A 230,686-nucleotide genomic window follows, 5' to 3' on the forward strand; every position below is an offset into this window, starting at 1 on the left:
GGAAGCTGAGCTACAGGAAGTAACGGAGCGACTGGTGAAGCCGTTTGATCTGACCCAAGCCCCGTTGTTCCGCTCGGCAGTCATAAAGACCGGCGAAGAGAAGCATCTGCTGTATTTTGACATGCATCACATCATCTCGGACGGCGTGTCCCTGGGAATTCTGATCGAGGAATTCATGAAGCTGTACGAAGGCGAAAATCTGGAACCGCTGCGTATTCAGTACAAGGATTACGCGGTATGGCAGCAGCAGCATATGGTATCGGAGGCTTTTGAACGCCAAGAGCAGTATTGGCTAGAGGCTTTATCCGGGGAACTGCCTGTCCTGGAGCTGCCGACCGATTATCCGAGACCGCTAGTTAAAAGCTTTAGGGGCTCCAGAATAAAATATGTGTTCAGTGAAGAGCTGGCACGCAGCATATATCAATTCTCTGAAGACCAAAGCTCGACATTGTTTATGACCTTATTGTCCGCTTACTACCTCCTGTTGGGCAGGTACAGCGGAAATGATGATATCGTGGTTGGAACGCCGGTTGCTGGCAGAAGCCATCCGGATCTGGAGCCTGTTGTCGGCATGTTCGTAAACACCTTGGCTGTTCGCGCGAAGATGCATTCCGGCATGACATTTGCGGAACTGCTGCAGCATGTAAAAGACATCACATTGCATGCGTTGGAGCATCAAGAGTATCCCTTCGAGGAACTGGTCGAAAAATTGGCCGTACGCAGAGATACCGGACGGAGTCCGATTTTTGACACCATGTTTGCGGTACAAAATATGGAGCTTCCGGCAATGGCTACCGATCAGCTTGTATTTTCCCCGGTTCTTTATGAAGGGGATACTTCAAAATTTGATCTGACGTTCGAAGTATTCGAAGACGGGCAGCGGATTTATCTGGATATCGAGTATTGCAACGATCTGTTTAAAGAAGAAACGATTGCACGCATGCTCCAGCATTATGAGAGAGCGATCGAGTCCGTAATCGCCTCGCCTGGAACAATATTGTTTGAGATTGATGTTATACCTGCGGATGAATTGGCCTTCATTGAAGAAATCAATCAGGCAAGCGGCACCGCTTTTCCGAAGCAGCCTGTCACACGTCTCTTTGAAGAACAGGTTCGATTGTATCCTCATCATCCAGCGTTGGTGTTCGGTGAGCTGAGCTGGAGTTATGAAGAATTGAACGGCAGGGCAAACCAACTGGCACGTAAAATACAGGTCAGGTTACAGGAGCACAGTGATCGCCAAGCCATTGTTGCCTTGCTGATCGATCGCTCTCCGGAAATGATCGTGGGAATACTAGCTGTACTGAAGGCAGGAGCGGCTTATGTACCGATTGACCCGGCATATCCTAAGGAACGGATAACATCGATTCTTCAAGAAAGCGGAGCCAGCCTGACTCTGTCATCTTCTATTGATCGGATTCCGGATGCTTATGCCCATCGTGCAATAGATGTCACGGATCCTGCATTATACGCAGGCGAGCTTACCAATCTGGAGACTTGTCCGGCAACGGATGATGTTGCTTACGTGATGTTTACCTCCGGAACTACCGGAACCCCTAAAGGAATATTAACGACGCATCAGAATATCGTCCGGGTGGTCAAAGAAACGAATTACATCGAGATTACCCCTAGCGACATCTTGCTGCAGTTGTCGAATTATGCCTTTGATGGTTCAACCTTTGATATTTTCGGAGCGCTGTTGAATGGGGCAAAGCTCGTTCTGGTGCCAGGGGCTGTTTTACAGGATGGCAATCGCTTGCGGCAGCTTATACGCGAGGAGCGCATCAGTGTTCTATTCCTTACTACCGCACTATTTAATACATTTATAGATCTGGAGCCTTCCTGCTTTGCCGGAATAAGAAAAGTATTGTTCGGAGGCGAAAAGGTATCGGTAAAGCATGTCCGTAAAGCGTTGGACCGACTCGGCCCAGGCAAACTGGTTCATGTCTATGGTCCGACTGAAACTACGGTTTTTGCCACATATTTTCCAATTGACGAGGTTGACGAAAAGGCCGTTACGATTCCCATTGGAAAGCCGATCAGCAATACGACGTTATATGTGGTCAACGAGGAATATAGGATGCAGCCTATCGGTGTATGGGGAGAGCTATGTATTGGAGGGGAAGGCTTGTCCAAGGGCTACCTGAACCGACAAGATCTGACCGAGGAAAGGTACATAACGCTTCCCGATGGCAATGGAGCGCTGTTGTATAAAACAGGAGACATGGTTCGTTGGCTGGCTGATGGAAATATCGAGTACAGAGACCGAATGGATCAGCAAGTCAAGTTGAGAGGCTTCCGCATCGAGCTGGGAGAGATCGACCAAGTTTTACTGCAGGATTCATCGATTTTGGAAGCTGCGGTCATTGCCCGAAAAGAGCAGGACAATATGATATTAGCCGCTTTTGTCGTGGTGAAGAAGGAATGGTCCCTGGAAGCGACCCGGAGACATATGCAGAACTATTTACCGGATTATATGATTCCTTCCGTGTTTGTACCCGTGGAGAGCTTGCCGATTACCTCCAACGGAAAAATCAACAGGAGAAGTCTGGAGAGCTACCCGCTTGGCGAACTGATGACTGCCCGAACCTATGTGGAGCCTTCCACGTCGACGGAGAAATTACTGGCCTCCCTTTGGGCGGATGTTTTGCACATGGATCAGGCAGGAGCGGGAGATCACTTCTTTGAAAACGGCGGTAATTCATTAAAAGCGATGATGCTGAGCGGCCGCATTCATCAACAGTTCAACATCGAAGTATCTTTGAGCGATATGTTCCGCTACCCGGTACTGAGTCAGATGGCGGAGTATATTCAGTCCCAGGAGAAAACCGGGTTTATCCAAATTCCCAAGGCAGAGGAGCAGGAACAGTATCCGGTATCGCCAATGCAGAAGCGGCTGTATTTACTGCACCAACTCGAAGGAACAGGAATCAGCTATAATATGCCTTCGGTATTCAAAGTGACAGGAGACCTGGATGTTGAACGAGTGCAGTCGGCGCTGAACGAATTGATCGGACGGCATGAAACGCTTCGCACGTCCTTCTCCATGATCGGGGAAAATATATACCAAACGATTCATCCAACGGTAACGGTACAGCCGGATTATTTTGACGGAGAGGAGAAGGATTTGCAGCAGCTTGTCTCTTCGCGAATCCAACCCTTCAATCTCAGTCAGGCTCCGTTAATCCGCCTATCTGTGATTCGTCTGGACAGGCAAAGCCATGTGTTTGTATTTGATATGCATCATATTATATCCGACGGAATTTCAATGGAAATACTTATGGCGGATTTTGCAGCATGCTATAGGAATGAGCTGCTTCCCGCATTGCCGATTCAGTACAAGGATTATGCGGTATGGCAGCATGATCTGCTGGCGGAAACATCGAACCGGAGTCAGGAACAGTTCTGGCTCAAATGCTTCTCTGGAGAGCTGCCGATTTTGAATCTGCCGACAGACTTCACCCGGCCCGTTATCCGGCAATTTCAAGGGAAAAGACACAGGTTCGAAGTACCGGATCATTTGACGAATAGACTAAGGGCGATCTCAAAATCGACGGGGACAACAATGTATACCGTTATGCTTGCCGCATTTAACATGATGCTGGCAAAATACTCGGGGCAAAGCGACATTACGATCGGAACCCCCGTTTCCGGCAGGCGCTATGAGAGCCTGGAGAATTTGATCGGAATGTTTGTCAATACGCTTGCCATGCGGAATTACCCCGAAGAGGATAAGAGCATTCTGCAATTTGTGGAGGAAGTCAAACAGAATACGTTGAATGCCTTCGCTCATCAGGATTATCCCTTTGAAGAATTGGTAGACCGGTTACGGCTTCCTAGAGACCTGGGCAGGAATCCTTTATTCGATGTGATGTTCTCATATCACAGCGAGGAAACATCGGCGTTATGCATGGATCAATTAACCGTAGAAGCGATAACACCGGATACCGATACGGCCAAGTTTGATTTGACTCTCGATGTGACGGAATCTCGAGAAGGATTGCTGGCGGAGCTGGAATATGACGTTCATCTGTTCCGGGCGGATACGATTGCCGGTATGGCAGTACATTTTGTCACCTTATTAGAGGAGATGACGGCAAATCTGCATCAAACGATCGGCAATTTGAATATGATTCCGGTGCAGGAACGAGAAATGATGATTAGAGCTTTTAATGATAATCAAGCTGAGTATGAAGACAGCAGAATGATATCGGAGCTCTTTGAAGCACAGGCTGCTCAAACGCCGGACGCGATCGCCGTGGTTTGTGATGAAGAAGTCCTGACTTATCGAGAGCTGAATGAAAGAGCTAACTGTTTGGCAAGAGTGCTGCGCGAGCATGGGGCAGAGAGCAATCGGATTGTGGGGCTCCTACTGGATAGATCGGCCCAGCTGTTAGTCGGTATTCTGGGGGTATTGAAGTCAGGAGCAGCATACCTGCCTATTGATCCTTCCTTCCCGCGGGATCGGATTCAATTCATGCTGGATGATGCAGAGGTTGCTATTGTCCTGGATGACCGGGAACATATTAAGGATTATAACTTTGCAGGCAAGGTGCTGGGGATGAATGATTCTTCTTTATTCCTTGAGGAGGAATCTTCAAATCTACCACCGTTGGGTACTGCCGAGGATTTGGCCTATGTCATTTACACTTCAGGATCTACGGGTCGACCTAAGGGAGTAATGATTGATCAAAAGGCCGTACATAATTTTATGTGCGGAATGGGACAGCATCTTCCATTTGAACCTGAGAGTAAGATCCTGTGTCTTACCACCGTGTCTTTTGATATTTTTGTTCTGGAGACACTGCTTCCGTTGTGCAGCGGGATGACTGTTGTTATGGCTAGGGAGCTCGAAAGAAGAGAGACCGGCTTGCTGCTGGATCTGGTGGACAAGCATAAGGTGTCTATGCTGCAAGCTACGCCATCGTCGGTCGAAATATTAATGGCTCATCACCAAGCCGCAGACAAGCTGGCTTCCGTCCGTCAATTTATCATCGGGGGCGAGGAGCTGACTCCGAAGCTGCTGAACCAGCTGCGGGATAGAACTAACGCTGAAATCTTCAACGTATACGGACCTACGGAATTTACAGTGTGGTGCACGATCGCTAATGTAACCCGTGAGGATAGCATTTCAATCGGCACACCGATCCAGAACACCTCGATCTTTGTTGTGGATCAGCATCATAGAATTCAGCCTCTGGGAATTCCCGGTGAATTATGCATATCCGGAGATGGCATGGCAGCCGGATATTTGGGACGGCCATCCTTGACGGCAGAGAAATTCGTTCCGATCCCGTTTCTGCCCGGCCGCATGATGTACAAGACTGGGGATATGGCGCGATGGAGGCCGGATGGAACCCTGGAATATTACGGCCGGATGGATCATCAAGTGAAAATTCGCGGATATCGCATCGAGCTGGGTGAAATAGAGCATCTCATTCACTTGGAGGCGGGAGTCAAAGAGGCCGTGGTCATAACCAGGACAGATGCCCAGGATCAAAGCTATCTGTGCGCATATATCGTTTCGGATATCGAATACACCTACGCACAGTGGAAGTCCTGCTTAGGCGAACGCTTACCGGATTATATGATTCCGAATCACTTTGTGTATTTGGATAGGATGCCGTTAACGCCAAACCAAAAAATAGATCGCAAGGTGCTCCCGGAGCCTACAGTAGGTTTAATCAGAGAAAACGAATATGAGGCCCCTAGGAATGAGATTGAAGAATTGCTGTGCGAATTATGGAAACAAATTCTTGGCACGGAGCAGGTAGGGATTAATGATAATTTCTTTGAATTGGGAGGGCATTCCCTCAAAGCGGTCGCGTTAGTGGGAGAGTTGATGGGGCAGTATGCGATAGAGATGCCGCTGCGGTTCGTGTTTCAGCATCCAACGGTCAAAGAGCTGGCTATGATGCTGGACAGGCTTCGTGCAGGCTATGAGATGGGGCAGCCGATCGCTTTGCTTAAATCCTCTCCGGATTTCGGCAATGTATACTTTTTCCCTCCTCTAGCAGGCTATGGTGCGGTATTTAAGTCTTTGGCGGATCCAATGGAATTTTGCAATTTCTATGCCATGGATTTTATCGCCGAGGATGACCGCGTACAGCAATACGTTAACATCATAAAGGAAAAGGAGGCTGGAAAACGCCCTGTTGTTCTTGGAGGCTACTCGGTCGGTGGAAATTTAGCCTTTGAAGTCGCTCAAGCCTTAGAGGATAGTGGCTATGAGGTTAGTGACGTAATTATGATTGATTCCTACTTGAAGGATCAATCGGTAGGGCAATCCGCTGAAGAAGCATTACTGGAGGTTCGCGAGGTGTTGGGAGACGGTGGCGAATATAAACATTTGCTAACCAATGACAGAATTCGGGAGCAAGTGGAGAATACGATGCTCAACTATAAATTGTATTTTAACGAGCTTCGTAATAGCGGCACTATTCATGCGAATATTCATCTAATCCGATCCGAGGAATTTATCTCCCTGCCTGTGTCTTGGGGCTTAGCTTCAAAAGGTTTCTGCCAGGAGTATCAGGGCAGTGGAAGCCATGACGATATGCTGCTAAATCCGGAAGACTGCCTGAATACGGCAAGGATCGTGCAGGAGATATTGTCGGTAATCCAGGAAAGGCACGGCGGACTTGTCATTAAATCGTAGGATAAGGGGAAAATCTCGTCAAATCTAGCCTTAATTAAGGAGTGTTCCCATGCTTCGAATTTTTAAGAATACGAACTTCTCATTGTTTCTCGGTTCAAGGACGATTGCGAATATTGCGGATAGCGTCTATTTCATGGCTATATTGTGGATGATTCAAACATCGACAAACTCTGTAGCCTATACAGGTATGGCCTATAGCGTTATGTCTGCAGCTCTTTTGTTCAGCTTCTCATTCGGGCCGCTGATTGACCGATACTCTCCAGCCATGCTGGCCAGCGTCTCCTTACTGGTTCAAGCCTTTATCATACTTTCCATTCCTTTTATAGGAATGGAAAGCGGAGGGGGCGTCCTAATACTAGGCTTGCTGTTTGTAGCTTCTCTATTTTCTGCCTTGTATTATCCCGCGACCCATACCATACTTCCAAGTATTTCTCGAAATAGGGATGAGTTATTTTCCGGTAATTCGATTATCGGCTCCACCGATGAAGTGATTAATTTGGCGGGTTTTTTGGCAGGAGGCAGCATTATTCTCTTTATTGGAGTGAATCAAACCTTGATTCTATCTTCATCTTTGCTGCTACTGGCCTGCCTGCTTTATGTGGTGTTGATGCGGCGACTTAACTTGAGTTCCTCTTCTCCGGTCGAACAATTCGAGGCAGAGGATGAGGATCAGCGTCCTCCGGCCAATATCAAAGTCTATTTGGCTGATTTGAAGGAAGGCTTCCAATTCATTAAGGATAATTCTTTTTTGCGGGCTACTCTTCCACTCTCAGCCATATCGAATTTGGGACTAGCCATTGTGATCATTGTCGTACCATCTATTGGGGAGTCTTTTGGTTCGGCGCTGCATTTTAGCTTACTGTATGGGGCTTGTTTCTTCGGGATGATCCTTGGGGCATTGGTAAGCAATGTCTTGAAGAAGAATGGCGTGACGATGATCAACTTTTGGATCGGGGAAGGAATCGCCCTGATGCTGTTTGCTCTGATGCCGGGTGTTTTTTGGTGGAAATTGACAACCGTAGTTTTGTTTGGTATATGCTCAGGAGCCAATACGGTACTGCTGACCACATTTGTACAATTGATGACCAGGCAGCAATTGCTGGGAAGAGTCATGTCAGCCGTTTCTACCCTAGCGAGCATCTCCCTTCCATTGGGAGGATTGCTAGGGGGACTGATGGCAGTGTGGCTGGATGTGAGCTGGATTGTATTTATCAGCGCAGCGCTTATATTGACCAGTGGATTGATGTTGTTGCTTTATAAGGAGATCCGGAAGTTCTCAGCAGATGATTTCAATGCGACGAAGGAACTGACTGCATAAACAAGTGCAAAGGAGGATGTTACGGAGTGAATATCATTTCCTATGATATCCGGTCAATCATGGAGCGTGATCCGGCAGCTAGGAACAAATGGGAGGTGATCCTGTGCTATCCAGGATTCCATGCGATACTATTCCACCGGATCGCCCATTCCCTTCATCTTAGAAGGTGGAGACTGCTGGCAAGAATTATAGCGACTTTCAATCGTTTCTTTACAGGAGTGGACATCCACCCGGCTGCAGTTGTCGGTAAAGGATTGTTCATTGATCATGGCTTGGGCGTAGTTATTGGGGAAACCGTAGAAATCGGTGAGGATGTGACGATTTATCAAGGCGTAACTTTGGGAGGAACAGGCAAAGATACGGGAAAGCGCCATCCGACCATAGGGAACCGGGTTGTCATCAGTGCAGGTGCCAAGGTACTTGGTCCGTTCAAGGTGGGGGATTACTCCAAGGTAGGAGCAGGGGCAGTCGTTCTTAAAGAGGTTCCTCCAAATTGTACTGTAGTCGGTGTACCCGGAATTATCGTGCGTCGGAATGGTCAAGCGAACAGGAAGGAAATTGATCTGGATCAGACGAGGCTGCCCGATCCGGTTGAGGCTCAGCTGCAGGAACTGCAGTCATCGATCAAGCAGCTGGAGAAGCAGATGGAGGAACTGAAGCGACGCTTAGGCAATGAGGCCATACAGGCATCATAGATTCAAAAAATAATTGATGAGGTGATGAGTTTATGAAGTGGATTTGGTTGGGAATCGTTTTGCAGTATGCCGGGTTGATTTGGGATGAGATCTATCATCAAACGCGAGTAATCGTAGTCGAGTATATACCGATTCCGCATTGGCCCATTGTAGCCGCCCCTTTTGTTATCGTCATTATGACCTATAAATATTTACGATCTGAACAACCGCAGGTTAAAGTGCTCACGATTTTGCTTCTAGTGGCCTCGCTCATTATGTTGACCGGTACCGTGTGGGACAACTTCGGTTACCATATTCGGGGAATAGAGCTTCCAGAAGATGCGCCTCCCCATGTTACGTTACAGTTGGGATCTTACCTGACCTTATTGCTCTTGATTGCCTCTACTATTACAAACACAATTAAGAAGAGAAGAGTGAAGAGGGATGTCTCAGCTTAAGTGAAAAAGGCAGTGCAGGTATCACCTGCACTGCCTTTTTTTAATTACATTCAGAATACGTTATAAGTTGTGAGGCTTTGCGTCTAACGTGTTCTTTCTGGCGCGGGAGCGTATTTTGTAGCATCCCCACAAATGAAGGAGGGCGGCTAATAGGGTTATCCCCGCTATGATCATTAAGATATAGCCTAAGTCAGGCTGATACAGCATAATAACCGATAAAGGCGCGCCAGCCAGTTCTGGTAACAGCTGCAGGATGAACCATATGACAAAGCCTTTCAAAAGGAGGGGGAATCCCGCCAGTTTAAAAAGCGACTTCCCGGAAGCCTTCGGCTTGTTTCGGATTCGATAATCGACCCAAAATTGTACTAAAGCGGCAAGAACAAGAATAAGAAGAACAACATTCATAACGTTCTGGCTTGACTTCATGCTTTCCCCTACCGGTTCAACGGGCTCGCCCTTGATCATCTCTGTAATGTTATTGCTCATTTGATATAGCATGGGAGCCAGACTGAAATAACTGTTGGCGTTGGCCAATAAAACGATTCCCCAGGAAGCTCCATCTTTGTTGAGAATAATCATGGCGCTGTGAAAATGCTCTAAATCCCCGTGATGCCATTTTGATCCGCTACCCAAATTGATATACCAGCCCATCCCGTAACCAACCGCGTTCGATTCCCGGCCACCCGGCTGGAATAACTGGGCGAAGCCAGACTTGGACAGAATAGGAGCAGCCTCTGCTCCTGCTTTTATATGGGCTTTTAGATATTTTGTCATATCCTCGGCGGAAGAAATGACATAGCCTGTGGCGACATCGTGGGATAAATAATTGGTGCTTGTCGGTACAGGCCTGCCGAACCAGACCCGGTGTCCGGCAGCCAATCCATGCTCCTTCGCGGATTCGTAGGACGTAAAACTGTTGTTCATGTTCAGTGGGGTAAAGATATGGCGCTGGAAATAGTGATTGAGAGAATCCCCAGTGACCGTCTCGACTAGCCATCCGAGCAGGGAGTAATTTATATTTGAATATTCGAATTGCTCTCCTGGAGCAGCTGCTAGCGTTACCTTGCCGTACCTTAGGTTCCGTTCCCTCAATGGAATATCTTCCTGCTCCGCAAGATCCTTGCGTCCATCCGCCTCCGTAAGCCCGCTGGTTTGATTCAACAAATGGCGCACTTTAATGCGGGAGGTAAGCTCTGGATCGCTGGTCTCGAATTCGGGAAGATAGCGTCCAATGGGGGAATCCAGGTCTATCAAGCCCTGTTCAACCAGCTGCATCACGGCCATAGCCGTGAATGCTTTGCTGGTGGAGCCCAGCAACATCGGAGTTTGCGGTGTCATGGGCTGATCATCGGGGCCAGCAGTTCCGTAGCTTCTCAACAGCAAAGTTTCATCCCCCTGAATAATACCTACCGATAGACCGGGGATATTGGCTTCGCTGATTTCCTTACGAACATACTCGTCAATTTGCTGAAGAAGCTCATTATTCTCGCTCGCGGGCTCGGCAAATGATCGGGAAAAGGGCATACCCAACAGAATGAATACGGTGATAAAGGCGGTTAAGAATGAGCTGGGTTTCGGAACATTCAATAAGGTTATCCTCCTATAAAGAGCGGTTTATTTTCTTGCCGCTAAACAGCCATGCGATTAAGCCAACCAGGACAATCAACGCAGCGGCAATAATGATGTGGCCGGTGTTTATTTTTGACCAGAAGCTCGCGTCCTGACTTGTTGCCGGAGCAGCCTCCTTGTCCATTTGTTGATGCTGTTGATCCGTTTCGGAGGCGATCTCGGATAAGCTCATTTCCCCTTCTTTCAATTTAAGGAAGGATAGCTTAGGTTCTTCCGATTCAGGATCGAGCCAGCTCTCCTCAAGCTCTTTCCCCTCCCAGATCGTCAGATCGGTTGAGCCGCCTATGATTTTAGGATGATTATTTAAAGGGTAGCGCTGGCCGTCCACATAAATGTAGTATATATGATACTTTGACTGCTCTTCAGTTACCGTTTCGGATTCCACTTTCTCAATGATACCGGAAGGCCCTTGAGTTACACCGATCCTTTCGAACAGGGATGCTCCATCCACAACAGTATGAATATGCTCCATCATCCATGAAGAGAACTGTTCCCGGGTAAACTCCTGATCCAGCTCCTCGGACACAGGTAAATTGCCCTTCCAATATACAGAGATGATATCCTCCAGAGTGGCATTTCCCTCCAAAGTCTGTAATTGTCCCTGATTCAGGATAAACTGCTCCAGCTCGTTTCTTTCCATTTGAGTTGCATCAGGCGCAGTAAGACTTCCAGCCCAGAACGCTAAGTCCGAACGCGTTAATTTGTTCTGCGGCTTAAACAAGCCGCTTCCGCCTTCATATGGAATGATATTTAAAGCCCGAAGCTCGACAATGGCTTCCTTGGCCGGGGAAAATTCAATATCGTCGTAAATATTATTGCTATTGGTTACATGCGCATAGGTAGGGGTCAACAAACTTCCGCAGATAATAACCATGAGGATGAGTGCGAATAGTTGCCTTTTGTTTTTCATTTAAACGTATACCTCCATTATTCCATCATATTTTCAATAGGTTGGACGATGATGGAGCGAGTCGTAGATTCAACGTAAAAATCGTTTAACTCGCCGTGTATATCCCGGTACGAAATATTAAAGCCCTTCAAAAGCTCAAGCCAGTCGTAAGGAATATGAAATCCGTTAATAAATCCGGCTTCAAAATCCAACTCAATGAATTCCTCGTTGCTTTTGCCAATCATGCCGACGAGAATGACTTCTGCTTCACCTCTTGAGAAGAATGCATATACGTGGTCATTACGGATAAAGTATCGCAGCTTGCTTTGCTCATTAATCAAATCCTGCTCAATTCGATAAGGTGAGGTTGGGGTTAACTGTTTGATGAAATCCATGGGGTTCTTCTCAATCATCTTGCTGTCTGACCTGAGCTCAAGCAGGTATCCGATATTTTGGGTCCATAGGCGGCTTAGCGTTTCATCGATTTCATCGTCGGAGGCATTGGCCAGCTTAGCCTGAAGCTGCTCTCTCTTGGTCAGGCTGGATTCTACTAATTTTAAAAGAGCTTGATAATCCTGTGTCGTGTTTACTGCATTTTCTAGCGGCAAATAAACCCTATACAGCGATTCTAGCATGGACACATCAGCCTCCAGCTTATGCTGGAACAAACGCTGATAGGCAAAAACATCGATAAGTTCCTCTGAGTTCATTAACAACTCGATGTATGTATCTGTTGCGGAGGTTCGGTAAAATTGCAGCATGGGCTCGAATTGTTGTGACTGCTCTTGATACTGCTGTCTCATGTCCGCTACTTGAGGCATCAGATTTTCCAGCTCGAGCTCGGTCTGATTCAATTCTTCACGTAAGGCAAGGATGGAATCACTATCATTATAGTTTTGAAGGAAATCTCCGAAAGTTCCGAAAATATGAGCGAATCCGATGGAGTAAGGGGAACTAAAAAACAAAACCAATGCAAGAATGACGGCAAGCTTCCATTTTTTTGCGCTAAGGGACTTACGCATGCTTGATCATCCTCCGGGTAGAGATGTAACTTCCCATAACCCCCATGAGGGATCCTCCTAATATGATGGCTACAATAGAGGTCAGCAGAATGAGGTTGGGCAGTTCCAGCTGCTCAAGCCAGGTTTCCTTAAAAGAAGACAGGATGAAAGAATAGAAGAGATACAGGGAAGTGCCGGCGAGAATGCTTCCCATCGTACTGAGCAACCAGGCTTCAAATAAATACTGTCCCCGAACATGAATGGGTTTAGCGCCGAGCAGCAGCTTGATCCGTATGGATTTTTGATTCTGATATAACATGAGATTGATGGTCATGATGATGGAGAAAAAGCTGGTTAAGAAGAGAAGAGCCATTAAGCCAGTACCGTATTTTTTAAAATTTTGGGATAGCTGAACAATTTGTTCGACGTAGCCCTGTGCATAAATGACATCGGAAATCCCCTTCATCTCCTTCAATTGCTCGGCAATTAATGGAATTTGTGAAGGATCTGCCGTTTCGATGGTTATCATATCCGGATAATTGCTTTCCAGGAATACATCCAGTAGATAATTGCGATTTTGAAGCAGTTGTTTCATTTTATAAACCGTATCGGCTTTGGTTTCAATGCTGATATCCTTGACAAACTGTTTGTTTGCTAATGCGTTGGCAATTTCGTTAGCATCGGAGATTTGATCATCAACAAATATTTTGATTTTGGCTTGCGAGGTTAAAAAATCAGTGGCATTCTTTACACTGGCCTGGACTAGAAGCAGTATGCCGGACATCGTAAGGAAAAGAAAAACAAGCAAAATGGTTGCAAAACTGGGCCCTTTATTCCGCATGATATCTTCCCGGGCGTCCTGAAGATAGAATTTAAACATTGACACTTTCCATCACGTATCCTTCCTCTATGTTTATGCTTTTTAGAGGATATCTGGAAATCAGCTCCTGAGAATGAGTAGCCATGATAATGGTAAGTTGTTCTGTGTGGTTTAGCTCCATAATCAGTTCCATAATGTTCATGGAGTTATCCATATCCAGATTTCCTGTGGGTTCGTCCGCCAAAAGTACTTTTGGGCCATGGAGAAGAGCACGGGCAATGGCGACTCTTTGCTGCTCCCCGCCGGATAATTGGGGAGGGAAACGGTATTCTTTATTCTGGAGTCCGACCTTCTGCAGCAAATCAAGCGTTCTTTGTCTGATTTCTGGCTGAGGCATGCCTGAGATCTGTCCGGCGAGTGCCACGTTCTCAAATACGGTCTTCTTGTCCAATAATTCAAATGATTGGAATATGGTGGAGACAAGCCGGCGAGTCTGCCATTTAGGCATTTTTTTTAAATCCTGATCCATAAATGTAATCCTTCCCGTATAGGCATCTATTTCGCGATAGAGGAGCTTTAATAGGCTGCTCTTGCCCGAGCCAGATGGACCGCATAAGTAAGTGAAACTGCCATCTTGAATATGTAGATTAACATGATTCAATACTGCTGTTTCCCCGTAGTTTACAGATACGTCATGAAATTGAATCATAAAATCACCTCCCCTCAAATATAACAATCTACTAAACTTTACATTTAATATTGAATTATTTAAAAGTAAGTTATATTACATTATATATACAATAAATCCCATGGATTTACAAATTATTTATTTATTTTACATTACTTTTCTTTTGATGATTAGGAGGAGCTGCTAATTGAAGAAATATCTATTTTGTGTGCCTCATGCGGGGGGAAATGCGATGTTTTATACTAAATTGAAACCTTTCCTTGATCCCCGATTGATGTTCTGTCCTGTTGAGTTGGCGGGCAGAGGAGCAAGATTCGGGGAGGCCCCTTTTACCTGTCTTGATGAAGTCGTTGCTGATATTTTCCCTTTTTTCGAGCGAAACCGTCAGCCCTATATCCTTATGGGCTATAGTATGGGGAGCCTGATTATTTATGAACTGCTTCATAGGATCGTAGAGGAGGGAGTGCGTTGTCCGGATCATGTGTTTCTGGCGGCAAAATCAGCTCCCGGCGTAGTCGCTTCGAATAATCAGGTTCATCTTTTGCCGAAGGATGAATTTATAAGGGTCATTCGGGATATGGAGGGAACACCTCAGGAGTTTTTTAGTTGCCCGGAGCTTATGGATTTATTTATTCCAGTCATGCGTGCCGATTACAGCGTTGTTGAGAACTATCAGTGGCAAAGCGGACGGAAGCCGCTGCAGCTTCAGGCTACTGTTCTATACGGTAATCAGGATGATATATCTGTGGAAGACATTGCTGCCTGGCAAACTCATTTCGAAGCACCAATTCATATAGAGGAGTATCATGGCGGGCACTTTTTTATCAATGACCATTGGGCAAGTGTTGCGGATTTGCTGAATCGGAGGGTGTTTTAGGGGAATTTCCAAAGGAGGGCAGAATGTGCTCTATTATTTTACTCAACCATTTTTAAAGCAATCAACAAAAACGGTTCATAAAATAACCAATGATCGACAAGAAGTGATCGGCGGAATACAGCGATACTATAAAACTTCATTACAACGCTGTGTGGATTTTTTTTTAGACGGATTTTTTTTGAATTTTAAAGTCTATGATGAGGATGGAAACATTAAGGTCGAGGCTATTGATAGACTAACTTTCCTTAAAGATAGTTGGAGCATTATTGAAGACGGGAATCATCATCTTTTAAAGTGTGCTACTAAAATTAAAACTCACCCCAGGTACATTTTTAGTTATGGAGGGAATGAGTTTATTATTCAAAAGAACTTCATGGATAAATACATTCGGATTAAAGACGTAAGTACTGATAAAGTTGTATCAGAGTATAAGTACTTGACCTTAGTGCCGCCCAGAAAAGCAGCCATTCATATTATTGAACCGACATTAAGTATTTATGTAACGATATGCCTTTGTTTGATATTATCTACTAAATATGATTAATGGAAATGAAAAGGATTAGCTTTCTAAAGCAGGTATGGAAAACGCAGGAGATATGTTGTTTGTTTAGGTTGTTAATCTCAGGATGGTATGGTACAATAATAATGCTGTTTTTGTATATCTCATGATTTTTTCATTCATTATATTCGATTAAGGAATATGGATGTTCTCACTTAGGAGGTGGATACAATGGAATTGTTTTTGAAAGTGTTGCTTATTATTTTTTCCATCGGTGTAATCACAGCAGTCCTTCTGCAAGAAGGGAAGAGTGCTGGTCTTACCGGTGCCATCTCCGGAGGAGCGGAACATCTATTTGGTAAGGCGAAAGCACGCGGCATGGAGCTCGTTCTGGAACGGATTACGATCGGGGTTGCCACGGGATTCTTCATCCTGTCCATTGCTGTTGCCATTGTTATGGATTAGTAAATGAAATAAGAGCCTTCGTTCTTGGTGGAACGGAGGCTTTTTTGTGCTTTATATGTTCGATTAAGCAGAATGATCTTATGACGTTAGAGCAACTGGAAAGGCGAATAATGCCTTGCTAATTATGTTTCCGATCATTTTAGGTGAAACGGATGCGGACGGTTAATTTCGTGTATACTAGGGTATATACATGAAGGGTATTTCATGGAAATTAGAATCTCAAAATACATACCGGTCGAGGACAAGCCGAGCCGGGCCGAGGTGAGTTTATGGTAACAGAATCAGAGCTGCTTGATTTCATGCGGGAGACCGCTTATAAACCAATGACGTATCAGGAGCTTGAAGAGCATTTCCATATTGCAGACGCGAAGGAATTCAGGGAGTTTCTAAAGCTGCTTAACCGCTTGGAGCAGGAAGGAAAAATCATCTTGACGCGCACTCACCGTTACGGCATGCCGGAGCGGATGGATTTGGTGCGGGGGCGGCTGCAGGCGCATGCCAAGGGCTTCGCTTTTCTCATTCCAGAGGATCGCGAGCACCCCGACGTATATATTCATGCCAATGATCTAAAAAGCGCCATGAACGGCGATACCGTGCTTGTACGCGTGAATTCCAAGAGCGTGGCGGGCGGCAAGCTGGAAGGCGAGGTCGTACGGGTCGTGACCCGGGCCATCACGCAGGTTGTGGGCATATTCCAAAACGAAGAGGCTTACGGTTTTGTCATCCCGGATGATAAGCGAATTAATCGCGATATTTTTATTCCGAAAGAAGGCTTTAACGGAGCGGCTAACGGACAGAAGGTCGTCGTGCGAATCGTTCAATATCCGGAGGGAAGAGCCGCAGCCGAAGGGGAAATTATCGAGATTCTCGGGCATAAGGATGATCCGGGCGTCGATATTTTATCGATCATCCGCAAGCATCAATTGCCGGAGGCTTTTCCCGAGGATGTCATGGAAGAAGCGATGAATACTCCCGAGGAAATCGACCCGTCGGAAATTGCCAAGCAAGGGCGGCGCGATCTGCGGGACAAGGTAATCGTGACGATCGATGGCGAGGATGCCAAGGATCTGGATGATGCGGTAAACGTCGAGCGTCTGCCGAATGGCAACATAAAGCTGGGCGTGCATATTGCCGATGTTGGCTATTATGTGCGCGAGAAGTCGAAGCTCGACCAGGAAGCGTACAACCGCGGATGCAGTGTGTATTTGGTGGATAGGGTCATCCCAATGCTGCCGCATCGGCTGTCGAACGGCATTTGCTCCCTGAATCCGAAGGTAGACCGGTTCACGCTGTCGTGCGAGATGGAATTCAATGAGCAGATGAAGGTCGTGAAGCACGATATTTTTACGAGTGTGATTCGTACGAAAGAGCGGATGACCTATACGAATGTCCGCAAAATATTAGAGGATGAAGATCCAGAGGTGACGGATCGCTACAGCGATCTGGCCGATATGTTCCGCCTGATGAAGGAGCTGGCCCTTAAGCTGCGGAGTAAACGGATGCGTCGCGGGGCGGTGGATTTCGACTTCGAGGAATCGAAGGTGATTGTGGACGAGAATGGCAAGCCGACGGATATCGTCAAAAGAGAGCGGTCGATCGCAGAGCAAATCATCGAGGAATTCATGCTGGCGGCGAATGAGACGGTGGCGGAGCATTTTCACTGGCTCAAGGTACCGTTCATATACCGGATTCATGAAGACCCGGATCAGGAGAAGCTGCTCAATTTCATGATGTTCGTGGCTAACTTTGGTTACACGGTCAAAGGCGGCAAGGGAGATCGCGTTCATCCGCGCGCACTGCAGACGCTGCTGGAGGATATCCAGGGAACGAAGGAGCAGACGGTCATTAGTACGATGATGCTCCGTTCGATGAAACAGGCGAAATATGATGCGGAGAGCACCGGACATTTCGGGCTGGCCGCGGAATTCTATACCCACTTCACATCGCCGATCCGGCGGTACCCGGACTTGGTCATTCATCGGGTGATCCGCGAGGTAATTGAGAACGGCGGGGCATTGACAGCTGCGCGGCAGGATTATTTGAACAGCCGGATGCAGGAGATCGCCCAGCAATCCTCCGATCGGGAGCGGGTTGCCGTGGAGGCCGAGCGGGATACGGAGCAGCTGAAGAAGGCTGAGTTTATGCTCGATAAGATCGGGGAAGAATTCACCGGGATTATTAGCAGCGTGACGAGCTTCGGCATGTTCATCGAGCTGGAGAACACGGTGGAGGGATTGATCCGTCTCAGTGCGATGACGGATGATTATTACCACTTCCATGAGCAGCATATGGCCCTGATCGGCGAGCGCACATCGAAAATCTACCGCATCGGCGATGAGGTGGAGATTCGCGTAGCCCGGGTTAATATGGACGACCATACGATTGATTTTGAGATGGTCGATATGAAGCCGCGCCGCCGCGATGATGGCTCTTACGGGGGCGGATTTGGCGGGAAGCCAGGGCAGGGTCCCGGTAAAGGCGGCAAGGGCGGCAAGAATGGCGGCAAAGGCGGGAAGGCTGGAGCCGGCAAGGCCTTTGGCAAGGCGGGCAAAGCCGCTGGCGGCAAGGGCAAAGCTTCCGGCGGAGGCAAGCGCAGCAAGCGTGGTGCCGCGGGTGCTGGAGCGTCTGTTGACGCTGGGCCAGCGGTGAGCTTTGGCTTCGGCTCCGGCAAGGGCGGCTATGCCCCCGGGCCGGCGGCCACAAGCCGCAAAGCGGGCGGCAGCGGCGGTGCGGGCAAGGGCTCGCGGCGGAAGAAGACGTCCGCGAGCGGGATTTTCATCGGCGGCAGCAGTGGCGGCGGAACGCCGGGCGCCGATGGGAAGCCACCGCGCAAGAAGCGGTAGCTCTTGCGCGTGCGGCCGACCGACCGCCGCCGTCCGTGGCGGTCGGCGGTTTGGGCCGCGGGCAAGCTCCTTGATTTTGCAGCATGGAGTTGATACAATAAATTTCTGGTATACTAGAGTCAGTGGCCTGGCAAATGGCGATGAGGAGGATGAGCATGGGTAAGAAGAATGATGGTAAAGTATTAGCACAGAACAAGAAGGCTTCCCATGATTACTTCATCGAGGATACCTTTGAGGCAGGAATGGTACTGACTGGAACAGAGATCAAGTCGATTCGTAACGGAAGAGCGAATATCGGCGATGCGTTTGCAACGATTCGGAATGGCGAGATCCATATTCATAACATGCATATCAGCCCGTTCGAGCAAGGTAATCGGAATAATCCATCGGATCCGACTCGTACGCGCAAGCTGCTGATGCATAAGGCACAGATCAGCAAGCTGCTTGGACTGTCCAAGCAGGAAGGATATGCGATTGTGCCCCTGAAAATCTACATTCGTAACGGTTACGCCAAGCTGCTGATCGGCCTTGGTAAAGGGAAGAAGCAGTATGATAAGCGGGAAGCCGCAGCCAAGCGTGATGCTCAGCGCGATATTCAGCGCGTGCTCCGCGAGAAGCAGAAGGTTGCGCGGTAATCTTTACTCGATTTAAAAGGCCAAAACCTCGGATTGCAGCGACATGGTATTTGCTGAAATCCGAGGTTTTTATACTCCTAGAGTGAGGTTGGCGGCTTTTTATTTTCATCTTCAAGTTCGAATTTTGATTTGAATCTGGAATCTGTGTCAGCTTCGACCGGATTGCCTGCATGCGAGCTATTATCGAATCCATCCTCTGGGCTAGTCTCCTGATCCGATTCATCCTGTGTTTTGTTCTTGCCTTTGCCACGGAGCTTGCGGAACAACCAAATGAACGGCAGCATCAGCACGAACCAAAATTTCTTAATCAGCACGGCAAGCAAACCAAACAGTCCAGCTTTTTTGGCGACCGCCAGTCCCGCTCCGCCTAAGATGAGTCCCGTCAATCCCATCGAGGATTTTTTATCGACCGCAGGATCAAAATCCTCATAGGTTTTCCCTGGGTTAATAACGAGGTTCGGCAGGATGTCACGCTCTAAAGTCGCGCGGTCTGCTGCTAGATTCTCAGGATCCGAAGCCAGAATGACCGATAGGTAGCCGGTACGCGTCAATATTCGGACGTGGTAGTTTATGGTCTTCTCCCCTTTGTAATCGTGCAGGAGCAAAGACCAAATAAGACTCCGCGAGGATTCGTTATACACCGGTGGGATGTCCCATCCTTCAACATAAAGACGTTTCTCCTCTAAAATTTCTTTGTTGGCTTCTTCCGTGCCTTTTTTGAAGCTATCCAGAAGTTTGTCGGCATCGATTTTGGTCTTCTCATCATCCGAGATATGACCCGAATCTACGTATTCAAAATAAGCAACCCAGTAAGCATCCTCGTCTATAGGAAAGACAGCACCGATCTCTAGGTCGGAAGGGAGCAGTCCATATTGTCTGATATATGTCTTGATATCTGCGCCATTGAGAAACATGTAATCCTCATTAATGGTGACTTGGGCGATATTTCCTACGGGAATTGGCTGATTCGAGCCTTGGATCCAATTCAGTGGGGTCTCATTGACGGCTTCAGCACTGGCAGATAAAGGCGCAGCGAAAGTACTGATGATTAGGATCCATGCCATCATAAGTTGTGTTGCATGACTTTTGAATAAACGGCTAATTTTCATAACATCCTCCAATATTTGTTTGATCAACCATTTATATCGGCGGATCTTGTTAGACTTTGTAGATTAATGTTTAATATATACAATAGGACATTGTGAATCAGCCGTTGAAAACTTGCATTTCGGTGCTTGGGTTGTTACAATTATGATCACCTGCCAGTAAATCACCAGACATGGAACATGGCAAAGGTGGTATAATGATTGTAGGCAAATTGAGCGTTGTTCGCTGATTTGCTATGAATAGGTGCAAATAGCACTTATGCTCGGAATGAACAGGCATCAGCTGCCGACCCATTCGAGTCGCTGTTTAGGGCTGCGGTTCTTTCTGAACATGACCGCTTGTCTTATTTCGGGGGCGTTTTTGGATTCGACGGGGGTAGATCGAGCATAGGTAGCGGGTAGTGGGGACGCGTCCGCTTTATCAACGCTAAAGCCAATTAAACGGCAAACAACAAAACAACTTCGCATTAGCAGCTTAATAACCTGCTAGCGAGCTCCTACTCTGCATCGCCCATGTGCCGGGATAGGGGCCCAACTTTAGTGGGATACGCTGTCACATCTCCGCCTGGGGTGTGCTGAAGAAGACAAACAGGCTGACCTTAGCGATAGCCGGTTACGGGGCGCTTGGGCGTCGCTTTCGATGCCAGTCATTGCTAGCAATGACTCTTAGGTGACATCAAAACCGTGACTACACCCGTAGAAGCTTATGTGGCGTTGCCTTCGGACAGGGGTTCGACTCCCCTCGCCTCCATATGTACCACCAGAAAGACCACCGCTGAAGGTGGTCTTTCTTTATTATACCTTTACCGAGCATCTCCCCAATCAGCCCCGAATGTCTTATCTTGGACTTTGCTTAGCACTAGAATCTAACTTATAATAATAGGCTAATTCATACTGCGTTAGGAGGAGACAATGGAATTTATCAAAAATCAACTAGACGGATATGGCATGAGCGAACAAACCATTGGATATCTTTCGAATATGATCATGGTCGCTTTTATAGCTGTGGTCTGTATACTGGCTAATTTCATAGCCAAAAAAATTGTGTTGAAGACGATTATTCATATCGTCCATAACAATAGGTATACGTGGGATAATATTATTTTGGAGAAAAAAGTGTTTCATAAGCTGTCGCATCTCGTGCCAGCCATCATCATTTATTATTCTGCTTCTATCTTTCCGCTTTATCAAGCTTGGATTGAAAAGGCTGCGCTAATGTACATGATTATTGTAACCGTCACGGTGCTTAATGCGCTGCTCAATGCTTTTGATGCGATTTATCGTTCGTTTGAAATCTCTAAGATCAGACCGATTAAGGGATATATTCAGGTGGCGAAAATCGTCCTATTCATCGTTGGCGGCATTGTAGTGATCTCGAGCCTCATCGGTCAGAATCCCTTGATCATTCTCAGTGGCCTTGGTGCTTTATCGGCTGTTCTGATGCTCATCTTTAAGGATTCCATATTAGGCCTGGTCGCAGGCGTTCAATTATCATCGAATGATATGGTGCGTGTCGGTGACTGGATTGAAATGCCTAAATATAATGCGGACGGCGATGTGATCGATATTACGTTAAACACGGTTAAGGTTAGGAATTTCGACAAGACGATCACAATGCTTCCGAGCTATGCGCTCATCTCGGACTCGTTCAAGAATTGGAGAGGCATGCAAGTGTCCGGTGGCCGAAGGATTAAGCGATGCTTCTATATCGATACGAGCAGCATAAGCTTTTGTACCGAGGGAATGATTGAGGAATTCAAGAAGATTCACTTCCTTACCGAATATGTCACGACAAGATTAGATGAAATTAACGCATACAATCTGGAACACCGGATTAATACGGAAAGCAAAGTGAACGGTAGACAGCTTACGAATGTGGGCGTATTCAGAGAATACATTCATCAATATCTGCGGAACCATCCGAAAATTCACCAGGAAATGACGCTGATTGTCAGACAGTTAGCGCCGGGAGATAACGGACTGCCATTGGAAATTTACGCTTTCAGCAATGATACCAACTGGGGAGTTTATGAATCGATTCAAGCGGACATTTTTGACCACATTTTTGCGGTTGCGCCAACATTCGGGCTTCGTGCCTTCCAAAATCCAACGGGCCACGATATCGCCCAACTCAAAGAAAACACGCAATTTTCGCGAGGGTATTGAGATCGAATCGGAGGTAAGTTGAAGCGATTTGCAGGGTGAAGGAGCACTCGTAGACACCTATGTGGCGTTGCCTTCTGACAGGGGTTCGACTCCCCTCGCCTCCATACTGAAAACCCGCTCTTTGAGCGGGTTTCTCTTATTATTAAATGATAAATTGTAGTTTGGATATAGAAACAACAAGGAATCGTCGAGAACTTCGTCAAAGAAGAACTAGAACTGAAAATGAAGCTAGAACAGATTTTGACCCAATTAAAGGATTCTAAGCTGAATGCTTATAATCAAATGGGCAATGGGCAGACATTTAGTTTAAAATAGATCGTAAGAGAAGGTGCCTGCAATAGGTACCTTAATATAATGGAGGTTACAACATGATTACTGGTGAGATCAAAAACAAGATCGATACTATTTGGACAACATTATGGACAGAGGGGAATACAAACCCTTTAACAAATATTGAGCAATTAACATACTTACTCTTCATTAAAGGCCTAGATGAAGGCGAACTGGAAAAAGAAAACGAAGCGGAATTTTTAGGGCTTGAATATAAAGGGATTTTCTCGGAAATGCCAGCAGACTTCAATGAAGTGCAAAAGAAATACTGGCCAATGATGCGTTGGACACAGTTTAAGAACTTACCTGCCCAAGAAATGTATGAAGTAATGGTGAATACGATTTTCCCATTCATCAAAACGTTAGGTGGTAAAGAAGAATCTGCATTCTCAAAGTATATGAAAGATGCAATGTTCCAAATTAATAAGCCTGCTACATTACAAAAAGTAGTAACAGCACTTGATAGTATCCCAATGGAAGAACGTGATACAAAAGGGGACATTTACGAGTACTTATTATCGAAGCTACAACAAGCGGGGACAAATGGTCAATTCCGTACACCACGTCATATTATCAATATGATGGTAGAAGTCATGAAGCCGTCACCAGAAGATATCATTATCGATCCGGCAATGGGCTCAGCGGGTTTCCTAGTTTCAGCAAGTGAATATTTACGAAAGAACCATCAAGACTTGTTTTTAGTACAAGGGTTAAATGAGCATTTCCACAATCACATGTTCTATGGTAACGATATGGATACAACGATGTTACGTATTGGAGCAATGAACATGATGTTGCACGGGGTAGATGCTCCAAATATTGATTATCGTGATTCACTATCTGAAGAAAATAAAGATGAAGATAAGTACACATTAGTACTAGCGAATCCACCATTTAAAGGATCGTTAGACTATGATGCTGTATCGAATGACTTATTAAAAGTAGCGAAAACGAAGAAAACAGAGCTACTATTCTTATCACTAATTTTACGAGTGTTAAAGGCTGGTGGACGTGCAGCGGTAATCGTACCGGATGGCGTATTGTTCGGTAGCTCAAATGCGCATAAAGCTATTCGTAAAGAAATTATTGATCACAATAAATTAGAAGCTATCATTTCAATGCCAAGTGGCGTATTTAAGCCGTATGCAGGGGTTTCAACAGGTATTATGATTTTCACGAAAACAGGTACAGGTGGAACGGATCACGTATGGTTCTATGATATGAAAGCGGATGGATATTCATTAGATGATAAACGCGCACCAATTGAAGCGAGTGATATTGAGGATATTATTGCCCGTTTCAGTAACTTACAAGGTGAAGTAGAACGTAAACGTACAGAGCAATCATTCTTTGTGCCAGTGGATGAGATTCGTGAGCAAGGGTATGATTTGTCGATTAATAAGTATAAGGAGATTGAGTATGAGGAAGTGGAGTATAAATCTCCGAAGGAAATACTTAAATACGTTCAGCAATTAGAGGTTGAAATTACTCAAGGGTTAGAAGAATTAAAGGAGCTATTAAAGTGAAACTGAAAGAACTCGTTGACATTATTGGTGGCGGTACTCCATCTCGTGATAACGGCGTTTATTGGAATGGGAAGATACCATGGGTAACTGTTAAAGATATCAATCGGGAGTATATCGATTCTTCACTTGAATATATTACAGAAGAAGGACTGAATAATTCTAGTACAAACTTAGTTGAGAAAAATAGCATTTTACTACCTACTCGAATGGCTCTAGGAAGAGTAGCCATTAATACAGTTGATGTAACTATTAACCAGGATTTGAAGGCATTGGTACCTAAAAATTCTGAATTGATTGATAGGAAGTTTTTATTTTACTTTCTAAAAAGTAAAGCAGAATATTTGAAGTCTCAGGGGAAGGGAGCAACAGTTAAAGGAATAACTTTAGATATTTTAAGAGAATTAGATGTTCCATTACTGCCCCTAGAGAAACAGAAACGAGTAGTCAATATTTTAAACATTGTTTATAACTTAATTCAACATCGCCAATCCCAAATCACAGCATTTGATGAATTAACACAAAGTTTGTTTTTAGAGATGTTTAGAGAAGACATAATAGGAGGGAGGAAATTCCCCAAAAAAACCTTGCAAGATATTGCAATAGTTGGCTCAAGTAAGCGTGTATTTGTAAATGAGTTAGTAGATAGAGGAATCCCATTCTTTAGAGGTACAGAAATAGGTGAACTTGCAGAGGGTAAAGATATTTCTCCAGAATTATTTATTACAGAAGAGCATTATAGAAATTTAAAGGAGATTAGCGGTGTACCTAAAATAGGTGATTTATTAATGCCTTCTATCTGTCCTGACGGTAGAATTTGGATTGTGAAAGAGGATAGCCCTTTTTATTTTAAAGATGGACGAGTTTTATGGATAAATTTTAAAGATAACTCTGTTAATCCTGTGTATATTCAATATGCTTTAAAAATAAAATTAATAAATGATTATTTGAAAATTGCCTCTGGCACAACATTTGCAGAATTAAAAATCTTTTCCTTAAAGAATATTGAACTTATAATCCCTCCAGTTGAATTACAAAATGTTTTTGCGGAAAGATTGCTAGTGATTAACAATGAAAAGGAAAAAATGAAAAAATCTTTATTGTGGATGGAGAATCTTTATAACTCACTTCTCTCCAAAGCCTTCAAAGGCGAACTCTTCCAAGAACAATAACTATCTCGCATAGGAGATGAGTATATGTTGAACTTCGATTTTTTAAAGGATAAACAGTTATTCACTAGCTTTGCCAATGCCTGTTTTGAAGCGGAAAAGGCGATGCAAGTTAGCCCAGCCACGGTTGCGATTTTATCGCGCCGTGCGCTCGAGCTTGCGGTGAAGTGGGTATATCAGTTTGATAATGATGTTAAAATACCCTATCAGGATAACCTTTCAAGTTTGATTCATAATCGTCACTTTTTGGGCATCATTGATGAAGAACTTTTGCCAATGATGAAATATGTGGTAAAGCTTGGTAATGCAGCTGTACATACGAATGTGGCAATCACTCGTGATGAAGCGGTGTTGTCTTTACATAATTTACATCAGTTTGTGGCATGGATTGATTATTGTTACGCAGAGGAATATACCGCATCTACGTTTGATGAAGCGTTACTGTATGATGCAGTGTATAAGCGAGAGCGTCCAGAGGAACTAAGTGATTTATATGACAAGCTAAGTGCTAAGGATCAGTCACTTGAAGAGCTTCGTAAGCAGAATGAAGAGCTCCGGGCGCAACTCACGGCAAATCGTGTAGAGTCACAACGAGATTACGATTTTGATGTCGATACGATTTCGGAATTTGATACGCGTAAACGTTATATCGATTTAGACTTAAAGTTAGCTGGTTGGGAAATTGGCAAAAACATTGAGATAGAATATTCGGTAACAGGTATGCCAAATGCAAAAGGCGAAGGTTACGTGGATTATGTGTTACGGGGTACGAACGGTAAAATTTTAGCTGTTGTTGAAGCAAAACGTACTTCACGTGACCCCAAAGAAGGGCGTAACCAAGCAAAACTGTATGCCGATTGTGTAGAGCAGATGCAGGGGTTACGACCAGTCATCTTTTATACAAACGGCTTTGAAACGCATATTTGGCATGATCCATATGCAGCACGTAAAGTGTCAGGATTCTATACACAAGATGAGCTGCAATTGTTAATCGACCGTCGCCAAATGAAGCGTCCTTTAACGAATGTTGAAATTAATGACGATATTACAAACCGTTACTATCAAAAAGAAGCGATTCTAGCGATTTGTGATACGTTCAGTAACAACCAACGAAAAGGCCTGCTCGTAATGGCCACAGGCAGTGGTAAGACACGAACGGCGATCTCATTAGTCGATGTGTTAACGAAACATTATTGGGTGAAAAACGTACTGTTTCTTGCGGATCGTACATCTTTAGTGAAGCAAGCATTCCGTAACTTCAACACACTACTTCCGAATTTATCATTAAGCAATATGCTAGAGAAAAATTCGAACCCTGAAGCTGCTCGTATGGTGTTCTCGACGTACCCAACGATGATGAATGCGATTGATGAAGTGAAGCGTAAGGACGGTAATCGTTTATTTACGATAGGGCATTTCGATTTAATTATTATCGATGAGTCACATCGTTCGATTTATCAGAAGTATAAAAGCATTTTCGATTACTTTGACGGGATGCTTGTCGGGTTAACAGCAACGCCTAAGGATGAACTTGATAAAAATACGTACACGATTTTTGATTTAGAAAACGGCGTACCGACCTTTGCCTATGAATTAGCGAAGGCTGTAGAAGATGGCTACTTAGTTGATTATCGTACACGAGAAACGACGTTGAAAATTTTAGATGATGGTATTCGTTACGATGATTTATCTGAAGACGAAAAAGAAGAATTTGACGAGATTTTTGAAGACGAACCGCAAGTAAGAGATATTGATAGCTCTGCGATTAATCATTTTGTATTTAACAAGAACACAATCGATCACGTGTTAAGTGACTTATTGGAATTTGGCTTGAAGGTTGAAGGTGGAGATAAATTAGGGAAGACCATTATTTTCGCCAAAAACCACAAGCATGCGATGGCCATCAAAGAACGCTTCGATTTGAAATTCCCTGAATACGGTGGTAATTTTGCAGAGGTAATCGACTATAGTGTGGAATATTATCAGACGCTCATTGATGACTTCTCAACACCGGACAAAATGCCACAAATTGCTATATCGGTTGATATGTTAGATACGGGAATTGATGTGCCTGATGTATTAAATCTAGTCTTCTTCAAAAAGGTACGCTCGAAAACGAAGTTCTGGCAGATGATCGGCCGCGGAACACGTCTCCGTAAAGACTTATTTGGACCAGGATTGGATAAGGGCTACTTCTTAATTTTTGATTATTTAAGAAACTTCGAGTATTTCCGTGAGAATGAAAAAGGCGAGGAAGCGAAAATAACCCAAACCTTAACGGAAAAGTTGTTTAACGCTAAAGTCGATATTGTACGTGAATTACAATCGCTTCAATATCAAGAAGCACCGTTTATTTCATATCGTGAACAGCTATTGAAGGAAATTGTATCGGACGTTCGAGCATTAAAAGATGAGAACTTTCGAGTGCGCCAATACTTACAATATGTGCATAAGTATCAAAATGAGGAGAGCTGGCAAGCGTTATCGGTCGTGCAGACCAATGAAGTGAAAGAAAACATTTCACCGTTAATTACACCGATTGAAGATGATGAGTTAGCCAAACGCTTTGATCTGTTAATGCTGACGATTGAATTAGCGAGCTTGCAATCAAATAATGCCACAAAGCCAATTCGCCGAGTTATTGATACAGCCGAAGCACTTTCAAAACTAGCTACAATTCCACAAGTATTAGCACAAAAAGATGTGATTGATGACGTACGAACGATGGAATTCTGGGAAGAGGCTTCGCTTGCTGATCTAGAAAGGGTGCGTATTGCACTACGTGATTTAATTCGCTATATTGAGCGTTCGAATCAGAAAATCTATTACACGGATTTCCAAGATGAAGTGATAACTGTTGCAGAAAATGCGTCGATTTATAATGTGAATGACTTACAAAGCTATCGTAAAAAGGTGGAGCATTACTTAAAAGAGCATCAACATGAGGACACATTAGCGATTTATAAGCTGCGTAACAATAAACCATTAACGAAGCAAGATGTGGAGTACTTAGAGCGAATTTTGTGGAGTGAACTTGGTTCCAAAGAACAGTACGAAAAAGATTATGGCGATACCCCGGTAACAAAGCTCGTTCGTAAAATCGTCGGTCTAGACCGACAGGCTGCTGTTGAAGCATTTTCAACGTTTATTTCTGAACAGAACTTAAATTTACAACAAACGAAATTCGTTGAGCTGATTATTGATTACATCGTTAAGAATGGCACATTAGAACGCCAAGCATTACAGCAAGATCCGTTTAGTTCAGTAGGTGGGATTATGGTTGTGTTCAAGGACCAGCTTCTAAAAGCTCGAGGAATTTTGGATATCATTGATCATATTAACCGTAATGCGGAGGATATTTCTTAAGGGCTATTTACAAAGTCCTTTTTGACACAATTTTAAGTGGGATTTTTAAAAGCAGGAATGTTGTTATATTAACGTTTCTGCTTTTTGCTATTGATGTATTTTTGATGAAATACAGCGATAGTGACAGGGTCCCTTGCATTGAATGAGATGACAACGACTGCGAAAAAGTCATGAGATTACGACGGTACATACCTTTTATATTAAAAGGACACTTTAGTTATGATTTTTATTTGATACTTTAGGAATGCAGCAGAACATGCGGCAGTATTTCTAAAGAAGGCGTGCTAAGCGTGTTTTCCAATCTGGAATATTTCGCTAAATCAATCGTATTTATCGCGCTAGTGTTGCCTCTGGCGCTTGGCTTCAGCATTATACCAGGTATGAATCCTTTGCTTATATGATGACGCCAATTGTGCAAAGCCATGGTTCGCCTCCACCATCATGAACACCATCCGCATGAGGATGGTGTTTTTGTTTATAATAAGTCAAAGCATTTCCTACAGTTGGAGTGAAATAGATGAATCATAATCATAATGAGGGAACAATGATATCGGTACTCAATATGGATGGTCAAGAACTAACACCATGTTTGCCTCATCGAGCTTGGCGGGAAGTCGAGCGTTCGCGTGCCGTCTGGATTGATGAGGAGACGATCCAATTACTTTATAACCCGTTCTTATTTCGTGACTATCGAAAAGTAGCGCTAAAACGGGATCATCACACTTGTTTGTGGTGCGGACGTCCCGCCACGACAGTGGACCATATTATCCCCTCAAGCAAAGGCGGCTCGGATCTTCCACACAATCTGCTTGCTTCATGTAGCGATTGTAATACGAAGCGAGGAAACCGTACTGCGTTCTCTTATCTTGCCGAAAATGCACATTCGGCTCCTAATCTTATCAAGCTTTGTTGGCGCATTTTTAGAGCTAAATACAGACATCGTTAATTGTAAAAAACGATACTTGAGCAAAGGTAGAGAATTGTCGTTTCTACCACTAAAGTCACTACAGGCATCGTAGCAGGCGTTTGCTTTACCGACATTAAAACTGTGACTACACCCATGCGAAGCTCGCTTATGTGGCGTTGCCTTCGGACAGGGATTCGACTCCCCTCGCCTCCATATTGAAAATCCACAACCGATTGAGGTTGTGGATTTTTGCGCTTCGTGATATGAAGATTTATTTTTCCAGAAGATTGATCATTATTTGTTTTATAGTCAAACTGTACACCCAGAAGGTGTCTTTTGCCTCTTGAGAATTATATGTTTTACTAAGTTGACGGTATCAAAGGAGAAATGTATAATTAAGGTAACAGATCCCGCCCGCGCCTCTTAACAATGCGAAACTGGGCGGGCCATTTTATTTTTACGGAGGTTTTGGCTATGAAATTGAATGCTGTGCCTGAGTTAAAGCCTCCTGCAACATATAAAGAAATGGTTGAGATTTTGAAGTCCCGAGGTTTAGTTATTGTAAATGAAGAAAGAGCCATCGAGATTTTTCAACGTATTAGTTATTTATCGACTTACAGGATATCTGCTTCCATTTAAAGTGAACGAAGAAAGTTACTTAGGCGGAACAACCTTTGAACAGATCGTGGATCTATATGAATTTGATATGCGTTTACGATCGTTACTTTTAGATATTTTTGAATATGTAGAAGTAAGCGCACGTTCTAGGATTTCCTATCACCTTGCTCATAAGTACGGAGCGGAGTGTTATAAAGAATCATCTAATTTTTCTTTTCGAAAAATAGAAGACTATAATAACTTCGTTGCAAAGATGAATGATGAATTGGGACGAAGTAAAGAGTTGTACGTTGCTCACTATAAAAGTAAATATGGTAGTCGATATCCAATATGGTTAGCTGTTGAAGTGTTATCATTTTCTAGTATGTCTATCTTGTATACCAATTTAAAGCCTGAAGATAAAAGAATAATATCCAAACAATATGGATTGAAGACTGCTAGTCTGTTGGACAGTTGGCTCCATTCGATGTGCGTCCTCCGAAATCGTTGTGCGCATTTTTCAAGGATATACGACACTAAGTTAACTAAGCAAGTATCGCTAACTTTTAATGCACAGGACTTAAAAATACAACCGAATTCATTATACGGCGTTATTTTCACCTTGAAGTATTTGGTTCGGGAATATTCTATTTGGAATCCTTGGATCATTAAATTAAGTGCATTAATCGACCGATATGATCATGTCTGTCAACTTAATAGAATGGGTTTTATTGAGGATTGGGAGAGGCATTTGAGATCCGTTCCGACAGATATTCTTAGGGAGTAAATGATGCATGACAATCATACGGGAGTCTCTAGGCATCAAAGTTTTTCACTTCACCCATGCGAAGCTCGCTTATGTGCCGTTATTTTCGGACAGGGGATCGACTCCCCTCGCCTCCATACATAAAACCCGCTCAATGAGCGGGTTTTTATATGCTTTGAACTAGAATGTTGCCGAACTCTGATCAATGAACTATGGTAGAAATATTAACTTGGTGGATCCCCCTTTAATCTGAACAGTTGTGTCATTTTCCTGTAGCGATAATCAAAGAGCCCTAGATTTTTTAATGAATCGAGGGCGCGTTCGATAAGAATTCTGATATATACCCATTAATGATGGTACTCATCACAATTGAACTAACGTTCTCCGTTAGCTTCACTATAACTTCCATCGTGCCAAACTTTCGCAAAGAGCCTTATAAGCACGCACCGCGATATTAGCATCATCTGCAAGGATGGTGATTGAATCCTCGAGATACGAGACAATTATTCGCAAATAGAATTCTCCCTCCCCTTCAATCCAGTAATAAATTTGATAAATCATTTGTTCTTTACTGGCGTGCTCTAGTACCACTTTAGCATCTATAAATTCATCAACTATAGCCTAGGAAGAAAAGGTAAATAAGTACGCGAACCCAGAGGCTTCCTGTACCCGTAGATGATTAGTTTATTTTCCCAGTCTCCAACAATTCTATTCGCCATCTTTAAGCTCCCATCTCTATTTGATACTACTGATATTTTCATTTCCACTTTTTCGCTCAAGAACTGGTAGGCGCTGTTTCAGGTGTACGAGGAAGCTCGCGCGCTGCGGAGCAATGAGTTGATATAGCCAAGTTATCACTCCTAAAATTGTTCATAATAATTTTGCCATTTATTGGAGCTGCTCTGCCCGTTAACTTAATGAAGTATCGTCATCGTCAGTCTACCACTTTATTTTTCTGTTTAGAACTTTATTTTCTTCTAACATCTGCTCTTTGCTTTTGGATTTTATTTAGGTCTCCTCCTGTCACACAAAACTTAATGAAAATTTCTTGAGTTCTGCCAAAAATGCATCCACAAATGTAGTAGTTAATAATTTATTAGGAGTGTGCGGGGTATAGTCTATATGATACAGAGAAACACACTAATTCAATGTTTCTTTTCGTTTCGGCTTCCATTTTACGGGAGGAACGGATGCCGTTTATATAAAGTAAAGATAGAGCTTAAGAAGATCTTCCCGGTGATAACGTTTTTGCCCCGCTCTGATGCCTGAATACACCTGAAACCCCAATCGATGACTCGAACAGGAAAATCGTCCGAGTAAATGAATTTGATGTCTTGACTCACCTTCGATATAGGGCATATAAGCTCATCTCCTTTGATATAGAGATTCAACAAAGAACAGAAAAACGAGGATTTATTAATAATTGTTAGACAGTCTGACGTACGGTTTGATGAGGAGGGGCTGAAAAAAACTCAGCCCTTTACTCTAGATTTAATCGGTGTTATACGGCTGAGGAATATCTTCTCATAAGGAAATATGGTTATGAGTAGCAAAGCGGATATACAGATAATATTTGAATGCACTCTTCTCCCTAGTTAACATAACCGCAATGTTTAATGATAACCAAGTCACATTGCAGATTTGTATTGGAGCATAGTTTACCTCTAGATATGACAGAAAGACTCAAGGGCAGCAGGGGGAGAAAATTTTCTCACTGCACTTAGTATAAACACTTACTCAGAAAGTTTGGAAAGGAGAAAAAATTTAATTTTAATTATAAAATAAGCGGAAATATTCTTCCTCAAATGTGAGTTGTCTGTTATGATGAATATAACGATTTATTCACATTTTTGGGGGTTGGTAGGTTGTATGAAGCACACACAGAAACTAATTAATTCCACCAACACGTATTACTGATCTCTAGTATTTATTCTTCCTTGACGAAGGCGGATAAGAAAGTTGCCGATGCTGTACAGAGCAATCCTGAGGAAGCGGTACTGGCTACAGTGACAAATTTAGCGGAACAAGCAGGTGTAGGAGAAACATCTGTTATTCGATTTTGCCGGACTTTAGGGTTAAACGTGGAAATTCAACATGATTCCAAATCATAGCATAAGAGGAATACTCCATAATTATTGTTGGAGGTGATGCTTATAAGAAATTCGGCAAAAAATAGAATTGTAGACGAGATAAGTTGTATATAAGAGGGAGTGCTTGGGAAGCTGTTTTTTCATGAACAATATGGGGAGGTACGATAATGAGATTAAAGAATACGCTGTCTTTCATCTTATGTTTTGTTCTCATTTTTTCAGGAATGACGTTGAGTGTGTCGGCCGATGAAGCCATCACGGCGAAAGCTTCAAATGGCAACACCATCAGCATTACAGCAGTGAATCGAGCTATCGGAGCTTCAGATGAAATGATTTTGTTTACGCGAGAAAACAGTAGTAAGCTCACAGATTCGAACCCTTACGCGGCTGCCGCAGTCGTGGACTACCATGAAGGTATTTACAGCGTTACGGACGTCACTTATCGTGAAGGGGCTGTACAAATACCGACGAATGGCTTTGTACTGTTTGGTCACGGATCGAGTGAACAGTGGATTAAAGAAAATATGAGTCCGGGAGACCCGGTTGAGATTGTTGGCTACACGCTACCTGTACCGGTAGTCGGAGGTCCACAGCTCATCACAGAGCAGGGCACCATACCGATCGACGTTGTAGATCAGGATCAACCGACCAACACCATCGCGGTCTATACACGTCATTTTGGTGAGATGACAAGACCATTCTCTGAAGATACCGTTCAATATATCATCACCAATGATGTGTCAGTCGTGAAAAGCACATATGATGTCCATGGTCAGAGTGGAACCTACATTCCTGCGAACGGTTATGTCATTTCGGCTTCTGGCAATGCTGCGTCATCCTTGAATTTGGAGGTGGGACAGTCCGTACAAACGATTAACTTAGATATTCCTATTCTGCCTAGCAAATATTTGAAAGTGAATGGTATTGCGGTAGGCATTGATAAAATAAATGGACCGCGTGGAGCGGGAGAAGTGGTGTTGTACCAGCCTACTTATGGCGCAACCACCAATCAGAATGCTTGGGGAATGGAGCTTACAGTTGTTGGCAATAAGGTAACGGGCGTCGTGGAGATTGCATACGATCCCAACACTGGGGCTTATCTTGATAACAACTCATCCATCCCATCGGATGGATATGTACTGTCGATTCAATCGGCAAGTCCATTCTATAACCAACTAGCGGGTAAAGTGCGTATCGGCACAGAGGTTGAGCTCGTGACGGACAGTTTAATTTACCAAGCCGCTAGAACTTCGTTTGATGCATTTAATCCGAAAGTGAAAGAAGATAATCCCGGAGGCTGGGACAATGTTGGCAATGTGCCTTATCCAGGATTTCGTGGATCGGATCAGTTGATCGTCTATGATCGTAATTATGGTGTGGAGACTGGCACGAACCCATGGGGCAATGAAATCATTGTTAATGCGGACGGATATGTGACGAACAATGGCGGGAACAACAGTAAAATTCCTGAAGGCGGCTATGTATTATCCGGTCATGGGGTTAAAAACACATGGTTAAAGAACAACGCACTGGTCGGAGCCAAATTGAGTCTGGATTTTGCTAAAAAAGAAGTGTTGGTTATTTTTACGCCGGAGTCTTATTTAGATAAAGCATCGATAAGTATCGATAGCGCAGAGAAGGCGCTCCAGTTATCCAAGAATCAATTTATGGATGTGCCTTATGCCGATATTGAACAGAAGATTGTAGAAGCGAAGGCCGTTTATGAATTGGCTAAACAGCGACTAAATAAAAGCGGTACCAACGGATTAATGGATTTACTGAATGAATTGGATCAGAAAGTTACGGATGCAAGCTATATGAATTTTGAGTCTCCGAAAGTACAAACTCGAGGTCTCTGGATGCGGCCGAAGGAGAAGAACTTGGAGCAGGTTCGAGATCATGTGAAGAAAATCAAAGAGACCGGTATCAATGCGATTTATCTGGAAACGTGGTGGGATGGATATACCACTTGGCCAACGTCTTTGCCAGATACTGAATTAAATCCTTTGTATGAAGGCTTTGATGTACTTGGAGCATTTATTGAGGAAGGCAAGAAACAGGGGATTGAAATTCATGCCTGGGTGGAGAACTTCTTTGTCGGCGGACCGGTTGTGGTGAATCATCCCGATTGGCTTATGGAAAGTAGAAAAGGTATGAATTATGAAGAAGGTAGTCACAATGCCAAGTGGTATTGGCTTAATCCAGCGCTCCCGCAAGCTAGAGATTTCGTTGCTTCTGTATACGATGAACTCATCACGAAATATGACATAGCTTCACTGCATTTGGATTATGCGAGGTATCCAGGGTCCGGAGATTACACGAATGATTTTGGTTACGACACGTATACCCGTAATTTGTTCAGCGAGAAATATGGCGTTGATCCGCTTGACCTTCATCCAGGAGATCGTTACTGGGATGAATGGCTACAATTCCGTGCGGACATTATCAATACCTGGGTCGTTCGGGTAGTTAACGAGGCGCATCAAATCAAACCAAACCTACAAATTACAACTGCGGTATGGCCGAATTATGAAGAAGCACCGAAATCGCACGCACAAGAAGCGAAATACTGGTTAGATCATAATTTGATCGATCACTTGTTCCATATGTCATATGCGCCGGGTTCGGAATTAACGGTAACTGACTTGAGAAACTCGATGGCATTAGCAGGGGACAATGCATTCGTCTCATCGGGTCTAGATACGTTCCAAGGCAATCCTACATCGGCTGTTGTGGATCAAATTACCGAAGCGACAAAGAATGATGGAGCTGGAGCCGCATTATTTGAATTTGAAGGACTATTTTTTAATTATAAGTATGACAAGTTGCTGAAGATTGGGGTGTATCGTAATCAAGCCATTTTGCCTCAATATGATACGACCAAGCCTCTAGCGACCGTGATGGAAGAGATGATCCGTAAAATCAATGAGATTTACGTTCCCTTCCAAGGGATGAGCCATAAAGAGGGCGAGAAACTAATACAGAAACTTGAATCCGCTGTAAAGGTTCTAAATGTGAATCCCAATATGACGGATGAGACTGCAAGTGAGATGAAACAAAAGATCGACAGCATAAGCAAACTTCTTGCAAGCAACTCGATCAATACAGAAGTGAAGAATCGAATGAAGCATGATTTGGACTATGGCAGCAAAATGATAGACATCTATTTCTCCAAAACAGCGAAAACGCAATTAAGTAATTTGACGGTGAACTCGGGGAAGAAGTTAATGAAGTTAACGCCTTCCTTCTCACCATCGACGTATGATTACAGTGTAAAGGTCGGTCATTCGTTTACGCAGGTAGACATTACGGCGAGTACAAGTAATCAGAATTCAGTGATTTCCGTGGATGGCAAGCATGTTGAAAATGATTCGGTCATTCCCGTACAACTTAAAGTGGGATCGAATCTAGTTACGTTACAAGTAATGTCCGAAGATGGACTAATGAAAAACTACACGGTGACGATTCAGCGCGCTGGTAATGATAAAGGGAACCACGAAGAATAACGACAGAGTTGAAACTGCAATATTTAGGCTTCATCAATTCCTAATGAATTCAGGGGGTGTCAGAGATCGATTTGGCACCCCGAATTTTAAAATTTATATAGTTGAGGTGATCCCAATATGAGTCTATCCATCGAAAAAGGTGCAAATGTGTTGTGGGTTGATTTTATTGCGAATGGAGTTCGACTAGCGGATCGTGCAGAGAGGCAGCGCCTTGTTAACAATGCGAAGCAAGCTGGAGTAACCCACTTGGTGGTGGATGCCAAAATCCCCTATGGACATACGACATTCCTAAGTTCTTATGCTTATCATGTAAGTTGCTGGTCGGACGGACGTTATCAAGTATGGGAAGGAAGAGACTTTCTTGCGGAAATGATAGAGGAAGCGAGTGTTGTCGGGCTTCAAGTCATTGCCAATATGGATGTATTCGCTGAAGGTACGACGCATTCAAGAGACGGTATTGCTTATGACAAGAAGGATTGGCAGGTCATGCTGTATAATCCGAGTCTTTCTTCGGAATCGGTTGCAGCTGAAAATGCGGATGATGATACGATTTTTGTGAATCCGATTCATGAAGAAGTTCAACTGCATCAACTTGGGATTCTGAAGGAGATTGCCTCGAACTATAAAATTAGTGGTATTGTGCTAGACCGCTGCCGCTATCCGAATGTCTATGGTGATTTTAGCGAATTAAGCAGGAGAGCATTCGAACAATATATTGGGCAGCCGGTAGCACAATGGCCACAGGACATTTTTACCTTACAAGAAGGTACGAAACAAATCGAGTATGGGCACTGGTTCGCGAAATGGACGGAATGGCGTGCTCTGAACATTAAACATTTCGTGCAATCTGCTAAGCAAGTTGTTAAATCGACAAATCCAAGTCTGTCGTTCAGCATTTATGTCGGATCGTGGTATCCGTTATATTACAACGAAGGTGTCAATTGGGCCAGTGAAACATATCGTTCGAACTTGCCATGGGCATCAGAAGAATATCATATTTCCGCGTATGCCGATGAATTGGATTTCATTATGACAGGTTGTTATTATCCCGAAGTGCGAATTGAAGAAGCCGTACATAATGGCAGGCCTGCGGAATGGTACAGCGTAGAAGGCGCGATCCAAATGAGCCTAGAGGCAATTAACGGGCAGATTCCAGTCATCGCGAGCTTATATTTGAAGGATTATGAAGGAAACGTTGATCAATTTGAAAAAGCTGTTCGGATGTGCCGAGAACGTACGCACGGTGTCATGTTGTTCGATGTGAGCCATTTGGATGATTATAGCTGGTGGGAGCAACTGGATTCTGTATTTTCTGTGAAATCTTGAAGTGAGGGGCGAATGATGGCGGGTTACTATATCAGCATGTGCAGAACGAAGCTACGCCGTATTTCGATCGATTAAAAGCCAACGTGAATAGGAGTCAATACATGTGAAGAAAATAATCTCCTATTATTCAAAAAATAGTGGAGAATTTGTTTGGTGCGTGTTACAATGAACATGCAAGAAGGGAGAAGGTTGCAGGAACGACTCTTATTCCGAAATAATTCATGGATTGGAGCAACTACAGATATAGCGTAGAATAATAAGGCTTTTTTGTAAGCGCTACCGTTTTCGGACTTACAGTCATTCCTTCTCCTTGCTTTGAGAGATAGTTTATAAAGAAGAGAGGGTGTTGTGGCATGAGTTTCAAAGGTAGAAGGTTGATTTCATTACTATTAGCATCAATGATGATGGTGGGGCTATTGGCGGCGTGTGGTTCGGATTCATCGGGCAACAAGGGGGCTGCTTCAAGTGGGAACGAAGATAGCAAGAAGCCCGCGGAACAAGTCACGGTAGAGTTCTGGACAATCTCATTGCAGCCGACCTTCAATGATTACTTCAACAAATTGATTGCGGATTATGAAGCGCAGAATCCGAATGTCAAGATCGATTGGAAGGACTACCCTTACGATGCTGTACTGAACAAGCTCATGACGAATATTGCTGGCGGTGATGCGCCAGACGTGGTGAACCTTAATACGGAGCTGGCCAATCAGATGGGAACCAAGGGTGCATTGGTTGACTTCAACCAAGAGCTGACAGCGGACCAGAAGGCAGCTTATTTCCCGGGAATCTACTCCTCAACAGAAATGAACGGCAAAGGGTTCGCACTCCCTTGGTACACTGCATTGCCCGTCCTATTCATGAATAAGGATCTGGTGGAGAAAGCTGGACTGAATCCGGACAATCCGCCGAAGACGAAACAGGAATTGAACGAATGGGGTCGCCAGATTAAAGAGAAAACCGGCGCCTACGGTTACATCTTCACGATGGAGGCGCGCACTCTGCTGGAAGAGAACTTGCCGTTCCTGACCGAGGATTATAAGAAGGCAGCTTTTAATACACCGGAAGTGGAAGAGTATGTTAATGAGAATTTACAGCTGTTAAAAGACGGCGTCATTCCAAAAGACATTATCGACTACGATAAACAAGTGCAATACTTCGCGGGTGAGCAAGTGGCCATGTCCTTATCCAGCTCGCCATTCATTAACAAGATCAAGACAGCCGCGCCGGATGTATACAACAAAATGCTTGCCGTTCCAAGTCCGGTTGGCAAAGCGGGCATCCGCTATTCCAACACGATGAACATCGTCGTGCCTTCGGCAACATCTCATAAGAAAGAAGCGGTCGACTTCGCTGTATTCGTAACGAATGCTGCCAATCAACTGGAATTCTCCAAGCTCGCTAATACATTGCCTTCCACAGTAGAGAGCGCCAAAGATCCGTTCTTCTCGGAAAATGACGGAACTCTGGAAGGGATGGCTAAGGCCGTATCTGCAGTCAGCCTTGATAAAGCCGAGGATTTCTACATCGGCGTTGAGAGTGCCAAAGACGTCAATCAGGCCGTCACCAAAGCATTGCAGGAAATTTATTTGAACGGTGCTGATGCGAAGAAGACATTGACTGAGGTCGAGGGCGAGGTTAACAAAATCTTAGGCAACTAAATACGTCTGAGTGGGCAGGCTTGTCCTGCCCGATTCTTATAGATATAGAACTATCTTTAATAAAGGTGGTGGAGGAGTACTATCATGAAAAAAACATCCTTCTTTACTAGATTCGGCAAGTCGGAAGCGTCAGTGGCTTGGCTCTTCATGACACCGGGTTTGATTCTACTGGCCCTATTTGTCTTCTGGCCGATTATTTATAGCGTACCGCTGGCGCTGACGAATTACTCCGTCATAGGCAAGACCGAGTTTGTCGGTTTGGATAATTTCGTCAAAGCATTGCAGGATAAGAGCTTCATCACATCGCTGGTCAACTCGTTGCTATATGTAATTGTTGTGCCATTTATTCAGATTTTCTCTATTCTTATGGCGATTCTAGTAAATAGCAATGTCAAAGGAATTAAAATCTTCCGTACTGCTTATTACATCCCCGTCGTTACTTCTATGGTTGCAGTAGCGCTTATTTGGGGCTGGCTGCTCAACCAGAATGGGGTCATAAACTATGTGCTGTCCAATGTAGGGTTAATGAAAGAGCGAATTACCTGGCTGTCCAACAAAGATACAGCACTGTGGACACTGATGTTCATTACGATGTGGAAGGGCCTTGGCTACTATATGATGATTTATTTGGCCGGATTGCAATCCATTCCGAAGGATCTGACAGAGGCTGCGACGATTGATGGCGCGAGCCGAGCTCAGACGATTCGTAAAATTACAATTCCGCTGTTGAAGCCGTATGTCTTTTTCTGCACGCTTATTTCACTAATGGCGGCAATCCGTGTGTTCGATGAAGTGTTTATCCTGACGAAAGGTGGACCGGGGGATTCAACTTTAACATCGAGCTTGTATATTTATCAGCAAGGCTTCCAACAATTTGATTTTGGCTACTCCTCGGCACTTGGCTTAATTGTCAGCGTCATGATTGCCGCGCTTAGTATTATCATCTTCAGATTCAACCGGAAGGGCGGTGTCAATCCATATTAATGGATGCATGATATGAGAAGAAAACCACTTCGATTAGTGAGATCATTATTGTTGTATGGAGCTTTGATTTTATTTGCCATTTTTATGATGGGACCGTTCCTATGGATCTTCAGTGTGTCGCTTATGCCCGGCAAGAATGTGTTCAGCTTTCCTCCGGCGATCTTCCCGACTTTTATCGACTTTGACAATTACGTCCAAGTGTGGAATTACATGGACTTTCCAAGATATTTAATGAATACCGTTATCATTGCTCTGATGGGCGTCGTTATGAACATCTTTTTCTCCTGTCTAACGGCCTACCCGCTCGCCGTATTTCGGTTCAAAGGACGGGATCTTATCTTTGCCTTATTGGTGGCGACGATGATTATCCCAGCTGCAGCCGGGATGGTCGTCAACTACTTAACGGTGAAGGCACTAGGCTTGATGGGCGGGTTTCTTGCAGTCGTGCTTCCTTCAGCGGTTACCGTGTTCAACGTATTCCTAATGAGACAGGCGTTTATGGGCATGCCACATGAGCTGCGCGATTCCGGCAAAGTGGACGGTGCCAGCGAATTTCGTATTTGGCTGCAATTGGCGCTGCCGATTGTGAAGCCGGCGATCGCCGTTATCGGACTATTGGAGTTCATGGGGATGTGGAATAGCTTTCTCTGGCCGATGATTGTGCTTAATGATACGAAGCAGTATCCTATCGCGTCCGCGCTTAGCTTTTTAAATGGCCAATTTTCCTATAATTTTGGCTGGATTGCCGCCGGTACCGTCATTTCGGTTATACCGATTATCATCGTGTTCCTGTGCACCCAGAAATATTACATGGAAGGTGTATCCGGAGCAGTTAAAGGATAGGAGGACACTACTCACATGAGAAAAATTATATATATTCCGCTGGACGAACGTCCGTGCAATTACGAATTTCCGGCATTTCTTGCCGCGGGAACGGATTATCATGTCGTCCGTCCGGATTTGAGCATCATGGGGCTGAAGAAGCGCCCTGGAGACATCGAACAGCTATGGGCCTGGTTATTCGAGCAGGCGCGTGATGCAGACGGAGCGATTGTGGCCTTGGACACATTGCTGTACGGAGGAATAATCCCTTCGCGGCTGCATGAGATGACGGAGGAACAATGCGGGGAGCAATTGGAGAAGCTCCGTCAATTGAAGCGGATCAACCCGGATTTGCATGTATTTGCTTATCAGCTCATTATGCGTTGCCCGCGCTATTCCAGCGGTGATGAAGAACCGGATTATTACGAGAATTGGGGCAGGGAGATTTTCCTGCGCGGATATATCCGCCACCGGTTGGAGCTGGGCATCGCGACAGAAGAAGAGCAGAATGAATTGCAGCAGATTGAGGGCGTTTTGCCTGAATCCATGTGGCAGGACTACACGGAACGCCGTGCTGTTAATTTAACAGCGAATAAGAGAGCAATCGAACTGGTGCAGGACGGGGCCGTCGATTTCATGATCATCCCACAGGATGACTCGGCTCCTTATGGTCTGACTTCTGTGGATCAGCAGCACGTTCGCGAGCATGTCAAGAAGTGTCAGCAGCAGCTGTCCGTCTATATGTATCCCGGGGCCGACGAAGTGGGATGCACGCTACTTGCCCGCATGATCAATCATTTTGAGCGTCGTAAACCACGGGTGCATGTTCATTTTGCCAGTGTGCAAGGGCCGTTAGTGATACCTCTATATGAAGACCGCGTACTATATGAATCGGTCAAATATCAGATTATGGCGGCCGGAGGACTAATGTCGCCTTCCCTGGCAGAAGCCGATATGGCCCTATGCATCAATACACCCGGCGAGAGCATGATGGAGTCGAATGATCAAGGACGGCCCTTTATAGGGTATCAGGTATACCGGAATCTAGTTGAACTGATCGAGGTGGCTGATGATATTGTTCACCATCTCGGCAAGCCTTGTGTTATCGCCGATGTAGCTTATGCCAACGGAGCAGATCTTGAACTGCTGCAGCTGCTTCGCGATAAGAAGCTATTGTTCGAATTGGCCGGTTATGCAGGCTGGAATACAAGTGGTAACACGCTCGGAACTTGCATTGCACAAGGCATGATCTATGCCGTGTATGGCAATACGCCGCAGCATCGCGATTTCCTGTCACTACGCTATGTCGAGGATGGGGGCTATTGTGCCTCCGTGCGTAGGGATGTAAGTGATCGGGTGCTGCCTGGTACGGGATACAATTATTTCTCGATCGACGGACAGCGGGGACAAATCGCCGAGCGAGTCAGAGCTGAATTGACTCGGTTCATCGAGCAGCATTTGCATGATCCAGAGAATAATTATGAGATCGTGATCGACGATTGCTATATGCCTTGGAGTCGGATGTTTGAGGTCGGATTGAAGACCCATGTCCGTGATACTAAGCAAGGACAATAAAGTACGACGAGGGTTCGAGCTTCGCTAATGCTGCGAGGGTCTACAAATTTTGCAAATAACAGAAAAGGTGCATGAACAGCTCAGGTGGATGCTGGAAGCGCCGGAGAAGGAGCCAGCGAGAGATGAATAACGAGCGAATGACAGACGTCGTCGTCCTAGGCGGCGGGTTGGGCGGATGCATGGCCGCATTGGCTGCAGCCAAAATGGGCGTGCGTGTGATCATGACAGAGGAGACGGATTGGATCGGCGGTCAGCTGACAAGTCAGGCGGTTCCGCCGGATGAACATCAGTGGATCGAGGAATTCGGCTGCACAGAGACGTATCGCGAGTTTCGAGACCGGGTACGTGCTTATTATCGAGAGAACTATCCGATGTCAGAGGAAGCGAAGAATAATGAACTGCTTAATCCCGGCAACGGTTGGGTAAGCCGCTTATGCCATGAGCCGAAGGTGGCGTTGCGCGTCATCGAGGATATGTTGGCCCCGTATGTGAACAGCGGCCGTATCACGGTATTGTATCATTTCAGACCAACTGCAGCCTCAGTGAACGAAGATCAGATAGAGAGTGTAACCGTTACACATATAAGCTCAGGTGAAGAAGTTGTACTAAGGGGATCATACTTCCTCGATGCTACGGAATGCGGAGATGTGCTGCCATTAGCGGGGGTTGAATATGTGATAGGTGCGGAGTCCAAGCATGAGACAGGGGAGCCGCATGCGCTGGAAGAGGCAAATCCGCTCGATATGCAGTCGATTACCCATGTGTTTGCACTCGATTATGTAGAGGGTGGCGATTTCACAATTGAGAAGCCAGAGCAATATGATTTCTGGCGCAAGTTCGTACCGAAGCATACGAATATTCCGCTGTTAAGCTGGTACGCGAACGATACGGATGACGCGGAGAAAATGAAGGAGTTCGCCCTATTTCCAGGCAGCACGGACGCTTCCGGGCGGGAGCTGTTGTCGCTGTGGACGTATCGTCGTGTCATCGACCCGGCTTTATTTGAGCCTGGGTTATATGAAGGTGATATTACCTTGATTAACTGGCCGCAGAACGATTATTTCTTGGGTTCAATTATTGACGTTCCTGAAGCGGAACGGGAGGAGCATCTGGCAAATGCTAGACAATTAAGCCTCTCATTGATCTACTGGCTCCAGACCGAGACGCCTCGCCCAGACGGAGGAAGAGGGTATCCGGGCATCCGGCTGCGCACGGATGTACTGGGTACGGAGGACGGACTGGCGAAATATCCGTATATTCGCGAGTCGCGCCGGATTAAAGCGATGTATACCATTACTGAGCAGGATGTCAGTAAGGAAATCCGCGGTGAACAAGGGATTTGCCGTTACGATGATAGCGTCGGAGTAGGAAGCTACCATCTAGATGTTCATCTGACGACCGTCACGAACCGGACATTCTATATTCCGAATTATCCGTACGAGATTCCGCTTGGTGCGTTACTGCCGATCCGGGTCAAGAATTTGCTTCCCGCTTGTAAAAATATCGGCACCACTCAAATCACGAACGGATGCTACCGCCTTCACCCGACAGAATGGAATATTGGGGAATCGGTCGGTTATTTAGCGGCCTATGCGCTACAGAATCAAGTGACGCCGCATGAGGTACACGCCAATTCGGAGCATCTTCAGGCCTATCAAGCGCTGATTCAAAGGCAAGGGGTCCAAATCCACTGGCCGGACGATCTGGTTCTTTAACACCGATAGAGTAGAATAAATCAGCAGACAGCCACTCTATTGATAATAAGGGGTGGCTGTTTGCTGATTCTAAGGAAATGGAAGAGTACGTACCCATGCCTTATTGTCTCTGCCGAGTCATGGAACAGGCCTTGTGGTCCTTTTTTTGGTTCGATCTAGATTATCTGCTCAAAGGGTGTTTACAAAGAATATGTATCTGCTATAATCGAAGAAAATAACCATCATTAAAATGAAATGTGGAGATAATATCCACGAAAAATGCACTACATATTACACAATGAATACCATTTCTTGTTATATGGAGGTTTGCACTATGTTACATTCAATTATTCAAACTTTAAAAGGTGGACTTATTGTTTCCTGTCAAGCTCTTGAGGAAGAACCATTCTACGGAAGTGATTATATGGCCCGCTTTGCTCTAGCGGCTGAAATGGGCAAGGCGGTAGGGATCAGGGCGAATACGCCTCAAGATATTAGAGCGATAAAAAAGGTGACGAATTTGCCGGTTATCGGCTTATGGAAGAAGGAGTATACCGGTTCTGACGTTTATATAACTCCTACCTTAACAGAGGTTGAAGGTATAATCGCTGCTGGAGCCGATATTGTCGCTACGGATGCTACTTTACGCAATAGGCCGGGCAATGTTTGTCTTGCGGATTTGGTTAAAGAAATAAGGGAGAAGCACCAAGTACTATTAATGGCAGATGTATCTTCTGTAGCAGAAGGAGTAGAGGCGGAGAGAGTGGGTTTTGATCTTATTTCTACTACGCTATCTGGTTATACAGCCTACAGCCCGCAGAGTGAGGAACCAGATATTCAATTAGTTGCTGATTTAAGTCAAATGGTTAGCATTCCCGTGTTAGCTGAGGGGAGAATTCATAGTCTTGAACAGACTGTTGAGTGTCTTCGGGCCGGAGCTTACGCAGTTGTAATTGGCGGAGCCATTACCAGGCCGCAATTGATTACTAAGAAATATACGGATGCTATACTTCAATATCATAACGTTCCTGAAATTTAGTCTTTATTATTTAATTTGCAGCAGCCTTTATACGAGGAGGTTCTATGGATGGGACATACTGGGGAAGTAGCTATAGGTCTGGCTATCGGTGGAACAAATATTAAGTCGGGGATTGTAAATGCGGAGGGAGTGGTCATTCACCATTTGAATTGTCCGACGAAGGCAAATGAAGGTGGCGAAGCACTGTTAAATCGAATTGCCGAAATTACGAAGGAATTAGAAAGGTATTCAAGCAGTTAAGGATGGAAGGTAAAAGGTGTTGGCATCGGGACTGCTGGTCAAGTTAATAGTCGGACAGGCGTTGTAATGGGGGCCACAGCTAATTTGCCGGGATGGGCCGGAATGGAGCTTGGAAATCGGCTGCATTCCATGACAGGTTTGTCTGTATTGATCGATAACGATGCGAATACCATGGCATTCGGCGAAGCGTGGGTAGGGTCTGGCAGACAATGGAACGATTTCATCTGTGTTACCTTGGGAACGGGAGTTGGCGGTTGCCTGATCATTATTCATAGGCCGTATCAAGGACGGATGGGTTTACGGGAGAAATAGGCCATCATGTTATTGAGTACAGTGGTTATCCATGCAATTGCGGAAGAACAGGCTGTTGGGAACAGTATGCTTCTGTTACAGGATTGATGAGAATGGTAGAAAGAAGCTGGGGCAGAGCTAAAAAGGGATTAGTACCGCGGAAAGTATATTCGCATCTGCGCAGGAAGGAAACGAAGCATCTATTCACGTGCTGAGAAGATATACTCAGTATATTGCTGCTGGTCTGGCTAATATGGTCCATACATTTAATCCAGAGGGGATTGTCATTGGAGGGGCCATTACTCGGCAAGGCGATTTTTTACTTAATCCGGTTCGTGAAAGTCTGTCGCGCCAGCTGCTTCTTGTTTTTAGAGAGAGGGCTCGGGAAATTGAGGTAGTTTCGGCTTCTTTAGGAGATAATGGAGGTGTAGTAGGGGCTGTAGCAGGTTATTTTATTTAAAATTAAATTTACATTATAATGTAAATTGTTATAGCATACTAGTTTGCCTTTCAAAGGAATTTGTGTATAACATAAATATAGGTTAGTCTAAAGTATCATTATTTGTTAGGCAACCTGAAAGGAGAATGGATTTGTCTAACGAGCAGGGAATGGGAAAGACATTGTTGTCCATTAGAAGTCATTTTAATGGATTAACCAAAACAGAACAAAAAGTTGCAAATTTTATTCTGGAAAACGCTCAGGATATTATTTATCATTCGGTGACCGAACTTGCAGAGAGAGCGGACGTCGGTGAGACGACGGTAATTCGCTTCTGCCGGAAACTGAAATTCCATGGTTTTCAGGATTTTAAATTATCTCTGGCACAAGATTTGGTTAAGCCTTCCGACCGCTTGTATAATGAAGTTACTGAAGAGGATGATGCAGCGACTTTAAACCGTAAGGTTATATCTATGCATATTGAGACGCTGGAACAAACTTCGGAACTTATTAGTTCAGATCAGTTGGAGAAGACCATTGATCTATTGACTGCAGCTAATCATATTCACTTTTTTGGAGTAGGATCTTCAGGATTGACGGCGTTACAGGCCGCGCATAGCTTCTCCAGGATTGGCAAGCAAAGCTTCGCTAAGACAGATACGCACTTTCAGGCCATGACAGCTGCATTAATGCATCCAGGAGATGTAGCTGTTGGGATATCCATTTCGGGAAGCACCAAAGATACGCTGGAGAACTTAAGCCTAGCCAAGAAAGCAGGCGCCAAAATAGTCGTTATTACCAGTAATGCGCGTTCCCCTATAACCAAACTGGCAGATATCGAGCTGTTAATGGTTGCTAGAGAAAATCCATTACAAGGTAGCTCACTTGCTGCAAAGATATCCCAGCTAGCTGTTATTGATATTTTGAATGTCGGGGTTTCTTTAAAAATAAAGGATGAAGCTCTGAAATACCGCGAGATAACGGCAAAATCAATCTCTGAGAAACTGTATTAATGATTAAATCATTAATTTCAATTATAATTAGTCGATAAAATGAGAAGGGGCTGTCCCAAAAGATCTTAGATCTTGCGGGAGGCCCCCTTCTTGCTGTTAGAAGACGCTCCATGTACGAATCGTTCCTCCCATCGCTGTTGCCCCCACATTTCTTGGAATGGTTCTGAGCAAGGACGAAATGTGTGGGCAAAGGCGAGCGCTGACGCTTGTCCGGAATCGATTCGTTCTCTCCGCTACGCCGTACAGATTCCTTACTTCTTTAGACGCAAAGGAACCGTTCTTTGGTAAAATGGAGGTGCGACCCAAACCATTTACGAAAGGAACGGTTTCTTTTCTACATTCAATATACCATGGACCAACTCTATCTGCCAATGGATTTGGAGGAAGATATCCCTCAACACCATCTGGTTCGCGTCGTCAATGAAGCCATTAACCGTTTGGACGTTCCCGGCGGTCGAGACAGCTACCATCCCAAGATGCTCACTAAAGTCATCGTCTACGCTTACACACAACGGAGCTACTCTTCTCGTCAGATCGCCAAAGCCGTTCGCGAAAATGTCATGTTCATGTGGATTGCCGAGAGACAGCGTCCAGATTTCCGCACCATCAATCGCTTTCGTTCCGAGCGTATGAAAGACGTACTGGAGAAGATCTTCACGAGCGTGCTTCAGTTTCTTGCCCAGGAGAATTACGTCAAATTGGAACATTACTTTGTGGACGGCACCAAAGATCGAAGCGAATGCCAACCGCTATACGTTCGTCTGGGGCAAAGCGGTCGTCAAGCACAAAGCGAAGCTCCAGGAGAAGGTCAAAACTGCACTGGGAAAACTGCCGAAAACGGTCATTGCGGATGCAGGATACGGCGGTGAAGAAAATTACGCTTATTTGGAAAGCGAAGAGCTGGAAACGTTGGTGAAATACAGTACATACCATAAGGAAAAATCGAAGAAGTGGCAACAGGATCAGCAAGCTGGATAACTGGCAGTACGACGAAGCGGAAGATATATGGACGTGTACCGCTGGGCGAAAGCTTCGGTTTCGCTATGAACAAAAGGAAACGACGGAAAGTGGATATGAAATACGGAAGCGGCTCTATCGAAGCGAAAGCTGCGAAGGTTGTCCGCTCAAAAAAACATGTACGAAAGCCCAGGGAGACCGGGAAATCACCGTAAGCCTCAAGGAACAGTTAAACGGCTGGTCACAATGAAGTATTGGAACAAATATAGGAGGGATTACGATGGGTACGGTAAAGGATACTCATTTGTTAGCAACTTTTCAATTTATCCTTTGGACTGGACGGAGCAAGCTTATGGACAAGTATAGCTTCAAATCTCCCGGCCTTCCTATCTGTTAACATCTGCTGGATGCCCGGACGCTTCTTCATCGTCTTACCGCTGATACCAGGATCCGAATAAACCCTGTATAGCTCCATGCCCTTCTTCTCCAGCAGCTCCATTAGAATGTCATGCTGTGCCTCTAGGGAGAAACCTTCCTCCTGCCGCTCTGTACTAACACGGATGTATATTGCTGCTTTCATGGTAGACCTCCCATATTGTACTTAATAGGATTGTACGGTTTAGGGGCAAAATGAAAAGCCCCGAAATATCGGAGCTTGTATGCTATAATTTGGAATGTACAACACACCTTGAGTGGGTGGGGCTTCCTCCGGAAAGGAGGTGAGTCCATATGAACTTCTCTTTTTCCGATGTGATCGTATTCGCAGGGTTTATCATTGCGTTACTGACCTATATCGACCGAAAAAAGAAGTAACCCACTCTTAAGGTTGGCAAACCGTGGGTTACTTCTCAGGACAAGCATTACCCTGGAGGGAATCCCCACTCAAGATGTTGTGCTGGGGACGGACTGCCATCCGTCCTTATTTCTATTCTTATCTTATCATACCCAGTTTTAGTCCTCAATGCTGGGATTATTCAATCAAAAAATTATTATCTGTATAATCCCATCCAGTTACTTTATCGTTTTCAAATGCAGCATGTTTTCTTATTATCAAAGAAAAGTCGATGCGAGCGGGATGAAGATTTTATTTTTTACGGGAATCCCTTTGATCGTTATGGTGCAGTTGCACATAGTGCAACTACTCAAGGGGACCAAGAGACTATTGAGCTGCATCTATCGAAACTGCCGAAAAGCGTTGCAAAAGTAGCCTTTTCTGTGACTATTCATGCTGGGGACGAGCATGGGCATACGATAAGTATGCGTCAGACTTTTATTTACGGCTTGTAGATACGATTACGGGAGAAGAATTATTTCGTTTTGAATATGGGAATGATCTGTCAAAAGAAACAGCGATTGTCGTGGGTGAGTTGTATCGATATAACGAGGAATGGAAGTTTAATGCCATTGGCAGTGGATTCTATGGGGGTTTGGCTGCGCTGTGCACGAATTATGGGCTTGTGGTCGAGCAGGCGGAAGAGATTGTCGAAGCTGTAGCAGTCGCGGAAGAGATCGTATTGTCCAAAATAGACTTGCGTAAGAAAATTGTGGCGTACACATTGGAAAAGAAGAAAATGACCCAATCTACGATGAAGTGCTGTATGACCAACTCCTGAATGAATTTCCGAAGTGGATCAAGGATGCGACAGAGAAAAGGATTATCCGGTGATCATACACCTTCTTCACATTGCCATTCTGCTAACGGGAAACAATCGTTAAGTCAGGCTATGTTATGTTAGGAGCAGACGTGTAGACAGATTGATTACGCAACTTCCTCAAACAATTTCAGCATCACATTCCGGCGAATTGTGGTTTTGCACAGCCACGGTTCGCCTCCATACATAGAACCCGCTCATTGAGCGGGTTTTTACAGTTTTGGAGTTATCCATGACAACTAAGATGGTCAGACCTGCACTAAAGATCGTTAACCCTCTAGCGATTTGATTTAAGTCAAGTGAATTCATGGCAATCAGGCAATCGGCAAATCCTGCTCCTATAAGTTTGAGGAAATTTAGTGAGCAACAATAACGTATTTTTTGGAATGACTCCGAAAAAGGGAAACAGGACTGATGCTCAAAACAAGAAGGAATTATGAGACTTACGGAGAAATTTTCTAGTGAAAATGAGATTGGCGGGTGAATCCTCAATGAGTAAAAAATTCTGGTTAGTGGTACAATATCCACTTAAAAGTGCTAAAGGCAGTCAACGTGACCACTGGTTAAGAGATAAAGTAATGGAATACTTAGAGATCTCTCTAGCAGATACTAACTTAGGCTATGTTGATGGATCAGATATGGGGAAATGCATTTCCGACCCGAAAAAGTATGCTCTTAATATATTTTGTGTTGTTACGGAAGAAGAACGGAGTATTGCCTTGGTGAAAAGAGTTTTAAGAGAGAGCAGGCTTGATTACACTCGTATCAAAATTGCTACAATGCCCTATGGAAAAGAAGAAACATATACGCTTAAATATGCATATAAGAAGGGCTTTACCGATTTTTCACTATAGGGTGACATCAAAACCGAGACTACAACCACCGCGAAGCGCCCACCTTTGTCGTTATCTTCGGACAGGGTTCGACTCCCCTCGCCTCCACCATGTAAATCCTCAACCGGATGAGGTTGAGGATTTTTGCTATTTGTAGGGAAACGAAGAGCAAGTCAATTCCGACCATGTGCCTCAATCTATTTTTATTCCAATATTCCCAGATTGCTCCCCCTGTTGCATTCGCTGAAAGGCTTGAAGGGCTTCTTGTAAAGGATACACACTATCAATGATAGGGCGTATCGAGTGGAGTTCCATAAATTGAAGCATAGCAGTAAACTCTTCACTACTTCCCATTGAGGTACCAATGATACTGATTTGGGGGTAAAATATGGATCTTACTGCTATTTCCATTCGATCTCCTGAGCTTGCTCCAAACGTCACGATACGGCCATTTGGTTTAATGATATCAAAATACTGTTGGAACGTCGCTGGCCCGATACTATCCAGGATGAGATCCACTTTTTCTCCTTTCATACTTTCCTTCCAATCACTATGACTGTCAAAGGCATGATCTGCCCCATGTGAAAGAGCGGCTTGCCTTTTTGTTTCACTGCGTGATGTGACACTGACTCGTGCACCCGCCGCTGAAGCCATAAGCATGGCATAAGTTGCCACACCGCCACCAATACCTGGAATAAGGATATGTTGGCCTTGCTGTAAGCGACCTCTCGTGAACAAAGCCCGATAGGCCGTCAAAGCAGACAAGGGCAACACTCCAGCTTCTTCCCAAGATAAGTATGCTGGTTTGCTGACGGCATTTTGTGCAGGGATGATGATAGACTCGGCGAATGTACCGTCCGAAGGACCACCTACTATGGCTGGAACGGTTGGGACATTTTCAGTAATTTCCCATCCGATACACGGATTAATGATTACATCGGTGCCTATTGTTAGGTTTGTTACGCCTTCACCTACCGCTTCAATTCTACCCGCGCCGTCAGAACCCATAATCAGGGGAGCATCCTCGCTTGTTCGATCCGCCATGAGAAATAAGTCTCGATGATTCAACCCTGCGGTTTTCAGCCTTACTTTTACTTCGCCGAAGCCCGGCTGTTTGTCAATAACGTCTTCATATGTTAAACCCTTCAAGCCATTCATTCCAGCATGTACGATTGCTTTCATCCTAATTCCTCCAGTATATTCGTATTTCGTTGAATCTATTTTGAATTGTACAGAGTGGCAATCATACAGTAAAATGAACAAAATCGAATGTGAGTATCATAAAAGATCATACCAAGTAGGTGACATTGAAATGGAAAGCGGAGATTTAAGAATATTTCAAGCTGTAGCTCGCGAGGGGAGCATAACGAAGGCTGCGCAAATGTTGAACTATGTACAGTCTAATGTGACGACCCGGATTCAGTATCTTGAGGCTCAGTTGAAAATCCCCCTTTTTCGGCGATCCAATCGAGGGATGATGCTAACTCCGGCAGGCGAGAATTTGCTGGAATATGCGGATAAAATACTGACTCTGATGGACGAGGCTGTGAAATCTACACAATACTCGGACCATCCTGCAGGGCCTCTTCGGATAGGTTCTATTGAATCGACTGCGGTCATTCACCTGACTCCACTATTGGCCGAATATCGATTACGATATCCGGATGTTAATTTATCGCTCATTACGGGTGTGACACATACTCTCTTGCAAAAGGTGTTGGAATACGAGCTTGATGGAGCTTTTGTCTATGGACCAATTGACTATCCAGATATAGATCATGTCGCGGCTTTTGAAGAGGAGCTGGTTCTGATCTCGGAGCCGGGAAAAGGCGACATGCATGAGTTGCTTTCGAAGCCGATGCTGTTTTTCGATGTTGGATGTACGCATCGGGCAAAAGCGGAGAGTTTTCTTAGAGGAACTGGCCTGACCACATATCAGATTATGGAATTTGGCACATTAGCAGTTATTCTAGATGGAGTTTCTGCGGGGCTCGGTGTGTCTATGCTGCCACGATCATCGATTGCCAAAGCGGAAGAGCAGGGCATAATTGCTTCCCACCGCTTGCCTGAAGATTACCGAGATTTGCAGGTATGGTTTGTGCATAGACATGACTCGATTTACTCTAGTGCGTTGTTAAAATTAGTACAATTAATTGAAACTAAGCAATCATAATTAACCCGCAACGATTGATAGCGCCTAGTGTTTGTGCTAGACCATATCATCTAACGATCTTAGCATGACTCGGCGGTGAATTGTGGATTCATCTCGCGACGCTTCGCCTGTGAACTGGATTGGCCTCCAGAATAGAAGCTGTAGAAGCTGTTGGATCAACTTCGTTATCCGGGAGGGATATATTTGCAATATGAGAGTATTGTGTTACCGCAGAATTACACGGTTCCTTATAGATTACTCATGCACCAGGTGAAGGTTGTACCCTATCACTGGCATGATTTTATAGAGATTATTTTTATCATCAGAGGCTCGATCAAGCTGGAGGTAGAGAAGCAGGAGATGATGCTCAGCGAAGGGGAGATCGCTATTGTTAATAGCTGTTACCGCCACTCCATCCAATCGCTGACAAGTCAAAATATCGTCTACGCTCTACAAATTCGTGAAGATTTCCTACGCAGCGAGATGGAATGCTTCGATTCGTTGACCTTCGGAATTGCCCATCAGACGACAGCGAATGACACTGCTCTTTTGAAGAGATATTTATCGGAATTAGCACTCTTGGACATTAAGAAGAAGAGGAATACACATATTCTTCGCAAGATGAAAATTCTTGAAATATTGAATTTGATTGAGCAGCGCTTTTCGCGAGAGAAGCAGAAGCAAGAGGGCATTCTCTCCCTGGATAGAAAGATCATGGATATTCTCTTGTATATCAACAATAATATCGCTGAGACACTAACTTTGGAAGATACCGCAAGGGAGTTCAATATGAGCCCGGCTTATCTGTCGAAGCTGTTCAAGAAGAGCTTTGGCATCAATATGATGACTTATATTTTGAGTACCGGCTGCAGCTTGTATGCTCTGATCTTGTGATTACTGACCGGAAGATTAGTGATATCATCTTTTCCAGAGGCTTCAATTCGATCAGCTCGTTCAATGACAGGTTCAAGAAGCATTTTGGGATGGCGCCCAATCAGTATCGAAGCCTAAATAAACAGGAACCAGCGATTAAGGAAGAGGATATAACTCACTCCCTGTACAATTATATCAATCTGATGAAAGAGGATTCGCTGAGCGAGTTATTCAGACCGGAGCATGAAGAGGATCGGTTTACGAGTGAATCCTTCCACTCCTCCAGCTACGAGGAGAGAATCATTGATACATCCAGTAGTCTTGCGCCGTATGATTCCTCGATTACCCGAATGATCGGCGTCGGGAGAGCGAAGGAATTGCTGGATGCCGACATGCAAAGTCAGTTGGCCCAGGCATGTAAGGAAGCTGGATTGAACCGTGTACGATTCCATGGCATTTTCTCGGATGATTTAATGGTCTACCATGATGAGAATGGCGTTAAAGCTTACAATTTCAGATATATCGATAAAATATTTGACTTCTTCACTGAGCATCGGATCATTCCTTTTATTGAGCTGGGGTTCATGCCAAATGCTCTGGCGAGTGGGAAGCAGACGATGTATCGTTGGGAGGCCAATACGTCTCAAGCGAAGGATATCCATGATTGGACCCGGCTCGTCGGGCAATTTATCCGCCACTTAATCAATCGTTATGGACAGACGGTTATCCGAACATGGGATTTTGAGATCTGGAATGAGCCTGACCTTGAAGGATTTTATTGGCATGGGACACAGGATGAGTATTTGCATTTCTTCAAGGAGACCTATCAGGCTATCAAAAAAGTAGACAGCAAATTGAAGGTGAGCGGCTTCAGCGGCACAAGCTGGTCTGTAGTGAATACCGAATGGACGAGTAAAGCCCTGAAGTATATGGAGGAGAATGACATTATCCTCGATAGCTTCACTTACCACATTTACCCGATCGAATGGAATCTGGAAGCAACCTACTTCAACTTATGGACGGCGAGTCGAAAGGGGTTGTACTCCTACGCTGACTCCAATTACATCGTATCGACTGTGAAGGAGATACATCGGCTCGTTCACGCAGCGCCTAACGTAAATCAGGGAAGAACGATTATTACGGAATGGAACTCTTCCTCCGATCCGCGAGATCTTCTGCACGATACGGTGTTCATGGCTTCTTTTATCGTCAAGAATGTAATTAACTCCGTGGGTTATGTTGATGTAATGGGGTTCTGGACTTTATCGGATATTTTCGACGAGCAACTGTTATCCCTGGACACTTTCCATGGAGGATTCGGGTTAGTGACGGTTGAAGGTATCCGAAAGCCTAGCTATTATGCGATAGCTTATCTGAATCAGTTGGGCAATACGCTTGTTTACCGCGATGAACATGTGATTGTAACGAAAGATGATGAGGATAACTATCAAATCCTGATGCATAATTACCAGGAATATGATGAGCTGTACAAGAGCTTTAATACATCACATATATCTTTGAAAAATAGGTACGGCGTGTTTGCGGAGGAAGCGGATAAGCGCCTCAAGCTTACATTGCAGAATCTGTACGGTTCATATACGATCACGAAGCAGCAAGTGAACCGGACTTATGGCTCTGCCTATGATGCATGGGTCAATTCCGGCGGAGCAGAGATGAATCCTGAGTATGTGAATTATTTAAAGAGTATTTCCGTTCCACGGATGACGATTCAGAAGGAGAGAATTCAGGGTGATTTCGTCTTCGAGCTTAGTCTCGAGCCTCACGAAATCGTATTTCTCAAGATGGATAAAACAATATAATATTCCTGTCTTAATGCGCATGCCTGGCTTCCTGATTTTGGGGAGCTGGGCATGCGTTTCTTTGTTATTGGTAAGACAAAATAAAAATCAGGAAGGGTTTGTGCAATAATACGGAGGTTTTGCCCCGAAAAGATGGCCGATGACAACAATCGACAAGGGTTAGGTCAAAAACCGGTTAGCGCGGTGCTACCCAAAAAACTAAGATTTAACTATAAGAAGAAAGGGGTTACATTATGCTAGATTTCAAAAAAGTGAACAGACGATTCGCGCTTGGTGGCTTGGGTCAAAACCTGGTATATGCACTGATGTCTACAGGTTTTCTCTTTTACTTCACGGAGGCTGCCGGATTCTCTGCTGCAACAATTGGAACACTTCTATTGGTTGTCAGGATTTATGGATTAATTGCCGACCCCATTATTGCCGTCATTATCGAGAAGACGAATACAAGATGGGGAAAATATAGGCCATATATCACGGTGATTCCGCCCATCATTAGCATACTGTTCGTGGCATTGTTCTTTAATCCATCCTTATCTCACGGTGCCCATCTAGTATATGTTTACGTGATTACTATTCTTTTCTGGACGGCGTATGCGTTCTTCGATATTTCCTTCTGGTCCATGGTTCCTTCGATTACGAAGGAAGAAGATAAGAGGATGAAGCTGCTGACAACTAGTAAATTTATGATAATGATCGCTGCGTTTGGTCTTGGTATGGCACAAATGCCGTTAATCAAATTGTTGGGCAATAACGATTACTCAAAAGGCTTCTTCCTAATAAGTATCATCCTTGGTGTGATTTTTACAGTGTTAGGTCTCTTGCTCGCACAAGCTTTGACTTTCATGAACCGAAATTCGGAGGACGTTGCTGCGAGAGCGGAGGGCACTCAAATGAAGGGCAAGGACATGGTCAAGTCGCTTCTTGCTAATACACCGTTGATATCCGTCATTCTAGGTAAACTGTGTATCTATATCCTGGTTGCGCTCAAAGGAAGCATTGCGATTTATTTCTACAAATATACCTTGGGTAACGATATTCTGGGCTCGTATGCTTCGATGATCTCACTACCGGCTACTCTGTTGCTGGTGGCATTCGCACCGAAGCTGATCAAGAAATTTGGCGATAAGAAAGTGATGCTATTTATTATCATTGTGCATGCCGTACTGTCATTTGCTTATATCGTCAGCACGGATGTCTCCACCTTCTATGTTCTTCTCGATGGACTCTCGAATGCGGCTATGGGGATCTATTCCTTGATTATTACGAACATGGTAGCTTCAGCAGTTGAGTATGGGGAGTGGAAGACAGGCATCCGAATGGAGAGCATTATTTTCTCTACGAACACGATCAGTTCCAAGCTTGCTAGTGGTCTCTCGGCAGCGATCGCTGGTTGGGTACTTTCGGGTATCGGTTATGTATCGGGTGCCGAGCAAAGTGCACAGACCTTGCGTGCCCTTCATCAAGTCATGGTGTGGGTGCCTACAGCCGGTTGTATTTTAGGAGCTCTAGTATATATGGGATATAAGATGAACTCCAGGATGTATAACGAGATTTTGGCTGACTTAGAGAGCAGAAAGCAAAATGAAGGAGCGTGAGAAAGACAATGATTAATACAGATATTTTGAAGGAGAGACCATACTGTCTATCCGAAGAGCAGCGGAAGAAGGTTGCGGATCAGATTGAACAGATGTCATTGCAGGACAAGGTAGGGCAATTATTCTTTCTAGCATATTATGGGCAGTTCATGAGCGATGAAAGTGTGCTGCAAATCGTAAAGAATATACAGCCGGGCGGAATGATGCTGCGGCCGACCCCTCGGGTGAAAGCCACGGAGATTATTGATCTGATTAAGGCCAACAGCCGAATTGTCCCGTTCATTTCCGCGAATCTGGAGAATGGGGTAAACGGTCTGGTAGAAGACGGAGTCAGCTATGGGAGTCTGATGCAGCTCTCCGCTACAAATGACCCGCAGCTAGTTAACCTTGCTGCCAGCGATATTGGGAAGCAAAGCCGTGCACTTGGTGCAAATATGGCCTTCGCTCCTGTAGTGGATCTTAACTATCATTGCTTGAATCCGATAACCGGAACACGTGCATTCGGGGAAGAAGCAGGGCATGTGAAGGAGATGGCTGTGAGCTTTTCTAAAGGGTTCATGGATAACGGCATCCTACCAGTGATCAAACATTTCCCTGGTGACGGCGTGGATGATCGCGATCACCACGTCCTCGCTTCTGTAAATAGTCTCTCCTTCAAGGAGTGGGAGGAGAGCTATGGATCAGTCTATAAGGAGCTTATAGACCAGGGAGTTCCTTGCGTGATGGCCGGTCACATTCTCCTCCCTGCCTATGAGAGAATGGTTCATCCAGAGATTAAGGACCAGGAATTGCTGCCCGCAACATTATCCAAGCATTTATTGAATGGTCTATTGCGGGAACGTTTGGGATTTAATGGTTTAATCATTACAGACGCTTCGGGTATGTGTGGATTTAATAGCTTCGCCACAAGGCAAGAGACGGTGGTTCATTCGATAAATGCAGGCTGTGATATGCTGCTGTTCACGATGGATCTGGAGGAGGATTATTCAGCCGTTCTGCAAGCGGTTATGCGCGGTGTAATTTCGAATGACCGATTAAATGAAGCATTAGTCCGTATTCTGGGCATGAAGGAGAGCATAAATACGAAGATGATCGCTGAGATTGAGCTGCCGCCATCCGCACACCTAGTGGATCAGGTCTTCGATCAATCAATTACACTGGTGAAGGACAACGATAGAATTCTACCTATTAACGCAGAAACCTATCACAAAATATTGCTGATCCCGCTTGGAAATGAGGACAAGAGCGGCGATATTTTAGCCAAAGAGCTTGAAATGAAGGGCTTCCAGGTTACATTGTACGATACAAAGAAGATGAATCTCAGCCTTATCTTTGGTAAAGTAGCAGATTTGAGAGCCAAATACGATCTGGTTATTTACGCTTGCGACTATCAGGTCAAGAGCAATCAGACCTCGAACCGAATTGAGTGGGGCATGCCCGCAGGGCAATATATGCCTTGGTTCGTGAAGGATCTCCCGGTGATTATGATCTCGTTCGGCAATCCGTATCATCTATACGATGCGCCGCGGATTCCGACCTATATCAATGCTTACAGTAATGTAGCCAAAAATATAGAAATGGTCGTTAAGAAGCTGGTTGGCGAGAGTGAATTCAAAGGGGTTAGTCCGGTAGATGCATTCTGCGGGATGTTCGATACAAGATGCTAGAGATTAAAGGGGTTATATTTGATCTTGACGGGGTGATCACGGATACGGCGGAATTTCACTTTCTGGCCTGGAAGCAACTCGGCGAGGAATTGGGAATCCCAGTGAGCCGGGAGTTCAATGAGCATCTGAAGGGTATTTCCCGAATGGAGTCCTTGGAGAAGATATTGGAATCAGGGGATAAGGCAAGCTCATATACAATGGATGAGAAACTAGAGCTGGCCGTTCGAAAGAACGGATACTATCGGCAATTGATCGATTCAATTGCTCCCAAGGACATCCTTCCGGGTGTGGAGGCTCTACTGCAAGGGCTTAGACAGGGCGGGATTCGAACGGGCTTGGCCTCGGCCAGCCACAATGCACCATTTATATTGGATAAGTTAGGGCTTCTCCATTATTTCGATGTGATTGTTGATCCAGGGAAGATTCGTAGCGGAAAGCCGGATCCTGAGATCTTCCAGACCGCGGCAAAGATGCTGCAGCTCTCTCCCAACACCTGTATCGGCATTGAAGATGCCGCAGCCGGAGTGGAGGCAATCAATAGCGCCGGTATGTATTCGGTCGGTGTAGGCGATCGAATCATTCTGTCACACGCGAACTATGTGGTGGAGAGCTTGCTGGGTCTGCGTTTGCAAGATTTGGGATAGATTCATAGAAGAAAACTTAATGAAAAAGATGACTTCCTTGATAGGGGTCATCTCTTTTTATATTTTCGTTAGGTGACATCAAAACCGTGACTACACCCACCGCGAAGCGCCCACCTTTGTCGTTGCCTTCGGACAGGGGTTCGACTCCCCTCGTCTCCATATAGAGCATACACAAAAAGACACCCGAGAGGGTGTTTTTTTATGTTCACCCACCATTTTAGGCCGGATTGTGATGTAATCATGTCAATTTACCTTAAATAGTTCAGCCACTAGTAGTTGAATGATATAATAGGAGAAGTTTATTTTTGGTATCGAGCTTAGGCTGCCTATTTTCCAGTCAGGCTGCCGTACTGATTATGAGCATCGTCAACAGCATGGAACAGTTAGAAAGAGGGATGCAACAAGTGAAAGGTACCATTCTTATATTTGTAGCTATTATGTTCATGCTACTGACTGCTTGTTCGTCAACTACAAGTACAAATTCAGTTAATGAAGCTGATTCCAACTTGCAGACTAATGAAGTGACAATAGATCAAGCAACGCTAACAAACTCAACGAACTCAACAGACTCAACAGAACCAACAGATTCAACAGACTCAACAGACTCAACAGACTCAACAGACTCAAATCTCCCCAATAACACTTCTGAGCAGCTAACTACAGGAGGACTGGAGAAAAAAGGACATTTGCCTCAAGGGTTTGTTTATTTGGATGAATATATTCCGTCTGCGCAGCAAGTTATGGGTTATAGTGGTGAGAAAAATTTTGTAGGCATGCCGATTGACGGCTATCTGGCTCCGCTAGCGATCGCTACAGAAAAGGCGGCTCTTGCTCTGCAGGCGATTAGTGATGAATTAGAGCAACAGGAACTTATATTAGTTTTCTATGATGCATATCGGCCTCAGAAAGCTGTTAATCATTTTATCCGCTGGTCGCTTGATGAAGAAGACTTATTGATGAAAGAAAGCTTTTACCCCCGTGAAGAGAAAAGCACCTTGTTTCAAAAAGGATACTTGTCCAAACGATCCGGACATTCCCGGGGAAGCACCGTGGATGTGACACTCGCTTATGCGGATACAGGGGAAGAGCTAGATATGGGAAGCCCAGTCGATATGCTGGATGTTATTTCCAACTTTAATACCGAACAAATTACTCAAGAACAAGCTGCAAACAGGCAGCTTCTTAAGAAGGTTATGAACAAGCACAATTTTAAGTCGTATAGCAAGGAATGGTGGCATTATACGTTAAAGGTCGAGCCATTTCCTAATGAGTATTTTGATTTTGATGTCGAGTAGCTAGGAGGGCACTACTCCACTCAAGGGATGATGCATGATGCAGTCAGCCTATAGAGAGCTTTAGAAGCTCTCTCTTTTTTAAACACTACTTGAAGCGTATCGTCAAAGTGTTAAATCCTCTTTGGATTGGGTGCATGAATAAAGCATGGAGGTTATAATAAGTATAAAGAAGAACCGATACTTACAGACCGTCAGTACAATAGGCCGGGTACCTTACGATGGGCGGTCTATTTTTTTTGTTTATGGTGCTTATGGACAAGTCGTACAGTCGGTATTATTGAAAGGTGATTCTAGATGCTTAAAGCTTACGATTTAATTCCGACTCTTTTTACTTGTCACTCCCCGTGAATATTTGGATACTGCTTTTTTAGGTATTCGAATCCGCCTTTAGATATGCCATTTCTTCTTCCATACTGGCGAACCTTGTCCTTGGTTTTCCTCGTCAAACCTCTGATGCCTCCAATATTGCTCCTGCCTGATACTTTTTCATCCCATTCTCTACCTGAGTCTTACTTCGAATGCCCAATTGTTTGGCGACTTCCCTCAAGCTGATGTTCACTTCCGTTACTAACCTCACAGCTTGAATTACAAAATAATATATAGCACTCAATATGGTCACAACAAGCATTATGAAATTGATTCGATGATTTGAAATTGAGCATGCGTTTGAGTGGTGATACTGGCATCAGTCACAGCTCCATTATCACCTACGACAAGAATCTTATTATCAAACACATTCATATTGCGAAGATCACTTGCTTGAAATTCGATATATTTCCATTCTATAGCATTGGATGAATAGAGAAGAGAGGGTGGTTAATCCCTCTATGAATGAACTCCAATGAATATAGATAGAAATCAGCTACAAAAGAAAAAAGAGAGACACTGAAATGCCTCTCTTCCCTAGAATAATCCTTCCTTCTGTATTCCTAACAATCCCCGAGTTATTGTCTTTCTAGTATCTTTCGAATGAGCGACTCGCCCAAAATCTCAATCATCCTATTCATCTTCGAATACAAATAGCAATTCAGTTGAACCCAAAGCGAGAAAGTAGTACAATGTAAAACAAAGAAAACATAATGGGTTATTTGTTTTCCTGACAAACACATTTTGGAGGGAATTATGGGGAAATCACTGAGGTTGTCTATGCTGATCACGGATATTGGATTTTTGGCTTATTGGCTGATTGTATTAATGGGTTTGCTTCCAAGTGAGTTTCTGTATAAGGATTATGATAATCCAATTATGGTGGCATGGAATCTTTCGTTTATTCCATTGGATTTAATGGTTTCCATTACCGGCTTACTAAGCATCGCTCTTTTTCGGAAAAAGAGCAAAACTTGGCTGCCGCTTAGTATTGTTTCCCTAAGTTTAACGTTTTGTGCCGGGCTGCAAGCAATCTCCTTTTGGGCGATAAGGGGAGATTTTGATATTTGGTGGTGGTTTCCAAATTCGTTTCTGATTGTCTATCCACTTATTTTCTTACCGAAGCTGATCAGATCAATCTTATAATGCGCGAAATAAAGGGGAGCTAAGAATGAAACAACGTGTTATGGAGGCTGCAAAGGAGGAAATCATCGAGAGCGGGCTGAGGTTTACGATGAGGGATTTAGCGGCACGTTTAGGAGTCAGCACCAAAACCATTTACCAGTGTTTTGACTCTAAGGAGCAAATCATTGATGAAATCGTTACAAATTCAATCCTTGAAATGAAAAATTCGGAAGCTTCCATTATGAAGGATACAAGGCTAACGAATCTTGGGAAATTAAAAAAGACGCTTGTTAATCTTCCAGAATGGTTTATGCTGTCTGACATACGTCTCCTAAAGGAGTTCAAACAGAGATATCCGAAGCAATGGGCTGAGATTGATAAGCTTGTAACGCTTGGATGGAATCAAGTTCAGGTGTTGGTGGAACAAGCAGTCCAAGAAGGTGTTCTACGAACATTCAATCTGGATTTGTTTATTCAAATGTATATCGGCTGTTTATATCAGTTAATGGAAAATCGGTATGATCGCAGAGCAGCACAAGTGCCATTGGAACAAGTATTGGATCAAATGGTGGAGCTTTTGCTTCATGGAATAGCTCTAAAGGAGTAAAGAGATCCCCCATAGAAGCAAGAGCGGCCTGCCTACAGCTACGTCAAAGCTGCAGCTAAACCTGTAGAAAGCCTGCGGCGTGACCGGTCAGGATAAGAAATAACGCTTGGCAAATGCTAAAGCCATTCTCATTCACCATATTCATAAGCATAGCTATAGGCTGTTGCGTAAAATTGATTTTGTAAATGATCAGCCAAAGACTTCATTCGACAAGATTAAAAGAATAGAACTGCGAGAATATGTGAATCGTATGGATCATAACTAAAGACAAAAAAATGACTACAGAAATATTCTGTAGTCATTTTTTTAGAATTCAGAATATTAAGGAATCACTTTCCAAACATCGGCTTTACCCGGAGTTTCGCCTAAAGTCCACCATTTAGCTTCATAGTTTACACCGTTATAGGTGACTTTGTCGCCACCAACATAAACAGTGGATGCATCCCAGGCTGGGTATGTGACAGGTGCGCTAGTAGTAGTTACATTGACAATATTGCTAGCAGCGGATACATTACCAGCGGCATCAACAGCCTTTACAGTAAAGGAGTAAGCCGTATTTGGCGACAAACCAGTAACGCTGTATTCAAGCGTTGAACCAGAAACTGTAGCGACTAATGTCGAGCCTTGGAACACTTGATAGCCTGTTACACCCACATTGTCCGTTGAAGCATTCCACATTAAAGGAACTGTAGTAGATGTAGTTGTACCCATCACATGTAAGCTTGTAGGAGCGGAAGGAGCCTGAGTATCAGGACCTTCTACAGCTTTTGTAGTGAAGGATACAGAATTGCTAGCCGGTGATATGTTCCCAGCAGCATCTACTGCTTTAACGGTAATGTTATAGGTTGTATTAGGTGTTAAGCCTGTTAGATTGTAATTCAGTGAACTTGTGGAAGCGATTTGAGCTGAACCGTTAAAAATACGATAATTCGTAACGCCTACATTATCTGTAGCAGCATTCCAAGAAATTGTTGCACTAGTGGTTGCAACATTGGAAGCGGTTGCTCCTGTAGGAGCAGTTGGCGGTGTTGTATCTGGATTTCCACCACCGGAGAAGTTAACATCTATAACGTTATAGAATGCATTTCCTGTGTCCGCAACTTCCCAAACAGCGAGAATGACTTGATATCCCGTTCTGCTCGGTACGTTACAAGTGTCGGAATAAGTATTTGACGGCATGCCTTTATACGGTACATTACAGAATGGAGTTAAGTCGAAGGATGCACGAGTTAATGGTGCATTCGGGTTCCAATCCTGCTTGGTAATGTAGTATTTCCAGCTAGCTGTCGAATGAGGCACTTTTAACTTCCAGTCAAAGGTCGTTGGTCCAGGTGAAATGTTTACTTTTGTCCAACGAGTTTCGGATTGCTGATCTAGTGGAGCGAACAAGCCGTTAGCACTTGCGATTTTACCATCGGCTGGACCTGCTGCCGGGAATCCTTTTGCTGCTTCTAAGCTATACGGCTCATAAATAATAAGTCCACAATTCTTATTGACTCCTTTTGCACATAAATCTGCACGGCTGGAAGGATTACTTACATATCCGTGAGCGGATGCTTTGGATTCGAATAAGAATAGAGCCATAAAAGCGAGCGTCATCAATAGACCGCCGGCCAAAACCTTCTTAATAAGTCTAGAATTAGGAAAAATTAGGGCTGACATCAAAAAAACTCCTCCTTCTTTTGATAAACTATGCACTAAGAACCAAACGATCATTCGTACCTTGATTGCATTACGACATGCTTCCTTACCTCCTTCCAGGTCAATATGTATGCTCAATAAGCGAACATATATAACTAATGTTTTGGGTAATAAATGATTGTGTTGGTGAATAAGAGGTTATTGTGACGTAGGTAGTAAAATAAACGTTGATATTGGATAATGGGGGATGTCTAAAAGGTCATAATTTCTTTGTTATATTCACTGCTCTATTTCAGAATGACCGGCAGTTGTAAATTGAATTATTCCTAAACCGTGTTTGAACGGCTCATTTGCGGTATATAACAATATAGGGTGTCAAAATTCCTCCACAAAGGGGCTGTTGAATCATGTCAATTCGTTTAACAGATCAAAAAATCGTTCCGCATTTATGGTACGACAAAGAGGCAAAAGAAGCAGCAGAGTTTTACGCTTCCTTATTCCCGGACTCAAAAATTACGAATGTAACCACATTACATAACACACCATCTGGCGATAGCGATCTAGTTTCTTTTGAAATATGGGGTCAAAAGTTCATGGCGATTAGCGCAGGATCCTATTTTAAAATCAATCCGTCTGTGTCTTTCATGGTTAATTTTGACCCATCTCGAGATAAAGATGCGGGAGAGAGAATTAATGAGGTTTGGAACAAATTATCTGAGGGTGGCACAGCGTTAATGCCGCTCGATAAGTATCCGTTCAGTGAGAGATACGGCTGGATTCAGGACAAGTATGGTTTGACGTGGCAGTTAATTCTTACCAACCCAGAAGGCGAAGTACGCCCTACGATAATACCGTCGATGTTGTTTGTCGGTGATATATGCGGTAAAACGGAAGAGGCGATTCATTTTTACTTGTCCGTATTTAAAAACTCAAAGCAGGGACATACTGCTCGCTACCCCAAAGGTATGGAGCCCGACAAAGAAGGGACGATCATGTTCGCTGAATTCATGCTTGAAAATCAGTGGTTTACCGCAATGGACAGCGCGCACGAGCATGGGTTCAGTTTCAACGAGGCAGTTTCATTCATGGTGTATTGCGACACACAAGATGAAATTGACTACTACTGGGAAAAGCTCTCTGCGGTTCCTGAAGCCGAGCAATGCGGTTGGCTGAAAGATAAGTATGGTGTGTCCTGGCAGATCGTGCCGAGAGAGATGGACGAGATGATGAGCAAGGGTACACCGGAGCAGATTTCTTCCGTAACAAAAGCATTTCTTGAAATGAAGAAATTTGATCTTGCGGAATTACAGGAAGCATACAAAAGATAATGTGATTTAGCCCCAAAAAATATCACATAATAATTCCTCTGTGCAATAATGTAGCGGCGGCGAATTGTGGAATTGAACAGCCACGGTTCGCCTCACCATAACCTTCGATCCGATCAAGCTCTTTGAGCTGTTGAAACTGGGTGGTGAGCGCTCCGTTGTAACGATCATGGCCAACAAACATTCCGATGTATTGATAGGTGAGTTAGACGGCCATATGATCAAAATGATGCATGGGCTCAAAGTAACGTGGCGGCTTGCATCCTGGCGGGAATCGTCGCAGGTAGAAGTGGATGCTACCATTGCGGCGAAGGCAAACATCAGAAGAGCAGAAGTAACTGTCATGCTGCAGCAATTGTTGAAAAAGTCTGATCTGATGTAATGAGTGGAGAAAAGCGACCGATTCAGGCAAAGGTTGGAGTCACCAAACAAAAAACATCATCCCCAGGAGGATGGTGTTTTTTGTTTTTCACCTGGAATAACACAATTTCTACGAATTTAATTTTTTCAGAAGTTCTTTTATTTCATGAAGTTGTTCTTCAGTCATTTGTTGAGATTGATGAATTGTATTTAGCTTTTCCTCTACTTTTTCTAATCGAAATTGGGTTTCTTTTTGGATTTTCTCGGTGTTCTTTTGCGTTTTGGAGTTATCCATGATGACTAGGATGGTGAGGCCGGCACTAAAGATGGTTAGTCCTCTAGCGGTTTGATTTAAATCTAATTGATTCATGGCGAATAGGCAATCGGCAAGTCCTGCCCCAAGTAGTATGCCGCCTATAGTTACAATCCCATTTCGTTTCCACTTATCAGGGATAATATTTAATGCTTGTTTCATTAAGAGATCTCCTTCAGCTAGGTAACAAGTTTATTATTCTTACTGTATTCTGGAGTTTTCGAAGCCATTTACTCCACGGCAGGTAGCGGAGCTTATTTCGTTCCTGCTCAGTGACCGATCGGCACATATTACGGGCACAAACGTCTATTATCGATGGTGAGAAATCTCTGCTGCGGGGTTAGATGCCGAGGCTGATGGCTTAGGCGGGTAAAAACAGAACAGGCATCCTAAGTCCAGCGGGCCGCCCACAGCTTCATTTCGTGGCATATGACGTGCAGATCCTGCCCCTTCGGAGTCAGCGAATATTCGACCGTCACGGGCACCGTTGGGAATGCATTCCTCTCCAGTACCCCCTTCTCTTCCAGATGCCGGAGCGTACTGGTCAATGCGCGAGGACTTATGCTAGGAATTTTCCGCTGCAGCTCCCCGAACCGGAGAGTGCCGCAGAACAGCTCCCTGATGACAAGAAACGCCCATTTGCCACCCAGAACGTCCAATGTTTTTTCGATGTTGCATTCAATATGTTCAGGCGTCTTTGGAATATAGCTGCTAGCTTTTTTGGTTGTTGTCATTAGACATCCCTCCGATATATCATTACTATATTTTATATAGTATCTATACTGCATATAATTAAGTGAAAAACATTTCACTTCTTCAAATTGTATATGAGATTATATAGAATGAAAAGAGAGATTGGAAAGGGTTACAATATTTATTAAGGAGGCCTATAAGATGAGATATAGAAGATTAGGCGGAAGCGGACTTAAAGTAAGTGAAATCAGTTTGGGGAGCTGGCTTACATATGGAGGTTACGTGGAACGCGAGAATGCGGTAAATTCCATTAAAGCCGCTTACGACCTGGGGATTAACTTTTTCGATACAGCCAATGTTTATGAGAAGGGAGCTGCGGAAGAGCTAGTTGGGAAAGCTTTGAAGGCTTATCCGCGTGAATCCTACGTGCTTGCTACGAAAGCGTTCTGGCCCATGGGCGAAGGCCCGAACGACCGCGGATTGTCGCGCAAGCATATCGTCGAACAGGCCAACGCCAGCCTGAAGCGCCTTGGCCACGATTACGTTGATATTTTCTACTGCCATCGCCATGATCCGGAAACGCCGCTGCATGAAACGCTGCGCGCTATTGACGATCTGATTCGCCAAGGCAAAGTGTTATATGCTGGCGTCAGCGAGTGGCAAGCTTCCCAAATCGCGGAAGCGCTTGGCGTTGCCGACCGTTATCTACTAGATCGTATTGTCGTCAACCAGCCTGTTTACAATATGTTCAACCGTTATATCGAAAAGGAGGTCATTCCGCTCTGCGAACGTTCAGGCATCGGGCAAGTCGTCTTCTCTCCACTTGCACAAGGCTTGCTGACCGGCAAATATACGTCCGCTACCGACATCCCGCAGGACAGCCGCGCGGCTAAGCTCGATTGGATGCGCAAAGGAATTACGGAAGAGAAGATTGCCAAGGTTCAGCAGCTTGAAACGATTGCAGCGGAATTGGGAATTACCGTAGGCAACCTTGCGCTGGCTTGGATTCTGAGTCAAGAGAACGTAGCGAGCGCGCTCGTCGGCGCCAGCCGTCCGGAGCAGGTCACGGAAAATGCCAAAGCGTCGGGCATCGATCTCAGCGAAGATGTTCTGAACCGTATTGAAGAAATTTTGAAATAGGAAGCGTCCGACGCCCCCGTTTCATAAAGAGAGAGGCCGCACTCAAAAGCGAATCGCTTTGAGGCGGCCTTTTTTTGAGGCAGGGATATATAATTTCTGGTATCATATACGCCATCAGGGTGCCTCCCTAAAATATGAACTGATCACTTTCTGCCGAAATCTGCTTTGATCTCGCCCCAAGCTTCGGTATTCCATTTTAATACTTTGTTTTCATAAGTGTTTGCATGGAGCCATTTCAAAGCTCTGTCTGCAAGTTCCCAAATTTCTTTTGTGGTAGAGTCTCTTACAAGATTAGAGTTAATTTCTTTCTTTTTTAGCCAGCTAAGTGCGGTTCTGGAGTCGGAATAAACGGTCTTGTTGCTGCCCTTTTTCTTCAAATATGCTAGTCCGTGAACAATCGCAATGAATTCTCCGAGATTATTTGTTCCTTTTTGTATGGGCCCATGATAAAAGAGGAGTTCACCTGTTTGAGTATCTACTCCCTTGTACTCAACGATCCCTGGATTTCCGCTACAACCGACATCGACACTTATGCTATCCATATCAATTTCCTCAATTTGATCTTTTACGAGTAAATTTGGTTTCTCATGGACTGGCTTCGCTGTACTTTTTTGGCCCCAGTGCATTTGCCACCCATCCTGGAAAGCTTGCTCGGCCTCTTTGCTAGAGTTAAATGATTTAAACTTTGCATCAAAATATTGATTGGTTTGTTCCTGACATTCGGCCCACGAATGATATACTCCAGGCTTTTTGCCTACCCAAACCACATAAAATTTTTGTTTTGCCACTATGTCACCTTCTCAACTTCGCGATTGGAAATTAAATTAATGTAAGCTAAGCTTCGACAGAAGCCTGCTTATTTCCTTTTATTTTTTAGAAATGTAAAATGATTCTTTAAAAAGAAGGGGATTCTTATTGGCTTGTCCCAAAGCCGATCTACATCTACATATAGATGCATATATCGAACGAAAAAGGAACCTTATGATATAATTTTGTTATATCTTTTTTTACAATGGTGGGAGGATAGAACTTGAGATGGCTATATTGAAGAATGACTGGGCGTCTGAATTGGAGCAGGAGTTTTCGAAGCCATACTACTTAAATCTGCGGCAATTTCTCATCGATGAGTATCGGACAAAGACCATTTATCCGGATAAATACGACATTTTTAACGCTCTGCACTATACATCACTGGCTGATACTAGGGTGGTAATCTTGGGCCAGGATCCTTATCATGGACCGGGACAGGCTCACGGCTTAAGCTTTTCGGTCAAAGAGGGTATAAGCACACCTCCATCCTTACAAAATATGTTTAAAGAGCTGCAGGATGATTTGGGCTGCTTCATTCCCAATAACGGTCATTTGCTTAAATGGACGCAGCAGGGGGTGTTGCTTCTAAATACGGTGCTCACAGTAAGGGCGCATGAAGCGAATTCTCATAGAAACAGAGGATGGGAAAGCTTTACGGATAGAGTCATTGAAACGATTAATCGAAAAAATGAGCCTGTCGTGTTCCTGTTATGGGGAAGCCACGCTCAGAAGAAGGCCGAGCTCATTACGAACCAACGGCATATGCTTATTCGTTCGCCGCATCCGAGTCCGTTGTCTGCCCATAGGGGCTTTTTTGGCAGCAAGCCGTTTTCTCGGGCTAACGAATTTCTACGAAAGATGGGGCTTCAAGAAATAGATTGGCAAATTCCTAACTTGTAAGAAGGCTTGAGTTCCCTTGCTTTCACCATGTAAATCCACAGCCATATGAGGTTGTGGATTTTCCGCGCTTAAGCACATGAACGCGGATAAGATTAAGCTTACGCTTTATTCAACTAAGGGAGGTTGCGCCCTAAGTCGACTTGATAATACATAAAATTTATATATACAAATTTTAACTTATCAACTAATATAAATTTAATGTAGAAATTATTCCAATAATAGAATTAAATTATTATATTTAGAATGAATTTCAGAAAATATCTGCGTAATACTACTTCCTTCATACGATAATCATCTACTTTAATTAAGGTAATAATCCGTGAACACCTCAGCCTCACTTTATTTCATGACTGGAATTCTAATCAACCTGTGGTTTATGTGATGTATCCCCTCAGCAATCCGCTGGAAACATGCCAAATAGAAGCTGCATAAGCCCTTACAATTATGTAAATATAACAACGTTTAGGAGAGCACCGTAATGCAAGAGGTAAGACTGTATTATATCGATTGGTTAAGAGTTCTCGTCATTTTATCATTAATCCCCTATCACGCCGCTTTGACCTATACCGAGATTGGCAGCACATATATTAAAACAACCATCTACGATAGTCGGGTGCTGCCATTCTTGGCGATTAAATCGCCGCTCGCCAGTTTTTTTATGGTGTTATTGTTTTTTGTGTCAGGCGTAGCGGCTTATTATTCATTTCACCGCAGAGGGAGAGCCGTGTATATAAAGGAACGCATAACCAAGATCGGGATCCCGTTCTTGCTGGGAACAGTCCTTTTATGCCCTGTACAGGCTTATTTCAAAGCACGGTATGAAGGATATTCGGGAAATATCGTGCATTTTGCTTCGGAGTTTTTCTCCGCAAAATTCATTCATTATTTAGCGTATGCCCATCTATGGTTTTTGCTGTATTTATTCATCTTCACATTCGTTAGCGTGCCGCTATTTACAAAGTGGGCCGGCGATGAAACTAAGCTGAAAAAGATATCGTCGTATTTAAGCCGCGGCAACAAAATACTCATTCCTATTTTCGGTTTGGTGTGGGTTGAAATTTTGTTGAGGCCTTTTTTCTTTGGTCAGCAAAACTTCGTCCTGGATTGGGCCAACAACATTGTCTATTTCAGTGTTTTTATATTCGGTTTTATTTTTGCTTCGGATGACAGGCTGCAGCAAAGAGTCTTCCAACTGGCGGGGGCATCCAAAATTTTATTTGTTATATTAATGCTCTTATATATCATGATTGAGTACTTACATATGACACAAGGAGCCATGGGCAAGTATCTGATGCCGGTATGGATCCTTACGAAGGGCATCTATGAGTGCGCTGCGGTTATTTTCTTCGTTACGTTAGGCAAGAAGTTTTTTGATCGGGCTAGCCCTATACTAAGATATCTAAATCAAGCTTCGTTTACATATTATCTGGTTCACTTTATTCCCATAAGTTTTCTTAGTTATTATTTAGCAGCTAAAGATATTCATATCTATGTGAAATATTTGATCGTTGTATTGTTTTCGTATTTGTTTGTTTGGATGGTTTATGAAGGGATCAGAAGATTAAAGTCTGTGCTTGCGAACAGCCTAGGGAAGCAGAAACAGAAATACATGAAATTATAAGGAGAGGTTGGTTGCCGACACGCCTCCTGTGCCGGAGCCGTTGCTTACGATGCACCCTAAGGATGGCATTAGAATAAAGGTCGAAATGCGAAATCGATGTATCGTAAAGGAGATTCTATATGCGTTCTACAGCGGTTCAAACGCATCAGCCGGCCTTGCTGACAGAAGGTCCTATTTTTAAAAGGCTATTCTTGTTCTCCATTCCAATTTTATTAGGAAACGTACTCCAGTCCTTAAACGGTTCCATCAACTCGATCTTTATCGGCAAGTTACTTGGCGAAAGAGCCCTGGCAGCGACATCGAACGGGTTTATTATTATGTTTTTTCTCATTAGTGCTATTTTCGGGATGGCGATGGCCTTGGTTATTCTGATTGGGCAGCATCTTGGGGCGCAAAGGATCGAGCATGCCAAAAAAGTAGTAGGCACAAGTGTAACCTTTTTCTTCATTTTATCTCTTGTGACTGCACTATTGGGCATCTTTTTTACTCCCTTCATTCTTGATTGGATGGGTACCCCGCCTGATGTTGTAGCAATGGCCAATACGTATATGCGAATTATTTTCGCCGGTGTGCCATTTGTTTTCGGGTTTAGTCTGGTTATGGCCATATTGCGCGGCTCCGGGGACTCTAAAACACCCGTCTATTATTTGCTGGTTTCCGTTGTATTGGATATTATACTGAATCCGCTCCTCATTAATGGAATGGGTCCATTCCCGCAGATGGGCATTGCCGGCTCGGCAACGGCTACCTTTTTGGCTCAAATGATTGGCTTCACCCTGCTCCTGTTCCATCTGTACGCAAAAAAATATTTTTTGCGCATCACGAAAAACGATCTGCATTTGCTGCGTATAGACGGTTCCATTATCCGTTTTGCCACGCTGAAGGGGTTCCCGATGGGGCTCAATATGGTCGTTGTTTCTGGGAGCAATGTATTGCTTATTAAGCTGGTCAATACGTTCGGCTATGAGGCCGTGGCAGCATTCGCAGCAGCCAATCAGATTTCCAACTACGTACAATTACCGGCCGTAGCCGTTGGCGGAGCGGTGACCTCTATGGCCGCTCAAAGCATCGGAGCCAGAATGTGGGGGAGAGTATCCCATATCGCATGGGCAGGGGTAATCTTCAATATCGTGATGACAGGTCTGCTAGTCTTGCTGTTGTACGGGTTTAATCGAGAAGCGCTTGCCTTATTTTTGCCTCTGGATGGGAAGGCAATGGAGTTAGGGATGCAAATCAATGCCATAACCCTGTGGTCATTTATGATTTATGGTGTTTTTAGTGTCATCGCTGGTGTTGTTCGATCTGCAGGGGCGACCATGGCTCCGATGATTATTTCCTTTATTACAATGATTCTTATCCGAATTCCGCTTGCGGCCTATTTAGGTGAGAACTATGGGTTTGATTCGATATGGCTTTGCTTTCCGATTGGTTTTGCGGCAGCATCTGTATTCATTCTCGGTTATTATTGGCGGGGCAACTGGAGGAAGTCGCATATGCGAATGACGGATGCAGCTTGAGAAGAACACTAAATTTATCGATGTGCTGGCTTGCTTTGACGGATTGGCCCTGCAGAAGCTGCTAAACCCTGAGTTTGATTTAGATCGCGCATACTTGGAGCTCGAGAAAAGGGTGAGAACTACATATACAATGACTGAATAGGATTAGGTCGCTTTTTTTGCGTCTAAATTCAACCACATAGAGCTGCGGCTATATGTGGTTTTTTGTTCGATTATCCAAATTCATCATATTGATGTTAAATATTCGGAATAACTATGTAGTTTTTCCTATGAAAAGACGATACATCTTATAGATGAATTTATCATAGGACCATAAACCTATAAGTAACTAGTCACATTAGGGTCTTTCCTCTTTCATCACTATTCGAAGCTATGGAGGGAATAAGAGATGTGTAGTCGTAAGTTGTGGAGTCAAATGAAGCAGGGAGTGGCATTGTTACTCACTGTACTACTTGTGTTACAGGTATGGCCTTGGCAGGAGAGTGCATATGCAGCAACAGCACCGCCCGAACAACGAAGATTTATTCGTGTTGAACCCGCAGTGTTCCAGCCAAGTCAAGGAGAATCGACTCGTATACGCTGGAATTGGGAGCAGGATCATCCTACGGTAATCAAGCTGATGAGCGGCGGGCAAATCGCGGCAATTATTCAGGAGGAGCGGAACTACGCCGGAGGTTATGTTACTCATGAATTTGTCTGGAACGGGAGGGACAGCGGCGGATCTTTGGTTCCAGAAGGTACATACGACATTCTTATTGAGCCTCAGGACAAATACAAAGGGTACGGCTCTCAACATCCGGTTACGGTACTAGGTCAGGGCGGCGCGGATATCGCTATTAGTCCTAAAGCGACCGGTGATCGATTCCTTGTCTACGGGCAGAAAGGACGGAGCCATGGTGTTAGTACGGTTAAGCTGAACATAACCGCTAACGGTGTACAGCGCACTCTGGATGCTAAGGTCGAGGATAGTCGCTGGTGGGCCGAGGTGGGAATAACACCGTATACTCAGACGAAGATTGAGGCGGAACTAGCTGGTGCCGGGTCAGGGAAACCAAGCTTGACGGTAACGAATCATAGATACCGTATTTTTGATAATATGCGTCAACTGGCGCTGGCTTATTTCGGAGATGATCGTCGGCAGAGTGATATTGCCAAGGACAATCATTTGACCTCAGTAATTGATGAGGACACACTTGTCGGTACAAATATACTTGTAATTAATCCGGCTAATGAGATCCGTATCCCGCAGCAGGAACCGGTGTTAGGCGGCAACATGGGTGTGGTGGATATGCTCTCCGGCACGAATACAAATACTCCGGCTCATATGGGAATGGGGAATAATCTTGGGATTACAAGTGATATCTACATCGGAGGAAGCTTTCCATTATTTTTTACACGTACTTATAACTCTCGTGATGATTATTTTAGTGCATTAGGCTTAGCTTGGAGCCACACGTTCAGTGAGCGGTTACGGGATTTGGATCGTGCTGTATTGATCCGCTTTGAAGATGGACATATCGAACGATATGACAAGCAGCAGGATGGTACATATCGTGCAGGAAAAGGGGTTTATCATGAACTGAGCCGTCAAGCGGACGGACAATTTGTACTCGTAACCAAAGATCGGAACAAATTATATTTCGACACCAAAGGTTTACCTGTTATGTATGAGAATGAGCAGGGAGTAGCACTTCGGCTATCCTACTCGGACGGTCGATTGAGCCGGGCGGATAGAGAGGGCAACTCGTTGACTTTCTCGTATGACGCACAGGGCAAGCTGGTTGGATTGAGTGATCAGAGTGGGCGGAAAATCAGTTATACCTATGAGGGGCGTGCCCTTTCCGGCATGACGGATGTGGAAGGTGCCGAGTATCGCTATGTGTACGATGCCGAAGGGCGAATTACACAAGTTAACGGCCCGGATCATATCACCTTAAGATCCATGGCCTATGACAATAAAGGCCGACTCACAAGCATCCGTTATGCTGATGGATATAGTCAGACCTATTCTTATGATGAAGAGAAAGGAACGGTGACCCTTAAAGAAGGAACAGGCTTGACTACGACTTACCATTACGATGATCAACTCCGGTTGATCAAGATTGTTGACTCTAAAGGGGAGCAGACGTTTCGTTACCCGGATGGCGGCGCCGCAGGTACGTCAGCAGCCGATTCACCGAGCTACGAGACTGTAGCGCAGATGGAGAGCATGACAGCTAAGTCGTCAGCCGATTCTGGTGTAGTGATGCTGGCTTCAGCAGAGACAGCGACCACTTCATTCATGAAGTTACTAGCCAGTTCGAACACTGCTCGTCAGGTCGGTTCGGCTACATGCAGTGCCGATACCTGGGATGCAAAGAAGGTATATGTGGCAGGTGATTATGCCGCTTATCAGGGGAAAACCTGGATGGCCAAGTGGTGGACACTGGGCGAGGCCCCGCGAGGAACCGACTGGGATGTGTGGAAGGAAGTTAGCGAATGCGGCGATACGAGCAACGGTGGCGGTAACCATAACGGAAATGATAGTGGAAATGGAAATACGGAGCCATCTCCACAGAATTGTAACGCTGCTGCTTGGGATATCAAGAAAGTATATGTTAATGGTGATCATGCTACTTACAATGGCAGCATGTGGCGTGCCAAGTGGTGGACACTTGGTGAAGTGCCGGGTAACGGGGATGAATGGAGCGTATGGAAAAAGGTAACCTCCTGTACAGGGGATCAGGGCGGAGATAACAATCCGAATCCACCGGATCCTGCCTATGACGAAGCAATTATGGCTCCAGACACCGGAAGTAATCCACTTCGAGTGGAGATGTACAATCAGAACCGAGCTGAGAAATATAACACATTATATCCATGGTATCGACTTCATAATATTTCCGATGCGCCGATTACAGTATCGGATATACGTATTCGATATTTTTTCACAGCGGATAGTAAGGATCGGTTAATGTTCTGGGGTGATTGGTCGAGTATCGGCGGCAATTACCGCGTGAATGGGAGCTTTACCCGTCTAAAGCAACCGGGAATGAATGTAGATACGGTTTTGGAGATCAGCTTTGATGAAGGGGCCGGAGTGATTGAGCCAGGAGCATCATTGGATCTTCACACACGGATCAGCAAGGATCGCTGGATTGAATTTACTCAGACTAATGATTACTCCTTCAACGCGCAGGATACGGATTTTGCGGATTGGGATCGAATTGCCGTATTTGTTGGAAGTCAGTGGGTATGGGGCAGCATGCCGAATGCAGCAGCTATTGAAGTAGGACCTCCATCCAGCGACAGCGAAATGAAGATACCGGTATTTCATTCCAAGGAATCATTTGTAGAGAGCAAGGATGCGAACGGTTCAAGAACGAGCTATGTACTTGATCATCGCGGTAACGTAAAGCAGGTGACGGATGGTCTTGGTCATGTCACTAAATTCGACTATGATACCGTGGGTCGTGTTACCTCAGTAACTGATGCGCTAGGAAACAAGACGACGTATTCCTATGATGCTCATGGAAATATGCTTACGATGACGGACGCCGAGGGCCATAAGACAGAATACACTTACAATGCTAAAGGGCTGCCAACGGCCATTTCTGCTCCCGACGGGAGCAAGCTCACTGTATCCTACGATGGGAATGGCAACCCGTCAGAGATCAAAGATGGAACAGGGGCATCTTACAAGCGTAATTATGATGCCTTGAATCGTCTGGTGGAAGCTGCTGACCCAACCGGAGGGAAATATCGTTATGCTTACAGCCCGAGTGGAAGAGTCGAGAAAATAACCGATGCACTGGGTCAATCTACGCAAGTGATCTACAATGCAAGAGGTGAACAAGAGCAGCTTATAGATGCGGCTGGAGGCAAAACGCTCTATCGGTATAACGGAAATGGTCAACTCGACTCCGTAGTCGATCCGCTCGGTTATGCTACGAAGTATATTTATGACGCGAACGGTCGCACCGAGCAAATTGTTGCTCCGGATGGAGGCATAACTCGTTACAGCTATGATCAATATAGCCGAATCTCTTCTATAACGGATGCCGAAGGCGGAAAAACAAGCTATCAGTATGACGCTATGGACAATCTGATTTCAGAGACGGATGCCCGTGGCAACAGCACTCGTTACAGCTATGATGTAATAGGGCGGATGACTGAGTTCAAAATGGCAGATGGCGCTGTCACGAAGTTGAGCTACGATGCCATCGGCAGAGTAGAACAACAAATTGACGCTGCTGGTAGTATTACACGCTTCAAATACGATGGAAATAGCCGTCTACTTCAGGAAATTGACGCATTAGGTCAAACTGTTCATTATGCGTATACTCCAAACGGACAAATTGCCAGCATTACGGATGCAGCCGGGGGCGTAACTTCGTATGAGTATGATGGAAATGGCAGATTAATTGCCGTAATGGATGCACTTAAGCACCGGACGACATATAACTATGACCCTTCCGGGCGCATGATCGAGGAAACGAACTCATTGGGTCAAAAAACGAAATATTCGTATGATGCGAAGGGACAGCTGTTGACGATTACGGATATCGGTGGACAAGTGACCCGATTTGCTTATACTTCTCTAGGACAGTTAGCCAGTCAGACAGATCCGCTGAATCATACGACCATTTACGATTATGATGCTTCTGGGCAATTGACGGAAGTGAGGGATGCTCAAGGAAACAAAACACGTTACAGCTATGACGCTTCAGGTAACCGTATTGCTCAGGTTCGTTATGGGGCAAATCAAGAACAACAAACGATGAAATACGCATACGACAAATTGGGTCGCCGTATTGAAGAGACTAATCCATTAGGACTTCAAACTCGTTATGTGTATGATCAATTAGACAATTTGCTGACCATCACTCATCCTGATGGTAAAGTGACGAAGCATACCTATGATACCCAAAACCGGCTTACTGAGATCGTCTATGATCATGATCAGCGTGCCAGCTTCACATACGATAAGCTCGGCGGACTTGTCTCCCTGAAAGACTGGAATGGGGATACACAAGTGAAGCGGGATCAATTGGGACAAATTATTTCAGTTACCGATCCGAAGGGCCGAACGGTGAACTACACATGGACACCTACAGGGTTGAAAGATACGTTAACAACACCAGACGGCCAGAAAGTGGCCTATAGCTATGATGCCATGCAGCGATTAACAACCGTGGAGGACAAAGCAGGAATCACTCGTTACACCTACAATGCGGTAGGACAGGTTGCCGAGAAGAAATCGGCGAACGGCAGTAACACCACCTACGAATACAACAACATGGGGCGGCTGCAACAGTCTAATGAACGCAACCGGGCTGGTGAAGTAATTAATCAGCATACTTATCGCTATGACGATGCTGGTAATATTTTGAGCTGGATCGAGAAGATCGGAGGACAGACTCGCGACAAGCAGTATACCTATGATGAACTGAATCAACTCATTCAAGTGATCGACAACGGCCAGATGAATAAGTACCGCTACGATAGCTTTGGCAATCGGATCAGTAAGAGCACGGGAAGCTCTGAAACGACCTACACCTACAATGCAGCAAACCAGCTTCAGCAGGAAAAGACAGGCGCATTGTCTAAGAACTATCAGTATGACAAGCGTGGTAATTTAATTTCGGTTCAAGGCGGTCAGGAGCAAGAGACCTACACCTACGACGCAGCGAACTATCTTGTCGGTGTAGTCAGGAACGGCAAATCGCTGGAGTATCGTTACAACGCCCAAGGTGTACGAATCCAGAGCAAAGATGTCTCGGCATCGACAACACAGGACTTCCTGGTTGATATGACATCGGCCTACAATGATCTGCTGTCTGTATACGAAGGCAACGAGCTGATAGAGAGCTACAGCTACGGCCTGAATCGCTTGCATGTCTATCTAAGCGATGGCACGAACGAGACTTACAGTTACGATCATCTGGGTAGCATTGTTGGATTGCAGGATGGACAAGGGAAGCTGAAGGATACGTATCGTTATGACGAGTTTGGTGTTCTGGATAAGAGCACACAGCCAAGTGATCGACTCGCCGTCAATTTCGGCTACACGGGTTACCCAAACGAAGGTAACGGACTTTACTTCGCCCAAGCCCGGTATTATAACCCGGAGATCGGCCGGTTTGTGAGTGAGGATACGTATGAAGGGAGCATAAGCAATCCGCTGAGTTTGAATTGGTATGTTTATGTGGAGAATAATCCGCTGAGGTATGTTGATCCGAGTGGACATTTCAAATTTGAACCCTATGACATACAGGAGCTTAGAGACGTACTGAAACAAATCAGTGAGAAAGATTTAAGTAAAGAGGATGAATATTATCAGGTATCCAAGGATTTTATATGGAATCACTACAACTTCAAATCTTTCATGGATGAAAACCAGTACAATTATTTATTCGGCCTGTTAACAGGCACGAGTGCCTATACGAATAATACTGGCAGAGCAAGTTGGGCAAGAGAACAGTTAATAGATGCGTATTATGAATCGAAAGAGGCAGAATATGTTGCGTTACTTGCTATGGCAATGGCAGGTGCGAACATGCCGGGTAGCAAGGGTACAGGTACCAAGAGTGCAGCTAAGAAGACTACAACTAAGGGGACAGGACAAGCTTTCGGTAAAATAAACCCAACAAACATTCCGAATATGTCTAAAAAGGAAATACTTAATGGATTACCAAAAGGTTGGACGTATACTGAAAATAATGGTTTTGTCCACGTAAGGGATGCAAACGGTACAATACGTATGCGAATAGATCCACCGGACAAAGTAACCAAATACGACCATGTGCATCTATACGATGGAAATAAAAATCCTCTTGATATTAATGGGAATATAGTGAATCCAAAAAGTCCAGATGCACATATTCCATATAAAAAATGAGGTGAATAGATTTGAATGCACAGGAAATTCAAGAGAAAATTGATTCCTTACATTACTGGGATGCATGGGTGTTGAAATTGTCTTGCGATCATTTTGCTGACGAAGTAACATTGGTGTATGAAGATTCAGATGGTGATGTGACTTATAAGTTTAATGGTTGTTATAGAACAGTGTTTGAACATAGTGTTGGATACCAGAAAGAAGTGGCGGTAAAGGATTTATCTCGTTCGCAAATGCCGTATTTTTTACATGATGTAGAAATAGGGGAGGTTGAATTAGAGGGGCACAATTTCTACTCCTGCACAATAACTATGCCCCCAATGAAATTAGAAATATGGTGTAAGGATATAGTAGTCAAGAGATAGTACAAAGTATAAACTGCGTTTATAAATATGAAAGCAAGATCGTACAATACAACCAACAAACCAAACACTAACTGATTCAAACACTTGATAAACTTTCAAAAGCTCTTTCCCACTTGAACCATGAGTAGGAATGGGCTTTTTTTTGCATGTCGAAAATCAAAGGAGGACGAAACGAATGGCAAAAGAAGTACAGGCAGTAGCAAAGGAGACCGGATTTATTGAACAGGCTCAAGCAGAGTATAAAGCGATTAGAGCACAAATCGCGGAGCATTAACAGGCGGATAAGCTGAAACATCAGGACGAACCGATACACAGGTAATGACAAAAGTAAATCAATTGCTTGACCAAGCAGAACGGCTGACCTCGTTAGCAGACCCAGCTAGACGTTTATGCAAGGCTGGAAGCGCAACATGAATGAACTTGAAACTGAAGCCTCTGTATTGAAAGAGAAAATTGGCTAACGGGGGGGATCATATGGAGAGCAGCAAAATGAGGAACGAGTAAGTGAACAAATGAATCCTTGCTACCCACTTAAAGCTGTGCTAATATTTGATTTAATTGGTCAACCAACCAAATGAAGAAATGCGGTGATTACATGGTACAACAGAAGAGGGATAAAGTCGTTGAAGCTGCATACAAAGTGATGGCAGAAAAGGGATACGAGAAAGCCTCCATTAAAGATATTGCTAACGAGGCGGGGATTACGCCTGGGCTGATTCATTATTATTTTCGAAATAAGGAAGAAATCTTGACTGATTTGCTATTAGCTTCCTCCCAGCAGTACACGCAGGATATGCAGCGGCTCCAATCCAGCGTACCTTCCCAATATCTCGCGAAAGCGGCTCTTAACGAACCTAAGGAGCGTGTTGAAGGGCAGCCTGATTGGTATAAGCTCAGATATGAATTATTTGCCTTGGGGCTTCGCAATCCTCAAATTTCGGATAGTGTAAATGCTTTGTTGGAGAACGCACGAACGGGAATTGAGAAAATCCTTCACAAGGTTGCTGGCAGCACCGGAGAAGAAGCGGCTTCGGTTGCGGCAATTATGCTGGCTTGCTTTGACGGATTGGCCCTGCAGAAGCTGCTAAACCCTGAGTTTGATTTAGATCGCGCATACTTGGAGCTCGAGAAAATGGTGAGAACTACATATACAATGACTGAATAGGGGCTGCTTTTCTTTTTTTAAACATTATTGGTTGGTTGACCAACTAAAAACTAGTTCGAAAAGGAGATGGTTACTATGTTCATTATCGTTTTGCAAGCCATTGAAAATCTTGCGCTGGCTATTATTGTTGGCGGAGCCATCGTAATGGCCGCGGCTGTTCGTCCGCTTTTGTCTGAAAAGCTGGCCTTAAGCTCTAACTCGGGAATGGTTGCGACGCTTGAGGAGATATCTATAAAGGCATGGAACAAATATAACCGGTTAGCGCTTGCCTCGACTGTATTATTTACTGTCGTAGAAATGATTCGGTTACTCGGTCAGCTTTCATCAGCTTATTGGCACTTGGGCTTAACCTTATTGATGCTGGCAGCTCTTATTGGCAAGCTTGTCGTCGACAAGCAATTGAAGCAGCGCCTGAGCACTTACGCCGCAGAAGCCGTTGACAGCAAGGAACAAAACGCCGGCCATCGTCAGGTTGAACGGCTAACTAAATTGATTCTTGTTATTGCTTTGCTATTAGTCATCTTACCTGAATAGCCGCTGAGGCTGCGGATTTTTGCTTTATGTCCAAGCTTCCGCTGGGTACTGCTTGCAGCGCTGCTGTTCATACTAGCGGGAATCGGGACGTATTCTCTCGTTCGCAATAAAGCGACGAAGCTGGAATACCAAACCTCCCGGATTGTCGTAAAAGCAATTATGTTGACTTTATTGCTAGTCCTTGCGCTTGTACCTGCACTTGTTTTTCCGCAGTATAAAATACCCAAAGTGACGGGCTAATATGGAATCGCAACTGCATCATACACATACGTCGACAGTAACCGCATCGAGGAATTTGAAGATAACGGCAAGAACAGGGCCGTGAATGTACAATTTTGGTACCCTGACAACGCCGAAGGAATATATCCGCTCGTAGTATTCTCGCATGGCGCCTTTGGGATTAAGGCAAGCAATGCCTCTACGTATAGGGAGCTGGCCAGCCACGGGTATGTCGTATGCTCTATCGATCATCCTTACCATTCTTTTTATACGGTTGCAGACGATGGAGCAGTTACCTTGATCAATTCAGAATATAAAACGGAAGTCCATTTTTTAGCGAGTTGGTTTATGATCAAAAGTCTGGTGATTTCGCTGCAAGCGGAGAATCCTACACGACGCTCATTCTTCAATTTTTTGATTATGCTTTGAAGGGCATTGGCCGATTCACTACGGAAGACACTGACCTGTAAGGGTTAGTGTCTTATTTTCTTTCTTAAGATGTACAGAGGGCCGCTCCCTCTTGACATTCTATAATGACATGTTAAGATATAACAGACAGATAGACAGACAGACAGTCGGTCGGTATGGTGAGGGGAGGCATATAAATGAGAATTGTAAAAAATGCAGAGGAGCGCAGAAACGAAATACTGGATGCGGCGGATGAGCTCTTCGGTAAGAAGGGCTTTGACGGCACAAGCACAAACGATATTCTCGCCAAGGTCGGCATAGCGCGGGGAACCTTGTATCATCACTTCAAGTCGAAGGAGGATATTATGGACGCGCTGATTGAACGGTATAGCGCCCGTCTTTTAGGCGCGGCCCAGAAAATTGCCGCAGACAAGAGCATCCCCGTAGTCGAGCGCATTATCCGCGTTGTCATGGCGCTGAACATCAGCGGCGGAGGCGACAGCAGCAAGGAAATTATGGAGCAAATCCATAAGCCGCAGAACGCGCTGATGCATCAGAAAATACATAGGGTCATTATCAACGGCGTTCCGCCGATATTGACGGAGATCATCCGCGAGGGGATAGAGCAGGGCATGTTCAATACACCGTTTCCGTATGAGTGCATGGAAATGGTCGTGATTTATGCGAATACCGTTATGGACGATGATATGGTTCAAATGACGGACGAAGAGCGTGGTTTACGCATGCAGGCATTTGTTTTCAACATCGAAAGGCTGCTTGGAGCGAAAAGCGGGAGCCTGATGTACATCATAGAAATGTTTGGAAACAGAGATGGAGGAAGCCATGAGTAGTTCAGGGAAATCATTTAAAAAATTTCTTCTTTTATGGTCCGGACAATTTATTTCAGCGATCGGAAGCGGGCTTACCTCATTCGGGCTTGGGATTTATGTGTTCCAGCAGACGGGAAAGGCATCGGCCATGGCGCTTGTGACCCTGCTTGCGTTTATGCCGTCGCTTCTCTTAAGTGCCCTTGCCGGAGTGCTTGCGGATCGTTATGACCGCAGGCTTTTAATGGTTCTGGGCGATGGCCTGTCTGCATTGGGACTTGTATTTATTCTGATTTGCATGCTTAGCGGAGAAGCGCAGCTATGGCAGATTTGCGTAGGCGTCACCATAAGCTCGGTGTTTTCATCGCTGCTTGCTCCTTCATACAAGGCTACGGTTACGGATTTGCTTACCGAAGAGGAGTACACAAGGGCAGGCGGTTTTGTTCAGGTTGCAGGCTCGGCGAAATATCTGATTTCTCCCATAATTGCGGGATTTTTGCTCACCGTGTCGGATATAAAGCTGCTGCTAGTCATCGACATCTGTACATTTTTTGTAACGGTTACTTCAACCCTTGTCGTACGTAAAGGTCTTGTGTCAAAAAAATACGAACAGGCAAAATCGTTTATTCAGGAATTCAAAGACGGCTGGGATGCCATTTCAGACAACAGGGGCGTGCTTGTTCTTGTCATCATGTCATCGGTCATGACTTTTTTCCTTGGCTTCATCGAAACACTTTCTACGCCGATGATCCTCGCTTTTTCGGATAGTTCCGTAGTAGGGACACTTGCAACCATTATGGCTACTGGAATGCTCGTATCAAGTGTGATATTAGGGTTTCTTCCCATCAAAAAGGATTATGTAAAAATTCTTTCCCTTGCATTGTTTTGCGAGGGCATATTTATGGCGGTATTCGGACTTCGCGAAAATATTGTACTTCTCTGTATTTCGGGATTTCTCTTTTTTGCGATGATGCCATTGGCAAACACAACCCTGGATTTTCTTGTTCGTACCAACATTGAGAATTCCGTTCAGGGCAGAGCTTGGTCGCTTATAGGGTTAATTTCACAGCTTGGCTTTGTGGCCGCTTATGCGCTTGCGGGTGTACTTGCGGATTATGTGTTTACTCCTTTGTTAGTTGACGGGGGAGCTCTTGCTGATAGTGTAGGAAATATTATTGGCACGGGCAGCGGCAGGGGAACAGGATTCCTCATTATTATCGCTGGGATTTTATTATGTGTTACCTCCCTAATTCTGTACAACTTGCAATCGGTCAAGAAGCTTGAAAACAGAGGTGACTTATGTATTACAGAATAATCCGCAATGATATTTCAAAAAGCAAACTGATCACGCTGACAGCCACGATATTTGTCGCTGCTGCAGCCATGCTTGTTTCACTTGCGGCGATACTCGTTGTCAATCTGTCGGGCGCGATAGATACGCTTATGACACGGGCGGAAACTCCGCATTTTATGCAGATGCATACGGGTGAAATGGATACTGCCCGGCTAACGGAATTTGCGGATCAGAATAGCAGTGTCGATGAATTTCAAGTGCTGGAGTTTCTCAATATGGACGGTGCGCGGATTGTATTAGGCGATCGTTCGCTTGCGGATCGTGTCCAGGATAACGGGTTCAGTGTCCAGAGCGATAAGTTCGACTATCTGCTTGATCTTAATGGGAACATCATAAGCGCATCCGACGGCGAGCTTTATGTCCCCATTAGCTATATGAGGGATCACACCACAAAGCTTGGCGACAAGGCAGTAATAAGCGGAAAGGAATTTACCGTTGCGGGATTTCTGCGAGATTCGCAGATGAACTCCATGCTCTCTTCTTCAAAGAGATTTCTGGTTAGTGCAAATGATTACGCAGAAATCAAAAGCCTTGGCAGTACGGAGTATCTGATTGAGTTCAGATTGAAGGATTTGTCGGCTTTAGGGGCTTTCGAAACGGCTTATGCCTCTGCAGGACTTGAAGCGAACGGACCAACGATTACATATCCGCTTTTCAAAATGATCAATGCCATTTCCGACGGAATGATGATCGGGGTAATCCTTTTAGTTAGCGTGCTTGTCGTGGCTATCGCCTTGATGTGCATACGCTTTACGCTCCTTGCGAAAATCGAGGACGATTATCGCGAAATAGGGGTTATGAAGATAGTAGGGCTGCGGGTTTCCGATATCAAGAGGATTTATCTTGCCAAGTATGCGGCAATTGCGGCGGCAGGCTGCATGCTCGGTTATGCACTTTCTTTAGTATTCAAAGATATGCTTCTTGAAAATATACGACTTTATATGGGGGAAAGCGACAATTCTTCGTTGGCCCTGCTCTTCGGAATAATCGGCATCCTGCTTGTTTTTCTTGCCATTACAGCTTATGTAAGCGGAGTGCTTAGACGCTTTCGGAAAATATCTGCTGCAGAAGCCATACGTTTTGGCACCTCACAGGAAAAAACGACAGGCGCTAAGCATATGCTTTTGAGCAGAAACAGGCTGTTTAACACGAATATTTTTCTAGGGGTCAAGGATGTTCTCGCCAGGAAAAAACTGTACGCCACTATGCTGACGGTGCTGATCATTTCGGCATTTATTATGATTGTTCCGCAGAACCTGCACAACACGATTTCCTCCAAAGGCTTTATCGAATACATGGGGATAGGAAACTACGATATGCGCGTTGATATTCAGCAGACTGATCATATAGCTCAAAAAGCCGCTGAAATTATAAAGACGATGAAAAGCGATAAGGCCATTTCTAAGTATGCCGTTCTTACAACCAAAACGTTCAAAGCAAAGGCGGGTACCGGCTCGGATATAAATATAAAAATTGAACTCGGCGATCATTCGATATTCCCAACAGCCTATTCCCAGGGCAGAGCACCTGCCGCAGCAGACGAAATTGCGCTATCGACTTTAAATGCGGAGGAGCTGAGCAAAAAGGTCGGCGATGTCATGACATTGGTGATCGAGGGGAAGGAGAGAAATCTTACGGTAAGCGGCATTTATTCTGACATTACCAACGGAGGCAAAACTGCAAAGGCTGTTTTCACCGACTCGTCGGCAGACGTGATGTGGTACGTGATCAGTGCGGAGCTTGCAGATCCATCCCTTATCGACAATAAGGTTTCGGAATATACAGGCAGGTTTGATTATGCCAAGGTTGCGGACATCGATGAATATATTGCACAGACATTTGGCTCGACAATAAGCTCTGTCGGAAAGGCCTCCTATGCCGCCATTGCGGTGGCACTGATGATCATAGTACTGGTGACACTGTTGTTTATGAAAATGCTTGTCGCAAAAGACAGATACTCCATTGCCGTCATGAAAGCCTTCGGTTTTACAAACTCGGATATTCAGGCGCAATATATTTCGCGTTCGGTATTCGTTCTCATTATCGGAATTGTTCTCGGCACGCTTCTGGCTAACACGCTCGGAGAGATGCTTGCAGGCGCGGTGATCTCCTCCTTTGGAGCTTCGACGTTTCACTTTACGGTTAATCCGCTTGCTGCATATCTGCTAAGTCCGCTGATGATGATCGGCTCGGTGCTTATCGCAACAATCATCGGCACATCGGGTGCGGGACAAATCAAAATTTCCGAACATATAAAGGAGTAGGCATATGAAGAAGATGATTATCGGTGATCATATCGTAAAATCTTTTGGCGAGGGAGATGAAAAACGCAATGTTCTGGGCGGCGTGTCCGTGGAAATCAGCGAGGGTGAGTTTGTTGCGGTTATGGGGCCGTCAGGCTCGGGAAAATCAACGCTGATGTTTGCCCTGAGCGGAACGGATGCCGTAAATGGCGGGAAAGTCGTCTTTGACGGAAGGGATTTATCGGAGCTCGAAGAGAATGAGCTTTCAGATATACGCAGAACCGAAATGGGCTTTGTTTTCCAGCAGTCGACGATGCTGAAAAATTTGAATATCCTCGACAACATCATTCTTCCGTCTATGCGGGGCAGCAGAAAAAACGCCGCAAAAATTACGGAAAAAGCAAGGGCGCTTATGAAAAGGGTAGGCATTGCGGAGCTTGAGAAGCGTGATATTACACAAGTTTCAGGGGGCCAGCTTCAGCGTGCGGGAATATGCCGCGCGCTGATGAACAGCCCGAGGATTATTTTCGGCGACGAGCCTACCGGTGCGCTCAATTCCCAATCTGCGCAGGAGATTATGGATATATTCTCTGAAATCAACGCCGAGGGTACTGCGGTTATGCTTGTAACTCACGACGCCAAGGTTGCGGCGCGGACGGAGCGTATTATGTTTATGCGCGACGGAATCCTCGTCAGCGATTTGCAACTCCCGAAGTTTAACGGGACGGATCTGGATGAAAGGGTCAAGCAAGTGGTTGTGAAAATGAGGGAAATAGGAATATAAAAGGAACATTATAAATTCTAAAGCCCGGCCACGTTAGGTCGGGTTTTTGCTCTTTTTGGCGATTCAAGATATTCAGGGGCGATATTCAGAATGGGACCAGGCATGAAGCCATAAGCTTAGGACAGGCTCTTGAAGGAGAAGAAGCTCCTGTGATCGATTCCTGAAAGAGCACTGGAATCAGATATAAAAATCGACGGAAATCTACAACCGAATGAGGTTGTGGATTTTACTTTTTTTCCTCAGTAAATGCCCTGTTTTTTATTCTGTAAAAATAGTGATTCGCCTAATACATATTTTTTTATGGGTCATATGATGGGGTAGAAAATGATTTAAGGAGGATTTAAATGGCAGCACAAGTAAAGGTAAGCCCACAATTCAGAAGGCTCTGTGCTCAATTTGGAAGAATCTTAGGAGGCGAATCTGAAATTGAAGAAGGGCCGGTTTGTTTTGTCACGCGGATGACGGATTTAAATGAGACCATCCTGGGAAGAAGAACACGATCCCCGTTGGTTCAAATGCAAATGTTCTCGTTCGAATCTTTAGATAAATCGGGTCGCGCGCTTTGTTTAGGGGAGACTGCCGTACATCAAAACCAGGTTAATCGATTATTATCGAATCTCCGTAAACGGGGGATAAAAGTGACCGCCCTTCATAATCACTGGTTAAAAGAAAACCCGCGCTTAATGTATATGCACTGGGAAGCCATTTCAAATCCTGTTGTGTTTGCCAGAAATACAAAAGAATCCATTGCATTTTTGGGTTAATGCAGTTTGGCTAGGAAGTCGTTTTTCTTATTATGAATTGAAAGGATGAACTCATTTGGCGGAACAAGTGAAGGCAAGTCCTCGCTTTAGAAGATTATGTGATCAATTTTCAAGCATTTTAGGTGGAACGGAGCATGAGATAACCCAAGGACCGGTTTGTTTTGTATCTAGAAATAGGAGGATAAACGCTTCAATTTTAGGCAGAAGAACCACATCTCCTTTGATCCGTTATCAACTATTTTCGTTTGAATCACTGGACAGTTCAGGCCGCGCACTTTGTTTAGGAGAAACGGCTCTCTTCCAAAATCAAGTCAATCGATTGCTGACGAATCTTCGCAATAACGGAATCAAAGTAACGGCGGTTCATAATCACTGGCTGTTCGAGAAGCCGCGTCTGATGTATATCCACTGGGAGTCGATTGATGATCCTATCGCATTCGCAAGGAAAGTAAAACGTTCGATTGCTTTCTTAGGTTAATATGATGTCCAAAATGTAATAGCGCGGAAGGGTTCAGCAGGCTGACTTCCGCCTTTGAAAGCCCGGCCTCGTTATGGCCGGGCCTTGTCTATTCGTGTGGAGCAAGCCAAAAATCAGATCTTATATATTGGCATGAATAAGAGCCAGATCGATTCCAAGAGGTTGGTTAAGGCTGATGACGAATATACGCTAAGTCGATGAAATCATATCATTATGAAGGCATCAATATGTGGTTTCATAACAATATTTTAATCTTCATGCATGTTTCGGAGACTTCCCAAGAGGGGCGGTTCCAGACGAGAGGATTAGGCATTGGCAGTGATGCAAGCGAGATTGTGCTGGCTTATGGGCACGAGCCTATACATAATCCGGTTTTTAATAACTATAGTTATATCATTCTGAAAGATGATCTTTATTATTTCAAATCGTTGGATGATCTCAAGGGGAAAGGTGATTCCGATTCGAAGTTTTACATGGTAGATTTCAATATCAACGAGGGGAATAAGATCAGAAGCTTTAATATTGCTAATGAGAAATATGTCGCTCCAAGCGAATAAGAGCTTACACTACTTACAAAGCTGACGCAGGCTATTGCCTGCGCTCAGCTTTTTTTAGGCTACGGAACTTTGTCTTCCTGATATCGCAAGAAAAACTACCCCAAGAAGCGGTCTGGCTCCATAGATAGTATGTCGATAGACGTTTTCCTTAAGATAGGCTGAATGAACGTGAAAACAGTCTGATTGAACTCCTCGGCCTTCTCGATAAAAGGGAGATGGCCGCAATCCTTGATGATCTCGCTTGTGGCTTGAGGCATGCGTCTACCAAGCTCATCGGCTGTCTTCAAATTGAAGGGGTGATCGCGATCCGAAGCTATAATCAAGGCAGGGATCTGGAGCTCATCAAGCCGTTTTATAGTGCTAATGCGGGTGGAGATGGCGAGATGAGGGGGAAACCTGCAAAAATTGTTAGGGTTTCGGACATTCTGCAGCACCTGCTCTCTGGCCGCCATGTTCTGAGCGGAAGGGAAAAAATAGCTCCAGTATGGATCCTGGATAAAAGCTTCTATGGCGGATCGGCTGCCGCGGAGCCGAAGCTGATAGAAATTTATGAAGCCCTTCCACAGCATGCTCAGCGGATAACGCTGCGTCGTTACAGAAGGAGCTGCCAGCACCAGGCCACGTACACGCTCAGGATAGGCGAGGGCAAAGTCTATGGCAATGCCCCCGCCCATGGATGAGCCGACAAGGATGACCTTGTCCAGGTTCAAATATCCGATCAGATGCTCAAGATCATTGACATGGGAGAAGGATGCGGTCGGGGTGTCTGATTGCCCATATCCTCTCAGGTCATAGCGAATAACTTGTACATTTTCGGCGAAGTGGTCGGCTTGCCGATCCCAGATATGATGGTCATTAAAATTGCCGTGAATGAAAATCAAAGGCTCCCCGGATCCATCTATCCTGTAAAACAGGCGGGAATCGGGCAATTCTAGATGCTGCTGAATCGACATACGTTCTCCTCCATTATAATTTCGAAGCATCGAGAAGGTCTGCTTCCTGCAGGTAGTCTTCTACGATCGCTCGTAATACCTCCGAAATGGAATAATCGGAGTTGAGGCAGCGCCGGTCAATTTCTGCCCAATAGGAAGGCGGTAATGTTAGAGAAATTTTGCGGGTCTGGCCTATCGGTTTGCGGCCGGCTCCAGGGCGTTTTCCTCCTCTTGCCGTACTTTTGCGTTCTTCTGGAAAGATATTTTGATTTACTGAAATATCCATTTGCATCACCTATACCAAGTTTTTCATATTTGCACATAAGAATCAATTATTGCTACCTTATTCAAACGCAGCCCGGGTGATATCCTTCGAAAGGGATGCTCTCCGAGAGGCCAGCGGCCCTGTTCGAACCCCTCGCAGGTTGCAGATTGCAGCTCCTAATTCCCAGCGCTATGACGGCGGTTGATCAACCACATGTCGCTCCTGCCCGCATCCCAAATGTGTGATCAATGTCATAGATTGTGACAAATGTCATCGAAAAGAAATATTTAAATTTTGAATAATGATGATATCCCACGAAATATGAGGGTAACACTTTGAAAGGGGCATGGAGCATTGACAGCTATTCGAGGAATTGTCGAACAGGATTATATTATTGAACATGTGCAGCGAAAGTTTCAATGCACGGTTTTATGGTGCGAAGGGCGTGCATGCCTGGAGTATGGCAGCAAGGAAGAACTGGATAAGCTAGCGGAATATGTGAGAAGCCGCTTTGACAAAGAACTGTTGGATGTGTTTTTTACTGCAGTTGAGAGCATTCCTTCCGATTCCTAAGATGACGAACGTAAGATGGTGCTTCAAGTATGATGAAATGGAGAGAATGCTGGAGAAATCAGGGTTATTAATCTATGAGCATCTAACGCCAGCTGGCATAAATGAGCGTTTCTTTAATCAACGGAATGATGATTTATCCGGATTTTAGACGATCCATTATTTTATCTTGTGAAAAAATAAATAAGGCCCTCCCACTTCCAGCATGGAATGGGAGGGCCTTAAAAGCTTGCTTCGTTGCCTTGAGCTATCCGCTGCGGTGAGTTATTGCAGCTTCCAGACGCGGTACAGGATAGCGGCTGTTTCCGCGCGGGTAAGCGGATCATGCGGCGCAAGTTTGTCGTTCTTGCCGGCTACGATCCCGTTCTTCACCAGCGCTGCAATGCCGTCCTTAGCATAATCGGCAATGCTCGCCGCATCTGCATAAGCGTCCAAAGCTCCGCTGTCTTCCGATAACTTGCCGGCGGCTGCAAGCGCACGTGCCGTCAGCGCCATCATATCCTGGCGGGAGATTGGGCTGTCGGGTCTGAACGTGTTATCCGTAAACCCGGCAGCGATGCCCATCTCCTTGGCGATGGCTAGTTCATGACTATAATAAGCCGTGGACAGGACATCGCTAAAGGCCGCCTCATTGTTACCGCTGCCTTTCAGTTCAAGGGTTCTAATCAGAAGCGCGATGAAATCCGCCCGATTGATCGAAGCCACAGGAGAGAAGCTCTCCTCAGCCGTTCCTTTGATGATTTCGCGAGCTGCCAATGCCTCAATAGCTTGTTTAGCCCAAGGGACATTTTGCAGATCTCCAAAGCTCTTGGATACGTAAGCCACGGCATAAGTACCAAAATGGGTAGTTTGAAAAACAACTGTTCCAGTTGCCGCATCATATCGCCCGTTTGGAATAGCTGTTACGCTGCCGTAGCCATCGATGTACAGCGCAACGATGTGATCCGGATGGCTTAGCTCTTCCGCGGTCGGCGTGTAAGGAATAGCTACCGTTACAGGCGCATCAGGGTTGTTCAAGGCAATGACATTGCCGCCAGCCGCGATGCTCAGATCGATTACCGGACGGCTGCCGATCTGCTCTAGGGTAGCCGTATTTAACCCGTCCGTAGAAGATTTACCTATGCGGACGGACACTTGCTCAGCGTCAACAGTCACATTGGACAGCAGGCTGCTTGGAATTTGAAGCGTCGCGTTTTCCGTTTTTATCTTTAGTTCGAAGGCTTCTTGACCCTTTAGGCTTGAAGTTGGCAGTTGTACATCATACGATTCGACATCTGCCAGCTCCGCTACCTCGATGACGATTTGTTTCTTGCCGTTAGCTGCTGGACTAGCTTGCTCAAGCGCTTTGTTCAGGCTGTCGTTGGAAATTGTGCTTGTCGCACGTCCGTTGTCGACCTTCACCTCCGGCTTGATCGTGACTACTCCGTCCTTGCTCTCCACGGTTCCAGTCTGCGGCGCAGATCGGTTGCCGCTGTTATTGCCGCTATAGCTGCTACCATTAGTACTGCCACCGTTACCAACGCTATTGTCACCGTCGCTGCCATTCGAGCCGCCGGTCTTGTCGATGAGGGTAAGCACACCGTAAACGGAAGTGTCTTGATAGCCATTGCCGGTCGTATCGTTCCATGTAGCGACGCTTTGACGGGCACCGTCTTTGGCGTCATTGATCTGGGCATCGAAGCCTATTTTCATATTGTTGGCCGGGGTAATCGACTTGAACGGGATTTTCATTTCCACCGTGTAGTTCGAGCCGGAAATCTGGGTTGCCGATTCGAAGCCTGCCGCAATGCTTTCCGGGTTAAAAGAAGTCTCGTTATCAAAGTTAACTCTGTACTGCCCGTCATCATCCTGATAGAACGAGGTTTTGGCATTGTTCTCGTCCAGGAAGACTTCGACGGAATCGTGTTCCCATTCGTTGGCGCTGGATTTGTCAAGCTGGGAGTCGCTCACTTGGATCAATACGTACAGATTCTCGTTATCCCATAGCGCTTTGGCTGCTCCGTTAGCTCCCTGCCAAGCCATCTGATACCGATTGATTGGCATTCCAGGGGTGTCGTTCCAGACGGCGTCGATAGTACCGTCAATTACCGGAGTTGCAAATTTAGCCGTTGAATGATTGGCGTCGTCCTGTTCAGGCTCGTGCTCTTCAATAAATTGATTCGGATCGATTACTGCATAGTAAGCTGGCTTGGCCTGCAGGTTCTTATCGAACAGCAACGGATTTTCCGAAGCTCGCCAGCTTGTGGCGTCATCCAATCCCCAGAAGGTCACGCGCGCGATATGATCGGCGTGCTCCTGATAGATCTTGAACAGCTGTGCGTACAAATAGCCTTGGGCATTGGCAAGCTTCTCGGAGAGTTCGTAGTTGCTTCCGGCTTGAATATCAAGCTCGGTAACGCTGACCTCTACGCCTAAGGAAATGAATTTTTCGAGAGACAGCTTAACATTGGCCGGGTTGGTGTTCACCGAATAGTGTCCCTGCATGCCGACGCCGTCAATCAGCAGTTTCCCAGGGTGCGAGCTTGCATAGCTCTCATTGATTTCTTTGACCATGTTATAGATGGCCTCGGCCTTATTCTGGTTATCATCGTTATAATCATTGTAGTACAGCTTGATATCCCAGCCCTTCTCGTCCAGCACCTCTCTGGCCGCGAGGAACGCCTGCTCGATATAGTCCGGGCCGATCGCTTGGTACCACGGGGACTTACGCAGCGACGCTTGCCAATCGCCGGGATTTGGCGGGTTATCAGTCATCGCTTCGTTAACGACGTCCCAGGAAATGACTCTGTCGCCGAAGTGCTCTACAACCGTTCTGATATGAGCTCTCAAATTGGTGAGAGCTTCTGCACGGCTCAAAGGTACAGTGTCGCCTTCTTGATCCGTTGTTGTATTCATCCATTCCGGAGACTGCTGGTGCCATACCAGCACATGCCCATGCATCTGCATTCCTTCAGCGAGAATTTTATCGACCATGGCATCCGCTGCGTCAAAAGTAAAATCGCCCTTCGTGCGCTGCAGCGCGTCCGGCTTCATGGCGTTGCCTGCTGTGGCGACGTTGTGATGCATCTTCAGGAGCTCAAGCCGAACGCCTTCCAGATCCTCCGCCGATATTGCGTTTCCAATGAGGAAATCGTTTTGGTACGCCTCCTTGATCGGAACTAAGTCCCTCTGGATATCGATGGGGCCGGAGCTTGTTTTCTTAAAGCTGATATCATCGATATAAAAGGATGCCGCCGCGTTGTTGGAGCTTTCCACATAGATTGTTAAATATTCGTTGCCGACGCTGTTATAACGATAGGTTCCCTCAAACTGAACCCAACCGTCACTGGAACTAATTGTCTTTGGTGCAAGAGTAACATAATTCGCGCTGCTTCCATTGCCAATCTGCGTGGATAACTGGAGCTGCGAGCTTGTGGGCTCGATCAGCTTAACCCAGGCTGAGATTTTATATTCGCTCCCCTTATCGACATATTGCTCGACACGAAGCGATGGGCCATGCCATGTAGATGTTCTGCCTTCTACCTTTAAAGCACGGGAGCCGCCTTCGGTATGATTCTCTTCAGAGGTGACGGTTAGAATTTCCGTGCCTGCCCGCCCCTCAAATCCGCCGGTCGTTCCGTCCTCGAAGGTAATGGTCGTGAAATCCTTCGCTGGCGGTCTAGGCGGTTCAGGGTTGCCGCCGCCGGAATTCGCCTTCTCTGTGATCAGAACATCTCCGATATAGAATGGAACAGTGGCCCCTTTATCGTTGGATTGAATGCGCAGAGCCGTATCTTTGCTCGTATCTACGGTAAAATCTTGGGTAAGGATTAAGGAGCTTCCGGGTTCAAAATCAGCACTGCTCCAATTCCCATAGCTATTTACGGTTAAAAGAGCGGCTTGTGCACCTTCCGGTATAATTTCATCTGGATCAACATATACAGATGCGGTTACCGTGTAGTTTTTGCCGTTTACTAGGCCGATGTCGGCAAATTTGAAATCTGCTGCGTCATAGTCATTTGATCTATTGCTTACATATATAGCCGCTCCGTCGTCATTGCCGTCAAATACTTTACCGGTGACAGGCGTCAGGCTAGCGCCGCCCGATTGAGATGCAGCGCCTTGGCCGTTCTCAAAGGACTCGTGATACACCGTTACCGGGTCATCCGCTGCCGGCGCAGCTTTCGCTTCCGGAGGCAGCCATCCTAAAGGAATAAGCAGAATAGCTGCAAGCAAAATCGCGATACTTTGTTTGATCCTTCTACCCATTCGTTGCACTCCCCCTACAGTAGATTGGTTAATTCGGTTAAGCGTTTTCATTTCTTTGAATGAATCCTCCTTTCCCACCCCAAATCATAGCACCCATCAAAAAAACGCTTCTAGCTAGAAATTAAAGAATATTCCGTAGTTTTTATATATAAATTCAACAAGAGCATGCTGTTCATTGGACTAATCCCTGCTCTTCCAGGGCATATTGGAAATTATGAAGACTTGGTGAAGTTGTTTGACAGTGAGAATCAATAGCATATAATAATAATTATAAATAAGAACTGGTGTAGATGAGTGAGACAGTGTGATAAACTAGTCTTAAGCTTCTATACTAATTGCGAAACCAAAATACTTAGGAGGTAAGATTAACTATGGCATTGATTGGAACAGAGGTACTACCGTTTAACGCAATGGCTTATCACAACGGTGAATTCGTCGAGGTAACTGACGAGAACTTTAAAGGAAAATGGAGCGTAGTTTGCTTCTATCCAGCAGACTTTACATTCGTTTGCCCTACTGAGCTGGAAGACTTGCAAGATCAATATGCAACTTTGAAGGATCTTGGCGTAGAAGTATATTCCGTATCTACGGATTCACACTTCGTCCACAAAGCTTGGCATGACAGCTCCGAAGCGATCGGCAAAGTTACTTACATCATGATCGGTGACCCTTCCCATACGATTTCCCGTAATTTTGACGTGCTGGATGAAGCGAGTGGTATGGCCAACCGTGCTACTTTCATCATCGATCCAGACGGCGTGGTTCAAGCAGTTGAAATTACTGCAGACGGCATCGGCCGCGATGCAAGTACTCTAATCGGCAAGATTAAGGCTGCTCAATATGTTCGTAACCATCCAGGTGAAGTTTGCCCGGCGAAATGGAAAGAAGGCGGAGAAACATTGAAGCCAAGCCTTGATCTCGTAGGTAAGATCTAAGGAGAGAGATAATATGAAACTGGATGCAGACATTAAACAACAACTGGAGCAATATCTTCAGCTTATGGAGGGCGATGTTCTGCTGAAAGTCAGTGCAGGTACGGATTCTGTATCTAATGACATGCTGGATTTAGTTAATGAACTATCCAGCATGTCTGACAGAATCACTGTAGAGCATACACAATTGCCTAGAACTCCAAGTTTTAGCGTAAATCGTGTAGGTGAAGACACTGGCGTAACATTTGCTGGAGTTCCATTGGGACATGAATTCACTTCGCTCGTTCTGGCACTGCTTCAAGTCAGCGGAAGAGCTCCTAAAGTTGAACAAAGCGTAATTGATCAGATTAAGAGCATTAAAGGCGAGTACCACTTTGAGACTTATGTTAGCCTATCCTGCCACAACTGTCCTGACGTAGTACAGGCGCTGAACCTGATGAGTATTCTCAATCCTGGGATCACTCATACGATGATTGACGGGGCGGCTTTCAAAGAAGAAGTGGAGAGCAAGGACATCCTGGCTGTACCAACCGTTCATCTGAATGCTGAATTCTTTGAGAGCGGCCGAATGACCATCGACGATATTCTCGCTAAATTAGGCACCTCGGATGCATCCGAGTTCGAGAATAAAGAGCCTTACGACGTATTGGTTATCGGTGGCGGACCGGCTGGAGCGAGTGCGGCAATTTATGCGGCTCGCAAAGGAATTCGCACAGGGATCGTTGCTGAGCGCTTTGGCGGACAAGTGAATGATACCCTAAGTATTGAGAACTTTATCAGTGTGAAATACACGGAGGGTCCTAAGCTTGCTGCAAGCCTAGAGGAGCATGCGAAGGAATACAATATTGATATCATGAAGGCACAGCGTGCGAAGCGCCTGGAGAAGAAGGAACTCATAGAAGTTGAATTGGAAAATGGCGCAGTGCTGAAGAGTAAGACCGTAATCATCTCCACAGGTGCCCGTTGGCGTAACCTGGGCGTGCCTGGTGAAGCGGAATATAAGAACAAAGGCGTGGCATACTGCCCGCATTGTGACGGCCCTCTATTTGCAGGCAAAAGCGTTGCAGTGGTTGGCGGCGGCAACTCGGGTATTGAGGCGGCAATTGACCTGGCAGGTTTAACAGAGCATGTGACCGTTCTGGAATTCATGCCAGAGCTGAAGGCGGACTCTGTATTGCAAGACCGTCTGAACAGTTTGCCTAATACGACAGTCATCAAAAATGCGCAAGTGAAAGAAATCACGGGTTCGAACAGAGTTGACGGCATTAGTTACATCGAGCGCGAGAGCGGTGAAACGAAGCACGTTGATCTGGAGGGCGTATTCGTTCAAATCGGTCTAGTACCTAATACCGATTGGTTGGGTGACACGATTGAACGTACCCGCATGGGTGAAATTGTCGTAGACAATCATGGTGCCACCAGCATCCCTGGCGTATTTGCTGCAGGTGACTGCACAAACGCACCTTACAAGCAGATCATCATTTCGATGGGATCCGGTGCTACCGCAGCGTTAGGCGCATTTGATTACCTGATTCGAAATCAATAAGCCTGATGCTTTCTATACCGTAAATCAAAAGAAATCATCACCTTTATAACAAGAGGTGATGATTTTTTTTATGGGAAAACACTCAAAATAGATGCTTAAAAATTTAAATATCTTCATAGATTCCACACATTTTTTGTTTACAGTGGTTATGTAACAGAAAATGATGAGGAGGTATAGGGTAATGAAGAGGAGTATAAAAATATTGTTGGCCATCGGTACGATAAGTATGATCGTAGCAGGTTGTACGAATGCCAAGGGTCAGGACGATATGGAAGCAATGGATCACTCCAGCATGAATATGAATAGCAGCCAGAATGAGATAGAGCGTCCATCGACGGCAGATCAAGCCGGCAACATGGTTTTAACACAAGAAACTCCACAGGTGGATGGCAAGGAATATACAATCACGGCGCAAGCGAGTAATTTAGAGGTATCCGAAGGGAAGACACTGCCTGTATGGACATTCAATAATTTTGTGCCCGGTCCAGAGATTCGGGTCAAAGTTGGAGATACCGTTAAGATTCATTTGAAGAACGAGCTTGAGGAACCCGTCTCTATTCATTGGCACGGTTATCCTGTTCCTAATCAGATGGATGGCATTCCCGGCGTTACACAAGATGCTGTTGTTCCAGGCAAAAGCTTTACGTATGAGTTTAAGGCGGACATTCCAGGCACCTACTGGTATCACTCGCATCAAGACAGCGTCAATCAGCTTGATAAGGGGCTCTATGGTGCGTTGATCGTTGAGGATCCGAAGGATAGCTACGATCGGGATTATACGCTGGTGCTTGATGAATGGATAGGCTCGGGCAGCATGGAATCCAAAACAAATAGCTCCAAACAAGCGGATCACGAAGAAATGGCAGATATGGATCACAGTAAGATGGACATGGGCGATATGAGCGGCATGGATCACGGTCAAATGGACATGGGTGATATGGCAGGTATGGAGGGTCACGACATGAGCATGTATGATCTGTATACCATCAATGGGAAGACAGGTGATGCTGTAAACAAGCTTGTGGTTAAGGAAGGTGAAAAAGTTCGAATTCGTCTGATTAATGCGGGTTACCTCGTACATACGATGCATCTGCATGGACATGAATTCAAGGTGGTCGCTTCCGATGGTCAACCTATAAACAGTCCGGCTGTTATTACGGATCAAGGGATTGCTATTGCCCCTGGTGAACGGTATGACATCGAGTTTACAGCGAATAATCCCGGCTCTTGGCTGCTGGAAGAGCATGGATCAGAAGACCGCGTGAAGAACATGAGAGCGGTTATTCAGTATGAAGGCTCCTCCGTACAGACCGATGTCTCCAACGCCTCAGAAAAGCTTCCGCATTTCGATCTTATGAAATATGGCAAACAAGCGGAGACGAATTTCTCTTTGAATCAATCGTTTGATCAAGATGTCCTTCTTAATCTGAATACGGAAATGCAGGACGGTGAGATGGTATATACGATTAACGGAAAGGTATTCCCAGATACCGACTCGATCAAGGTTGATAAAGGGGAAAAGGTAAAGGTCACCTTTGTCAATCAATCGAAGACCGAAGATCACCCAATGCATCTGCACGGGCATTTCTTCCAGGTGTTAAGCAAAGACGGGCAACCGCTTGATGGTGCGCCTGTAATTAAGGATACCCTCAATGTGAAGCCAGGCGAAGAATATGTGGTTGCATTCGAAGCAGATAACCCGGGGGATTGGATGTTCCATTGCCATGATCTGCACCATGCGTCTGCAGGTATGGTGACCGATGTGAAGTATAATGGCTATCAAAGCAGCTACATTCCTGATCCAAGTGTGGGAAATAAGCCGGAATAAGGAGAAAGCACCTTCTACAGGCCATACAGGAGGAAGCAATCTATAAAAATCATCACCTCTATAACAAGAGGGGGTGATTTTTTTGTTGATAAAAAGGATCGATGCCTGAAGATTGCACGTTGATTAATCCTAGATAGAAATTTGTAAATTTATGTCGAATAAACATTTTTATCATTTTAATGTTATTTATTAGAGGAATATGGTAATACATGTCGAAGAAATTAAATAACTAGTTTGTGACGGCCGTGTGACGAGATCATGACGAGTGTGTGACAAACCAGGAGTTGAAAATGGGATATTTCGCCCTTGGACTCATGCAAATCTTGTATTTGTGAAAAAATAACGCGAGATAAGAACCTTTGAGAAGGGGAGTGTAACTGAAGAATCTGGAGGAAGTCGTCATACATACAGCGGGAAGGAATTTTGAGATACAAGGATTTTATTGGCTTAACAATAATTTGGCAGGTGAGTTCTTAGTATGGAAAGCAATTTAATGACAAGTAAACACTTCATTGGCGAGAAGTATTTTCAATCCAATCAAATCATAGTAAATCAATTCTTCGAAAAACAGCGAAAAATGTATGAGCTGCAGCAGGCTCATTTTATAGAGAGCAATAGTCCTGGGCTTTTTTTATATTTAATGGAGCTTAACAAGACCATTGTCTTAAATACATTAGATGCTCAGAAGCATGGAGCTCTTAATTTTTGGAGCGATCAACCAAATACTTCTTCCAGTGAAATAAGTGATCCCCAGACAGAAATTATAGGCATTCCTTCAAAGTTAGTACTGGAACAATGGTTGAAGCGAAAGCTATCCAAGATTACAGGTTATCCTGCCGAGAAAATCACAGGCGAAATGAAATTTGAAAAGGATTTAGGGCTGGTTTCTTCAGATGTGGTTGAATTGTTTTATCATCTGATCGAAGAATTTCCGGATTTAAATAAAGACCTGACAGATGTTGCTGGCGCTGTTAGTGTTCAAGAATTTTTAGGGATGATGCTGCAAGATCATAGTCATAAAGAAGATAAAGCTCAAGGTGTAAGCATTGGTGATTTTTTGAAAAGCAGCAATAGCATGTTTGGATTTGAGTTTCAACAAGAAGCAGCGGTGGCTAATGATCAAGCAATAGAAAGCGTAACACTAGCAGAGCATGTTGGCAGCGTTAGCAGGAATGAAGGTAAACCTGCTGAAATCATTTGGCCTGAGGCCAACCCTGATTATATCGAGAAGCCTATCCAAAATCCAGTGACTGAGCAAATTTGCAAGAGAATTGTTCCTATGGATGAAAAGGATGCGACGGAAGTAGCCATTGTCAGATTATTTTCAGATCCAACGAATGAGGATGATATACGAATTTTAGGTGTTCCTTTTGATAAAGGACGGCATTCCTTCATTACGATCGAGAATATCTCTAACAGTACTATAACTGTAGGACAACTCTTCTTAGCTCCTGGAAAGACCTTTTCATTAGGGACATTCTCTTTGGGTAAAACCAAAGAGCATAATGGCTTGTGGTTTGGGCTAGAAGCCAGAAATATAGTTGTAGAAGACATTTACGGGCCCCGAGTATCGATTCGGTGCGATATTACAAGCTCAAACCTCGACATGATGAACAGCTTGCTTCCAGAATTCTATGACGGTTGGTCGTATAGTAAAAATTGCGCATTATTTGCTACAGCGATGTGGAATAGTATTTGTTCGGCAACAATAACTGGAAAAACGGCAAAGCAGGTATATGACAGCATTATTAACACAAAAATGTATGCCTTAGGTATCGATGTCCCCTACCACTTTAGGGTGTACCATGCCAATGCTTTGGACAAGCCAAATAAGAGCATGGAATGGAACTAAAGAATAAATGAAAGGATGGATTTTGTATGGAAAGAAATAATGCGAATTATTTAGTTTTTGAAGAGTATTTCAAATCAAATCAGTTTATCGTTGATAAATTTTTTGACGAACAATTTAAAATGTTCGAATTGCAGCAGGGGAGTCTTGTGGAGACCGATCGTACCAAGTTATTTATGGATTTAATGGAGCTGAATAAAAATATCATTCTAAGTGCATTGGATGCACAGAAATATGGCGCTTCCTTTTTAATCAAAGACCCTCAAAATACCCATTCGATTGAATTATTGCCTTTGAACGAGGCAGCCGCAACCTCTATGAACAGCCGCCCTGAAGTTATGGAGCCCGTTGAGAAGCCAGAACTGCCGAGTACGCCTTCCATGCGAGCTACATTGGAACAATGGATACAGCGGGAGCTGTCGAGGATTACGGGCTTGCCAATCGACAGAATTACAGGCTCGATGAAATTTGAAGAGGACTTGGGACTCGTATCCATCGACATGGTTGAATTGTTCTCTGGCCTTGTTGAGGAGTTCCCGCACCTGAATAGAGATTTGGCCGATGTCATAGGTGCCGCCAGCATTGATGAGTTTCTGGATGTTATGCTGCAGGACGAGATTAAAAAAAAAAGTGATGCCGAGGTCGTTGACACAAGCGCCTTATTAGATCCCGAAATTGATGAAGTAAATGGACTGATGCAGGAAATTAAAAAAAAAGTATCCATGAAAGCTAATATTCCTATAGAAAAAATAGCGTCAGAGACCACTTTTGACAGTATGAATGTAGATGTATTTTCACTGGAAACGATTTATGACGGCTTATTGTCGAGAAACGGCAGATACCACCTGTTTAAGCAGGAATTATTATACGCGGTTAATCTCGAACAAGTTGCCAGGCTGCTAGATCATTGCATTTTGCTGAGCCCCGAACAGAGCGATCAATATCATCGTGAGAATGAAGTTGATGTAGAGGAAGAGGGCTTGTCTGAAATTCAGAGATATACTTTCGATTATGTAAAATGGGATGCTGGTGTTGATTACGAATTGCCAGAGAGCATGCTGCTTATAGGTATTAAAAATCAGATGTTTGATCATTATGCCGCTCAATTTAAACAGAATGGAATCAAGCTCCATGAAGTTTATATCACTGAAAGTGGATGGAAGGCGCCGAATATGGGCTCTGATTTCATTGATTTTAATGATAAGGTCGGATTTCAAAATTATTTAGCATCGTACGTTGATTCTGCTGGAAATTTACCTTCAATGACATTTTTAGTGACGGACTCTAATGAGGTCTTAAATGAGGCGGAGCATCAAACGTGGAATGTAAAAATTGAACAAACAGCCGTAGCGTTATTTATTATTTCAGATTTATACAGCCAAGCCAAAGAAATTAAAAGCCCAAAAAACTTTGTATCGATCATTGGGGAAAGCAGCTCTTGTCCCATTAGCTCCACAGCGCGAGGAATTGCTAGAACGATGGCTCATGATTTGAAGAATAAGTATCATATACGCTCTATATGGCTGGAAGAGGCCTATAACTTAATTCCAATTGTACATATATATCGTGCTTTATTTCGGGGTCCTAGCGATCATGACATATTTATTGATTCAAACGACATTACCATAAGAGCTTTAAAAGTTCAGGCTGTAGAAGAGACTTCTAAAAGCTCACTGGACATCAGTAATTCCTCGACAATTGTCGTGTTTGGTGGCGGAGATGGCATATCGGCAGAAATCGCTTGTGCGATGGCAGCGAAGTACGGATGCAGGATTATAGTAGTGGGCAGAACAAGCTTTCCAACAGAGCATGTCTATGAAGATCTACAAGATGAGACGATGCTAAAACAAAAGATATTTGCCGAGCTATCTAATCAATTGAACGGGGCTGAACACGTTACTAAAGATCTTCTAGAGAGCGAAACCAAAAGAATATACAGGCAGCGAGCACTCCTGCACACGAAGAATCGCATTGAACAGGCAGGGAGTGAATTTCACTACTATTCCTGCGATATTTCGAAATACAGTGAATTAAAGGACTTGCTGGAGATTATCCATGAACAGCATGGGGAAATTTCCGGCATTATCCATGGGGCTGGGGTAGTTAACGGTCAGAAAAATAAGTCTATCGATTCGTTTAGGAATAACCTTTATATTAAAACGAATTCGATGTATGCCCTGTATCATTTCTTTAAAAATTATCCGCTTAAGTTTTCTATATTATTCAGCTCTATCTCGGCATATGCGGGAATCCCTAGAATTTCTGATTACTCCGCAAGCAATGAGTTCGTAAATGCATTTGCGGCAAATTGGAGGAGGCAAGCTCAATATCCGGTTCTTTCAATGATGTGGTCTTTATGGACGCAGACAGGCATGGGGAAAAATACAATGCGCAATGTAGAAAGGCTAAACCTGCAAGGCATCTCCAATCAACAAGGAATTCATCTATTCTTCCGGGAGTTGGAGCATTTGGATCAATCGCCGGATAGTGTACTACTAACACATAATTCGATGTTGGAATTTTCCATGCCTTAATCTGAAATTCAATGATGGAGGGATCAGCTTTGGAATACGCAATTACAAGTATGGCAGGTGTTTTTCCTGGTGCGCGGAACATTGACGAATATTGGGAAAACATCTTAAATGCTGAAGCAGCTTCTGTGACTTCATTGGAAAAAAGATGGGGAATTCCCCGGGAACAATATATGGATCCCCAGGATACTAAAAAAAGCTTAATCTACAACGATCATGGCTTTTGTCTCCCGGAGGAGGCTTGTTCCATTGGCTTCATGGATTCAGGACGTCAAGTCATCGTTGCTAAAGAGCTGCTTAAAGAAATCTCTAAACAATTTCAGGATCAATCCCATGATTATGATTTCAGCAGCACAGGCTTGATCCTGGGTACCTCATGGAGCGATGTTGATTATTATAATAAAGACATTGATTTACTGCTCGGGAAGCCCTCCTCGGAAATCAAGGGAGAGATTTATACGGCAGATAATCAAATCCGTGCAATTGCGGAAGCCCTAGGGATCGGAGGGCCCTGCTGTGCTGTGGATACGGCATGCGCTTCATCTCTTTATGCACTGGATAGTGGTATTGGATTAATTGAGAATGGGCTGGCAGATTCTGCAATTATTATGGGACTGAATGTTTCTATCCCGCATTTTCTTTATATTGGTTTCTCCAGGCTTAATGCGTTATCTCCAAGCCATCAAATACTTCCATTTTCTAAGGATGCATCTGGTATTCTTGTAGGCGAAGGTGCAGGAGCGATATTAGTTGAACCCATGGACAGAGCACTGAAATCTGGACGCAACATACTAGCTGTAATTAAATCGATAGGCCTGTCATCTGACGGCGAGGAAAGATCGCCATTTGCTCCAGGATACAACGGACAAAGGCTGGCGCTGGCAAATGCGTACCGTAATTTACAAGATATCAAAATTAATTATATTGAAGCCCACGGCACCGCTACAAAAATCGGAGATGAGACGGAGCTTAAGGCACTGATCGATTTTGTAGACAGCACTGAACATGAAGGAGTAATTCCCCTCGGCTCTGTAAAATCCTTAATCGGTCACGGACTTGCTGCTGCGGGCATTGCCTCTATAATTAAGGCCGTTTTAATTATTAATAAAGGGATGATTCCGCCTCATATTTCAGTTCAGCCTCATGCTTTATTAGATAAATCAAAGTTATATTTACCGATTAAAGCAGAGAAAATTACCGATCATGGCTCGGGAATTAACATTGGCGTAAGCTCTTTTGGCTTCGGAGGAGCAAACTCCCATGTGGTCTTAAGTTCATTCGACAAAAATGAAGTTCTAGCATCCAAGCCAAGTAAACAGGATGGCGGCGCAAATGTTCTTAAAGAGCCGCTTGCGATTTTAGATTATGCCAATGATAGAAACGGCGACATAGAAGCAGCATTACATACGGACTTAGGGAAATTCACGTCTTTTCCGTTTCATCGGTTTCAATTCATGAATGGATTAAACGGCTTGGAGAAAGACAGGATCATCGGGGATTTCCTGGCTGACTCTATGATCATTGATGCTTCTGGATTAAAGATGGGGCCCAATGCTTTGAAAAAAATCGATCCCTTTCAAGCCTTAGTAAGTCATACCATCCATGTTATGTTGCGTAGAAATGAAGAATTGAAAAACACGCAAGACACCGGTGTCGTTTTGTGTAGCAACATGAGCGGCCTGATGTCGCTTCGGCAATTTCGCAAGTTTTATTTCATGTTTAATCAGGATAAAATCACCTCTTTAGAACATGGGGAAATGAGCGGTTTGGTGGATGGTGAGGCGAGTTTTGAAGAGATCACCTCGACGATCCCCGCCATGCTATCTGGCTTTCCAGCTAGACATTTTAACATTAAGGGATTTCATCAGACGATGTCTGGCGGTGAGACCACATTTTTGCAGATGCTTTTACTATCCCCATATTGGCTGAATACGCATTGCAAAAATCTCATTATTGGCGCTGGTCATATTATAAAGAGTCCGGCCGATCTTGTGTCCTATCAAAGAGGTATAGATGAATTACCGCCTCTTCGTGAAGGTTTTTTAACCTTTGTACTAAAAAAACTTTCGGACATTGAGAAAGGTAAAGAAGAGATCCTCGGATATATCCCAGCTATTATTACGGGCTCGCACGTTAATACTTTTGAAGAGGCGTGCAAGGCGGCAGATATTGATCCGCTGCTCGTTGAAACCATTGAAACATGCCAATTAAACGTATCTTCCTTATCGACAAATAGTAAGAAACCTGGAGAAGAACTGTTTTCCGGGTACATGGCTGAAGCCTCCGGGACGGTTGAGCTGATAAGGATGCTTCAATCCAAGAGTAAAATATCCTGTCTTCAATTTATGAATAAGGATGAATTCGTGGCTGCTGTTTTTTTCGTAAAGGAGAAAGCTGCCCTAGAGAAAACAGAGCATACAATAGACCTTCCTACCGAGATTAACTTTACTGCACCTAACACGAATATCCAATCCAACCCAACTCAACAATCCAATCCATCCAGCATCATGAGCATCAGGCCAGTGAGAGAAGACGTTTCGTTTGTATATGAAAGCATGTCGTCTTTGGTAGTCAAATATTTGGAGCAGCAAAAGAAAATATTGCAATCTTTTCCTAGCTTCAAAGCTGTTGACCCCAAGGAACCTACGGCTGTCCTGATCGAAGACCCGATCAATAATTATTTTAGAGAATTATATAGGAAAGAAAACATCGTGATATCGGATGTATATTTCCACCCTACTCAAAATTCATGTGAAAGTATGCTTATTGTAGACGAAGGGCATTACTACTTTTTTGACCATGAGCTAGACCATGTTCCTGGGTTTCTTATCGTGGAAGGTATTTTGCAATTAGTCAAAATCAATGTCATGCATCATTTAAAGCTGCAGAACTTGGATGATTTTTATTTTAATTCGCTAACCATTAATTTCAGTAAATTTTGTGAGAAGGATGCTTCAATAAAGCTCAAAGTAAAGGAGCTAAAGAATAACTCGAATCAAGAATTTGTCTATGAAGCAGAGGTTATACAAGGTCAAAGCGTCATATGCGTGGCGAAGGTGGGAATCAAGCATCATAACTCGAGGATCGTAAGTGCACGATCTCATCATAAGGATACTTCTTTAGCTGATCAACGATATGTGCACAAGCAGGATATGAAGAATATTGTCGTCGAGGATATATACATAGATGCGAAAACAGAAAAAGCGATATGTAAATCTATTACTCCGCCAACGAGTCATATTCTTTACGACGGAAATGGCCAAGCCGCATCCGTACTGTATTTGTTAGAAGTTACAAGACAATTTCTGGCCCAGATGTCCCATACCTTTGGGGTTCCGTTTGATATGCCGCAAATTTTATTGTCTATGGATATCCGTGTCGAAAAACCACTCGACAAAGATACCACGGTATACATTGAATGTGAAAAGCAAAAAACGATCAAGCTCAATGACAGCTACCTATCGAACTTAAAGACAACGATCAAATGCAATGGTCTAGTGATAGCTGAAACTTTGTATAAAGCTCAGGCTGTAAGTAAGGATATTTATCATGAGCTGCGTTGGAAGAAATAAAAGACAGAAGGTGTGTGATATGAGATATGCCAAGTATACAAAGCGAATATAACTTCATCGATAAATTTATAACCGCAGCCGAATTATACCCCGATCATATCGCTTTCGAAATCGGGGGGACGGATGTTAAGTATACTTATCGCGAATGTTACACAGGAATAGAAATGTGGAAGGGCTATTTCCAAACGTTAAACATTCGACAAGGTGATCGGGTATTCATTTTGCTTCCTGAAGGAATAGAGTTTATTTTTAGCTTTTATGCCCTAGCTTCCATAGGGGCCATCTCGGCATTTTACGATATTAAAGCGACCGATTATGAGTTGAATCAAGTAATAACTGAATTTGACCCTGTCGGTATCGTTGCTTCCAGCAAGTTTCTAACTACAAGAGAAAATTTAATAGAAAACAAAAGCTTACAGTTTGTCCTGGTTAATGAGTCGATCGATGGGGAGAGCAATTATTTTGCATCTTCCAAAACAGTAACGGCTGCTTCATTGCCTCATGAACCACAGAAATTAGTAGCTCCTGATAGCGATACTATAGTGAGCTGCCATTTTACGTATAAAGGACTAGGCTATCCACTTCAGGTACGCCATAAATATCATGATTACTCTTTATTTTTGGAGCAGTCCATGAATATATATCCACAGAAGCCGGGAGCGGCCAATTTGACCTGTTTGCCATTTTATCCGATATACGGCATTTCATCCTCGGTTCTATTTCCCTTAAGCAGTGGAGCGAAGCTGCTGTTGTACATCGATTTGAATAAAAACAGCATTCTGAACATTTTGGAATCCTATCAGGTAAGCCTCGTGTGCCTTGTCCCCCTTCTCCTGAAAATGCTTGTGAAGGAGGCAAAGTCAGCAGGCGCAGACATTAGGGATCGACTAAATCCATCCTTGGAAATTATCTCTGGGGGGAGCTATTTAGACAAAAATATTCAGGAGGATATTTATAGACTTTTAGGTATAAAAGTTTATCAGGGATACGGACTTACAGAGTCCTTCCCGATCACGTTTAGTTACAAGGATAAGGTGAAGTTTGGGACGATCGGGGCCGCATTCGAAGAATTTACAAGCCTGATGATTGTGGATCATGATGGTCAGCCCTTACCAACGGGTACGGTTGGGGAAATCGCCATTAAAGGCAGGACGCTTACAGAGGGCTACTTTGGCAGGGAAGAAGAAACTTTGAGATTATTCAAGGACGGTTACCATCTTACGGGCGATTTAGGCTTTGTAGATCATGAGAATTTCTTGTATTTTGTGGGCAGAAAACAACCTTTTACAAAAGTGACCTCCAGAATGGTCGATTTATCCGAAGTAGAGAATGTGCTTAAAAGTCATCCCCAGGTCATGGAGGCTAGAGCGGTAGTTAGGGAAAACAAAAAATTTGGAGAGCTGGTGTATGCCACGGTTAAGCTGGAGGAACATCAGCAATTAACAGAAATAGAACTCAGAAACTTATGTAAGAAATACTTATCGAAGCATAAAATACCGAGCAAAGTAACTATTTGTTACTAAATATAAAAATTACATATGGAGAAGAAATGGATGAAAAGAAAAAATATTTCCTCTGCAGTTCCGCTGATCTTTACGATCATTGGATACTTGTTAGGCGGCTCCTTTGCCATCTATAGATTTATCATGCTCGAGAGCTACTTGGAAAAGATCTTATTGTTTATTTTAGTTTTTGCCTATGTGATGTGGTCCATTTGGGAAGTGAAAATTACTTTAACGGAATTACATTTGGAAAGCGCCGAAAACGATAAAAAAACACTAGAGCTGGCCGGTCTCATAAAAAACTTTATGCTGGTTGGAGCGCTTGCCGGTACAAGCAAGATCCTGGTTACAGCCTGGGCAGCAGGAATCTGCATTATCGGCCTGGGGCTATTATTCAGAGTGATGGCGATTAAAGCCATCGGCCCAGCTTACTCGCATAGAATCAGGGAGTTAGTAGATAAACCGGTAACAACGGGTCCATATAAAATCATTAGGCATCCATCCTACATGGGAACACTCTTGATTCACACAGGATTAGTGGTCATTCTATTTAACCCTTTTTCTTTAGCAGGTTTAATTCTATGGTATGCCAATGCCATTTACCGAATTTTAGTCGAAGAAGGGCAATTAATTAAAAATCAATATTACTTAAAATATGCACAAGAAACCAAAAATAGATTAATTCCGTTTTTGTGGTGATCCTATGAAATATGAAGATTTCTGCGTAGTTGTAATAGGCGGAACAGGATTTGTAGGCCAAAAAATGATAGAACAACTGAATAGATTTAGTGAAGGCAGGCTGGAGATTCGTGCTCTTGTAAGGGATACAAGAAAAATAAAAGACATGCCGAATCTGGTTAAAATTGTGGGCTCGCTGCCGGATGTGCCGTCAGAGCTTTTTTCGTCCAAGCCTCATGTCGTGATTCATTTTGGAACCAAGAACAAGGATCAGGATGGAAAAGGTTTTGAAGAAGTTAATGTGGTGGGAACAAGAAATATAATGGCCAATTTGCCCGAATCGACATTAGGCGTCATCTATGGAAGCTCGTTTTCCGTGTATGGCCAAGGAAGCTTAAATGATGTCAACGAAAAGCAAGAAATTCATCCTGAAACTCCTCTCGCCATTTCTCGTGCAAAGGCTGAAAATATCATTCTCGAGGAAATGAAAAACCGCGGGAGAAGCGGGTTAGCTTTACGGCCGAGATTTATCATTGGGAAGGATGATCAGCACACGATCCCCCTGCTTATTAAAGCGTATCAGCATCACTTCAACATAGGTACAGGAAAACAAGCTTCCACTTACATTGATGTGGAGGACTATGCCAGGATCATAACGGAGCTCGTTCTTTACATTTTACGGGGTGCTGAAAATAATCAATATTTCAACACAGCGCTCAACGTGGGCTACCAAAGACCAATGGCATTAGCTGAATTGCACGAGATATTTAGCGAAGCTTTGGGGTATAAGCGGCAATTTTATATTCCGATTTCGGAATCATTTACGAAATTATTACATGCTTCTCCGATCCGGGCTTTTAAAAAGCTTGCGACGACTTTGGAGCTTGGCGCTTTTTCCCACTCTGCGGATGTAACCCTTCTAAGGGATATGATTGGGTCGGATATTATTGGCCAAGACCCTAGACATGTGGTTTCTAATTTGCTGCAGGAGTTTGTTCAAGAGGTCAAATCAAGCAGGATGGAGTGAATTTCATGTTAAGCATGCTGGTCACAGCTGTACCTATTATATCAGCCACTATATGCAATATGTTTTTTCTAAAAACACCCTGGTTTCAAGCCTTAAATAAGCCCATGGATAATTACAAGACTCTGCAGGACGGTAAACGGCTTTTTGGAAATAACAAAACATGGCGAGGCTTCTGGGGGATGGTCTTTTTTAGTGCCCTGTGCTGTGTGTTATGGGGATTCATAGGCCAATTAAGTCCAGCTATTGAAAGCTATAATCTACTCTATGCTCATTATTCGAATAACGTGGTATATAACATCATTATTGGCGGTTTGCTGGGAATAGCCTATGGCGTTTTCGAATTGCCGAATAGCTATCTCAAGAGAAGAATAGGGATTCAGCCCGGGAAGAGTAAATATAATGCGGTAGGTATTTTATTTATAATCGTCGATCAGATCGATTCGTTAATCGGATGTATTCTAGTCCTTAGCCTCGTATATCCTATGTCATTCATTTATTATATGGCCTACGTTATTTTAGGGGGGATTGTACATATTTCATTAAGTTCTTTGTTCTATTTCATGAAATTGCGTAAAAACTTTTAATATAAAGCGATTGTCTTTATGATACAAACTCCATAAACCAAGAGGATGAAATATGAAAAAAAACAGACTTATACTATTTTCTGTCCTAGTCCTATTGTTGGCAGGTGGTTTTGTTTTATTCGGAAAATCGATATTCGGCTCTTTAACACCCGTAGTGAAGTATACCGTCCTCGAAAAATCGGAATTGCTTAAAAGCATTAGCACGGAAGGTTTAGTGGAAAGTGATAACAAAGTTAATCTATTTTCAACTCTTTCGTATCCCGTCCATAAAATCAATGTAAACACAGGCGATATCGTGACCAAGGGACAAGTCCTAAGTGAATTAGATACAGCGGATTTGCAATTGAATATCGCTCAGCTTAAAGCAGAATTGGACGAAATGGAAAAGAACAAATTAAATACCGATGCGAAAGAGATTGCCATTCAAAGGCTAGAGCTCCAGCTTTCAAAATCAGCCATAAAGTCGCCTATTAACGGAACGGTTACGGCTGTATATGCCAAAGAGGGCGAGAATCGTCCAGGCCTGCAATTTGTAGTTGAAGATACGCAGCGTTTAAAAATCATGGCTAAAATTAAAGAATATGATGTGACGCGGATAAAAGAAGGAATGACGGTCATAATTAAGTCTGACTCCTTGGATGGTACCGAATATAACGGGAAGGTTGTCAAAGTGCACCCCGCTGCAGTAAAAAATGAGCAGGCGGAGACGATGACCGTACCTTACATTGAATTTATATCCGAAATTGAAATTCAGCAAAATACGGAATTAAGAATAGGAATGAATGCAAGACTTCTAATCATCATCGATAAAAAAGAAAATGTTCTCAGTCTGCCCTATGATGCTGTTGGGAGGAATGAACAGGGGGATAAAGTCGTTTATGCCCTAGAACAAAATTCGCAAAACAAATATGTGGCGAAGGAAATAAAGGTGACAACAGGGCTGGAAACCGATTTTAGGGTCGAGGTGATCAGTGATCAATTGTCGGCAGGCATGAAAATCATTAATGATGCCTCAAATATGAAGGATCAGATGAGAGTAGATTTCATGGACAAGTCGATTGGTGATCAATAATGGATGCGATCATAAGAATGGATCATATATCCAAATCGTATTTTGTTGGGACTCCGAATGAGCTTCAGGTTTTGAAGAATATGAATATTTTAATTCATGAAGGGGAGTTTGTATCGATTGTAGGACAATCAGGCTCAGGCAAATCAACATTAATGAACATACTAGGTGCACTAGATCGGCCCTCAAGCGGCCAGTATAAATTGGATGGCCAAGACATCGGGAAATTAAGCGATGATGATTTATCGGAGATTCGCAGTCGAAAGATAGGATTTGTGTTTCAAACCTTTAATCTAATCCCCAAAAGCAGTGCTCTAAGCAACATTGAGCTGCCCATGATTTACTCAGGCATCCACCGAGCGGCTAGAATCAAGCGGGCGAAGGAATTGCTAGAGATGGTTGGGATGGGGGACAGAATGGAACACCTGTCCAACGAGCTTTCCGGAGGGCAGAAGCAGCGCGTTGCTATCGCAAGAGCCTTAGCGAATAATCCTTCGATTATATTGGCGGATGAGCCGACCGGAGCCCTGGACTCGAAGACAGGACGAAGGATTATGGATATTTTTCATGAGCTTCATCAGAACCATGGTAAAACGATAATATTAATTACGCATAATGAGGAGTTGGCCGCGGAAACCGATCGAGTGATCGCAATAAAGGATGGTTGTATTATCGAAGATCATCGCACCGAGAAGAAGGTGATACCGTGAGTTTCCTTGAAAATATGAAGCTGGCTGTGGCAAGTCTAAAGGCGCATAAAATGCGTGTACTGCTCGCTATTCTGGGAATCATCATTGGTATTAGCGCTGTTATTATTATCGTAACCGTCGGTGAAGCTATTTCGAAATCGGTGTCCTCTGAGATGCAAAATTTAGGGGCGAATAACATCTTGGTTAGATTAAAGGAAAAGGATGCGCAGACAAGCTCACTTCCTCCAATATTAAGAGCTGCTCCGGCTGTAATACCCGAGGATGACCTGATGAATAATGAGATGATTCATAAATTAAAGGAGAGGTTTCCTGAGGAAATCGTAGAGGTCAGCGTATTAAAATCGGCTGGCTCGGCTAAAGTCCAAGAGGGGAGACTGTCTGCTAATGTAACTGTAGCTGGGGTGAATGAGGGATTTGCTGTGGCAAATAATTTAAAGCTCTTGAATGGGCGATTCCTCAAGGAAGAAGATCAAATGGCCAAAAGATATGTCGCCGTTGTATCGGATAAACTCATGGATAAGCTATTCGATAAAGACACGGATCCGATTGGAAGTGAAATCAAGCTTAGCATGGGGAACAACCTGCAGACATTTTCGGTTATTGGTGTATACAAATATGAGCAGGCTACGTTAATCAATAATGATACATCAGCCGATCAGGATGTCACAACGAATCTGTTTATGCCCCTAACGACTTCGAATATGATCACATCCAGCAGCAATGGATTCCAGAATTTTACCGTAATGACCAGAATGGATGTGAACTCGGCGGAATTTGCGGATGAGATTAAAAATTTCTTATCTGTCTTTTATCAGAATAATCCCCGGTATGAAATAAATACAACGACCATGGATTATGTATTATCCATTGCGAATGATTTGCTGTCAACCGTTTCTATAGCTGTTTCGTTAATAGCTGGAATCTCACTCATTGTTGGCGGTATAGGGGTTATGAATATTATGCTAGTGTCCGTGACGGAACGAACCCGGGAAATTGGCACTAAAAAAGCTCTGGGCGCCAAACAGATATACATCAAAATCCAATTCATTACTGAAGCTGCTGTCATATGTGGAATTGGAGGAGTCATTGGGGTATTTTTCGGAGTTATCATTGGTTATATTAGCTCTAGTCTTCTTGGATTTCCGATGATAACCTCACTTCCCGTCATACTCATCGCGGTTCTTTTTTCCATGACCATCGGCGTGTTTTTTGGCTATTACCCATCCAATAAGGCTGCAAATATGGACCCCATTGAAGCTTTACGATATGAATAACGGAATTGATTCAAGAATACATTTCAGACATGGAGATGAATAATACTATGAAAAATGAGTTGTTAAAGATCGGGCCAGTGACCATTTACGGGTATGGGTTAATGATTGCCCTTGGTATTATCGTAGCTTATATGATCGTTTTGCATAGAGCAAAAAACAGACAAATCGATCAGTCGCATATTTCTTCCTTAACGATCTGGGGCGTACTATTTGGGTTTGTAGGAGCTAAATTATTGTACTGGATCACGCAATTCAACAATATAGTGGAGGATCCTCGATTGCTTTTGGATCTATCTGGAGGCTTTGTGGTCTATGGGGGCATCATCGGAGGCATATTAGCCGGTTATGTGTATTGTAAGAAGAAAAAAATGAATTTTTTACAAAGCCTCGATCTGTTTGTGCCTTCGATTGCCCTGGCACAAGGATTTGGTCGGGTTGGCTGCCTTCTTGCCGGTTGTTGTTTTGGCGAAGAGACGGATCATTGGTTTGGAATTACATTTCACGAATCGGACTTTGCACCCAATGGCGTAAGTCTGGTACCCACGCAAATATTCGAGAGCGTATTTAACTTCGCCCTGTTTTTCTTCCTCATATTCATGGCGAAGAGAAGAAGGCCGGATGGATTCATTGCCAGCTTATATCTATTATTTTATAGCCTGGGAAGATTCGTGATTGAATTTTATAGAGGCGATGTCATTCGCGGGAGCGTAGGCATCTTTTCAACCTCCCAGTTGATCGCGATGATTATTTTTGTAATCACTTGTGGTATTTTGATTTCGAAGTCCATTAAATCCAATAAACTGGATTATAAGTAATTGTGGTAATGAACGTAGGAGAGGAGCCTTTACCCCTAAACGGGGGGATGCTCCTTTTTGGTGTTCTCTCTTATTTAGCTTTTATTGTGGGAATTGTGATGGGGAAACCAGGGAAGATTTATGATAGCTTTTCATGGGCTACAGCCTTTGTGTGGTGGGGTGGGGGCTTTATATCAGGAATACTGATTGTAGGATTTGGGGAAATAATCTCAATCCTCCATGAAACGAGATATTATACTTATCAAAGTTATTTAATTCATGGGGGAGAAGCCAAAGCTGAAAAAGTTAAACCAACAGATTATGAGTTGCCTCCTAATATAAGGATATAATTATGTATTCAATCCTAGCAAACTCTATCATGATGTACATACAGTTGATCAAGCTGACCGCTCTAAGAGCGGTTTTTCTGTTGTTTTCAAAAGGGGAGATTTTATATATTTCGCTATGTGTTGATATGTTTCATACTTATAATAGTGAAAAAAGACACCCCCGTAGGAAATTGCGATCGCTATAAGGCGAATGGATAATTGGCTAGCGAGAAACGGAAGGAGTGACTGATGATGAAAAGCTGGGATGACAAGAGAAGGAACTAAAGTCCATAGATCCAATACGGATGAATGAGCTTGAAGCGGTTGCACAACTAGTGAATGTTATTCAACAAAGACGAACCGAGCTCGGATGGACACAACAGGAGCTAGCAGATAAAGTAGGGCTTCATTGGGAGTCCATTGCTCGTATTGAAAATGGCGGGTCTGTTCCTCGCCTCGATACAGTACTTAAATTAGCATTTGCCGGATATGAAGATAAGTTTGTATTAAATCCACAAATAGAACTTTGGAAAAAGAATTTTAACGAAGGGTAAAATCAAGGGATTTTTGAATTTCTAACCCTCTTTTGAAGTATAAAGTATATTCTCCCTTCTCCCATTCTAAATTATGAAGTCTCATTTCAAACGAGGCTAAGTCATCGCTCTCTCTCATTTTCTCTTGCTGAAGAATTTCGCTTTCTCCTCGTTTTGTTACATATAATTGAGCTTGAAGTAAGCTTTCCTTTTTATCTGGATAAATAGCTAAAGCAATTAATGGAGCACTGTTAATAAAATTATTAGAAGTATCGTTTATTTTGGGGAATTCGTTATTTTGTGTAAATCCAAGTTGGAGATCATAGTTGCTGTTCGTGGTTAGATTCGAAAATAATATTCGGGATAGTATAAGGACGGAGATTACCCCTAGAATTGAAATAATAATTAGGGTGGTTTTTCTTTTCATCATTGCTTTCTCCTTTCGCTTGTCTGTTAACTTATCGAATAATAAACCGAACTAGGAACAATTAAGTGTTCCTAGTTCGGAGAATATTAATATTTATTCAAACGTTCATCTCCGTTTAAAAAAGTAAAACTTGAACAATTGTACCCCATATTTTTATATCCCGTATAGTAACCACCATTCTTAGGTAAGTGATTACAATAGGAATTACTTTCATTAGAATCTTCACCAGAACTCATTGCTTCCTGAACACAGAAGACTCCTTGAGCATAATTAGAGTACAGGGCTGGTTTATTTAAATATAACAGGCCGCCAGCTACTGCTTTTGTGCAATCTGCGCCATTAAGAGGGAAGTTCTTACCTTGGTCGTAATCAGACTTGTTACAACTTACATGTCCTTCTGGTGTCAGCATTTTCATTCGGCCTTTACCCAGCCCGAAATAAGTACCAACTTTAATGCCATTGTAATATGAGTCAGGGTCATAAAATGGAGTAATCAATTGTTTGTTTATACTGTTACTGTCATCGGAATTCATTTTCAAACCAGCATTAATTACCAGATTGTTAAAGTCGAAATTCAATTCTAAAGGTATATGATTCACTCCACTCACAAGAGTATGTTCTTCTTCATAGATTAAGGAATCTGAGTAATATACCTGTATTAAAGGCTTGCTAATAGTCAAATTACTTACAATAAACTCCCCGTCCTTTATTTCGGTTATGTTATTATCAATTTTCAATGTGAGGAATGATGGGTCTAGTTCTATTTGTGGGATATTATCATTAAGTTTGAGAATTGAATCTTCCTGATTGGTATCAATATCAGTGCCAATCGACTTATAAAGTTCTTGAACTTCTTCTAACGATCTACTAGGAAATTTCACAACTGTTTTTAAATGTCCGTGAATATTGATATTTTCTGAACTATCAACTTCTTGGGCGTTCACCGGAATAGCAAACGACAGTAATAAAACTAAAGGCAGAAATAACTTAACAAACTTCCTCAAAATAATCAATCCTCCTAATTAATGGTATTATATATCCGATTCCAATAATAGCTATTTATGTAACTTCTGGAAGTAACTTTTATCACACAAAACAACTTTCTTATAAGCTTATTTATGGCTTGGCTTGTCAAACTAACTTCGACAACCCATCTACGAATGATTCGCAGCTAAATTCCGACTGTGGATTTGTAGGAGCAGTTATTATCAAATCATTTGATTAAAGCTATGGCTATCTTGGGATATATTAACAGATAATTAGCAAATCCTTAATCAGCCCACCTATATTTCCGTACATCTAACTCCAATCTATCAAATCAGGGAGGATTTTCCTCGAATTTGTCGAAAGTACCCCTACTAGAGAGCTTAAGGAGTGCTTCGCTCTCGAATTATTTAGAAATGTCACTGGATCATCCCTTTCGGAATGGATACATGAACAGTATCGTTTACCCAATGAAAGTTATCTTTTCATGAGTGGTCTTGTCACTGGAACTTAGAAGTCGATCCAAGATCTTTACGGCAATATTGAGATAGAGCAAGCTCAATCCCTCTACAGCTAACGTTTGCGAATATAGAAAGTCAACCTCTACTACCTTCGTTGAAGGGAATCGATTCTTAGAAACTCTCTGCTGGTCGCTATGGACAGATGTGCAATCAGTTCTACCTATCCAACTCGCAGCGACAAGCTATACATCATGCAACGCTGTTAGAAGACGGGGACTTGACTGCGGTCAACGGCCCGCCGGGAACAGGGACAACGACACTCTTACAGAATGTTGCCGCCACATCTGTTGTTCACCATGCACTTAATAAAATGGAGCCGCCCGTCATCGTCGTGACTTTGACGAATAACAATGCGGGTTACTAACGTTATTGAAATGTATGGAAAAGTGAATGAAGTGGGGGAGAATCCCTCGCAGGTTGATGGATTTTTATTAGTTCATACATGATTTGAATTCTTTATAGAAGTTAACACATATTTTTACCAGAAAAGAGGGTCAACATGATTACTCAAGTAAGAAGTTGGACACACGATGATTCAATACCTAACTTGATTGGTAGAAAGAAAGTAGATTGGTCTATTTTTGAATATGGGTCTACGATACCTAACGATTTTAAGGTGTATTTTTCCCAAGCTAATGGCGGGGAAGAGATCATAAAAGGCAGCGGTAAACAAGTTACTCTAATTTATGGTGATCAGCATTACAGTGCCTCATTAAGAAATGTTGATCAATCAAGTGCTGGTAGGGAAACGCTACAACTACGATTTCACTCTACGGAAATAAAAGGATTAATGGTATCTGTTTTTAAATCTAGTTATAAATACATAACAGAACGGAAGCCTAAGGATCCTGGTAACAAGAAGCAAGTGAATGTTCCAGATGAATTAGCTGAGTATATTGAATTTTATTCAACGGATTCACCATTCACATATGAAATGAAATTGATATCCGTAGATGATATAGAAATGCCCAACATCTGGTGGGTTAATCAAGGATCAAATCTTAATAAGGAACACGAAGAGGGAATATTACGGGCTCCGTTAGTAGGTAAAGGCGGTCGTTCTCTATACCACTGGGACACGATGGATGAAGTAAAAAAAGGAGATATTATACTACATTATGCAAATGGATCATTACGTTATATAAGCAAAGTTACTGAAGATTCCATAAATACTAAGATGCCTAGCTCAATGTCAAATTCGATGTTGAATGAGCAAGGAAGGCTTATTCGTACGGAGTACTTCCCGATTGAGCCCAATATTCCCTTAATCAGTTTTTCCAAAGAGATTCTAAACTTAAATATTTATCAAGGCCCTATTCATTCAGGTGGAGGGGTGAAACAAGGTTACTTATTCCGTTTTTCAATCCGGGGACTTAACATCATTCAAAGCCATTCACCAAATGTTGCTTGGCCCGAATTTACACGTTTTGAGATTGATGATTATGAGGATTGGGATGAGGTGGAGCCTATACAGACCATAATTGAGGATGGGGAAGTAGCAGCGGTTTTGAGTAAAATCAAAGTTTATATTCAGCAGCAGGGCTTTTATTATCCGCCGCACCTCATTGAGAACTTCTACCTTTCTCTCAAAACCAAACCCTTCGTCATTCTAGCTGGCGTGTCGGGAACGGGGAAAACCAGGCTGATTAAGCTCTTTGCTGAGGCGATGGGGGCCAACTTGGATAACGGTCAGTATACACAAATTCCTGTTCGGCCGGATTGGAGTGATCCTTCCGATCTGATAGGCTATAGTGATCTGACGGGTAAGTTTCGTCCGGGGCCACTGGCTAAGGTACTACTGAAAGCAACCCAATACCCAGGTAAACCTTATTTCATTTGTCTGGATGAGATGAACCTCGCTAGAGTGGAACATTATTTCAGCGATATGCTTAGCATACTTGAGACGCAGGAATGGCAGGATGATCGCATAGTCACTGCGCCAATCATTTATGAAGAATCACTGGTGCAGGATGAGGATCGAGTGGTATATGGCAATTTGTCTATTCCCGAAAACCTCTATTTAATTGGAACGGTCAATATGGATGAGACGACGCATCCTTTTAGTAAAAAAGTACTCGACCGGGCAAATACAATCGAATTCAATGACATCTATTTGCCTCAATTTCCTGAGGAAGAGCCGCAGGCAAGATTAAGCCCTGAGCCTGCTCCAAATCAGTTTTTGCGAAGTGACTATCTTCGACTCGTGGATGCTTACAATGCCGATACAAAGGCACTTATTACGAAAACGACCGAAGCTCTAGTGCGAATCAACAACATCTTAGAGGAAATTCACGCTCATGTAGGGTTTCGAACTCGGGATGCAGTATGCTTCTATTTGCTCTATAGTCAGCGGTACAAATTGCTTTCCGAGGAAGAGGCGTTGGATCGCCAATTACTTCAAAAGATACTGCCACGAATTCAGGGCAGCAGTGCTTCAATAAGAAGGGCTCTTTTGAAATTGATGAGGGAGTGTGTAGGTTCTTCTTTTGTTATCAAAGACTATTTAGAAAATGGAGACTTGTTGCTTGAGGAACGCAAGCTCAATGAACTGATAAATCAAGCGAAGTATCCTCAAAGCGTAAAGAAAATCGCATCTATGTTACGGAGGCTAGAAGAAGATGGATTCACCTCTTACTGGTTATCGTGATGCGCCGGTTGAGCTTCTACGAATAGAAACTAATCTGTTTAATTTATATATTCAAGGGAAACCATTTCATCCGACGGTCGAAACTTTACAGCTCCATCGTCAGGAGGGGGAGGTTTGGTCCGATGCCCATTTTCAGGTTCAAGCTCCCTCTTCGAAGGTGGAGATTAGTTCGGTTCAGGTTTTTTCTCGGCAGTCGTTAAGTCTTCAAGCGTGGGATCATGGCGATCAAGCAGAGCCTTTGTTTTTCGAGACGCAACCCTATGAGCTCGTTATTGAAAAGAAGCAGGCTCTTCCAATTGTCTTCTTTCATGAGAATATTCATCTTCGACAAGCTATAAAGCCCTTGGGTGATAGGTTATTATCCGGTGTGCTTAACTTCCGAAACGAAGTGGGCTTTTCGGAGCTTGAGCTTCGCCTGCAAGGTGAGGTTATTTTCAAGCTGCAGCTCGAGGTGTTTCCCTCAAAAATGGATTACAAGCGCGATTACGAAGTGATTTTGCGGGAGGTCAATGAGCAGATCTATAATCTTTCTTTTGATTTTCTCCGCAGGACATTTCATCTAACAGGGTTAAGGGAGACCAGGTATCAGAGTATTACCGAATTCTTTACGATATTACAGCAGGTTTTTCAACAGTTAATCCAAGGCGTCGATCGCATTAAAAACGCACCTCATTCCAAAATGAGGCGTGAATCTCATGTCGTGGAAGCATCGAGAGCAAAAAGGGTGGGGAAGGAGAATATAGCGTTTTTGCGTAAAAGGCCGGAGCTTTTTATCCAGGGACAACCGCACCCTACTCATGTGCTTGAAACAAGGCGATATGTGGACTTCGATACGGCTGAAAATAGGTTTATTCGCTGGGCATTGCTACGCATTTCCTCGAAATTGAAGGAGCTCAGAGCTCACGTAGCGAAGAAGGGCAACCCGGATCCTGTGCTACTAAAGAGAATCGACATGATGAGCTCGCAGTTACAGAGGCTATTGAAGCAAGACTTTTTAGATGTGGGTGACATGAAGCAGGTATCCTTGACCCTTGTGCTGCAAATGGCTCCAGGTTATCGGGAAGTATATCGGATTTATCTCTTGCTGATGAAAGGCCTTTCGATACAAGGAGATTTGTTCCGGTTATCGATGAAGGACTTGGCACAGCTATATGAATATTGGTGCTTCCTGAAAATCCACCAGTTAATCCAGCGTAAATATGAGCTGGTCAGTCAAGATTTGATTAAGGTGAATCGGAATGGGCTATTTGTTACGCTGAAGCGAGGGCAAAAGGCTAAGATGGTCTATCGAAATCCGCGAAATGGCGAGGTATTTACTCTCTACTATAATTCTCTGCCTAAGGGTGATAGCAGTTCTACCTTGGCACAAAGGCCCGATAATGTACTGACTTTGAAAAAGAATGATGCATCGATTGAGTATAAATATATCTTTGATGCGAAATACCGACTGAATTCAGCTTATGAGGGAAGCCCTTACTGGGCGAAATACAAGCAGCCAGGCCCAGAGGAAGAGGATATTAACACGATGCACCGTTATCGTGATGCGATTGTTTACCAGGATCATCGTAACGGGGAGTATGAGCGGAGTATGTTTGGGGCGTACGTACTGTTTCCGTATCCTGATGAGGCAAGATTTAAGGAGCACCCTTTCTATAAAAGCATTGAGCTAGTCAACATTGGGGCTATCCCGTTGTTGCCGAATGCCACGAGCCTCATGGAGCAGCTTCTTGATGAAATAATTCAAGACAGTCCAGAGAAGGCCTATGAACGTTCAACCCGGCCTCGCGGAACCAAAGAATACTATTTCAATAAGTTTGAGGGGAAGAATGTTCTTGTTGGCTCGTTGAGAGAGCCCTCCCAACTGGATGTGGCTTTGTCAGAACGTTTTTATCATATGCCGCTTAAAAATATCGTCGATCACAAGCTCCTCACCCAAATCGAATATATCGCCATGTGCCAGTCACGTAGAAAGTTTCAGGAGCCAGGAAATACGGGCATCCATTGGTTCGGCCGGATTCAGGATTGGAAAGTTGTTCGAAGAGGAGAAATCACAGAACGGCCTGCCCGCCCCGGCACAGAAGAAGAACTATATGTTAAATTTACGATTGAACAGTGGGAACGGCGGAACAAGCCCATTGCCTTAGGTGGACAGGGCATCTATACCTGTCTGTATACGAGCAAATACATGTTTGATCGTGCCAGTGAAATTGCAGAACTGAAGCTAGAGAATGACGAGGATTTGCGAAAATGGCGCGAAGCCCGAAGAGTCGGCAAGGTTAAAGTAGAGTTGGATCATACGCATGTTGATTTGGCGGGATCTGTGGTGGGGATTCGGGTGGAGGAGTAAGGCGGGTTGAATAGGAGGGAAATGATTATTTGGTAAAGTAAGAAAAGCCGCTTTTTAAAGCGGCCTTTTTCTGTTGCAATGCATTAAGAGGTTCCTAATGACGTAAATAACATCCAACGAATCATCATCTAATCTATTTTACCTGGAATGTACATCTGTTAGTGCAAATGCACCATTCTACCTACGTCTTTTTCTTTGGCACTAATTATCTAAAGGATCTTAATATTTCTTCAGTAATCCTGTGAATAGCTTTAATGTCGTCTAATGTTCTTTTCATTAACAATTGATTATGAAGAAATAGTATGTACTCTTTATTTGTTTCTTCATTACTTACTATTTGATGATCGCCAACTTTAAATAATTCACTGTAGGTGATATTTAAAGCATTAATAATCTTTTCTAACGAGTCCAATGAAATGTTTCGAGTGCCTCTTTCTACTCCCCCGATGTATTGATATTGCAATTCAGCTTTTTCTGCTAATTCTTCTTGAGTTAATCCTTGTTCTTTTCTAACTCGCCTTATGTTCTCTCCAACTAGTCTCCGTAAAATAGACATTCTATCACCTCTATTAAAAAGAATAGGTAAGAAAAATAAAATTTATAAGTGCTAAATTGGTATTATAAGTTGAAAATAAAACTTATTAGTTTTGTGATTGATTTATAGGTTTGGGATCGTATGTTCTTAAAATCATTGTTCTTTCTTGTTTCTAAGTGTATACTTACTCCTGGAGAGTATTCTCCAGCTGTGGTTAGAGAGGGGATTACATATATGGCTTATGCAAGACATCAAAGTTTTTATATACGTGACAAGTGGTTTAGTAAAGGCTTAACGGCTGTTAGTCAAAACAGTAGGTTTTTTTACGATGATTTTTCTTTTGAAAAAATAGGTCTAGGAAAGAATATGGTGGAATCATTAAAATATTGGCTTATAGCTCTAAATGTAATTGAGGAAAGATTAGTAGAAGGGCAACGAGGGCATTATCTTACTGAGCTAGGGCAGATTTTCTATGAAAATGATAAATTACTCCAAAAGGGTGAAAGTTTAGCAATCCTCCATTACCACTTGGTACGTAATGAGGATGATCAGTCTACAGTGTTTGAATGGTACTTCAATCACTACAAAGAAACAGTTGTAAGCAAGCCTGATTTATTAAATTCTTTTATAACTTGGGTTAAGCAGAATGAGACTAGAGAGATATCAGAGAAATCAATAAAAAGAGATATTGATTGTTTGATTCAATTTTATACAAAGCTACCTGATGAAAACGATCCAGAAGATGTTATTTTCAGTCCTTTTTCAAAACTTGCGTTAATGAAAACAGAGCGCTCAGGAGAAGGTTTCGATACTATTAGAAAGATATCTCTTGATATCACTATTGTAGGGATATTACCTTTATATTATGTTTTACTAACACATTGTATGAGAAAAGAGACTGATTTGGTAAGTATAGATGAGATAATTAATGGGGATTTTCTATGGGGAAAAGTATTTAATCTTTCTAGAAATAAAATTATCGAAGCTTTGAACGTTTTAACTAATCATGATCAATATCCAATACAGTATGTTCGTACAAATAATTTAGATTATATTAGGGTTCCGCAAGTTACTCCTATAGGTTTGCTACGTGGTTAGAGCTTTGACGATCGGAGGGTTAAATAGTAATGGGATTTAAGACAAGTGTCAACATTAAATTTGATATTGGAAATGAAGAGTTTCTAAGACGGTATATACCAACCCCGTCTCATGGTGAAGTTTTTAAAGGAATTATTGATGGATTTACTGAAGAAAAATCAAACCACTCTCATATTATTATAGGTCCATATGGAACAGGAAAGTCGCTTTTAGCAAATGTTATCGGAACTATTGTTTCTAAGATGGCTAGAAAATCAGACCTATCTGCTTTAATTGATAAATTTGAGCAAGTTGATGACTATATTGCTGAGAAAATACGGGAAGTGAGTAAGTTAAAACTAACCTATGTGCCTATTCTATTAAGTGGGAATGAGGGGAGATTCAGACAATCAGTACTATCCACGATCATAAATAAACTTAAGGAATATGGAATAGATATTTTACTCCCGGGTCTAGCTACTAGAATTATAGAGTCGATTAACATTTGGGAGAAAGATTATCCAAATACTTATAATTCTTTTGTATTAAGACTAAAACAAGATGGGAAGAGACTTGATAAATGGATTGAGGAAATAAAGCAACAAAATGAAAAGGAAATATCATATTTTTCAAGTATATATCCACTCTTTTCTGCGGGAGCCACTTTTGACGTTGACTATAATCATAGTTTCATATCTCAAATTGAATATGTAACAGAAGTATTAGAAAGAAATAACATAGGATTATTTATTGTATATGATGAATTTGCTCGATTTTTACAAGGACTAACAAGTGAAAAATTTAGTGAAGCTATGCAAGATATCCAAGACTTATCTGAAATTTCAAATAGAACTAAATTAATTCAATTTCTTTTAATTACGCATAAAAGCTTGCGTCACTATTTTAATGTAAGTAACGAAGATTACCTTAAGGAATTCCAAAGAATTGAAAAAAGATTTAGGCAATATTTGATTAAAAGCGATCAGGCCACATTTTTGAGAGTTGCAGAAATTGTAATTACTGAGAATATAGATGAAAAGCCGCAAATAAAGCCCGAGGTTTTTAAAAGTATCCAAGGTTCAATGAGGAAATTCCCTTTATTTCCAAGCATTAATCAAACTGAAAGAGACAAGTTAGTTATTCGCGGAATGTATCCTTTACATCCGGTAGCTTTATTTTTATTGCCTAGTTTGACACGAGTTTTTGGGCAAAATGAAAGAACTTTATTTACATTCCTGGAAAGTCAAGAAACTGGTGGGTTTATAAATCATATTTCAAAGACAGATCAATATTACTTATCCCATCAGTTGTTTGATTTCTTTTTCCCAGATCTAAATGATCATAATACTGAAGATGTAGGGGAGCATATTCTTTTATATAAGAAAGCTCTTGCTCGAATGCCAGTAAATATTAAAAATAAAAAATCTGCACTAAATGTAATAAAGCTGATTACAATTTGGAATCTCTGTGAAGTTCAAAATGAACAAAAACTGACAACCGATTTTTTATTGTTCGCATCTCAAATTAATGAAGAAAAGCTTTCCGCTTTATTATCGGAATTAAGTGAAAATAAAATAATCAGATTTAATCGAATCAACCATTACTGGGAGTTGTTCTCTGGTAATTCTACGGATCTGAATGAAAAAATAGAGTTAGAAAAGCAATTAATTAAATTGGATAAAGTTAATGAGTTAGATATTCTCTATAAAAACCTTCCCAGAAAGTACTTTTTTCCCGATCGGTATAATGACGAAAAAGGTATGACGCGATTCGCAGCTATTAAATTTATTTGTGATAATGGGACGCTAGAGAAAGTATTTCCAGAGAACGTAAATTCTGATTTATCGATTTATTATGTTTTACCTGATACAGAGGATGAATATAAATTTTTAGATTCACAATTAATAGAATTAAGTAGGGCTGAAGATGTTTTACTTTATTTACACCCTAGACCAATTCAAAGTATAAGAGATGAAATCATTAACATAATTACTCTAGAGTCTTTAAGAAAAAATAGAAATCTTCTATCTGAAGATAAGGGAATTAAGGAGGAGCTTGATTTATTAATAACAGAAAGCAGGCATGAGATCTCCTATTATTTATCGGAGCTATTTAAGTACAATGATAATCAATTATGGTATATCGATGGGGAAAAATATAGTATTTCTAGCGAGGTACAACTTGCCTCAGTCTTGACTGAAAAGTGTTACAGACTTTTCAGGCATACTCCTATCATTTTTAATGATTCCTTTAATAGAAATAATATTTCAGGTGTACAAAGGAATGCGGCAATACGTTTAATCGATCATATTCTTAATTTTACGCAGTTAGAGAACTTTGGAATTACAGGTAATGGACCTGAATACGCTTTGTTTGCCTCGATATTTAAAAATAACAATCGATTCGATAATAATATTAATCAACTAGACTATAGAAATATTCAAAATGAACATTTATCTATGCTTAGAAATAATTTAGTAACTATTTTAGAAAATAACCCTTCAGGAAATTTCTCGGATATTATTAATTTATTTATCGGCCCACCTTTTGGTATTCGTAAACCACTAATACCAATCTTACTAGTTGCTCTGCTTAGAGATCGGTGGAGTGAGTTTATGTTGTTTCGAAATGAAATGTATGTTCCCGGTTTAGATGGTTCAAAACTCTTCGAAATTATTGTTGAGACTGGGGCAGAGAAATATGAATATGAATATGAACGTATTAGTAATGAACAAATTGAATTCTTTAATAAAATTGAAACACATTCTCAGGATTCGCTTGAAAGTAGATTAGAGAATAAATCCAGATTAATTTTCATCGCAGGAACACTATTGAAATGGCTGAGATCGTTACCAAGAATTACCCAAACGTCAGAAAAAGTTCAAGGAGATTTTAAGGAATTAAGGGATACAATTAAGAGATCCGAAATTCACCCACATCAAAGTATTAATTATTTATTTGATTTATTTCATAATGATTTTGATAAGTTTTTGACTTTGAAAAAGTATGGTGAAGAGCATATTTATATAGTTGAATCTGAATTAATTAGAATACTTTTAGAAACAATTAATGTAAAAAACCTCAACGAATTAAAAGAGTGGGTAGTCGGTCAAAAGGAAATGGGGATTAGTAACAAGCTCGTAGATAAACTCCATCTTTCTCTCGAATCAATAAGCTTTGATAATTGGATACAACAATTTGCCGAAAGTTATATCGGGATTGGATTAAGCGAATGGGCGGACATTACTTTTGAATTATATAAAGATCAACTAGAATATGACTTTCATGAGTTAATAAATTCTAGTGAAGTAGAGAATATCTATTCTAAGGATGATATTGTAGTAGTACAGCTTGATGCAAGTAAAAAAATAATCAACAAGATGGATTTATCTGTTAAATCTACTACTGTGTATCAAAATTTGGAAAGAATGGTAACTACTGCTGGAAAAAATATTCCTCGTCAAGAACTTCATTATCTTATCTACAAGTTATTTGAAAATTATGTTGTTAAATCGGAGTGATATCTATGGGAAATAATAAGAAGTTCGTGCATGTAGCAATGTTTAGTGGTGGGGCAGGAAGTGCTTTTGTTGCTAATCATATGGTGCAAACCTATGGGAAAGAAAACTGTATTTTGTTTTTTACCAATACGCTGTGGGAAGATGAAGATAATTATAGATTCATGAATGAGGTTTCAAATTATATTGGATTAGAAATTACTGAAAGAATAGATGGAAGAACACCTGAAGAAGTATTTCATGATGAACGATTTTTGGGAAATGCTCGATTAGCAAAGTGTTCTGAGGAACTCAAAGTACGACAGACTATTATCTTTTTAGAGGATGAGTTACGTAATCAAAGAGATTTAGTGCCTATTCTTTATTTTGGAATAGGCCCTCATGAAAAACACCGTGCAGTTAATTTGAAGGAGTTTTATACACATTTTCCTATTGAACCAATTGAAACCAGGTTTCCTTTAATAGATTTATTTAGGGAAGATCTTGATGCTAAAGGAATAATTCAGGAAGAATGGGGAATTAAATTACCAAGAATGTATACGATTGCGGAACAGCTTGCAGAAAACGAAAATAATGAGAATGCAAAAATTGTTCTGAAGAATGGAATTAAGGGTTTCTCTCATGCTAATTGCGCTGGAAGATGTGTCCGTGGGGGTTTCCAACATTACGCAACTTTATATGCTTTATGGCCCGAGAGATATAAAGAGCAAGAAGAAATGGAAGAGCGATTCCGTGCTACTTTTAAAAAAGATGTATCCATTCTTAAAAAGAATAGTGGATCATACACCATGAAGGAATTTAGAGAAGTAATGGAGAGAGAGGGATTTGAGAAGTTCTTGTTTAAAGAAGATGCGGATATTCCATGTGTCTGTTCTTTTTCATAGTTTATATTATGTGTATTGGGTATTAGATTTCCGGAGTTCCGTAAATGTTTACGGGGCTCTTTTTTATAGCTTAGCAGAAACTATCTTCTAATCGATAAGCTTAATAATTTTTATATAAAGGAATAAGTAGGAAAACGTCGAATAGTACCAATTAATCAATACATTAAGGCGGTAGTTCAAAATGACTATTATTAAATCTGAATGGATTAGTTTTCTTCGACAATATGGACCCATTCCCCGAAATGATAATATGTATGATGAAGCAATCCATAGAATTATTAAGAGGAAAAAAATGGAGCCAATAATTATTGAGTCTGTTTATTTATCCGAACTTATCGAGAACTTTAAATCAAATACACCTAAATCAGTAATTCTTACGGGTACAGCTGGGGATGGAAAAACATACAATTGTAGGGAAGTATGGTTGGAGTTAGGTGGTTCGATACAGGTGTGGCAAAATGAGGAGAAGGTCAAGGAGCATGTACTATCCAATTCAAGAAAATTATATGTTGTAAAGGATCTCAGTGAATTGAAAGATGAGGAAAGGGGAATATTAAAACTTTTTGTTAATTCTGTTCTTAATCCTGATGATTGCAATGTTTTTTTAATTGCTGCTAATGACGGGCAGTTAATTGAAGCGTGGAAAAATATTGATTCTGATTTCCAAATTGAGCGTGTGAAACAATGTGTAGAGGATCTGCTTGTTTCCGAGGAACAAGAGATGAGAGGTTTTAATTTAAAACTATACAATTTAAGTCAAATAAGCGCCGCGAGACTTTTTCCACAAATCGTAGACGTTGTACTACAGCATCCGGGTTGGAATGATTGCCACGACTGTTCCTTAAAGGGGAACGATCAAACAGACAAAAAGTGTCCTATATGGGAAAATCGAAAAAGACTGGAGGGTGACACAGACGATAAACTAATTCGTTCAAGGGTAACCGATCTTTTGGAGTTATGTGAACTAAATGGTGTTCATCTTCCAATAAGGCAGTTACTTCTTTTAATATCAAATATGCTTTTAGGTCATCCAGAGGCAAAAGATCGGTTGATGTCATGTTCTGATGCACTGAAAATAGTTGATGATAATAAAACATCATTTGCAAGTATTTATAGAAATATTTTAGGTGAAAACCTTACGGAAAGACGTCGTGATTCAACAGATGTATTCGCTACCCTAGGCAGATTTGGGATTGGCTATGAGACAAGTAATACCATTGATAATATTCTAATTTTTGGAGAAGATGATCCCGGTCTCTATTCGTACTATCAAGAATTCGTACTGGAAGATACATACTATGGCGCTGATTTAACATTTCGAGCACATCAAAAAGATTATTTAGAAGGTGTAACGGATAGTGGTGAGCTCTTTTTAACTTCGCTCCGATCTCAGAGACAGAGGATGTTTTTTGTAATCCCAAGAGATAAGGAAGAAGAACTTAAACTTTGGCATCTTACGACTTTTCAATATGCTGGTGAATTTTTAACTGATGTATACAGAGCGGCAGCCAAGAATGGTAAAGTGCCGACACAGATTACTTCAAGAATATCTCAGGGGTTAAATCGGATTTTTACAGGATTATTAGCAAAGAACAACGACGAACTGATTTTAGCTACTTCTGGGAGTCACTCGCAGGCTAAAGTCAGCAGAATTTTCGAAGAAAGTATTTCTGTTCCAAAAAAACGCGGCGAAAGTATGCAAATCAAAATGAACGATACTGGGAAACTTGTAATTGAAGTAAGACTTTCATCTTCTATCGCCACTGTCGAGTTACCATTGAAATTAGTTCGATATGAATTTCTATTAAGAGTGGCAGAAGGTGCGCTGCCGGGGAGTTTTTCAAGGGAATGTTACGAAGATATACTTGGATTCAAAAGCAAACTTTTGAAACAATTGGAATCACGTCGCGAATTAGACGAAGAAGAAATGGATGATACAAGTGACCTATCATTTAGAATTATTCGGCTTAATCAAGAAGGTTTGATAGACGATAAAATCGTAGAGGTAAACTACAATGAATAACAGACTTCCACGTCCAACTCAAGTTGATTCAGATATGTGGGTAGATGAGGCTATTTGGGGGCATCGCTTATACGATGAGCAGACTCCATGGCTATGTTTTATGGAGTTTTTAAATGTACTTCAGGCTGAAACTGACTCAGGAAGAGCATTTTTTGAAGCGGAGCCTAATAAATTGGCTTATTTACCTCAATCAAGATTATATTTGCGAAATATCCTATTTAATAATCCTCAATTAACATTGATAGCTAGCAGGTATAAACATAATGATAAAGAAGCTTGGTCACAGTGGTATAAGGCGATGGGGAAGGGACAGGCTGGAATTATAAATGCCGATTTTACATATCTAGAAAAGCGATTTCCCAAATTCGAAGATTTTGCCTTAGTAGTACAATTTTTAAGAGAGACAACTATTGAAGGAGATAACAATAAACGTTGGAGCTCACAATTTATTTTTCCATATGGACCGAATTGCCTGTACGAAGATCTAAATGTTAAAGAAAATAAGACCCCCACAAATGACAGAAGATTTTTTGGTAGAACGGGTGAGCTTTTATACTTAATGTTGGCGAGAAGTGGAAAAGGCTCTAGGATACTTAAAAGCTTACAAAACAGTGTTTTAAATCCAACAAATAAATTTAATCGTCTCGTTGCTGCGCTAGAGCCTAGTGAAACAATAAACTCTTCTACTGTGAAACCAGGGGGGTATTTACCGTATTTAAATTTACCGGAATATCAAGCGCTTGCAGATGATTGGTTGAGTTTATTAGAGAGTGATATTCCGAACTATGATGCAATACCTCATCTTGTTAATATAACTGGATTACACATGATCTTATATAGTTTAAATCGGGCAAAGGCTGTATTACAGGAAGACAAAAAAATAACATTTATATTAGAAATCGTATCACCTAAGAAAACAATTATTAGGGAGCTTTCATCTGATTCATTTACAGAGCATAATAATTTGTCGCGGAAAGCAATAGAAGCCTATATTAGACAGGTTGTTTATACAGAAGAATGGGAACAAATAACGGATATTAGTGAAGCAATTTCTTTACTGAAAAATGAATATGTATGGCCTAAAGACAATAAAGAAAGTGAAATAGAATCTGCAAATTCACCTGAAGACTTGATAGATAAATTTGTATCCGCTGCTATTAATAGACACAAACAGCACGTCGATAAGTTTCATAGTGTTTGGGGGAAGGAAATTGGGTTTTCTTCCAGGAGAGGATCAAGGAGGCTTAGATACGCTCCTCAAGATATGTTATTAAAATCTTTAGTATTATGTGTTGTGCCGAAAAGAATGGAGTTTCAAGATTTCTTAGATAAGTTGTATGAAAAGTATGGTTTCATTATTGGCGATAAGCAGGCTGTCGAACTGACTGAGGCTGGTAGAGCTGACTTGGAAGCCTTTTCTGACAATTCAAGACGGCTTGAGCAAAGACTAGCTAGTATGGGACTATTACGCAGACTATCTGATGCTTGTGCATATGTTGAAAATCCCTTCGGAATTCAGGAGGAAACTATTTTATGAATCAACTAGAATTAATCGGACAAGTAGCAACAGAATATCTACGTCGTCAGTTACAGAATAGCCAATCCGATGAGGGGATCGCACGCTTTTTACTAGATCGACTCACAGGAGATCAGGTGTCGCATATATGCAAAACAATTAATCAGGATACGTTACTGTCATCGACATTAGCTATTAAAGTTCCTAGAAAATTGGTCGAGGGCAGCGGTTTACCAGAGGACATGGTTACGGATGAAAAGACCACATACTGGAGAAACGCTCCCTGTGATAAACCCGCTATATTACTAGCCAATACAAATGATGATCAAGGACCATCTTTAAGAGATATTACAAAAGTTGGCGCGGGCGACTTAAAGGGGCGGCCTGATATCTGGGTTCAGGTAGCAAGCAAAGATCTACCTTTAAGTGATGACCAAAAAAAGTATTGGCAACAAGCGTTAAAGGGTTTGCAGGAAGCGAATGAATGCAGTCTTGAGGAATTTAGTGAATTTGTTGTAAAGGTTCGTGCAACAATTGACGAAGACAGTGTCCCTGTAGTACGAGCACTTGGCTGGGCATTGCCGGCTCTTCGAATTCCTCGTGACTCCTTTTATTTTGATACTATTCCTGAAAAAGCATTAGGTCACGCTAGTCGTTGGAAGAAGATGTTTGCGAATGCGTATACCAAAAGAGCCTGTTATTTATATAAGCAACATCCGAACCGACAAATTATTGAAAACAGTGATATTCAGGCATCTTACGATAAAGTAAAAAGCCAAATTGATCCGTCCATTCAACCAATTATGGAGTTATTCATTGAGTCTGATATTAATTGGTCTACTGCTGCAGAAAATCTTGCAGAATTAGAGTGGGAATCGGATAAAGTGAATTTATTATTTTTTGAGTTAAAGCCAATGAAAATAAACTTGGCTGAAAAGACTCGCCAACTTTTTGAAGATGAGTTCCCTGATACTCTTACAGATGATGAAATCACTTATTTAAACAATCTTAATGAACTGTTTAATAAACGAAAAGCAAAGGAAGCCTCTGAGGAAGATAAAGAGTTTTACGATAAGTATCGGCAAAACTTAGAGATGGATAAGGCCTTAAAAGCAGAGTGGGATCGATTTGTTTACGGAAAGCCGATTGAGTGTACTGATTTTTTAGTTGGTTTACTAGAGGCAACTGAGCGTCTTTTTACACAATGTGAGAATTTTAATGGGGAAAAGACACTGAAAATTCGTACCCAAAAGACCACAAGTAAAAAGTCCTGGTTGGATTTAAACGAAGATGTTGGTTTATTTTTCTGCAATGCATATAGAGGGCTAGAAAAGTTAACTAATTGGCAAGTAAACTGGGATACGTATTATTTATTTAAGTATGATCAATTAGTTTTAGAGGCAAAACCGAAAGATAAGTATAAAAAAAACACTTCCACGGCTAAATCTGCCATTCAAATTTCTTTTTATATTGAACTAACCTATTTTGACTTGCAAGGATCAAAGCAAAAAAATGAAGTAAAGCTTATCTGGCAGGGGAATCCATTGGAGATTGGGCTAGAACTTTATTATGACTTGAGGCGATTAGCGGAGCACCCATTCTCTTATTCAACTGTATCGCAAAATCCAGTTAGCAAAAAGGGAAAACTTCAAGGACTTTCTTTAAGTGATATAGGTACAATACAAGCAGTATTCGGCCAGGATAGAGGATCGCTAGTCGGAGTTTACGCAAAAACAATAGATTTAGAAAAGCTTATATTGAAGAATTTGGAGGAATCATTTGAAGAGAATAGGATCTCACAAAAGGATTACGATACTCTTAAGGAAGCGTGGGGAGAATTCGCAGAAAAATATAAGCAATCTATTGATGATTGGCTAAGAGACGGTGTCAGTTCAGATTCGATGATTGATCAAAGTGAGCTGTATGATAAATTCTTACGCTTTCTTCAAGGGCATGCATTAGGAGATATGAATCGGATTAAAATCATGCATCCTGTTATGAGTATTGGAAATGTTAAAGTGGATGGGGATAAAAATAAACCGATGACCATAGTAGCCCCATGGCACCCGATGCGTATGGCAGAAAAGTCCGTGAAAGCCCGACAAGTCATTGGGTTAATTAATTATGCATTAACTACAGATCAAATAGACTTTGGCGATCAACGATTATTCTTTACAGACCTTAAAGAGGTAATTTTAAGTCCTTACTATCCTGAAGTAGCGGTAGGCTATAAGGGCCAAGAACCTAAACTTCTTTCGATTACAGATGCAAAAAATGATTACACCTTAATGGAATACCCAGTACGCGAAGATGTTGATACACAGACTAATGAAGACCCAAAAGAAGCAAGTAATAAGCTACTGAGCCTTGTTGAACGTTATTTGGATCTTCAACCTCATGAAAGGACTAATTTAAGTTTGGTCTTGTACAATTGTGACTCTACGAGGCTCCCCGAGGCAATCGTTAGTTCACTCGCTACGATGCATGAGGCAGAGGATGAGGTTCGTTGTCAGGTTATTTTGAGACATCGTGACATGAATAAGTTAAATGAATTGTATATGAAAATGATTGAGAATGCGGATAGTGATGCGGATTCCTTTGTGGCAAGTGAAGTAACTCGTGACTTTATGGCACGTTTGCGTGTTGGTGTCATGGCACATGAAGCGACTTCATTAGATCCCAAAGAAGGAAAACCGGCTGATATTGTGTTCCTGCAAGACGTAATTTCGAGACAAGCAAATCTTGAATGGGATGAAGTACATGTTAGGCAGATTCCAGGGCTTCTTAATCATTACCCTCCTCGATGGACGAAGAGACGCTCTACGGCAAAGGATGAGCTCAAATCAACCGTATACCTAGCATGTCCAAGCCAACCGTCTGTAGGGTGGACGTATCTTTCTACAGTTTATTCTGTAGTAAAAGGTATGGATATAACCTCAGGAAGATACTTCTTACCAGCGAGACAGATATCCTTTCAAAACGAAAACGTTAAAGCTATTTTTGACGAGGCACATGAGTTGGGTGAATGGGTTGTCAACTATGACGAACTATTAGAGCGTAGACAACTAAAGAATTTAGGCGTTAAAGTTATAAAGTATCAACACAACAAATCACATGGTTCTAATATTGTTGTCTCCTCAAAAACGCAATTTAATTTACTTAATGTACTAGTAAAAAGAAGACTGAGTGCTTTGAACCTGGGTTTAACCGACATTGAGTTGGTACAACTCACTGATCGTTTTATCGAGGAGGCCAATGCAATCTCAGGTGATATTGTACTCCGTGCTGCAAAGCGTGGTATATTTGCTGGTGAGTTAATTGGTGTTGTATTAAGTAAAGCGATTCTCCAATCTGAGATGGAGAAAGAACAAACTGCAGGGTGGTTTTTCTTGGACGATTATGCAACATGGCTCGGACAAAAGGAAGAACAGATTGCAGATATATTAGCTATAGGACCTAAAATGGTTGATGATAAACCACAGCTGCAAGTATTCATTACTGAAGCGAAGTATGTTGATGCAAAAGGCGTTTCCGAAGCGAAAAAAAATTCCTCAAAGCAGTTACGTGATACTGTATCGAGAATGGATAATGCACTTTTTGGTGATCCAGGAAGGCTTGATCGAGATTTATGGTTATCTAGAATAAGTGACATGTTAAATGATGGTATCGAATTACCTCCGGGTGCCCCATATACCGTTGAGGAGTTAAGAGAGGGCATTCGCAATGGAGAAATTCCCATTGAGATTAAAGGGTACTCCCATGTATTTTTGTCCACGTTACCTGATATTTCACTAGATAGTGAAAGACTTCCTATCTCGAATGCTAAAAAATGCTACCAGGAAGTGTTTACTAGGGATCTCTTACGTGAATTAGTATTGGCATATCACAAAGGAGAATCTATCGTCTCGATTCGTGAGAAATTAGATGACAGCAAGCCGTGGGAAGTATCCGAAGCTAAATTACCCGCTCGGAGAATCAACTATGTCGTTGCGAGTAACAATGGTGATACTTCTAATCAAGGCATTTTCCCTAATGACTCAGAAGATGTGGATAAGGAAAACGTTTCTGATGATGCCGCGGCGGATATAGATGAGGTTAATAATGATGCTGATCAAGTAGAAAGAAGTAATCCCGATGATTTAGCAAATGAAAAAAAATCGGTTGTAGAAAGTAATATATCATGGGCCAGTCCTCAATTAGCTAATTGGATTGAGCAAAATGCCCAAATCACGAAAGAAACTAACGAAGGTCAAGAGTGGGTTAATGAAACGGTGAATAAACTGAGGTTGGCACTTATAAGTTACAATCTGCAAGCAAAGGTTATTGGCCATCGTTTAACGCCTAACGCTATTGTTATAAGATTAAAAGGTTCTGATCAATTAAAGGTTGATGATATCGAGAAAAGAAGATCTATACTTCTTACAACACATGCCCTTGATGTAATAAACATTATGGCGCAACCAGGCGAAATTATTGTTTCTTTGGCTCGCCCACATAGACAAAGTATTTCATTAGCTGATGTGTGGAAAGTAAGGAAGGTACAGAACAATGCATCGAATTTAAATATGAGTTTCGTCATTGGTGTTAAAGAAATTGATGGTGAGCTTCTTTACTTAAACCTAGGTGGTGAGTTTGAAGGTGGAGCCCAACATGCACCACATACACTCATTGCTGGTGCCACAGGAAGTGGTAAATCAGTATTGCTACAAAACTTAATACTGGACATATGTGTGACGAACAATAAGGAGCTAGCATATATTTATTTAATTGATCCTAAATATGGTGTTGATTATATGCATCTAGCTGATCTGCCACATCTTATTGAGGGTATCATTGATGATCAAAGTAAAGCTACCCAGATACTAGAGGATCTTGTCGTTGAGATGAATGATAGGTATCAGAAATTTAAAGAAATTAAAGTGAATAACTTGAAAGATTATAATGCCAAGGTAAACGATAGCGAGAAACTTCCTCTTATCTTTCTAATCCACGATGAGTTTGCTGAATGGATGCTAGTCGATGAATACAAAAGTGCTGTTTCCTCGATAGTTCAACGCTTGGGGGTAAAAGCACGGGCAGCGGGAATTCATTTGATTTTCGCAGCTCAACGACCAGATGTAAACGTGTTGCCGGTTCAGTTAAGAGATAACTTAGGGAACCGATTAATATTGCGGGTCGAAAGTGTTGGTACTTCTGAGATTTCTCTTGGGGAAAAGGGGGCAGAAAAGCTACTTGGCAAGGGGCATTTGGCTGCAAGACTTCAGGGGGAAGCAGGGTTGATATTTGGGCAGGTTCCTTTTCTTTCTACGGAGCAGATAGCTGTTATTGCGGAAACACTTTAGTATGAATTATTTTGATTGTTGTCATTGGTAAATGTACTGTAATTGCTGGTACGAAAAAAAGTAGCGGAATAGTTCCGCTACTTTTTATGTTTGTTATTCATTTGAATTCGATTGGTTTAACTGATTAAGGCTTTTCTGGGCCTCTTCAGCATTGCCAATTTTACCTATGTATTTAGTTGTAAGGCTTATTTTTTCGTTTTCCTTTAAAATATCAGGTTTATACATGTACATTAATAGCAACTTTACTAATTGGTTGTCACCGGATATTACTTTCTTTTCATGATCATTCCATAAAAATCTAATCCACGGTTGTTGATTTAGTAATAAATTCACGGTGTTAAACTTGTTGAATGTTGTGTTAAGAGTAGAACTATTCTCCCTACGACATATTTCTAAGGTCGCGGTGACAAAGGGGAGAAGCCCAATAGGTCTGAATAAAAGGTGTCCCCCAGTATCCCTATTTCTAAAAGGCTCGGCAGGTGAATTACTTTCTATCGCTACAAATTTTTGTATAACATCTATATTCGACATAAACTGATCGCAATATTTAAAAGTGTACTTCTTAAACAATTCAATTTCTTCGTCTGTTGGCAATCGTAGGTAATCTGCAAGAGCTGTCTTATTATTATTAATTGCTTTATAACTTTTTAATAGTTCCTTATTGTAATCATATAATGTAATTACTGAAGTAAGAGCATACTTATTTGCATCTGGAATTGGTTTGCCTTTGGAATCTAACACACGATCATTTTCGAAAAGAGGATGGTCAACCAAAAGTTCTCTCGTTACAATTGCTACTACGTCATCTTCATCTAAGGCGATAATGTCCCTCATACTAACTGGTTTGGCGTAACGATTTAGTGTGCTAAATAATCTCCGTGTTCTTTGCATTCCTTCATCATCTGTACTGTGTCCAATAAAAATAACCGGCACAGTTTGTGTTAATAAGCTTTCATCTTCCTCTATTGCACGTTTTATACCCTCAGCACGATGTTGTCCATCGACCGGAAAGATTTTCTCTTCACCATCGTCGTAGCTAATCTCTACTTCAACCCACTGGGGGTGACCATCATAAACTGCTAGTACAAGTGAATTGAAAAAACGTTCATCCTGATTCAGAATATAACTTTTTATTTTTTTATAATTATCAGTTATGCTTCGCTGAATCATTTTACTCAGAGTGGTGGATTTATGCAGCACATCATTTATTTCTTTTACGTATCGAGCTACATCCTGAAAACTCATTATGGAAACGTAATAATTCCATATTCCAATTTTTCCACGAATAGCGGGTAGTTTCTTTTTGGTCATCCATAATCTGTAATCTTTTTAACAAAAGACTTGAAAAAGTTGAGTTTTCCCAATAATTCGATCGCTTCTTGAAGGGGAGCTGTAACGGCTTTTCAAATATTAATAAGCACAATATTTTTAACCCCCCGACTCTATTCCACCATTACGCATACCCGTACCACATATCCCCCCTCCTTCTGCTATCCTATAAGAAAAAAGGAGGCCTCCCCATGCAATCCCTACTCGAATCCCTATACTACGGTCATCTCATTCCCGAAGAACAATTGGTCCCCAAAGATCCCATGTATCGCAAGAAGGGAAGGGAACTGTCTGAAAAAATAGAAGCATGGAAGAAGAAGCTGACCAGCGATGAGTTTGCCGAACTTGAGGCGCTGTTGGACTTGCAGCAGCAAATCCAGAGTATGGAGATGACGGCGGCGTTCACCTACGGCTTCAAGCTGGGAGCAGTTATGATCATTGAAATCCACCTCGATCATGGGGTGGGTAATAACGCCAAACATGATGATGAATAAGCTACCGCCCAACCCAGCTAAAGATCCCCCTAATCAAAATACTCTTTACCCTTAAGTCCCCCCAAAAATTCCTTCCATGTTCTCTAACTCCCTTCCACGTCTGCATTTATAATATAGTCACACAGCAGCAAGGCTGAATTAAGCCACATTACTACTAACGAGGTCTGCAGGTGATGGGCCTTATAGCGGTCGAGTCGCAGCTATGATCGCTGTCCAGCTTCATTGTTGCCTATATCCACCGCTTCCACCGCCGTCGAACGGCGCTATTCCAAAGAAATGGTTGTAAATTTCAATTGCTTCTTATAATTTCTTAACTAACAGGGAACTTCGAAAGGAAGGTGAGCGCGGCTATGGGAAATAACTGACCAAGCTATTTCCTATTTGCTGGTGCTGCTGTTTCCGGTTATGATCATCATGCTGTATTACTATCCGTATTCGGCGGAGGTGGTTAAAGAGAAGGAATGGACTGGAACGCCCACATTACGGAGCAGTTCATGATGTCGATGGACACGTTCACGCGGTACGTGTACAATCTGCCGTTCAAGTTGGTGCAGAACCGGGAATTCCGGCTATATCAAGCCGAGGAGAGCGATTATCAGCGTGTCCTGATTGCGAATGAGATGAAAAAGTACAACGCGACCGAGGCTTTTATATAAAACACCCTGCTGTATGTAAGAAGCACCGGTTATTTGTTCTTATACGATCATGAACGAGGGATTTCAGGGTATTTATAGAATTATTATCTATAATGGAAGACAACAAGTGCGAGGAGAGTAAAGATCCGGAGGTGATCAAATGGTTTCTCGAAAGGAAACGCCTGGGGAGGTAAGAGAACGTTTAAGGCAAGCAGAATTAAAGAATAACCCTTCTGGTGCTTTTGGTGATGGAGTAAACCGGGCTGAATATGGAAATTTAGCTGATTTAACGAGCGGTTTGGGCTGGAAGGGAACCGGAGTATTAATTTTATTATTGATCGTAGGGTATGTCATATATAAACTATGGTCTTAAAAATGGCAGGGGCAAATTATACATCTCGCAAGGCGTTCCGGTTGCTTAGGTCTTGTGTTACTCTTAGTGGATAGAAAGCGATATCATTAGGAGGTTAGAATTATGGCTGAGACACGTCATATACTCGAGTGGACATTGGTATCCGAGTGCCCGATTCCTCCAGATGTAAGCAGCTTGCTCGTTCCTGGGGAAGAAGCAGTAGCTGCCTATAAAACGTTTCGGGACAGCGCCATTTTTACCAACAAACGGTTAATTGTCAGGGATGCGCAGGGGTTTTCGGGCAAGAAGGTCGAGATTTACTCGCTGCCTTATTCTTCAATTGATATGTGGTCTACAGAGAATGCAGGAGGGTTTCTGGATATGAACGCGGAGGTGGAATTGTGGACGCGTGCGGGTCACATTAAGGTGAAGCTGCAGAAGGGCGTCGATATCCGCAGATTCGATATGCTCATCGCTCATGCGCTTTTAACAAAGTAAACCCGAGCAAGTCTTGTTCCTTATCTTAAGTACATAATTAGCTTTATACCGCAAAAAAACCGTCCATTGGCAGCAAATGCAGCCGTTGGGCGGTATTCTTATGTTCACAATAATATTCATTGCAAATTTACATGTACAGGCTTTGACAAAAGGTGACTGGTTGCATATTATATATGTAACTAGTTGCCTTTTTTGATGCGGAGGGATTTATATTGATCGATATGGAGAAGCAGGCCTATGTTTTTGGCGGCATTCTTACTCTGGCGAACCGGCTGCAGGCGCTGGGCGACAAGCTGGATGAGAATATGACGCTGAAGCAGTGGTTGTTCATCGCCGTGATCTCGAAGCTTGAACAGCCGGCTCCAACGATAAGCGAAGTAGCCAAGGTGACCGGTCACTCCCGGCAAAATGTGAAGAAAATGGCGGCCCTGCTAGAGAAACAGGGCTTCGTAGCGCTAACGAAAGACGAGCAGGATGCGAGAATCGTCAGAATTCACCTCACCCCTAAATGTATCGCTTATTTCCAGAACAGAAGCGGTAAAGAGGAAAAGTTCATGTCCAGCTTATTCGACGCTTTTGATCACAAACTGACGGATGGGCTGTACGAAGGAATGATGAAGCTGGCTGACAACGTGAATAGAATGGAGAATACGCGGGATGAGAAGGAAAGGGGGTAAGAGACGCATGTGGATGATCCTGGTGATTCTTGCGGTCATAGCAGCAGGAATCCTTGCCTTTTTTACCTTACCTTATTCTGTCACTAGAGCCCAATTCGCGAAGACCGTTACGGAGCAGATGGCTGCCTCCCCAGTTAGTTCAGCTTCGGATGATATTTTTACGTCGGACGATATTCAGGAATTACCGGAGCCTGTCCGAAAATATTTCGAATACAGCGGATATATCGGCACTCCGAAAATGTCCTACATGAAAGCCGCGTTCAAAGATGTCGATTTCATCATGTCGCCGGATAAGCCGGCGATCCGAATCGATTACACGCAGTACAACTTCGTTCACGAGCCTGTAAGGCTTGCTTATATTGATACGTCGATGTACGGCATCCCGTTCGAAGGGTTTGACTCATATGTTGATGGCCATGGCGGCATGAAAGGAGTCCTCGGCAAAATCATCCCTTTATTTCATCAGACAGGAGAGGCGATGAATCGAGCTTGTCTGGTCACCTTCCTCTCCGAATCCTTGGTCATGCCTAATGCGGCCTTACAGGACTACATCACCTGGGAAGCCGTGGATGCTACTCATGCCAAAGCGACGATTACCTATAAAGGCATATCGGCCAGCGGGATATTTACTTTCAGCGACAGAGGGCAGCTGCTGACCTTTACGACGGAAGACAGGTCGGTCATATCTGCCGACGGAACCGTTCAGCAGGTGGCATGGTCGGCTTTATTTGACGATTACAAGACCATTGGGGGAATCAAGCAACCGACTCACTTGCAAGCCGTCTGGAATTATGAGCAAGGCGATCTAATTTATTTTGACGGAAGCAGCTTTACGATAGAGTATCATCCCTATTGATGCCCCTCAGATCGATGATCCTCTACATTAATTGGGTCGGGCACGGATTAATCGACGCCAGCAGCTAGCATAACCCACTAGGAAGGATTTTCCTGCATTTTGTCGAAAATAATCCCCATAGACCAGAGCTTTGGCTGCGGAAGGAAGTCAGGCAGCGATCATGAACGCAGCTGCTCTAACAATAAACGGGGGAAGCCATCATTTATGGAGAATGTCGTTATCGAGAAAGTAGTCAGTGGTCTGGGCAAGCTGGCTGCGGATCTGATGAAAGAAAAAATAATGCAGTCGAAATATGTCCGCGATCTGAAGGAAAAGTGGGTTAAAGATAACTACCACGCCAAGACTGTAGAGATGTTTAAGGCAGCGGTGATTGATGCTAAATACGCTGTTGAGCTGCCCGATGACTTGTTCCGTGATTTAATTTCGGATCCTACCAACCGTGATGTGATATTCCGTTGGATCCTTGAGGGTGTTCAGCCCGGTCATCTGGATAAAGGCAGACTTAACACCGAAGTGTATATGGAGACGTATCCAAGGGATCAGGATCGCATCTATCCGTTCTTCGAATTGATACTCGGCCGGTTAGAACACTATAAAATAACGCATTGGAGCCCGGAATTCCTGGCGCTGCTGAGTCAACTAGAGGAACTGAAGACGTCGAGTCACGAAGGCTTTAGGTGGATAGCGGATAAGCAGGATAGGATGGCGGCCAAACAGGAGCAATTCCAGGAATGGATGTACGGCCGACTAGGAGACCCTATATTACAACAGAAGTACACGCCGGAGTGGTTCGCAGACCGGGCTAGAGAAAATATGAAGAATATCGGGGAAAGATATTCTGAGGATTTAAATGTGGAGGTCAAGGCCTCGAAAATGATCGATGTGATCGAGCAGAACGAGAAATTCAGGGCTGACATTCTAGAGGAGTGCAGCAGCATTTTAGCGAGCAGCAGTTCTTCTAGAAATATGGATCAGGAAATAGCCGAAGGCTTGAATAAAATCAAGGAAATCAAGAAAGATTTCACATCGCCTAACGCCCTGAACGGGTGCCTGCCGCAATTGGCTCAAGTCATTACGGGGTTGAAAAGCCACCTCGACAGCAACCCGTACATGACTGGCAGTGGGTCTTTAAGAAGAGAGGTTTATGATTTCTACTCTGAATATGTAGATAGCGGCTTATTCCAAATCGCTTTGAACCCTTTTGTCATGATATCCGGTGGGGCCGGCGTCGGTAAGTCGCATTTTATAGCCGATCAAGTATCGAAGAGATTAAGGGCTAAAAAAGTAAGCATTTTTCTGTTAGGCCAGTTATTCCATTCGGAGGATACCATCCTGTCGCAGATCAGAAAGCAGCTGGACATTGCCAGCGATGAAGAAATGGAAGCTGTATTTCAGGCGTTCAATGATTACGGAGTAGAGCAGGGCGAGCGGGTGGTCATTTTTATCGATGCCCTTAATGAGGGAAGAGGCAAACGTCATTGGCTGAATTCGATCGGCGGCTTCGTCGAGCGGATTAGAAAATATAGCAGCATGGCCTTAGTCATGAGTATCCGCGATACCTACGAAAATGAAATCATACCTGAAGGATTTTATGAAAATAATAGCGTGATCAAAGTTGAATTTAAAGGATTCGATGATCCCGATCAAGCCATTCATGAGTTTTTTAACTACTATAAGGTGCCTCTAAATTTAAACGACTATTTAAAATATGAATTCAAAAATCCTCTATTCTTGAAAGTGTACTGCATGGCCTATGACCGTACGAATGCATCCGGCGCCGAGAGCCTTGAGGGGATCTTTCATCATTATTTCAAAAAAATCAATCAAAACCTAAAATCAAGGATCGAGAACTATCCGAAACACGGGAATTTGGTGGTCGAGGCTTTGGGCTGCTTCATCGATTCGAAGCTTAGGCATAAAGGCAGCGAATTTCATTTCTTCTATGAAACTGCTTCTAGGGATGTAAACCAGGCTATGGCGTACTATGGATTAGGTGTAAATTTCTTTGACGAGTTAATTCATGAGAAGGTCATCACCGTTAACGAGATAACCCATCAGGGAGAAGAACAAGAAATCGTCTATATCGCGTTTGAATTGTTTGAAGAGTTCATTACCGCCAAGAAGATCGTTGAAGCCAATAGGGTACATACATATACCAATAAAAGGGATCTGGATCATTTCTTCTCGGATCGCAATCCCTATGCTCATTTGCTGTCCAATCTGCTCTCGAATCAAGGGATATTTGAGTCATTAGCCGTGCAAATTCCGGATGCGGTATTCCCTGATTATACAGAAGAATTTGAAATGTACCGTTGGCCGCAGCATATTCTGAAGTACAAGAGTATTGATTTTAAAGCGGCCTATTATAATAGCCTCACTTGGCGAAGGCCGGAAAGAATCAACGGGATATCGCATTCGTACATATTAAATGAATTTTTATTAATGAGCTATTCTAGACCGGATGAAATGTACGATTTCTGGGATGTTGTGCTTAAATTTACGGTTGTCAAAAATCACTTTTATAATGCAGATTTTTTATTTGATCAATTAATTGACCTGAAACTAGATGAATTCAACGCGTTCTGGACGGTTTACGTGAGTGAGCAATTTGATCAGAACGACAGCTTCAAGAGGATCATGAAGTGGGCCTGGAGGGGGCATACGGGCCGTTCTCAGCTAGATGACGAGTCGATACGCTTATTAGGGATGAATATGGCCTGGTTTACGGCTAGCACCTGCCCTCGTGTCAGAGATGTATCCATTAAAGCGTTGATCAAGCTTTTTACGAACCGGATCGATATGTTGACGGGCATCCTCAAGAAGTTTAGGACAGTCCGAGATGCCTATATATTAGAAGCGCTATATTGTGCTGCCTATGGATGCGTGATGAACACGCGCTGCATGGATCAAGTGGAGAGCTTGGCCTCATATATCTATGAAGAGTTTTTTGCCGGGAAAAAGGTTATACCTCATGCCATGATTCGCAATTATATGACTGGAATCCTGGAGTTTGCCCTGTCTAAGGAGCTTTGCCGGAATATCCAGACCAATGACCTGAAGCCGCCGTTTACGAACCGCTACGGCTACTATGAAGTCAAGCAGGAGGAAATGGATGAGCTGAGAAAAGAGCCGTCAAAAAGCGATATAGAAAGCTTGGATCCGCATTATGCTTATCGCAGTCGTGAGGATCTGGATCTGGATATGGACATGTTCCTTTACTATCGAAAAAATATAATAGCTAACCTGGAAGCTTGTTATACGAATGTTCTTATTCAACGCAGAGAGAATATCAATTTTGAATTAGCGGAAATCGTCGATCAGATCTTACCCGAATACAGAGAAAATTTCGTTAAAATGGTCATCAAAGAAATTTTTGAAATGGGCTATAATTTTATTAAATTTGGCGGATTTGACTCTTATGTAGATCATAATCAGAATGGCAGCTTAGGACAGAAGTATGAATGGATAGCCCTCAATAAAATTCTAAGCATCTATCTGGATAGTAAACATTATATTTGTCAGCGATTTTCTGAGGATCGAATTGAACCCTTCGAGGGAGTTTGGCAGTTTAGCTCTTTTAGAAAGATAGACCCTAGCATTGACTACTTCAGTCCTTTTGACACGAGGATTCATGAATATAATGCAGAAACCATAAGAAGCGAGGATCTGTTAAACGAATTCAGTTCATATGCTGAGAAAAACTTGAATCAGATCGATTGGATTGCAGTGAATCGTATCAAATATCAGTCGAACGATAAAATTTGCAGAACAGACCCCTTTCTGCTGGGTCACAGCGAATTAGAAGCATTTCAGCGTTATATCCAAGATCCCGGTAATCTGAAAGAAGATTCCTTTGAGGATTTATATGTGGGGGAAATTTATTGGTCAGAGGCTTATCAGAGCTTACTTAAAGAAATGAATCAGGATAGGCTTGATGATGAATTCAGTGACAATAAGATAATTGACACCTATATATGGGATATCAACGACGGGGCGATGGAGAACTATATTGAATTTAGTATTTTATCCCCGTGGATGCTGGCGGAATTGAAGCTTTCGATTGGCAGTCGTGTGTTTGAACTAATCGATGAACATGAGGAATTAGCCAGCCTCCAATTATATGATCGCAATTATGACGACATCCTTTTGATAAGGAAGGATAAGCTGGTTAGGTATTTAACACGTTCGGATAAAGTGATCGCTTGGCCTGTAATGCAGGATGAGCAAATGAAAATGGTTATTTTTGACGGACTTCAATTCCGTATGGCTTAGATATGATGGTAGACATTTAAAATAAACACAAGCCCCCTGTCTCATTATGAGAGCGGGGGCTTTGCTATATACGGATCAAACGTCAGGGTCTAATGCTTCATATATCTCCAGATCATGGTCATAATATCTTTAGCCTGGTCATAGCCCTCCAAGCCCTTAAAGGCCTCGACATACGGCTTCAGCAGGGCATTGACCACCGATTCGCGCAGGGGCTGCTGTTCGATTTCATAGCGCAGTGCTGCCGTCAGATCCGCCTGCGCCTTCGTGAATCTAAGCTGGCACGAGGAATCGTCCAAGGCCTGAAGAATATCCTCCTGCTTGACCTCCTCCTGCGTCACTGAGCTTTTCGCTACATGCAGCTTCTCATCGTCAATCACGGATGTGTTCTTCTCGACCAAACAATCGATAATATAGCTCATGTAGTGCAGCAATACCGTACGGGCGACGTTTTTGGGCTCGATATTGGACTGGTTGATCGATTTGGCCGTAAACAGCAGATGCTGCTGAATTCCCATGAAAATCACGGCCGCTTCAAAGGCATATCGGCGTAATTTCTCGCCGTACACGTCGACAAGGCGGCCTGCAAGCCATTCGATTTCGAAGAGGCGGTGCTGCATCACGTATTGCTTCATTTCTTTATCGCGAGAATGCAGAATTTCTTCGAACAAGGCGGACAAGCCGTATTTTTGACTGCTCTTCGCAATCATCGAGATTTGTTCGATTAAGACGTCGGGATCGCTGGGATCCTTGCCGACCTGCAGCTCGCTTCTATTCATATGCGCTTCATACCGGAGCTGCTCCAGCACGGCACTAACGCATTCATTCTTTGAGGCAAAGTAATTGTAGAACGTTCCTTTAGAAATGCCTGCCCGCTCAATAATATCCTGTATAGAGGTGGGCACGATTCCTTTCTCAATAAATAAGGCAAAGGCATGGTTGACCACTTGAGTTTTCCGTCGATTCATGAGCTCCTCCGTACAATCTGATACCAACAAGTATATCTGTGATGATTGGAAAATACAATGCATATTGTACCCTCGGTATAAAAACTTGATTTTATTAGACCGATGATATAAAATCATCAAGTAACTTTAAAATTTAAAATAGAGATAGGAGAAGCATCAGCATGAGCAATACGCTTAAACAATTAGAAAAGCCGCCCTACTTAATGCTAGGCTTGTTATTTTTCGCAACCTTTGTTGCATTTCTTAATAATTCATTATTAAACGTAGCTTTACCGACCATCATGCATGATTTTAAGATTGATTATTCGGCCGTACAATGGTTATCTACCGGTTATATGCTTGTAAGCGGGATTCTGATTCCCGTTTCTGCCTTTTTACTTACTCGGTTTACAAATCGCAGTTTGTTTATTACGGCATTATCCATTTTTACTCTAGGTACCGTAATCGCAGCTTATTCTCCCAACTTTGGTTGGTTAATCGCTGGCCGTATGATCCAAGCGGCAGGCTCCTCCGTGATGTCTCCCTTGTTGATGAACATTATGCTAATCAGCTTCCCACGTGAAAAGCGCGGCGCAGCTATGGGGATATTCGGTCTGGTGATGATCGTCGCTCCTGCCATCGGCCCTACGCTTTCCGGTTATATCGTTCAATATTACGACTGGCGCATATTGTTTGAAATGATTCTTCCATTCGCCGTTATTGCCTTACTCCTGGCGATTTGGAAATTCCGCAGTGTTATGCCAACCAAGCCGACCAAGCTGGACTACTTATCTGTGGTATTAAGCACAATCGGTTTCGGTGGACTGCTATACGGCTTCAGCGATGCCAGCAGTGCTGGCTGGGGCGACCCTGTAGTCGTAACCTGCTTGATTGCTGGTGCAGTCGCACTTGCGCTATTTATTATTCGTCAATTGCGTCTCGACGTTCCATTATTGAATCTTGGCATTTATAAATATCCGATGTATTCGATGGCTTCGATTATTTCGGCTGTAAATGCTGCGGCCCTATTCTCAGGTATGATTTTAACGCCTGCTTATGTGCAAAATGTTCGCGGGATTACGCCGCTAGAATCCGGTTTAATGATGCTGCCAGGTGCCATCGTCATGGGGATCATGTCGCCGATCACAGGTAAGCTGTTCGACAAATTCGGGCCTCGTATTCTTGGTTTTATTGGCTTAGCCATTACCGTTGTAACTACATTCTTGATGTCCAGATTCGATCTTGAAACGACTTACAGCTATATTATCACTTTGTACTCCGTTCGTATGTTTGGGATTTCCATGGTCATGATGCCGATTATGACGAATGGCTTGAATCAGCTGCCTACCCGTCTGAATCCACATGGTACGGCTGCTAACAATACGATTCAGCAAGTGGCCGGCGCGATTGGTACGGCGATCTTTGTATCGATCATGAACTCCAAGACAAAGGCAAGTGCTGCTGATCAATTAGCTGCTATCGACCCATCGGCGATTACAGAGCAGGTTCAAGCTCAAATCGGCCAAGCTGCTCTGCTTGACGGCATTCAATTCTCCTTCTTGATTGCAGCTGCTACTACCTTAGTTGCTATGATTCTTACCCTATTCGTGAAGCGTGTAGACGTAAGTAAGGCTGCTCTGGCTAAGATTGAAGGCGAACCTGTGTCTGGAGCGAAATAAGTGAAATAAGCGAAGCGCGAAGTAAATGGAATACTGAAATAACATTGGTTGTACCTCTAAAAGTCGAAGCCCCAATCCTAAGATTGGGGCTTCGACTTTTTAAACCCATATAGACTGTTCCCAGGACGCTGCTAGGCATTGTTCCGTTTCAGCAGCTCAATGAGCTTATAGAGATAATGTGCCCCGCGAAGCTGTTGTTCGATTTGCACATCCATATGGGCCAATGAATCCATCGTAATTTTTCTAACCTCTGACAGGCTTTGTTGGTTTATTTTTTCCATGATTTCGCGCACCGCCTCCAGCAAGTAAACGGAGGACTGTACGGTTCTAATGATTAATAATCGGCGAATATCGTCGCGATGATATTGCCGATAACCACTCTCGGGATCACGATCGGGAGTAATCAAGCCTTCCTTCTCCCAGTGCCGTAATGTGGTAGCAGGCACACCTATTTCCTCCGCGACTTCCCCAATGGTATACCATTGCTTCTTCCGGCTGGCAAGGAAGCTTTCCATTTGATCCGGCTTCAGGATTTCCAATGCCTGCAAAGCTTGCTGTTTCTTCTGATACAGCTCAGCTTGCACGCGATTGATCTCCCACAAGGCTTCCGAAAACTTCTTCAGTTGAAGCATCGGCATAATTTTCCGCACCAAGGCCATGCCAAATCCCGGATACATCGCCCGAATGCATTGAAAATAAGCCTCATGTTCTTCCGTATAAACGCGATAGCCATTTGGATCCCGCTGAGGAGGCGGAACAATCCCCCAGGCTTCGTAATGACGCATAGCACTCGTGCCGACATCTAATTTTCTCGCGATTTCAATGGGTCTAAGTTTCATACTGCCAACTCCCCATATGCGTATTCATTCTCGCCACTGCTTATAGCATAATGATACCACTCGGATAAGGATTAAGTTAACGCATTAAAGTAATGTGACGGATTATGATATTTATTGCTTATCATACCAAGCATCATAAACCAAAACCTTCACATTTGCACGAATGTTGTAATATCGAGTCAGGTTGAACAATTATGGAGGAGCAATAGCGAACAGCTTGAACTGAAATAAAATTTCCTAGGAGGTTATTTGAATTGGCTGAGCAAATGTTTGGAAAGGTCATCCCGATTCTGCCCTGCAGATCCATGAATGAACAGCTTGATTTTTACCAATCGTTAGGCTTTGAAATGACGTATAAGCAGGCAAGGCCGAACCAATATGCTTGCGTACGTCATCCGATAGCAGAATTGCATTTTTTTGTGCTTAAAGAATTGGATCCTGCGAAAAACTACAGCATGTGTTATGTCAATGTGGATGATGTGGATACCGTATACGAGACTTTTTGCGAATCGTTAAAAAGAAACACGAATAGGATACCGACTAGAGGTTATCCGAAAATAACGAAACCGAATAATCTTGCCGAGGATCGCAGATTCAATCTCGTTGATCCATCGGGAAATCGCTTGTTAATTGGCGCAAAGCATGCTGTGCCCCAATCCAATGCTGAGCAGCAGCCTTATGTCACAGTGCATGCTTCAAAATTTAAAAATGCATTTGAAACGGCGTACAGATTGGCCTATGCCAAGGATGATCCTGCGCATGCTGCCAAGGTTCTGGATTTGGTGCTGCCAGGAATGGAAGAGGCGCCGCTTCCCCTTAGGTACAGAGCCGTAATATTGCGGGCGGATATCGCGCATTTACTGGATGAGAATGAAGCCGCGCTGTCATTTATCGAAAAAATCAATCAAATTAGCCTATCCCATATCAGCCTATCTGCGGAGGAACACCATCTGGTGCAGGAGGCGGCCAAGCGCTTGGAGGAGCTGAAAGCAGTGCTGATGGCAGGTCAATAGCATAAGCGACATCATCCCTGACTGGGGAAAGCTAGCTTCATTTAAAACATTAAAGTAATGTGGACGGCTTTTGTTCCTGATCACACCGCTGCATACAGCAGCCGCTTCTTAAACCTTAGCACTTGCACGAATGTTGTAATATCGAATTAGATTGAGAAGTTTTCTAGGAGGAGATCGTTTGAATAACGCGATACTTATTAAGGGTGCTAGAGAACATAATTTACGCCATATTTCCTTGTCCATCCCTAAGAACAAGCTGGTTGTACTGACAGGTCCATCCGGATCGGGGAAATCAACCTTAGCGATCGACACCTTATTCCGGGAATGCCAACGACAGTATCTGGAGTCCATGGGGATGCAGGGAATCAATAAACCCAAGATGGACTCCATCGTCGGCCTATCTCCGGCAATTAGCGTCAGCCAGCACGTGACCAATCGCAATCCCCGTTCCACCGTAGGCACGGTTACCGATATGTACACGAGCTTGCGCATGATCTTTGAGAAGCTGGGGAAGCGGCCTTGCCCGAAGTGCTATCAGGAGATCCTGCCGACGCTAAACCAGGAGGACATCGAGAAAGAAGCAGGCAGCTTCAGAGAATTTATCAAGTGTCCGCATTGCCAGCATCGTATGGAAAAGCTGACACGCACCCATTTTTCTTACAATACGATAGAAGGCGCATGTCCGACCTGCAAGGGATTAGGAGAGGTGGTGCAAATTCATGAGGCGTCCGTCTTTCATCCGGAGAATTCGATCGAGAATGGCGCTGTTGACCTTTGGAAGGGGCGATATGCGGAATATCAGGTGTCGATTGTTAAGGCGGCCATGAAGCACTACAGCGTACCGATAGAGGACGGTTCCCCCTTGAAGGACTACAGCCCGGCGCAAAAAGCGATTCTGTACCATGGCGTGGAAAGTCAGGAGGTGAAGCAATGGTTTCCTGATATCGCTCCTCCCAAGACGGTAGGCGAAGGAAAGTTTGAAGGCGTTCTGACGGGAATGTGGCGGCGTTTCTCTGAGAAATCAGGCGCCTCGGCAGAGGCGGAAGCGTACTTCTATTCGCAGCAATGCCATGACTGTCATGGCAGCCGGTTAAATGAAATCAGCAGAGCGGTCACGGTTGCGGATACGACGATTCCCCAGCTTGTTCACCATTCGCTGGAGGAAATGCTGGACTGGGTGAAGCGGGTCGAGTCAGCATTAGATAACAATTCCCTGCTGCAGGTCGAGACGTTCACTCTCGATATGACCACCAAGCTCAATCGATTGATCCGAACCGGGCTGGGGTATCTGACCTTAGACCGTCAAACGGTCAGTCTCTCCGGCGGCGAAGCCCAGCGCATCCGATTAGCCTCTATCCTGGATTCTGCCTTGACCGGCGTGCTGTATATTTTGGATGAGCCTACGGCTGGCCTGCATCCGCGAGATACCTTAGGATTGGTTAGCGTGATGAAGGATTTAAGGGATCTGGGAAATACTGTCCTCGTCATCGAGCATGATGTCGATGTGATGAGAGAGGCGGATTATATTATCGATATGGGGCCGGGAGCGGGGGCTTATGGCGGGATGGTGATCGGCGAGGGGACCCTGTCCGAGCTCATCCATCAGGAACAATCCATAACCGGCCAATATCTACGCCATGAACCTGCAGCAAGAAGAAATGTCCGCAAAGGTACGGGACAAGCGATTGCTGTGCATCGGGCTAGCCTTCATAATTTGCAGGATGTGACGGTATCTTTTCCGATCGGCTGTTTAATCGCGGTGACGGGCGTCTCAGGCTCTGGAAAATCCACGCTCGTGTTTGATGTGCTGGCGAAGGGAAGTGACAAGATCCATGAAGGCTTTGAGCGGGTGGACGGCTTGGAGCATTTCGGCCAAATGGTTATTGTGGGCCAATCGCCTCTCAGCAGGATGAAGCGTTCGAATGTCGCAACGTATACAGAGGTATTCACCGAAATCCGCAATGCCTTCGCACAATTGAAGGAAGCTAAGCAGCGAAAGCTGATGGCCAAGCATTTCTCCTTTAATACGGAGGGTGGACGTTGCGAGAATTGTCAGGGGCTCGGGTATGTGCCGATGAACATGCTGTTTTTTCCGGATTTGGAGGTGACATGTCCGGTTTGCCATGGACAGCGCTTCAAGGAGGAGGTACTGGCGGTTCAGTATCATGGGTATTCCATCAATCACATTCTGGAGAGCTCTGTACAGGACAGCCTGGACATTTTTAAGGATGAAGGGAAAATCCGCTCGATCCTAGCACTGCTGGTTGAGATTGGCTTGGGCTATTTAAAACTGGGGCAGTCGCTGACCACGCTTTCCGGCGGGGAAGGACAGCGATTGAAGCTAGCAAAGGAGCTGATGAGGACAACTCAGACCAGCACCCTCTACTTATTAGACGAGCCGACGACAGGGCTGCATCCCAATGATGTGAAGCAATTATCCCAGCTGCTGGATCGCCTCGTGGATGCAGGCAATACCGTGATCATTGTCGAGCATAACAGCGAGCTGATTAGAGCTGCGGACTGGATCATTGATCTAGGCCCGGAGGGAGGGCGGCAAGGCGGTCATGTCATCGCAGAAGGGACGCCGGAAGCGATCATGAAGCATGCGCGCTCGCATACCGGCCGGTATTTATGATAATACAAGGCAACTTCTTAATATTTTAGGGTTAAATCTTTAATATAGGCCATTCCACCGGATATGCGGATGAAGTAAGATCGAATCAAGCATACCAATGAGAGGGGAATGGCCGATGGTAAAGCTGCACAGCCTGCTGAGCGACGGGATGGTGCTGCAGAGGAACACGAATGTGCTGATATGGGGAATGGCCGGAAGCGGTGAGGAGATCCGGGTGACTTTTCTTGGCCAAACCTATAATGCTGCGGTGGACGCAGACGGACACTGGCGAGTCGCCTTGGAGAAGCTGGAGCCGGGAGGCCCGTATGAGATGACGATATCGGCCGAGTCTCAGGAGACCGTCATTCACGATATTTTGATTGGCGATGTATGGGTGCTTGGCGGGCAGTCCAATATGGAGCTGCCTGTCCGAAGAACGCTCGATGTGCTGGCGGAGGAAGTGGCAAGCGTAAATCTTCCCTTCATTCGCCAGTTTGCTGTTCCACAGACTTACAACTTTCATTCGCCGCAGCAGGAGCTGCATGAGGGACAGTGGATCACAGCCACCCCGGAGGATGTGCTGAGCTTTAGCGCGGTCGGATTCTTTTTTGCCAAGGAGCTGCATGAGAAATACCAGGTGCCCATCGGATTGATTCACGCCGCGGTAGGCGGGACGCCCATCGAGGCCTGGATCAGCGAGCGGACGCTTAGAGACATCGGCGGCTATGAAGCCGTACTTGAGCAGTGTAAAGACGATGATTATGTAAGCGAAACCAAGCATAGAGATGAAGAGCGTAACCGCATATGGTACAGCCATCTGAATGACACTGACCTGGGACTGAAGGAAGGCTGGTTTCGTTCATCATGCGACACTTCGGATTGGGGAGATATGGAGGTTCCGGGCTCCTGGTCAGGAGGCAGGCTGGCCTCGGTGCGCGGCACGGTCTGGTTTCGTAGAGAATTCGATGTGCCCGCCTCCATGCTAGATGGTGATATTCTGTTGAAGCTCGGAACGATTGTCGATGCGGATGATACGTACATCAACGGGGTTTGCATCGGCAATACCGGGTATATGTACCCGCCGAGACGCTATCCGCTTTCGAAGGGACTATTGAAGCCGGGGAGGAATACAATTGCCGTGCGCGTGATCAGTACGCAGAATACCGGATCTTTTGTACAAGACATGCCGTACAAGCTGGTTGCTGGAAGACAGGAGCTTGATTTGCGGGGCACTTGGAAATACCGGATCGGTACGGTCACCGAGGCTTTGGAGCCCCAAACGTTTTTTCAGTATATGCCTTCCGGCGTTTACAACAGCATGATCGCCCCTTTGCGAGACTATCCGATCAAGGGGATTCTATGGTATCAAGGCGAGTCCAACACGGGCCGGCCTGCGGGATACAGCGATTTATTCTCAAGCTTAGTTCGGGATTGGCGGCGGAATTGGGGAAGCGGGGAGATCCCGTTCATTTATGCGCAGCTTGCTAATCTGGGAGAAGAGGACGACTCTCAAGTCAATTGGGCGGAGCTTCGGGAGGAGCAGCGGAAGGGCTTGACGGTTCCGAATACCGCGATGGCTGTAACCATTGATGTTGGCGAATATAACGATTTGCATCCGCAGGATAAGAAAACGGTGGGTCAACGGCTCGCGCTGTGTGCCAAAAAGCTGGCCTATGGCGAGGAACAGTTAGTGTATAGCGGCCCGATGTTCAAAAGCATGGAGCGTACGGGGGAGGCGAATGCGGATGATGCGATTGCGATTGCCCTGCATTTTGATCATGTCGGCAGCGGACTGACCACGCGGGGCGGTGGCGAGCTCCAAGGGTTTGCGGTATGCGGCGCGGATGGCCGCTTCTTCCCTGCGGATGCAGTCATTTTCGGCGACACCGTCATCGTCAAGCATGACGATATCCGGGAGCCTGTCCATGTCAGGTATGCATGGTCGAACAATCCTGCTAGGGCGAATTTGTGCAACCGGGAGGGCCTTCCGGCGTCGCCGTTTAGTACGTGCGGGAGTAAAAATTGTGAATAGGTATTATTTGCAGATTTGCTCCACATTAGAAACCCCGCTTGCATGAGCGGGGTTTAATGTCTAACGGACATAATGCTGTACATCGAAATTTATACCTGAAATTCTATGTATAGTACTATATTCATATTCTTTTAAATTGTTAGAGAATAACCCCCTCCTCTCTTTGTAACTATGTACTTTGGATTTCGTGGATTATCTTCAATTTTCTCTCGTAATTTTTGAATCGTAACATATACATTGGCATCAGAGCAGATCCCTCCCCAGATAGAATTTATCAGTTCTTCCCGTTCAACTATTTCACCTTTAGAATCATACAAAAATTGTAAAACTTCAAACTCTCTATGACTTAATTCAATTTCTTTACTATTAACAATCACTATTCTTTTAGGTTGAATCAACTGAAAATGTATTATAGAATCTTTAGAATTTGGTTTTTGTAAAGGCGGATATGGCATAAGGTAAGCTATTGGGTCATGATGAAGGGTCATATTTTTATGAGTTAGAATAGATAAATTTACAATATCGCAATTCTTATAAATAATATGTATAGGAGCCTGGCATTTCTCGCGGATTAATAAGCTGACTTCTAATTCACTTTGTCCGAATCTAGGAAAGTATAAAAAAACCAGATCTATGAAATCCGTTGAAATATGTTGTAACCAACTTTTATCCGTTATAGTGAGAACATGATATTTTCTGTATAGCAATTCCGATGTCAGATGCCATGAAGAAGTCCAGCAATGCGACAATAATAATATATTCATCTTTATCTCCTTTTTCATTAGCCCGATCACCCATCTGCTTCAAGTTATATCGCTTAGTTCTTTGGCGTCCAAGTCAAATCGATTCGTAATGAATTGAAGGGTGTTCCTTGAGGATCTTTTAGTTCTAGGCTCGCTGAAATGATTGCTTAATCGTCAGCATGATCGTATTGCTATTGGTGTAATTATTTCCTCATTCTTCAGCTTCGCTGACCTCATCCGTTTCTACATACTTCAGAGCATCCTGTAAAATGTCCCGTGCGTCATCAGGTAGGACGACATCTCCGTCTGGTGAATAATGTTCTGGGAACGGTATCGATGAAATTGAATCGCCGTTAAAAGCATTATAGTATTTCGTAATCATCGAATACATGTCCGTGTAATCCATATCCGTCTGCACGTTGTCTGAAACGATTTTTAAAAGTTTAAGTGTCTTCGTTGTATTTTTCCAAGATAGAATTTCGTCAGCCAACGCTTTTACGACCTCCTGCTGGTGCTTCCCGCGTTCAAAATCGCTAGCGAAATAGCGTGATCCCCGGTCATCTTCTCGGAAACGGGCATATCCCAAGGCATCTTCTCCGTTTAATATTTGCAGCCCTGGCTTTAGATATAGATTTGTTGCTTTGTATTGCATTGATCGCTTGACATCAATTTCTATTCCGCCAACCTCATCGACTAAGGATATTACCGTATTGAAATTGACTAATATTGTGTGATCAATTTCAACATCCAATAATTCCTCTATTTTATTTCGAATATTGGCCATAGATCCACTAAGCAGGGCTTTATCTAACTTTCTCGATCCCAATTGAACGGTATCTCCCGTCAAAATTGATGGATCTTCCGCTGCCTTTTGCCGAGAAATTGAATAACCTTCACTAAATAAGGAATTAATCTTGACCGTATTTCCATTTGCATTTTCGACTAGTAGATCCCTAGGAATCGAAAGCAATCGAATAATCGACTCTTGGGGGATAATATGCAGCACCATAAGTGAATCGGTCAGTAAAGCATTATGCTTTCCTCGATAATCTAGGCCCAGTACCAAAAAATAGAAATCCTTATTGTTTTCTTCTGGTTGACCAGGAACAATTCCTGTATCTATTTTCGGATCAAGCGCTGTGTCTATTTTCGTATTGGGTATGATCATCTTATCAATATTCGATTTGATTTGATAAGTAAAAACGGCTGTCGAGACTATAATGACACTCACCAGGAAGAGCATTATACGCAAGATTATCTTTTTCTTCTTGCTCATAAGTTGTCTTCTATTTCTTACTCTGCTAATGTTACCTTCCAATTGCTTCTCCTTATTCACAAAATATACCTCTTCTCTTATTAATTCTTATAAGAAGATTATACAAAAGAAACGGAAAAAAGTTACGAAAATATTAAATAACTTCCATATCTGTTTTGTCTTGTCGATTTAAAGTTGGTCACCTATTACATCATCTGACAAAATTCTCCCTATTAGTGTATTTAAAAGTTATTTTGTTAATATTTTTCCTAAATTATATTTATATATAATTTATTTTGAATTTATTCCAATTAATGGTTTTTAGATATATAATACAATTTGAGTTTGAGAATAACAGAAAGAGGTGAAAGCCGCACTTTCGTTCTTAACCTCAAATTAAATTATTAAAGGAGTGTTTTCTATGTCAAAGAAATTTGGTAAGAGGTTTATTGGTTCTATAGCAGCTGCTGTTCTTTGTTTCTCTATGGTTACAGCAGGTGCATCGGCAGCTTCTTCTAGCAGCAAAGATACTGTAGGCTATGGAAAACTGAGAGGTGCTATATCAGTTAATAGTCTTAATGATTTTCAGATAACTACCACCGTAGAAAAAAATAATGACAATGCGTATTTAACTGGTTCGGTTGAGTGGCAAGACAAATCTGGTAACACCGTATTTACTGGTGATGCTCTGAGTCCTGGTAGGGGAGCTACATTTCTTTATGATTTTTGGACGATATTTGGTAGCAAACCCCATCAGGCGTTTGGATCTCATGGCGTACAGGGTGGTCACACATATGGAGCAGCTGCTGTTTACACCTTTACAGTTCTTTAATATAAAATTCGCATCGAAGGTAATGAGATTTAAATAAGTCACTTATACCCAACAGATAGGGCTTTCAATTAGCTCTTTCTGTTTGGGTATAAATTGTTTTTTCTTTTTTATTAAAACAAAAAAACAAGGGGAAATTAGAGTGAGGAAATTATGGATTTATGTATTTATAGTCATTATTGCAATAGTGGCAGGTTGTTCTCACAAGAATCAATCTACCAATGAACCAGATTCTTTAAATAGTACCACCAATACAACTAATAACCCGTTTGAAACAGATCAAAAGGATACCGTCATTATGGGAAGTATGAGCCATAGATTCGATAATCTTCTATTTGATGAAAAAGGACAAGTACTTCCCCTACAGTACAATGGTGGGGAATTGAATATTGATTATTCTGTCAGTGCTTCTGGAGAAGCCAAGAATGTCGGTTTCCTGGTTTTTATTGACGGCATCCCTCAGCCTTATAAAATGAATACATCCGAAGCCCCCTATGAATATATGCATATCTTTGAATTAAAAGAGGATGATAAAGATACACCATTTACATTCGTTTTTTCCCCTGTAACAGGTAATGAAGGAGATACTATGCATGTAAGCGTAACTAGCGTATACAATCCAGGATTTAGACCGGATATGAAAGAATCAAGTTCATACGGTGGTTACCATAAGACCTTAGAGTCGGGGATATCGTTGGTCTTTAATAAAGATGCAGAGAAAATCGATTTTACCTCTGTCGTACAACAAGAAATTTTAAGCAATGTAGAAATATCAACGGAGCTTGTCACCAAAGAATTATTGAAGAAGATTAGCCCCTTAAAGGAACTAAGTATGGAGGATATAGGAAAAAGGGTGTTTACCCAGCTGCTTGTAAACAATGAGGTAAGAGATCAAAATTTCCAGGTCGACAAAAACGGGATTCTCCATGTGACATTTAAATTGTTCGGTCATCCTGGTGTCCGGTATAAAAATACGTTTTATATCAACCATAACGCCTTGACGTATAAGGAGATATCTTCATTTGAAACTGTAATAACTGAAGGAAATGTGTCTGTCTTCGACGCGGATATTCATTTAGAGCATTTGGAGGATTACAGTACGTTTTATGTTGTTTCTGTTCCAATGAATGCTAGCGATTTTCCGGATGATGTTATCCTATTGGAAAAAACCCCCTCTCTCTTGCTTTATAAATGATAGGAAAAGAGTGAAGCATATACATGCTCCAAATAATATAGTCGAGCCTGTAATCAATCAGTATTAAAGAGAGAGGAGGCTGCTTGTGGAAGTAATGTTCGAGAATATTTCAAAGCAATACAAAGGGAAGTATGCATTAAAAGATTTTACCGCAAAACTAGAGAACGGAGTTTGTGGACTCTTGGGAGCGAACGGTGCGGGGAAAACAACGCTAATCAATATTTTTGTCGGTATTTTGCAAAGTGATTATGGACGAGTTTATATCAATGATATGGATACAAGAAGTATGGGGAATGCCTTTTTATCCCATATTGGTTATTTGCCGCAGTATCCACAATTTTACAGAAATTTTGAAGTAATGGATTTTTTAAGGTATATGTGTGTGCTGAAGGATATTCCCAAGAAGCAAGGCGAAACGAGGGCAAGAGAACTATTGGAGATCGTAAATTTAAGCGATGACTGCAATAAAAAGATTGGCGCATTATCGGGAGGAATGCGTCAGCGCGTCGGCATTGTGCAAGCGATGCTCAACGATCCCAGCATCCTCATTTTGGATGAACCCACAGCTGGACTCGACCCGCAAGAACGAATCCGTTTCCGTAATTTAATCTCCAAATTTTCTGAAAATCGTATTGTCTTATTAGCCACGCACATTGTTTCCGATATTGAATGTATTGCTAACCAGGTCATTTTGCTAAAAGAAGGGAGACTAATGAAACAGGGTACGCCCCAATCTCTCATCGACGGTTTGAAAGGGAAGGTCTGGACGGTAACCGTTACAAATGAAGCAATGAATGAAACGCTAGATCGGTTCAAAATAAGCAATATGATGCGGGATGACGAGAAAATTCATTTAAGAGTAATTAATGAAGAGAAACCAGATGTCCATGCCATAAATGTACAAGCGAACTTGGAGGATGTTTTTTTGCACTACTTTGGAGGAGGAGAACAGTGATTAAGTTAATTGTTTTTGAATACAAAAAACATTTTCTTAAACCGCCCATCATTGTGGCTGTACTTCTCTTCTCCTTATTAAGCGTCGCTAAAATATATAGTATACATGATGCGGATTCACTGCTCTCGGAAAGCAATACCAGTCCAACTTGGAAGGGACTGTATTGGAAACTATATGAGGGTTTCAGAGGACCCATCACTGACGAAAAAATCGGAAAGCTTATGGCTATTTATCGTCCGCTTGAAAATCAGACGGCCGACCGTACCGCAAGTTCAGAGGATAATCCGAATACATATACAGGCGGAAGTGTATATACCGACCGCAATTTTTTCTTGTGGAATTATGTGAACCCTATGAGATATGCCTATGAATATAAAATGTATGCTAATAATGTCGTAACTGCGGCAAAGAGTAATATGGAATTCTATAAATCGTTGGGCAATACCTATGAATACAAAAAAAATGCTGTTATTATGGATCTTTTTCGAGATAGATCAGTGTCTAATTTCTCCTATATGGAAATGTATCGTTATTATGTTCAGTACGATTTCTCCGCATTTTTGGTTTTATTAATTTGCTTATACGGCTTAATGCATGTATTTATATCTGAGAAAGAAACGGAAATGGACGTACTGTTATTAACAACAAAATCAGGAAATAGCAAAACAGTTCTAGCAAAGCTTATTTCTTCTGCCATCTTTGTCTGTATACTCTGCACGTGGTTCTGGATTGTTGACTTTGCGGCTTTTTCCTTCATATTCGGTTCTTTGGAGGCTGCTTCTACCCCGCTGTATGCGCTTGAAGATTTCGTCAACTCGTCAATTGATGTTAGCATGGGACAATATGCGCTTCTATCTGGTCTGATAAGGACAGTGGGAATTCTCGTGCTAAGTACGTTGTTCTTGTTTGTTTCCTGCTTATTCAAGAATGCATTGATCCCTTTTATTATCAGTTTATTCGCTGCTTTTAGCTGTATTTATATGAATGAAGTCTATATGGGTTCCGGACGCATTTTGTTCAAAGTGGTCAATCCGTTTGTATTAGTTGTAAATCGGGAATTGTTTCGTAAAACGGAGTTTGTTGCTTGGTTTGGATATCCGATGCTTAGCTATATGGCTGCTCTTTTACTGGCGGTTACCTGGGGGGTACTGTTTATTTTGGGCGTTACCCTTTTCGTAAAGAAGAATGCTTTGCGTAAGGGGGGAAAAGAGCGTGCCATTATGGGTCTATGAGATGAAAAAAATGTTCTATTACCAAAAGGGTTTGGTATTTATTGGTTTGTTCTTTGTTATCAATATCGCGACTTTAATAGTTTTTGATAAGCCGACAAATGCGAGTGTAGAATTGAATGCTTCGCAGTATGCATTTTATCTCAATCAAGTACAAGGTGCATATTCGGAAGAAACAGAGCGTTTCTTTGCGAATGAAGCTGTCAAAATTTCCGATGCAAAAGTTTCCCTGCGTAAAGTAAGTGATAATTTTTATGATGGGAATATAAAGGAGAATGAATTTATTTCGATTACAACTCCACTCGAGGAAATTTTGCACAATGAAACAGGTTATAAGATTATTTATGATCAATATACATATATCCGTGAAAAACCGGAAAATCGTTATTTCTTGTATACCAATGGATGGGATGGTCTTTTATCAAACGACAGTTTGGACTTCTTATTTGTATTATTGTTATTAGTCCTGGTTACTCCAGTGTTTTGTTTAGAGTTTGAAAACAGGATGAATTCCCTTATACTCACAGTAAAAAAGGGAGCGACAAATAGCGCAGTTTGTAAGGTAGGTTTGGTCTTGATAATCGTTGTTGCACTCTGTCTACTCACTGCAGCTTTAAATTATGGATTCTATTGGCTTAAATACGGATTAGAGAATGGTAATTATCCGCTACAAAGCCTGTCCTACTATGCAACATCGACAAAGAATAGCACGTTGTTTGAAGCCTTTATGTGGATAACAGCCTGTAAAATTTTTGGGAGTTTATGTTTTGCGATGTTAATTATGCTTGTTTCAGTCTTGATCAAAAAATATGGATTTACTCTATTTACCTGTACAGCATTCATTCTTCTCCCATATTTTGGGTTTCGTATGGAATCTTCAAAATATTTTTTACCGGGTCCCCTTGGGTTTATGGTTTCCACCGGTTTTTTTAGAGGGAATGAATACGAGCATGACATCATTGAAGATCAAATGATTTTTGAATATCACGAAGTTTCGATCATGATGTGGATTATATTGTTTGTTATCACGCTGTGCATCAGTATTGTTATGTTCGTCGTCATTATGATCCGAAATACAAACGAATGGAGTTCAAGAAAACCAAGTCATAAGCTGATGCCGTTCAATTTTATGCTTATGGTTTGTATATCCTCATCCTTCCTTTTCGGGTGCACTCCTCATACAAGCACAGGAGAAAGTAATGTTTACAACTTTTCCTCCAGGCAATACTATGAAAATGATCACTATCATTTTTATTTGGATGAATCGGACTTAAATGATGGCCGGATCGTGTTCGTAGACAAACAAACTGGGGAAAAACGTAACTTTGTCCGAAACCCTATGACCTCTTTGACGAGAGTGGAGAGTACTATTTATGGGAACGGTTCATATGTATATTATATGAAATATGATTCGGACAAGTCGGGATTTTATGAACAAGTTAACCGTCTTTCCCTTATTGAGGTAAATACGGACACCTTTGATGAGAAAATCGTTTTCGAGAAGGACTTTAACACGAAAAAAGCTGCATTAATAAATATAAACAAAACTAAGGATAAAGATCAGGTATTCTTTTATAGCATTAGCGGCTTTTTTCTAGATGAATTGAACATTTACTTCGTCGGACAGGATCAGATCCGCCGAGTCAATCGACGGACCGGGAAGATGAGTATCATTATTCGGTTTCCAGTGTTAAAACATCTCGCATTCGACGGTCAAACGATTTACTATGTCAATGAGAAGTCGCAAGTGGTCAAGTATAATACAACAACTGATTTAGAGGAAATTAATCCTGATCTGATCACACGGTTTTTTGTTTTGACAGATACAGACCTCTTATTTTTAAATCGAAAGGATCAGCAGAAAATCTATGCCATGAATTTACGCGATTCTACAGTGCGAAAGATTACGGATGTGCCCGTGCTTGAATTTCATTGTTATGAACAATCCATCTTCTACGTTAGTAAGGACGATCTTAAACAATATCGACTGGAACTTGAACAACTGCCGGAAATTTAAAGATTCATCCAGAGCATTCATCGTTCTCAGAATGGCCCTACAAATAACAAATCCATACCTGTTTCAGGTATGGATTTGTCGTCGTTCTACTTATACTCGCCTGTATATTTCGGAGATACCAGGTTGACGCCCGTTGCCTTCTTAAACTCTTGCACACGCGTATTCTTCGCTGCTTCGATGCTGCCAAGGCCAAGCTTATCCAATGTAGCCATGGCTTCGCTGTAGAGGGATTCGAACTCTGCGGCGTTTTTGGCCAAAATCATTTTCTACCGTAATCCCTAATTGATCCATGATGTCTTTTCTTACAATAATCTGACCGTTCGAGCGTTCGTTATAGAATTTCTTAACGTCCGGATACTGCTCCAGCATTTCCGGAGACACGTAGTAGTTCGGAATCGTGTAGAGATTACCGTCCGCCTGCGTATACCAATCAACCATCGTCTCCGGCAGAATTGTAGACAGGTAAGGATCATATTTCTCTATTAATTCATTCAGAGGAGCCGCTTTATTGTTCAGATCGACCTGATTCCGCTGCTCCTGCAGATCAAGCCTGTAAAATTCAAAACTCGTTGCATCGGTAATTTCTAACCGGTATCCCTGATTGCGGATCATCCGAATGCGAAATCCGTGCTTCTCCCCAATCTTGTTCAGACTGCGGATCAGCTCTCGGATCGTTCTCTCCGCAAGCATGAGCTCGCGGGTCAACTCGTTTATCTTAACCGGGAGTGGGCTGCCGGTAAGAAGGTCTATGATCTTTCGCTCCCTCATGGTTAAATCCCTTATTTACGATACTAGTATCATGTAAAGCAACTCAGCTGATTATAGTAGCTCTGTCTATAGGGTAGGTTATATTCATGTATAAGAACAGTTTGGATTATGCAATTTGGATTGGCAGAAATCATCGGATATGATATTTTGCCTAGATTACTCCTATTTATGAAAACTTACCAAAAGGGCAGGCGCCCGGATTACAGTGCTGTAGGATGTCGTGAGCTTGGGGCGATTTCCTTCCTTTGTTAGCTTCTGTCAGATTATTAAACATAAATTATACTAAGATGGATGGAAAAAGAGGTATAATGTTATCTAAAAAATAATACAGGGAGAGAGTAAAGTGACGACTAGTAAACTAGGGATTCCATTAGAGGGCTTTGCTGAGTTCAGTAGAAAAGTAGCTGCCGAAGGCGCTGTGCTGTTAAAAAATGATGGACAAGCTCTGCCGCTGCAAAATCATGAAAACGTTGCAATTTTCGGCCGGATCCAGGTCAATTACTATCGCAGCGGCACGGGCTCGGGCGGCAGCGTGAATGTCGCTTATACCACGAATCTGTTAGACGGTCTTCGTGCTAAGAAGAATATAACCGTCAATGAGGAGCTGGCGGCCGTATATGAGAAGTGGATTGAGCAGAACCCATTCGATAACGGCGGAGGCGGCTGGGCGGCAGAGCCTTGGCATCAGAATGAAATGCCTCTAACCGATGAACTGGTGCGTAAAGCCAGAAGCAAGTCGGACAAAGCCATTGTGGTCATCGGCCGTACGGCGGGTGAGGATCAGGATAACGCCGATGAGCCGGGCAGCTATCAGTTAACGGCAGCGGAAAAAACGATGCTGAAGCAGGTCACCGCCCATTTCGACAAGACGATCGTTGTGCTGAACGTATCCAATATTATCGACATGAGCTGGATTAACGATGCGGCTTTTTCGAAACCGATTTCGTCCGTCATTTACGCTTGGCAGGGCGGCATGGAAGGCGGCAATGCCATCGCTGACGTATTGACCGGGGACGTGACGCCAAGCGGCAAATTAACCGATACCATCGCTTATTCGATTGAGGATTATCCATCCACCCGCAACTATGGCCATGAATTTAAGAACCTGTACCAGGAAGATATTTATGTGGGGTATCGGTATTTCGAGACGTTTTGCCCAGATAAGGTGCAATTTGAGTTTGGCTATGGTCTATCTTACACGGAATTCAGTATGGAGTCGGAAGAGGCGAAGCTGGTTGACCGGGAAGGGAAGCCTTGCGTTGAAATTGGCGTTACTGTAACGAATACGGGGAGCGTCTATGCAGGCAAAGAGATCGTCCAGGTCTATTATGAAGCGCCTCAAGGCAAGCTGGGCCAACCGGCCAGAGTATTGTCTGCATTTGGCAAAACAAAGGAGCTTCAGCCGGGAGAGTCGCAGCGCTTGACATTGACCTTCCCTGTTCAGGCTATGGCTTCTTACGATGACGGCGGCGTGACAGGTTGCCCCTCTGCATATGTGCTGGAACCTGGAGTTTATCATTTCTATGTAGGGAACAGTGTTAAGAATACAGCGAAGGTCGCTGTTGAGGGACGGGACGGCTACGAGGTGGAAGCTCTTCAAGTCGTGAAACAGCTGGAAGAAGCGCTTGCGCCAACAGAGGATTTCACCCGAATGAAGCCGGGCGTCCGGAAGGACGACGGCTCCTATGAGCTTATGTTCGAAGCCGTGCCGAAACGGAGGATTTCTTTGGCGGAACGAATTGAGCACAATCTTCCGAGAACCTTGGAGCAAACGGGGGATCAAGGGTATAAGCTAAGAGACGTTCATGAAGGCAAGGTCAGTATGGAGGCCTTCATTGCCCAGCTCAGCGATCAGGATTTGGCTGCGATTGTCCGAGGCGAGGGTATGAGCAGCCCGCTGGTGACGCCGGGTACGGCATCGGCCTTTGGCGGGGTAAGCGATCCATTGCTGAGCTTTGGCATCCCGGTTGGCTGTACGGCGGACGGGCCTTCCGGCATCCGCATGGATAGCGGGGAGAAGGCGACCCAGGTTTCCATCGGAACACTGCTGGCGGCTACTTGGAATGTGGAGCTGGTCGAGGAGCTGTATGTCATGGAAGGCCAGGAGCTAGTAAGAAACAACGTCGATACCTTGCTCGGCCCTGGCTTGAATATCCGGCGCAGTCCGCTCAATGGACGCAACTTTGAGTATTTTTCGGAGGATCCGCTAGTCACAGGGATTTTTGCGGCAGCTTGTACACGGGGGATCATTAAAGGCGGCTCTAACGCCACGTTGAAGCATTTTGCCTGCAATAATCAGGAGAAGCACCGGAGCAAGGTAGATGCGGTCGTATCCGAACGCGCGCTGCGGGAAATCTACCTGAAAGGCTTTGAAATGGCGGTGAAGGAGGGCGGCGCGAATTCAATCATGACCTCGTATAACCCGGTTAACGGGCATTGGGCCGCTTCGAACTATGATTTGAACACGACGATTCTTCGCGGAGAATGGGGCTTTAAAGGCATCGTGATGACAGACTGGTGGGCGGTGATGAATGACGTTGTCCATGGAGGCCCGGCCGATCGCAAATATACGAATTGGATGGTTCGCGCGCAGAACGATCTTTATATGGTCGTCACTAACTATGGCGCGGAAATCAATGCCTATGACGACAATACGCTGGAAGCCTTGTACAATGGCACGTTGACCCGTGGAGAGCTGCAGCGCTGCGCGATGAACATTTGCGCTTTCCTGATGCAGGCCCCGGTATTCTCCCGCAAGCAGGAGATTGTAGAGACGGTACATAAATTCGCGGCAAATCACGACTTGGTACCGGATCAGGCTCTGGTGCAGGAGCTGTCTCGCGATGCTCAAATCAAACCTGCCGCTACAGGAGCGACTTATATAAAGGTGGATCAGGCGGGACAATACCGCATCATCGTTAACATGATGTCTCCGGAACCGGAGCTGGCGCAGAGTGCGTGCAATGTCACGCTGAATGGCCAAATCATGACAACTATTCAAACGAACGGGACAGAGGGCAAATGGATCCGACAGAAGCTAGTGAAGGTCGAGCTGGAAGCCGGCCTGTACGAGCTGACGCTCGATTTCCTCAAGCCGGGTCTGCAAATCGGCTGGATCGAGTTTAATCTTATATAAATTGAAGCAAGGTATGTGAATGCAAAATAGGGTGCTAAAAGCCGGGATGATGTTGATCCCGGCTTTTTTGTCGTTTGATTGTCGAGCTGGTTGACAAGAAATCTGTCCATTAGCGGTTAGCTATCCAGGTTGCGTTAAGCCTCGGCTCGTAAATTGCTCGTTCATGAGAAAATCGGCAGGTATTGGGGAATACTCATACCCAAGGCGGAAATCATTTGAGGATTGTGCAATATTCCGTGACTTGATGGATAACCTAAGGAGGATTTTGATGATGCGTTTTTTGGAAAAGAGCCTAATATCGCTAGATGTTGAAGTGAAGGATGCAGAGGAGGCGATACGCGCGGCAGGGCAGCTTCTGGTTGACAATGGCGCTGCGGATGGCAGCTACGTGGAGGCCATGGTGGCTGCATTCCAAAATAGCGGTTCGTATATTGTCATCGCGCCGCATATTGCCTTGCCTCATGCCAAGGCGGAGAACGGTGTCCGGGAGGCTTCCGTTTCTTTTCTTCGGCTGCGAAATCCGGTTGCTTTCGGCCATCCCGAGAATGACCCGGTTGAGCTTGTGTTCGCTCTTGGCTCCTCATCCAGCTCGGAGCACATTGCGCTGCTGCGCAGATTAACTACTCTGTTGAATAATCCGGCTAACGTAGAGGCGTTTAAGGGAGCCAAAACCGTTGAGGAGATCGCGGCATTGATTCAATGACCGATTGCTTTGCATCAGAAATAACCATATTTCAGGAGGAAGCGTTATGAAAATTTTATGCGTTTGCGGGTTAGGGCAAGGAACGAGTTTGATTTTAAGAATGAACGTAGAGACCGTATTAAAGGAGATGGGTGTACAAGCGGATGTGGAGCATACGGACGTATCCACGGCTTCCGGCATGGCGGCTGACTACATTGTAACGAGTAATGAGCTGGCACAAAGCCTGCAGGGACATGCGGCCAAAATCGTGATCGTCAACAACTATTTCGACCTGAAGGAAATTGAACAAGGATTGAAAGCAGCCATGTAAAAGATGAGGGGGAAAGTTCAGTGAACGTTATATACTGGATAGCCAACAATATTTTTGGAACGCCTGCAATTCTTCTCGGATTTATCGTGCTGGCCGGCCTTCTGCTGCAAAAGAAAACGACGAGCCAGGTCATCAGCGGTACATTCAAAGCGATCATCGGCTTTTTGATTATTTCGGCTGGCTCCGGAGTAATCGTCGGCGCGCTTAACGTGTTTGAACCGATGTGGAAAGAGGTATTTGGCCTGCCATCTGTCAGTCTGGGTCAGTTCCTTGGACAGGAGGCGTTCAATGCCAGATTCGGCAGCGCCGTTACCATGTCCATGCTGCTCGGCTTTCTGATCAACGTGTTGCTGGCCCGGTTTACGAGGTTTAAATATATTTATTTGACCGGGCACATGATGTTCTGGACAGCTACGGTTTTTGCGGGGGTTGTCATCCATACGGCGGGAGGAGAGGTTTCACAATGGAAGCTGGTGCTGTTCCTCTCAATTATCCTGGGCTTGTACTGGACGTTCCAGCCCGCACTGACACAGCCATTCATGCGCAAAATCACCGGCAATGACAATATTGCCCTTGGTCATACCTCAGCTTCGGTCGCCTTGCTGGGTGCATTATTCGGTAGGTGGTTCGGGAATAAAGAGAACGATTCGGAAAAAATCAAAGTGCCAAAAGGACTTGAATTTTTGCGTGACTCTAACGTCATTACGGCGCTCAGTATGGGGATTCTGTTCTTTATCGGAGCTATCGTCATCTCCTTAAAGAGTACGCCTGCAGCGCAGGAACTGATGGCGAGCGCTGGCGAACAAAACTTTATCATGTACTCGATTATCCAATCCCTTACCTTTGCGGGCGGGATCGCGATCGTACTGCTGGGTGTGCGGATGTTCATCGGGGAGCTGGTTCCGGCCTTTAACGGGATTGCCACGAAAATCGTACCTGGCGCCAAACCGGCCCTGGATTCTCCGGTTACATTTCCATATGCGCCTAACGCCGTTATCCTCGGTTTTATCGGGGCTTTTGCCGGCGCTCTGATTTGGTTGGTTGTGCTTGGCAATACGGTGGCATATATCTTTGTGCCCACGATGATTGTATTGTTCTTCCACGGCGCCACGGCAGGTGTATTCGGCAATGCGACTGGCGGGGTACGCGGCGCACTGATGGGCGGTTTTTTAACGGCTACGGTTGTAGCCTGGGGGCAATTTATCATGGTTCGCTTCATGATTTCCTCCACCATACCGGATACGGCGATGTGGGCTGCGGATTCGGATATGTTCATACTCGGACCGATCATTCGTTTCTTGGCACAACTGCTGTTCTAAGGACAGACTTATTTTAGGAGGAGATCCGCCACATGACTTTTGTACGAACACTTGATGCAGACATCTCTCCAGATCAGCTTGGCTTTACGTATTCCCATGAGCATATCGTGTGCCGTCCAGCTCATTGGTCGGAGCGTGGGGTAGATGATTTGCTGCTGGACGATCCGGAGAAATCCAAGCTGGATGTTCTTGATTTCAAACAGCACGGCGGGCAGACTATCGTTGACGCAACGGCCATTGATTATGGACGGGATGTCCCCGCAGTTTACAAGATCATGCAGGAAACGGGTGTGCGTATTATCGGTACTGCCGGTTTTAACAAGAGCTTTCTTTGGGATGCGAAGGTCAAGGACGAGCTAAAGCCGCTGATCGGAGACTATGAGACCTATTATAAATGGATTGAGGCCAGGAGCATCAATGAATTAACGGACTTCGTCATCCGTGAGGTGGAGGAAGGGCTGGAGGGCACGCCTTTTAAGGCTGGACAAGTTAAATTCGGCACAGGCTATAACCGGATTACACCGCTGGAGGAAAAAACGCTGCGAGCCGTCGCCCGCGCTCATCACGAGACGAAGGCGCCGCTCCATTCCCATACCGAGGTCGGTACGATGGGGCTGGAGCAAATTGAGCTGCTGCGCAGTGAAAAGGTGAACTTAAGCTTCCTCAGCCTCGGCCATATGGATCGCAACCCGGATCCTTATTACCATGAGCAAATTGCCCGGACTGGAGCCTTCCTGTCCTTTGACGGCATCGCTAAAATCAAGTATGCGCCTGAAAGCACACGCATCCAGCTTATTCTGGAGCTTGTCCGCAAAGGCTATGAGGATCAGATTCTGGTTAGCGGAGATACGGCACGCAAAACTTATTATAAGCATTATGAATACGGGCCAGGGCTGGAATATATTATCGCCAAATGGGTTCCAAGGTTCGTGGATGAGGCGGAAAAAGCCGGATTTGACGGGCGCAAGCTGATCCATAAATTTTTCGTGGCAAATCCGGCTAACTGCTTTGCCTTTAAGAAGTAGGGGGGCCAGACATGATTTTTCAAGATGAGAACGCCTTTGACATTGTGGAGAAAATCAAGAGAATGCCCTGTGCCATTTTGCCGATTGGGGCTGTGGAGGCGCACGGCCCCCATCTTCCCCTGGGCACGGACAATCTGCTGGCCGAACGGCTGGCCCGTCGGTTGGCGGAGCGGACGAAGAGCTTCGTGCTTCCTACGCTCCCTTACGGTCAGGTGTGGAGCCTCCAAAATTTTCCTGGCAGCATTAACGTCTCCAACGAAGCGCTGATTCGAATGCTGTATGACATCGGGGAAAGCCTTTACAGCCAAGGTCTGCGGATTTATGTCATGCTGAACGGGCATCTCGGCAACGCCGTGGCGCTGAAGGAAGCAGCTCGCCTGCTTTACAAAGATTATCCTGAGTTGAAAGTGTACTATTTCTTTTACCCCGGATCAAAACAAGCCATTGAGCGGATGAGGGAAACCCCGGCTTCGCATGCATCCTATTTTCACGCCTGCGAGTTGGAGACGTCTTATATGCTTTATTTGGCCGGCGAGTATGTCGATATGGATAAAGCGCTCAATGATATCCCGAACATCGGCGTTGAGGCTGACTGCACCCCGACACCTTGGGAGGAGTTCACATCAACGGCCGTTCTGGGCGATGCGACGCTTGCCACCAAAGAGAAGGGCGAGGAGATCATTGAAGCGACCTTGAATACGATGACAGCCATGATCGAAGGGGCCAAGCAGCGATTACTTAGCGGGAAGGAGCAGTGATTCCGATGCTTCATACTTATTTTGAACATATTCGCCGGATCTTGAATCAGGTCGAGGAGCGGGAAGCTGAAGCGATCAGCAAGGCCGCGCAGAAGACGGCTGAAACGATTATGGAGGGCGGTATTATTCATCTGTTCGGCTGCGGTCACTCCCATATTTTGACCGAGGAAGTGTTCTACCGAGCCGGCGGCCTCGTGCCGATTCGTCCAATCTTTGTAGAGGAGCTGATGCTGCACGAAGGGGCGGTTCGCTCCTCCGAACTGGAGCGGCAGAATGACTTGGCTGCATCCTTTATGAGCGAGCAGGATATTCGTCCGGGAGAGGTGATGTTCGTCCTGTCCACCTCCGGCCGCAACCCGGTTCCGATTGATACTGCCCAAATCGCCAGACAAAAAGGCGCCTTTACGATCGGCATCACCTCGCTGGAATATTCACAAAGCCAGCCGTCCCGGCACGTCAGCGGCAAGCATTTATTCAATTCGGTGGATCTGGCCATCGATAATTATTCGGTGAAGGGCGATGCGGTGCTGACCCATCCGGGCTTGCCGGTTCCGTTCACGCCGACGTCTACCGTAATTGGGGCGGCGATCCTTAACGGGATCTTCGCCGAGGCGATTGCCGTCATGATTGAACAGGGCTATGAGCCCCCTGTTTATTTAAGCGGCAATATCGACGGTGCCGACGACCACAACCGCAGGCTGATCGAGCGCTACCGGGATAGAATCCCGCTGCTCTCCTGAGATTAAAAGCTGGTCGAGCTTCAGCGGCTTCCCGAAGTGATGAAATTGAACATTTATTCGAAGGAATAGACGGGGGAGCGCCCAATAGGCGCTCCCCCGTCTTCTTTGTGCTTATCATCTACAGTTCATCCGCGATTCCTAGCAAAGCGATGCCAATCATGACTAGAACGATAACCCCATATTGAAGCTTGCTTAACCGCTCTTTAAGAAAGATACGAGATAGTATTACGGAGAATATACTGTATGAAGCGATCAGCGGTGCCGAAATGATGGCATTGCTGGACATGGCGAAGACATAGAAGAACTGTCCGGTTGTTTCAAAGATCGCGGCATATCCTTTGATGCGCTCCTGGAGGAGGTTGAACCTCTCTTTTTTAATGAATTTAAGATAAATATAGGCAAATACGGCACAAATGAAAAAGGTGAACTCGTAAGCGAGAAGGGCGGCATCTTCACTGATGAGCTTAAGCTCATCCAAATAAATCCCGTCGGCAAACGTTCCGAGTCCATCGATGAGGCAGTAAAGAATCGGGAACAGGATGGCCATGAAGCCGATTTGATATTTGGCATCGATTTGGGCAGCTCCAGCCCCGAGAGCTGCCCGCTCGGATCTCTTCTCCAGAACGGCCAGGCCGACTACGCCGAAGGTCACGACAGCCACGCCGATAATTTGCAGAGCACCTAAGTCATGGGTGAAGAACACGTATAGCAGGATGGCCGTGATGGCTCCGGACGAGTTCTGCACCGGGGAGGAAATCGAAAGCTCGATATATCTGAGACCAAAATAACCGATCGCCATCGACAAGATATATAGCGCGGATACGGGTAAATACCGGAGCATGTCGACAGGGTTGAAGTGCAGCCCTTTCAGCAGCATATAAGCCGTGCCATGAATCCCCATGACGAGGCCCACCATGATCACGATCTTAATATGGCTGTAGCGGTCATGGGGATCGCTGCCTTTTTTATAAAATAAATCGGCACCTCCCCAAGCGAAGGCAGTGAGTAGAGAAAATAGAAACCACATCATTGAAGGCAAGTCTCCTTGTTTTTGACATACCTCATGATTATAATGGCTCCATCAACCCAAATGTCAACGACAAAACTAACTTGATTATATTCTTAAGCTCACCGCTCTGCGCCGTGAAGAAGTGATATCCTATTCCTTACTCTTTTCTTTCGACAGAGGATAGGTTGTTTCACGGAATTGAAACCTTTTTGTCGAAAATAAAGTATTATAGGTAAATGCAAACTTTCGAGGGGGGAGCTCATGATGGGAATCTTATCGAGGTTTAGGGATATTATGAGGGCCAATGTGAACTCGTTCTTGGATCGGGCAGAGGATCCGGCGAAGGCCATGAATGAATATATGCGGAGCTTGCACAGCGACCTGGGCCAGGTTAAAGCGGAAACGAATTCGGTGCTTGCGGATGAGCGAAGGGCCAAGGCCTCATTGGATGAGTGTCAGGCGGAGATTAAGAAGCTGCAGCGTTATGCCGAGAAAGCTGTAGAAGCAGGGAATGAAGATGATGCCGTAAAATTCCTGGAGAGAAAGGCCGAGCGGGCCGAGAAGTTAAACGAGTTGCAAAAGGCTTACGAACAGGCTTCGGCCAAGGTGGCAAGCATGAAGCAAATGCAGGAGAAGCTGATGTCCGACCTCGGACAGTTGGAAGCCCGGAATGCCGAGCTGCAGGAGAAATTGACTGCTGCCAAGCTGCAGCAAGGATCCATTTCAGGCAACTCCTCTCTAGGCAACAATAACTCCTCGTTCGATGAAATGGAGGAGAAGGCGTATCTGGCTATGGAAGAGGCGATAGCCCTGACCGAGCTTAGATCAGGAACGAGCCAAAACAATCCTGCTGACACGGCTGCAAAGTTGGAGCATTGGAAGCAGGAAGCCGGTGCGAAGTCGAGTGTGAATTCAAGTGTGAATTCAAGCACGAGCACCCCAACAAGCATCGAAGACGAGCTTTCGGCTATTAAAGAGAAAATGAATAAGAAGGAATCATGATCTACGTTATTTTTTACGATCCGAGGTGAGCAAATGGCAGTAATCGACTATAAATGCCCCAGCTGCGGCAGCGGCATGGTCTTTGACGGAAGAACGGGAGCATTGACCTGCCAAGGCTGTGGAAGACAAGACAATATTGAAAAGCTTCCTGATCCTCTCAAGCAGCAGGCATTTCCAGAAAATGGGATGAAGGAGTATCACTGCAATAGCTGTGGGGCCGATATTATGACGGAAGCGGAGACAACCGCAACAGTCTGCAGCTTCTGCGGCTCGGCCGTCGTTCTCGGTGACCGTCTGGACGGGGAGCTGACTCCGGCGAAGGTACTCCCTTTTTTGATCAGCAAGGAAGAGGCAATGGCGGCTTTTCGGAAATGGTGCAGGAATGGCCTGCTTACCCCCGGCGGCTTTATGACCGCAGACCGTGTTAAAGGGATCACCGGAATCTATGTCCCCTTCTGGCTGTATGAATTACATAACCGAGTTGAGGTTCATGGCCAGGCTACGAAAGTAAGAACCTACACGCGAGGTGATTACCAGTATACAGAAACGCAGCATTTCGCAATATACCGGAAGCTGCGCTTGAATTACGTCAATTTGCCGATCGATGCGTCGCAGAAGATGAATGACGAGCTGATGGATAAGCTGGAGCCTTTTCCTTACGAGAAGCTGCGGGGCTTTAAGTCTCCTTATCTCGCCGGTTATAATGCGGAGAAATACAGCTATGACGAGAGGGAGCTGCTCCCGCGGGCCAAGGAGAAGATTAGAAGCTTCATTGAATCCTCCATTTCATCCGCAGTGACAGGATATACGTCCGTCAGCTATACCAATAAGCAGATCGATACCGACTTAAAACAGGCTGATTATTGCTTGATTCCCGTATGGGTAGTGAAATACGACTACAATCGAACGGAGTACGTGTTCGCGATGAACGGCCAAACGGGGAAGGTTGTCGGCAAGCCGCCGATCAGCAAGGCGAAGGTCACTGCTTGGTTTGCAGGCGTTTCTGGCGTGACCCTGCTGTCCTTGAAAGTGATCTCCTGGATGATGGGGGGAGGATTCCTGTGAGAAAGCATTTTGCAATACTGGCAGTTCTGTTCTTTCTTGCCGTACATCTCGCCGTACCCGCTCGAATGGCAGCAGCAGCGGAAACTAAATCATTGATTTATGATGAAGCGAATCTGCTCAGCCAGCAGGAATATGCTGAGCTTAATGCGATGGCTAATGAGTATGGGGCCAAGAGAGAAACGGATATCATCATTATTACTTCAAATAACGCTGAAAATATCGATGTCGTGGTTATGACGGAGGATTTTTATGATGACCATGCTCCGGGGTACGACAAACCGCATGGCAATGCGGTTATCCTGACGCTGGACATGAAGAATCGGGATGTCTATCTGGCCGGTTTCTACAAGGCCGAGCAGTACCTGGATGATGGCAGGCTCGATCAAATACGTCACAAAATTACGCCGGATTTATCGAATGGTGATTATAAGCAGGCTTTTGAAAAATATATTAAAACCGCCCATAAATATATGGGCTTCAAGCCGGGAGTGAACCCGGACAACCCGCTGTTCAGTCTTTGGTTCCAACTGGGTGCCGCAGTAGTCATGGGGGGGATCGTCGTAGGAGTCATGACTTACCGCTCCGGTGGCCGGGTCACGGTCAACCGGCGCACCTATGAGGATGCGAGCACTTCAGGAGTAGTGGATCGTCAGGATCAATATATCAGAACAACGACTACGAAGCGGAAGATCGAGCGGAACACAAGCAGCAGCTCGGGCGGCGGCGGTGGAGGTATCACCGGGGGCGGCCACTCGCATAGCGGCAGCCGAGGAAAATTTTAATCGAAGGGACGGAGATCCGACATGGGATTCTTGAGAAATCAATTTGCAAATGTAGTGGAATGGGAAGAATTTAGAGATGATATGATCTTTTGGAAGTGGAGCAACCGGGAGATTAAAAAAGGCAGTAAACTGATCATCCGGGCAGGACAGGACGCTATTTTCGTGAACAATGGCAAAATCGAAGGGATTTTCGAGGATGAGGGGTCGTATAACATTGAATCGGAAATCATTCCATTCCTGTCGACGTTAAAAGGATTTAAATTCGGCTTTAACAGCGGGATGCGGGTAGAGGTTCTATTCGTGAATACGAAGGAGTTCACCGTCAGATGGGGAACGCAAAATCCTATACTGATACCGACGCCTCAATTGCCGGGCGGTATGCCGATCCGTGCCAACGGGACGTTCAATTTTAAAGTGAATGATTATGTGACGCTGATCGATAAGATTGCCGGAATGAAAGACAGCTATCTCGTTGAGGATGTTAAAATCCGCATTACTTCGGTGCTGGATCAGCTGTTAATGAAATGGATCGCCAGGGAAGGTAAGGACATGTTCAATCTGCAGGTGAATGCTTCTGAAATAGCCAAAGGCATTCGCGAGGATTTGGATATGGAAGTGATGGATAACGGAATTGCGATTACCGGCTTCCAGGTGATGAGCTTCAACTATCCTCAGGAAATTCAGGACATGATCACCAAGACGGCATCCCACGAAATGATCGGCAACCTGCAGAAATATCAGCAGGTCAGCATGACGGACGGGATCGCTTCAGGCAAGGTGCAGGGCGGCGGCATGGCCTCGGACATGGCGGGTATGATGATGGGGATGACCATGGCGAATGAAATGATGAAGAATATGAACATGAATCCGGGCCAGAATCAAAATCAGGGTCAGCCCCAGAATCAACAGCCTCAAGCGGCGGCTCCTTCAGCTTCTGAAGGCGGTAAACGGCCTAACTTCTGCCCGAACTGCGGCGCGAAGAACGAAGGGGCTAACTTTTGCCCGAATTGCGGCCAGAAGCTGAACTAATTTTATTTAAAGCTTAAAAAAGAATTAAACGATGAGCATCATTCGATGGTTCATGCGTTTAATTCTTTTTTTCGTACAACTGAATATTAACCTTCCTACCATTCCGTCCATGTCACGTTCAATTCAATGACACCACTCATCCTATTCCATCGTTATAGCGGGCGTGTTGAAGCTGAAGGTGAAATAATCAAACTTAAGACATAGAACACAAAAAAACGAGTCAGCCGAAGACTGCAGGTCATGTAAGCGCACTATTTAAACCGGAAGGGGTATTTTTGGTTTAATTCGGGACTCCTTATTTCTTTACAGGATCTTTTTTTGGGAGTAAGATTTCATTCTTTTTCGTTATCAAATGACCATATCCAAAAATTAGTTATTGACTTCAATAATATTTTGCTTTACTCTCTAAACAAGACATAATGATGTCTCTAAAAATTAGAGATGTGATAACCTCATTAATAAACTATAATCAGGTTGGAGAGTGTATCATGAATGGCGAAAAAGTCGCTGTATTTGAAGGTCAGGGACGACCTGGCCGAGAAAATCAAGAATAAAACGTATAGGAAAGGCGAATTCATTCCCAGCGAGAACGAATTGGAAGAGGAATACAAGGTAAGCAGAACGACGATTCGCACCGCGATACGGCAGCTAGTGGACGAGGGCTATCTTACGATCGTTCGGGGCAAGGGAACCCGGGTGTCGTCCTCCAAGCTCGATTCTGCGGTACCTAATATTATGAGCTTTACGGACATCATCAAACGAAAAGGGCTGGAGTCCTCGATCATCGAGATGTCGGTCAAGAAAATGCAACCCACTGTTGAAATCGCCTCCAAGCTGGAGATTTCTACGGACGAGGAGGTCATTGAATTTTACCGGGTTCGCTCGGTAGACGATGAGCCGATCACCATCCATTGCTCCTATGTTCCGGTCAGATTTGTAGGCTCGTATGATCTTAGCATATGGGAGAAGAAGCAATCCTTCTATAAGGTTCTCAAAGAAGATCATGGAATTACGATTCAAACCGCCCTCGACAACATAACGGCTATCGCCGCAGACGCCGAGATGGCGAAAATTTTGCACATCGAAGAGGGAGAGCCCGTACTTCACGTGGATCGAATCGCTTATGACCAGAACAATGCGGTCGTAGAATTCACGAAGGTGTATTATCGCGGCGATCGTTACAAGCATACTGTTATTACTCGAGAAACTACCTGACATGTGATGAACAACCTAACCCGGCTGACTAGAACGATCAGCTGTGGTTCCCGACTATTTTGTAAGCGCTAACAACGGCCGGTGTTCAGCGTTTATATATCCAAGCAGCTTTGATATGCCAGACTTGTTAAAGGAGTTGTGAAGCATCTATGGACAATCATAAAGGAGCTACCGTTATGACTGCGACCTTGCCGAAGGCGTCCTTCTTGAAAGGAATGAACCTCTACTCGAAATTTGCCATATTTATCGGTTTTGTAGCTGTAGCCATGGTCTTTAATAATCCGATTCATCTGCTGCCGGTGTTCTTCCTGGTACTGGCAATGTGTCTGAGCGCAGGAGTAAGTCTGAAGGCGCTGGCTGGCATGGCCAAATCGGTGCTCGGAATATTTCTGATCCTCTTCGTGTTCTCGGCCTTTATCTACGATGTCTCGAGCGCACATACCGAAATCGCCAGGAAAGTGTACTTCGTGTTATGGGAAACCAAGTTTATCGACATTGGACTTACGAGTGGGGGGATGCTGGCGGGAGCCAATTTTATTCTGAAAATGCTCATCATGATTCTTGCCTCGAACCTGTTCTCGCATACGACTCCGATTGAGGAAATGCTGTACGGCCTGAATCGGATGGGCCTCCCTTATCAGTTCGGCCTGATGCTCAGCATTGCGCTGCGCTTCATTCCGACGCTAAAGAAAGAGGTCGAACAAATTCAACAGGCACAGAAATCAAGGGGCGCTTCAAGCAAGAAGAGCGCTAATGGCAGAAAGGGGGCTGCCGTCCAGGGAGTTATTCCGTTATTCGTACCGATGATCGCATCGTCGATGCGCAGATCCGACACGATGGCGATGTCTATGACCTCGCGGGGGTATGGCTTCAGCAATAAGCGGACTCAGATGCTCGATATTAAGTTTGGTTTAGTGCAAGCGTTATTCTGTCTGATCGTCATAGGAATTATTGCACTTTCTGTATATGCAAAATCCAAGTATGGCCTGGGCCTGTTATAACAAAAAGGGGGTTGTCAGCATGGCAACAACACATGTGGTCGTTAGAAACAAGAAAACTTTCTTTACTCCAAAACGGATGTCGCGTATGTCGATTCTAATTGCTTTATCTGCGGTTGGCGCATTCGTGAAGATTCCTACTCCAACGGGAGATATCGGAATAGACTCGGCCCCTGGTTATTTTGCCGGCATGGTGAAAAACTGGGACTGGAAGGAAGCGCAGATTATCGGCATATTCGCCAGGCTTCTGGGGGCGTGGGTCGTCGGCTTTCCGCTCGGCATTCCGATCCAGATTTGCTGGGGCGTCTTCCTCGGAGGCTGCATGGGCGTCTATGCCAGGCTGGCCCGGCTGAAGTTCGGCCATCTAGCCGCCATTATTGCCGCAACGCTGACGAATGGAGTGCTGTTCTCCCTGGCCGTCGTCCCCGTCTCCTTCATTCTGGCCGGCGGAAGTACGATTCCCGCTGCATTTGGTGCCGGAATTGCCGGCCTCATCGGCGCATGCGTCGCTTCTGCAATCGCTAGCTCCATCGGTGCCGCAGCTCATAAAATGCTTGCAAAAACAAGTATCGTGAACGGATAAGGAGGAATAGCCATGACATTAATATGGGTGCTTATTTTACTTGTAGTATGCTTTGCGCCGACCACGATCTATTTGGCAGTTACGAAAAAATGCGGAGGAGAGCCGCTGGTTCTGAAGGATCAGCATAAGTGATGGCAGCATCTAAGACAAATCATTTATAGCCAAAGTCATATTCTATAGACGCAAAGATTGCTGGTGAAATGATCGAAGGTTAGGCAAATGATTCAGCGATCTTTGCGGAAAGGGGTTCTCATGCCGATAGTTGAATTGCACAAAATAAGCTGGAAATACGATCCGAAGAGCTCTAACGTACTGGATGATATTTCTTTAGAAATCGAACCGAAGGAATTTATCGGAATCATGGGCCCGACGGGGGCAGGCAAAAGCTCGCTTTCCTTGGTTTTGCGGGGCATCATCCCTGACTTTTTCGAGAATGGCGTGCTGGAAGGGAAAGCTATTGTCTCGGACGTAGAAGTCACGGCGAGCTCGCCCAACTTGTTTGTGGATATTGTGGGCAGCGTGTTTCAGGATGCTTCGAGCCAGATTCTCGGCACTACAGTATTCGACGATATCGCCTTCGGGCCAATGAACCTGGGTCTGCCTAAGCAAGAGCTGATCGAGCGCGTGAACACGTACATTCAGAAGCTGAAATTATCGCAAAAAATCAACCGCAAGCCCGACTCTCTATCCGGCGGTGAAACGCAGCGACTCGTGTCGGCAGGCGTACTGTGCATGGAGCCGAAGGTGCTGGTCATGGACGAGCCCGCCGCCGAGCTGGATCCTAGAGGACGTAAGGATTTATGCGATATTCTGGACGATTTGCGGCAGGATAAGGATATTACGGTCATCCTTATTGAGCAGGATCCAGAGCTGATCGTACAGTACTCCTCCCGGGTGGCTCTGATGAGTGAAGGGAAGGTGGTGGCTTATGCTCCGCCTCGCGAAGTGTTTAAAGATAAAGCCTTATGCGAACGCATCGGCGTTTCTCCGCCGGAGATGGTTAGGCTGGCTTATGTGCTGCAAGAGAAAGCGGGAATCGAGTTTGCTAGACTACCGCTAACGACGGATGAGATGTATGAGAGCCTGGCGGACGCTTTAGACATTCCAGGGGCAAGCTCCACGCCTTCCGAGGAACCCGTGTATCGTTACGTGCCTTTTGAGAAAAATGAGGTGCCGCTCTACCAATTCGATCAAGTCGTTCATACCTACAATACGCCTGGCGGGCCATTCAACGCGCTGGACGGCGTGTCGTTGAACATTTACAAAGGCGATTACATCACCTTCATCGGCACGAATGGGGCCGGAAAGAGCACGTTTACGAAGCATATCAATAATATTCTGACCCCTACCCGGGGAACAGTTCGCTTGAAAGGGAAGGATATTCAAGGCAAGGACACATCTGAATTCATCACGGAAGTGGGCTATTGCTTCCAAAATCCGGATCATCAGATTTTCTCGAATACCGTCAAGGAAGAGGTAGCCTACGGCTTAATCAACTTGGGTCTAGAGCAGGATGAAATCGACCGGAAGGTCGACGACGTTCTGGAGCTCCTGGGTCTGAGCGAGCTGAAGGACGAGAATCCTTTTAATCTCGGTAAAGGGGAACGCCAAAAAATCGCCATTGCCTCGACGGTCGTGCTGGAGCCGGAGTTTCTGGTCATCGACGAGCCGACCACGGGCCTGGATTGGGTTGAAAGCAAACAGATTCTGGAGCTGATCGAAACGCTCCATCAGCGCGGGATGACCATCCTGGCCGTCACCCACGATATGCGCATCGTGCGCGAATATTCCTCGCGCGTGGTAGCCATGCATCAAGGGAAAATCGTTTACGATGGCGATGTGGGCGGACTCCTGGAATACCAGAAGCTTTTTGAATCTGCCAATATAAGTCTTCCTCCTATTCTTGAGCTATATCACAAACTGAAAGCGAGCGTCCCTTCGATCGAAGGGAGAACTGCCCGAACGATTGAGGATATGGCCGAGATCATTATGGACATCAATAAGACAGTGCAGCTGAATATATAGGGGGTATTTACGGTGGAACAGAAATCCCAGGTTGTTGTTATAGGCGATATCTTTGCCGATATGGTGTCGCGCATCATCAGCTACCCGGCCAACGGCGACGGGACTTACGGATCGCCGCTCGAAAGGAACGGCGGGGGAACGGGCGGCAACGTAGCTGCGGGTCTCGGCAGGCTAGGCGTGCCTTGTACGATGGTTTCGCGCTTGGGGAATGATGAGACGGGAAATTTTCTCAAGGAGGATTTGAAATCCTACGGGGTGGATACCTGCGGCATTGTGCTTGACCCAGTCATTCCTACGGGAACTGTCGTCATCACCGTTGATCCGCAAGGAGAGCGTACCATCTTCGTATTTGCCCTGGATTCAGCCTACGGTAATCTCCAATTGGAGGACACGCGCATTCTAGAGGAAATCCAGCCTCAAGCGATCTTCCTGTCGGGCGTACTGCTGGGGCTCCCGGTGACGGAGGCTACGATTTTTGAAGTGGCGAAGCAGTGGAAGGGCAAAGCGAAGCTGTATTTCGATCCGAACCTGCGACATCCGACGGATGCGGTGCCGCCGCAGATCAAGGACTCCATGCAGCGGATGGCGGAGCTCTGTGACGTGGTTCTGACGGGGAAATCGGAGATGGAGGCGCTCGGGCTGTATCCGAGAGAGGAGCAGACGTTTATCGTCAAATGCGGCAAGGAAGGCTCGTATTTGCTGCAAACTGACGGGGAAATTGCGTTTAGAGTAGCGCCGACTTCTCATATGGCGATCGACGCTACGGGAGCCGGGGATACCTTCGCCGCAGCCTATATTTCGGCTGAGCTTAGGGGCCTTGACGTAAGGGAGGCTATGGAATTCTCTACGGTTGCCGCAGGCATTTCCGTGACCCGAACCGGGGCAAGAAGCATGCCGGAGCCGGACGAAATCGAACAATATAAATTCATCAATTCATAAACTTATGAGCGGGGGAAATCATCTATGAGCAACTGGTATGAAACTTATCATTTTCCGAAGGAAGTGCTGGAGCAAGCAGATTCCATTCAAAACTGTCTAAACTCTTTGAAGGGCGATATTGCGAAAATCCGTGATGTCAGCAAGGAGATCAGCGAAATTCACCTCATCGGCTCCGGCGACTGCTACTTCATCAGCCTCGCGGCTGCCGAAGCCTTCAAGAAGATAGCCGGCGTTCAAGCCGTAGCATTTGAGGCCTACGATTACTATCTGAACAAGCCTGTGGTTTCATCCAAAACCATGGTCATTTTGTTCAGCTCATCCGGCAAATCTCTTTACGTGCTGAAATCGAAAGACTATGCTGCGGAAAAAGAGGCGATCACGATCGGCGTAACGAATCATGCAGACAGTCCTTTAGGCACCTCCTGCACGATTCCTCTGGTCACCACAGCGACCGGGGTGTCAAAGACTTTTCCATCGAAAACGACGACAAGCGTGCTGGCCCTCTACTATCAATTGGCGGTGGAAATGGGCGTGCAAAGAGGCACGATTTCCGAGCACGAAGGGCAGCAGCTTAGCGAGGAACTGGCCGTAACCGTGCCTGAGATGATTCATCGCATTTATAAGGAAGAGCATCAAAAATTGATGGAAGCTTCCCAGGCCTATCTTGAGGCGAGAAACTATGTGTTCGTCGGAAGCGGTCCTTCCAGATCGTCGGCGCTCGTAGGCGCGGCCAAAATCGTCGAAACCTCTCGCGGCCAAGTGACGTTCTGCAATGCGGAGGAGTATATGCACCTGTTCGGCTTTGCCGTGAAAAGCCCAGACGTCGTCGTTGTGATCGGGAACAACATTTCCAACCATCGCGAGAATCAAGTCGTGGAATACGCTCAAAATCAGCGTGCCCGCGTATTGGTGATCGGTGGCGTGGATATCGAAAATCCGAACATCGACACGATCCATGTAGCGCCTTATTTGCACAGCCTGTCCCCATGGGGCGTAACTCTGGCATCGATGGTCGTGCTGCACTTGTTCGCCTCCGAGCTCTCCCATAAGTCCTATAAGAACCCCGATGCGCCGCATGACGTAGACTTGAAGCATGTCATTAACCTGCTCTATACAGGCCCGGTAGCCGGCTGGCAGGTTGACTAGAAGGGACAGAGGCTTTATGAACAAACATACCATCCGAACAGATCCGCATGGATTATTGGATATTACACAGAGCATCAAGAAGGATGTCGAAGCCGCAAGTATTCAGACCGGTCTCTGCTGCGTATATCTCCCCCATACAACAGCGGCAATCACAGTGTACTCCGGTGTAGATCCGCTAGGGCTGCTCGACATGAACGATGCCATTAAGACGATTGTCCCTATCCGGGCGGATTTTCACCATCAATGCGACACGCCAACGGATGCTGCGGGACATATCAAATCAACGCTGGTTGGCCCGTCCATGACCTTCATTGTTGAGAACGGCGAGCTTGTCCTCGGCAGCTCCCAGAGCATTTATTTCTTTGAATTCGACGGCCCGCGGGATCGCGAGTTTTATACGCAGATCGTGGGCCAGTAATGAACCCCAAAACTATGAAGTACCGTCAGCTTGGATGCTTGACGGTACTTTTGCATGTGCGCAATGTTTTACGTTTGTGATTTCGCAAAGGTAACGGTGTGTGCTCATTATTTCCCTGCCGCAAGATAAGGAACCAATCCCTTGGCGATAACCTGATGGCCTTGATCGTTGGGGTGAATGGGCAAGAAGCCGCTTAAGGCATCCTCGATTTTTCCTTTGCGATATCCGTAGATGAGCTTTCCTTGTTTGCCTTCGAACCATTTATGAACGGGAGCGACCTTCGCGTTATAGCTTTTGGCGACCTCATTCGTGGCTAGATTTAAGCCATCTATCGCTTTAGCGGAAAGGGGGCTGTTCGGAAATGGATTATATTGCGTGCAGCAAATGATTCGGGCGGGGCTGCTATTTTTGATCTGAGACAGAAGGGCATGCAAATTACGCTGATAGCGGCTTAAAATGGGTTTAGCGTCTAACGGCTGCTTGCTGCTGAGTGCAGACAAGGCGGAGTTCGCTAGATCCACGCCTCCAATCCATACCGAGACCACGGCCGAGCGGCTGAGCACGGAGGAGCCTTGCCATACTGCGGCATCCAATAAGTCATAGGTATTCCAGCCAGGGCGTGCCAGAACATACCCGATCACTTTGCGGGTATCTGAAGCATTTAGCAGGGATACGGCGACTCGGGGATAAGCCCTTGCGAAGGAAGAAGCATTTTCCCCAAATGTAATGGAATCTCCAAGAGCGGTATAGATCATTGGAATAACCCTCACTTATTCATAATCACACATCTCAGAGATATCATATGGCATTCATACACAGGTTGTGCAGACGCGGGAAGGCAGCGGAGACATTTAAAGCCGGTTTGGGGAAATCTCTTATGTCCGGTTGATGAAGGTAGCTGGAGGAGAAAAGGAGGGCAAGCGCCCTCCTATTAAACTTCAGAATGCTATGGTTGCTGCGCAGCTGAATAATTCTATAATTTTGGGAGAAAGACTACAGCTAGATGCGGTATATCTTCTTGGAAAATAAGTCGATAGAAGTTTGCTTATCTTCTAGGAAGTATTCCTACTGCCCTTGCAGCGGCAGCACTTTTCTCGACGAATGCAACGGGATCATCAATGGATTCCCAGTGAATATATTTGAATGGATTGCTTTGGAAAAGCCAGTGGTTATGAATCGCAGTAACTTTGATTCCACGCTTACGCAGCTCCGAGACGAAAGGATTGATTTCCCTTTCTAAAATGACGGTTTCCCCCAAATTCAGAGTGCGTCCGCGTGAGTCTTTGGATTCAACCGATAGAGCAAACGGTAAAGTTAAGGGGGATCTGCTGCGCCGCCCCAGGATTTTAACGTTTAATCTCCGCAAAGTTTGAACAACGCAGGCTGGCTTAGTAGTTATAACCTGCCCGTTAATAATTTTTGCTAAACGGCTGCATAAGGCCTTATTAATCATATTTTCATACCTCCATTTCATTTGTGCGAACAGTATAAGGTATGTTTGACAAGATGAATTGGACAGGGCTTTTGCAGATAGATTAGTGGCTGTTTCAAATTATTTAAAAGAGTTCCGACGTCATGGTAGAAGCGTTTCAATATGAGTATGACCTGCTTAAAATTCTTGACACCATTCTACGCCAATGATATTATTCAAAATAATCCAAGTTAGTTGGTGTGGATAGACAGAATTAAATCGACTTAACCGGACAGCCGGAAGGTCTCTCTAATCGAGCATGGGCAGTGACTGTGCCTATCGATCAGGGGGACCTTTGTGTTTTCCAAGGGTTGCTATCAGAGATGATAAATAGAAGGGGGAGAGTTGGTTATGGAAAAGAGAAAATCAAGACGGTCGGCACAAGGGGTTATCGGGGCAGAATCAGCATTATTTCTGGCGGTGGCTTTGGCTGCTTGCAGCGCAAGCGGCAATGGCGGCAAGGCAGAGGGGCGCTCAGCTTCTGCGGACACGGCAGCATCGGCTCCATCAGGCTCATCGTCACTAAATTCGCCGTCTGACACGAGGAATATTACGATTCGCATCGGTTACCAGAAATACGGGACGATCAATATTCTAAAAGCGGACGGAGCGCTGGATCGCCGGTTAGAGGAAGAGCGTAATATTAAGATCGAATGGACGGAATTCCCGGGGGGCCCGCAATTGCTTGAAGCGTTAAACGTAGGAAGCGTCGATCTTGGGCACACCGGTGAGGCGCCGCCAATTTTTGCCCAGGCCGCCGTATGCTTGCATCGGATCATAGAGAGAAAGTGAAGCCCGGCTAAACCGGTTCTAAAAATATCGATGCATGAATAGAAATGAAGCATGCTCTCCATACGGAATCATTCATAAATCAAGCGATCCTGATCAGGATCGCTTGATTTATTTCATCGGACGGATTCAGCAGCATCAGACAGCTCCAGTTGAAGTATCGTTCGGGATTGCATCTCACTTTTAGCGTATAGGGGCGTGGGGGACATGAGAACGAAGGGGAAATGGATCAATTCACCGTACATGTTTGCATTAGGAATGTTTGCGATGATGGTGCCAAGTCAGGCATTCAATTCTTTCTATAGTTATTTTTATGTAGAGAAGCTGGGGCTAGGCCTTGGACTGGCTACTTTAGCGCGGACTATTTTTCTAATCTGGGATGCCGTGAATAATCCGTTATTCGGGTACTGGTCGGATCGGACGAATACCCGATATGGACGCCGCAGGCCATGGGTGTTCGGGGCCATCCCTCTTTTTATGCTGTGCTTCGTGCTTGTGTTCTCCCCCCCTGCTGGATTGGCAAACCATGGGCTGTTCACCTGGTTTCTTGTCACTCTCGTTCTTTTCGAAGCTGTGGCTACGGTATTGTGGGTGAATTACGGAGCGCTTTTCCCGGAGCTGTTTCGCGGAGATCGTCCCCGCGCTAAAGCCTCAGCGATTCAGCAGGGTTATCAAGTAGTGGCACTGCTCATAGGAACAGCATTAACGCCTATTATTTTTACGGCAATAGGCTTTTCCAATATGGCTGTCGTGTACGCCTGCATATTCGGTGTATTTATGTTCCTTTGCATGATGAGCGTGCAGGAGAACAGGGCATCCGGTCAAGGGGAGCCGCTTAGGCTGGTGGCTGCTTTCAAGGAGACGCTGCGGAATAAAAAATTCTGGGTGTTCAACATCTCCAATTCATTTGCGCAAACGGTGAATGGGCTGATCAGCTCGATCATTCCTTTTTACGCCAAGTATGTTTTGCACATTTCAGAGGCCCATGTCTCGATCCTGCTGGCATCGGTTTTCGTGTCGGTCATTCCCCTAGTGTTCGTATGGTACTGGATCATTCGGAGAATGGATGGCGTCAAGGCCTGGCGATTATCGCTTATGATATACGGGCTATCTGTCATTCCGCTCTGGTTCGGTTATAATTTGCTTAGCGGCATAATTGCAGGTGTCATCGTTGGTTTTGGATTGGCCGGCTTCCTGGTTACTCCGGCGCTGGTCGGAGGGCGAATTATTGATGAGGATGCGGTTAAAACCGGCTTAAGAAGAGAAGGCATATATACGGCAGTAAGCGGATTTATTACGCGCTCGAGCGGCCTGATTTCGGCATTGGCTTTTTTTGTGGTCGGCATGATCTTTGGGTATGAAAGCGGCGATCGCCCGGGACCCGAGCCGGAGCTGACGTTCCAGTACTTAATTAGCGTTGTGCCGCTATCCTTACTGCTGATATCCGTGATCATATCTTACTCGGTCAAATTTGATTTTTCAGAAAATAAAGGAGGGAGCTGCCGCCACCATGAGCAGAAAATTGATCATTAACTGTGACGATTTCGGACAAAGCCACGCCATGAATCAGGCGATAATGCATCTGCTGGAGGAGGGCAAGGTGTCATCGGCCACCCTAATGGCCGTGGCTCCCGGCTTCGAAGAAGCCGCGGCTTGGAGCGCACGTCGGCAGCAGCCCAATATCGGGCTTCACTTGACGCTGACCAGTGAATTCGAAGCGCTGCGTTGGCGCAGCTTGACCGGCCATGCCTCGCTTCATGATGAGAGCGGCCATCAGTATACGACTGTTAGGGAATTCGAACAGAGGGTAGAGACCCGAGCCGTCTTGAAAGAGCTTGATGCCCAATACGAGAGGGTAAAGCGTGCGGGAGTTGCGATCAGCCATGTCGATAATCATATGGGAACTTTGTACGGCATGGAAACGGGACGCAGTCTGCTTCCGCACATGTTTTGGAGGGCTTCCCGTTGGAAATTGCCAGCGAGGTTCTTTCGTTACATCGATGACCAGGATCCGCTACTAAGCTCGTTGTCGGGTATTAAGCGACCGGTCGCTCGTGCTGCTGCGTTGGCAGATACGCTTGGGGTATCGATTCCGGATTATCTGTTGTCGCATCCCTTTGGCTTGCAAGCCGGGGAAACGTATGACAGCTTCAAGCAGTCGATAATAGACAAGCTTTACAGACTTCCTAATGGCGTCAGTGAGACGTATATTCATCCGGGAGCGGAGGATTCGTGGATGAGTATGCATATCCCCCATTGGGAGAAGCGGGTATGGGAGTTCCGCTTGCTGTTTGATGACGATTTTGACTATGCGATGCAGGATGCCTGTGTGGAATTGGTAGACTACCGATATGTGGAGGAGAAGCTTAGGCGTTCGCGTATTCGGTCAGGCATTAGGCTTTTAGGAGAACTTGCGAAGTAATACGAATTTAGGATAAAAGACTTAAAAAGTTCATAATATTCATGGTTTACCCCCAAAAAAATAGCGATATACAGGCCGATATAATCTGAATATTGCTATTTTTCGTTAGGAATATAGGTCTACCATACTAGGGGGTTCTCATCATGAAGAGGTTTAATTCTATTCACTGGAAGTGGTCGGCGGTTTTACTAGCCATATCGATTGTACCGCTGTTGATATCTACAATTTTCTTCACGAGCTATTTCAGCGGCGTGGTAGGAGACGATACCGAGGAGATGGCAGAGCAGACGCTTCATATGAATATAGATCGGATCGACGAATGGGTCGAAAGCAAAACAAGGGCCGTAGAAGGAGTAATAGCCGAGCATGAGGAATTCAAGTCGATGAAGGAAGAGGAGATATTTCCTCTGCTTACGATTTTGGATCATAGCGACACCCAATCTGAAGGATACAGCTTGCTTGATAACAAGGGCATCTTAAAGAATGAGCTTGGCATGACCTCAGATATGAGCGAGGCCGATTATGTTCTGGAAGCTAAAGAGACGAAGCGGCCTTCAGTTGCAGATATGTCTTATTTGGAACCGCTTGATATTTACATTATTCCGGTAATTGTTCCTATTCTCGGCGATAACGGAGAATTCCTCGGCGGTGTCGCTTTTTCCCTGACTCCGGATTCCCTTGGGGAAATGAGCGAACGGATCAAGCTGGGAGAGAGCGGATACGGATATTTTGTCTCGAGCAGCGGAGTGTACTATAGTTCGCCGGATCCTGAGCGGATAGGCAAATCTATTGAAGAATTCGAGAATACACCGGAGAAAAAAGCGGCTTTTGAGACGATTTTGAGCCAGGATAACGGTTCGGTTAGCTATCGTGATGAGAATGGGGAGAAGCTGATTAATTACTATGGCACCGTTCCGAATACGGACTGGAAGCTGATTATTACTGTGCCTGAAAGCGAAATTTATGCCAAGGTAGAGAGCGCGCGGACTCTGTCCACCGTTATAATTATTATTTCTGTACTGATCATGTCGCTGATTTCCTTGCTGTTCACCCGTTGGATTGCAAAGCCGATCGTTCGTGTATCCAATGTGATGAAATATGTAGCCGGGGGAGACTTGAAGCAGCGAATCCAGGTGAAATCGAAAGATGAGATCGGCCAAATGGGCACGAATATCAATGCTATGATCGACTCTCTGTCCGACATTGTGCAAAAAATTAATCTGACCGTAGGCCAGGTTTCTACGGCATCCTCCGAGCTGCTCGTGTCGGCGAATCAGTCTGCAGAGGCTTCTGGCCATATTGCCTCAGCTATTGGCGAGGTGGCTATGGGGGCGCGTACACAGCTTATGGGCGCTGAGCAATCGGCAAGAGCCATGGAGGAAATGTCCATCGGTGTGCAGCGAATATCGGAAACGGCTGTGGACGTAACCGATCAATCGGAAAGCGTGACAAATGAAGTGGAACGTGGATATGAAGAGGTTCAGTCGGCCATTGCCCAAATGAACGTCATCGGTGAAGCTGCGCAGCATACCGCCAAGGAAATACAGGAGCTGGCCAGCCATTCCGAGGAAATCGGTCAGATTGTTGACGTCATCTCGATGATTTCCAGCCAGACCTCTCTGCTGGCGCTTAATGCCTCTATCGAGGCGGCTAGAGCCGGAGAGGATGGCCGAGGATTTGCGGTTGTGGCCAATGAGGTGAAGAAGCTGGCTGAACAGACGAACGAATCGGTCTCAAGCATCGTTGAGCTGATTAAGGTGATTCAGAGCTCAACGACTACGACGGCCGAAGCCGTAGAGCATAGTATTCAAGTGATGGGAGAAGGAATTTCGCGCGTAGAGAACATCGGGGGAACCTTTGGGCATATTCTCTCCTCGATTCGGGCGGTAGCCACTCAAATGCATGATGTGTCCTCGACCACGCAGCAGCTATCCGCCAGCTCCGAGGAAATCACGGCTTCGGTGGAGGAAATGTTTAGAGCGGCTCAGGAATCGGCTGCAAATTCGGAGTCCGTATCGGCTACTTCTCAACAGCAAAGCGCGATTATGGGGATGATCTCGCAGTCCTCTAAAGATCTGGACGAAATGATGCAGGAGCTTAAACAATTAATTCATGTATTTAAGGTCTAAAGACTGAAAATCTTCTAGGAAGCTTATGATAAAAGACACCTTTCGAGGTGTCTTTTTGTTATATATTTCAATTTTAGTATTGAAATGGAGTGATGGAATTATCTCGTTGTAGGTATCCCGGTTTATTCCTCAAAAGTAAGTATTTTGGTAAAATATTTGATACTAATATTTTCCTGAAATGAGGTTGGGTATGCTGCATAAAGTGGAACCCGGCAGAATCGGTGGCTTGGCACGTGACCTGGAGCGTCTAGAGCGGACGATGGAGAATGGAATAACGGGAATGTCCAGGGAACTGAGGCGGTTAGCTAGCGATGTTGAAGCTGCTTATACCGAGTCTTCTGAGCATGACGTGCGGTCGACGGCGCGCAAAGTGAGTGGTTTGCTGCAGGAAATTGAGAAGCTGGCAGAGCGTATTGACGAGCAAATGAGGGAGAAGGTTCAGGCTTTACGCTATGCTGAAAGAGAGTACATAAAAGCAGAGAAGGACGCTGCCAAGGCAAGTGTGATGAAGAAACCGTCCAGGTTTACCCTGAAAGGGGCGATCCAGAGCTGGTTTCAACGGTTTAGGGATAAGGTGAGGCAGAATGTCTCTGATCCAGGGGGATCTTCGTCTGCCGAGTCACGGCCATCACTGCTGCAATGGATCAAGGGAACCTTGCTGGAAATAAAAGATGCATCCCTGATACATCGCTTAGAACCTGTGAAGGAGGACGAGCGGATCGCTTCTCTTTTGCAAATATTAGATACCGGGTCTGCGGAGGAGCAAGCATGGGCTCGCCAGGAATTGGAGACGATTGCCAAAGCATTCGAGGAGATTGCCCGCAGCCAGGCGGCTTATAAAATGTACGCCATGTATGATCATGAGTTATACATGGGATATGCCCATAAGTTTGCTGAGCAGCAAAGGGAGAAGCTGACGAAACTGGGCGTGTCTGAGGAATGGTATAAAACGGGTATTCGTTTGGCCGAGTTCTATAAAGGGTCTCCCTTGGATGCTTGCGACTATAATCCGCTGAAGCAAGATATGTCTGCGATGCCTAAGGAGAGCGAGCTGCGCCTGATGATTGCGGCCGGCATGTTAAACCCGTACTACCGGGAGTGGGCCAAATTGAACTACGACTCCGTCGCTGCAGCGATACATCAAAAGGCAGAGCGGCGGAGGCAAATGCAGGAGCTGCTGGATGAATATAATCAGGCGATTCCTGCCGAGGATATTCGGAAAATGCAGCAGTATTTGAAGAATATGAACATCTATCACGGCGAAGTCACCGGGGAATACAATCAGGAATTCCTGGTGGCCGTAGCGGGCTATCAGCATATTGCCAACACGGTCAGTACCATGGCGGCGGTTAGGCGGGAATGGTTTGGACTGGAGATGTTCGAGGTAGATGGAAAGATCACCAAGGGACTGCTGGAATTAGCTATGGCTGAAAGTGGTTATGGAATGAGGAATAATCCGAACCTGAACACGAGCGGCTTGACCGCTGCCGTAACGATAGTTGGCGTGGGGGACGGCATCGTCAGTCAACTGTATGAAGACGTGAAAGACGTAGCCGAATTCGCCATCAATTCCAATCCGGCGAATTTGGGATTCTGGACAGATACAGTGCCGGGGTATTACGCTATAGGTGAAGCGATTGTGAACGGCGAGCTTACGATCAATGATATGAAGAAGCTGCTTGGCGATGCAGCGGCAGAGGAATTCGTTGTTCCTTTCCAGGATATCATCGAACTGCAGCCTAAGGTTCTTTCCGGAAAAGCCACCTATGAGGAGAGCGTAAAATACGGACGAGCTCTGACGAAGGCGTTTTTTGCGCTCACGGTGGTAGAAGGGGCCGTCAGAGCAGGAGCCAAATTCTCCGGCAAGACCGTGAAGGAACTTGTGAAGAGCGTGAAGGAAGCGGCTCAAACGCGGACGCAGACATCGCTTAATACACCCGATGGCCTTACAATCCCTGTCCGGGATTTAGACATGCCGAAGACGGAACCGCTGTTCTCCAGAACCAAGCCTGATTCAGGATCGAGTGGCGGGTCAGGTAGGCCTAATATTAGCCCGGATGCAATTCGGAAAGTAGATAATGATATTCTCGATAGAATGGAATCTGCTGGAGGGCATACTCTTGATAGACATGTTTCTAAGACGAACGAGGAATTGATTAGAAGAGCAATACAGGAGGATGTTGAAGCAGCTACTTCATTTAATGATAAAAATACAGCAATAAGAGCCATTCAAGAAAACTTGCGTAAAAATGCGGACGATATTGCCATGTGGCTAAATGAATCTGATACGGGAAGAAAGATTTTTGATGTTTCACATAAGAATCCGGTAGGCAAAGGTGTGCTTGAAGATAAAAAACAAGTTGTTTACGATCTGACTGATTCTAGAGTAGTCTTGATTAGAGATTCGAACCAAGAACTAGGATTTAAAATTTTAACTTTCTTTCCAATCATTAAATAACAGTAGTAGGTGGGGATATCTTGAATCAAGAATTGAGCTTTGAAACTTTTAGGTATTTTCTTGAATGTTATTTTAATGTAAGTACTAATTATGATGAATTGGAAAAAATCATAGATGATTTCAACTCATCTGAAAATCTAAAGTATCGACAAAGTCTTAAAGCGGAGTTAGAATTGATTCTTCAACTGGGTAATTGGGATATAGTTCAGAGATTTGTTAAAAAATATGGTATGAGAAAAATGAATGAAGAAAAGCTTAAATGGCTAATTCAGCATGTTTTATGTAATTTAGAACTAAGTAAATAGGCATCTTACCCGAATCTGAAACCTTGATCCGAACGTCCTAACCATTATTACATCCAAGGGGATGGAGGCCGGGGAACATCACCACGCTACGATATAGATGATCTTTTTTCACAACCTATTCTCGCTAGGCTTATTGGAATAAAGCCCAAGTTCCCCGAAGCTTGCCGGATTTGCGAAACCAGCGGCTCAAAACAAAACAATACCGGCACAGGCAGACAAACCGATCACTGTAAGCGGGTGGATTTTGTATTTCACAATCGACACAAAGGCTGCGCCGCCAATCAGCAGGGTCGCTAACGTTGTCCAGTTGAACAAGCTGCCCGTCAGGCTGGGGAAGCCCAAGTGAATCGCCGCATAGATGATGAGCCCGATAATAACCGGACGCAAACCGTAGAGAGAATATTGAACCCAAGGCTTGGTATGGATTTTGTAGAAAAATCTAGCTGCCAGAACGATGATGATCAACGATGGCAGGATAATCCCCACAATGGCGGCAATAGCTCCCGGCAAACCAGCTATATCAAGGCCAATCAGCATGGCGGCGTTTACCGCAATGGAGCCCGGGGACATCCCTGCCAGAGCGACAATATGCTGGAAACGCTCGGGAGTGAGCCATCCATATTGACTAACCTCGTAATGGATCATGGAGATTACGGCATAGCCGCCTCCAAAGGACGCAAAACCAATTTTCATGAAAATAAGAAACAACTTCCACAGCAGCACACAATTCACCTCTTATAATAAGTCCATTTTCATCATCCAGCCTGTTCGAAGCGATTGGTTCAAATATAATATTCTATAAACTCTACAGCCGAGCTGCCGGCCGGAGATTGCTTTTCCGTATGAAGAGGCAATCCCAGCGCTTTCTTGACGCCCATAATGACGTTGCCGGCAATGAGCCCGATCAAGATCAGGAATATCGGATTTAACCCGGTAAACAGCAGCACCAGAAGCGAGGCGATGGTCACCAGCTTGGTAGAAAGGTCAAAAAGCGAGGCTTTGCCCATCCGATAGGCCGCCACGGCGATTAACCCGATAACCGCACCGTTGATACCCTTGAAGGCGGAGATCATTTTCGGCTCATTTTGCAGCAGAGAATATCCGGCGCTTAAGCCGATTAAGATGAGAAAGGTTGGAAGCGTAATGCCTAGAACGGCGGCAACCGCTCCAGGGATTTTGCCCAGCCGGTAGCCGATAAAAGCGGAGGAATTAACACCGACTCCACCCGGAGCAGATCCGGCGACAGAGAAAATATCGCTAATTTCCCGTTCATCGATCCACTGTCGCTTCTCTACGACCTCGTGCTCAATCGTCGAAATCATTGCGTAGCCCCCTCCGAAGGTAGAAGGCCCTATTTTAAAAAAAGTCCAAAATAAATCACGAAGCACAATCAACTTGCTCTTCAATCCAGTTCGCATGCTTATTCTCTCCCTAATCTGCTTGATGTCACAGCATACTTTTGATAAAACCGTTAAAGCCTAACTCCATTATAGCAACTTATTTCCAAATTGAAATTAAGTTTTTCGATTTGTTTCTAACTTTTCGAAAAAATGACGTTCCAGATGTAATATAATAAATTCAAATAAGAAAGCAAGTTTCTTTTCACAGTAATCCCATGGGTTATAGAAATCTTTTTCCTGAATTGAACAAAAGTATCCGCCTAGATAATTCGAAGCCAAATAGATATAATGAATAATAGATATCCGATAAGAATAATGCGAATAAAACGAGGCGACTCCTTATGAATAAAATAAGTCAAGCAGCATTGAGCGCAAAGAGAGCGGTTTTTGAGCGAATAGCGGGGCAAGATCACGTCTCCAAAGCAGAGCTGTTGGACGAATTCAGCTTGACCAGCAGCAGCCTGACGAGATTGCTGGATGAATTAACGAATGAGGGTTGGCTGGCCGCGGCGGGTTTTGGAGAATCTACGGGTGGAAGAAAGCCTATTCTTTATCAGGTCAATTCTACGCATAAAGTGATTTTCGGCTTGGAAATATCCCGGCTCTATTCCTCGCTCGGCTTATTTGATTTGAATATGAAGGTTCTTTCCTCTTGCCGCTGGCCGATGGATGAAAGCATGACCCCGCAGAAGCTGGTTCGCTATGTCGGCGGGAAGATCGACGCTATGCTGCAAGAGAGCGGCATGGATAAAAATAAGGTGGCGGGAATAGGAGTAGGGGCCGTCGGGCCGCTGGACAGACATCGAGGCCTTATTTTGGAGCCGCGGTATTTTTCCGCTGCAGGCTGGGCCCATGTTCCGATATGCGAATGGCTGGAGAAGGAGACAGGTATCCCGGCGGCCCTGGAAAATGGAGCGAATACAGCGTTGATCGGCGAGCATTGGGCTTTGCGGGGCGAGAAGGTTCAGCACATGCTGTATATTCATGCCGGGTCGGGACTGCGATCCGCGATGATGTCCAACGGCTCCTTAGTTCATGGGGCGATGGATATGGAGGGCTCCATTGGACAAATGATCATTCAGACGGATGGGCCGAGATTGCATAATGAGGGGAATTATGGGGCGCTTGAAGCATTTGCTTCCGTACAAGCCTTGGAAAAGCAAGTAAGGGAGCAGCGCAAAATGGGCAGAAACCAGTTGGCTGGGGTTGAGGAATTTCAGCCGGATGGCATTCATTTCGATATGCTGGTAGAGGCCTTGAACCAGGGAGATCCCTTTATTCGTGAGCTATTTACCCAATCCGCCGTTTATATGGGGATCGGCCTGGCTAATCTGATTAATATCCTTCACCCGGAGGCGGTCATATTGGGGGGAGCATTGATCAATGCCCACGGGATCTATTACGATACCGCGATTTCCGTTGCTCAGAAGAACATCTACTACTATCCGGAATACCAGCCCAAATTCTCTAAAGGTATTCTCCAGGAAAATGCCGTTTCCACGGGCGCGGCCGTAATGATGTTTAAGCAGCTGCCGCTGTGAGAGCGAAATAAGGAGGCCCCTTCCTTCGGGGTCTCTTTTTTAACCGGTTACTTAGGAATACGGAAGCTCAAGCAGTACATTAGCCCATCGCAGATTTCCTTCACCTGAACGTCCTGCATCTCTGGCGGGATCAGATCCAACGGGGCCTGGATCGCGCTGCGATTTTTGTACTGACTGCCTACGAGAGGTATTTTCTCATAAGTTCCTTTTGCTAATTTCTCGGTTTCATCGACAATGACGAGCTTCGTTCCCCGCTTCGCGACCCGGATCATTTCTTCAATGGCCTGCGTTTTGTCATTAAAAAAATTGATGCCCCCAACATGATATACAACGTCAAACGACGCATCCTCAAAAGGCAGCTTCTCAGCGGAGGCGTGATAAAGGGAGGCAGTCAGCCTCCATTTTCTCAAGTGCCTTTGGCAGGTCTTCAGCATTCCCATCGATATATCGAGTCCATGCAGTTCAATGCTTTTGGGCAAAAATCTAAAATTATCCCCCGTGCCGCAAGATACCTCCAGCACCTTATCTCCTTCTCTAATCTCCAGCTCATCTAGAAATTGACGTCGATAATTCGCTTCCCCACCAAATTTCAACCAAAAATAGAGTTTGTTGGACAGGTTATAGACAGGTGCGATTTTGTCATACATGCGCTGATACTTTTTGTTCTGACCGTCAATGGCGGCAGAGTCGATAAAGCTTTGGATTTCCTGATTGGCAGCAGCAATGGAATCCGGATGGATATCGTTCTTGGCGAGCATAAAGGGATCCCCCCTACGGTTTAATCAATGCGTAACGCATATTGTCTATTAATTTAACCACATTATGGGAGCAGGGGAATCCATCTTGAGGGTGATAAAATCTCAGACTGGAGAAGGAGTCAAGCTTAAATCTGCCCTGCTATATCTATGATTCTGCCATTTTCCTATATTCCAAAGTAATCGTGCCTGATTTTCGGGGTCATTACATTCCCTACCTGCTCGAACAATTGGAGTAATTCGGTATATGTATTCGGGTCGCCGCCGATTTTGTTCCACAGCTTTGAACCGATGAGGACGGATGCGTCCTGATCTAGATTCATGATTTTAAAAGGGATGGAAAACCCAGAGCTCCGGTAAGGATTTCCGTCTCCAGCCGGGTTGAACGGCAGTCCGAAATAGGGCTCTCTTGCCGGATCGCCGGCAATCAGTCTCAGCATGTCTCGCTTGGCTCGTTCCGTCTGATCCAGATTGGGCTTCACTGTTTTGAAGGAGTAGAATTCCTCCGTGCCGCTCGGACGGCGAATATAAAGGTCAGAAAGCACGGTCACCTCTTCGAATCTCTCATTTTCCAGCGCCAATATTTCCTCGACTTCCTGCTGCCAGTTTGGCGTGCTTTTGTTTTGCCGCAGTTTGCTTAGAATAGAATCGATTTTCTCCAACCGCCAGGTACATACTTTAAAGGTGATCGCATGCTGATTTATGGCTTCAGCGCCGCTGCCCAGCGCAATCAGCTTGCCGATTTGCTCGAAGATGCCTTGTCCCAACGTCGTTACAAATGACCTTTCAAATTTAGCACCCTTCCAAACCTCCAGCGGCACAAGCCGAAAACCGAAGGGATTGGCGTTCTCTACGGCCTTCTCATCAAAGGGCTCCATAATGCAGCGTCTCTCGATAATACGTTCCATAACTTGGGCCAAGTGGCGGACAATCGCTTCTTGCGTATGAGCATTCAAATGATTACCTCCCTGCCAATAAATAAGTAAAAGGCGCGGGACTATTGTCCCACACCTTTATTCTAATCCCGTTGATTCGTCGCGGCAATCTCTCTTTCCGCTGGTAGGCTTGGCGTCGTCTTTCGCTGCTGGATCAAATCATAGATGGATTCTCCGATCGCTTTCGCCAATCTGACCGGAACCGCATTGCCGATTTGTACATATTGCTGCGTCAGGGAGCCGGACATGATGTAGTTCACGGGGAATTCCTGGATTGCCAGGTACTCTTCAATGCTTAGGGGCCGATCCTCGTAAGGATGCCCGAGATTGGTGCTTTTTTGCATGGGGGAGGTCAGCAGCGTCGGGGAGGGTTTATGGACATGCAATCGTCTGAAAAAGCCCATTTTTCCGCCGCCGGATTCATAGGCTCCGCCCATCGCCTGCTTAATGATATCCTTCGGCAAGTCTCTCCAATATCCGCCGCCCTGCGGAACCATTTTCATATATTTTAACCGATCCAAGGAATATTCCACGTAATGATGCTGCTCTACGGATAACTGGCTTAGCACTTCTCCTAAGGTGACCCATTTGGAGGTGCCATCCGCACCATTCGGCGTGTGCGTCTTTGCTGGAAAGCGATAGCTCGTATGAAGGTCGGATCGCACGCCTACGATAAACACCCGTTCTCTCGTTTGGGGAACGCCATAATCGGCGGCATTTACAAGCTCCAACGTAATGTTATAGTCGGGAATTTTGCCCAGCAGGTAGCTTAATGCGCTCCCAGGCATCTCCTCCGGCTCCAGCGGCGGGAAGTCCTCGCCCCTTTGATTGATCGGTCGGTGCTTTAGAGCTGCGGACAGGAGTCCGCGTACATTTTCTAGCAGGAACACCTTGGGGCGGGCCTCCGTAACCAATTCCGCAAACTTTAGCATGGCTTGTCCGCGCGCATCTGTGAAGGCTTGTCTCTTTCCAGCGGTACTAAAGGATTGGCAGGGGCTTCCCCCGAACATCAGATCGATTTCCTGTCCGGGCTCAAGTCCGGCTTCTTCGTAGATTTTATCCTTGCAGTAGGTCATGATATCCCCTTGCACAACGTTTAACTCGGGGTGGTTTGTTTTTAGCGTGTCACAGTAGGTTTTCTCGATTTCAACAGTCAGCTTGATATCGAATCCAGCTTGCTGGATTCCCATGTCCAGACCACCTGCTCCAGAGAAAAAGGATATCGCCACCGTCATTTTGTCACCTCTTACGTCTTCAAGTAAAACAATTATATCATCGTTTGGGAGATAGGTCCAATCTTTCTCGTTCAATTAGGAAGCATAAGGGATAGGCTACGAAATCCTTCAATATTAAACGCTTTTCAGCCGTTCAGGTTGCAGGAAAGCGCTTTTTTGACTATTCTCATATTGAGACAGGTACTAAGGAGGATGGAACGATGAATTATCGGCAATTGGGAGATACAGAATTACGAGTCAGCGAGCTGAGCTTCGGGACATGGGCGATCGGCGGCAGCTGGGGTCACTCCGATGACCAGGAGGCGCTGCGAGGTCTCGCGACAGCGATGGAGCAAGGTGTTAATTTTTTTGATACAGCGGATGTATACGGCTCGGGGCATGCGGAAGAGCTTCTGGCTAGAGCGACCAAGGGCAAAGAGGACGAAATCCATATTGCCACTAAGTTTTGCCGGGCGGGGGATATCCATGACCTCAATACGTACTCGGAAGAAACGGTGCGCGCCTACTGCGAGGGCAGCCTGAAGCGGCTGCAGCGCGAGCGCATTGACCTATATCAGATTCACTGTCCGCCGCTTGCGGTGCTGAAGGATGGCAAAGTTTTCGAGGTGCTGGACAAGCTGCAAGCGGAGGGCAAAATCCGCCACTACGGCGTCAGCGTGGAGACGGTGGAGGAAGGACTGTTCTGCCTGAGCGTACCTGGCGTCAAGGCGCTGCAGGTCATCTTCAATATATTTCGCCAGAAGCCGGCGGAGGAGCTGTTTGCAGAGGCTAAGGCTGCAGGTGTCGGGATCTTGGCCAGATTGCCGCTGGCGAGCGGTCTCCTGACGGGCAAGTTTACGAAGGATACGAAATTTAGCGAGGACGATCATCGGAATTTCAACGCGAACGGAGAGCAATTCAACGTGGGCGAGACGTTTGCGGGCTTGCCTTTCCCTAAAGGCGTCGAGCTGGCATCCCAGCTGTCCTGGATTGCCGAGGGACGCGGGGATATGGCCCGTGCTTCGATGCGCTGGATTCTCGATCATCCGGAAGTGACCTGCGTCATTCCTGGCTTCAAGAATGTCCGTCAGGTCGAGGACAACCTCGGTACGCTGCAGGTTCCGGCGTTTCGTCCCGAGGAGTTGGAGCGGCTTCAAGCGTTTTATCGGAGCGAGGTAGCGGAGCATATTCGCGGTGCTTATTAATAGCGCAGTTTCTTAGGGCAATTCGTTTACAAAGATTGGGGTAAATGATAGGAATGTAAACTTCAGAACAGGCGAAAAACCATATTGGCCGACGGAGTCAGAAGGCCCTTCAAAAGAAGGGATATCCTATGTTACCAAAGCTCTGAATATAGTAAGCAGTCTTGATTTAGTATTTAACTAAAACAGGGCTGCTTATTTTTTTAAGAAAATGCTCAGTAATCTTAACATAAATGTAGAAACTTTATCTAAGATATTATTTTAAGTAATAACAGTGTTCCAACTCTCTTTATATAAAGTAGAAGTTAAAAATTGTTTTTCTGCAATAGAACATTATATAACATTAGAGATAAAAATAACTATATAATTATATCTCAAGGTAGGTGTATAAAAATGAATAAAAAAATAATAATTAATTTAAGCGCTCTTACACTTATTAGTTTGTTCGGTATACTTTTTTTCAGCTCAATACTTGCGAAAATTGATACAATTTATTCTTTTTTAATTTGTTTATTTATAAGTTTAATTAGTTTTGGATTAGGAATTTATTCGTTACTGAAAAAAATATCAAAAAAAGTGTCTATTTTAATTATTATCTTGTCCTCGTTGATACTACTATACACCTTTTTTGCATTCCTTCTCCCTGAAGCAGGCTATCCACCATTGATAAATATTTCCCGATGGTGAAAGGAGGATATTATGAATACTAAAGTATATATCTTACTGTTGATTTTGTTTACTTTTATTCTAACTGGTTGTAACTCTATTAAAACTGCTGTAACACCTGTTATCCCAATAAAGCATAAATATAAGGATGGAATTTTAACTTCTATTATTGAAAAAATGAACCTAGAGGATGCATACTCTATTGAGTTCGATGCACATATTGAAAATATGAAGGAGCATAAAATTACTCTGAGTGAATACAGGGATCAGGGTGATATATATTTAGCGGAAGTTGAATTACCTATGGAAGGGAAATGGATATTCAGTTACATAATTTCAAATGAAAAAATGACTTGGAGCTACTCTATTACTGAAAATATTGGGGCAGATGAGGTTGAATACTATATAGTATCAAATATCTCTCCAAAAATAATTTCTAACAATCAAAAAGTAGAATTAGAAATTAAGCTGATGGATAAATTTGGAAACATATTGAAGGGTGAAGATGTTAAAATCGAACTATCCTTAAAAAATGAGGTTGTTATTTCTGAGGGGCTAAAAGATAAAGATGGAGTTTTTAATTTTGTTCATGAATTTAATGAAGAGGGAGTATGGAGGTTAGATGTTATATCTAAGGTTACATCTGAAAGCTTCCTCATACCGGTAGGGGAAGAGGCTAGAAAATATCTGGAGGAAGGCGTAACAAAAATGGAGACTCAAAACCACGATATGATTCATTAAATAATTTTAATAGGTATTGCTTATATGACGGGAGCTTGCTTCGACCATTGATGATGCAGGGCCCTTTAGCGTCGCTACTGTCTTTGAATTTATGTTGCATTTGGAGATGTAACCTTGTCAAAAAAGAACGATACCTTCAGTTCATTGGAACCTGAGTAATACAGTCTGAGATTTTTGTCCGAAGTCAAGAGGAACCACAACAGGCTTTATGTTTGTTGCTGCTTCCACAGCGCAAGGTTGGTTTCGTCCCCGCGCCTTGCCTTTAAATGCCTTCTGTATGTTGCGGTCATACAGTTCCCGGCGGATCCGGTCGCCGAGTTCCTGCATCCTCCTGTCGGCATAGGCATAAATCTGCATATAGCTTTGACAAAAGAAATCGGGATCGGATCGATCATCTTCGGCATTCCACATCCGATTCCGAAGGCACCCTCCGTAGCATAAACGCTGCCACTCGCAGGATCGGCATTTTTCCGGCAAGGCCGGCTTCATCCGGTGGAAGCGTTCATAGTTTGGATGAGCCAGCATGCTGGCAATAAAATCAGCCGGCGTTACCGATTTTCCATTTCTCGTTAATATAGAAATCACAGGGGAAGGCATCCCCGATTTTCTCGAAAAAAAGAAGCCCCTCGTTGGTAAAATGGTAGGAACAAGCACCATTTCAAAAGAGAGGGCTTCTTTTGTGCAATCCGGATCCCAAACTTCATGATTTTCTTTCCTTCAACTTCTTGTGCAGGTCGTTGAGCTGCCGCATTAATTGCTCGTATTCATCCAGCCCGATTTGACAGGAGCGTATTTCCTCACGGATTGAAAGCGTAATGCTCGGCTTTTCTTCAAGCGCCTTCGGCTGTAAATGGATATACACTTTGCGTTCATCTTGCTGAGATCGCCTTTTCTGCAGCCAGCCGTTGGCCTCCATCCGGGCAAGCATGGGAGTCAACGTGCCGGTTCCCAGATCAAGTTTCTCCCCAAGGTCTTTGACGGTGATTCCATCGCTCTCCCATAGCGCCAGTAAGACTAGATATTGAGGGTAGGTTAGCCCGAAGGGCTGAAGCACGCGGGCATATAGCTTATTGAATTCACTGGCTGTTTCATAGACGGCAAAGCAGAGCTGTTTTTTTAGCGTTAAAAAATCCTCCAAAATGTTCACACCTTAATTATTATGTTAAGAATTTAAGTTGACCCAACCAGCCAGTCTGAAATGTCTTACAGCAGAGGGATTAAATCCTTCTCGATTTTGCTTGGCAGGGCCGTCGGGCTGTATCTTTTGACAACTTTTCCTTCGCGGTCAACCAGGAATTTAGTAAAATTCCATTTGATTCGGCTGGACAGGAGCCCCTTTTGCTGCTGCTTGAGAAATGTATACAAGGCATCCTCATGATCCCCGTTGACGTCGATTTTAGCAAAAATCGGGAAGGTCACGCCATAATTGATCTGGCAGAACTGCGTCGTTTCCTCGATATTATCATACTCCTGATTGTTGAACTGATCACTGGGAAACCCCAGAATGACCAGTCCCTGATCCTTGTATTTGTTATACAGCTCTTGAAGCCCGCCAAATTGAGGGGTAAATCCGCATTTGCTGGCGGTGTTGACGATAATTAAAGGGTGGCCTTTGTAATCTTGGAGTGACTTCTGCTCCCCGTTGGTCATTTTAACCTGAAAGTCATACACGCTATTCATGGATAATCCTCCTTTAGTAAGCCTATGAACAAATACACTTAACACATATGACGAAGATGTTTTTATATACGACAAATATATCGTATGCGATTAAATCGTATACGATTAAAACGGTTTTGGCAATGGATTTGTTTTGAGCACTGCAATAATATACTATTCCCCATTTAACCTAGGCTCTATAATGCAAGGGAATTTCACCTTTGTAGGAGCTAGGAGCAGCGTTTTTATGAACATTACATCATTTCTCATTTATTGCGTTATCGTTACGTTTACGCCGGGGCCCAGCAATATTGTCATTTTAGCAGCAGTTCACCAATATGGAACTAAGAGGGTTATGAAGTATATTATGGGGGCTTCCCTCGCTTTCTTCATCTTAGTAGCAGCTTCTGTTATGCTAAATCGTACAATGGCCGCAGGCTTGCCATCCTTTTTATCTGTGATCCGGGTGATAGGCAGTGGATTTATGCTTTATCTGGCCTACCAAATTTACAGAATGGACGTGTCCAAAGGTACAGCGAAACAATCAGTAACTTTTGCCTCCGGCTTTATGATGCAGTTCACCAATCCTAAAGTCGTTCTTTTTACGTTGACCGTGATTCCAACCTATGTTATGCCCTATTACACGTCAGGGCTTGTTTTAACCTTCTTTGTCGCTATAGTATCTTTCATCGGGATATCGGCTTATGTAACTTGGGCGGTATTTGGCACTCTTTTTAAAAGGATTATGCAAAAATATCAAAAAGCCACGAATATCCTGGTAGCTTTGTTTCTAATTTATTCCGCGTTCTTGGTGTCGGGAATCGCTGAACTTATAAAGGGGTGAAGGAAATGGAGCAATTCATATACAGGCAGTCGGCAGGAATTACCGCTTTATCGGCCAGCATATCTGATTTTCAATATAAAAAGCACTGTCACGAGGAGTATGCCTTAGGGGTAACCTTGCGGGGGATTCAGCAGTATCATCTGGACGGCAGCCTGCTGTCATCCCACCAGAGCGGGGTGATGCTGTTCAACCCTGAGCAGAATCATGACGGACGGTCGCGGGAACGGTCAGGAATCGATTATGTGATGATTTACATTCATCCTAAGCTTTTTTTGGAAATGCTGGGGAAGAAGGAGGTTGTTCTATTTGATGCACCGATTGTATACCATGCCGGGCTGCGGCAAAGCATCTTAAATCTGACGAAGGCGATTTTTAGCGGTAAGCCAGAAGCACTCTGCCATGAATTGCTGCTTGCGCTCGCGGATCATTTTTCCGAGGTCGATCTCAGTCCGGCCGGTTATCAGGAGCATTCTTTTGTTAGAAAAGCGAAGGAAGTGATGCACAGCAATCTGGGGCAGGTATTAAAGATAGAGGATATCAGCACTTTGTTCGGGATGTCGAAATATCAATTCATTCGCTCATTTAAAGCGAATACGGGAACGTCGCCGTATCAATATTATTTGAACTGCAAGGTGGAGCGCGCCAAGCGGTTGATCGAGGAGAACAGGGATATCTATTTGGCGGTAACCGAGTGCGGTTTTGTGGATCTAGCCCATTTAAACAGGCACTTCAAGAACGTGTACGGGACTACGGCCTTTGAATATATGTCGCATTTGGGCATATAACTCGGATTGACAGCATAAAGATTCCAAGGATATATTTGTAGCGGAAATAATTACTGCAATGGATTGGATTGCATTGGTGAAGGAAGGTGGCTCATGAAGACTCATGCTGCAGTAGTGGGCAAAATCATACTGAGCTTAGTAATGGTTATGGTTGTCATAACGATCGCTTCATTGGTTTTTGCGATTGTAGGCACCGCTTCAGGGATGGATCTGGCTGAATTGGAGACCTCGATCGGGGAGGGCGTGCTGATCCCATACTTGCAAATGATTCTATTTATAGCGAGCTCTTTTGCGATGTATGCATTCTTTGAACGGAAGAAGGGGTGGTCGTTCGGTTTAAAGCAGCGGCAAGGAGCGGCATACGCTCTTCATGGCGCTGTGGCTGGCATCATTCTGATCTCGATCTCGGCTGTCCTTATTTGGGCTTTCGGCGGAATCGCCTGGCAGACGCCAGCGTGGGATCAGGAAATGCTGGTTCCTATGCTTAAGGGAGCTGTTCTGTTCGTAGGCGTGGCCGTATCCGAGGAAATTTATTCGCGCGGGTATGTTCAGGGACTGCTGCGCTATCATTACGGAAAAACGGTTGCCATCGTGATGAGCTCTATTTTGTTCGCACTTCTACATAGCTTGAATCCAGGTGTGTTCAGTTCCCCGTTCCCTTTCGCTAACCTGATAATGGCTGGCGTTATTATGGCGGTTGCCCGCGAGGTTACCGGCGGATTATGGTGGCCGATCGGTCTCCACTTAACCTGGAATTACTTTCAAGGCTACATATATGGCTTTAATGTTTCTGGAACGGTGCCGGACAACTCTTTACTGAGTACAGTCGATCAGGGACCGGCCTGGTTATCCGGCGGAATCTTTGGTATAGAGGGGAGCGCGCTAACTGTAGCGGTATTGATCCTGGGTACTATTGCCGTGTATATGCTGTATAGGAATAGGAAGCTTGACGCGGCTTCTATTATCAAGTGACTGGAGATGAAGATTGCTGCAACAGCTGTCCAAAGAGAAGATAATAGCTTGTTTCAGGACTCATACTGACATCGTTTAGTGATGTTAATATGAGTCTTGTTGTATGTAGTACCTTGGGAATCAACCTTACCTAAAAAATATCCCGGAAGGGGAAGCCGGAAGGACTTCCGTGACCCCGGGTGTTGGAGTACAATAACCAATACTACGTGGTTTTAGGATTTAATGATCCACAGGGCGGGCACTTCGACAATCTCCAAGAGAAGTTAAGCTCGAAAGCTCAGTTCGAAAGCTTAGAACATAACATATAGGGGGCGCATGCAAATGGCGACAGTGTATACGATCGGAGAGGCATTGATAGACTTCATTCCGGCAAGGAAGGGTGTAGAACTGAAGAGTGTGGAGAGCTTCACTAAGGCAGCCGGCGGCGCGCCGGCGAATGTGGCGTGTGCGGTAGCCAAGCTTGGCGGTCATGCGGCGTTCATCGGTAAGCTTGGGGAGGATGCGTTCGGTGATTTTTTGGTGGAGAAGCTGGCTGATAGCGGCGTAAACGTCTCGTGTGTGCTCCGCACAAGCGAAGCGAACACGGCGCTGGCATTCGTCAGCCTCAAGGAAGACGGCAATCGGGATTTTTCCTTCTACCGTAACCCGAGCGCGGATATGCTGCTGAATGAGGATGAGATTAGCGATAGCTGGTTTGCGAGAGGAGATCTCCTTCACTTTTGTTCCGTGGATCTGATTGAAGCCCCAGTGAAATATGCTCACCGGAAAGCGATTGGATTAGCACGTGAAGCAGGGGCGGTGATCAGCTTCGACCCGAATGTCAGGCTGCCCCTATGGCCGGATGGAGAATCATGCCGCCGTGCGATCCATGAGTTCCTGCCGCTAAGCCATATTGTAAAGATCAGCGATGAGGAGCTATTCTTCATCACGGGACATGCGGACGAGAAGGAAGCAATCGCCTCGTTATTCGTCGGGGATGTGCAGCATGTGATTTACACACGCGGAGCGGCGGGAGCGACCTGGTTCTCGCGCAGTGGTCTAGAGGTGTCCGTACCTGGCAATCGCGTGAAAGTCGCGGATACGACCGGTGCCGGCGATTCGTTTATCGGAGCGCTGCTCTATCAGGCGCAGTCAACGCCGCAAATATTACAGCAATTGGCACAGGTGGATCACGAACAAGTGCAGGAGCTGCTGAGGTTCGCCAATGCTGCCGCGGCCCTTACCGCGAGCCGCCCCGGAGCAATCGATGCACTGCCGTCATTGCAGGATGTCGAGGCATTTCTCAGAGGGGAAGCGGATTAACAAGGATAAGAAGACCCTGGCCTAATGCGTCAGAGTCTTCTTTGTATTAAGGCAGCAGTTTTTTGTTTCCAGTCGCGAATGAGAAGGTTTGCAGCCTATAATTTATTCCTTGATTTGGTGTATGCTAAGCGGGTTGAAGCGCTCTTTTACTGAGACAACGTCTAGTAAATATGATATAGTGGTCTGTTGAACCTATATCACTTCATGCGCATATTACGGAACCCATTTTTGCGCACAATACAGAATAGCACCTAGTTATGCAGCAGTTCGCCCATGAATAACAGATGCGCCAAGATGGAGGACACCAATCATGAAAAAATCTATAGAAACTCAGTCCCAGTTGAAGCCGGATTCTACTTCGGGGGTTTGGTTGCTGATTTTGGGCATTATTTTTCTCGCCACTAACCTGCGAGCCCCGATTACCTCCGTAGGCCCTTTGGTTGATACTATTCGTACCGATTTAGGCATATCCAATACGCTAGCCGGGCTAATCACTACGCTCCCGCTTATTGCCTTTGCCTTACTATCTCCTGTTGCCCCGAAGCTGGCCCGCCGTTACGGCATGTCGCTTGTTCTCTTGGTTTCGGTAATATTGCTCGGCGTCGGAGTGCTCATAAGATCCGCTTGGGGGATCGGGGCGCTTCTTATCGGAACGGTCATCTTAGGTCTGGCCATCTCCGTTTGCAACGTTCTCATGCCCAGTCTGATCAAAGAGAAATTCCCCCTGCGCACCGGGCTTATGATCGGCGTATATTCAGTTGCCATGAACTTGACTGGGGCCATCGCTTCCGGTGTCAGTGTGCCTGTTGCCGAAGGGGCAGGTCTAGGATGGAAAGGGGCGCTCGCGATTTGGGCTGTGTTGGCTTTGATTGCTTCCCTATTATGGGCCCCTCAACTGCGGCGCCAGCGCCAGCAAGCAAAAATATCCGGGCAGCTGGACAAATCGACGAATGTATGGAAATCCGCTTTGGCCTGGTACGTGACCCTTTATATGGGGCTTCAATCCTTGCTGTTCTATGTCGTCGTAACCTGGCTTCCCGATATATTAAAAAGCCAAGGCATGACAGCCGATTCAGCGGGCTGGACGCTTTCGTTCATGCAGCTGTCGGTGCTGCCGATCACTTTTATTATGCCTATCGTTGCCGGGCGTATGAAGAGTCAGGTGGGCTTGATGATTATAACGGTATCCTTCTTCTTTGCGGGAATGGGAGGGATTCTCTACGGCAGCGATAAGCTGACGATGCTTTGGGCGATCATGATCGGCATCAGCTTAGGCAGCTCCTTCAGTCTGGCGATGATGCTGTTCGGATTAAGGACGAGCAATGTCTACGATGCCGCCGAATTATCGGGAATGGCTCAATCCGTGGGCTACCTGCTGGCCGCGATAGGCCCAACCTTCGTTGGCTACCTGCATGATTTGACGGGCGGCTGGCGGATGCCTCTGTATTTCCTTGTTGGTGTAGCCGTGCTTGTGCTTATATTCGGCGTAGCCTCCGGGCGGAACCGTTTAATTGGCCAGCAGGCACCCGGACAATCGTGACAACAGAAAAGGAGCTTCTCCATGATGATGGGGAGGCTCCTTTTTACATACTGAAGGTTCAGAGATAATTATGGTTTAAAGTGAAGCATTGGATTTTGAGAGAAGCTCATCATTTGCATAATATATTTCCGGTTCTTGCTAACAAAGCTGAAGGGGTACTCGTGCAGCAGGTAATTTTGGCCTACAGCATAGCTGGTGATATAGATTTCCCACTCGGAGAAGTTTTCTTTAATCATCGGAATAATACGGCCGATATAAGCCCACATTTCATCCTCTGACAAATATCCCACCTGCTTGCCGGCCAAGCATTTTAACATCGTCCACGAATAATCATAAGCTCCTATGCCTCCGGGAGAGAGGCTCCATAAATGACGGTTGACGACCGTAAGCTGGCGTTTTCTTTGCTCATCCGTCAGCAGGTGAATATATCGGCTGCGCTCCGCTGCAGATAGAATGGAGAGATGACAGGAATCTATATAAAATTCATGGCGGCGGCCTGTCTCCAAATACCACTCTATATTCGTTATCAGCTGCTCTTTATTCTGAATATCATCCTGTCTGAGAAATCTGCGCATGCGATTCCACATTAGGTATTGCATTTTCGGATTCATTACGAAGTAGCCTACCTCCCGGCCAATGGAGCATAGGGAAAGTACGGCATGTACGTAAGGCATCCAGGCTTTGCGCTCCTCCTGAGTATGAATGTTCATTGGCTTGATTCACCCCGATCTTTAGTTGTACCGCATGTATCTCCATTGTCTGCGCAGCTCCTGAATGAACGGGATATAGAACAGAATAAGGAGTGCAGTAAGGTACAGGATGTTCGCAGATAGCTTGCCTGCCGGATGGTTTCTGATGATTCCGTCCTTGGCGATGATGTAATAATCGGACAGCGGATGATCTTTTAAGTAACTTTGAGAACCCGACTGATTCTGCTGCCAGCCTTCAACTTGCTGCTTGAGCTGCTGTGGTAGATTGGGCCGTGCTTCACCCGTGATCTCCATGGTCTTCTCCTGATATGCTGACATGGCTTGCTCGTAATTTGAAATGATGATCACAGAGGCATCCCCTGCATATCCGATACAGACGTAACCGCTTAATTGATCCATAAGTCCAAGCCTTTTAGCTTCATCCATATGGATATATTGATAATCGGATTTTTTGGCTTTGCTGTCTTTGATCTCCAGGATACCCATGTATAGGGCGTTGGTCAGCTTCAACCGAACGGCATGATTTTCTACTGGCAATGTATCGAGAGCAGACGCATTCTCAACGGTGACCGCCGCTGGGGGGGAAACTAGAAGCTTCGCATAGACCCAAGGAGAGACGCCAGTTTGTTTGACTATAGCCTCGCCAATAATGAGATGAAGAACGATAATGATGGCAAGAATGGGCCATCTTCGTGAAAGCAGCAGTACTGCTGCTCTCTGGAGCCGGCTTCGTAAAGGAAGTCTTCCCAGCTCTTCGTTGATTTCCCGCTGCGCGTTTTTTCGCTCCTGTCGTTTTAGCTGATGCAAATTCTCTTCGTTATGGCGATGGATCTGGGCCAGATAGAGTACGGCCTCAATTTCTTCCCGATCAATCGCTAGCACTTTGTTGAACGCACTCTTGGCCTGCTCCAGCTGTTCCAGCTTCATATGGCATTGTCCTGCCAGGGAGAGAGCTTCTATGTGATTCGGGGCCAGTGCCAGGACACGATGAAGATCCTCCAACGCTTCAGCAGCTTTGTCCATGCCGAGCAAGAAACGGGCTCGCAGTATAGCAGCGTCGTTGTTCTCGGGGTCTATTCGGATATACTCATTGCAGGAAGCCAGAGCCTTCTCCAAGTCACCAGCCCGGCGGTAGAACTCGGTTTGCAGCCGGATTAAATCCTTATCCTCCTTAAAGATGTCGAGTGCTTTAATTAGATTAAGATGAGCCGAGTGCATATCGTTCTCCAAAAGCGCCAAAGCGAGGGCCTCCCGGTAGCGCAGAAAGTCATCATGGTGGATGCCATGGATATGCTGAGCCTGCAAAAGGTTGTTGAAATCCATCCGGAGCACAGGGAACTCTATGATGGCATAGGCGTATATTTTTGGATATTGCTCGGAGAAATCTTCATCTTCCATGCTTCGTTCTTTCCAGCGGAAGGAGTCTTCAAGGATCTGCCAGACTTCGCTCGGCAGAAAATAATTTTGTTCAAGATACTCCAGCATTTTATCGGAGATCGCCCGTTGATTGTCGATGTTCCATAACGTATCCGAGCTTAGCAGCTCCAGCCAGGGATGGATGTCCATACGGGAGGAGAAGTCCAGATATAATGAGTTTACCTCGTCCATGAATTTATTAACGGGGTGCGCTGGCTCATCATAATCTTCGTTAAACTCATCAGCGAAATCATCTTCGTCGTCATATTCATCAAAATCTTCCTCGTCATCCCAGTAGCTTTCCTCAGCCTCTTGTTCAGGTTCGTGATCGGATTCCGGTTGGTGCTCCAGTTCGTGCTCAAGTTCCTCTTCAAAAGCATCTTTATGCGCATCTTCATCGATGTCTTCTTCATCGACTTCTTCGCTGCTCTCGTCAAGCCTTTCTTCCGTTTCGTAACTCCATTTGGGGAGACGGGGAATCCGTGGAACATCGGGCTCTTCCTCTTGTTCGCTGTCAATCTCGCGAGAGAGCTCCCCTTTAGGAATCCGTGGAACTCGGAGGATTTCCTCGGCTTCTGCGCCTTCCATGTCCTCTTCGTCACGATCATTCTCGTAATTTTCTCTTGCATCATCCAAATCAATATTCACATTCTCGTCCTGGCTAACTACATCTTGCTCCTTACGTTGGTTATCTAAGGATTGTTGAGAGAAAGAAGAGGAGGATTCCTCCTCCTCTTCTGTGAACGATATATTGATCTGCGATTGCTGGTGCTGCTTCGCTAGCCTCATAGCCTGATCATAGGCTTCCCTGAGCTGTTGATAACCCTGGGGATCATCTTCCGGGTGGTGGATTTGCAGCTTTTTGGCATAGGCTCTCCGGATGACCGAAGTATCATAGGTTTGCTCAATGCCGAGAATCGTCCATATCCTCAAAAGTAGTCACTCCACTTCTCCAGATGCTCAAGCTGTTTTCTAAGCTTCACGGCAGCCTTTTTAACCTCTTGTTCATTTTGGGAAGCCAGCACCCGCTCAAATTCGAGCAGGAGAAAGGCGATCTCATCTCTTTTCTCGCCAAGAGCCTCTTCATACAGCCGTTCGCCTTTGGCAAGCAGCAGACGATTCTCGCTGCGTTCGCGGGGATGAATTTTTATGTCTTTCAGCTCGTTTAATCGCTTTTCAATTTCCTCGGGGGTCAATATTCCAGGATTCTTTTCAATAATGATTGTTTTCTTAAGCCCGGTACTATTGATCTTGACCTCGACTTCCAGAATGCCGTTAATATCGTAAGTAAATCTTACATCTATGCTTTGCTCTCCCGCTTTGTCTGGCGGAATATCAATCGAAAGCTCCCCAAGCTTGATATTGTTGGCCACTAGGCGGCTTTCGCCTTGATAGATGCTGACGCTAACCTCTTTTTGCTGGTCGTACAAAGTATAGTATGTCTGTACCTTACTGACGGGAATAGGCGTATTACGCTCGATGATCGGTGAAAAATGACCGTGGTCATACTGATTGTTGCCCAATCGTTTAGAAGTATCGGTGCCCAGCGTATACGGGCATACATCCGTCAAGACGACTTCTTTCAGACTTTCGTTTCTTTCCTTGAGCGCAACCTGTATGGCAGCGCCGAGAGCGACGGTTTCATCGGGATTTACTCCGGCAAAAGGAAGACGGCCGAACATTTTGCTCACAATCGATTTAATAATCGGCATTCGAGTTGCGCCCCCGATGAGAATTACCGCATCCATATCGCGTGGGGACAGCGCGGCATCCCTCAGCGCTCGCTCGATAGGATGACGCAGACGAAGCATAAGCTGGGCAGCGATTTTTTCGAATTCATCACGATCCAGTCTCATTTCATAGGTAGTATCATCCAGGGTGAAGGTCATTGCTCCGGTCGGTTCTTGGCCCAGCGCCCGCTTGCATATTTCCGCCTGCTTAAATAACCCGGAACGGGCTTTTAAATCCAGGGAGGCGTAATCGAGACCATTCTTTTGCACGAAATAAGAGACGAGCAGCTCGGTAAAATCCTCCCCGCCTAAATAGTTGTCTCCCGCAATCGACTTGACCTCCATAACGCCTTCAAAAAATTCGAGGATCGACACGTCAAAGGTGCCGCCGCCGAGGTCAAATACCAGGAATTTGGTCTCCGATTCTTCCTGGTGCAGCCCATAGGCGATCGCCGCCGCCGTCGGCTCGCTAATCAGCCGCTCTACCTTCAATCCGGCAAATTCAGCCGCGCGCTTTGTGGCCTTACGCTGGGTGTCGTTAAAATAAGCAGGTACGCTGATGACCGCCTCGGTAACCTCTTGGCCAAGATAAGCCTCCGCATCGGCTTTGAGCGACTTTATGACAAAAGAAGAGAGCTCCTCGGGAGTAAAGGTATATTTGCCCATGCGATAGAGTTTTTCCGTCCCCATGTAGCGCTTAAAAGTAGAGGCGGTAAGATCAGGGTGTGTCATCAGCCTTTCCTTGGCGATTTGCCCGACCAGTATTTCACCGGTATCATCCACGCCGACCACGGATGGCGTCAGATGCTCGCCGTATACGTTCGGTATCAGTTTTGGACCTTCTTCCGTCCAATAGGCCACCAGACTATGGGTGGTTCCCAAATCAATCCCGATCATTGTCATTCAGGTAACCTCTTTCTCTAATATGTATTGATTTATTTAGGTATATATCGACATATTTTATCATAAAATTCATAAATTTCTCCAAATACAGTCTTCTATATATAAATATCATTAGGATAGAGGAATTGCGTCATTGGGATCATATCCCCCTATGAGAATAAGTGATACTATGCAGGTCAGTATCCGAATTATTGTTTCACTGCCCAGAAAGGGCGCAAAATGGATAAATATTTAATATGACCGAAGTTACGGAATGATATATAATGATTTGAATATAAAGATAGATGGAGTCGATATAATGAGTGCGCAGAGGAATGGTATAAATACGAATGAACGGAAAAAAGACCGATTTTCTTCTACCGGTTTTATATTGGCCGCAATAGGGAGCTCTGTCGGCCTAGGGAATATGTGGAAATTCCCTTACATTACCGGCGAAAATGGAGGAGCGGCCTTCTTCCTGCTCTTTATAGTTTGTTTGATCATTATTGGCTTGCCGGTGCTTCTGGCCGAGCTTGCTATCGGACGCAGTGGGCGGGGCAGCGCGGCAACGGCCTTTATCAGAGCCGGCGGGAAACGGGGCTGGAAGAGCCTGGGCATTCTGCAGGTTCTCACTCCCTTTTTAATTTTGTCGTTTTATATTATTGTTGCGGGCTGGACGCTGCACTATGCTGTATCGGCCTTTACCGGGAACTTGTTTGCCAACACGGACTTTGCCGGGCAGTTCTCTCACTTTACTTCAGGCTACATGCCGCTCGTCTGGCAGCTTGCCGCCTTGCTTATTACCGGCGGAGTGGTGATTCTCGGGATTTCTGGCGGTATTGAGAAATTTAATAAAATACTCATTCCGAGTCTCGTCATACTATTGATCGTCTTGATGATCCGGGCGGTTACGCTTCCGGGTGCGGAGGCAGGGGTATCATTTTTCCTTAAACCGGACTTTTCGCAATTGAACGCAGAATCGGCATTAGTAGCCCTGGGACATGCCTTCTTTTCCTTGTCGCTCGGTATGGGGATTTTGCTGACATATGGTTCATATGTACGGAAGGAACAGTCCTTAGGTTCTGCGACGCTGGCCATCGGCGTGGGTGACCTGATCTATGCGTTTATTGCGGGACTTATCATTTTCCCGACGACCTTCTCGTTTGGCATTGCTCCGGATGAGGGGCCGTCGCTCGTGTTCATTGCTTTGCCTGCAGCCTTCTCGGCTATGCCTATGGGTTCGTTCTTTGGAGGCTTGTTCTTTATCCTGCTGGCAATCGCTGCCTTAACGTCGGCAGTATCCATACTCGAGGTTCCCGTATCTTATACGATGGAGCGTTTTAGCTGGAGCCGGCCCCGATCCGTATGGACTGTCGTAGGGCTTGTCTTCCTGCTAGGGGTGCCCTCCGCGTTGTCTCTCGGCTTGGTTCCAGAGCTTACGTTTGGCGGGAAGGCCTTCTTTGATTGGGTAGATTTCATAACGTCCAACATCATGCTGCCGATCGGCGGACTTATGATTACGATATTCGCAGGGTACTTCTGGAAAGGAGCCGCGGAAGCGTCCGGCTTGCGTGCAGGCTGGTTCCGGGTGTGGCTGTTCATGCTGCGCTATATCGCGCCAATTCTTGTATTCCTGGTGCTGCTGCATACGTCGGGGATCATCAAGTTCTAATAATATAGAAAAGCTCTCCCAACGAACCATTTCATAGGGTCGAGGGAGAGCTTTTTAGTTTCGTAATTAAGCAGGCTACAGGGACTTCGAGGTCTGGACTTTTGTACCTGCCGGCTGACTTGCGGCTGCTTTAATACTGGCGTTTCGCTTCGCGGGCAGTTGTTGTTCCTTTTGCTCTTTGCGTTGAACCAGATTGTTACGTACGATAGCAAAAATGACAAGCAGTGTACCGAAAATTTCGAACATCGATACATGGTAGCCTTGAAAAGCCATAATGATCAGAGTAGTGATCGGGACAAAGTTGATATATAAAATACCGTTGAGCGGTGTTAGCATTTTTAATCCCGCATTCCAGCTTAGAAGAGCCACGATTCCCGGCAATGTGATCATAAAGGCCATTTCCCATTTAACGGAGCCCAGCGTTTGCAGGGAAGGAGCAGGCAGCAGGCCAAGCATTGTGGCGATGGAGACAATGACTAGTGATACCAGACTTCCCAACAGACAGGTCAAAGTAGAATAACGCAGGACAGACCAGTCTTTGAAGCGGCTTCCGCCCATAGAATACAGCACCCAGCCCGTAACTCCGATAAAAATAAGCAATAATGGAAACAGCGATTTGCCTGCCATCGTAAAGAAAGTCAGCTTGCCGTTGGTGATGACCAGTATGGCACCCGCCAGACATAGAGCCATGCTGACCATCGTATATCCGGGCGGCTTGGCTTTCGCGGTGATCCAAACGAACAGGATAGAGATCATCGGCATAAGCACTTCAATTAATGAGGCTGTAATGGTGCCGGTATCTCCCATAAGATGCTGGCCCGAGAACACGAACATGTTATAGACGGTAAACGCCATTGTGCCATAGAACAGGAGAGCCTTTCCTTTACCCTCCAGCCGAAAAGCCGCTTTACCCTCCTTCATCCACAGTATGGCAGACAAAATGGCCGCCACGACCGCATAGCGGATAAATGAAAAATAGAACGGATCAATTTTATGCAATGCGACTTGTGCGACGGGAAACATCGCTCCCCAGGACATACTTGCAATGAGACATAAGGCCGACCCCAAGATGACTTGTTTTTTATTCATTCCATCGTTCTCCTTAACTATATCCGAACCCGATTTTCATAACAAATGATAGATTAATCACAGACAACAGTAAAGTGATTGTAAATTAACTTCTTCATCATTTATAATGATACCTGAAACAAGACAACTACGAGCATGCCAGGCAGGAGGAGAAGAAATTGGATTTGAATGATTTGAGAATATTCCAAATGGTCGCGCTTCACGGCAGTGTCAGCAAGGCAGCGCTGGAACTAAATTATGTTCAGTCCAATGTCACGGCCAGAATTAAGCTGCTGGAGCGCGAGCTGCAGACCCCGTTATTTTATCGGCATAAACGCGGCATGGTTCTCAATACGGAGGGGAAGCGGCTGCTGGAGTATGCCAACGATATTTTAGCTAAATTTGATGAAATGAAAAAGGTATTTCAAGGCTCGGCCACGCCATCGGGCATATTGGAAATCGGCATTGTCGAGACGGTCATTGCACTGCCTAACTTGCTGTCTTCCTATCTGCAGACGTATCCTAATGTTGACTTGTCCTTGAAGGCGGGTGTCACCGAGCAATTGCTCCAGGAAGTGATTGATTTCAAGCTGGACGGTGCATTTGTGACGGGGCCTTTACAGCATCCGCTAATTGAGCAATATGAGGTGTTTCAGGAGGAATTGGTCATTGTGTCCAAGGGAACAAGCTTCTCGCTGGATGACATTACCGCAAAGCCCCTCCTGTTGTACAATAAAGGCTGCAGCTACCGCGAAAGATTGGAGAGCTGGTTAAGAGATGAGGGCATTGTCCCGAAGAAGATCATGGAGTTCGGCACGTTCGATACGATCATTGGCAGTGTAGCGGCGGGCATCGGACTGACGATTGTACCCGAATCCACGGTCGGCTATATGGCTGCACAGGGCACGCTTCATTGCCATCGGGTGCCTGATCCTTATCGGGAGGTCACTACGGTATTCATTCGCCGGAAGGACTCCCAAATGACGAGTTCCGTCCAGGCTTTTATTGATGAAATTATCAAGGTAGGAAGCCCGCTGCCGATGTCCAAATGAACGAACATTGAACTTCGATGCTTTTGGAGTATTTTTAACTTTAATTAGGTAAAGTCAGTAATTATGCATTATAATTTAGTAATTATACATTCGGCGCTTGCTGATAAGAGATTAAGGATGGTGTATATATGATTGTAGGGGTGCCTAAAGAGATCAAGAATAACGAGCATCGCGTCGGGATGACGCCTGCTTCGGTACTGTCATATGTCCAAGCTGGGCATGAAGTGTGGATCGAGAGCGGGGCAGGGCTCAGTGTTGGATTCAATGATGAGGATTACAGCGCAGCAGGTGCAAAAATCGTGCCAACGGCTGCTGACGCATGGTCGGCGGAAATGGTCGTCAAGGTGAAAGAACCGGTATCCGAGGAATTTCCGTTTCTTCGCCGAGGTTTGATTTTGTTCGCTTATCTGCATCTGGCTCCCGAGCCGTCTTTAACAAAGGAGCTTGCTGAGCGCGGCGTTATCGCTATCGCTTACGAGACGATTCAGCTGGATACGGGCGCTTTGCCGCTCCTGTCGCCGATGAGTGAAGTGGCGGGGCGGATGGCGATACAGATCGGTTCTCATTTCCTGGAGAAATCCAATGGCGGCAAAGGCGTTCTGCTTAGCGGGGTGCCTGGCGTAGAGCCTGGCAAGGTGACGATCATCGGCGGAGGAATGGTCGGCGTAAATGCAGCCAAAGTAGCTCTCGGTCTAGGGGCAGAGGTACGGATAATCGATTTGAACCTGGATCGGCTGCGGCAGCTGGACGATTTATTCCAAGGGCGGGTCAAGACCCTGGTCTCAAACCCATTCAGTATTGCAGACAGCGTCAAACAGGCCGATCTTCTGATCGGAGCCGTTCTGATTCCGGGAGCACGTACGCCAAGGCTTGTCAGCGAAGAGATGGTCAAGACGATGTCTCCCGGCTCTGTCATTGTCGATGTAGCCGTAGATCAGGGCGGCTCAATTGAGACGATCGACCGGATTACGACGCATGATCAGCCGACCTATGTAAAGCACGGAGTCATCCATTATGCCGTAGCCAACATGCCAGGAGCGGTACCTCGCACCTCGACCTTGGCTTTGACGAATGTGACGACGCCGTACGGCTTGCAAATTGCCAATAAGGGATATGCGCAGGCCGCTTTGGATAACCGTGCTTTGGCAAAGGGCATTAACGTCCTGAACGGCCATGTCACTTATCAAGCTGTAGCCGACGCTCAGAATTTGCCTTGCAAGGATGTGTACAGCCTGCTGAATGCTTAGGCTGTATATCCTATGTTCGTAGGTGATGGTTACAACTTAAGATTTATGTAAGAAATGAGTAAGAAAAATGAGAACACCCCTCTTTATGATGAATTCATGAGAGGGGTGTTTACTATTTACCAGTCCAGTGATTCGGCCAAAGCTTCATTGATCCGCAATCGAACGTTTATGTTTTTCTTGGCCTCTATCATATTCACCAGCCTGACGACGCCGATGTATATGTTGATTGAGAGCTGGTATGTCGTTGATTATCTTAATATGCCGACGATGCTGGGAATCGTTCTAATGGTCACGGCTATTCCGCGTGTGCTGCTCATGACCGTAGGCGGCGTTTTATCGGATCGATTTTCCAAGACAAAAATTATGTTCTTTTCTGATTTTATGCGCTTTATTTTGCTTATTAGTATGGCTGTACTATTTACGATAGGCCAGCTCACCTTTGGCGTGCTGCTTGCTTTCGCAGCGATTTTCGGCATCCTGGAGGCATTTTATTGGCCAGCTTCGTCTTCGATTATTCCTACCCTCGTCGCACCAGATCAGCTAAGGACAGCGAATAGCTTGAATGTCATCATTCAGCAGCTCGGGATGTTCGCCGGTCCGGCTGCCGCAGGACTTGTCCTTACGTTCGGGTCGTTTCAGCTATCATTTATTACGCTCGGCATATTGCTGCTGATCGGAGCGATATGTCTGTTCCTGGTACGGGAACCGATACAGAGTCGCTCGAATCGCCGGGCTTCCATGTGGTTGGAAATGAACGAAGGGCTGCGTTATGTATGTCGTGATCCTTTCAAAATGTCCGTTATAGTTACCGTGGGAATTGCCAGCTTCTTCATTTCCGGTCCGGTGAACGTAGCCTTCCCAACGTTGGTGAAAGAAGTGTTCCAGGGGACGGCCATGGATTTGACCTATCTGCAAGTGTCCTTTGCAGCCGGGAGCATACTCGGCGGGCTGATGCTTGTCGTGTTTCGTCTGAAGGGGAATATGACGCTGCGGGCTTATGCTGCTTTTATTTTGCTATGCCTAGGTATTGTCGCTCTGGGCTGGGTCGATCAATTGTTATATGCCGTTATCATAAGCGGGTGTGCGGGAATGATCTCAGCCTATGCGAATATGCTGCTGTTGACGGTATTTCAGTTGAGTCTGGATCAGGATAAACTAGGCCGTGGCATGAGTGTATTTACGGTAGCCTCAACCGGACTGTATCCTCTGTCTACGGGACTCGTGCCTGTCCTGCTGATCAGCGGCTGGAGCATTTCGGAAATATTGAGGATTTCGGGGATGATGGCTGGAGGTTTTTTAATTGTCGTTGTTTTAAGCGTAAGGGCACTTCGGGCGGGAGCTCCTGCTGCAGCCTCGTTAAATGCGGATGATTAAGTGGAGGGGAGGATTGCTATGCGGAAGCATCAAATTATGAAGTGGATTTTTTATCTTTGCCTCGTATCATTGCTCGTAAACGGAATGATTTATATGGCGTCAAAATCTAATGATGTGCTGATTAGCTTATATAGTGCAGCGGGCCTCGGTCTGATTATGGGGATTGGTGCCTTGATGACGCGTAAATCGAATTAGAGGAATCACGTTCGTTACATGATGCCAGGGAGGAACAGAACTGGTTAAAGATTTTAATCAATATCAAAAGGAAGTCACTTGATTTCGGATGGTAGTTTGGATCGTAGTGGCAGAATGTCATGAAGAGCAGGGCGTCCCGTGAGGGGCGCCTTGTTTAGTTTTTTGATTTTGGTGACCGATGTAACTTCCATTCATCCACGTCTTTAGGATCAATATTAAGTATACTGCAAATCAGCAGCGCCAATGTCACAGATGGAATACCGATTCCATATTCAATGTTTTGATAATTCCGCAGCGTACAGCTCATGCTTTCATTGAGTTTATATACCAATGATTCTTGAGTATAGCCTGCTGCTTCTCTGGCATATTTCAGCTTCAACTTATTGGCTCCTTAGATTAGTATCACTGTAAAATTTATGATACCTAACAAAGGAAAAATATATCACGTTATTTAAATCGTGTATTATAATTGTTGCAAAATTATTCACGAATAAAAATTCGTATTTTTATTCAAATCCTCCTATTGAACATTGTAGAAATTGCTTTTAATATACATTTATGAGCAATAATGTGCTAAATTTAGGGTGTGAATAAAGAGTTAGATGGGTGGATTGATATGAATAATACAACCACGATTCGGTCAGAATTGAATAATTATTTGAGAAATAACGGCTATACATTGCAGTATTTTTCTGAGATATCCACAATAAATGTAGGTACATTAAGCGGCATTGTAAATGGCAATCGCCCGATTTCTATGGAGCAAGTAGATCGCTTGACAGCAGGTATGGGTCTTCAGGAAGGGGCTTTATACGACTTATTTGTTGATGATTTTTTTGTCCATCACTCGCCTAATTGGCGTCGACTACGTCCTTTTCTATTTCGCTGTGCAGAGTTAAAAAAGCATGACTGTATTCATAAAATAATATCCCATCTACTAGATGACTTAAGACAAATACCTAATCTTTTTATAACTGCTGAGATGATGTTTGAAAATAACTGGAAAGAGGCGGCAGCAATTCTTTATTCCAGTGTCGCTGAGTGCGAGAGATATCAGCATGCGGAACGATTGGCAGTCAGCCAGTATAGATTATTCCAACTGTCCTTGGGAACGGATACGACAATGAATTTTCGAGCGGCTATACAGTTTGAGCCCTTTAAAAATAGACTTCCAGAGAACTTAAAGCTCGATGCACTTCTACAGTTGGCTAATATATATTATACATTGCAAGATTGGGTGAAAATGGAGGCTCTTGCAGATGAACTTCGCATACTTGCCAATTCTATATATTCTCAAAGGAATATTAAAGAGGATCCGTTATTTAACACTGAACGTCATTTAGTAGTTTATTATGGTCAGGGTTATTTAATAAAGAGTTCCGCATTAGAACATCAAGGGCGCTATCAAGAAGCAAAAGAATATATTTCGGGATACGCTGATCTTAGCTGGTTTGAGGGGTTAGATGATGTAGGCCTAAAAGAAGTCGAGAAGTTTAAATTGTTCGCAACGGCTAATTTACATAATATTAACTTACTAATGGGTAATTTTGACAGTTTAAGCGAGTATGTTACATTCTTAATGAGATATCCTAATGAAGCCTTGGCAAGCTCAGTTATTATTCTAATGGCAGCAAATAAATATCATGTCCGAATTGATAATATATTAATTCAACTAGTTGGATTATTTGATAAATCTAAGGATAGTTATTACCATGAAGTGATTAAGACTAATCGTTATATAAACTTTTATTATCAGCTTGCTCTTTATCAGTTAAATAGTGGAGAAAGTGAAGGAGTTGACAATATTCTACGCAGTCTAGAAATGTCTCTTAAAGCAAATAATAGAGGCCATATATTAAATTGTATTACTGAGACATTAAAAGAATGGCTATTACGCGGGGATGATATAAAGCTGAGTATAAAAGAAGGACAAATCCTGGATTAATTCAAAACGAGATAGTTCAATAAGACGACAAATTGAATCGGTATAGAGCAAAAGTCAACAGATAATAATGATATGTGTTGATAATCAGTCTGTAAAAAACGACATAACCTCCTAGAATATTACAACAGGAGGTGTGGTTTTATGATGCAGCCTGTAACTATTAAAAAAAGGATTGAAAAGGCAAGACAAAAACTATATCAATTGGAACTACAATACGGAGAATTGAGGCACCCAAAGGTACTTGAGCAATCAATACATTTGGACGAACTTATAAATAAATATAACAGACTTATATACCGAGATTATGCGAAAACTTCAGATTGTGAAAAGGGTATTCAGGGCGTCCCGTGAGGGGCGCCTTGTTAGTTTTGTGCTAAAATATAATCAAAAATCCTAAAGTTAGGGGCAAAACGATGTATTCAGCAGACCAAGTTGCAGCGTGGATGGTACAGGAGATTAAGTTTAAAGGGCTGCTTCGACAAGAAGAGGCTATTGCGCATGTCAGGGAGCATTTCGGGGAGGAGCATGTTTTTATCAATGATAACGGAAATCCCTCCCTCTCTAAGGAGGTAAAGAAGGCTTTTCGCAAGCTGCATGGCGGGAGAGTCGCATGGGATCGCGACGGTTTTTTCTGGGCTTGGACTTAAACAGAGAAGTTGTAAAATTTGCAGAAAAATACGGGATATCATATACTTTTGATGTTCTCGGTTGGAAATATACGGAAGTATAGTAGGGGGCTATATCCTTGAGGCAGGATCGCAAGAAATTACAAACGCTTTCACATCGTCCCACATCGATGCTGCTTAGGCGCATAGGGGCAACTCTACTCGATTATTTACTATTCGCGGCATTCATTCGCTCAGCGATGGATATAGAGAAGATGTTTATGACTCGGCATGTGCTTCTGACTCAATTGTGCGTCATCGCCCTCGTATTATGCTACTATGTGCTGCTGGAAGGCTTAACGGGCAGCACGGTCGGTAAATGGGTTATGCGCATTCGGGTGGTCGATCAGGATGGGAAAGCGCCGGGACTGGTCAAAGCGTTCATCCGCAGCGTACTCCGCGTGATTGACAGCAATCCCTTGCTGCTTGCCGGTCTTCCCGCTGCCCTGGCGATCGTTGTGACGGAGCGGCGGCAGCGGATTGGAGATATGGCGGCTGGCACATATGTGATCATGGTGCGGGATATGCCTAAGGACAGGTTGAATCGCGGCAGGGATGCTATGGCTCTTACCTTTGCGGCTGCGCCTATTTTATTGGCCATGATATTCCCTATGGTTGTCCGGATCAGTCCTCCGGCTGAGGGTGAGCGTTCCAAGGAAATGAACTATAGCGATGAGAAAATACATATCAGTCATAACGGAAAGTTTAAAATTACGACGAGTCCGGATTGGCTCTTTGACCCCAATTTGGACAATCAAGCGGAAATCTCGATTTCCAATCGCTTTTCGAATAAGTATTTAGCAGTATTCTCCGAGCCCAAGAAGCGCTTCAAGAGAGGCAGCACACTTGAGCAGTATCAGAAATACGCCGAACAAAGCTTTACCGCAGGCCTCGCCCGTTCACCGATTTATAAGCCTCGGCCCCTCTTTATCAATGGATACCCTGCGTATCAGTTTGCTGTCGAACAAGAAGTGAACGGGAGAAAGGTGGCCTACATCGTGACTACGATTGAGACGAAATTGTACTATCACTGGATTACCGTATGGACGGATGCCGCCAAATATAAGGACTACCAGCAGGAGCTGCATTCTGTAATCGGCACTTTTGACAATTTTACCACTTAACCTTGCAATAACAGTCTGGAGCAGGTATAGTTCCGTTGTTTAACCTAGAGGTTGGACAATCGGGGCTATTTTTTTTAGGCTTTCGTACTGGAAGCTTGACTTTTTGGATCTGTATTTTTAGATAATTGTGTATAGTAAGTTCTACAACGCTATGACGAAGGATGTGTGGTCATTGTCAAAGTTTATTCGGATAAATACGCTGCGCAATCAAATCTTTCTTGGCTTTATGCTGGTGATGATCATCGTGCTGGCTTCGGTCAGCTTTTTCACGTTCGGTCAAGTCTCTGTCCTTCTGCGCAACAATGCTGAGAAGCATATCCAGCAAACGGCGGTTCAGGCAACGGGCAAGCTGGATGCATTATTGCAGCAAATCAATACGCTGACGGCTCAAGTGGCGATGAGTGCAACGACACAACGATTGCTTGCTGAAGAAACGGCAGGGAAGCCGATCAGCTTTGGAGATCGCCAGCTGCTGCAGCAGGAAGTACGTAAGTATGAAGCGTACGCGACAGGCATTCGATCGCTTGAACTATATACGGCTGATTACAGGCGGCTGCTCCCGCTGGATGATATTAGATTGACTGAACGGGCTCCCAGCGAATGGATTGACCGGGTAGACGAGCAAATGGGCAGGCTGGTATGGTTTGGACTCGATCCTCAGAATCCAGATGGCGTTATCGCGATCCGCAGCATCCGATTAATCGACAAGTCGTTTTCACACGCCGGGTATTTAATGGTTCATATTGAGAAAAGCTACTTTGAGCTTACGGATTCAACGATGGAGAGCGAAATGCGCGAGTCGATGGGGCTGTTCGATAAAAGCGGTAAAACGATATTCTCCGATTTTCCCGCAGAGGTTGATTCAAGTATGCTGCTCAGTCACGTCGGCGAAAGCATCACCATTGACGGCAAAGGGTATATTGCGATCCAGAAGCAGTCCGAGGCTACGGGCTGGACGCTTGCCATACTAACCCCCATGGACTATGTCACCGAAGGGATTTCCGTGCTTCGCACGAATATTCTCGTATCCGGCGTAGTCGGCGGCTTGCTCTTTCTGATTTTTACCTTTATTCTATCCACGATGATTACGCGTCCCATCTTGAACCTGATTAAGGCGATGCGGGGGGCTCGCTTCGGTACGTTGAAGCCAAGTCCCATTACGTCTACGACGATGGAAATCAATGAGCTCAACAATTCATACAATCAAATGGTCGTTGATCTGAACGAGCTGATTGAAGTCGTCTACGAGAAGGAAATCATTCAAAGCCGTACGGAGCTGAAGGCGCTCCAGGCCCAGATTAATCCACATTTTCTCTTTAATACACTGGAAGCGTTCTATTGGGAGCTTGAAGACAAGGGGGAAGAAGAGCTGGCTCAAATTGTCGTGGCCATGTCCGGCTTGTTCCGCTATGTCATTAACAAAACGGATGAAGATGAATGGGTAACGCTCGGTGATGAGCTGGATCATGCAGAAAGGTATTTGAAAATTATGGAGATGCGTATGGTGGACAGGCTCTCATGGCGGATTGAAGCGAACGAAGAGTGCCGACGGGTACCCGTACCGAAGCTGCTGATCCAGCCGCTTGTCGAGAACGCTATTTTGCATGGCGTAGAGCAGCGGGTAGGCCCCGGCACGGTTATTTTGCGGGTAGAGCCCGGCAGCAGACCGGAACTTACCCGAGTAATTGTGGCCGATGACGGACCGGGGATGGATCAGGAGAAGCTTCGATCTTTATATACCGTCATGAGGAAAGGGCATGTGAGTGCCACCAAAGGACATGGCATCGGCATCGTTAACGTGGAGAGGAGACTAAGGCTGAGTTATGATACCCTGACTGACGGACTCGATATTAAGAGCGAGAAGGGTCAAGGAACGACGATAGCCTTTGAAATACCGAATGAATATGGGAGTGACAATAAGTCATGAAAACAATACTTATCGTGGATGATGAACCGAGAACCAGGGAAGGTGTCCGCAAAACCTTAGAGGCTTGGTCGTCAGGGCGCTACCGGATCGAGACCGCTTCCAGCGGCGTGGAAGCTTTGGCATGGCTGCAGGATCATGAGGCAAATCTGCTCATAACCGATATAAGGATGCCGGAAATTGGCGGGCTCGATCTTATTGAGAAGCTGGAGAATATGAAGAATCCGCCGGTTGTTATCGTGATCTCGGGTCACCCGGAATTCGATTACGCTCAAAAAGCGCTAAAATTCGGGGTCATTGAGTATTTATTGAAGCCGTTAGACAAGCAAAAGCTGGTTCAGGCTGTCGAGCTAGCGCTCCAGCGCGAGGAGAAGATTCACCGAATCGAGCGGATGGAGAAGCTGGTCGATCCGAAGCTCATGGAGACGATAGAGCATGAGAATGTTTACAGCACGCAGGTGCGCGAAGCCATTCGCTATCTGGACGAGCATCTGCATGAAGCGGTATCTATGCGTGACCTGGCAGATCATCTTCATATGAATGCCAGCTATTTCAGCGTTCTGTTCAAGGAACAGACCGGATTGACGTTTAGCGAATATTTGACGAAGCAGAGAATCCAGCGGGCAAAGGTTCTGCTTACAACGACGACACTTCCTATCGCTGAAATTGCCGAAAGGGTTGGGTACCAGACTGCAAGATATTTCGTGAAAGTATTCCGAGAGCTCGAACAGGTAAGTCCTGGGCAATATAGGAATAACGCAAAGGATCCGGCGGACACAATCCAATAATAGTGGCATAAATCCCAATCCCTATATCATTACGGTATGATCACACCATTGTTACAATTTAATTAAGCGGAATGAAACCGCTAGCATTCGTAGAAAAGGGGTTGTAAACGTGTTCAAGAAAAAATGGACGATGCTGCTATTAACATCATTGTGTCTGGCTTTGGTCTTAGGAGGCTGCGGTGCGAAGGGAAATAACGCCGGCGGTACATCTCAGGGCGGTGGCGAAGGCAAGGGCGGCGACCAGGTCACAGTCAGCTTTATGCACCTATGGCCTGAAGGCGTATCCGCTGGTCAGAACAAAATTGTGAACCAAATCATTACAGAATATCAGAACGAAAACCCTAACGTTAAAATTAAACAAGAAGTATTGGATAACGAGCAGTACAAAAACAAACTAAAAGTACTGTCCGCATCCAACGAGCTTCCGGACGTAGGCGTAACCTGGGCGGCGGGATTCTTACAGCCTTATGTTGAAGGCAAGCTTTTCTCTCCAGTAGATGACCTGCTGAGCGGCGAACTGAACGGAAAATTCGTTGCCGGTACTACCGAGGCATATAATATTGACGGTAAAACGTATGCGCTTCCACTAGAGTTCAATATTGCACCGGTATACTACAACAAGGCGATTTTTGAGAAATACAATCTTGAAGTTCCACAAACGTACGATGAATTTAAGCAAGTTGTGAAAACGCTGTCCGATAACGGCGTAGCGCCGATTGCACTCGGCAATAAGGATCGTTGGACGGGTTCCCTCTGGTACATGTACATGGCTGACCGGATCGCGGGACAACAAACGTTGGCTAACGCAATCAGCGGCTCCGCTTCCTTTAAGGATGAAGGATTTCTGAAAGCAGGGGCTGAGGTTCAAGCATTGGTAGACAGCAACGCATTTGTCAAAGGCTTCAACGGCTTGTCCAATGAAGAGGCGAAGTCCGAGTTCCTGAACGAAAAAGCGGCCATGTACATGATGGGCTCATGGGATCTTCCTAACTTTACGACGAATGAAGAAATTCCGTTGGAATTCCGTAACAGCGTTGGTTTCTTTAAGTTCCCGACCATTGAAGGCGGCAAAGGCGACATCAACAGCTGGGTCGGCGGCCCAGGCGTAGGCTTGTTCGTGGCCGAGAACTCCAAAGTGAAGGATGAAGCCAAGAAATTCGTAGAATACTTCGTCACCAAATGGGGCGAGCAATCCGTC

At 44.6% G+C, this 230,686-nt stretch carries 187 protein-coding genes, 1 other RNA gene and 3 pseudogenes (1 of these 191 cut by a window edge); 149 read left to right on the forward strand and 42 right to left on the reverse strand.

Annotated features, from left to right (window positions below; all coding sequences use genetic code 11):
• The first annotated feature begins 34 nt into the window (after window positions 1-34).
• Genes ACE3MQ_RS12720 through ACE3MQ_RS12735 form a run of 4 tightly spaced genes read left to right on the forward strand, consistent with a single transcriptional unit; the run spans window position 35 to window position 9,108 of the window.
• Window positions 35-6,658, forward strand: coding sequence for an amino acid adenylation domain-containing protein (locus tag ACE3MQ_RS12720; RefSeq protein WP_463140168.1), 6,624 nt, complete (start codon window positions 35-37; stop codon window positions 6,656-6,658).
• A gap of 49 nt (window positions 6,659-6,707) precedes the next feature.
• Window positions 6,708-7,976, forward strand: coding sequence for an MFS transporter (locus tag ACE3MQ_RS12725; RefSeq protein WP_379393121.1), 1,269 nt, complete (start codon window positions 6,708-6,710; stop codon window positions 7,974-7,976).
• Window positions 7,977-8,002: 26 nt separating this feature from the next.
• Complete coding sequence (gene cysE / locus ACE3MQ_RS12730) at window positions 8,003-8,671, forward strand: serine O-acetyltransferase (RefSeq protein ID WP_379393123.1); 669 nt, start codon at window positions 8,003-8,005, stop codon at window positions 8,669-8,671.
• 32 nt (window positions 8,672-8,703) lie between these two features.
• Complete coding sequence (locus tag ACE3MQ_RS12735) at window positions 8,704-9,108, forward strand: hypothetical protein (RefSeq protein ID WP_379393125.1); 405 nt, start codon at window positions 8,704-8,706, stop codon at window positions 9,106-9,108.
• A 60-nt stretch (window positions 9,109-9,168) separates the two neighbouring features.
• Here ACE3MQ_RS12735 and ACE3MQ_RS12740 read toward each other — a convergent pair whose 3' ends face one another.
• From ACE3MQ_RS12740 to ACE3MQ_RS12760, 5 genes are read right to left on the reverse strand one after another with little or no spacing between them, the layout of a single operon-like run.
• Window positions 9,169-10,695, reverse strand: coding sequence for a serine hydrolase domain-containing protein (locus tag ACE3MQ_RS12740; protein WP_379393127.1), 1,527 nt, complete (start codon window positions 10,693-10,695; stop codon window positions 9,169-9,171).
• A 13-nt stretch (window positions 10,696-10,708) separates the two neighbouring features.
• On the reverse strand, window positions 10,709-11,647 hold the full coding sequence (locus tag ACE3MQ_RS12745) for a hypothetical protein (protein WP_379393129.1): 939 nt from the start codon (window positions 11,645-11,647) through the stop codon (window positions 10,709-10,711).
• Between the two features lie 17 nt (window positions 11,648-11,664).
• Window positions 11,665-12,648 (reverse strand): hypothetical protein, encoded by a 984-nt coding sequence (locus ACE3MQ_RS12750; RefSeq protein WP_379393131.1) that lies wholly within the window; start codon window positions 12,646-12,648, stop codon window positions 11,665-11,667.
• On the reverse strand, window positions 12,641-13,507 hold the full coding sequence (locus ACE3MQ_RS12755; protein WP_379394034.1) for a cell division protein FtsX: 867 nt from the start codon (window positions 13,505-13,507) through the stop codon (window positions 12,641-12,643). Before ACE3MQ_RS12755 ends, ACE3MQ_RS12750 begins: the two co-directional genes overlap by 8 nt.
• Entirely contained in the window at window positions 13,500-14,156 is a 657-nt protein-coding gene (locus ACE3MQ_RS12760) for a cell division ATP-binding protein FtsE (protein WP_379393133.1), read from the reverse strand. Before ACE3MQ_RS12760 ends, ACE3MQ_RS12755 begins: the two co-directional genes overlap by 8 nt.
• 187 nt (window positions 14,157-14,343) lie before the next feature.
• Here ACE3MQ_RS12760 and ACE3MQ_RS12765 point away from each other — a divergent pair, with 187 nt between their 5' ends.
• The 5 genes from ACE3MQ_RS12765 to smpB all read left to right on the forward strand — a co-directional run bounded on the left by ACE3MQ_RS12765 (window position 14,344) and on the right by smpB (window position 19,454).
• Window positions 14,344-15,012: a thioesterase II family protein gene (locus ACE3MQ_RS12765; protein WP_379394036.1), complete on the forward strand. Its 669-nt coding sequence runs from the start codon at window positions 14,344-14,346 to the stop codon at window positions 15,010-15,012.
• 25 nt (window positions 15,013-15,037) lie between these two features.
• Window positions 15,038-15,556: a tubby C-terminal domain-like protein gene (locus ACE3MQ_RS12770; protein WP_379393135.1), complete on the forward strand. Its 519-nt coding sequence runs from the start codon at window positions 15,038-15,040 to the stop codon at window positions 15,554-15,556.
• 186 nt (window positions 15,557-15,742) lie between these two features.
• Window positions 15,743-15,976, forward strand: a complete 234-nt coding sequence (gene secG / locus ACE3MQ_RS12775; protein ID WP_379393137.1) for a preprotein translocase subunit SecG — start codon at window positions 15,743-15,745, stop codon at window positions 15,974-15,976.
• Window positions 15,977-16,245: 269 nt separating this feature from the next.
• Window positions 16,246-18,819, forward strand: coding sequence for a ribonuclease R (gene rnr / locus ACE3MQ_RS12780; protein WP_379393139.1), 2,574 nt, complete (start codon window positions 16,246-16,248; stop codon window positions 18,817-18,819).
• Between the two features lie 155 nt (window positions 18,820-18,974).
• A complete protein-coding gene (smpB, locus tag ACE3MQ_RS12785; protein WP_379393141.1) occupies window positions 18,975-19,454 on the forward strand; it encodes an SsrA-binding protein SmpB in 480 nt (159 codons plus the stop codon).
• Window positions 19,455-19,531: 77 nt separating this feature from the next.
• Here smpB and ACE3MQ_RS12790 read toward each other — a convergent pair whose 3' ends face one another.
• Window positions 19,532-20,563, reverse strand: a complete 1,032-nt coding sequence (locus ACE3MQ_RS12790; protein ID WP_379393143.1) for a DUF2167 domain-containing protein — start codon at window positions 20,561-20,563, stop codon at window positions 19,532-19,534.
• 348 nt (window positions 20,564-20,911) lie between these two features.
• On the opposite strand from ACE3MQ_RS12790, the gene ssrA reads away from it, so the two are divergent.
• The 5 genes from ssrA (at window position 20,912) to ACE3MQ_RS12815 (ending at window position 29,114) form a co-directional block, all read left to right on the forward strand.
• Window positions 20,912-21,314: a transfer-messenger RNA gene (gene ssrA / locus ACE3MQ_RS12795) on the forward strand.
• A gap of 158 nt (window positions 21,315-21,472) precedes the next feature.
• A complete protein-coding gene (locus tag ACE3MQ_RS12800) occupies window positions 21,473-22,726 on the forward strand; it encodes a mechanosensitive ion channel family protein (protein ID WP_379393145.1) in 1,254 nt (417 codons plus the stop codon).
• Between the two features lie 368 nt (window positions 22,727-23,094).
• A complete protein-coding gene (locus ACE3MQ_RS12805; RefSeq protein ID WP_379393147.1) occupies window positions 23,095-24,582 on the forward strand; it encodes a type I restriction-modification system subunit M in 1,488 nt (495 codons plus the stop codon).
• The gene (locus tag ACE3MQ_RS12810) at window positions 24,579-25,751 is read left to right on the forward strand and encodes a restriction endonuclease subunit S (protein ID WP_379393149.1); all 1,173 of its coding nucleotides are present in this window, start codon (window positions 24,579-24,581) and stop codon (window positions 25,749-25,751) included. Before ACE3MQ_RS12805 ends, ACE3MQ_RS12810 begins: the two co-directional genes overlap by 4 nt.
• 24 nt (window positions 25,752-25,775) lie before the next feature.
• Window positions 25,776-29,114, forward strand: coding sequence for a DEAD/DEAH box helicase family protein (locus ACE3MQ_RS12815; RefSeq protein WP_379393151.1), 3,339 nt, complete (start codon window positions 25,776-25,778; stop codon window positions 29,112-29,114).
• Window positions 29,115-29,352: 238 nt separating this feature from the next.
• Here the strand turns inward: ACE3MQ_RS12815 and ACE3MQ_RS12820 are convergent, their stop codons facing one another.
• Window positions 29,353-29,538, reverse strand: coding sequence for a hypothetical protein (locus ACE3MQ_RS12820; RefSeq protein ID WP_379393153.1), 186 nt, complete (start codon window positions 29,536-29,538; stop codon window positions 29,353-29,355).
• Window positions 29,539-29,676: 138 nt separating this feature from the next.
• On the opposite strand from ACE3MQ_RS12820, the gene ACE3MQ_RS12825 reads away from it, so the two are divergent.
• From ACE3MQ_RS12825 to ACE3MQ_RS27405, 17 genes and pseudogenes are all read left to right on the forward strand, one after another.
• Complete coding sequence (locus ACE3MQ_RS12825; RefSeq protein WP_379394038.1) at window positions 29,677-30,060, forward strand: HNH endonuclease; 384 nt, start codon at window positions 29,677-29,679, stop codon at window positions 30,058-30,060.
• Between the two features lie 526 nt (window positions 30,061-30,586).
• On the forward strand, window positions 30,587-31,405 hold the full coding sequence (locus ACE3MQ_RS12830) for an Abi family protein (RefSeq protein ID WP_379393155.1): 819 nt from the start codon (window positions 30,587-30,589) through the stop codon (window positions 31,403-31,405).
• A 1,895-nt stretch (window positions 31,406-33,300) separates the two neighbouring features.
• Window positions 33,301-33,495, forward strand: a complete 195-nt coding sequence (locus ACE3MQ_RS12835; protein WP_379394040.1) for a MurR/RpiR family transcriptional regulator — start codon at window positions 33,301-33,303, stop codon at window positions 33,493-33,495.
• A gap of 146 nt (window positions 33,496-33,641) precedes the next feature.
• The gene (locus ACE3MQ_RS12840; RefSeq protein WP_379393157.1) at window positions 33,642-36,980 is read left to right on the forward strand and encodes a family 10 glycosylhydrolase; all 3,339 of its coding nucleotides are present in this window, start codon (window positions 33,642-33,644) and stop codon (window positions 36,978-36,980) included.
• 117 nt (window positions 36,981-37,097) lie between these two features.
• Complete coding sequence (locus tag ACE3MQ_RS12845) at window positions 37,098-38,306, forward strand: alpha amylase family protein (protein WP_379393159.1); 1,209 nt, start codon at window positions 37,098-37,100, stop codon at window positions 38,304-38,306.
• 353 nt (window positions 38,307-38,659) lie between these two features.
• Window positions 38,660-39,964, forward strand: a complete 1,305-nt coding sequence (locus ACE3MQ_RS12850) for an ABC transporter substrate-binding protein (protein ID WP_379393161.1) — start codon at window positions 38,660-38,662, stop codon at window positions 39,962-39,964.
• 84 nt (window positions 39,965-40,048) lie between these two features.
• A complete protein-coding gene (locus tag ACE3MQ_RS12855) occupies window positions 40,049-40,948 on the forward strand; it encodes a carbohydrate ABC transporter permease (RefSeq protein WP_379393163.1) in 900 nt (299 codons plus the stop codon).
• Between the two features lie 12 nt (window positions 40,949-40,960).
• Complete coding sequence (locus tag ACE3MQ_RS12860; protein ID WP_379393165.1) at window positions 40,961-41,791, forward strand: carbohydrate ABC transporter permease; 831 nt, start codon at window positions 40,961-40,963, stop codon at window positions 41,789-41,791.
• 15 nt (window positions 41,792-41,806) lie between these two features.
• Window positions 41,807-43,345: a DUF4127 family protein gene (locus ACE3MQ_RS12865; protein WP_379393167.1), complete on the forward strand. Its 1,539-nt coding sequence runs from the start codon at window positions 41,807-41,809 to the stop codon at window positions 43,343-43,345.
• Between the two features lie 122 nt (window positions 43,346-43,467).
• Window positions 43,468-45,060, forward strand: a complete 1,593-nt coding sequence (locus ACE3MQ_RS12870) for an FAD-dependent oxidoreductase (protein ID WP_379393169.1) — start codon at window positions 43,468-43,470, stop codon at window positions 45,058-45,060.
• A gap of 313 nt (window positions 45,061-45,373) precedes the next feature.
• Window positions 45,374-46,078, forward strand: coding sequence for an N-acetylmannosamine-6-phosphate 2-epimerase (locus tag ACE3MQ_RS12875; protein WP_379393171.1), 705 nt, complete (start codon window positions 45,374-45,376; stop codon window positions 46,076-46,078).
• A gap of 48 nt (window positions 46,079-46,126) precedes the next feature.
• A complete protein-coding gene (locus ACE3MQ_RS12880; RefSeq protein ID WP_379393173.1) occupies window positions 46,127-46,318 on the forward strand; it encodes a hypothetical protein in 192 nt (63 codons plus the stop codon).
• Window positions 46,319-46,384: 66 nt separating this feature from the next.
• Window positions 46,385-46,824: pseudogene (locus ACE3MQ_RS12885) on the forward strand (ROK family protein).
• Window positions 46,776-47,069, forward strand: coding sequence for an ROK family protein (locus tag ACE3MQ_RS12890; protein WP_379394042.1), 294 nt, complete (start codon window positions 46,776-46,778; stop codon window positions 47,067-47,069). The pseudogene ACE3MQ_RS12885 and the gene ACE3MQ_RS12890 overlap by 49 nt, the downstream one beginning before the upstream one ends.
• 125 nt (window positions 47,070-47,194) lie before the next feature.
• Window positions 47,195-48,061, forward strand: a complete 867-nt coding sequence (locus tag ACE3MQ_RS12895) for a MurR/RpiR family transcriptional regulator (protein WP_379393175.1) — start codon at window positions 47,195-47,197, stop codon at window positions 48,059-48,061.
• Window positions 48,062-48,151: 90 nt separating this feature from the next.
• Window positions 48,152-48,349 carry a hypothetical protein gene (locus ACE3MQ_RS12900; protein ID WP_379393177.1) on the forward strand — a complete coding sequence of 66 codons (198 nt, stop codon included), beginning with the start codon at window positions 48,152-48,154 and terminating at the stop codon, window positions 48,347-48,349.
• 62 nt (window positions 48,350-48,411) lie between these two features.
• Window positions 48,412-49,241, forward strand: a pseudogene (locus tag ACE3MQ_RS27405) (transposase); the annotation flags it as partial.
• An 84-nt stretch (window positions 49,242-49,325) separates the two neighbouring features.
• Here the strand turns inward: ACE3MQ_RS27405 and ACE3MQ_RS12920 are convergent.
• The gene (locus ACE3MQ_RS12920) at window positions 49,326-49,598 is read right to left on the reverse strand and encodes a recombinase family protein (protein WP_379393179.1); all 273 of its coding nucleotides are present in this window, start codon (window positions 49,596-49,598) and stop codon (window positions 49,326-49,328) included.
• Between the two features lie 149 nt (window positions 49,599-49,747).
• Here ACE3MQ_RS12920 and ACE3MQ_RS12925 point away from each other — a divergent pair, with 149 nt between their 5' ends.
• The 5 genes from ACE3MQ_RS12925 to ACE3MQ_RS12945 all read left to right on the forward strand — a co-directional run bounded on the left by ACE3MQ_RS12925 (window position 49,748) and on the right by ACE3MQ_RS12945 (window position 51,524).
• Window positions 49,748-49,831, forward strand: a complete 84-nt coding sequence (locus tag ACE3MQ_RS12925; RefSeq protein WP_379394046.1) for a putative holin-like toxin — start codon at window positions 49,748-49,750, stop codon at window positions 49,829-49,831.
• A gap of 216 nt (window positions 49,832-50,047) precedes the next feature.
• Window positions 50,048-50,305 (forward strand): TerD family protein, encoded by a 258-nt coding sequence (locus ACE3MQ_RS12930; protein ID WP_379393181.1) that lies wholly within the window; start codon window positions 50,048-50,050, stop codon window positions 50,303-50,305.
• Window positions 50,194-50,631, forward strand: coding sequence for a TerD family protein (locus tag ACE3MQ_RS12935; protein WP_379394048.1), 438 nt, complete (start codon window positions 50,194-50,196; stop codon window positions 50,629-50,631). The genes ACE3MQ_RS12930 and ACE3MQ_RS12935 overlap by 112 nt, the downstream gene beginning before the upstream one ends.
• Window positions 50,610-50,684 (forward strand): hypothetical protein, encoded by a 75-nt coding sequence (locus ACE3MQ_RS12940; protein ID WP_379394050.1) that lies wholly within the window; start codon window positions 50,610-50,612, stop codon window positions 50,682-50,684. Before ACE3MQ_RS12935 ends, ACE3MQ_RS12940 begins: the two co-directional genes overlap by 22 nt.
• 477 nt (window positions 50,685-51,161) lie before the next feature.
• Complete coding sequence (locus tag ACE3MQ_RS12945) at window positions 51,162-51,524, forward strand: hypothetical protein (protein WP_379393183.1); 363 nt, start codon at window positions 51,162-51,164, stop codon at window positions 51,522-51,524.
• A 171-nt stretch (window positions 51,525-51,695) separates the two neighbouring features.
• On the opposite strand, the gene ACE3MQ_RS12950 is transcribed toward ACE3MQ_RS12945, so the two are convergent.
• Window positions 51,696-52,685 (reverse strand): zinc-binding dehydrogenase, encoded by a 990-nt coding sequence (locus ACE3MQ_RS12950; RefSeq protein ID WP_379393185.1) that lies wholly within the window; start codon window positions 52,683-52,685, stop codon window positions 51,696-51,698.
• Window positions 52,686-52,815: 130 nt separating this feature from the next.
• On the opposite strand from ACE3MQ_RS12950, the gene ACE3MQ_RS12955 reads away from it, so the two are divergent.
• The 9 genes from ACE3MQ_RS12955 (at window position 52,816) to ACE3MQ_RS12995 (ending at window position 63,647) form a co-directional block, all read left to right on the forward strand.
• Window positions 52,816-53,676 carry a LysR family transcriptional regulator gene (locus tag ACE3MQ_RS12955; RefSeq protein WP_379393187.1) on the forward strand — a complete coding sequence of 287 codons (861 nt, stop codon included), beginning with the start codon at window positions 52,816-52,818 and terminating at the stop codon, window positions 53,674-53,676.
• 183 nt (window positions 53,677-53,859) lie between these two features.
• On the forward strand, window positions 53,860-54,549 hold the full coding sequence (locus tag ACE3MQ_RS12960) for an AraC family ligand binding domain-containing protein (protein WP_379393189.1): 690 nt from the start codon (window positions 53,860-53,862) through the stop codon (window positions 54,547-54,549).
• Complete coding sequence (locus ACE3MQ_RS12965) at window positions 54,546-56,348, forward strand: GH39 family glycosyl hydrolase (RefSeq protein WP_379393191.1); 1,803 nt, start codon at window positions 54,546-54,548, stop codon at window positions 56,346-56,348. Before ACE3MQ_RS12960 ends, ACE3MQ_RS12965 begins: the two co-directional genes overlap by 4 nt.
• A gap of 233 nt (window positions 56,349-56,581) precedes the next feature.
• Window positions 56,582-57,943, forward strand: coding sequence for an MFS transporter (locus ACE3MQ_RS12970; RefSeq protein WP_379393193.1), 1,362 nt, complete (start codon window positions 56,582-56,584; stop codon window positions 57,941-57,943).
• An 8-nt stretch (window positions 57,944-57,951) separates the two neighbouring features.
• The gene (locus ACE3MQ_RS12975; protein WP_379393196.1) at window positions 57,952-59,610 is read left to right on the forward strand and encodes a glycoside hydrolase family 3 protein; all 1,659 of its coding nucleotides are present in this window, start codon (window positions 57,952-57,954) and stop codon (window positions 59,608-59,610) included.
• Window positions 59,604-60,254: a beta-phosphoglucomutase gene (pgmB, locus tag ACE3MQ_RS12980; protein WP_379393198.1), complete on the forward strand. Its 651-nt coding sequence runs from the start codon at window positions 59,604-59,606 to the stop codon at window positions 60,252-60,254. Before ACE3MQ_RS12975 ends, pgmB begins: the two co-directional genes overlap by 7 nt.
• A 305-nt stretch (window positions 60,255-60,559) precedes the next feature.
• A complete protein-coding gene (locus tag ACE3MQ_RS12985) occupies window positions 60,560-61,549 on the forward strand; it encodes a M15 family metallopeptidase (RefSeq protein ID WP_379393200.1) in 990 nt (329 codons plus the stop codon).
• 1,122 nt (window positions 61,550-62,671) lie between these two features.
• Entirely contained in the window at window positions 62,672-63,061 is a 390-nt protein-coding gene (locus ACE3MQ_RS12990) for a DUF5360 family protein (protein WP_379393202.1), read from the forward strand.
• Between the two features lie 25 nt (window positions 63,062-63,086).
• Window positions 63,087-63,647 (forward strand): TetR/AcrR family transcriptional regulator, encoded by a 561-nt coding sequence (locus ACE3MQ_RS12995; RefSeq protein WP_379393204.1) that lies wholly within the window; start codon window positions 63,087-63,089, stop codon window positions 63,645-63,647.
• A 321-nt stretch (window positions 63,648-63,968) separates the two neighbouring features.
• Here the strand turns inward: ACE3MQ_RS12995 and ACE3MQ_RS13000 are convergent, their stop codons facing one another.
• On the reverse strand, window positions 63,969-65,309 hold the full coding sequence (locus ACE3MQ_RS13000; RefSeq protein ID WP_379393206.1) for a lytic polysaccharide monooxygenase: 1,341 nt from the start codon (window positions 65,307-65,309) through the stop codon (window positions 63,969-63,971).
• A gap of 386 nt (window positions 65,310-65,695) precedes the next feature.
• On the opposite strand from ACE3MQ_RS13000, the gene ACE3MQ_RS13005 reads away from it, so the two are divergent.
• The gene (locus ACE3MQ_RS13005; RefSeq protein ID WP_379393208.1) at window positions 65,696-66,616 is read left to right on the forward strand and encodes a VOC family protein; all 921 of its coding nucleotides are present in this window, start codon (window positions 65,696-65,698) and stop codon (window positions 66,614-66,616) included.
• Between the two features lie 214 nt (window positions 66,617-66,830).
• Window positions 66,831-66,995 carry a hypothetical protein gene (locus ACE3MQ_RS13010; RefSeq protein WP_379393210.1) on the forward strand — a complete coding sequence of 55 codons (165 nt, stop codon included), beginning with the start codon at window positions 66,831-66,833 and terminating at the stop codon, window positions 66,993-66,995.
• A gap of 108 nt (window positions 66,996-67,103) precedes the next feature.
• Here ACE3MQ_RS13010 and ACE3MQ_RS13015 read toward each other — a convergent pair whose 3' ends face one another.
• Complete coding sequence (locus ACE3MQ_RS13015) at window positions 67,104-67,448, reverse strand: hypothetical protein (RefSeq protein WP_379393212.1); 345 nt, start codon at window positions 67,446-67,448, stop codon at window positions 67,104-67,106.
• Window positions 67,449-67,675: 227 nt separating this feature from the next.
• Window positions 67,676-68,020: a winged helix-turn-helix transcriptional regulator gene (locus ACE3MQ_RS13020; RefSeq protein WP_379393214.1), complete on the reverse strand. Its 345-nt coding sequence runs from the start codon at window positions 68,018-68,020 to the stop codon at window positions 67,676-67,678.
• Window positions 68,021-68,180: 160 nt separating this feature from the next.
• Here ACE3MQ_RS13020 and ACE3MQ_RS13025 point away from each other — a divergent pair, with 160 nt between their 5' ends.
• Complete coding sequence (locus tag ACE3MQ_RS13025) at window positions 68,181-69,119, forward strand: aldo/keto reductase family protein (RefSeq protein ID WP_379393216.1); 939 nt, start codon at window positions 68,181-68,183, stop codon at window positions 69,117-69,119.
• 143 nt (window positions 69,120-69,262) lie between these two features.
• Here the strand turns inward: ACE3MQ_RS13025 and rnhA are convergent, their stop codons facing one another.
• Window positions 69,263-69,907 (reverse strand): ribonuclease H, encoded by a 645-nt coding sequence (gene rnhA / locus ACE3MQ_RS13030; protein WP_379393218.1) that lies wholly within the window; start codon window positions 69,905-69,907, stop codon window positions 69,263-69,265.
• Between the two features lie 247 nt (window positions 69,908-70,154).
• On the opposite strand from rnhA, the gene ACE3MQ_RS13035 reads away from it, so the two are divergent.
• The 15 genes from ACE3MQ_RS13035 to ACE3MQ_RS13105 all read left to right on the forward strand — a co-directional run bounded on the left by ACE3MQ_RS13035 (window position 70,155) and on the right by ACE3MQ_RS13105 (window position 90,545).
• Window positions 70,155-70,829 carry a uracil-DNA glycosylase gene (locus ACE3MQ_RS13035; RefSeq protein ID WP_379393220.1) on the forward strand — a complete coding sequence of 225 codons (675 nt, stop codon included), beginning with the start codon at window positions 70,155-70,157 and terminating at the stop codon, window positions 70,827-70,829.
• 478 nt (window positions 70,830-71,307) lie between these two features.
• Complete coding sequence (locus tag ACE3MQ_RS13040; RefSeq protein ID WP_379393222.1) at window positions 71,308-72,450, forward strand: acyltransferase family protein; 1,143 nt, start codon at window positions 71,308-71,310, stop codon at window positions 72,448-72,450.
• Window positions 72,451-72,569: 119 nt separating this feature from the next.
• Entirely contained in the window at window positions 72,570-73,967 is a 1,398-nt protein-coding gene (locus ACE3MQ_RS13045) for an MATE family efflux transporter (protein ID WP_379393225.1), read from the forward strand.
• Between the two features lie 388 nt (window positions 73,968-74,355).
• Complete coding sequence (locus tag ACE3MQ_RS13050) at window positions 74,356-80,847, forward strand: RHS repeat-associated core domain-containing protein (RefSeq protein ID WP_379393227.1); 6,492 nt, start codon at window positions 74,356-74,358, stop codon at window positions 80,845-80,847.
• An 11-nt stretch (window positions 80,848-80,858) separates the two neighbouring features.
• Entirely contained in the window at window positions 80,859-81,212 is a 354-nt protein-coding gene (locus tag ACE3MQ_RS13055; protein ID WP_379393229.1) for a hypothetical protein, read from the forward strand.
• Window positions 81,213-81,807: 595 nt separating this feature from the next.
• A complete protein-coding gene (locus ACE3MQ_RS13060; protein ID WP_379393231.1) occupies window positions 81,808-82,377 on the forward strand; it encodes a TetR/AcrR family transcriptional regulator in 570 nt (189 codons plus the stop codon).
• Between the two features lie 75 nt (window positions 82,378-82,452).
• Window positions 82,453-82,911, forward strand: coding sequence for a hypothetical protein (locus ACE3MQ_RS13065; protein WP_379393233.1), 459 nt, complete (start codon window positions 82,453-82,455; stop codon window positions 82,909-82,911).
• A 321-nt stretch (window positions 82,912-83,232) separates the two neighbouring features.
• Entirely contained in the window at window positions 83,233-83,559 is a 327-nt protein-coding gene (locus ACE3MQ_RS13070; RefSeq protein WP_379393235.1) for an alpha/beta hydrolase, read from the forward strand.
• A 176-nt stretch (window positions 83,560-83,735) separates the two neighbouring features.
• Entirely contained in the window at window positions 83,736-84,389 is a 654-nt protein-coding gene (locus ACE3MQ_RS13075; protein WP_379393237.1) for a TetR/AcrR family transcriptional regulator, read from the forward strand.
• Window positions 84,382-85,680, forward strand: coding sequence for an MFS transporter (locus ACE3MQ_RS13080; protein ID WP_379393239.1), 1,299 nt, complete (start codon window positions 84,382-84,384; stop codon window positions 85,678-85,680). The genes ACE3MQ_RS13075 and ACE3MQ_RS13080 overlap by 8 nt, the downstream gene beginning before the upstream one ends.
• Complete coding sequence (locus ACE3MQ_RS13085; protein WP_379393241.1) at window positions 85,665-87,983, forward strand: ABC transporter permease; 2,319 nt, start codon at window positions 85,665-85,667, stop codon at window positions 87,981-87,983. Before ACE3MQ_RS13080 ends, ACE3MQ_RS13085 begins: the two co-directional genes overlap by 16 nt.
• A 4-nt stretch (window positions 87,984-87,987) precedes the next feature.
• On the forward strand, window positions 87,988-88,746 hold the full coding sequence (locus tag ACE3MQ_RS13090) for an ABC transporter ATP-binding protein (RefSeq protein WP_379393243.1): 759 nt from the start codon (window positions 87,988-87,990) through the stop codon (window positions 88,744-88,746).
• 344 nt (window positions 88,747-89,090) lie between these two features.
• Window positions 89,091-89,510 carry a DUF1259 domain-containing protein gene (locus ACE3MQ_RS13095; RefSeq protein ID WP_379393245.1) on the forward strand — a complete coding sequence of 140 codons (420 nt, stop codon included), beginning with the start codon at window positions 89,091-89,093 and terminating at the stop codon, window positions 89,508-89,510.
• A gap of 55 nt (window positions 89,511-89,565) precedes the next feature.
• Window positions 89,566-89,988 (forward strand): DUF1259 domain-containing protein, encoded by a 423-nt coding sequence (locus tag ACE3MQ_RS13100; RefSeq protein ID WP_379393247.1) that lies wholly within the window; start codon window positions 89,566-89,568, stop codon window positions 89,986-89,988.
• Window positions 89,989-90,215: 227 nt separating this feature from the next.
• Entirely contained in the window at window positions 90,216-90,545 is a 330-nt protein-coding gene (locus ACE3MQ_RS13105; protein ID WP_379393249.1) for a hypothetical protein, read from the forward strand.
• Between the two features lie 95 nt (window positions 90,546-90,640).
• On the opposite strand, the gene ACE3MQ_RS13110 is transcribed toward ACE3MQ_RS13105, so the two are convergent.
• Together ACE3MQ_RS13110 and ACE3MQ_RS13115 are read right to left on the reverse strand one after the other, a co-directional pair.
• Window positions 90,641-91,498 carry an alpha/beta fold hydrolase gene (locus tag ACE3MQ_RS13110; protein WP_379393251.1) on the reverse strand — a complete coding sequence of 286 codons (858 nt, stop codon included), beginning with the start codon at window positions 91,496-91,498 and terminating at the stop codon, window positions 90,641-90,643.
• A gap of 13 nt (window positions 91,499-91,511) precedes the next feature.
• Window positions 91,512-91,763 (reverse strand): ribbon-helix-helix domain-containing protein, encoded by a 252-nt coding sequence (locus tag ACE3MQ_RS13115; protein WP_379393253.1) that lies wholly within the window; start codon window positions 91,761-91,763, stop codon window positions 91,512-91,514.
• Window positions 91,764-92,096: 333 nt separating this feature from the next.
• Here ACE3MQ_RS13115 and ACE3MQ_RS13120 point away from each other — a divergent pair, with 333 nt between their 5' ends.
• Complete coding sequence (locus ACE3MQ_RS13120; RefSeq protein ID WP_379393255.1) at window positions 92,097-92,315, forward strand: hypothetical protein; 219 nt, start codon at window positions 92,097-92,099, stop codon at window positions 92,313-92,315.
• Window positions 92,316-92,576: 261 nt separating this feature from the next.
• Here the strand turns inward: ACE3MQ_RS13120 and ACE3MQ_RS13125 are convergent, their stop codons facing one another.
• On the reverse strand, window positions 92,577-96,560 hold the full coding sequence (locus ACE3MQ_RS13125; protein ID WP_379393257.1) for an endo-1,4-beta-xylanase: 3,984 nt from the start codon (window positions 96,558-96,560) through the stop codon (window positions 92,577-92,579).
• A gap of 371 nt (window positions 96,561-96,931) precedes the next feature.
• On the opposite strand from ACE3MQ_RS13125, the gene ahpC reads away from it, so the two are divergent.
• The 16 genes from ahpC (at window position 96,932) to ACE3MQ_RS13205 (ending at window position 117,339) form a co-directional block, all read left to right on the forward strand.
• The gene (gene ahpC, locus ACE3MQ_RS13130) at window positions 96,932-97,495 is read left to right on the forward strand and encodes an alkyl hydroperoxide reductase subunit C (RefSeq protein WP_379393260.1); all 564 of its coding nucleotides are present in this window, start codon (window positions 96,932-96,934) and stop codon (window positions 97,493-97,495) included.
• Between the two features lie 13 nt (window positions 97,496-97,508).
• Window positions 97,509-99,038: an alkyl hydroperoxide reductase subunit F gene (gene ahpF / locus ACE3MQ_RS13135; RefSeq protein WP_379393262.1), complete on the forward strand. Its 1,530-nt coding sequence runs from the start codon at window positions 97,509-97,511 to the stop codon at window positions 99,036-99,038.
• A gap of 181 nt (window positions 99,039-99,219) precedes the next feature.
• Entirely contained in the window at window positions 99,220-100,866 is a 1,647-nt protein-coding gene (locus ACE3MQ_RS13140; protein WP_379393264.1) for a multicopper oxidase family protein, read from the forward strand.
• A 478-nt stretch (window positions 100,867-101,344) separates the two neighbouring features.
• Window positions 101,345-102,718, forward strand: coding sequence for an acyl carrier protein (locus ACE3MQ_RS13145; RefSeq protein WP_379393266.1), 1,374 nt, complete (start codon window positions 101,345-101,347; stop codon window positions 102,716-102,718).
• Window positions 102,719-102,744: 26 nt separating this feature from the next.
• Complete coding sequence (locus ACE3MQ_RS13150) at window positions 102,745-105,249, forward strand: SDR family NAD(P)-dependent oxidoreductase (protein ID WP_379393268.1); 2,505 nt, start codon at window positions 102,745-102,747, stop codon at window positions 105,247-105,249.
• Window positions 105,250-105,278: 29 nt separating this feature from the next.
• Window positions 105,279-108,818 (forward strand): beta-ketoacyl synthase N-terminal-like domain-containing protein, encoded by a 3,540-nt coding sequence (locus ACE3MQ_RS13155; RefSeq protein WP_379393271.1) that lies wholly within the window; start codon window positions 105,279-105,281, stop codon window positions 108,816-108,818.
• A gap of 26 nt (window positions 108,819-108,844) precedes the next feature.
• A complete protein-coding gene (locus tag ACE3MQ_RS13160) occupies window positions 108,845-110,341 on the forward strand; it encodes a class I adenylate-forming enzyme family protein (protein ID WP_379393273.1) in 1,497 nt (498 codons plus the stop codon).
• A gap of 30 nt (window positions 110,342-110,371) precedes the next feature.
• The gene (locus tag ACE3MQ_RS13165; RefSeq protein ID WP_379393275.1) at window positions 110,372-111,019 is read left to right on the forward strand and encodes a methyltransferase family protein; all 648 of its coding nucleotides are present in this window, start codon (window positions 110,372-110,374) and stop codon (window positions 111,017-111,019) included.
• A gap of 4 nt (window positions 111,020-111,023) precedes the next feature.
• Entirely contained in the window at window positions 111,024-112,025 is a 1,002-nt protein-coding gene (locus ACE3MQ_RS13170) for an NAD-dependent epimerase/dehydratase family protein (protein ID WP_379393277.1), read from the forward strand.
• Between the two features lie 5 nt (window positions 112,026-112,030).
• The gene (locus ACE3MQ_RS13175; RefSeq protein ID WP_379393279.1) at window positions 112,031-112,609 is read left to right on the forward strand and encodes a CDP-archaeol synthase; all 579 of its coding nucleotides are present in this window, start codon (window positions 112,031-112,033) and stop codon (window positions 112,607-112,609) included.
• 52 nt (window positions 112,610-112,661) lie between these two features.
• Complete coding sequence (locus ACE3MQ_RS13180; protein ID WP_379393281.1) at window positions 112,662-113,681, forward strand: efflux RND transporter periplasmic adaptor subunit; 1,020 nt, start codon at window positions 112,662-112,664, stop codon at window positions 113,679-113,681.
• Window positions 113,682-113,689: 8 nt separating this feature from the next.
• Entirely contained in the window at window positions 113,690-114,388 is a 699-nt protein-coding gene (locus tag ACE3MQ_RS13185; RefSeq protein WP_379394052.1) for an ABC transporter ATP-binding protein, read from the forward strand.
• The gene (locus ACE3MQ_RS13190; protein ID WP_379393283.1) at window positions 114,385-115,662 is read left to right on the forward strand and encodes an ABC transporter permease; all 1,278 of its coding nucleotides are present in this window, start codon (window positions 114,385-114,387) and stop codon (window positions 115,660-115,662) included. Before ACE3MQ_RS13185 ends, ACE3MQ_RS13190 begins: the two co-directional genes overlap by 4 nt.
• A 47-nt stretch (window positions 115,663-115,709) precedes the next feature.
• Entirely contained in the window at window positions 115,710-116,477 is a 768-nt protein-coding gene (locus ACE3MQ_RS13195) for a prolipoprotein diacylglyceryl transferase (protein ID WP_379393285.1), read from the forward strand.
• Between the two features lie 2 nt (window positions 116,478-116,479).
• The gene (locus ACE3MQ_RS13200) at window positions 116,480-116,806 is read left to right on the forward strand and encodes a hypothetical protein (protein ID WP_379393287.1); all 327 of its coding nucleotides are present in this window, start codon (window positions 116,480-116,482) and stop codon (window positions 116,804-116,806) included.
• A gap of 284 nt (window positions 116,807-117,090) precedes the next feature.
• Entirely contained in the window at window positions 117,091-117,339 is a 249-nt protein-coding gene (locus ACE3MQ_RS13205) for a helix-turn-helix transcriptional regulator (RefSeq protein ID WP_379393289.1), read from the forward strand.
• Here ACE3MQ_RS13205 and ACE3MQ_RS13210 read toward each other — a convergent pair.
• Both ACE3MQ_RS13210 and ACE3MQ_RS13215 read right to left on the reverse strand, forming a co-directional pair.
• Window positions 117,326-117,748 (reverse strand): hypothetical protein, encoded by a 423-nt coding sequence (locus ACE3MQ_RS13210; RefSeq protein WP_379393291.1) that lies wholly within the window; start codon window positions 117,746-117,748, stop codon window positions 117,326-117,328. The genes ACE3MQ_RS13205 and ACE3MQ_RS13210 overlap by 14 nt on opposite strands.
• 83 nt (window positions 117,749-117,831) lie before the next feature.
• The gene (locus ACE3MQ_RS13215; RefSeq protein ID WP_379393293.1) at window positions 117,832-118,749 is read right to left on the reverse strand and encodes a hypothetical protein; all 918 of its coding nucleotides are present in this window, start codon (window positions 118,747-118,749) and stop codon (window positions 117,832-117,834) included.
• 718 nt (window positions 118,750-119,467) lie between these two features.
• Here ACE3MQ_RS13215 and ACE3MQ_RS13220 point away from each other — a divergent pair.
• From ACE3MQ_RS13220 to ACE3MQ_RS13230, 3 genes are all read left to right on the forward strand, one after another.
• Window positions 119,468-119,614, forward strand: a complete 147-nt coding sequence (locus ACE3MQ_RS13220) for a DEAD/DEAH box helicase family protein (RefSeq protein WP_379393295.1) — start codon at window positions 119,468-119,470, stop codon at window positions 119,612-119,614.
• Between the two features lie 135 nt (window positions 119,615-119,749).
• On the forward strand, window positions 119,750-121,897 hold the full coding sequence (locus ACE3MQ_RS13225) for an McrB family protein (protein WP_379393297.1): 2,148 nt from the start codon (window positions 119,750-119,752) through the stop codon (window positions 121,895-121,897).
• Window positions 121,869-124,244 (forward strand): DUF2357 domain-containing protein, encoded by a 2,376-nt coding sequence (locus ACE3MQ_RS13230; RefSeq protein WP_379393299.1) that lies wholly within the window; start codon window positions 121,869-121,871, stop codon window positions 124,242-124,244. The genes ACE3MQ_RS13225 and ACE3MQ_RS13230 overlap by 29 nt, the downstream gene beginning before the upstream one ends.
• A 205-nt stretch (window positions 124,245-124,449) precedes the next feature.
• Here ACE3MQ_RS13230 and ACE3MQ_RS13235 read toward each other — a convergent pair whose 3' ends face one another.
• Entirely contained in the window at window positions 124,450-124,800 is a 351-nt protein-coding gene (locus ACE3MQ_RS13235; RefSeq protein WP_379393301.1) for a helix-turn-helix domain-containing protein, read from the reverse strand.
• A 213-nt stretch (window positions 124,801-125,013) separates the two neighbouring features.
• On the opposite strand from ACE3MQ_RS13235, the gene ACE3MQ_RS13240 reads away from it, so the two are divergent.
• The 6 genes from ACE3MQ_RS13240 to ACE3MQ_RS13265 all read left to right on the forward strand — a co-directional run bounded on the left by ACE3MQ_RS13240 (window position 125,014) and on the right by ACE3MQ_RS13265 (window position 139,139).
• Window positions 125,014-125,877 (forward strand): DUF4007 family protein, encoded by an 864-nt coding sequence (locus ACE3MQ_RS13240; protein ID WP_379393303.1) that lies wholly within the window; start codon window positions 125,014-125,016, stop codon window positions 125,875-125,877.
• A 29-nt stretch (window positions 125,878-125,906) separates the two neighbouring features.
• A complete protein-coding gene (locus tag ACE3MQ_RS13245; protein ID WP_379393305.1) occupies window positions 125,907-129,377 on the forward strand; it encodes a hypothetical protein in 3,471 nt (1,156 codons plus the stop codon).
• A gap of 5 nt (window positions 129,378-129,382) precedes the next feature.
• On the forward strand, window positions 129,383-130,258 hold the full coding sequence (locus ACE3MQ_RS13250) for a hypothetical protein (protein WP_379393307.1): 876 nt from the start codon (window positions 129,383-129,385) through the stop codon (window positions 130,256-130,258).
• Window positions 130,259-130,439: 181 nt separating this feature from the next.
• Window positions 130,440-132,281 (forward strand): hypothetical protein, encoded by a 1,842-nt coding sequence (locus ACE3MQ_RS13255; protein ID WP_379393309.1) that lies wholly within the window; start codon window positions 130,440-130,442, stop codon window positions 132,279-132,281.
• Window positions 132,274-133,818: a hypothetical protein gene (locus tag ACE3MQ_RS13260; RefSeq protein ID WP_379393311.1), complete on the forward strand. Its 1,545-nt coding sequence runs from the start codon at window positions 132,274-132,276 to the stop codon at window positions 133,816-133,818. The genes ACE3MQ_RS13255 and ACE3MQ_RS13260 overlap by 8 nt, the downstream gene beginning before the upstream one ends.
• Window positions 133,815-139,139 carry an FtsK/SpoIIIE domain-containing protein gene (locus ACE3MQ_RS13265; RefSeq protein WP_379393313.1) on the forward strand — a complete coding sequence of 1,775 codons (5,325 nt, stop codon included), beginning with the start codon at window positions 133,815-133,817 and terminating at the stop codon, window positions 139,137-139,139. Before ACE3MQ_RS13260 ends, ACE3MQ_RS13265 begins: the two co-directional genes overlap by 4 nt.
• Before the next feature lie 93 nt (window positions 139,140-139,232).
• On the opposite strand, the gene ACE3MQ_RS13270 is transcribed toward ACE3MQ_RS13265, so the two are convergent.
• Window positions 139,233-140,450: a DGQHR domain-containing protein gene (locus ACE3MQ_RS13270; RefSeq protein WP_379393315.1), complete on the reverse strand. Its 1,218-nt coding sequence runs from the start codon at window positions 140,448-140,450 to the stop codon at window positions 139,233-139,235.
• Between the two features lie 209 nt (window positions 140,451-140,659).
• On the opposite strand from ACE3MQ_RS13270, the gene ACE3MQ_RS13275 reads away from it, so the two are divergent.
• From ACE3MQ_RS13275 to ACE3MQ_RS13305, 7 genes are all read left to right on the forward strand, one after another.
• Window positions 140,660-140,962: a DUF6809 family protein gene (locus ACE3MQ_RS13275; protein WP_379393317.1), complete on the forward strand. Its 303-nt coding sequence runs from the start codon at window positions 140,660-140,662 to the stop codon at window positions 140,960-140,962.
• 461 nt (window positions 140,963-141,423) lie between these two features.
• Window positions 141,424-141,618 (forward strand): hypothetical protein, encoded by a 195-nt coding sequence (locus tag ACE3MQ_RS13280; RefSeq protein WP_379393319.1) that lies wholly within the window; start codon window positions 141,424-141,426, stop codon window positions 141,616-141,618.
• A gap of 139 nt (window positions 141,619-141,757) precedes the next feature.
• Complete coding sequence (locus ACE3MQ_RS13285) at window positions 141,758-141,970, forward strand: DUF6366 family protein (protein ID WP_379393321.1); 213 nt, start codon at window positions 141,758-141,760, stop codon at window positions 141,968-141,970.
• Window positions 141,971-142,072: 102 nt separating this feature from the next.
• On the forward strand, window positions 142,073-142,447 hold the full coding sequence (locus ACE3MQ_RS13290) for a PH domain-containing protein (protein WP_110929922.1): 375 nt from the start codon (window positions 142,073-142,075) through the stop codon (window positions 142,445-142,447).
• 221 nt (window positions 142,448-142,668) lie between these two features.
• The gene (locus ACE3MQ_RS13295) at window positions 142,669-143,124 is read left to right on the forward strand and encodes a MarR family winged helix-turn-helix transcriptional regulator (protein ID WP_379394054.1); all 456 of its coding nucleotides are present in this window, start codon (window positions 142,669-142,671) and stop codon (window positions 143,122-143,124) included.
• A gap of 7 nt (window positions 143,125-143,131) precedes the next feature.
• The gene (locus ACE3MQ_RS13300) at window positions 143,132-143,980 is read left to right on the forward strand and encodes a DUF6544 family protein (RefSeq protein WP_379393323.1); all 849 of its coding nucleotides are present in this window, start codon (window positions 143,132-143,134) and stop codon (window positions 143,978-143,980) included.
• Window positions 143,981-144,079: 99 nt separating this feature from the next.
• The gene (locus ACE3MQ_RS13305; protein WP_379393325.1) at window positions 144,080-148,252 is read left to right on the forward strand and encodes an NACHT domain-containing protein; all 4,173 of its coding nucleotides are present in this window, start codon (window positions 144,080-144,082) and stop codon (window positions 148,250-148,252) included.
• 89 nt (window positions 148,253-148,341) lie between these two features.
• On the opposite strand, the gene ACE3MQ_RS13310 is transcribed toward ACE3MQ_RS13305, so the two are convergent.
• Complete coding sequence (locus ACE3MQ_RS13310; protein ID WP_379393327.1) at window positions 148,342-149,217, reverse strand: TetR/AcrR family transcriptional regulator; 876 nt, start codon at window positions 149,215-149,217, stop codon at window positions 148,342-148,344.
• Window positions 149,218-149,378: 161 nt separating this feature from the next.
• Here ACE3MQ_RS13310 and ACE3MQ_RS13315 point away from each other — a divergent pair, with 161 nt between their 5' ends.
• Window positions 149,379-150,875, forward strand: a complete 1,497-nt coding sequence (locus tag ACE3MQ_RS13315) for a DHA2 family efflux MFS transporter permease subunit (RefSeq protein WP_379393329.1) — start codon at window positions 149,379-149,381, stop codon at window positions 150,873-150,875.
• A 131-nt stretch (window positions 150,876-151,006) separates the two neighbouring features.
• Here ACE3MQ_RS13315 and ACE3MQ_RS13320 read toward each other — a convergent pair whose 3' ends face one another.
• Window positions 151,007-151,714, reverse strand: coding sequence for a MerR family transcriptional regulator (locus tag ACE3MQ_RS13320; RefSeq protein WP_379393331.1), 708 nt, complete (start codon window positions 151,712-151,714; stop codon window positions 151,007-151,009).
• Between the two features lie 254 nt (window positions 151,715-151,968).
• Here ACE3MQ_RS13320 and ACE3MQ_RS13325 point away from each other — a divergent pair, with 254 nt between their 5' ends.
• The 3 genes from ACE3MQ_RS13325 to ACE3MQ_RS13335 all read left to right on the forward strand — a co-directional run bounded on the left by ACE3MQ_RS13325 (window position 151,969) and on the right by ACE3MQ_RS13335 (window position 157,373).
• Window positions 151,969-152,727, forward strand: a complete 759-nt coding sequence (locus tag ACE3MQ_RS13325; RefSeq protein ID WP_379393333.1) for a bleomycin resistance protein — start codon at window positions 151,969-151,971, stop codon at window positions 152,725-152,727.
• Window positions 152,728-152,905: 178 nt separating this feature from the next.
• Window positions 152,906-155,362, forward strand: a complete 2,457-nt coding sequence (uvrA, locus tag ACE3MQ_RS13330; RefSeq protein ID WP_379393335.1) for an excinuclease ABC subunit UvrA — start codon at window positions 152,906-152,908, stop codon at window positions 155,360-155,362.
• 115 nt (window positions 155,363-155,477) lie between these two features.
• Window positions 155,478-157,373 carry a sialate O-acetylesterase gene (locus ACE3MQ_RS13335; protein ID WP_379393337.1) on the forward strand — a complete coding sequence of 632 codons (1,896 nt, stop codon included), beginning with the start codon at window positions 155,478-155,480 and terminating at the stop codon, window positions 157,371-157,373.
• Window positions 157,374-157,504: 131 nt separating this feature from the next.
• Here ACE3MQ_RS13335 and ACE3MQ_RS13340 read toward each other — a convergent pair whose 3' ends face one another.
• Both ACE3MQ_RS13340 and ACE3MQ_RS13345 read right to left on the reverse strand, forming a co-directional pair.
• The gene (locus ACE3MQ_RS13340) at window positions 157,505-158,155 is read right to left on the reverse strand and encodes a winged helix-turn-helix domain-containing protein (protein ID WP_379393339.1); all 651 of its coding nucleotides are present in this window, start codon (window positions 158,153-158,155) and stop codon (window positions 157,505-157,507) included.
• A gap of 172 nt (window positions 158,156-158,327) precedes the next feature.
• Window positions 158,328-159,452: an LCP family protein gene (locus tag ACE3MQ_RS13345; RefSeq protein ID WP_379393341.1), complete on the reverse strand. Its 1,125-nt coding sequence runs from the start codon at window positions 159,450-159,452 to the stop codon at window positions 158,328-158,330.
• Window positions 159,453-159,792: 340 nt separating this feature from the next.
• Between ACE3MQ_RS13345 and ACE3MQ_RS13350 the strand changes: the two genes are divergently transcribed.
• The 5 genes from ACE3MQ_RS13350 to ACE3MQ_RS13370 all read left to right on the forward strand — a co-directional run bounded on the left by ACE3MQ_RS13350 (window position 159,793) and on the right by ACE3MQ_RS13370 (window position 165,596).
• Window positions 159,793-160,203: a hypothetical protein gene (locus ACE3MQ_RS13350; protein WP_379393343.1), complete on the forward strand. Its 411-nt coding sequence runs from the start codon at window positions 159,793-159,795 to the stop codon at window positions 160,201-160,203.
• Window positions 160,204-160,342: 139 nt separating this feature from the next.
• A complete protein-coding gene (locus ACE3MQ_RS13355; RefSeq protein ID WP_379393345.1) occupies window positions 160,343-161,395 on the forward strand; it encodes a beta-glucanase/beta-glucan synthetase in 1,053 nt (350 codons plus the stop codon).
• 94 nt (window positions 161,396-161,489) lie between these two features.
• Window positions 161,490-162,350 (forward strand): ABC transporter ATP-binding protein, encoded by an 861-nt coding sequence (locus tag ACE3MQ_RS13360; RefSeq protein WP_379394056.1) that lies wholly within the window; start codon window positions 161,490-161,492, stop codon window positions 162,348-162,350.
• Complete coding sequence (locus tag ACE3MQ_RS13365; RefSeq protein ID WP_379393347.1) at window positions 162,347-163,582, forward strand: ABC transporter permease; 1,236 nt, start codon at window positions 162,347-162,349, stop codon at window positions 163,580-163,582. The genes ACE3MQ_RS13360 and ACE3MQ_RS13365 overlap by 4 nt, the downstream gene beginning before the upstream one ends.
• Window positions 163,563-165,596, forward strand: coding sequence for a DUF5050 domain-containing protein (locus ACE3MQ_RS13370; RefSeq protein ID WP_379393349.1), 2,034 nt, complete (start codon window positions 163,563-163,565; stop codon window positions 165,594-165,596). The genes ACE3MQ_RS13365 and ACE3MQ_RS13370 overlap by 20 nt, the downstream gene beginning before the upstream one ends.
• 86 nt (window positions 165,597-165,682) lie before the next feature.
• On the opposite strand, the gene ACE3MQ_RS13375 is transcribed toward ACE3MQ_RS13370, so the two are convergent.
• Together ACE3MQ_RS13375 and ACE3MQ_RS13380 are read right to left on the reverse strand one after the other, a co-directional pair.
• Complete coding sequence (locus tag ACE3MQ_RS13375; RefSeq protein ID WP_379393351.1) at window positions 165,683-165,808, reverse strand: hypothetical protein; 126 nt, start codon at window positions 165,806-165,808, stop codon at window positions 165,683-165,685.
• Window positions 165,792-166,364 carry an HTH domain-containing protein gene (locus ACE3MQ_RS13380; protein ID WP_379393353.1) on the reverse strand — a complete coding sequence of 191 codons (573 nt, stop codon included), beginning with the start codon at window positions 166,362-166,364 and terminating at the stop codon, window positions 165,792-165,794. The genes ACE3MQ_RS13375 and ACE3MQ_RS13380 overlap by 17 nt, the downstream gene beginning before the upstream one ends.
• A 343-nt stretch (window positions 166,365-166,707) precedes the next feature.
• Here ACE3MQ_RS13380 and ACE3MQ_RS13385 point away from each other — a divergent pair, with 343 nt between their 5' ends.
• The 7 genes from ACE3MQ_RS13385 (at window position 166,708) to ACE3MQ_RS13415 (ending at window position 174,355) form a co-directional block, all read left to right on the forward strand.
• Window positions 166,708-169,500: a glycoside hydrolase family 3 C-terminal domain-containing protein gene (locus tag ACE3MQ_RS13385; RefSeq protein ID WP_379393355.1), complete on the forward strand. Its 2,793-nt coding sequence runs from the start codon at window positions 166,708-166,710 to the stop codon at window positions 169,498-169,500.
• Between the two features lie 271 nt (window positions 169,501-169,771).
• A complete protein-coding gene (locus ACE3MQ_RS13390; RefSeq protein ID WP_379394058.1) occupies window positions 169,772-170,203 on the forward strand; it encodes a PTS sugar transporter subunit IIA in 432 nt (143 codons plus the stop codon).
• Window positions 170,204-170,249: 46 nt separating this feature from the next.
• Window positions 170,250-170,513, forward strand: a complete 264-nt coding sequence (locus ACE3MQ_RS13395) for a PTS sugar transporter subunit IIB (protein WP_379393357.1) — start codon at window positions 170,250-170,252, stop codon at window positions 170,511-170,513.
• 20 nt (window positions 170,514-170,533) lie between these two features.
• Complete coding sequence (locus tag ACE3MQ_RS13400; protein WP_379393359.1) at window positions 170,534-171,832, forward strand: PTS ascorbate transporter subunit IIC; 1,299 nt, start codon at window positions 170,534-170,536, stop codon at window positions 171,830-171,832.
• A 32-nt stretch (window positions 171,833-171,864) separates the two neighbouring features.
• Window positions 171,865-172,857: a phosphotriesterase family protein gene (locus ACE3MQ_RS13405; protein ID WP_379393361.1), complete on the forward strand. Its 993-nt coding sequence runs from the start codon at window positions 171,865-171,867 to the stop codon at window positions 172,855-172,857.
• An 11-nt stretch (window positions 172,858-172,868) separates the two neighbouring features.
• A complete protein-coding gene (locus ACE3MQ_RS13410; RefSeq protein WP_379393363.1) occupies window positions 172,869-173,615 on the forward strand; it encodes a creatininase family protein in 747 nt (248 codons plus the stop codon).
• 5 nt (window positions 173,616-173,620) lie between these two features.
• Entirely contained in the window at window positions 173,621-174,355 is a 735-nt protein-coding gene (locus ACE3MQ_RS13415) for an SIS domain-containing protein (protein ID WP_379393365.1), read from the forward strand.
• A gap of 118 nt (window positions 174,356-174,473) precedes the next feature.
• Here the strand turns inward: ACE3MQ_RS13415 and ACE3MQ_RS13420 are convergent, their stop codons facing one another.
• Window positions 174,474-175,382: an EamA family transporter gene (locus ACE3MQ_RS13420; protein ID WP_379394060.1), complete on the reverse strand. Its 909-nt coding sequence runs from the start codon at window positions 175,380-175,382 to the stop codon at window positions 174,474-174,476.
• 246 nt (window positions 175,383-175,628) lie between these two features.
• Between ACE3MQ_RS13420 and ACE3MQ_RS13425 the strand changes: the two genes are divergently transcribed.
• From ACE3MQ_RS13425 to ACE3MQ_RS13475, 11 genes are all read left to right on the forward strand, one after another.
• The gene (locus ACE3MQ_RS13425) at window positions 175,629-176,366 is read left to right on the forward strand and encodes a PspA/IM30 family protein (protein ID WP_379394062.1); all 738 of its coding nucleotides are present in this window, start codon (window positions 175,629-175,631) and stop codon (window positions 176,364-176,366) included.
• A 33-nt stretch (window positions 176,367-176,399) separates the two neighbouring features.
• A complete protein-coding gene (locus tag ACE3MQ_RS13430) occupies window positions 176,400-177,431 on the forward strand; it encodes a TFIIB-type zinc ribbon-containing protein (RefSeq protein ID WP_379393367.1) in 1,032 nt (343 codons plus the stop codon).
• Window positions 177,428-178,213 carry a TPM domain-containing protein gene (locus ACE3MQ_RS13435; RefSeq protein WP_379393369.1) on the forward strand — a complete coding sequence of 262 codons (786 nt, stop codon included), beginning with the start codon at window positions 177,428-177,430 and terminating at the stop codon, window positions 178,211-178,213. The genes ACE3MQ_RS13430 and ACE3MQ_RS13435 overlap by 4 nt, the downstream gene beginning before the upstream one ends.
• Before the next feature lie 21 nt (window positions 178,214-178,234).
• On the forward strand, window positions 178,235-179,242 hold the full coding sequence (locus tag ACE3MQ_RS13440) for an SPFH domain-containing protein (protein ID WP_379393371.1): 1,008 nt from the start codon (window positions 178,235-178,237) through the stop codon (window positions 179,240-179,242).
• Window positions 179,243-179,734: 492 nt separating this feature from the next.
• Window positions 179,735-180,457, forward strand: coding sequence for a GntR family transcriptional regulator (locus ACE3MQ_RS13445; RefSeq protein WP_379393373.1), 723 nt, complete (start codon window positions 179,735-179,737; stop codon window positions 180,455-180,457).
• A 149-nt stretch (window positions 180,458-180,606) separates the two neighbouring features.
• A complete protein-coding gene (locus tag ACE3MQ_RS13450) occupies window positions 180,607-181,458 on the forward strand; it encodes an energy-coupling factor transporter transmembrane component T family protein (RefSeq protein ID WP_379393375.1) in 852 nt (283 codons plus the stop codon).
• Window positions 181,459-181,477: 19 nt separating this feature from the next.
• On the forward strand, window positions 181,478-182,038 hold the full coding sequence (locus tag ACE3MQ_RS13455; protein WP_379393377.1) for an ECF transporter S component: 561 nt from the start codon (window positions 181,478-181,480) through the stop codon (window positions 182,036-182,038).
• 252 nt (window positions 182,039-182,290) lie between these two features.
• Window positions 182,291-184,063, forward strand: a complete 1,773-nt coding sequence (locus tag ACE3MQ_RS13460) for an ABC transporter ATP-binding protein (RefSeq protein ID WP_379393379.1) — start codon at window positions 182,291-182,293, stop codon at window positions 184,061-184,063.
• Window positions 184,064-184,075: 12 nt separating this feature from the next.
• The gene (locus ACE3MQ_RS13465; RefSeq protein WP_379393381.1) at window positions 184,076-185,002 is read left to right on the forward strand and encodes a carbohydrate kinase family protein; all 927 of its coding nucleotides are present in this window, start codon (window positions 184,076-184,078) and stop codon (window positions 185,000-185,002) included.
• Between the two features lie 24 nt (window positions 185,003-185,026).
• The gene (locus ACE3MQ_RS13470; protein WP_379393383.1) at window positions 185,027-186,148 is read left to right on the forward strand and encodes an SIS domain-containing protein; all 1,122 of its coding nucleotides are present in this window, start codon (window positions 185,027-185,029) and stop codon (window positions 186,146-186,148) included.
• Window positions 186,149-186,164: 16 nt separating this feature from the next.
• The gene (locus ACE3MQ_RS13475; protein WP_379393385.1) at window positions 186,165-186,566 is read left to right on the forward strand and encodes a secondary thiamine-phosphate synthase enzyme YjbQ; all 402 of its coding nucleotides are present in this window, start codon (window positions 186,165-186,167) and stop codon (window positions 186,564-186,566) included.
• A gap of 107 nt (window positions 186,567-186,673) precedes the next feature.
• On the opposite strand, the gene ACE3MQ_RS13480 is transcribed toward ACE3MQ_RS13475, so the two are convergent.
• Complete coding sequence (locus ACE3MQ_RS13480) at window positions 186,674-187,321, reverse strand: SGNH/GDSL hydrolase family protein (protein ID WP_379393387.1); 648 nt, start codon at window positions 187,319-187,321, stop codon at window positions 186,674-186,676.
• A gap of 290 nt (window positions 187,322-187,611) precedes the next feature.
• Window positions 187,612-188,019 carry a DUF1259 domain-containing protein gene (locus ACE3MQ_RS13485; RefSeq protein ID WP_379393389.1) on the reverse strand — a complete coding sequence of 136 codons (408 nt, stop codon included), beginning with the start codon at window positions 188,017-188,019 and terminating at the stop codon, window positions 187,612-187,614.
• A gap of 369 nt (window positions 188,020-188,388) precedes the next feature.
• Here ACE3MQ_RS13485 and ACE3MQ_RS13490 point away from each other — a divergent pair.
• From ACE3MQ_RS13490 to ACE3MQ_RS13515, 6 genes and pseudogenes are all read left to right on the forward strand, one after another.
• Window positions 188,389-188,796: pseudogene (locus tag ACE3MQ_RS13490) on the forward strand (sulfonate ABC transporter substrate-binding protein); the annotation flags it as partial.
• 237 nt (window positions 188,797-189,033) lie between these two features.
• Window positions 189,034-190,359 (forward strand): MFS transporter, encoded by a 1,326-nt coding sequence (locus ACE3MQ_RS13495; protein ID WP_379393391.1) that lies wholly within the window; start codon window positions 189,034-189,036, stop codon window positions 190,357-190,359.
• Entirely contained in the window at window positions 190,337-191,248 is a 912-nt protein-coding gene (locus ACE3MQ_RS13500; RefSeq protein WP_379393393.1) for a polysaccharide deacetylase family protein, read from the forward strand. Before ACE3MQ_RS13495 ends, ACE3MQ_RS13500 begins: the two co-directional genes overlap by 23 nt.
• A gap of 143 nt (window positions 191,249-191,391) precedes the next feature.
• Window positions 191,392-193,377 (forward strand): methyl-accepting chemotaxis protein, encoded by a 1,986-nt coding sequence (locus ACE3MQ_RS13505; RefSeq protein ID WP_379393395.1) that lies wholly within the window; start codon window positions 191,392-191,394, stop codon window positions 193,375-193,377.
• Between the two features lie 190 nt (window positions 193,378-193,567).
• Window positions 193,568-195,835, forward strand: a complete 2,268-nt coding sequence (locus tag ACE3MQ_RS13510; RefSeq protein ID WP_379393398.1) for an RNase A-like domain-containing protein — start codon at window positions 193,568-193,570, stop codon at window positions 195,833-195,835.
• A gap of 20 nt (window positions 195,836-195,855) precedes the next feature.
• Window positions 195,856-196,140: a contact-dependent growth inhibition system immunity protein gene (locus ACE3MQ_RS13515; RefSeq protein ID WP_379393400.1), complete on the forward strand. Its 285-nt coding sequence runs from the start codon at window positions 195,856-195,858 to the stop codon at window positions 196,138-196,140.
• Window positions 196,141-196,326: 186 nt separating this feature from the next.
• Here the strand turns inward: ACE3MQ_RS13515 and ACE3MQ_RS13520 are convergent, their stop codons facing one another.
• Both ACE3MQ_RS13520 and ACE3MQ_RS13525 read right to left on the reverse strand, forming a co-directional pair.
• Window positions 196,327-196,863 (reverse strand): chromate transporter, encoded by a 537-nt coding sequence (locus ACE3MQ_RS13520; RefSeq protein ID WP_379393402.1) that lies wholly within the window; start codon window positions 196,861-196,863, stop codon window positions 196,327-196,329.
• Between the two features lie 59 nt (window positions 196,864-196,922).
• Complete coding sequence (locus ACE3MQ_RS13525; protein ID WP_379393404.1) at window positions 196,923-197,558, reverse strand: chromate transporter; 636 nt, start codon at window positions 197,556-197,558, stop codon at window positions 196,923-196,925.
• 323 nt (window positions 197,559-197,881) lie between these two features.
• Between ACE3MQ_RS13525 and ACE3MQ_RS13530 the strand changes: the two genes are divergently transcribed.
• The gene (locus ACE3MQ_RS13530; protein WP_379393406.1) at window positions 197,882-199,081 is read left to right on the forward strand and encodes an ROK family protein; all 1,200 of its coding nucleotides are present in this window, start codon (window positions 197,882-197,884) and stop codon (window positions 199,079-199,081) included.
• Between the two features lie 47 nt (window positions 199,082-199,128).
• Here the strand turns inward: ACE3MQ_RS13530 and ACE3MQ_RS13535 are convergent, their stop codons facing one another.
• The 3 genes from ACE3MQ_RS13535 to ACE3MQ_RS13545 all read right to left on the reverse strand — a co-directional run bounded on the left by ACE3MQ_RS13535 (window position 199,129) and on the right by ACE3MQ_RS13545 (window position 202,006).
• The gene (locus tag ACE3MQ_RS13535) at window positions 199,129-199,839 is read right to left on the reverse strand and encodes a class I SAM-dependent methyltransferase (protein WP_379393408.1); all 711 of its coding nucleotides are present in this window, start codon (window positions 199,837-199,839) and stop codon (window positions 199,129-199,131) included.
• Window positions 199,840-200,003: 164 nt separating this feature from the next.
• A complete protein-coding gene (locus tag ACE3MQ_RS13540; protein WP_379393411.1) occupies window positions 200,004-200,792 on the reverse strand; it encodes a TdeIII family type II restriction endonuclease in 789 nt (262 codons plus the stop codon).
• Window positions 200,793-200,854: 62 nt separating this feature from the next.
• Window positions 200,855-202,006, reverse strand: a complete 1,152-nt coding sequence (locus ACE3MQ_RS13545) for a DNA cytosine methyltransferase (protein ID WP_379393413.1) — start codon at window positions 202,004-202,006, stop codon at window positions 200,855-200,857.
• A 200-nt stretch (window positions 202,007-202,206) separates the two neighbouring features.
• On the opposite strand from ACE3MQ_RS13545, the gene ACE3MQ_RS13550 reads away from it, so the two are divergent.
• Window positions 202,207-203,190 (forward strand): aldo/keto reductase, encoded by a 984-nt coding sequence (locus tag ACE3MQ_RS13550; protein WP_379393415.1) that lies wholly within the window; start codon window positions 202,207-202,209, stop codon window positions 203,188-203,190.
• A 696-nt stretch (window positions 203,191-203,886) separates the two neighbouring features.
• A complete protein-coding gene (locus tag ACE3MQ_RS13555) occupies window positions 203,887-204,594 on the forward strand; it encodes a hypothetical protein (RefSeq protein ID WP_379393417.1) in 708 nt (235 codons plus the stop codon).
• Between the two features lie 141 nt (window positions 204,595-204,735).
• Here the strand turns inward: ACE3MQ_RS13555 and ACE3MQ_RS13560 are convergent, their stop codons facing one another.
• The 3 genes from ACE3MQ_RS13560 to ACE3MQ_RS13570 all read right to left on the reverse strand — a co-directional run bounded on the left by ACE3MQ_RS13560 (window position 204,736) and on the right by ACE3MQ_RS13570 (window position 206,274).
• Complete coding sequence (locus ACE3MQ_RS13560) at window positions 204,736-205,179, reverse strand: SPASM domain-containing protein (RefSeq protein WP_379393419.1); 444 nt, start codon at window positions 205,177-205,179, stop codon at window positions 204,736-204,738.
• Window positions 205,180-205,294: 115 nt separating this feature from the next.
• Entirely contained in the window at window positions 205,295-205,732 is a 438-nt protein-coding gene (locus tag ACE3MQ_RS13565) for a MarR family winged helix-turn-helix transcriptional regulator (protein ID WP_379393421.1), read from the reverse strand.
• Between the two features lie 65 nt (window positions 205,733-205,797).
• On the reverse strand, window positions 205,798-206,274 hold the full coding sequence (locus ACE3MQ_RS13570) for a glutathione peroxidase (protein ID WP_379393423.1): 477 nt from the start codon (window positions 206,272-206,274) through the stop codon (window positions 205,798-205,800).
• A 226-nt stretch (window positions 206,275-206,500) separates the two neighbouring features.
• Between ACE3MQ_RS13570 and ACE3MQ_RS13575 the strand changes: the two genes are divergently transcribed.
• From ACE3MQ_RS13575 to ACE3MQ_RS13595, 5 genes are all read left to right on the forward strand, one after another.
• Window positions 206,501-207,097 (forward strand): LysE family transporter, encoded by a 597-nt coding sequence (locus ACE3MQ_RS13575; RefSeq protein WP_379393426.1) that lies wholly within the window; start codon window positions 206,501-206,503, stop codon window positions 207,095-207,097.
• Window positions 207,098-207,102: 5 nt separating this feature from the next.
• Entirely contained in the window at window positions 207,103-207,882 is a 780-nt protein-coding gene (locus ACE3MQ_RS13580; RefSeq protein ID WP_379393428.1) for an AraC family transcriptional regulator, read from the forward strand.
• 93 nt (window positions 207,883-207,975) lie between these two features.
• A complete protein-coding gene (locus tag ACE3MQ_RS13585) occupies window positions 207,976-208,854 on the forward strand; it encodes a CPBP family intramembrane glutamic endopeptidase (protein ID WP_379393430.1) in 879 nt (292 codons plus the stop codon).
• Window positions 208,855-209,175: 321 nt separating this feature from the next.
• Window positions 209,176-210,156, forward strand: coding sequence for a carbohydrate kinase family protein (locus tag ACE3MQ_RS13590; RefSeq protein WP_379393432.1), 981 nt, complete (start codon window positions 209,176-209,178; stop codon window positions 210,154-210,156).
• Window positions 210,157-210,466: 310 nt separating this feature from the next.
• Window positions 210,467-211,696, forward strand: a complete 1,230-nt coding sequence (locus ACE3MQ_RS13595) for a CynX/NimT family MFS transporter (RefSeq protein ID WP_379393434.1) — start codon at window positions 210,467-210,469, stop codon at window positions 211,694-211,696.
• A 68-nt stretch (window positions 211,697-211,764) separates the two neighbouring features.
• On the opposite strand, the gene ACE3MQ_RS13600 is transcribed toward ACE3MQ_RS13595, so the two are convergent.
• From ACE3MQ_RS13600 to ACE3MQ_RS13610, 3 genes are read right to left on the reverse strand one after another with little or no spacing between them, the layout of a single operon-like run.
• A complete protein-coding gene (locus ACE3MQ_RS13600) occupies window positions 211,765-212,406 on the reverse strand; it encodes a DUF1266 domain-containing protein (protein ID WP_379393436.1) in 642 nt (213 codons plus the stop codon).
• A 21-nt stretch (window positions 212,407-212,427) separates the two neighbouring features.
• Window positions 212,428-214,755 carry a J domain-containing protein gene (locus ACE3MQ_RS13605; RefSeq protein WP_379393438.1) on the reverse strand — a complete coding sequence of 776 codons (2,328 nt, stop codon included), beginning with the start codon at window positions 214,753-214,755 and terminating at the stop codon, window positions 212,428-212,430.
• On the reverse strand, window positions 214,752-216,455 hold the full coding sequence (locus ACE3MQ_RS13610; protein ID WP_379393440.1) for a molecular chaperone HscC: 1,704 nt from the start codon (window positions 216,453-216,455) through the stop codon (window positions 214,752-214,754). The genes ACE3MQ_RS13605 and ACE3MQ_RS13610 overlap by 4 nt, the downstream gene beginning before the upstream one ends.
• Before the next feature lie 298 nt (window positions 216,456-216,753).
• On the opposite strand from ACE3MQ_RS13610, the gene ACE3MQ_RS13615 reads away from it, so the two are divergent.
• On the forward strand, window positions 216,754-218,106 hold the full coding sequence (locus tag ACE3MQ_RS13615; RefSeq protein ID WP_379393442.1) for a sodium-dependent transporter: 1,353 nt from the start codon (window positions 216,754-216,756) through the stop codon (window positions 218,104-218,106).
• A 75-nt stretch (window positions 218,107-218,181) separates the two neighbouring features.
• On the opposite strand, the gene ACE3MQ_RS13620 is transcribed toward ACE3MQ_RS13615, so the two are convergent.
• Entirely contained in the window at window positions 218,182-219,195 is a 1,014-nt protein-coding gene (locus tag ACE3MQ_RS13620; protein WP_379393444.1) for a DMT family transporter, read from the reverse strand.
• Between the two features lie 158 nt (window positions 219,196-219,353).
• Between ACE3MQ_RS13620 and ACE3MQ_RS13625 the strand changes: the two genes are divergently transcribed.
• From ACE3MQ_RS13625 to ACE3MQ_RS13640, 4 genes are all read left to right on the forward strand, one after another.
• Window positions 219,354-220,226, forward strand: a complete 873-nt coding sequence (locus ACE3MQ_RS13625) for a LysR family transcriptional regulator (RefSeq protein ID WP_379393446.1) — start codon at window positions 219,354-219,356, stop codon at window positions 220,224-220,226.
• A 128-nt stretch (window positions 220,227-220,354) separates the two neighbouring features.
• Window positions 220,355-221,473 (forward strand): alanine dehydrogenase, encoded by a 1,119-nt coding sequence (gene ald / locus ACE3MQ_RS13630; protein ID WP_379393448.1) that lies wholly within the window; start codon window positions 220,355-220,357, stop codon window positions 221,471-221,473.
• Between the two features lie 54 nt (window positions 221,474-221,527).
• Window positions 221,528-222,847, forward strand: coding sequence for an MFS transporter (locus ACE3MQ_RS13635; protein ID WP_379393450.1), 1,320 nt, complete (start codon window positions 221,528-221,530; stop codon window positions 222,845-222,847).
• A gap of 18 nt (window positions 222,848-222,865) precedes the next feature.
• Entirely contained in the window at window positions 222,866-223,042 is a 177-nt protein-coding gene (locus ACE3MQ_RS13640) for a hypothetical protein (RefSeq protein WP_379393452.1), read from the forward strand.
• A 154-nt stretch (window positions 223,043-223,196) separates the two neighbouring features.
• On the opposite strand, the gene ACE3MQ_RS13645 is transcribed toward ACE3MQ_RS13640, so the two are convergent.
• Complete coding sequence (locus ACE3MQ_RS13645; protein WP_379393454.1) at window positions 223,197-223,421, reverse strand: helix-turn-helix transcriptional regulator; 225 nt, start codon at window positions 223,419-223,421, stop codon at window positions 223,197-223,199.
• A 237-nt stretch (window positions 223,422-223,658) separates the two neighbouring features.
• Here ACE3MQ_RS13645 and ACE3MQ_RS13650 point away from each other — a divergent pair, with 237 nt between their 5' ends.
• The 7 genes from ACE3MQ_RS13650 to ACE3MQ_RS13680 form a co-directional block, all read left to right on the forward strand.
• Window positions 223,659-224,987, forward strand: coding sequence for a DNA-binding protein (locus ACE3MQ_RS13650; RefSeq protein WP_379393456.1), 1,329 nt, complete (start codon window positions 223,659-223,661; stop codon window positions 224,985-224,987).
• Between the two features lie 141 nt (window positions 224,988-225,128).
• Complete coding sequence (locus ACE3MQ_RS13655; RefSeq protein ID WP_379393458.1) at window positions 225,129-225,338, forward strand: aspartyl-phosphate phosphatase Spo0E family protein; 210 nt, start codon at window positions 225,129-225,131, stop codon at window positions 225,336-225,338.
• A 62-nt stretch (window positions 225,339-225,400) separates the two neighbouring features.
• Window positions 225,401-225,634 carry a DUF6953 family protein gene (locus tag ACE3MQ_RS13660; RefSeq protein WP_379393460.1) on the forward strand — a complete coding sequence of 78 codons (234 nt, stop codon included), beginning with the start codon at window positions 225,401-225,403 and terminating at the stop codon, window positions 225,632-225,634.
• 98 nt (window positions 225,635-225,732) lie between these two features.
• Window positions 225,733-226,776, forward strand: a complete 1,044-nt coding sequence (locus tag ACE3MQ_RS13665; RefSeq protein ID WP_379393462.1) for an RDD family protein — start codon at window positions 225,733-225,735, stop codon at window positions 226,774-226,776.
• A gap of 172 nt (window positions 226,777-226,948) precedes the next feature.
• Window positions 226,949-228,703, forward strand: a complete 1,755-nt coding sequence (locus tag ACE3MQ_RS13670) for a sensor histidine kinase (RefSeq protein ID WP_379393464.1) — start codon at window positions 226,949-226,951, stop codon at window positions 228,701-228,703.
• The gene (locus ACE3MQ_RS13675; protein WP_379393466.1) at window positions 228,700-229,488 is read left to right on the forward strand and encodes a response regulator transcription factor; all 789 of its coding nucleotides are present in this window, start codon (window positions 228,700-228,702) and stop codon (window positions 229,486-229,488) included. The genes ACE3MQ_RS13670 and ACE3MQ_RS13675 overlap by 4 nt, the downstream gene beginning before the upstream one ends.
• Window positions 229,489-229,597: 109 nt before the next feature.
• Window positions 229,598-230,686, forward strand: partial view of an extracellular solute-binding protein gene (locus ACE3MQ_RS13680; RefSeq protein ID WP_379393468.1) — the 5' portion only. Its footprint extends 243 nt past the window's final position; 1,089 of the gene's 1,332 nt are visible here — the first part of the coding sequence; the start codon lies at window positions 229,598-229,600; the stop codon falls past the right edge of the window.

The organism is Paenibacillus lentus (assembly GCF_042714055.1).
GTDB lineage: Bacteria > Bacillota > Bacilli > Paenibacillales > Paenibacillaceae > Fontibacillus > Fontibacillus lentus_A.

Coding starts and splice junctions, on each gene's coding strand:
- ACE3MQ_RS12725 (WP_379393121.1), top strand. CDS start 6,708: ATGCTTCGAATTTTTAAGAATACGAACTTCTCATTGTTTCTCGGTTCA.
- ACE3MQ_RS12735 (WP_379393125.1), top strand. CDS start 8,704: ATGAAGTGGATTTGGTTGGGAATCGTTTTGCAGTATGCCGGGTTGATT.
- ACE3MQ_RS12745 (WP_379393129.1), bottom strand. CDS start 11,647: ATGAAAAACAAAAGGCAACTATTCGCACTCATCCTCATGGTTATTATC.
- ACE3MQ_RS12750 (WP_379393131.1), bottom strand. CDS start 12,648: ATGCGTAAGTCCCTTAGCGCAAAAAAATGGAAGCTTGCCGTCATTCTT.
- ACE3MQ_RS12755 (WP_379394034.1), bottom strand. CDS start 13,507: ATGTTTAAATTCTATCTTCAGGACGCCCGGGAAGATATCATGCGGAAT.
- ACE3MQ_RS12760 (WP_379393133.1), bottom strand. CDS start 14,156: ATGATTCAATTTCATGACGTATCTGTAAACTACGGGGAAACAGCAGTA.
- secG (WP_379393137.1), top strand. CDS start 15,743: ATGGAATTGTTTTTGAAAGTGTTGCTTATTATTTTTTCCATCGGTGTA.
- rnr (WP_379393139.1), top strand. CDS start 16,246: ATGGTAACAGAATCAGAGCTGCTTGATTTCATGCGGGAGACCGCTTAT.
- smpB (WP_379393141.1), top strand. CDS start 18,975: ATGGGTAAGAAGAATGATGGTAAAGTATTAGCACAGAACAAGAAGGCT.
- ACE3MQ_RS12790 (WP_379393143.1), bottom strand. CDS start 20,563: ATGAAAATTAGCCGTTTATTCAAAAGTCATGCAACACAACTTATGATG.
- ACE3MQ_RS12800 (WP_379393145.1), top strand. CDS start 21,473: ATGGAATTTATCAAAAATCAACTAGACGGATATGGCATGAGCGAACAA.
- ACE3MQ_RS12805 (WP_379393147.1), top strand. CDS start 23,095: ATGATTACTGGTGAGATCAAAAACAAGATCGATACTATTTGGACAACA.
- ACE3MQ_RS12815 (WP_379393151.1), top strand. CDS start 25,776: ATGTTGAACTTCGATTTTTTAAAGGATAAACAGTTATTCACTAGCTTT.
- ACE3MQ_RS12820 (WP_379393153.1), bottom strand. CDS start 29,538: ATGGCTTTGCACAATTGGCGTCATCATATAAGCAAAGGATTCATACCT.
- ACE3MQ_RS12825 (WP_379394038.1), top strand. CDS start 29,677: ATGGATGGTCAAGAACTAACACCATGTTTGCCTCATCGAGCTTGGCGG.
- ACE3MQ_RS12830 (WP_379393155.1), top strand. CDS start 30,587: ATGAAGAAAGAGCCATCGAGATTTTTCAACGTATTAGTTATTTATCGA.
- ACE3MQ_RS12840 (WP_379393157.1), top strand. CDS start 33,642: ATGAGATTAAAGAATACGCTGTCTTTCATCTTATGTTTTGTTCTCATT.
- ACE3MQ_RS12845 (WP_379393159.1), top strand. CDS start 37,098: ATGAGTCTATCCATCGAAAAAGGTGCAAATGTGTTGTGGGTTGATTTT.
- ACE3MQ_RS12850 (WP_379393161.1), top strand. CDS start 38,660: ATGAGTTTCAAAGGTAGAAGGTTGATTTCATTACTATTAGCATCAATG.
- ACE3MQ_RS12855 (WP_379393163.1), top strand. CDS start 40,049: ATGAAAAAAACATCCTTCTTTACTAGATTCGGCAAGTCGGAAGCGTCA.
- ACE3MQ_RS12860 (WP_379393165.1), top strand. CDS start 40,961: ATGAGAAGAAAACCACTTCGATTAGTGAGATCATTATTGTTGTATGGA.
- ACE3MQ_RS12865 (WP_379393167.1), top strand. CDS start 41,807: ATGAGAAAAATTATATATATTCCGCTGGACGAACGTCCGTGCAATTAC.
- ACE3MQ_RS12870 (WP_379393169.1), top strand. CDS start 43,468: ATGAATAACGAGCGAATGACAGACGTCGTCGTCCTAGGCGGCGGGTTG.
- ACE3MQ_RS12875 (WP_379393171.1), top strand. CDS start 45,374: ATGTTACATTCAATTATTCAAACTTTAAAAGGTGGACTTATTGTTTCC.
- ACE3MQ_RS12880 (WP_379393173.1), top strand. CDS start 46,127: ATGGGACATACTGGGGAAGTAGCTATAGGTCTGGCTATCGGTGGAACA.
- ACE3MQ_RS12895 (WP_379393175.1), top strand. CDS start 47,195: ATGGATTTGTCTAACGAGCAGGGAATGGGAAAGACATTGTTGTCCATT.
- ACE3MQ_RS12920 (WP_379393179.1), bottom strand. CDS start 49,598: ATGAAAGCAGCAATATACATCCGTGTTAGTACAGAGCGGCAGGAGGAA.
- ACE3MQ_RS12925 (WP_379394046.1), top strand. CDS start 49,748: ATGAACTTCTCTTTTTCCGATGTGATCGTATTCGCAGGGTTTATCATT.
- ACE3MQ_RS12930 (WP_379393181.1), top strand. CDS start 50,048: ATGCAGCATGTTTTCTTATTATCAAAGAAAAGTCGATGCGAGCGGGAT.
- ACE3MQ_RS12945 (WP_379393183.1), top strand. CDS start 51,162: ATGAGTAAAAAATTCTGGTTAGTGGTACAATATCCACTTAAAAGTGCT.
- ACE3MQ_RS12950 (WP_379393185.1), bottom strand. CDS start 52,685: ATGAAAGCAATCGTACATGCTGGAATGAATGGCTTGAAGGGTTTAACA.
- ACE3MQ_RS12955 (WP_379393187.1), top strand. CDS start 52,816: ATGGAAAGCGGAGATTTAAGAATATTTCAAGCTGTAGCTCGCGAGGGG.
- ACE3MQ_RS12970 (WP_379393193.1), top strand. CDS start 56,582: ATGCTAGATTTCAAAAAAGTGAACAGACGATTCGCGCTTGGTGGCTTG.
- ACE3MQ_RS12975 (WP_379393196.1), top strand. CDS start 57,952: ATGATTAATACAGATATTTTGAAGGAGAGACCATACTGTCTATCCGAA.
- pgmB (WP_379393198.1), top strand. CDS start 59,604: ATGCTAGAGATTAAAGGGGTTATATTTGATCTTGACGGGGTGATCACG.
- ACE3MQ_RS12990 (WP_379393202.1), top strand. CDS start 62,672: ATGGGGAAATCACTGAGGTTGTCTATGCTGATCACGGATATTGGATTT.
- ACE3MQ_RS12995 (WP_379393204.1), top strand. CDS start 63,087: ATGAAACAACGTGTTATGGAGGCTGCAAAGGAGGAAATCATCGAGAGC.
- ACE3MQ_RS13000 (WP_379393206.1), bottom strand. CDS start 65,309: ATGTCAGCCCTAATTTTTCCTAATTCTAGACTTATTAAGAAGGTTTTG.
- ACE3MQ_RS13005 (WP_379393208.1), top strand. CDS start 65,696: ATGTCAATTCGTTTAACAGATCAAAAAATCGTTCCGCATTTATGGTAC.
- ACE3MQ_RS13010 (WP_379393210.1), top strand. CDS start 66,831: ATGATCAAAATGATGCATGGGCTCAAAGTAACGTGGCGGCTTGCATCC.
- ACE3MQ_RS13015 (WP_379393212.1), bottom strand. CDS start 67,448: ATGAAACAAGCATTAAATATTATCCCTGATAAGTGGAAACGAAATGGG.
- ACE3MQ_RS13020 (WP_379393214.1), bottom strand. CDS start 68,020: ATGACAACAACCAAAAAAGCTAGCAGCTATATTCCAAAGACGCCTGAA.
- ACE3MQ_RS13025 (WP_379393216.1), top strand. CDS start 68,181: ATGAGATATAGAAGATTAGGCGGAAGCGGACTTAAAGTAAGTGAAATC.
- ACE3MQ_RS13035 (WP_379393220.1), top strand. CDS start 70,155: ATGGCTATATTGAAGAATGACTGGGCGTCTGAATTGGAGCAGGAGTTT.
- ACE3MQ_RS13040 (WP_379393222.1), top strand. CDS start 71,308: ATGCAAGAGGTAAGACTGTATTATATCGATTGGTTAAGAGTTCTCGTC.
- ACE3MQ_RS13045 (WP_379393225.1), top strand. CDS start 72,570: ATGCGTTCTACAGCGGTTCAAACGCATCAGCCGGCCTTGCTGACAGAA.
- ACE3MQ_RS13050 (WP_379393227.1), top strand. CDS start 74,356: ATGTGTAGTCGTAAGTTGTGGAGTCAAATGAAGCAGGGAGTGGCATTG.
- ACE3MQ_RS13060 (WP_379393231.1), top strand. CDS start 81,808: ATGGTACAACAGAAGAGGGATAAAGTCGTTGAAGCTGCATACAAAGTG.
- ACE3MQ_RS13065 (WP_379393233.1), top strand. CDS start 82,453: ATGTTCATTATCGTTTTGCAAGCCATTGAAAATCTTGCGCTGGCTATT.
- ACE3MQ_RS13075 (WP_379393237.1), top strand. CDS start 83,736: ATGAGAATTGTAAAAAATGCAGAGGAGCGCAGAAACGAAATACTGGAT.
- ACE3MQ_RS13080 (WP_379393239.1), top strand. CDS start 84,382: ATGAGTAGTTCAGGGAAATCATTTAAAAAATTTCTTCTTTTATGGTCC.
- ACE3MQ_RS13085 (WP_379393241.1), top strand. CDS start 85,665: ATGTATTACAGAATAATCCGCAATGATATTTCAAAAAGCAAACTGATC.
- ACE3MQ_RS13090 (WP_379393243.1), top strand. CDS start 87,988: ATGAAGAAGATGATTATCGGTGATCATATCGTAAAATCTTTTGGCGAG.
- ACE3MQ_RS13095 (WP_379393245.1), top strand. CDS start 89,091: ATGGCAGCACAAGTAAAGGTAAGCCCACAATTCAGAAGGCTCTGTGCT.
- ACE3MQ_RS13105 (WP_379393249.1), top strand. CDS start 90,216: ATGTGGTTTCATAACAATATTTTAATCTTCATGCATGTTTCGGAGACT.
- ACE3MQ_RS13110 (WP_379393251.1), bottom strand. CDS start 91,498: ATGTCGATTCAGCAGCATCTAGAATTGCCCGATTCCCGCCTGTTTTAC.
- ACE3MQ_RS13115 (WP_379393253.1), bottom strand. CDS start 91,763: ATGGATATTTCAGTAAATCAAAATATCTTTCCAGAAGAACGCAAAAGT.
- ACE3MQ_RS13125 (WP_379393257.1), bottom strand. CDS start 96,560: ATGGGTAGAAGGATCAAACAAAGTATCGCGATTTTGCTTGCAGCTATT.
- ahpC (WP_379393260.1), top strand. CDS start 96,932: ATGGCATTGATTGGAACAGAGGTACTACCGTTTAACGCAATGGCTTAT.
- ahpF (WP_379393262.1), top strand. CDS start 97,509: ATGAAACTGGATGCAGACATTAAACAACAACTGGAGCAATATCTTCAG.
- ACE3MQ_RS13140 (WP_379393264.1), top strand. CDS start 99,220: ATGAAGAGGAGTATAAAAATATTGTTGGCCATCGGTACGATAAGTATG.
- ACE3MQ_RS13145 (WP_379393266.1), top strand. CDS start 101,345: ATGGAAAGCAATTTAATGACAAGTAAACACTTCATTGGCGAGAAGTAT.
- ACE3MQ_RS13150 (WP_379393268.1), top strand. CDS start 102,745: ATGGAAAGAAATAATGCGAATTATTTAGTTTTTGAAGAGTATTTCAAA.
- ACE3MQ_RS13160 (WP_379393273.1), top strand. CDS start 108,845: ATGCCAAGTATACAAAGCGAATATAACTTCATCGATAAATTTATAACC.
- ACE3MQ_RS13165 (WP_379393275.1), top strand. CDS start 110,372: ATGAAAAGAAAAAATATTTCCTCTGCAGTTCCGCTGATCTTTACGATC.
- ACE3MQ_RS13170 (WP_379393277.1), top strand. CDS start 111,024: ATGAAATATGAAGATTTCTGCGTAGTTGTAATAGGCGGAACAGGATTT.
- ACE3MQ_RS13175 (WP_379393279.1), top strand. CDS start 112,031: ATGTTAAGCATGCTGGTCACAGCTGTACCTATTATATCAGCCACTATA.
- ACE3MQ_RS13180 (WP_379393281.1), top strand. CDS start 112,662: ATGAAAAAAAACAGACTTATACTATTTTCTGTCCTAGTCCTATTGTTG.
- ACE3MQ_RS13195 (WP_379393285.1), top strand. CDS start 115,710: ATGAAAAATGAGTTGTTAAAGATCGGGCCAGTGACCATTTACGGGTAT.
- ACE3MQ_RS13205 (WP_379393289.1), top strand. CDS start 117,091: ATGAATGAGCTTGAAGCGGTTGCACAACTAGTGAATGTTATTCAACAA.
- ACE3MQ_RS13210 (WP_379393291.1), bottom strand. CDS start 117,748: ATGATGAAAAGAAAAACCACCCTAATTATTATTTCAATTCTAGGGGTA.
- ACE3MQ_RS13225 (WP_379393297.1), top strand. CDS start 119,750: ATGATTACTCAAGTAAGAAGTTGGACACACGATGATTCAATACCTAAC.
- ACE3MQ_RS13230 (WP_379393299.1), top strand. CDS start 121,869: ATGGATTCACCTCTTACTGGTTATCGTGATGCGCCGGTTGAGCTTCTA.
- ACE3MQ_RS13235 (WP_379393301.1), bottom strand. CDS start 124,800: ATGTCTATTTTACGGAGACTAGTTGGAGAGAACATAAGGCGAGTTAGA.
- ACE3MQ_RS13240 (WP_379393303.1), top strand. CDS start 125,014: ATGGCTTATGCAAGACATCAAAGTTTTTATATACGTGACAAGTGGTTT.
- ACE3MQ_RS13245 (WP_379393305.1), top strand. CDS start 125,907: ATGGGATTTAAGACAAGTGTCAACATTAAATTTGATATTGGAAATGAA.
- ACE3MQ_RS13250 (WP_379393307.1), top strand. CDS start 129,383: ATGGGAAATAATAAGAAGTTCGTGCATGTAGCAATGTTTAGTGGTGGG.
- ACE3MQ_RS13255 (WP_379393309.1), top strand. CDS start 130,440: ATGACTATTATTAAATCTGAATGGATTAGTTTTCTTCGACAATATGGA.
- ACE3MQ_RS13260 (WP_379393311.1), top strand. CDS start 132,274: ATGAATAACAGACTTCCACGTCCAACTCAAGTTGATTCAGATATGTGG.
- ACE3MQ_RS13265 (WP_379393313.1), top strand. CDS start 133,815: ATGAATCAACTAGAATTAATCGGACAAGTAGCAACAGAATATCTACGT.
- ACE3MQ_RS13270 (WP_379393315.1), bottom strand. CDS start 140,450: ATGACCAAAAAGAAACTACCCGCTATTCGTGGAAAAATTGGAATATGG.
- ACE3MQ_RS13275 (WP_379393317.1), top strand. CDS start 140,660: ATGCAATCCCTACTCGAATCCCTATACTACGGTCATCTCATTCCCGAA.
- ACE3MQ_RS13280 (WP_379393319.1), top strand. CDS start 141,424: ATGGACTGGAACGCCCACATTACGGAGCAGTTCATGATGTCGATGGAC.
- ACE3MQ_RS13285 (WP_379393321.1), top strand. CDS start 141,758: ATGGTTTCTCGAAAGGAAACGCCTGGGGAGGTAAGAGAACGTTTAAGG.
- ACE3MQ_RS13290 (WP_110929922.1), top strand. CDS start 142,073: ATGGCTGAGACACGTCATATACTCGAGTGGACATTGGTATCCGAGTGC.
- ACE3MQ_RS13295 (WP_379394054.1), top strand. CDS start 142,669: ATGGAGAAGCAGGCCTATGTTTTTGGCGGCATTCTTACTCTGGCGAAC.
- ACE3MQ_RS13300 (WP_379393323.1), top strand. CDS start 143,132: ATGTGGATGATCCTGGTGATTCTTGCGGTCATAGCAGCAGGAATCCTT.
- ACE3MQ_RS13310 (WP_379393327.1), bottom strand. CDS start 149,217: ATGAATCGACGGAAAACTCAAGTGGTCAACCATGCCTTTGCCTTATTT.
- ACE3MQ_RS13315 (WP_379393329.1), top strand. CDS start 149,379: ATGAGCAATACGCTTAAACAATTAGAAAAGCCGCCCTACTTAATGCTA.
- ACE3MQ_RS13320 (WP_379393331.1), bottom strand. CDS start 151,714: ATGAAACTTAGACCCATTGAAATCGCGAGAAAATTAGATGTCGGCACG.
- ACE3MQ_RS13335 (WP_379393337.1), top strand. CDS start 155,478: ATGGTAAAGCTGCACAGCCTGCTGAGCGACGGGATGGTGCTGCAGAGG.
- ACE3MQ_RS13340 (WP_379393339.1), bottom strand. CDS start 158,155: ATGAAAAAGGAGATAAAGATGAATATATTATTATTGTCGCATTGCTGG.
- ACE3MQ_RS13350 (WP_379393343.1), top strand. CDS start 159,793: ATGTCAAAGAAATTTGGTAAGAGGTTTATTGGTTCTATAGCAGCTGCT.
- ACE3MQ_RS13360 (WP_379394056.1), top strand. CDS start 161,490: ATGTTCGAGAATATTTCAAAGCAATACAAAGGGAAGTATGCATTAAAA.
- ACE3MQ_RS13375 (WP_379393351.1), bottom strand. CDS start 165,808: ATGGCTACATTGGATAAGCTTGGCCTTGGCAGCATCGAAGCAGCGAAG.
- ACE3MQ_RS13380 (WP_379393353.1), bottom strand. CDS start 166,364: ATGAGGGAGCGAAAGATCATAGACCTTCTTACCGGCAGCCCACTCCCG.
- ACE3MQ_RS13390 (WP_379394058.1), top strand. CDS start 169,772: ATGCGTTTTTTGGAAAAGAGCCTAATATCGCTAGATGTTGAAGTGAAG.
- ACE3MQ_RS13395 (WP_379393357.1), top strand. CDS start 170,250: ATGAAAATTTTATGCGTTTGCGGGTTAGGGCAAGGAACGAGTTTGATT.
- ACE3MQ_RS13405 (WP_379393361.1), top strand. CDS start 171,865: ATGACTTTTGTACGAACACTTGATGCAGACATCTCTCCAGATCAGCTT.
- ACE3MQ_RS13410 (WP_379393363.1), top strand. CDS start 172,869: ATGATTTTTCAAGATGAGAACGCCTTTGACATTGTGGAGAAAATCAAG.
- ACE3MQ_RS13415 (WP_379393365.1), top strand. CDS start 173,621: ATGCTTCATACTTATTTTGAACATATTCGCCGGATCTTGAATCAGGTC.
- ACE3MQ_RS13420 (WP_379394060.1), bottom strand. CDS start 175,382: ATGTGGTTTCTATTTTCTCTACTCACTGCCTTCGCTTGGGGAGGTGCC.
- ACE3MQ_RS13425 (WP_379394062.1), top strand. CDS start 175,629: ATGGGAATCTTATCGAGGTTTAGGGATATTATGAGGGCCAATGTGAAC.
- ACE3MQ_RS13430 (WP_379393367.1), top strand. CDS start 176,400: ATGGCAGTAATCGACTATAAATGCCCCAGCTGCGGCAGCGGCATGGTC.
- ACE3MQ_RS13440 (WP_379393371.1), top strand. CDS start 178,235: ATGGGATTCTTGAGAAATCAATTTGCAAATGTAGTGGAATGGGAAGAA.
- ACE3MQ_RS13445 (WP_379393373.1), top strand. CDS start 179,735: ATGGCGAAAAAGTCGCTGTATTTGAAGGTCAGGGACGACCTGGCCGAG.
- ACE3MQ_RS13450 (WP_379393375.1), top strand. CDS start 180,607: ATGGACAATCATAAAGGAGCTACCGTTATGACTGCGACCTTGCCGAAG.
- ACE3MQ_RS13455 (WP_379393377.1), top strand. CDS start 181,478: ATGGCAACAACACATGTGGTCGTTAGAAACAAGAAAACTTTCTTTACT.
- ACE3MQ_RS13460 (WP_379393379.1), top strand. CDS start 182,291: ATGCCGATAGTTGAATTGCACAAAATAAGCTGGAAATACGATCCGAAG.
- ACE3MQ_RS13470 (WP_379393383.1), top strand. CDS start 185,027: ATGAGCAACTGGTATGAAACTTATCATTTTCCGAAGGAAGTGCTGGAG.
- ACE3MQ_RS13475 (WP_379393385.1), top strand. CDS start 186,165: ATGAACAAACATACCATCCGAACAGATCCGCATGGATTATTGGATATT.
- ACE3MQ_RS13480 (WP_379393387.1), bottom strand. CDS start 187,321: ATGATCTATACCGCTCTTGGAGATTCCATTACATTTGGGGAAAATGCT.
- ACE3MQ_RS13485 (WP_379393389.1), bottom strand. CDS start 188,019: ATGATTAATAAGGCCTTATGCAGCCGTTTAGCAAAAATTATTAACGGG.
- ACE3MQ_RS13495 (WP_379393391.1), top strand. CDS start 189,034: ATGAGAACGAAGGGGAAATGGATCAATTCACCGTACATGTTTGCATTA.
- ACE3MQ_RS13500 (WP_379393393.1), top strand. CDS start 190,337: ATGAGCAGAAAATTGATCATTAACTGTGACGATTTCGGACAAAGCCAC.
- ACE3MQ_RS13505 (WP_379393395.1), top strand. CDS start 191,392: ATGAAGAGGTTTAATTCTATTCACTGGAAGTGGTCGGCGGTTTTACTA.
- ACE3MQ_RS13510 (WP_379393398.1), top strand. CDS start 193,568: ATGCTGCATAAAGTGGAACCCGGCAGAATCGGTGGCTTGGCACGTGAC.
- ACE3MQ_RS13525 (WP_379393404.1), bottom strand. CDS start 197,558: ATGCGAACTGGATTGAAGAGCAAGTTGATTGTGCTTCGTGATTTATTT.
- ACE3MQ_RS13530 (WP_379393406.1), top strand. CDS start 197,882: ATGAATAAAATAAGTCAAGCAGCATTGAGCGCAAAGAGAGCGGTTTTT.
- ACE3MQ_RS13535 (WP_379393408.1), bottom strand. CDS start 199,839: ATGCTCGCCAAGAACGATATCCATCCGGATTCCATTGCTGCTGCCAAT.
- ACE3MQ_RS13545 (WP_379393413.1), bottom strand. CDS start 202,006: ATGACGGTGGCGATATCCTTTTTCTCTGGAGCAGGTGGTCTGGACATG.
- ACE3MQ_RS13550 (WP_379393415.1), top strand. CDS start 202,207: ATGAATTATCGGCAATTGGGAGATACAGAATTACGAGTCAGCGAGCTG.
- ACE3MQ_RS13555 (WP_379393417.1), top strand. CDS start 203,887: ATGAATACTAAAGTATATATCTTACTGTTGATTTTGTTTACTTTTATT.
- ACE3MQ_RS13570 (WP_379393423.1), bottom strand. CDS start 206,274: ATGAATAGCGTGTATGACTTTCAGGTTAAAATGACCAACGGGGAGCAG.
- ACE3MQ_RS13575 (WP_379393426.1), top strand. CDS start 206,501: ATGAACATTACATCATTTCTCATTTATTGCGTTATCGTTACGTTTACG.
- ACE3MQ_RS13580 (WP_379393428.1), top strand. CDS start 207,103: ATGGAGCAATTCATATACAGGCAGTCGGCAGGAATTACCGCTTTATCG.
- ACE3MQ_RS13585 (WP_379393430.1), top strand. CDS start 207,976: ATGAAGACTCATGCTGCAGTAGTGGGCAAAATCATACTGAGCTTAGTA.
- ACE3MQ_RS13590 (WP_379393432.1), top strand. CDS start 209,176: ATGGCGACAGTGTATACGATCGGAGAGGCATTGATAGACTTCATTCCG.
- ACE3MQ_RS13595 (WP_379393434.1), top strand. CDS start 210,467: ATGAAAAAATCTATAGAAACTCAGTCCCAGTTGAAGCCGGATTCTACT.
- ACE3MQ_RS13600 (WP_379393436.1), bottom strand. CDS start 212,406: ATGAACATTCATACTCAGGAGGAGCGCAAAGCCTGGATGCCTTACGTA.
- ACE3MQ_RS13610 (WP_379393440.1), bottom strand. CDS start 216,455: ATGACAATGATCGGGATTGATTTGGGAACCACCCATAGTCTGGTGGCC.
- ACE3MQ_RS13615 (WP_379393442.1), top strand. CDS start 216,754: ATGAGTGCGCAGAGGAATGGTATAAATACGAATGAACGGAAAAAAGAC.
- ACE3MQ_RS13620 (WP_379393444.1), bottom strand. CDS start 219,195: ATGAATAAAAAACAAGTCATCTTGGGGTCGGCCTTATGTCTCATTGCA.
- ald (WP_379393448.1), top strand. CDS start 220,355: ATGATTGTAGGGGTGCCTAAAGAGATCAAGAATAACGAGCATCGCGTC.
- ACE3MQ_RS13635 (WP_379393450.1), top strand. CDS start 221,528: ATGAGTAAGAAAAATGAGAACACCCCTCTTTATGATGAATTCATGAGA.
- ACE3MQ_RS13640 (WP_379393452.1), top strand. CDS start 222,866: ATGCGGAAGCATCAAATTATGAAGTGGATTTTTTATCTTTGCCTCGTA.
- ACE3MQ_RS13650 (WP_379393456.1), top strand. CDS start 223,659: ATGAATAATACAACCACGATTCGGTCAGAATTGAATAATTATTTGAGA.
- ACE3MQ_RS13655 (WP_379393458.1), top strand. CDS start 225,129: ATGATGCAGCCTGTAACTATTAAAAAAAGGATTGAAAAGGCAAGACAA.
- ACE3MQ_RS13660 (WP_379393460.1), top strand. CDS start 225,401: ATGTATTCAGCAGACCAAGTTGCAGCGTGGATGGTACAGGAGATTAAG.
- ACE3MQ_RS13675 (WP_379393466.1), top strand. CDS start 228,700: ATGAAAACAATACTTATCGTGGATGATGAACCGAGAACCAGGGAAGGT.